The sequence below is a fragment of the Massilia sp. HP4 genome, assembly GCF_005222695.1.
Classification (GTDB): domain Bacteria; phylum Pseudomonadota; class Gammaproteobacteria; order Burkholderiales; family Burkholderiaceae_D; genus Telluria.
This window is the reverse complement of record NZ_STGG01000041.1, coordinates 230,686-459,257: the sequence shown is the minus strand read 5'-3', so window position 1 is coordinate 459,257 and position 228,572 is coordinate 230,686. Positions and strand designations below refer to the sequence as shown.

The window sequence follows — 228,572 nt, the reverse complement described above, 5'->3', positions numbered from 1 at the left end:
GACGTCGACGCCGCGAATTTGCGCATCAAACTGGCCCGATGCATCTCCACCGTGCGCGGACTGAGGTCGGTCTCGCGCGCAATCACCTTGCTGGTCTTTCCCTCAACCAACAACGCCGCGATTTCGCGTTCGCGCGGCGTCAGCTCGGCCGTGACCGGACGCTTCTCGCTCACGTCCTCGAAGGTCCACACGCCGGCGCCGAGCGGCTCCAGCGGATCGAGCGCGCGCCCGGTCACGTGGCACCAGAACAGCTCGCCATTGGCGCGGCGCATGATGCGCTCATCCGAATAGCGTCCCTTGGCGTTCATGATGGGAATGATGCGATCTCCCGTGCGCAGGAACTCGTCCATCGTTGGATAGAGGACGCTGAACGACTGCCCCTGCAATTGCCCCTCAGCATAGCCGAACATCGCAGCCAGGGCCCCATTGCAGGTCTGGATCACGCGGTCGACCGACACGCACATGCCGACCGGCGCGTGCTGGAAGATCATCTCGTAATCGATGGCGCAAGGCAGGTTCATCTGAGGTAGATCGACAGCTGTGTTCATTCGCGGTGGTAAGTGTGGAAGATGGCCGTAGTTCTACGGTATTGTGCTTCGGTGTCGCCTATTCTATGCTGAGAGTCTACTCAGTAGTACAGAAGAGCTTTGGCTTAACCTATAAAAGGGACGGGTATGAATAAAGTTTATCCTGACGCGCGCTCGGCTCTGGCCGGCATCGTCCAAGACGGCCAGACCATTGCCGTGGGGGGCTTCGGCCTGTGCGGCATTCCAGAGGCCCTGATCGCCGCGCTGCGCGATTCCGGCACCAGGGAACTGACCGCCATTTCCAACAACGCCGGCGTCGACGGCTTCGGCCTCGGCCAGCTGCTGGAAACGCGCCAGATCAAGAAGATGATTTCGTCCTATGTGGGCGAGAACAAGGAATTCGCGCGCCAGTTCCTGGCCGGCGAACTCGAGCTCGAGTTCACGCCGCAGGGCACCCTGGCCGAGAAGCTGCGCGCCGGCGGCGCCGGCATCCCGGCCTTCTTCACCAAGACCGGCTACGGCACCATCGTGGCTGAGGGTAAAGAAACCCGCGAATTCAACGGCGAGCACTATGTGATGGAACACGCGCTGTTCCCCGATGTGTCGCTGGTCAAGGCCTATATGGCAGACCGCGCCGGCAACCTCGTGTTCCGCAAGACCGCGCGCAACTTCAATCCGAACGTCGCCATGGCAGGCAAGGTCTGCATCGTGGAAGTCGAAAAACTGGTCGAGATCGGCGAGATCGATCCCGATCACGTGCACCTGCCGAGCATCTTCGTGCACCGCATCGTCCACAATCCGACGCCCGAGAAGCGCATCGAACAGCGCACCGTGCGCACCTGACCCAACGAATTCGGAGACAAGAACATGGCATGGACTCGTGATGAAATGGCCGCGCGCGCGGCCCTGGAGCTGCAGGACGGCTTCTATGTGAACCTGGGCATTGGGTTACCGACCCTGGTCGCCAACTATGTACCCAAGGATATCGAGGTCTTCCTGCAGTCCGAGAACGGCCTGCTCGGCATCGGCCCGTTCCCGCTTGATGCTGAGGTCGACGCCGACCTGATCAACGCCGGCAAGCAGACCGTGACGGCGCTGCCGGGTTCCGCCTACTTCAGCTCGGCCGATTCCTTCGGCATGATCCGCGGCGGCAAGATTAACCTGGCGATCCTGGGCGCGATGCAGGTGTCGGAACACGGCGACCTGGCCAACTGGATGATCCCGGGCAAGATGGTGAAGGGCATGGGCGGCGCGATGGACCTCGTCGCCGGCGTCAAGCGCGTGGTGGTCGTGATGGAACACGTCGCCACCGCCAAGGACGGCAGTACCAGCCACAAGATCCTGAAAAAATGCGACCTGCCGCTGACCGGCGTGGGCGTGGTCGATCGCATCATCACCGACCTCGGTGTGATCGACCTGACCGATACCGGCCTCAAGGTCATCGAACTGGCGCCGGGCGTGAGCCGTGACGAGATCGTGGCGGCAACCGGCTGCGAGCTGGACGTGTCCGCGGTCTGAAAGACGCCTCCGCTCGTAAAAAGGCGCTGGGATTCTGTTCAGAATCGCAGCGCCTTTTTCATATCGGGAACGACGATCGTGGCGGCGTCAAGTCGCCTCGATCTTCCAGGTGTGATCCGACTCGGTCCATTGCTCCTTCGGCGCGCCGTTCACGGTGCCCGGCTGGAACCTGCACTTCGCAAGTGCCGCGCGCGCGGTTTCATCCAGCGTGGCGTTGCCGCTGGTCTTGCGCACGACCGCTTCGCGCACCGTGCCATCCGCTTTCACCAGGAAGGCGAGCTTGACCGTGCCTTCGACCTTGGCGGCCAGGGCGCTTTCGGGATAGACCGGCTGGCGACAGGATTTGACGTTCATGACCGGGGACGTGGTGTCGTTGTCGGGCATGTCGGCGAACGGATTCACCGGCGCCGTTTGCGCGCAGCCGGCGAGCAGCGCGAGCGCAAGTATCGGCAGGGCGGCTTTCCAGTGCGGTGCACGGTGGCCGGGGAGTGGGGTGTTGCGTGACATTCCTTCTCCTTCGTTGGCCGCCTTGATCGGAAAGTGGTGGCGGCAGGGCATCCGGGCTGCCGGGCGTCCCCGGCGGCTCGTTCATCCCATTAGTGTAACTGCCAGACGTAGGATACCTTGGTCCATGCCTGGACCGGCTTGCCGTTGGCGAGCGCCGGCTTGAAGCTGCACGTCACCAGCACGCTGCGCGCCGCCTCGTCCAGCCCCGGATGGCCGCTGGACTTGGTGACCTTGTTTTCCTTGATCTTGCCATCGGCGCCGACCAGGAAGCCCAGGTCGACGGTGCCCTGGTGACGGGCTTTGAGGTCGGCTTCCGGATACTTGGGTCGCGGGCAGCTCTTGAAATCGACCAGTGCCTCCTGGTCGACTTCCTGCGCCGTCGCCCGTGCCGGCTGGGCATTGGCGAAGACGGCGGTGCAGAAGACGGCCAGGCCGATGACCGGGACGGCTGCTTTCCAGCTCGGGGCTTGCGTATCGGGACGAATCAATCGTTTGATGCGGTGCATGAGATTTCCTCCGTTGGCCGCTTGGGCCAGGTGGTGGGTTGAGAACTGGAGTTTGTCCAGTTCGGAAAGGGCCAGGGCCAGGCGCCGCGGTTCGCCTAGCTGCCTTGCCGCGATATCGTCGGCAATGTGTTCGCGTTCGGCGCGGATGCGCCCCGACATCCACCACACCGCCGGATGATAGAAGAGCAGCGTCTCGACCACGTTCTGGGCCAGGTTGACCAGGTAGTCGTGACGCCGGATGTGCGCCACTTCGTGCGCCAGCAGCGCCTCCAGCAGGTGGGCCGGCATGCCGGTCACCAGGGATGCCGGCACCAGCACCACCGGCCGCCACCAGCCGGCGGTCACCGGGCTGGCCAATCCTGCGACCAGCCGCAGGCGCACCGGCCGCTTGACACCGCACTGCGCGGCCAGCCGGTCGAGCCGGGCCTGCCAGGCGGCGTTGCCGGTCTGGCTCGCCGCGGCGCGCTGTATCCACGCCAGGCCCAGGGCCATGCGCAGCGCCAGCGCCAGCGCGCAGGCGGCCCAGCACGCCACGATCCAGATGATGTGTTCGCGCATCAGGGCGTCCCAGAACAGGCCTTGCGCCAGGATCGGGTCCGCGGCCGCTGCGCCGAAGACGGCGCCAGGCTGGCTGCTGCCGGCATCCTGCAGGCGCAGCACCAGGCCAGCCGCCGGCAGCGCCAGGCACAGGAACAGTCCGGTGCAGGCCACGGTGTAGCGGTGTTCGGCGCGCGCCTTGCGCAAGACGAACAGGGCAAGGGCCACGGCGCAGCCGATCAATGCGCCTTGCCAGAGAAAGTGGATCAGGGTCCAGCCGATGCTGGCGACGAGATGGGTGCTATTCATTCCTTGTCTCCGCCTTTCAGCAACTGCTCGATCTCCTCCCTTTCCTTCTTCGAGATACCGCTCTTGAGCGCGGCCAGCACCAGCGCCTTGGCCGAGCCGGAAAAGGCGCGCTGCACCAGGTCTTGCAGCAGATTGGTCTGCAGGGCGTCGCGTGCGTGCAGCGGGGCGTAGACGTGCGAGCGTTCGCTTTCGTCGCGGCTGAGCAGGCCCTTGCCGTGCATGACCTGCATCAGGCGCAGTACGGTGGCATAGGTGACGTCGGGACGTTGCGGCAGCATCGCCTCGTGCACCTGCTTGGCGGTGGCCGCGCCGAGCGGCCAGAGTACCTGCAACAGGTCGAGTTCGGCGGGCGTGGGCTTGGGGGCGTCGGGTGTGCGCGGCATTGCAGGACCTCGTTTGTTCGATGTGAATCTAGATTAGCTTGTCTAGATTGAGATGTCTACATTAATTCGTGCATGCATGCGGCGTGCATGAAATGCGTGTCTGCGTCAGGTCAGTCGGGCGCCAGGATCACGAAAGCGCCGCCGGTAGTCGAGCGGCGACACGCCCAGCCGGCGCGTGAAGGCGCGGCGCAGGGTACTGGTGTCGCCGAAGCCGCTGCGCGCGGCGATACGCTTGAGCGGGACCTCGCTGTCCTCGAGCAGGCGGCGCGCGGCATCCACACGCGCCAGGTCGACGAAGTCCCCCGGCGTCTGCGCCGTTTCCTGCTTGAAGATGCGGGCGAAGTGACGGGTGCTCATGCCGGCCTCGCGCGCCAGTTGCTCGATCGTCAGGGCCTGGTCGAGATGGTCCAGTACCCACGACTGGATGCCCCGGATCGCATCCTTTTCAGCGCTCTGGGCCGCCAGGTGGGTGCTGAACTGCGACTGGCCCCCGGGCCGCTTGAGGAACATGACGAACTCGCGCGCCACGCGCATGGCGATGTCGCGCCCGAAGTCTTCCTCGACCAGGGCGAGCGCCAGGTCCATGCCGGCGGTGATGCCGGCCGAGGTGTAGACGGCGCCGTCGCGCACATAGATGCGGTCGGGCTCGACGGCGATGCCGGGAAATCCGTGGGCCAGCCTGGCCGAGCAATTCCAGTGAGTGGTGGCGCGCTTGCCGTCCAGGATGCCCGCATGGGCGAGCAGGAAGGCGCCCGAGCAGACCGAACCGATGCGGCGCACCTGGCCGGCTTGCGCGCGCAGCCAGTCCAGCAACGCGGGCGCCACGTGCGGATCGATGTCCGGCCCGCCCGCCACCAGCAGCGTATCGATTCCCGGCGCTACGCTGTCGAAGGTCGCGTCGGGTACGAAGCGCATGCCGTTCGAGGCCCGGATCGGGCCGGCTACGGTGCCCAGCACCTCGATCCGGCAGGCGGAGGGCAGGCCGGACTGGCGCATCGCTTCGCTGAAGACGTCGGCCGGGCCGGCCACGTCGAGCATCTGTACTCCCGGGAAGGCGAGGATCGCAATTCTATTCATCGCTGCGGTATCCCTTGCAAGGTCGTGGATTCATCCACCCAGCAGTGTGCCATTGAACAGGATGTGCAGGGTGCGCACCGTGAGCACGGCGATCGCGATCGTCAGCAAGGCCAGCATGGCGACGGCGATCGCGCTGACGAAGGCGACCTGCACCGCTGCCAAATAGACCAGCGCGGCACTGGCCAGCGCGGCGAGCGGAAAGCTGATGGCCCACCAGCCGGTGCTGAACGGTACCGAAGGTCGGAACACGCGCACTGCCGTCACGGCGAAGATGAACAGCGCGAAGTAGAAAAGGAGTCCGGCGAAGCGGTCGACGCCGTTGAAGCTGGCATAGGCCAGGAAGCCCACTGCGAACGGCGCCACCAGCACCATCAGCGAGGGCGTCGCCGCCAGCGGAAGTGGCGCGCGCAGCACCAGGCGCGCCACGATCAGCGTGTAGAACAGCAACGCCACCACGGCGCCGATGGCGGCGCCGGCCAGGTTGACCTCGTGCGCCCAGGGCATCGGCAAGGTGGCGCCGGTCACGGCGATGTCGAGGGTGGCGACGCCGGGGATCAGCCATGGTGGCGCCACGTCCGCGTCCACGACATTGCCTTTCAGGACGCGGGCCACGACGATATAGCCGATCGCGAAGGTCAGCACGGCGCCGACGGTCCACAGCAGTTGTTGCAGCGGCGCGCTGTAGCGGCCGGCAATGCTGGATACCAGCAGGGTGGCGATTGCGATCGAGCCGAAGAAATTGCCAGAAACGGGATGGCGGAATTCGGCCAGCACCGCGTCGGGATGGCGCGCGGCCTTGCACAGGTAGCCGGCCAGCAGCGCGACGAAGACGGCCAGGGCCAGGATGCCGGATGCCTGGGCCACGAGGGCCCCGGCGCCGAACACCTTGTGTGCGGCTTGCCAGGCCATCGACAGGCCGGCGATGCCCATGATGGATGCGAACAGGTTGACGGGGAGGTGCCGGATCGATGTCGATGTCGGAAGCGCCGCGCTGGCGCCGGCTGGCTGGTGCATGATGATTCCTCGGTTGTGATGGTGGGTGCCATCATTATCGGCAGGGTGTGTCCTGGCCGGAAGTGCGTCGAGGAGGCGATCTCGGCCAACAATGGCCCAGTTTGCGCCACGTGTAGCGGTGGCAGCGCCAAAAAAAAGCCGCGTCCCTTGGGACGCGGCTTCGTGGCGGGCGGACAGCGGAGTTACGCCGCTTCGCGCACCGCCTTCATGCTGTTCTGGTCTTCCACATGCACACGGCCGTTCAGGACATCGTCCATGCGCGCCGTATCCAATTCCTTTTCCCACTTCGACACCACGACCGTCGCCACGCCGTTGCCGATGAAGTTGGTCAGCGCGCGCGCTTCGCTCATGAAGCGGTCGATGCCGAGGATCAGCGCCATGCCGGCCACCGGGATGGTCGGCACCACGGCCAGGGTCGCGGCCAGGGTGATGAAGCCGGCGCCGGTGATGCCCGATGCGCCTTTCGAGGTCAGCATCGCCACCAGCAGGATGGTCAGTTCCTGGGTCAGGGTCAGGTCGGTATTGGTCGCTTGCGCCACGAACAGGGCCGCCATCGTCATGTAGATATTGGTGCCGTCCAGGTTGAACGAGTAGCCGGTCGGGACCACCAGGCCAACCACTGGCTTCGAGCAGCCCAGTTTTTCGAGTTTACGCATCAGGTTCGGCAGGGCGCTTTCCGACGACGAGGTGCCCAGCACGATCAGCAGTTCTTCCTTGATGTACTTGATGAACTTGAAGATCGAGAATCCGGTGAACTTGGCGATGATGCCCAGCACGATGAACACGAACAGCGCGCAGGTCAGGTAGAACGAACCCATCAGCTTGGCCAGCGGCAGCAGCGAGGCGATGCCGTATTTGCCGATGGTGAAGGCCATCGCGCCGAAGGCGCCGAGCGGGGCGACTTTCATGACGATATTGACGATGCCGAAGATGACGTGCGAGATGTCGTCGATGAACTTGGTGACCGGACGGCCACGCTCTCCCATCATCGACAGCGCGAAGCCGAACAGGATCGCCACCAGCAGGACTTGCAGGATGTTACCGGTTGCAAACGCATCCACGAATGTGGTCGGGATGATGTGCATGATGAATTCGGTCGTCGTCTGGGCGTGCGCATTGGTGGTGTACTGCGCGATCGAGCTCGAGTCCAGGTGGGCCGGGTCGACGTTGAAGCCGGCGCCTGGCTTGGCGACGTTGGCGACGATCAGGCCGATGGCCAGGGCGAAGGTCGACACCACTTCGAAATAGATCAGCGCCTTGCCGCCGACGCGGCCGATCTTCTTCATGTCCTGCATCCCGGCGATGCCGGCAACGACGGTACAGAAGATCACGGGGGCGATGATCATCTTGATCAGCTTGATGAAGCCGTCTCCCAAAGGCTTCATCGCGGTGCCCAGTTCGGGGTAGAACACCCCCAGCATCACGCCAAGAACGATGGCGATCAGCACCTGGACATACAGTACTTTATAAAATGGCTTCTTCATGGCAACTCTTCAACGAGGTTGGTGGTTGTTCCATGTTGGAGCAATCGTTCCATGCGGGCTATTGTGGAAATCCGCATGCTGCACTGCATCAGAGCGTGCTGGAAATCCACGCACCTTGCCGGTGCACGAGCGGCAAGGGGGCAATGGCGAAAGCGTCATGCCACCTATGGCAAAGGCCAGCGTTAGCGCGATGCCGCCATGGCCGCGCGGCGCCAGGCGCCCGGACCCACGCCATGGCTGCGCTTGAACACGCGGTTGAAGGCGGCTTCGGATCGATAGCCGACCGCCTCGCCGATCGCCGCCACCGAGCGCGTATCGCGCGCCAGCCAATGCGCGGCCTGGGCCATGCGCAACTGCACCATGGCGGCGAGCGGCGTCGTCCCCGCCAGTTGGCGGAACAAGCGCGCAAAGGTGGCGCGCGACATGAAACAGGCCGCCGCCAGTTCCTCGACCAGCCAGGGCCGCTCGGGCTGGGCCAGCATCGCGCGCAGCGCGGGCCCCAGGCGGCGGTCGGCCAGCACCGCCAGCAGGCCGGGCGTGGTCGGATTGCCGTCGAGCCAGGCCCGCAGCAGCAGGGTGAACAGTGCGCCGGACAGCTGCGCCACCACGGCCGCGGCGCCGGGCCGCGCGCTGTCGGCTTCGCTGCGCAGCATCGTCACCAGCGCCAGCAGGCCCGCGAAATCGGGGCGCGACGTGGCGCGCACCACGATCGTCTCGGGCAGCGCGGGCTGCAATACGCGGCGCGCGCCGTCGTCGAACACGAACTGGCCGCACAGGATGCCGGTCGGCGCACCCGCACCGTCATTGGCGACCCAGCGCAGCGGCGCGGGGCCGGGCACGTCCACCAGGGGCTGGGCTTGTTCCGGCGGCCCCGCATGCAGCCGGTGCGCGCCGCCTTGCGGAAAGACCACGATGTCACCCGCCTGCAGCCCGATGCGTTCGCCGGTGGGCGTGTCGACTGCGGCTTCGCCCTCGACGATCAGGTGATAGGGCGCCACGCCGGCCGTGGCGGCCGATTGCTCGAGCACCCACGGCGCGGCCAGCGCGCAGCGGATGTCGAGCGAGGTGCGCAGGGTGAACAGCGACAGCAGGCGGCTGAGCGCGTCGATGCCATGTGCGCCGTCGCTGCTGTCGCCGGCGGCCACGCCGGGCTTATTGCGCAGCCCAGCCTCCGTCTATATTCCAGGCCACGCCGCGCACCTGGTCGGCCGCCGGGCTGCAGAAGAACACGGCCAGTGCGCCCAGTTCTTCGGGCGTGACGAATTCGCCGGACGGCTGTTTTTCAAGCAGCAGCGCCTTGCGGGCGGCGTCGTTGTCGAGCCCATCGCGCGCGGCGCGGTCGTCGACCTGCTTTTGCACCAGTGGGGTCAGCACGAACCCCGGGCAGATCGCATTGGCCGTCACCCCGGTCTGCGCGGCTTCGAGCGCGGTCACCTTGGTCAAGCCGATCAGGCCGTGCTTGGCGGCGACATAGGCCGATTTCTGTACCGAGCCCACCAGGCCGTGCACCGAGGCCAGGTTGATGATGCGGCCCCAGTTTTTCTGCTTCATGCCGGGCAGCGCCAGGCGCGTGGTGTGGAAGGCCGAACTCAGGTTGATGGCGATGATGGCGTCCCATTTTTCGGTGGGGAAGTCCTCGACCGGGGCCACGAACTGGATGCCGGCATTGTTGACCAGGACGTCGACGCCGCCGAACTTGTCCTGGGCGTACTGCATCATGGCCGCGATCTCGTCGGGCCTGGACATGTCGGCATTGTGGTAGGCCGTCTGCACGCCGAATTCGGCGCCGATGTCGGTGTACAGCTTCTCGATCTGCTGGGCGTCGCCGAAGCCGTTGAACACGATATTGGCGCCCTGTTCGGCCAGCGAACGGGCGATTCCGAGCCCGATGCCCGAGGTCGAACCGGTGACGAGAGCCGTTTTACCGCTTAGCATATTGGATTTCATTGTGTCCTCTATATGAAGGTGATCGGGGGAACTTCCTCAGAATTGGTAGAATTCTAATCTCAATGCGATTGTCATGGTGGTGGCCGTTGGCCGCCGACCATATTCCCACGACGGAGTCACGATGTCTGAACCCAGATTAAACAGCGTCCAGTGCAGCTCGCCGGCCGGGCTGCACCGCGTCGCCTACAAGGAATGGGGCGACGCGGACAACCCGAAGGTGCTGGTTTGCGTGCATGGCGTCACCCGCGTCGGCGACGATTTCGACCACCTGGCGCGCGCCCTGTGCCACGACTATCGCGTGGTGTGTCCGGACATCGTGGGGCGCGGCCGCTCCGGCCGCCTGCGCGACCCGGCCTATTACACGGTGCCGCAGTACGTGGCCGATATGGTGACCCTGGTGGCGCGCGTCACTGCGCGCGCCGATAACGAAGACGTGGCCTGGTTCGGCACCTCGATGGGCGGCCTGATCGGCATGGCGCTGGCCTCGCTCGAGGACAGTCCGGTCAAGAAGCTGGTGCTCAACGATATCGGCCCGGTGCTCGATGGCGCGGCGCTGCAGCGCATCGGCGACTACATCGGCCAGGACGTGCGCTTCCCGAGTTTCGCCGCGGGCGCCGACTTCGTGAAGGCGGTGTCGGCATCGTTCGGGCCGCACTCGGACGACGAATGGCGCAAGCTGGCCGCCGACGTCCTGCGCCAGGGCGGCGATGGCCAGTGGGAGCGCCACTACGACCTGAACCTGGCGCAGCCGTTCCGGGCCATCACCCCGGAACGCGCCGCCCAGGACGAGGCCGCACTGTGGGCGGCCTGGGATGCCATCCGCTGCCCGACCTTGCTGGTGCGCGGCGAGCATTCCGACCTGCTGTCGCGCGAGACCGCGCAGCAGATGACGCAGCGCGGACCGCGTCCGCGCCTGGTCGAGATTGCCGGGGTGGGCCATGCGCCGACCTTCGTGCACGACGACCAGATCGCGATCGCGCGCACATTTTTAATCGGCTGAACCCCATGCGGTTCGCCTAAACCTAGAAGAAAGAGATCATGGAAATCAAACGACTGCACGTAGGCAAACGACTGTCCGAAGTCGCCATTCACAACGAAACCATCTACCTGGCCGGCCAGATCGCCGAAGACACCAGCCAGGGCATCGAGGAACAGATGCGCGAAGTGCTGGGCCACGTCGACCGCCTGCTGGGCGAAGCCGGCAGCGACAAGACCTGCATCCTCTCCTGCCAGATCTTCATCTCGAGCATGGACAACTTCGCGGGCATGAACGCGGTCTGGGACGAATGGGTCGCCCAGGGCCACACCCCGCCGCGCGCGACCGTCGAGGCGAAGCTGGCCAACCCTGCCTGCCTGGTAGAGGTCTGCGTCGTCGCCGCCCTGCGTTAAGCCATGGTATCGACCGCCCTGCTGGGCGACGTCAACAGTGGCCTGGTCCAGGGGCTGAACCCGGAGGACTGTGTGCGCGTGCATGCGGCGCTCGACTACGCGGCCGCAGGCTACGGCGAGCGGCTGTCCGCCTCAGGCCAGGGCGCTTTCGAGTTTTCGCTGGGCGCGGCCGGCACGCTGGCCTACCTGAACACCGATGCCGAGACCCGCATCGCCGGCCTGCTGTTCGAGCTGGCGCTGATGGAGCCGTCCACGTTTGGGGGCATCGAGGAGCGTTTCGGCCCCGAGGTGGCGGCGCTGGTGCAGGGCGTGCACCAGCTGATCCGCCTGCGCGACCTGACCGCCGGCCAGGCGCCGGTGGGCAGCGGCAAGAACGCGGCCCAGCAGGCCGCGGCCCAGAACGAGACCCTGCGCAAGATGCTGCTGGCGATGGCCACCGACATGCGCGTGGTGCTGATGCGCCTGGCCTCGTGCGCCGCCACCTTGCGCTATTTCGCCGAACATAAACGCTTCGACGAAGTCACGCGCGCCTATGGCCGCGAGGTGCTGGACTTCTATGCGCCGCTGGCGAACCGCCTCGGTATCTGGCAACTGAAATGGGAGCTCGAAGACCTGGCCTTCCGCTTCATCGAACCGGACACCTATAAACGCATCGCCAGGATGCTCGAAGAAAAGCGCATGTCGCGCGAGAGCTTCGTGGCCTCGTCGATCGAGCGCCTGCAAAGCGAGCTGGCCGCGGCCGGCATCAAGGCCGACGTGTCGGGACGGCCCAAGCACATCTACAGCATCTGGAGCAAGATGCGCGGCAAGGAGCTCGATTTCACCGAGCTGTACGACGTGCGCGCCTTCCGCGTGATCGTGGCCGACATCAAGACCTGCTACACGGTGCTGGGCGTGATCCACAATATCTGGACCCCGGTGCCGAAGGAATTCGACGACTACATCTCGCGCCCCAAGCCGAACGGCTACCGCTCGCTGCACACGGTGGTGACGGCCGACGACGGACGTCCGCTCGAAGTGCAGATCCGCACGCAAGAGATGCACAACTTCGCCGAATACGGGATCGCCGCCCACTGGCGCTATAAAGAAGAAGGCGGATCGAACTTCAAGAGCCAGCAGTACGACGAGAAGATCGCCTGGCTGCGCCAGCTGCTGGCCTGGAAGACCGACGTCACCGATGCGGTGGCCGGCCAGGAAGACCTGCAGAAGGAATGGGTCGAGAAGCTCAAGGCCACCAGCCTGGACGACCGCATCTTCGTGCTCACGCCCCAGGCGCGGGTGCTGGAACTGCCGGTCGGCGCGACGCCGATCGATTTTGCGTACCACTTGCACAGCGATGTCGGCCACCGCTGCCGCGGCGCCAAGATCGACGGCACGATGGTGCCGCTGAACACCCAGCTCAAGAACGGCCAGACCTGCGAAATCATCACCGCCAAGGGCGGCAGCGCCGGCCAGGGGCCGTCACGCGACTGGCTCAGTCCGGGCTATGCGGCCAGCAGCCGCACCCGGTCCAAGATCCGCGCCTGGTTCCATGCGCTGGACCAGGCCGAGACCCTGGCCCAGGGCCGGGCCGCCGTCGAAAAATCGCTGCAACGCGAAGGCAAGACCGCGGTCAACCTCGAGCTTCTGGCCCAGAAGCTCGGCTTTGCCAAGGTGGACGAATTGTTCATCGAGGTCGGCAAGGACAAGTTCAGCCTGCGCCATGTCGAGGCGGCGCTGCACGAGGGCGCCGAGCCGGCGCCCGTCGAAGACGCGGCAGTGGTCAACAAGAGCCGCGCCTCGAGCGTGGAGCAGGGCGCCAAGTCGGGCGTGCTGGTGGTGGGCACCGATGGGCTGATGACGATGCTGGCCAAATGCTGCAAGCCGGCGCCGCCGGACCCGATCGTCGGCTTCGTCACGCGCGGCAAGGGCGTCTCGATCCACCGCCTCAGTTGCAAGAACTTCGCCGAGATGCAGGCCAAGTCGCCCGAGCGGGTGATCCATGTCGAATGGGGCACGGCCGGCTTCGAGACCGTCTATCCAGTCGACCTGTTCATCCTGGCGCAGGACCGCCAGGGGCTGCTGCGCGATATCTCCGAGGTGTTCTCGCGCGAGAAGATCAATGTGATCGGTGTGAACACGCAAAGCGCCAAGGGCCAGGCGCGCATGGTGTTCACGGCGGAGATCGGGTCGACGGCGCAGGCGCAGAAGGCGCTGGCGGCGATCATGGAAGTGTCGGGAGTGATGGAGGCGCGCAGGCAGTAGGTTTGGGTGCGGGCTTGGGTTTCGCCTTCGCGGAAACGACGTGTCTGGGAAGTGTCCGGAGACGTTAGACCACTACGCAGCTCCGGGGTCCACGGTAGCTTGACACTGTCTGGTTTGACATGCACTATTTGACGATAGGAGACAGTCCATGCCCCTGCTGCTGAACACCGATTCCGTGCCACCTCAGGAACGCCTGGCGTACTGGACCGACCTGATCTGCAACACGTACGTAGGGCTCGAGTGCGACGCACTTCAATGCGATCGATTCGCGGGGTCCATCGAAAGCCAGGGCATGCCGGGACTCGATCTTTCCGTGGTCGTTTCGGGCGCGCAGAAGGTCGTGCGCACGCCCCGGCAGATTGCCCGGGCCAACGACGACTATTTCCTTGTCAATATTCAGATGCAGGGCGCGGGAATCGTGCGCCAGGACGGCCGCGATGCGCTTTTGAACCCTGGCGACTTCACGCTGTACGACAGCACGCGCGTGTACGAGCTGCAGTTCGACGGCGACTTCCGGCAGATCGTGCTGAAGTTGCCTGGCGAGCAGCTACGCAGCGCTGTGCGGGATACGCAAAAGCTCACCGCAACAACGATTTCTGGATGTACAACGGCGGGACGCCTCATGATCAGTATGATCAAGACCCTCTGGAATGGCATCGGGACGCTCGAGCCGGTATCGGCAGTGTCGGTGGCAGGCGGGGTTCTCAACATCCTGGTGGCCGGGCTGCAGACTTTGCCCGCAAGTAAGTGTCGAAGCGTTTCCTCCTTGGCTAGCTACCATATCGCACGCATCAAGGGCGAATTCGATTCCAGCTTGCGCAATCCCGCGCTGTCGGTCAGCGATGTGGCACGCGACCTTGGGATGTCGGTTGGGCATATCCATCGGCTTTTCCGGCAAGAGGCCATTACACCGGCGCAATACATCCGGTCGCGCCGACTCGAGATGTGTAGTCGCGAGCTCCTGGATCCGCGCCGTGCCGGACACTCGATCAGCGAAGTCGCCTACAGCTGGGGATTCAACGATACTGCGCACTTCAGCCGTGTGTTCCGGAACCGGTTCGGCGTCCCGCCCCGCGAATGGCGACACCTCCGCGCGCCAATCTGATGACCGCACTGCGCAGCCTCGCCCGCGAATCCCCCCTTGTTATTTGGTACACTTATCCACAGCTGCAAGCTTCAAACGCAGCCCCCGCCCTGGGACAAAACCCAGTCAACAGGGTGGGGCGGTTTTCAATCAACGCCAACAGTCAGGCAAGCGGATCGCCTGTTTCGACCATCTCCCCCCACTGATCCATGGTAAGCAAGCCACCTACTGTGTCGGCTTTGTTTTGATCGCGCTTGGGCAGCACATCCTGAATTGCATCGATACGCTTCCAACCTGGAATTGGCTGCTCGCCGTTCGTCGTGTCGGGGACATATCGAGAGCCGTCAAGACGTTGCATTCGGGGGATATAGCGCGGGCAGTTGGTGATCAGGGCGGTGATATCCACTTTGACAGCGAACTGCGCGCCTGGCCAAAGACCCACAATCGCCGGATCGTCTGTTAGGTGAGCGTCGCCTTGCACACGCAGACGGCTCGGTGTGACGAAGTCCATGAACAACAGACCAACCTGCGAAGTCGACGCAATATTCCCCATCGAGAAGAACATGCCGTTGCCGTCGAAGCAGGGAAACAGGAGCGTTGTGTCATCCGGCATCCTGACGAACCCTTTCGCCCCTCCTTTGAAGCTGACCGTTGGCGACCCTTCTGGATCTACCGATGCCAGCCAAAACATCTCTGCCGCGGCAATGAATGCGCGATCATTTGGCGAAAGGCTGTCGTGAACGATTAATTGAAGCTCGGCGGCGGCGAGCGCCTCCGTATCGAAGCGCTGTTGAAGTTCAAGCGCCTTCTGGGTGTAAGCGAAGCTCGTCATTTCATGGCCCCTGTAAGTTGATGATCTCGGTGTTTATTATGGAAAATGACACGACAAACATCGGATCCGGGGCGGTTCGCCTCTGGCGCTCGCCTCGGATCGATGCGTCGCCGGCTTGCTACATTGGCTTGTCCGGGAATGGACTGGCTGCGCGCTCGACTTCATTCGCTTCGCCATCGGCGTCGCCATCCAGGAATTCAACCGGATGCAATCCCTTCCGGTTAACGATCATTCGCGTGGCGTCAGGGCGAGCGTAATGCCCTGCCGGGTCGGCGACAGCTTTTGAATAGGTAATGGCCTCCAGGTCGATATCCGCAACAACCAGCCCTTCTTCCGTTGGTTCTATATGCTCGGTCAGTTGACGCCCGTCTGGCCCAAATATGGCGGCGTAACCTCCCCCCACCTTCAACAGTTCTTGTCTCTCCGGCGTGTCGCAAAGCAGATCCACCATGGCGCTACTCACTGTTGCAACTGATGCGATGACGTAGCATTGCCCTTCCACGGCATAACTACGACTTTGCCCAAGATTGACTACCGGACCGAGAGCGTAGGCCATCTGTTCATACAGACAAAAGCTTGGCCAGGATGACACGTGCACCTGTTCATTTTGAGCGTACATGGCGTAGCGGTTCAATGGCTGCAAGTGCTCCCAGCAGCACAAAGCGCCGACATTTCCTATTTCTAGTTCGTTTACCGCAAGGTCGCTGCCCTGGCCCTCGCCGAACAGGGTGCGCTCGACATGGGTGGGCTTGAGTTTTCTTCTTGAGTGCACCAACCGTCCATCCGAGTTAATCGTGCATTGCGCGATGTACAGGCTACCGGTGGCGCCCATCTCGCTATAGCCCATGACCACGACGATATTATTTTTGCGCGCAGCATTCTTCAATCGCTCAAACTGTGGCGATCGTATCTGGAGCGAGTTGTCGACGTATTTTTTAAGAAAACGCATGCCCCATGCAGGGGAACCAAGCCAAAGCCACCAGGGATAGCCTGGCAACCAAGTTTCTGGAAATCCGATTAGCTTGCAACCTTGTTCAGCGGCCTTGGCAATCAGCATTTCCGCTTTTTCAATTCCGGCGTCGAGATCCAGGAACTCTGGTGCTGCCTGTACTGCCGCTACTTTGTACTGACTAAATGTTCGCTTCATTGTCTACTCCATGTTGTTATTACTGCCTTTTACTTCGTCAAGCATCGCCGGCAGCGTTGTCATTTTCATGATTACGCTGACGATGAAATGGCTTCCATACGCCGACGGCTCGTACCTTGAGGGGAAGATGAATACATAATGTCTAATTTTTGTGAAACAGTAAGACGCAAGCGAGATTAGAGTGGGAATACCGCCTTCAGCCAGAACGCCTTTCCCTGCGTGCGGTTGCGAACGCCGCTCTCGGACTGGTATTTCGCCGTGACGAACCAGCCCTCCTGGCTGGCGTATTTGAGCGACGGTCCGATGGCGACTGCACGGCCCTCGCTTCCCGGCACCGTCGCACCGTTCTGCTTGTCGATGCTCACTTGTTTGTAGAGGTAGCCACCCACGCCCACCGTGAGTCCATTACCGATACGCCAGCCGAGCGCGTAGTCGACGATGATCTCTTGGCCCGAGCGGTAATCCGTATCCTTGTTCTCGCCATTGAAAGTCCACATGAACTTGAGGTCGCCGTTGAATCCAGCCGGGTCGATGTAGCTGACACCCGCCAGCGGTTGCACCGCCCAGTAGTTACGTCCGATGTTGGCGAGGTCAGTCTTGCGATAGCTGCCCGTGGGTGCATAAATATCCACCGCCGCCAAGGTGTGCAGTTTCGGGCTGTGATGCCAGCCGAGGGCTGGGCCGAGGACAAGGTCTCCCGGCCCGGATTTGCGCTGACCCACCCCGGGGGCGACATGCACGTCGAGGTTGACCACTGGCAGAATCGCATGCATCGCCAAAGAGGCTCCCGCGACTTGCTGCGGCAATACCCATACCAGCCGCGACACGACCGTCCTGGCGCGTACCTTGAACGTGGGCGGCGTGACCACTTGCCCGGCATCGCCGCGAATACTGTCGGCTCGATAGTGCTGGCCGTATAACATGCCGTACAGGCCGGATGGCGGCAGGGCGCAGCACACGAAATTTTCGACCCCCGGCTGGTAGACGGAGCCGCCACCTTCTGTTGCATTTGCAGGCTGCGCTGCTGTCGAACCCAGGATGGCTGCAAGCGTCGCGCCGGACACAGTTCTGATGTTTTTTGCTTTTTTCACGAAGTCTCCTCTCTCTCTCTTGGTTAACCTGATGAATGGAATCGTTGTGGAATTCCGAACGGGTAGGAGATGGCTGATATTCCATCGTGTTGCGAATTCCGTCTTGTCCAGGATTGACACGCTTGTTGTCCAGGCTTCTCCCGACGGTACTGCCGACTTGGTGAAACTGAGAAGCGTCATGCCGTCCGTGTCCTGAAGAAGAACTTCCAATGAACGGCATCACGCGAACGCGTCCGCTTTTTCGTTATCACGATGTGGCATACTTCGATCGCTGCCGTGCAGACCACCCCGCCGACCAAGTATCATTCAGCCCATGCCGCGAACGATTCCTCCCATCGCCCAACCCAATCTGTGGCTCGCCTACCTGGCGCGCTACCTGCGCAGCTGGTGGTACATGATCCACCTGGGCGCGATCGCCGTCGTCACGGCGTTCTCGCCCTCCACCTGGCGCCGCGCCAGCTTCCATGCCACCGCGCGCCACATCCACGCCAGCACCTGGCAGGTGCTGCCCTGGTTCACCCTGGCCTCGGCCCTGGTCAGCCTGGTCATCATCCGCATCGTGCTGGTCACGGCAAAGAGCTACGGCTTGTCGGGCTTCGCGCTCGAGATGGTGGTGCGGGTGCTGGTGCTCGAACTCATTCCGCTGTCCGCGGCGCTGTTCGTGGCGCTGCGCGCCAGCATGGCCTTCGACGCCTCGGCCCTCGGCCTGGCGCGCACCAAGCTGTCGATCCGCGCCGCCAGCGACGAGGCCTTGCGCCGGGTGCGGCGCGACCTGGTGCCGCAGCTGATCGCGAACGCGGTCGCGGTGCTCTCGCTGGCGATGGTCACCTCGGCCGTCGTGCTGCTGCTGGCCTACCTGAACGTGTACGGCCTGTCGCCCTGGGGGATTCCCGACTACACGCGCACCGTGGGCCGCATCTTCGCGCCGGTGGTGACGGCCGGCTTCGTGCTCAAGACGGTGCTGTTCGGCTTGGCCGTGGCACTGATCCCGACCGCCGCCGTGCTCGAGCTGCAGCGCTATCCGCGCGCGCTGGCCACCTCCGTCCAGCCGGGCGCCCTGCGCCTGCTGTTCGTGCTGATCGTGATCGAGGCCGGTTCGCTGGCCCTGAAATACATCTGAACCCTGGAACGAGAACTTCATGCCGGACCTGACTCCTGATCCAATCATCCAAGACGAACCGACGAACGTCGAAGCCAAGGCGGTGATCCTGCTGGTGCTGCTGGGCCTGTTGATCGCCAGCTTTGTGCTGTACGTGATGTATGCGCGCGGCGTGTTCGAGCCGACCCAGCGCCTGACCCTGGTGGCCGAGGATTCGTCCGGCGTGATCCCCGGCATGGACATGACCTTCGCAGGCTTCCCGATCGGGCGCGTGCGGCAAGTCGACCTGGGCGACGACGGCAAGGTGCAGATCACGGTCGACGTCCAGAGCAAGGACGCCAAATGGCTGCGCGCATCGAGCGTGTTCACGCTGGAGTCGAGCATCGTCGGCGAGACCCGCTTGCGGGCCTACACCGGCGTGCTGACCGATGCGCCGCTGCCACCCGATTCGACCCGCACCGTGCTGCGCGGCGACGCCACCGCCGAGATTCCGCGCATCGTCGCCACCGCCCGCGCGCTGCTGGAAAACCTGGAAACCATGACCGCATCGGGCTCGGACGTGAATGCCAGCCTGGCCAACCTGTCGGCGGTGACCGGCCGCATGTCGGGCCGCTACGGCGTCCTGGGCGGCGCCCTGGGCGGCGACGAAGAGGCGCGCAAACTGATGGAGGCCCTGGACCGGGTCAACGCCATTCTCGCCAAGGCCGACCAGCGGGTGTTCGGCAAGGCCGGCGTGATGGACGACACGCAGGCCGCGATCCGCCAGCTGGACGTGGTGCTGCAGGACGCCAGCACCACGCTCAAGAAGGTCGACGCGGTGCTGGTCGAGGCCCAGGCGGTGGGCGCCAACACGCGCGCAGCCACCGAAGACCTGGGCGCCCTGCGCGGCGAGGTCGACGCCAGCCTGCGCAAGGTCAACCGCCTGGTCGAGGAAATCAACCGTAAATGGCCATTTGCCCGCAGCAGCCAGGAGATCAAGCTTCCATGAAGACCGTTTATGTGGTGATCGCGGCGCTGCTGGCCGGCTGCGCCAGCAAACCATTGCCGCCGGACTGGCAGGCCAATGCCAAGGGGGCGCTCGACGCTTCGGTCGACGATTACCTGAAGGGGCACACGGCCGCTTCCGCCGCCGAATTTCGCGGGGCGCGCGCCGAGACGGCGGCCACCGGGCGGCTCGATCACGTCGCCCAGGTCGAGCTGGTGCGCTGCGCGGCGCAGGCGGCCAGCCTGGTGTTCGAGGATTGCCCGGGGTACGCGGCGCTGGCGGCGGACGCCACGCCGGCCCAGCGCGCCTACGCCGCCTACCTGGCGGGGCAGTGGGATGGCCTGGACGTGGCGCTGCTGCCCGAGCAGCATCGCGCCGTGGTCGCGGGCGGCGCGCTGGACAAGATCGAAGACCCGCTGTCGCGCATGGTCGCGGCCGGGGCGCTGTTCAAGGCTGGGCGCATGACGCCGGACGGAATCGCGCTTGCGGTCGATACGGCCTCGAACCAGGGCTGGCGGCGGCCATTGCTGGCCTGGCTCGGGGTGCAGGAGGAGCGCGCCAAGTTGTCCGGCGACACGGCGGCGGCGGAGCAGATCCGGCGCCGGATGGCGCTCGTAACCGGACCATGAGGAAAGGAAAAGCTTGAGCACCATCCTGAACGTCACACTTGAGCCGGTCACGATCGATAATTTCGAGACGCTGCTCGAAATGGCGCTGCCGCCGGAACAGGATCGCTGGATCGCCAATAACGCCTGTTCGATCGCGCAGGCGAGCTTCTATGCAGATTGGCGCACGCGCGCCATCTACCACGACGGCGAACCGGCCGGCTTCCTGCTGTACGACATCGCCTCGCGCGACGAGGAGGGTCATTACGGCATCTACCGCTTCATGGTGGATCATGCGAAGCAGGGCCGCGGGATCGGGCGCCGCGCCTTGCAGCTGCTGCTCGAGGAACTGCGCGCCCAGCCGGATGCGCAGCGCATCACGATCTGCTACAAGCCCGAGAACGTCGCGGCGCGCGCGCTCTATCTGTCCTGCGGCTTCGTCGAGGTGGGCGTGGACGAGCTGGGCGAAATGATCGCCGAGATCAGGATTGCCTTATTCCTCGACCTTGCTACGTAGCGCCCACGGCAAGGTGTTATGAATGGACGTCGCCGCAATCGCCGCCTGGCCGGCCGCCACGGCGATCTGGTTCAAGCCGCGCGTGACGTCGCCGATGGCGAACAAGCCCGGCACCGAGGTGCGGCAATGGTCGTCCACCAGCAGCTTGTCGCATTCGACGGTCTCGGCGCCGAGCGCCGCCGCCAATCCCGAACGGGCTGACTCACCCAGCATCGGATAGAACACGTCGCATGCGTACTCCTGGCCGTCGCGCGTGTGCAGCACCGGCCGCAGGTCGTCGGTCAGGGTGACGCCCAGCAGGGGAGACGTGATGTGGTGCACGTTCGCCGCTCCCAGCTTGCGCCGCTCCTCGTCATTGACTGCGGATTCGTCGGCCCGCTCGAACAGCCACACGTCGGCGCTGAAGCTGCGCATGAACAGCGCGTGGCCGACCGGATTGACTTCAGAGGTCGCGACCGCGATGCGCTTGTCGATCACGTCGAAGCCGTCGCACACCGGGCACAGGCGCACGGCGCCGGCCGCCACGGCTTCTTCCCAGCGCTCGACCGGCATCCCGGCATCGGCCACGCCGGTTGCCAGCAGCACGGTATGCGCGCGCAAGACCGTCAGGTCGCCCTCGGGGCTGCAGCAATCGGCCACGAACAGGCCATCCTCGATGCGCAGGTCGACGACTTCGCCCGGGATCACGTGCCCGCCATAATTGCCGAGCTGGCAGCGCAGCTGTTCCAGCAGCAGCTTGCCATTGATCCCGTCGGGAAAGCCGGGATAGTTGTGCGAGACGGGGATCCAGCCCAGCCGGCTATTGCCCTTGTCGACCAGGGCGACGTTGCGGGTGAAGCGTTGCAGGTAGATGGCGGCGGTCAGCCCGCCAGGGCCGCCACCGACGACCAGCGTGTCGAAGACATTCGATGTGAGTTCCATGCCCCAATTATCGCGGGCCGCGCACGGCGGGGCTATCGGCGCGCGCCTGCATGCCGGGTCGGCATCGGCTTACACAGGTTGGCTCAGAGTGACTTGCCTCCCGCCGCCTCTGGCTGCAGGGTCACGTGATCGATCCCATGGCGTTCGCGCAGCATGGCGCGCACGGCCTCGAGCACCGGCGGCCACTCTTCCAGGCTGCGGATCTCGATGTGGCCGATCAGGGCGGGGTGGCCGGGCGACATATCCCATACATGCATATCGTGCACGGCCAGGACGCCGTCGACGGCGGCCATGTCGGCGCCGACCTGCACGTAGTCGATCGCATGCGGCACGCCCTCCATCAGGAAGTGGTAGGACTCGCGCAGGATGCCGCTGGTCGAGCGCAGGATCAATAGCGCCACGAAGATCGACAGGATCGGGTCGGCCTGGACCCAGCCGGTGACATAGATGATGGCGCCGGAAGCGATCGCCGCCAGCGAGCCGAGCAGGTCGCCCATGACATTGACCAGGGCGGCGCGGGTATTGATGCTGTCGTTATTGCGCGAAAGAATCCAGGCCACCAGCAGGTTGATCGAGGCGCCCAGCGCCGCGACCACCAGCACGATGCCGCCTTGCACGTGCTCCGGATGGAGCAGGCGCTGGATCGCTTCGTAGCCGATCCATGCCACCAGCCCCAGCATCGCCAGGCAGTTGACGAAGGCGGCCAGCGCCTCGGCGCGCACGAAGCCGAAGGAATGGCGGGCCGATGGCGGCCGCTTGGCGATCAGCTGGGCCAGCAGGGCCAGGCCGAGGGCGGCGGCGTCGGTGACCATGTGGCCGGCGTCCGAGATCAGCGCCAGCGAGTTGGAAATGAAGCCGGTGATGACCTCGACCACGGCGAACAACAGGGTCAGGCCGAGGGCCACCGCCAGCGCCTTCTGGCTGCGCGCTTCGATCGAATGCGAATGGCGCGCGTCGCCGTCCAGGTGCGCGTGCAGGTGGGAAGGGTCGAGCGGCTTGTAATTCATCGTGTTCACGGTAAACATAAGTGCAATGCCGAAGTGTAAAGCATCCGGCACGAGAGAGCAGTGGGCGGGCCCTACGGCAACTATTTCCGTGCGAGGGTTGCGGTTCCGTCACGCGGTCCCTATAATGGCGGCATCGGGCGGTTAGTTCAGCTGGTTAGAATACTTGGTCGACATCCAAGGGGTCGCAGATTCGAATTCTGCACCGCCCACCAGTACATAGGTAAGAGCGAGAAAGGCACTCACGGTTATGACACCGCGAACTACAACCTGGTTGTGGGGGAATCGCTAGACGCGAAGGGGTGTGCTTTTGCTCAACACAACGAAAAACGCGGCTAGTGCCGCGTTTTTTTTCGTCTTTTAAATCTTTATTGTCTTTTTGTTTATTTTCACCGGCGCGAGCGCCAATGGAGAGCAGCATGCTGAACGTTCGACTTCCCGATGGCTCCAGCCGTCAATTCGACGGCCCCGTGACGGTGGCCCAGGTAGCGCAGAGTATTGCCCCGAGCCTGGCCAAGGCGGCCCTGGCCGGCAAGGTCAATGGCAAGGTGGTCGATACCTCGCATCTGATCGAGAGCGATGCGGACCTGGCGATCGTGACCGACCGCGACCCCGAAGGCCTGGACGTGATCCGTCACTCGGCCGCCCACTTGCTCGCCTATGCGGTCAAGGAATTGTTCCCGGAAGCCCAGGTCACCATCGGCCCGGTCATCGAGAATGGTTTCTACTATGACTTCTCGTACAAGCGCCCGTTCACCCCGGACGACCTGGCCGCGATCGAAAAGAAAATGACCGAGCTGGCCAAGAAGGACGAGCCGGTCACCCGCAAGGTACTGCCGCGCGACGAAGCCGTGGAATACTTCAAGTCGATCGGCGAAGCGTACAAGGCAGAGATCATCGCCTCGATCCCGGCCAATGAAGACGTCTCGCTGTACAGCGAAGGCAAATTCACCGACCTGTGCCGCGGCCCGCACGTGCCGTCGACCGGCAAGATCAAGGTCTTCAAGCTGATGAAGCTGGCCGGCGCCTACTGGCGCGGCGACTCGAAGAACGAGATGCTGCAGCGTGTCTACGGCACTGCCTGGACCAAGAAAGAAGATCAGGAGCAATACCTGCACATGCTGGAAGAAGCCGAGAAGCGCGATCACCGCAAACTCGGCAAGCAACTCGACCTGTTCCACTTCCAGGAGGAAGCGCCGGGCCTGGTGTTCTGGCATCCGAAGGGCTGGACCGTCTGGCAGCAGGTGGAGCAGTATATGCGCCACAAGTACCAGGTCGCCGGCTACAGCGAAGTCAAGGCGCCGCAGATCCTGGATCGCACCCTGTGGGAAAAGACCGGTCACTGGGAAAACTACCGTGACAATATGTTCACGACCGAATCGGAAAACCGTTCGTATGCGCTGAAACCGATGAACTGCCCGGGCCACGTGCAGATCTATAACTCGGGCATGCGTTCCTACCGCGAGCTGCCACTGCGCTTCGGCGAATTCGGCCAGTGCCACCGCAACGAGCCTTCCGGCGCGCTGCACGGCCTGATGCGCGTGCGCGGCTTCACCCAGGACGATGGCCACATCTTCTGTACCGAAGAGCAGGTCGAGCGCGAAGTGACGCAGTTCCACGCCCAGGCGATGGGCGTGTACGACGATTTCGGCTTCACCAATATCGACGTCAAGCTGGCCCTGCGTCCGGATAGCCGTATCGGTTCCGACGACGTCTGGGACCAGGCCGAGGAGTCGCTGCGTTCGGCGCTGCGCGCCTGCGGCGTGGAGTGGACCGAGCTGCCGGGCGAGGGCGCCTTCTATGGCCCGAAGATCGAGTACCACCTGAAGGATAGCCTCGGCCGTCCATGGCAGGTGGGCACGGTGCAGGTCGACTTCTCGATGCCGGGCCGCCTCGGTTCCGAATATGTCGCAGAAGACAATACCCGCAAAGTGCCGGTGATGCTGCACCGTGCGATCGTGGGCTCGATGGAGCGCTTCATCGGCATCCTGATCGAGAACTACGCCGGCGCACTGCCCCTTTGGCTTGCGCCAGTGCAAGTTGCAGTCTTGAATATTTCGGATGCACAGGCCGATTACGTCAAGCAGGTAGAGGCAAAGCTGCGCGCTGCGGGCCTGCGCGTTCACGCTGATTTGCGGAACGAGAAGATCACCTATAAAATACGCGAACATTCCGTCCAAAAGCTGCCTTATATCCTCGTTGTTGGGGATAAGGAAAAGGACGCGAACACAGTGGCTGTGCGAGCCCGCGGCAATGTCGATCTGGGTGTGATGCCCGTCGATGCGCTCGTGGAGCGTCTGGTTGGTGAAGTTGCCGCCAAGACGAAATAATCCCGGCCAATACCAATACATTCAAAGGAATAGACATAGCTACTGACAAGCAGAATCGCATCAATGGCGAGATCACCCATCCGGAAATGCGTTTGAACGGTGTGGACAACGAGCCGCTGGGCATCGTGACCCTGGCCGAAGCGTTCCGTCTGGCCGAAGAAAAGAACGTCGACCTGGTTGAGATCGCGCCAAATGCGGTCCCTCCGGTTTGCCGCTTGATGGACTACGGCAAGTTCAAGTATTCCGAGCAGAAGAAGGCCCACGAGGCCAAGCTCAAGCAGAAGATCATCCAGGTCAAGGAAGTCAAGTTCCGTCCGGGCACCGATGAAGGCGACTACAGCATCAAGCTGCGCAATCTCATCAAGTTCCTGGAAGAGGGCGACAAGACCAAGATCACACTGCGCTTCCGTGGCCGCGAAATGGCGCACCAGGATATCGGCCTGCGCATGCTCGAGCGTCTGCGCGGGGACCTCGAAGCCGTTGGCGTGGTCGAGCAGTTCCCCAAGCTCGAAGGCCGCCAGATGGTGATGGTCGTCGGACCCAAGAAGAAGAAGTAATTCCTCGCGCGAGCGGGGTACGCGGCCGGGTCCGTGGAGAGGGCGAAAGCGCTTTCTGCGGCCCGGCTTTCGCGCGTCCATGCCTCGCGGCCGGTGTGCTGCCGGATGAGTTGCCGGCGACCATCCTATTCCGCCAAAACCTGTGCTACAATCTGCGATTCCTGTTTTTAGAGACAGGTTGTAGCAGACTCGCTTCTGCTGCAAGACAAGTGAAAGTAGGCATCCAAGAGCAGCGTTGCTGCCACCTGCAATCCTGTCCCATATGAGGCTGTCCGCGAGGACAGATGACTATGCCAAAAATGAAAACCAAGAGCTCCGCGAAGAAACGTTTTCGCGTGCGTCCGGGCGGTACCGTCAAATCGGGCATGGCCTTCAAGCGTCACATCCTGACCAAGAAGACCACCAAGAACAAGCGCCAGCTGCGCGGCACCCGTAACATCAATGCGTCGGACGTGACCAGCGTCTACCGCATGATGCCATCTGCTGTTTAATCTCACACTAAGGAGCGAATATGCCTCGAGTAAAACGTGGGGTTACTGCACGTGCCCGTCACAAGAAAGTTCTTGACCTTGCCAAAGGCTACCGTGGTCGCCGCAGCAAGGTATACCGTGTTGCCAAGCAAGCAGTCATGCGCGCTGGCCAGTATGCCTACCGCGATCGCCGCAACAAGAAGCGCGTCTTCCGTGCACTGTGGATCACCCGTATCAACGCGGCTTCGCGTTCGCACGGCATGACCTACAGCGCCTTCATGAACGGCCTGAAAAAGTCCGCGATTGAACTGGACCGTAAAGTCCTGGCCGACATGGCTGTGCATGACAAGCCGGCATTCGCCGCAATCGTCAGCGCCGTCAAGGCCAAGCTGGCTGCTTAATTTCAGTCTGCTAGCAAGTCAGTGCCATGCTAGTAGTAGCATGGCGCACTAGAAGCGGGGCAAGGTTCACACCTGTGCCCCGTTTTTGATTCTGGCGTCTCCCGCCAACGAAAAACAGGAAAAGAACAAGCATGAACTTGGAACAACTCGTCGTCGCGGCCAGGGCCGACTTCGCGGCCAGCATGGATGCCGCCGCGCTCGAAAATGCGAAAGCCAAGTACCTGGGCAAGACCGGCCAGGTGACCGACCTCATGAAGGGGCTCGGCAAGCTCGACCCAGAGCAGCGCAAGGCGCAGGGCGCCCTGATCAATGCCGCCAAAGAACAAATCGAACAGGCCTTGACCGCCCGCCGCGATGCGCTGGCCGACGCACAGCTGATGCTGCGCCTGTCCGCCGAGAGCATCGACGTGACCCTGCCGGGCCGCGGCCGCTCGAAAGGCGGCATCCACCCGGTGATGCGCACCTGGGAACGGGTTGAAGAGATCTTCCGCTCGATCGGTTTCGACGTGGCCGACGGCCCGGAGATCGAGACCGACTGGACCAACTTCACCGCACTGAACAGCCCCGAGAACCATCCCGCGCGTTCGATGCAAGACACGTTCTATATCGAGGGCAATGACAGCACCGGCAAGCCGCTGCTGCTGCGCACCCATACCAGCCCGATGCAGGTGCGCTATGCGCGCACGCATACGCCGCCGATCAAGGTGATCGCGCCGGGCCGCACCTACCGCGTCGACAGCGACGCCACCCACTCGCCGATGTTCCACCAGGTCGAGGGCCTGTGGATCGGCGAAGACATCAGTTTTGCCGACCTCAAGGGCGTGTACCTGAACTTCGTCAAGGCCTTCTTCGAGACCGACGACCTGCAAGTCAGGTTCCGTCCTTCGTATTTCCCGTTCACCGAGCCGTCGGCCGAGATCGATATCGCCTTCGGCAGCGGACCACTGAAGGGCCGCTGGCTCGAGGTGTCGGGCGCCGGCCAGGTGCATCCGACGGTGGTACGCAACTTTGGGCTGGATCCGGAAAAGTTCATCGGCTTCGCGTTCGGCTCCGGCCTCGAGCGCCTGACGATGCTGCGTTATGGAATCAACGACTTGCGCCTGTTCTATGAAGGCGACCTGCGTTTCCTGAAGCAGTTCAACTAAAAGATACCGACGCGAAGGCAAAAGAATATGCAATTTTCAGAAAACTGGCTCCGTTCCATCGTCGATCCGAAGATGAGCTCGGATGAGCTGTCCCATCTGCTGACCATGTCCGGCCTCGAAGTGGAAGAGGTCGAGGCTGTCGCGCCACCATTTTCGAACGTGGTGGTCGCGCACGTCGTCGAAGTGGCGAAACACCCGAACGCCGACCGCCTGAACGTGTGCCAGGTCGATGCCGGCACCGGCACCTTGCTCAACATCGTGTGCGGCGCCCCGAATGTGCGCGCCGGCATGAAGGCGATCTGCGCCAAGGCCGGCGCGCTGCTGCCGCCGGGCGCCGACGGCAAGCCGTTCGAGATCAAGGTCGGCAAGCTGCGCGGCGTCGAGTCGCAGGGCATGATGTGCTCGGCCAGGGAATTGGGTATCTCGGAAGAGACCAGCGGCCTGATGGAATTGCCTCAAGACGCCCCGGTCGGCCAGAATATCCGCGATTACCTGGGCCTGAACGACCTGAAATTCACCATCAAGCTGACCCCGAACAAGGCCGATTGCCTGTCGGTGCTGGGCGTGGCGCGTGAGGTGTCCGCGCTCACCGGTTCGCCGCTGACCCTCGCCCCGACCCGCGCGGTGCCAGTTACCAGCGACGAGATCCTGGCGGTCAAGGTGTCGGCGCCCGACCTGTGCGGCCGTTTCGCCGGCCGCGTGATCCGCGGCCTGAACGCGCGCGCCGCCACGCCGGAGTGGATGAAGCGCCGCCTGGAACGCAGCGGCCAGCGCTCGGTGTCGGCCCTGGTCGACATCTCCAACTATGTGATGCTCGAAGTCGGCCGTCCATCGCATGTGTTCGACCTGGCCAGGATCCACGGTTCGCTCGACGTGCGTTGGGGCAAGAAGGGTGAGTCCCTCAAGCTCTTGAACGGCAATACCGTCGAGATCGATGAGTGGGTCGGCGTCATCGCCGACGAGAAAGACATCGAATCGCTGGCCGGTATCATGGGCGGCGACTCGACCGCCGTGTCGCTGGACACGACCGATATCTACCTGGAAGCGGCGTTCTGGTGGCCGAACGCGATCCAGGGCCGTGCCCGTCGCTATAACTTCTCGACCGATGCGGCGCACCGCTTCGAGCGCGGCGTCGACTATGCGACCATTCCCGACCATATCGAGCGCATCACCGCGCTGATCGTCGAGATCTGCGGCACCGGCGACACCCTCGTGGGCCCGGTCGACGACCAGGTCGTCAACCTGCCGCAACGCAAGCCAGTGCAATTGCGCACCGCGCGCGCCCAGAAAGTCATCGGCGTGCCGTTGAACGATGACGTCATCGCCGACATCTTCACCCGCCTGCAGCTCGAATTCGTGCGTGAGGATTCTCAAGGGGAATCCGGCAAGTTCCTGGTCACGGCGCCGTCGTACCGCTTCGACATCGAGATCGAGGAAGACCTGATCGAGGAAGTCGCGCGCGTGTATGGCTTCGAGAACATCCCGGCCAATCCGCCGGTGGCGGCCAGCAGCATGCTGATCGCGCCGGAAGACACCCGCTCGCTGTTCGCGATCCGCCATCAGCTGGCCGACCTGGGTTACCAGGAAGTGGTCAATATGAGCTTCGTCGAAAGCGCCTGGGAGCAGGATTTCGCTGGCAATGATGCTCCGATCCGCCTGCAGAATCCGATCGCCAGCCAGCTCTCCGTGATGCGTTCATCGCTGATCGGCAGCCTGGTCGCCAATGTGCGCTACAACATCAATCGCAAGGCGGGCCGCGTGCGTGCCTTCGAAGTCGGCGCCGTGTTCATGCGTAATGCCGCCGTCCAGGATGGCCCGTTGGCCGTGGCCGGCTACGAACAGCCGAAGCGCGTGGCCGCGATCGCCTACGGTCCGGCGGCGGACGAGCAGTGGGGCCAGCCCACCCGCGCCGTCGATTTCTTCGACGTCAAGGCCGACCTCGAAGCGCTGTTCGCGCCACGCCAGCTACGTTTCACCAAGGCCGAACACCCGGCGCTGCACCCGGGCCGTTGCGCCACGGTGGAGCTGGACGGCAAGCAGATCGGCCTGATCGGCGAACTGCATCCGCGCTGGCTGCAAAAGTATGATCTGCCGCAAGCACCGGTGCTATTCGAAGTCGATGCCGAAGCCTTGCGCGAGCGTCAAGTACCGTCCTACACCGAGATTTCGAAGTTCCCGGGCGCTACGCGCGACCTGGCGCTGGTGGTGAAACAGGACGTGCCGGCCCAGCTGGTGATCGATGCGTTCCACGCCGAAATCGCCGTAAATCCGGCAGGCAAGATCGTGCAAGCCGTTGTTTTGTTTGATGAATATCGCGGCAAGGGCCTGGAGACGGATGAAAAAAGTCTTGCTTTCCGCTTTAGCTTGCAAGATACTCAATCGACGCTGCAAGACGAAGCGGTCGATGCCATCATGGCAGCGGTGCTTGACTCGGCTGCGACAAAACTGAGCGCGCGCCTGCGCGCGTAAGGACCGGGCGAACAGGTGCGAGCTTGTTCGCTGTCCATTTCCGAAACATCGTTTGACTTGAAGGCAGGGCTTCAAAATTAACAACAACGACGTTGATTCCGCCGTCTTCCAAGAGGCGCTGGCCGCCGACCTGGATCGCGCCATGCACGTGGCGCGGGTACGCAAGGAAGCTGAACAGTCATTGCCGACCTTGACCAAGGCCGAGCTGGCCGAGCTGTTGTTCGAGCAGGTCGGCCTGAACAAGCGCGAAGCCAAGGACATGGTCGAAACCTTTTTCGACGAAATCCGCAATGCGCTCGAGCGCGGCGAGGCGGTCAAGCTGTCCGGCTTCGGCAATTTCCAGTTGCGCGACAAGCCCCAGCGGCCCGGCCGCAATCCGAAAACGGGGGAAGAAATCCCCATCACGGCGCGCCGCGTCGTGACCTTCCACGCCAGCCAGAAACTCAAGGGAATGGTCGAAGAGACCACGCCCGGCAGTTCGCCTGCGGGTTCCCTGGCGCGTGCAGCCTGAGGACACCCGATAAGCGATGAATGACCGACTGAACAAGATCGAACCGAACGTGCTGCCGCCGATTCCGGCCAAGCGTTATTTCACGATCGGCGAAGTCAGTGAATTGTGCGGGGTCAAACCTCACGTCCTGCGCTACTGGGAGCAGGAATTTACTCAGCTTAAGCCGGTCAAACGTCGTGGAAACCGCCGATACTATCAGCACCACGAAGTACTGCTGATCCGGCGCATCCGCGAGCTGCTGTACGAGCAGGGCTTCACCATCAGCGGCGCACGCAACCGCCTCGATCACCGCGCCGCCAGCGCGACGATCGCGCATGGCGAGCCAGACCTGCCCGACAGTACGCCAGCGATCGACGGCGACAAACTGCGCGCCGATCTGCTCGACATTCTCGACCTGCTCAAGAACGGATCGCGGCCGGCGTAAGCCTTACGCCTGGTCTTGCCGTCCGTCGCCAACAGGGCCTGGCGTGAGCGTATACTGTTGCGCGCCGAGGCCTGGATTCTTGCCTCGGCGGGTCGTCTCCGGTTCAGTTGCCGTCATCGGCTGCCAACGATTACTCAAGCATTCGTGCACCCTGTTGAACGCGGGCCCCGGAGTGTTAAAATGTCACCCGCGCATATGCTGAATCTAACGCATGTAAACCGGGCAGCACAGACCCGGCACTTTCCTGCGCAAGGAAAATTTAAGGGAAGACAATGATACGCGTTGCCATTTGTGACGATCACCAGATAGTTAGAGCAGGATTCAAGCAGATTTTCTCGTCCTCGGGCGATTTCGAAGTCGTTGCCGAAGGCGCCACCGGCCGCGAGGCCCTCGATATCGCGCGCCGCGAGATCTGCGACGTGTTGCTGCTGGATATCGCGATGCCCGACCAGAGCGGCATCGACATCCTGCGCACCATCCGCCAGGGCCAGCCCAATCTGCCGGTGCTGATCCTGTCCGGCTACCCGGCGCAGCAATATGCGCTCAACCTGTTCAAGATGGGCGCCAACGGCTACCTGAACAAGGAGTGCGAGGCCGACGAACTCAAAACCGCCGTGCGCACCGTCTACCAGGGGCGCCGCTATGTGAGCTCGACAGTGGGCGAATTGCTGGCCCAGAGTTTCGACCGCGACCCGAACACGGCGTTGCACACCGAACTGTCCGACCGCGAGTTCCAGGTCTTCCTGCGCCTGGCAAAAGGGGCCACCGTGTCCGACATCGGCAATGCCCTGTCGCTGTCGATCAAGACGGTATCTACCTACCGCACCCGCATCATGGAAAAAATGGGCCTGCAGTCGAATTCCGACCTGACCTATTACGCCATGAAGAACAATCTGCTCGACTAAGCCTTGCACTGATTTTTCGACAGGATTATTCTGACAACGCGCCCGAAGAGGGTGCGTTTTCACATCGGCAAGCGATGTTGGCTCGGCCCAACTCCAAATGCAACAAATAGTTACGTCCGGGCATTTCGCGGTGCAACATTGCGTCTGTACGCCTATAATGAAGGGCCACATTCCTTGCGCGAAAGGAAGCCTGGATGTACTTTTCAACCGCTGCGGACGAGAAATCGATCCGTAGTCTCCCCCTCCACAAGACGCTGCTGTGCCTGGTGTGCGTGGTGCTGCTGGTCGTCAACGGAATATTCCTGGTGCGTAACCTGGACGATTTGCGCGCGGCGAATACGCTGCAGGCGCAAACGGCCCTGGTCTCCGACGAGTTGCAATACCTGAACTTGCTCGTCACCGATGCCGAGAGCAGCTTGCGCGGCTATTTCCTGTCGGGCGATGAGGTCTACCTCGGACCCTTGCGCGGCGCGCCACAGCAGATCGACAAGCAACTGCATGCGCTGGGCGCCTTGCTGGACGACAGCCCGTCGCAGACCAAGAACCTGCAGCAGCTGCGTACGCTCGTGGAAAAGAAACTCGGCTTGCTGCACCAGTCGCTCGAGGTCTATCGCCAGGGAGGGCTGAACGATATCGTCGCGATCGCCGCCTCGCCCGACGATCGCGCCCAAATGGACGAGATCCGCCTGCAGGTCGTGATCATGACGCGTGAGCAGAACGAGTTGCTGACCACCCGCACCGCGGCGTTCTACCAGCAATACCGCCATGCGGCGCTGTTTGGCGTGGGCATCAATGCCGCCGCCATCATTGTCTTGCTGTTGTTCTACAAACTGATCAAGCGCGCCTTCCGTTCGCGCCTGCTGGCCGAGCGCGCCTTGCAGCGCACCAACGACGGGCTCGAGGAAATCGTGGCCGAGCGCACGGCGCAGTTGTCGGTGCTGTCGCGCCACCTGATCCGTGTGTCGGAAGAAGAGAAATCGCGCCTGGCGCGTGAGCTGCACGACGAGATGGGCGCCAACCTGACGGCAATCGGCATGGATATGTCCACCGTCACCGAACACCTGCGCGCGAGCCACCCGGAGCTTGCCTCCAAGTTGGTGCGCGCACGGCGGACCCTGGTCGATACGGTACAACTGAAACGCCGCATCATCGAAAACCTGCGACCCAGCCTGCTCGACAATATGGGCTTGTCGGCCGCGCTGCAAAGCTATTGCGCCGACTATGCCCGGGTCACGGCCCTCGACTGCGATGCGCTGATCGATGCCAAGGCCGATGCCGCCGGCCCGATGCAGGCGATCGCGCTATTCCGCATCACGCAAGAGGCGTTGAACAATATCGCCAAATATGCCAAGGCGCGTACCGTGATCGTCAACCTCACGCGCGAGCCCGACGGTTGGGGCCTGGAAATCACGGACGATGGCATCGGCATTCCCGACGACGCCATGGCGCGCTCGAAATCGCACGGTTTATTAGGCATGCGCGAACGCGCCTTGCTGCTGGGCGGAACACTGGTGGTGGAGCGGGGAGTGAATGGGGTAGGAACTTGCGTGCGCGCCATGATCCCGGCGGCGGCCCCAGGGGGCAATGAAGAAGCGCCAGCACAGGCGCCGGCGCTGTCACGTGCCAGCCAGGCGCCGGCACTGCAAGATCCGCCTGGCCTGCTGGAGGCCAGGGCAGATCCGGTGCGTCATCTTAACGCGCCACATCCATGAGCAGGCGGTCGTATTCCGACTTGGCGACCTTGTAGCATTCGCCCGCGTACTCTTCGAGGCCGGCGCGGTCCAGCACCGTGATATTGCCGCGGCGGTACTGGATCAGGCCTTCGTCCTGCAGCTTGCCGGCGGCGGCGGTGATGCTTTCGCGGCGCACGCCGAGCATGATCGAGATCAGCTCTTGCGTCACTTTCAGTTCGTTGCTGGCCGAGCGGTCGAGGCGGTCGAGCAGCCAGCGGCACAGTTTCTGTTCGATCGAGCTGTGGCGGCCGCCGACGGCGTTCTGGGCCATCTGGGCGAACAGCGCATTGGTGTAGCGCATCAGGAGCTGGGGCAGGGCGCCGCCGCGGTTGAAGGCGTCGCGCAGGTACTGGGTCTTGAGGCGGTAGCCGTAGCCGGCGCTCTGCACCACGGCGCTGCAGGTAGCGCGCTCGCCCATGAACAGCGACACGCCGACCGCGCCTTCATGGCCGACCACCGCGATCTCGGTGGTGGCGCCATCTTCCATCACGTACAGCAGCGACACGATTGCAGTCGTTGGAAAATACACGTATTCCAGTTTGCTGCCATACTCGAACAATTCTTTACCGAACGGCATCGGGACCAGTTCAAGGTGGTCGAACATGTCTTCCAGGTCGGTGCGCGGCAGGGCTGCCAGCAATTCGTTCTGCTGGGTGCCGCTGTAGCTCACGATCGGTTTCGACGCGGACTTCGTTGCCTCACTCGTGGCAGGGATCTGGTTCTTGGCTTTTTGGGTGAGACCACCAAACTGAGTGTTGTTCATCTTATGTCCTCTTATGTCTATCATGCGTCGGGGGCGATCTGGGAGGCTTGTCATTCTTGCCTCATCGCGATGTGTGTACTTTAAAGCTACCGTCTGTTGCCGCACATAAGACGAGTCTCCGCCCCTATGTAGGTTCCAAGCATGATGTCGTGTCAGCCCAGTCCTACTAGAGAAGACAGTGCGCTGGCGCACCTTCCACCGCAAAGTTTCGTTGAAGAACGCCGAGATGCCGCATAATTCGCTGGCGCGACCATGAGGCGCGCGTCATCACGCTGGGGCGAAAGAACGGATATGGGGCTGCGGGTATTGCTGGTGGAAGACGATGCGGTGCTGGCCGACGGCCTGCTGCGCGCCCTGCAGGCGCAGGACATGACAGTCACTCAGGCAGCCGACGGGCTGGCGGCCGACGCCGCCCTGCAAGTGCCCGGGATCGAGGTCGCGGTGCTCGACATCGGCCTGCCCGGCATCGACGGCTTCGAGGTGGTGCGCCGCCTGCGCGGGCGCGGCGCGGCCACGCCGGTCTTGCTGCTGACAGCGCGCGATGCGGTCGAGGACCGGGTGCGCGGCCTGGAAACCGGCGCCGACGACTACCTGGTCAAGCCCTTTGCCACCGCCGAACTCGTGGCCCGCATCCGGGCCCTGGCGCGGCGCCATGCGCCGCCGTCGACCAGCCTGACGCTCGCCGGCCTGAGCCTGGACCGGGATACCCGCCGCGCCCGTGTCGCCGGCAGTCCCATCGAGTTGTCGGTACGCGAGTGGGGCGTGCTCGAATACCTGCTGCAGCAAGCCGGGCGGGTGGTGTCCAAGCAGCAGATCATCGATGCCATCCTGCCCTGGGGCGAGGACGTTACCCAGAACGCGGTCGAGGTGTATGTGTCGCGCCTGCGCCTGAAACTGGACGGCTCGGGCGTGGCGATCCGCACCATCCGCGGCTTCGGCTACCTGCTGGAAGCGGCCACATGATGCCCGCTGCATGAGCAGCATCCGGCTGCGCCTGCTCAAGTGGCTGCTGGGGCCGATCCTGCTGGTCAACCTGGTGCTGGCCGCCCTGGTGGTGGCCCTGGCCTGGACGCCGGCCCAGGTCGCCTTCGACGGCAGCCTGGGCGAGACCGCCAACAGCCTGGCCGGCCGCCTCGTCGGCGGCGCCATGCCGCAGCTGCCGCCGGCGGCGCCTGCTGCGCCGGTCGCCGGCGCAGACCGCAGCTGGTTCGTGGTGCGCGATGTACGCGGCCAGCACCTGGCTGGCGCCGCCGGCTTTCCCGCACTGCGCTTGGGCGGTGCGCCGTATGACGCCGACATCGACGGCGAGCCGGTAAGGGTGGTGGCGCTGGCCGTCAACACGCCCGAGGGCGTGCGTCACCTGGGCGTGGCGCGCACCGTGCGCCAGCGGCTCGAAGTGCGTTCGGCCATCGTGCGTTCGCTGGTGGTGCTGGTGGCGCTGGTCACCTTGACCCTGGTCGGCGTGGTCTGGCTCTCGGTCGGCAATGGCTTGCGGCCGCTGGCGCGCATCCGCGCCGAGCTGGCGGCGCGCGAACCGGGCGACCTGGCGCCGATTCCGCAGGCCAGCGTGCCGTACGAGATCGCGCCGGTGGTGGCAGGCTTCAATGAATTGCTCGACAAGGTCGAGGCCGGCGCCCGGGCCCAGCGTGATTTTCTCGCCGATATGGCCCATCAGCTGCGCACCCCCCTGGCCGGCATGCAGCTGCAGCTCGAATGGCTGCGCGCGCGCCATGCCGGCGACCTGGAGACCGGGCGTGCGCTCGGCATGATGGAGCTCGCCAACGAGCGCATGATCCGCCAGGTCAACCAGCTGCTGGCGCTGGCGCGCGCCAGGGAAGGACGGCAGCTTGCGCAGCACGCGCCGCTCGACCTGGCGCAACTGGTTGCCGGGACGATCCAGCTGTTCGTCGAACAAGCGGCGGCGAAGGACATCGACCTCGGCTTCGAGCTGGCGCCGGCGCCGGTCGATGGCGACGCGTTCCAGCTGCGCGACCTGGTCGACAACCTGGTCGACAATGCGCTGCGCTATACGCCGCCCGGGGGGAGGGTGACGGTCGGCTGCGCTCACGATGGCGATAACGTGCTGTTCACGGTCGAGGATTCCGGCGCGGGCATTCCGCCCGCGCGGCGCGCGGCCGTGTTCGAGCGCTTCGTGCGGCTGGACGACAAGACGACGGGCAGCGGCCTGGGCCTGGCGATCGTGCGAGATATCGCGCTGGCGCATGGCGCCACGGTGGTGTTGGACGACGCCAACGGCGGCGGCACCCGGGTCACGGTGCGTTTCCCTGCCATCCTGGCCAGATCCGACGCCGCCTAGCGTCGTATTTGCGTCGCTGTCAGGACTTTGTCAGCATTCCCTCAGGGAAATGACAGGTTCTTGGGATATCATTCCTCGAGGCAACATTATCGGCGGAGTCCGCCACTCGGGAGAATCCATGCAGCAGCGCCAGTCCGGCTTCACGCTCGTCGAGCTCATGATCGTAGTAGCGATCGTCGGCATCCTCAGCGCGATCGCCGTGCCTTCCTACAATAGCTATGTGATGCGCGCGCGCCTGGTCGAGGCGCACGGCGTGCTGGCTTCGACCCAGAACAAGCTGGAACAGTTCTGGACCAACCATCGCAGCTACGAGGAGTTCGACAAGGAAGGCGCCAGCCTGATGCCCGATTCCGGCCACAATTTCGACTATAGCCTGGACGAGCCGACCGTTTCGACCTATACCCTGGTCGCCACCGGCAAGGACGCCGCCGCCGGCTTCGTGTACACGATCGACCAGGCCGGCAAGCGGGCCACGACCGAGGCGCCGGACGGCTGGGAGACCAGCGACGAATGCTGGGTCGACCGCAAGGACGGCTCATGCACCCAGTAGGCGCATCCAGCCAGCGCGGCTTCACGGCGCTCGAGGCGATGGTCGTGGTGGCAATCCTCGGCATCATGCTGGCGGTCGGCATCCCGAGCATGCGCGGCTGGCTGGGCGCCACCACGGCCACTGGCGCGGCCGAGTTCTACGCCGAGGGCTTCAGGACAGCGCGTGCCCAGGCGCTGGCCAACAACAGCCGCAGCCGCCTGGTATTCACCGAGAACGAAGAGAGCGGCCAGCTGGACTGGCAGGTCGATGTCTGCTTCCCGGTGCCGGACGATGGCTGCGCGGCCGGCAGCGAGCGCTGGTCGACGGTCGATGAACCGGCCGAGAAGCCGGCCGACGGCGACGTCGAGACCAGCTCGGTATTTCGCAGCGCCGTGGCGCTGCCGCGCGCCTCGGCCCTGAGCGTCACGCCCGACGACGAGGCCAGGTCGGTGTATTTCACCGAGCTCGGTTGGGTCGACGGCGCCAAGCCCGCGCTGATGCGCCTGGACCTCGGTCCCGGCAGCGCCGACGCCGAGGGCGCGTTCACCCCGACCGCCGTGGTGCTGACACTGGCCGGCGCGGTAGTGACCTGCAATCCCGATGCGGGCGCAGCCGACTCGCGCAGGTGCCCATGATGATCCGACGATTCTCTCCCATCCGCCAGGCCCAGCGCGGCGTCGCGATGCTGGAGGCCCTGATTGCTGTCGTGCTGCTGGGGATCGGCCTGGTTGGCACGCTGGCCTTGCAGGTCAATTCCCAGGCCGCGCTGTCCGAGGCGGCAATGCGTTCCGAGGCGACCATCGCCGCCAACGAATTGATCGGCGTGATGAGCACCGACCTGGACAATCTTGACGACTACGCGCTGGCCGAGGACGACGAGCCCGGCGAGAGGGTCGAGGAATGGCACGCTGCGCTGGCCGACCGCCTGCCGAATGCCGCGGTCGAGATCATGGTCACGCCGGCCGCCGACACCGAGCGCACCGCCGTCGTGATCGTCATCGGCTGGCGCCGCAGCGAAGAGTCGCAGCAGAACACGCACCGCATCGTCACCTACCTGGCGAGGTCGACATGAGGATCGTGCCTACCCGGCGCGCGGCGGGTTTCTCCCTCGTCGAGCTGATGGTCAGCATCGTGATCGGCCTGCTGGCGGTGCTGTTCGCCACCCGCATCATGACCGATTCCGAAACCAGCAAGCGCGGCGCCCTGGGCGGCTCGGACTCGATGCAGAATGGGATGATGGCGATGTTCTCGATCAGCGGCGACGCCGAGCAGGCCGGCTATGGCCTGAACGATCCGATCCTGAACGGCTGCGACACCATTTTCAAGGACAGCAAGGGCTACGAACTCGCAATCGCCAAGCGCGATGACGCGGACGTGACGCCGCTGACCGGCGCCGTCATCGTACCCGGCGCGGACGGCAAGCCCGACCAGCTGACCATGTATGCCGGCAGCGCGCCGGGCGGCACCGGCACCACGCGCCTGCTCACCAACTACATTGGCGGCAACCAGCTCGTGGTCGACCGCGACCTGTACGGTTTCGCGGTCGGCGACGTGATCGTGGTCGCGCCCGAGAATGGCGAAGGCCAGTGCGCGCTGGCCCAGGTTGCGGCCCTGACGGTGCAGGGCGCCTCGCCGGCGCTGGGGATCGGCGATATCCGCCATCGCTACAACACGGGCGCCATGGGACGCAATTTCGATGGCAGCGCGAGCCGCATCTTCAACCTCGGGCGCGAGTCGGGCCTGTCGTTCCACACCTGGCTGGTCGAGAGCGGAGTGCTGCGCCTGCGCGCCACCAACCTGGGCGCCAATGGCGGGGCCGCGCACGCGGTGGCCGACAACATCGTGTCGCTCAAGGCGCAGTATGGCTTCGACATGCGCGGCGCCGCCGACTTCGATCCGGAACGCGGCATGCAGGTCGGCGGATGGTCGTCCGCGATGGTCGACGCCGATGGCGACGGCATCGAGGGCGGTGCGGGCGACTACCAGCGCATCGCCGCGCTGCGCATCGCCGTGGTGGCGCGCGCGAAGACGCCCGAGCGTCCCGGCACCGACGGTGTGTGCACCGCGCAGCCGGCCGTCATCAAGGTATTCGGCAGCGAGCAGCCGCAGGGCGTCGACCCGGTCGAGGTGGAACTCGACGTGCGGGTCAAGGACGACCCGGTCGACTGGCGCTGCTATCGCTACCGCACGTTCGAAACCATCGTCCCGATGCGTAACACCGGCTGGAGGCCCACCGCATGATCCATCCACGTCCATCGCGCCGCCGGCAGGGCGGGTCTGCCTTGCCCGTCATGCTGATCATGCTGCTGGTGATGCTGGTGACCAGTATCTATCTGCTCCGGTCCAGCAATTCGGCGACCCTGGCGGCTTCGAACCTCGCCTATGACGCCACCCTGAGCCGGGCGGTCGACTTCGGCCTGCATACGGGCTTCCAGTGGCTGAGCGACACGGCGTCCACCGCCAAGGGCAGCCTGAATGCGGATGACGCCGGCCAGGGCTATCACGCCAACTTCGATACCACGCTGACGCCGAACGACGAGAATTTTTGGGCCGACAGCAGGTTGGTCCAGGACCCGGACGGCAACCGGATCCGCTACGTGATCCATCGCATGTGCAGCGACGCCGGCGGCTTCAGCAGCACAGGCCAGCGATGCCTGCTGACCTCCGCCAACACCGTCAAGATCGGCAACCGGGTGGCGATCGGCGAAAGCCTGGCCTCGGACGCGCCGGCCTATGCCAGCTCGCCCCAGATTCACTACGTGATCACGGCCCGCATCGACGGCGCGCGCGGCGGTAACGTGATCAACCAGATGGCTGTCCTGATCGGCGCCTGACGCCGGCTCGTATGAATGGAATGCGCATGAATCTTCCCCTCCTTGCCACGCTGGCGATGACCCTGGTCATGGCGCTGGCCCCGAGCCCGGCCAGCGCCGGCCCGACCAGTCTCGCGTCCCTGCCTCTGATGAGCATTACCGGCAGCGGCACCGTCAAGCCGAACCTGATGCTGCTGTATGATGATTCCGGCTCGATGGCCTGGAACCACACGCCCGACTACGTCGACGACAACACCACCTGCCGCGCCGGCACGACCCTGGCCGCGCGCAACCCGCGCGGATGCGTGATCGGCGACCCGCCGTATGCGGCGTCGGTGTTCAACCGCCAGTACTACGACCCGAAGGTGCGCTACCAGCCGCCGGCCAGGGCCGACCAGACCTCGTATCCGAGCCAGACGGCGCGCGAGACCGAGAACTGGACGTCCGTGACCACCGACGGCTTCGGCACCGACAAGCGCAATATGCGCAACGCAAACGAGAACACGACCAACCTCGTCACCGGCTATCCCGACCTGCAGTGGTGCGACGACGACGACGTGTGCCGCCGCAACATCGGCGGCTACGCCTATCCGACCCTGACCTACGACAGCGCCGAGCAGATCACCGGCAATCCTTATTACTACACGATCAACGTCGCTGAATACTGTACCGACGACACGCTCAAGACCTGCGTGAGCACGGCGGTCAATGCCCCGGCGCCGAAGGATAATCCGATCGCAGCGCCGGTTCGCTGGTGCAACAGCACGGCCCTGACCACGTGCCAGGCCAAGTATGTCGGCGCCTTCAAGTACCCGCGCTATGGCGATCCGAATCGCTCGGCCAACTGGTACTCGACCATCACCATCAACGACTCGGGCGCCACCCACGCCGTCAAGATAACGGGCGTGCGCGCGGTTGGCGTGTCCGGCGAGCAGACCATCACCAGGGACGCGGCCACGGCCTCGAACGGCACCAATAGCGCCGACAATCGCACCGCGCTGGCCACCGCGCTGGCGGCCTCGATCGTCAACAGGGCGGTTTCCAGCCGCCCCTTCACCGCCTGCGTCGCCACGGCCAGCGGCGTAGTACGCGCCTGCAGCGACTTCGATATCACGCTGGCGTCGAGCGAGATGCTGGCCGTGATTCCGATCAGCTGCGGCCGCAACGTCACCAACAAGAACAACTGCGTCGCGGTCAAGGAGGGTGAACGCACCGGCGACGAGATCATCGTCGATTCCGGCACCGCGGCCACCGCGCTGCTGCAGGTCGGCGGGCGCGCCGCCAACAGCAACAAGGAGAGCAGCCGCAGCCGCCTGGTCGGCCTGAGACTGGGCACTACCCTGCTGATCGATTCGCTGCGCTTCGGCCAGAACTACAGCGCATCGCAGGTGGCGTCGCAGATCGCCGGCGCGATCGGCAACCGCGGCACGATCAAGGCGTACGTGGGCCCGAACGACGTCACCCCGCAGTGTGCGACGGCCAACAGTTCGATGGTGTGCCTGGTCGCGCCGCTGAGCATGGCCGGCGCCAACCTGAGCTACACCAGGGTCGACAACCCGGCCAGCCTGAGCTGGGGCGGCGCGCCGGCGACCAGCGACGGCGCGCCGACCTCGGTCTCGGGCTTCGATACGGGCGTGTTCGTCCGCACCGACATCGTGCCGGCGCGCGACAGCTATCCGAAATCGGTCCAGCGCAGCGATTGCGAGGGCGATACCTGCACCTACGCCGAAGAGATGACCAACTTCGCCAACTGGTACGCCTACTACAAGACGCGCAACCAGATGATGAAGAGCGCCGTCGGCCTGGCGTTCCAGCCGCTCGGCGAGGCCTACAAGGTGGGCCTGGTGGGCCTGCAGGCGGCCGCCGCCGAGGGCACGATGAGCCGTCCGCAGCCGTTCACGGGCCAGGCCCGGATCGACTGGTACGCGGCGCTGTACGGCATGAACAGCTCGGGCGGCACCCCGGTGCGCCTGGCGCTGCATGCGATCGGCAAGATGTTCGCCAACCAGGCCCCCTACCGCCAGGAGGCCGGGTCGGAAGTAATCGAGTACGCCTGTCAGCAGAACTTCACCTTCGTCACCACCGACGGCTACTGGAACGGCAACAGTCCGAAAACCCAGGTGAAGCCGGCGGGCTGGAATTCGCCGGCTCAATACGCGGAAACGGTGACCAGCAACGACAATCGCGAGAATGCGGCGCGTTTCTGCACCGTCGGGAAAGGCTGCGTCGATACCCGAAACCAGACCCTGCCTTCGCTGGCCGACATCGCCCTGTACTGGTATAACGGCGGTTCGAGCACGGGCACGGTCTCGCTGCGGCCCGACATCGACGACATCTCGACGACGGGCCTCGTGCGCGGCACCGGCAATACCCACCTGCACATGCGGACCTATGCGCTGGGGCTGGGCGTGGACGGACTCATGACCTATGACCCGAACTACGACACCACGCCCAAGGCCGGCGGCGACTTCTTCAAGCTGATCAACGGCCAGACAGGCTGCCCGTGGAACAATGACGGCCCCTACATCTGGCCGGATCCGGATACCGGCACCACCGACCTGTCGACCGCGCTGCAATCGCGGGTGGACGACCTGTGGCATGCCGCCATCAATGGCGGCGGCAAGTACTTCCCGGCTTCCGATTCGCTGCAGGTCGCAGACAGCCTGAACAAGGTACTGAACGACATCCAGGTCGACACCGGGGCCGCCGCGGCAGCCGCCACCTCGACCCCGAACGTGGCCCAGGAGGACCGTGACATCTTCTCGGCCACCTTCACCACCGTGCGCTGGACGGGCAACCTGAGCAAGCGCACGATCAACACCACGACCGGCGAAGTCACCCGTGACGCCGACTGGAAGACCTCGTGGACCCTCGGCCAGCGGGTGAGCGCGGCGTCGGACAGCCGCACCATCTGGTGGCGCAACCCGTCTACCGGCGCGCGCACCAATTTCGACTACGACCTGCTGGGCGCCGACCAGGCCTGGTTCTCGGACAAATGCGGCGGCCTGCCGCAGTGCGCCCGCCTGCCGGGCGACCAGCGCGCCATCGTGAACGATGGCAGGAACATCGTCAACTGGCTGCGCGGCCAGCAGCAGCACGCCAACAACGTGCTGCTGCGCGCCTATACCACCACCGAGCCGGGCGACGATATCGGCCCGAATGGTCCGCAACTGGAAATCATGGGCGATATCGCCTCCTCCAAGCCGGCCTACCTGCGCGAGCCGCGCAAGGCTTACGGCAGCGAAGACTATGCGGCCTTCCGCGCCGACAATGCCAGCCGGGACCCGGTCGTCTTCATCGCCGCCAACGATGGCATGCTGCACGCGTTCGACGCCGCGAAGGGCGGGGAATTGTGGGGCTACGTGCCGCGCATCACGATGAAGAAGCTGTACAAGCAGGCCAGCATCAACTACGCATCGAGCCACCAGTTCAGCACTGACGGTTCGCCCGAGCTGGCCGACGTCAAGATCAACGGCGAATGGCGCACCGTGCTGGTCGCCGGCCTGAATGCGGGCGGGCGCGGCTACTATGCGCTGGACGTCACCGACCCGACCGACCCCAAGCCCCTGTGGGAAATCTGCGCCGACAGCACCGTGTGCAGCGGCGTGCACCACCAGCCCGACATGGGCTTCAGCTTCGGCAATCCGCAGTTCGGCACCATCAAGGTGGGCGACGAGGAGCGCTGGGTGGTGTTCCTGACTTCGGGCTACAACAATATCCCTGGCGCCGACGACATCCAGTCGGGCACCGGCAAGGGCTACCTGTTCGTGATCGACATCGCCACCGGCCAGGCGATCGCCAACCTCGGCAGCGGCGACGTGCTGGACAACGGCGTGCTCACCACCGGCAGCGGCGACACGGCGACGCCCTCCGGCCTGGCCAAGATCACGGCCATCACGGCCAACCCGAACACGGATCCGCTGGTCACCTATGTCTACGGCGGCGACAACCAGGGCCAGATGTGGCGCTTCGACTTCACCGGCGAGCAGGTCCGGCGCGTGCTGATGGCAAACGCCGGTCCCGACCAGCCGATCACGACGCGGCCCGACGTCGCCATGTGCCAGGTCGGCTCGAGCGGACAGGGAGGGAACGCCTCCCCGACCCGGCGCGTGGTGGCCTTCGGCACCGGGCGCATGCTCGACCTGCCCGACATCCAGAATACCAAGCTGCAGAGCGCCTACGTGCTCAAGGACGACGATACCGCCTTCGACGCCGACGCCTGGCGCAAGGATGTGAGCTACGCCAAGCGCACCCTGGTCGAGACCCGGCCCTATGACGAAGACGCGCCGGACGTGCCGCGTTCGAACCAATTCAAGGTGGCGGGCACGATCGCCGACCTCGGCCGCCAGCGCGGCTGGTTCGTCGACTTCGACCAGAACAAGGGCGAGCGGGTCAACCTGGATCCGAAGATCGTGGCTGGCACCCTGACCGTGGTGACCAACCTGCCGCAGTCCTCGACCGCGTGCACGGTTGGCGGCACCAGCTACGCTTATTTCCTGGACGTCTGCGACGGCACCGCGGTCTCGAACGACATCGCCGGCGTGCTGCTGTCGGGCGACGCGGCGGCGGTGGGCACCACCATCGTGCGCCTGCCGTCGGGTGCGCTCAAGCTGATCACCACCACCGCCAAGGGCAATACCATCACGACCGAGGTGGCCCCGGCCAAGACCCAGGATGCGCGCCGCACCGGCTGGCGCAGGGTGCGCGAATAAGGACGTGCAGACTCCAGGCCCGCCGTTAGTTCACACGGCGCGGCCTGGAAACGGTAAAATCGAGGGTTTTCCGACAAGGGCCGCCGACGGCCCGACTACAGGGCTCGATCATGGCCAACGACACCGATATTTCCAGCGACGACCTCGACGTCGCCGCCCCCCGCCAGGCCGGCGCGACCGCGCGCGAAGTCGCGCGCCGCCGTACCTTTGGCATCATTTCCCACCCCGATGCGGGTAAAACCACGCTGACCGAGAAGCTGCTGCTGTTCTCGGGCGCGATCCAGCTGGCCGGCACCGTCAAGGGCCGCAAGAGCGGCCGCCACGCGACCTCGGACTGGATGGACATCGAGAAGCAGCGCGGCATCTCGGTCGCGTCCTCGGTGATGCAGTTCGAATTCCGCGAGCACGTGATCAACCTGCTCGACACCCCGGGCCACCAGGATTTTTCCGAGGACACCTACCGCGTGCTGACCGCGGTCGACTCGGCCCTGATGGTGATCGACGCCGCCAAGGGCGTCGAAGCCCAGACCATCAAGCTGCTCGACGTCTGCCGCATGCGCGACACGCCGATCGTGACGTTCATGAACAAGATGGACCGCGAGACCCGCGATCCGCTCGAACTGCTCGATGAAGTGGAATCGGTGCTCAAGATCGAATGCGCGCCGGTGACCTGGCCGATCGGCATGGGCAAGAACTTCCGCGGGGTCTACCACCTGCTGAAGGACGAGATCATGCTGTTCAAGGCCGGCGAAGAGAAGGCCGACGGCGCCTTCGAGATCGTCAAGGGCATCGACAATCCGAAGCTGGCCCAGATGTTCCCGCTCGAGATCGAGCAACTCAAGATGGAAGTCGAGCTGGTGCACGGCGCCTCGCATGTGTTCGACCTCGAGCGCTTCCTGTCGGGCGTGCAGACCCCGGTGTTCTTCGGTTCGGCGATCAACAACTTCGGCGTGCGCGAGATCCTGTCGGCCCTGGTCGACTGGGCCCCGGCGCCGCGCGAACGCGACGCCACCGTGCGTGCGGTCGAGCCGACCGAGCCGAAGTTCTCGGGCTTCGTGTTCAAGATCCAGGCCAATATGGACCCGGCCCACCGCGACCGCATCGCTTTCCTGCGCGTATGCTCGGGACGCTTCGAGAAGGGCATGAAGGTCAAGCACCTGCGCCTTGGCCGCGAAGTCAAGCTGTCGTCGGTGGTGACCTTCATGGCCTCGAGCCGCGAGCAGGTCGAGGAAGCCTATGCCGGTGACATCATCGGCCTGCCGAACCACGGCAATATGCAGATCGGCGACAGCTTCTCGGAAGGCGAGATGCTGACCTTCACCGGCATCCCGTACTTCGCCCCGGACCTGTTCCGCACGGTGCGGATCCGCAATCCGCTGAAGGTCAAGCAGCTGCACAAGGGTTTGCAGCAGCTGGGCGAAGAGGGTGCGGTGCAGGTGTTCAAGCCGGTGCTGGGCTCCGACCTGATCCTGGGCGCGGTCGGCGTGCTGCAGTTCGAAGTCGTGGCCAGCCGCCTGCTCAACGAGTATGGCGTGGACGCGGTGTTCGAAAGCAGCAGCATCAGCAGTGCGCGCTGGATCTCGAGCGACGACAAAAAGTCGCTGGCCGACTTCGAGAACCAGCTCGGCCACCAGGTCGCCTACGATGCTGCCGGCAATATGGCCTTCCTGGCGACCTCGGGCGTCAACCTGCGCCTGACCCAGGAACGCTGGCCCAAGCTGGTGTTCCACGCGACCCGCGAACACGCGGCCAAGCTGGCCTGACGGCCAACTCGCATCAAGAGCCTATCCCGGTAGGTGGGAGTCGCTCCTGGCGCGCCTGGCTGGCGTGTGCTGCGTTGCTCGTCGTTGCATGGCTCGCCATGCGGCCTCCTCGCGCCTTGCCCACGCCCGCCATGCATCACCTACGCGCATGTCACCATGAGCTTCCCCCCACCTACCGGGATAGGCTCCGAGGCCCGGCCGCCGGCTCGATCTCGAGCGCGGCCAGGGTCTGGGTGCGCACCGCGCCGTCCGGCATGGTCAGGCGCAGCTGGACCGGCAGCCAGTCCTGGCCCGGCGCCAGCCAGATTTCCAGCCGCGGCGCCCCAGTTGGCGCCAGTTGCGCCAGGTGCAGCGCCTCCAGCGCGCCGATCCCGGTGTCCAGCGTTTCCATCCCCATCGCCTCATAACGCTCCTGGCGCGCGCCGCCGGCGGCGCCGATCCAGAACGTCAGCACGCCGCGCAACTGGTCGGGATTGGCGCGCCCCATGCCGGCCAGCTGCAGCAGCAGCGAGGCGCGGTCCTGGGCGCCGCCCGCCAGCTGGGCGCGGCGCGCGCCGAGGTGCGAGACGATCACGCCGCGCTCGCGGTCGAACTCGGTCGTGGCGCGGCCCGGGCCGGCCGGCTCGCCGGCGCGCAGCGGCGCCAGGCCGCCGTCGTCCAGGCCGCCCTCGCTGTCCAGTTGCCCCAGGATGCCGTCAACCTCGATCCGATAACTGCTGCCATCCGTAAGCCAGGCCAGGCGCGCGCTGCCGCCGTCGGCCAGGCGGTAGTCGATGCGCGCCGGCGGGGCGGGCGAAACGCGGAACTGGCCGGGCATCGCGCCCGGCAGCACGTCGCCCGGTTCGCTGGCCTGGAGCGGGGGCAGTGCCGGCGCCGGCGCCTGCGGCGCGGCCGGCTCGTCGGCCGGGGCCAGGGCCGGCGCGGGTGCGTTGTCGGTGACCGGACGCGCCGCGGGTGCGGGCATGGGGGCAGGCGCCGTGGTCCTGGCCTCGGTGCGCGCGATGCGCACCGCGAGCGGCGTGGCGTCCAATGCGGCGGCACCGGGCTGCTTGGGCAAGTCGAGCCAGGCCAGCGCCGCCAGGTGCAGCAGCAGCGACAGCAGGCCGATGCCCAGCAGGCGGGCATGGGGCGCCACGAAAACGGAAAATCTCATGGGCGCTAGTGTAGCGCGCGCCCGGGCACGGCGGGGCCGTTCAGAAGCCGAGGTTCAGGTTGGCCTTGATCCTGCTGCTCGAATTGGTGGCGTTGTCGAAGCGTTGGGCGGCGTGGCCGTGGTTTTCGAAGCCGCCGTCGATCGTGAGCCGCTCGCTTGCCTTGTAGCGTGCGCCGACGCCGGTGTAGAGGCCCGTATCGACGCCCTGGGCCAGGCCGCGGCGGTTCTGGCTGTGCGCCACGCCCAGCTTGCCGTAGGCCGACAGGCGTTCGCCGAGCGGCTGCGTGACCTTGGCGGCGACATGCATATTAAAGCCGCGCAGGCCGATCGCGCCCGTGGTGTCTTCGGGATCGCGCTCGTTCACCGGCCGGAAGCCCTGGTCGAGCAGGTTGACATAGCCGGCCTCGAAGGCCAGCGTCGGACTCACCGACACGCCCATCAGCAGCCTGGGGTCGGTCTTGAACAGGCCGCCGAACAGGCGGTCGTTGGGGTTCGCATTCAGGTTCCCGCCATACACCCGGGGGAAGGTCTGGACGCCGGGATCGCGGGGCGCCGAAAAGACGGTGCGAGGACGGGTGTCGGCCAGCTCCACCGGCGCGCCTGGCGCGGCCGGCTCGACGGGTTGCGCCGGGGCCGGCGCGCCGGCGAAAGCGATTGCCGCGAGGGCAAGGGCAGGTGGTTTCATGTCGGTACTTTCAGGATCGATCTTGAGGTTGGCCTTGCCAAGGATACCCTATATGGCGTGCGCCGCTCATGCATGGCGCATTCCCTGGTAAGCAGTTGTTACCGGTATGCATATGCTGACGGTGGTGCCGGCCGCTGTGCTGTCGATCTCGAGCTCGCCGCCGGCCAGGCGGGCCCGCTCGCGCATGCCCGGCAAGCCCCAGTGCCCCGCGCGCGCCGCTGGCCAGGATGTCCGGCGCGATGCCGTGACCGTCGTCGCTGACCGCCAGGCGCAGGCGCTCGGCGCCGTAGTCGAGGGCCAGCGTGACCCGGGTCGCCTGCGCATGGTGGAAGGCATTGGACAGCGCCTCGCGGCCGATGGTGAACAGTTCGTCCTCGGTCTCGGGATCGAGCTCGCGCGCCTTGCCCGTGAGCTGCCGTTCGAAGCGTACCGCGCCAGACCCGGCCAGGGCCAGGCCGGCTTCTTCCAGCGCCTGCAGCAGGCAGCCGTGGCGCACGCCCGGTACGCGCAGTTGACGCACCCGTTGCCGGCCTTCGTCGATGACATCCTCGGCGCGCGCCAGCACGTTCTCGGCGTCGGCCCGCACGCCGCTATCGGAGGGCAGCTTGCCCATCAGCGCGTGCATGCGCAGCACCAGCGCCTGCACGCTTTGCAGGAAGGTGTCGTGCAAGGTGCGGGCGATGCGCTGGCGTTCGAGCATGCGCACCGTCAGGTGCTCGCGCAGGCGCGCCGCCACCCGCCGCAGGCGCCAGTGGTGCAGCAGCCAGGCCGCCGCCAGCACCGCGACGGCGCAGGCCAGCCTGAACCCAACCGTCTGGGTGAAGGCGGGCTCGATGCGAAAGGCGGCGCGCGCCGGCTGCGGGCTCCAGACGCCGTCCTCGTTGGCGGCCAGCACCTCGAAGCTGTAGGCGCCTGGCGCCAGGTTCGTGTACACGGCCTGGCGCTGGGTGTCGGCGTCGCGCCAGCCCCCGTCCTGGCCGATGAGACGATAGCGGAACCGTACCCGCTCCGGCATCGACAGGGCGGTGGCGGTGTAGTCGATTTCCAGCCTGCGCTTGCCCGGCGGCAGGATGTGCTCGGTCCCCGGCAGGTAGTGGCGGCGGTCGGTCCGGAGCGCCTCGATCAGCACCGTTGGCGGCCGCCGGTTGCGCGCGATTGCGTCCGGATCGATGTGGCCGATGCTGGTCGAGGTGGCGTACCAGATGCGGCCGTCGTCGGCCTGGACCAGCGACGGCAGCGGCTGCAGCTGGGCCGCCATGCCGCGGTGGCCGTCGAGGTGGTCGAAACGCTCGGCCGCCACAGCGCCGCCTGCACCCGCCCGTTCCAGGGCGGCCGACTCGATGCGCGCCAGGCCGCCCGTGTCGTGCAGCCATAGTTCGCCGTTGGCGCGTTCCACGATGCCGGATACCCCGCGAAAGCCGGTGCCGCCCCGTTCTCGCATGGGTGGACGCGCCGGCCGTCGAACCAGGCCAGGCCGCGGTCGCCGCCCAGCCAGACGCGGTCGCGACCGGCGACGATGGACAGCGTGTTGCCGATGTCCAGGCCATCCTCGGGGCCGAGATGGCGCAGGGATCCCTGGTCCAGCAGCGCGATGCGGTTGCGGGGATAGCCCAGCCAGATGCGTCCCTGGCGATCGCTGGCGAGGACGATCGCGGTCGGCCCGGCAAGCTCGGCATCGCCGTCGCCGACGCGCCAGACGCCGTCGTCGAAGGTATGCACTCCGCTGCGAATCACCGACAGCCAGAGTTTGCCGCTGGCGTCGGTCGTCATCGATTGCACATTGTTGCCGGCGAGCGCAGGCGGCAGCGGCCAGCTGCGGGTGGCGTCATCGCGCACGCACCACAGCGTGGCGTCGACGCCGGCCGATGTCGAAAACCAGCCATTGCCTTCGCGATCGGTCAGGATATGCGAGAAGGTGGTGCTGCTAAAGCCGCTTGCTCGATCGAACTGGCGCACCAGCCTGCCCAGGGACAAAGCCGGGCGGCAGTCCTTCCTGCGCCTGGACCGGACGCCAGCAGTCCCGGTCCAGGCGGTGCAGGCCGCCGCTGCTCGTGGCCCACATCGTTCCATCGGGCATGCGCACCAGCCGTTGCGCCGATCCGGTGGGCGCATCCACGCCCGGCAGGTAGTGGCGTACCGCACCGCGATCGAACCGGCTGATGCCGCCGAACTGATAGGCGACCCAGATGGTCTCTCCATATGCCGCCACCGAAATGATGACCGGCGACTGCAGGGGGGGGCCGTATACCTGCTGGTGGCGCACGAAGCGGGCGCCGTCGAAGGTGTACAGCCCGTCGCCCGCGGCCAGCCAGAGCATTCCGTTGCCATCCTGCGCCATCTCGTAGGCGGACGAAGGAGCGCCATCATCGCGTTTCCAGGCCGAACGGAGCAGGGCGCCGCTCCATGGCGGCAGGACGCCGGTGTCGATCGCCGGCCGCTCGTTCGCCGCTGCCAGGCAGCAGCCGGCACCAGGCAGCCACGAGGCGAGGCATGCCCGATACGTGATCATGCAGTTTTTCCGTTGGGATTACCTATAGTTTTATATTGATTTTTCTCAATGATAAATAAGAATCATTAAAACGCAAGTGTTGGTCACAGGGCCGCCACCGGCTGGGCCTTGCGCCGCGACAAGTGGGAACGCCGGGGAGCGGCGTACATTGCGGAATGCACCGCAGAAATACTTGCGCTCCAGACCAGTGAGGACGCCATGCCCTGTTTCCCCTCCACGCAAGCGGGCCTGAGCATGCTGGCCCGCCTGCTGTCCCGACTGAAACTTGGTCCCAAGCTGCTGCTGGCCCCCGGCGCCGTGCTGGTCCTGCTGCTACTGCTGTCGTGGGTGGCGTATTACGCGATGGTGCGCCAGAACGCCTCGCTCGAATCGATCGTCGGCCAGCGCGCGGCCAGCATGCGCGCCGCCAGCAGCCTGGCGGCGCAGACGCAGAAGGCGCATGCCGACATCTACCGGCTGCTGAGCTGGATGGGCGGCAGCTTCCCGGTGGCGCGCACCGAGCCGCTGCGCCAGGACATCCTGCTCCAGCACCGCCGCATCGAATCCGGCCTCGAGGCCCTGGGCCAGGTGACCCTGACCGAGGCCGAGGACCGCCATGTGGAGCAGGCGATGGCGGCGCAGCGGCGCTACGCCGAGGCGGTGCGGGAAGTGATCGAGCTGGCGCCGCTGGATGGCTCGATCGGCGCCAACGCCATGCAGAAGGCCGAGGGCGCGTTCGCGCAGGTGGCGCAGCGCCTGGCCGACCTGGGAGCGCTCGAAGAAGCGCTGTCGCGCGCAGCTTCCGGCAGCGCCCAAGCCGACTTCCGGATGATCTCGGTGCTGATGCCGGCCGTGGTGCTGCTGGCGATCGCGCTGTCGCTGGCGATCACCTTTGCCGTGCGCCGCATCCTGCTGGGCGAGATCCGCGCCATCGGGCTGGCCGCCAGCGGCCTGGCCAGCGGCGACCTGACGCTGCGCCAGCATCTCGACCATGACTACGGCGGCGACGAGATCGCCGACACTTCGCGCCAGCTCGACGCCGGCATCCGCAACCTGAACGACACCCTGCGCTCGATCGTCGAATCGGCGCGCCTGATCGGCGCCGCCTCGCGCGACATCAAGCTGGGCAGCCTGAGCCTGGGCAGCCGCGCCGTGTTCCGCGCCAGCGCCCTGGCCCGCACCGAGAGTGCGCTGCGCGAGCTGGCGGCCGGCGTCAAACAGGGCGCCGAGCAGGCGCGCAGCGCCGATCGCCTGGCCGATGTCGGGCAGGCGATCGTGCAGATGGACCAGGTGACGCGCCAGAACTGTACCCTGGTCGAGGAAGCCGCGAGCGCGGCGCGTACCCTGCAGATGCAGGCGCTGACCCTGTCGCGCACGGTGGCCGGGTTCAGGCTCGAAGAAGAAGGGGAGGCGCCGCCCGCGCCGCAGGCGCAGGCGCAGGAGGCAGGCCGGAAGGAAGACGGCGGCGTACCCGGCGAACCGGCGCGCGAACGGCGCGGACAAGCCAGGGAACGCCGCCGCCAGCAGGGGTCGCACTTGCGGCTCGCCTCGAGCCGCAAATAATCAGCGCCCCCGATGCGCCAGGCGATTACTCGTAATCGCTGATCGGCGCGCAGCCGCAGAACAGGTTGCGGTCGCCGTACACATTGTCGGCGCGGCCGACCGGCGGCCAGTACTTCTTCTTGCGCAGGCCGGCGACCGGGAAGGCCGCCACTTCACGGGTGTAGCCGTGCTGCCAATCGTCGGCGGTGACCACTTCCGCGGTGTGCGGCGCGCCCTTGAGCGGGTTGTCCATGCGGTCGTACTCGCCGCGCTCGACCTTGACGATCTCGGCATGGATGGTGATCATCGCCTCGATGAAGCGGTCGATCTCGACCTTCGATTCCGACTCGGTCGGCTCGATCATCAGGGTGCCCGGCACCGGGAAGCTCATGGTCGGGGCGTGGAAGCCGAAGTCCATCAGGCGCTTGGCCACGTCTTCGTTGGAAATGCCGGTCTTGTCCTGCAGCGGACGCAGGTCGATGATGCACTCGTGGGCGACCAGGCCGTCGTGGCCGGCGTACAGCACCGGGTAGTGCGGGGCCAGGCGGCGCGCGATGTAGTTGGCGTTCAGGATCGCCACTTCGGTCGCGCTGGTGAGGCCTTCGGCGCCCATCATCGCGATATACATCCACGAGATCGGCAGGATCGAGGCCGAGCCGAAGGCGGCGGCGCTGACGGCGCCGATGCCATTCTCGTCACGCACATAGCCGGTGGAGAGCTGGTTCGGCAGGAATTTCGCCAGGTGGGCGCCGACGCCGATCGGGCCGACGCCGGGGCCGCCGCCGCCGTGCGGGATGCAGAAGGTCTTGTGCAGGTTCAGGTGGCTGACATCGCCGCCGAAGGCGCCCGGCGCGGCCAGGCCGACCAGCGCGTTCATATTGGCGCCGTCGACGTAGACCTGGCCGCCGTGCTGGTGCACGATCTCGCACAGTTCCTTGATGCCCTCTTCGAACACGCCGTGGGTCGATGGGTAGGTGACCATCACGCAGGCCAGGTCATTGCTGTACTGCTCGGCCTTGGCCTTCAGGTCGGCGAGGTCGACGTTGCCGTTGTCGTCGCAGGCGGTGACGACCACCTTCATGCCGACCATGCTGGCCGAGGCCGGGTTGGTGCCGTGGGCCGACGACGGGATCAGGCACACATTGCGGTGGCCTTCGCCGCGCGACGCGTGGTATTTCTGGATCACCAGCAGGCCCGCGTACTCGCCCTGCGAGCCGGCATTCGGCTGCAGCGAGATGGCGGCGTAGCCGGTGGCGGCGCACAGCATGGCCTCGAGCTGGGCGATCATCTCGCGGTAGCCGATGGTCTGGTCGTTCGGCGCCAGCGGATGCACGTTCGAGAACTCGGGCCAGGTGACCGGCACCATCTCGGCGGTCGCGTTCAGCTTCATGGTGCACGAGCCGAGCGGGATCATGGTGCGGTCCAGCGCCAGGTCCTTGTCGGCCAGTGCGCGCAGGTAGCGCAGCATCTCGTGCTCGGCGTGGTAGCGGTTGAAGGTCGGGTGGGTCAGGTAGGTGCTGCTACGGGCCAGCGCGGCCGGGAAGGCATCGGCGACGCCGGCGTCGAGCTGGTCGATGTCCACGGTCTTGCCATTGCCGAACACGGCGAACAGGTTCGCCAGGTCGTCGCGGGTGACGGTTTCGTCGAGCGAGACGCCGACGCTGGTGGCGTCGATCTGGCGCAGGTTCAGGCCGCGCGCGGTCGCCTGCTGGTGGATTGTCGCGGCATCCTGGACGCGCACGGTGATCGTGTCGAAGCAGGTCTGGTTGACCAGCTCGAAGCCCAGCTGCTGCAGGCCGGCGGCCAGGATCGTGGCCTGGCGGTGCACGCGGCGCGCGATGCGGGCCAGGCCTTGCGGGCCGTGGTAGACCGCGTACATGCCGGCCATCACGGCCAGCAGCACTTGCGCGGTGCAGATGTTCGAGGTCGCCTTTTCGCGGCGGATGTGCTGTTCGCGAGTCTGCAGCGCCAGGCGGTAGGCCGGGTTGCCCTGGGCATCGACGGTGACGCCGACCAGGCGGCCCGACATGCTGCGCTTGAATTCGTCGCGGGTGGCCAGGTAGCCGGCGTGCGGGCCGCCGAAACCGAGCGGCACGCCGAAGCGCTGGCTGTTGCCGACCACGACGTCGGCGCCCCATTCGCCGGGCGGGGTGAGCACGGTCAGGGCCAGCAGGTCGGCGGCCACGATCACCATCGCGCCGGCCGCGTGCAGGTGCTCGACGGCGGCGCGGTAGTCGCGCACTTCGCCGTCCACGCCCGGGTATTGCAGCAGCACGCCGAAGCAGGTCTCTTCGAGTTTTTCGATGTCGGCGGGGGCGATGGTGCGCACTTCGACGCCGATCGGTTCGGCGCGGGTCTCGATGATCTCGCGGGTCTGCGGCAGCACGTCGTCGGCCACGTAGAACACCTTCGAGGCCGACTTGCCGACGCGCTGGATCAGCGTCATCGCTTCGGCGGCAGCGGTGCCTTCGTCCAGCATCGACGAGTTGGCGATGCCCATGCCGGTCAGGTCGGTGATCGCCTGCTGGAAGTTCAGGATGGCTTCCAGGCGGCCTTGCGAAATCTCTGGCTGGTACGGTGTGTAGGCGGTGTACCAGGCCGGGTTCTCGAAGATGTTGCGCAGGATGACCTTCGGCGTGTGGGTGCCGTAGTAGCCCTGGCCGATCAGCGACTTCAGGACCTTGTTCTTCGACGCCAGGCCTTTGAGGGTCGCCAGTGCTTCTTCTTCAGTACGCGGCTCGGCGAACTGGCCCAGGTCCAGCTTGTCCTTGCGGCGGATATTGGCCGGGACCACGGCGTCGATCAGGGCGGCGCGGGTCGCGTAGCCGAGGGTCGACAGCATGGCTGCCTGTTCGGATTCGGATGGGCCGATGTGGCGCGGGATGAACGAATCGCGTGCTTCAAGTTGGGTGAGGCTGGAGCGGGTCATGATAGAGGAAGAGTCTGGGGAAGGAGTCTGGCGCCGTTGCCGGCCGGATGAAGAATGGGGTATTCGGGGAGCTGGTGCGCCACCCTGGGCGCACCATCGGGCGCGCACGAAGATGGGCGCACCTTTGGGACGATCAGTGGTCGGTGGTCTTGCCGTAGGCGTCGGCGTCGAGCAGCTTGTCGTAGGCGGCGGCGTCGCTCGGGGCCAGCTTGAACAGCCAGGCGCCATAGGCATCCTGGTTGATCGAGTCCGGCGCGTCGGCCACTGGCTGGTTGACGGCGGTGACGGTGCCTGCGACCGGGGCGTAGATGTCGCTGGCGGCCTTGACCGACTCCACCACCGCGGCATCGTCGCCTGCGGTGAATGCCTTGCCGACCTGCGGCAGCTCGACGAACACGATGTCGCCCAGCGCGTCCTGCGCGTACTCGGTGATGCCCACGGTCAGGCTGCCGTCTTCTTCGCGGCGCACCCATTCATGGGATTCGGTGTATTTCAGGTCGGTAGGGATGTTCATGGAAACTCCTGGAGAGGGTGGGGTTATCAGTATACGTGTTTGTGATGACGCAGCGGCGATCAGGCGGCCAGCACTTTGCCGTTGCGCACGAACGGCAGCTTGACGACGCTGGCGGCCAGGTGCTTGTCGCGGATGACGACCTGCACGGTGTCGCCGATGGCGACGTCCATCGGCACGCGCGCCAGGGCGATCGCCTGCTGCATGGACGGGCTGAAGGTGCCGCTGGTGATCTCGCCTTCGTTGCCGGATGCGGCGACGACGCGTTGGTGGGCGCGCAGGATGCCGCCTTTTTCGCGCAGGATCAGGCCGACGAACTGCGCCTGCTGGCCCTTGGCCCGCAGTGCGGCCTTACCGATGAAGTCGCGCTCGGACACCAGGTCGACGGTCCAGGCCAGGCCGGCGTCGAGCGGGTTGGTCGTTTCGTCCATGTCCTGGCCATACAGGTTCATGCCGGCTTCCAGGCGCAGGGTATCGCGCGCGCCGAGGCCGGCAGGCTTGACGCCGGCGGCGAGCAGGGCGTTCCACAGCGCTTCGGCCTGGGTGGCCGGCACGCCGATCTCGAAGCCGTCTTCGCCGGTGTAGCCGGTACGGGCGACCATGGCTTCGCCGAAGGCGGTGTCTGGCACGAGGGCGGCGTTGAAAGGCTTGAGCTGTTCGGTGGCGGCCTGGGTGGTCGGCAGCACCTGCCACACCTTGGCGCGGGCGTTCGGGCCCTGCACGGCGATGAGGGCGATCGGTTCGTTGCCGTCGCGGCGCTGGGTGATGGCCAGGCCGCTGCTGGTGGCGGCGTTCTGCTGGTTCATCCAGGCCACGTCCTTGTCGGCGGTGCCGGCATTGACGACGATGCGGAACCAGTCCTCGGCCAGGAAATAGACAATCAGGTCGTCGATGACGCCGCCTTCCGGATCGAGCATGCACGAATACAGGGCCTTGCCCGGCACCTGCAGCTTGTCGACGTTATTGGCGAGCAGATGACGAAGGAAAGAGCGGGTGTTGGCCCCCTTGACGTCGACGACGCACATATGGGACACGTCGAACATGCCGGCATCGCCACGCACCGCATTGTGCTCTTCGATCTGCGAGCCGTAATTGACAGGCATATCCCAGCCGCCGAAGTCGACCATCTTGGCGCCGAGTGCGCGGTGGGCGGAATTGAGCGGGGTCGCTTTGAGCGTCATGGAATCCTCAGGACAAGAATAGGGTGTAAGGCACGATCGCCGTGCACTATCGACCCCTCTGTCCTTGGTACCTGAGAGATAGCGGCTGGCGCCGCTTGCCCCTTCGGTGGGCCACAACGCGGCCGCTCTCCAGAGTTGACCGGCCGCGCCTTGCGCCGCCGTCCCTTGACCGGTCCTTTTGCCTGAGAGTTTATGGGTGAGTGCCCCTTCGGCGGCAGCCTCGCTGCGCTCTCCCGATCAAGACTGCGGAGGATATGCCACCCCGCCAACCCTGTCAACCACACAAGCCCCCTGAACATTGCCCAAAACCCCTAACCCAACAATTAAGGTCAGAGTAAAATTCTTTGACAACTTTCGGAATTGCTCATTAAATCTACACTGACCCTATTTGATTTCTAACCGTCGAGGAAACAAAAAGGGTGCATTTAAAAAACTATTTGACCCTGAGAATCAAAGTGAGATTTTGATAGCGCTAAACGGCCTAAAATTAAATAGGGTCGGAGTAGAGTTCTTTGACAACTTTGGGGAATTGCCCAATAAATCTACACTGACCCTGATTGGGGAATTGCTGGGAGCATTGCTGCGCACTATTGGGGTGGGGTATCGGGGGTATTTGCCGTGATTTGCTACACTTGTTCCACTTACTTTGTAGGCGAGAACAGACTATGAACGAAGAAAAAACGTTGCAGGAGAAAGAAGGCTGGTACACGCTGTCGGGTGATGTCAACAGCGATATGGTGCATCGGATGTTCGAGGCGGTAGTCAGCATGACGGAGGAGGGGATCGATACCGCCCACGTGCTGCTGCAGTCGAATGGCGGTTATGTCAGCGACGGGCTGTGCCTGTATAACTTCATGGCCAACTCGCCGATCAAGTTTGTGATGTATAACGCCGGGGCGGTGGCGTCGATCGCGGTCGTGCTCTACCTGTGCGGGTCGCGCCGCTATGCCAGCGAGACCGCGCGCTTCATGATCCACAAGTCGCATGCGACCGCCTCGCCCGGCTCGCGGCCGGATGCGCTGAACATCATCGTCGAAGGCCTGCGCGCCGACGATGCGCGCACCGAAGCCATCCTGCGCAAGGAGATCGAACTCGCGCCCGAGCAGTGGAGCGTGCACCAGTACGGCGACCTGCACCTGACCGCGCGCGATGCCAAGGCGGCCAAGATGATCCATGAGGTGCTCGACTTCGCGCCACCCAAAGGGGCGGTTCTGCGGAATATCTGAGCACAGGGACGGGAAACGCAGTCGCTGTCGTTCGTCCTTGCCACTCAGTCAAGATGTGTTTGGTCATTGCTGATAGGTAAGAGTGTGGCAAAATAGGGCCTTGCCTCACTTCGCCGAACCGTCATGGCCACTCCATCCGCCCAGACTTGCGCCGCGCGCAAGGCCACCGCTGCCCAGCATGCGGCGCTGGCCGAGCTGGTCGATATCGCGCGCAGCCAGGCCGAGCCTGGCCTGGCCGATATGGCGCGGCGCATGGTTTCGGCGCTGCTGGACCTGACCGCGGCCGGTCCCGAGCCCGCCGCCGTCATGCGGCGCGTCAAATCGGGCAATCTGCTCAAGGATAACGCCTACGCCTTCACCCACCTCGCCACCGGCGAGATCGAGGCGGCGCTGCGCCACGAAATCGCGCGCCTGCTCCCCCACGATGTCCCCGGCGCCGCCCCGGCCGCGCCGCTCGAACTGAGCCTGGTCCCGCTCGAGCAGATCGACCAGCAGATGGCGTTGGGCGCGGTCAGCCGTCCCTTCGACCTGCAGCATTCCGAAGGCCTGGCCACGCTCGGCGTGCGCCTCGGCCTGCTGCTCGGGCGCGACCTGGTGCGCGCCGCCCACAATCCCTTCCGTCCCGACGTCTTCCTCGCTGCCGTGCACGCGGCCTGGCGCCAGTTCGAGCCCGATCCCGAGGCCCACGGCCTGGTGGTTCCGCTGCTGCGTCCCGGCCTGATGTTCGACCTGGCGCCCTTGTACGAGGCCCTGGTCGAGGCGCTCAAGGCGCGCAAGGGCCCCGGTGGCGACACCCGTTTCAGCAAGACCGACGACCGCGCCGCGCGCCAGGCCGAACGCGCCCGGCGCGAAGCCGCGCTGGCCCAGCAGCTGCGCCACCTGTTCGACCCGGCGCTGGCGGTGCCGGACATCCCGAACCTGCCGCAAGGCAGCGGCGGCTGGCGTCCAAGTGGGGCGTCCGGCTTCGCGGTGGGGCCGCCGGACGCGACCAATCCGGCGCCAGCGTCCGCGGCCTCCAGCACGCAACCCGCCGCCGGCTTCGTCCAGCAAGGCGCAATGCCGCAGCTCGGACTTCCCGGACCGGCCTATATCGCAGGTGGCGCAGCAGCGATGCCCGCAGCACTGCCGTTGCTCGACCTGCTGGCCCGCCAGGCCGCCGCCGGTGCCGGTACAGGCGCCGGCACAAATGCGCCACCCGGCGTATTCCACCTGCCGCAGCTGCGCGCCAGCCTGCCGCAGGGCGCCCTGTCGCGCGGCGACGAAACCACGCTCGACCTGTTGTCGCGGGTGTTCGGCAGCGTGCTGCAGGACGACGGCGTCGCGCCCGAAACGCGCGAACTGATCGGCCACCTGCAGCTGCCGGTGCTGCGCACCGCGCTGCGCGACCGCAGCTTCTTCTACCAGGAGGCGCACCCGGCGCGGCGCCTGCTCGACCTGCTGTCGCAGGCCGGCTGGGAGCAGCCTCAGGGCGAGGACGACCCGGTCTACCGCGCCATGCGCAGCAGCGTCGAGCGCGTGCGCGACCAGCCCGACCCCGAATTCGGCGCCGCCCTGGCCGAACTCGAGGCCGGCCTGGCCGCGCGCGAAAGCCAGGAACAGGCCGCGCTGGCGGCGCCGATCGCCCAGGCCACGCGGCGCGAGAAGCGCGCTGCCGCCGAGCGCTCGGCCCGGCGGGCGGTGGCCTTGCGGCTGGCCGGCGAACAGGTGATCCCGGCCGTGTCGGGCTTCCTGGAGGGGCGCTGGACCGCCGCGCTGGCGCTGGCCTACACCATCGAGGACAGCCGTCCCGGCGCCGTCGACAGCGCCACCCGCACAATGGAAGACCTGATCTGGAGCGTCAAGCCAAAGGTCACCCAGGAGCAGAGAAAGGCCCTGATCGGGCGCCTGCCGGCGCTGCTGGCGAGCCTGAATAACTGGCTCGACGCCACCCGCTGGCAGGATGCCGAGCGCCTGCAGTTCTTCGCCGAGCTGGCCGAGTGCCACGCCTCGATCGTGCGCGCGCCGATCGAGCTGTCGCCCGAGCGCCAGCTCGAACTGGCGCTCGAGGCGGCCCAGCAGGATGCCCTGCGCCGGGTGGCGCAGGAACAGGAAGAAGAGCGCGAGCAGGCGCGAATCCAGGCCGAGGAGGCGCAAGCCGCCGCCCTCGATCCGTCCGCCGCCGTGCTGGCCGGCCTGGAGCGCGGCATGCGGCTCGAATTGAGCGAAGCGCAGATCGTGCGCCGGGTGCGCCTGGCCTGGGTCAGCCCGCTGCGCACGCTGTACATCTTCTCGGGCGCCGGGCGCCAGGAAGCGTTCTCGCTGCCGGCCGAGCGCCTGGCCGAGCTGCTGCGCGAAGGCGCGATCCGGATCGTCGCCCCGGAGGGCGTGGTCGGCCGCATCCTGAGCGCGGCGGTCGGGCCGGGCGCGGTCAACGACGCCACCCTGGCGGCGGACGGCGCCCGCAGCGCATGAGGCAGGGCGGGGCCGCCCCCGGCGCTTTTTCATCCCATGCCGGCAATGGTATGATGGGCGCTTTACCTCTACAGCGATAGCCGACGCACGTGCGCCTCTCTTCCATCAAATTGTCGGGATTTAAGTCGTTCGTCGATCCCACCAATTTCCAGGTGCCGGGTCAGCTGGTCGGCGTGGTCGGCCCCAACGGCTGCGGCAAATCGAATATCATCGACGCCGTGCGCTGGGTGCTGGGCGAATCGAAGGCCTCCGAGCTGCGCGGCGAGTCGATGCAGGACGTGATCTTCAACGGCTCCACCCACCGCAAACCCGCCGGGCGCTCCTCGGTCGAGCTGGTGTTCGACAACAGCGCCGGCAAGGCCGCCGGCCAGTGGGGCCAGTATGCCGAGATCGCGGTCAAGCGCACCCTCACGCGCGACGGCACCTCGACCTATTACATCAACGGCCAGCCGGTGCGCCGGCGCGACATCCAGGACATCTTCCTCGGCACCGGCCTCGGTCCGCGCGCCTACGCCATCATCGGCCAGGGCATGATCTCGCGCATTATCGAATCGCGCCCGGAAGAGCTGCGCGTCTTCCTGGAAGAAGCGGCCGGCGTCTCGAAGTACAAGGAGCGTCGCCGCGAGACCGAGAATCGCCTGTCCGACACGCGCGAAAACCTGCTGCGGGTCGAGGACATCCTGCGCGAGCTGAACGCCAACCTCGACAAGCTCGAAGCCCAGGCCGCGGTGGCGAACCGCTTCCGCCAGCTGCAGGCCGACCAGGAAGAAAAGCAGAAGCTGCTGTGGCTGATGCGCAAGAACGAGGCCAGGGCCGAGCAGGTCAAATTTTTCCGCGAGATGGAAGAAGCCCAGACCAGCCTCGAGGCGCAAACGGCCAAGCTGCGCAGCGTCGAGGTCGACCTCGAACACCTGCGCCAGGCCCACTTCGCCGCCGGCGACCGCCTGCACACGGCGCAGGGCTTTCTATACCAGATCAATTCCGAGATCGGCAGCCTGGAGGCGCAGATCAAGTTCGTGGTCGAGTCGCGTACCCGCCTGCAAAACCAGATCGCCACCCTGGCGGCGCAGCGCGATCAATGGCTGGCGCAGGAGCAGCAACATCGCGAGGGCCAGGAAGAAGCCGAGATGCAGCTCGAGGAACTGGCCGCGCGCGCCGAAGGCGCCCAGATCGCGGTCGAGGTCCACAACGAGCGCCTGCCCGAGCTCGAAGCAGCCTGGCGCGCCGGCCAGGAACAGTCGAGCGCCTCGCGCGCCCGCATCATGCAGGTCCAGCAGCGCATCGAGCTGGCCTCGGCCCATGGCCGCAACGCGGCCGGCATCCTGACCAATCTCGCAGCGCGCCGCGAGCGCCTGCAACAGGAGAGGAACGGCCTGAACCTGCCCGACAGCGCCACCCTGGACAATCTGCGCCTGCAGCTGGAAGAAAAGCAGCTGCTGCTCGAAGAACAATCCATGCTGCTCGAGGACGCGACGGGCCGCCAGGAAGAAGTCGAGACGGAGCGCAAGGATGCGCACGCGCAGGTTCAGCGCGAGAGCGCCGCCAACGCCCAGCTGGAAGCACGTCTGGCCGCGCTGCGCCAGATGCAGGATCGGGTGCAAACCCAGGGCAAGGTCCAGCCCTGGCTGGAAAAGCACGAGCTGGCCGGCCTGCCGCGCCTGTGGCAAAAGCTCGACGTCGAAGAGGGCTGGGAGACCGCCCTGGAGGCTGTGCTGCGCGAGCGCTCCGGTGCGCTCGAAGTGTCGAATATCGACTGGGCCAAGGCCTTCGTGAACGATGCGCCGCCGGCCCGCCTGGCGCTGTACGCGCCGCAGCCGGGCGCGCACCCGCCGTCGCCCGATGGACTGAAACCCTTCTCCAGCCTGCTGCGCGTGAACGATGCCGGCATCCGCGGCGTGCTCGAAGACTGGCTGCACGGCGTCTATGTCGCCGCCAACGCGGCCGAGGCCTTCGCCGAGCGCGCGCGCCTGCCGCAGGGCGCGGCCCTGGTGACGCGCGAGGGCCATTTAGTCACCCGTTCCAGTGTGCGCTTCCATGCGCCCGACGCCGAGCAGGACGGCATGCTGGCGCGCCAGCACGACATCGAGAACACGGCCAGGCAGCTCAAGGCCCAGGCCTTGCTGGCCGACGAAGCGCGCACTCGCGCCACCCGCGCCGACGCCGCCGTCACCGATCTCGCACGCCGGCTGCAGGATGCGCGCGCCAAGGTCGGCACGCTGCAGCGCGAAGTACACGCGCTGCAGATCGAGGTGCTCAAGCAAAGCGAGATCGAGGCCCGCTTCAACCAGCGCAGCAGCCAGATCGGGGCCGACCTGTCCGAGATCGCGGCCCAGGAAGCCGAGCAGCGCCAGGCCCAGGCCGAGAGCGAGCACGAATTCGAACAGCTCGACCTAAAGCTGGCAGAGCTGCAGGAAGCGCACGAGGATGGCCAGACCGCTTTCCTGGAGCGCGAACAGGCGCTGGCGCGAGCCCGCGACCACTTGCGCGAGCTGGAACGCGGCGCGCAGGAAGCCCAGTTCGCCGAGCGCGCCCAGCGCAGCCGCATCGAAGAGTTGCGCCGCACGATGGCGACCGCGGCGACGCAGGCCGAACAGGTCGGCGCCAGCCTGGCGCAGGCGCGCCTGGAGCAGGAAGCGTTGGAAAGCGGCACCGCCCACGAAGGCTTGCAAGAGCTGCTCGAACGCCGCACGATGCAAGAAGTGGCGCTGTCCGACGCCCGCCACGAGCTGGACCAGGTCGCCCAGCAGCTGCGCGCGGCCGAAGAAGCGCGCATGGGGTCCGAACGCAGCCTGCAGCCGCAGCGCGACCGCATCACCGAGATGCAGCTCAAGGAGCAGGCCGCGCGCCTGAACCAGGAGCAGTTCGCCGAGGCGCTGGCCGCCACCGGGGCCGACGAGGCGGCGCTGTCCGAAAAACTCGACCCCGAGCTCAAGCCGCAGTACCTGCAGGGCGAAGTCACCCGGCTGACCAACGCCATCAACGGCCTGGGCGCGGTCAACCTGGCGGCGGTCGACGAGCTGGCCCAGGCCACCGAGCGCAAGCGCTTCCTGGATTCGCAGAACGCCGACCTGAACGAAGCGATTACCACGCTGGAAGACGCGATCGGCCGCATCGACCGCGAGACGCGCGACCTGCTTGCCGACACCTTCGACCGCGTCAACGGCCACTTCTCGGAACTGTTCCCGATCCTGTTCGGCGGCGGCAATGCCAGGCTGGTGATGACGGGCGACGAGATCCTGGACGCCGGCGTGCAGGTCATGGCCCAGCCGCCGGGCAAGAAGAACGCCACCATCCACCTGCTGTCGGGCGGCGAGAAGGCCCTGACCGCGACCGCGCTGGTGTTCTCGATGTTCCGCCTGAACCCGGCGCCATTCTGCCTGCTCGACGAAGTCGATGCGCCGCTGGACGACGCCAACACCGAACGCTTCTGCCGGATGGTCAAGCGCATGTCGGAGCATACCCAGTTCCTGTTCATCTCGCATAACAAGATCGCGATGGAGATGGCCAGCCAGCTGATCGGCGTGACGATGCAGGAGCAGGGCGTGTCGCGGATCGTCGCGGTGGACATGGAGTCGGCCGCCGACCTGGCCGCCGCCTGAGCGGGCGCGGTCGTTCCGGAGCGCCGTGCTAAACTTGGCCAACCCGTGATCCGGCCCGCTCCGGGCATGGCCCCCAGCACCAGCTTCCTGCAATGATCGACCTTCCCCGTCCAACTCAGCCTTCGACCTTGCCCACGGCCCTGGAGCAGGGGCTGCGGCTGATCCGCGCGTCTCCCGCGCCCATGCTGATCCTGCACGGCGCTACCGGCACGGCCTGCGCCAACCCCGCGTTGGCGGCGCTGCTGGCCGACGCCTGGCCGGCCGATGCATGGGTGCCCGCCGCTGCGCTGCCGCCTGGCGCGCGCGCACTGGCTGCGCGCATCCTCGACGGCAGCCTGGCCCAGGCCAGTACCGAGGCGGCGCCGCCATCCGGCGTGGCGCTGGCCCTGTCGCCGGTATGCGAAGCCGATGGCGCGATCGTCGGCGTGCTGGGCGTGGCATCGAGCCCGGCGCCGGAGGCCGACCTGGCGACCCGCGAGCTGGGGCGGCTGGTCGAACTGAGCCCGGTCGGCGTGGTGCGGTATACCCTCGGCGGCGCCATCATCGACTGCAACGACGCCTTTCTCACGATGCTGGGCCTGGACGAAGAAGATCGCCGGCGCGGCCTTTCCTGGCGCGCGCTGACGCCGCCCGAATGGCGCGAGACCGACGACGCCGGTCTCGCGCGGCTGCGCACGCATGGCCGGATGCCGCTGATCGAGAAGGAATACCTGCACCGCGACGGCCGCCGGATCCCGGTGCTGGTCGGCGCCGGCAACCTGATGGCCGATTGCGGCCAGGGCTTCGCGGTGGTGATCGACATCTCGGCCACGCGCGCCGCCGAACGCGCGCTGGCCGAGAGCGAAGCGCGCTTTCGCGCGATTACGAACGCGATGCCGCAGATGGTGTGGTCGACCCGCGCCGACGGCTTCCACGACTACTACAACGACCAGTGGTATGCCTTCACCGGCGTGCCGGCCGGATCGACCGACGGCGAGGGCTGGAACGATATGTTCCATCCGGACGACCAGGATGCCGCCTGGGCCAGGTGGCGCCACTCGCTGGAAACGGGCGAACCCTACGAGATCGAGTACCGCTTGCGCCACCGTGACGGTGGCTACCGCTGGGTGCTCGGCCGCGCCCTCCCGGTGCGCGATGCCAATGGCGAGATCGGGCGCTGGATGGGCACCTGCACCGACATCCACGAACACAAGCTGACCGAGGACGCCTTGCGCGAGGCGGACCAGCGCAAGGACGAGTTCCTTGCCATGCTGGGCCACGAGCTGCGCAATCCGCTGGCGCCGATCCGCAGCGCGGCGTCGCTGCTGCCGCTGGCAAAACACGATCCGGACCGGGTCGAGCATATCGGACGGGTGATCGCGCGCCAGTCCACCCACATGACGGGCCTGATCGACGACCTGCTGGACGTCGCGCGGGTGACGCGCGGGCTGATCGCGCTCGAACAGGACGATATCGCGGCGCGCCAGCTGGTCGACGAGGCCATCGAACAGGCGCGCCCGCTGATCGAGGCGCGCAGCCATGCGCTCTCGATCGAGGATGACGCGGGCGGGGCCTGCGTGCACGGCGACCGCAAGCGCCTGGTCCAGGTGCTGGCGAACCTGCTGTCGAACGCCACCAGGTATACGCCGCCGGGCGGGCGCATCGTGCTCGGGCTGGCGCGGGTGGACGGGATGGTCGAGATCACGGTGCGCGACAACGGCATCGGGATGGCTCCGGAACTGGTCGCCAGCGTATTCGAACTGTTCCGCCAGGGGCAGCGCACGCCGGACCGCTCGCAGGGCGGCCTGGGCATCGGGCTGGCGCTGGTCAGGAAACTGGTGCTGCTGCACGGCGGCCGGGTCGGCGCGGCGAGCGCCGGGGAGGGCCTGGGCAGCGAGATCGTGGTGGCCTTGCCCGCCTGCCGCCAGCCGGCCACCCCGGAGGCGGCATGACAAACTGGAAAACAAATAAGGGGATGCAGTGCAATCCATGGCATCCGCGCGGGCGAGTTGGTATCATTGCATGAGTTTTCGTGGGGAGAGCGCCCGCACGGATGGCAACCGATCGAATTAACCATTTCGCAGGATACGAGAACCGGCCAAGCAGGTCGGCGGGTCCGGCGCGAATTTCGCTATTGAGGCACACGCAGCATGACTGATTTCCAAATGAGCCTGATCGCAGCCGGCGGCGTCTTCGTCGTCGGTGTCATCACCTACAACAAATGGCAGGAGTACAAGGCCCGCAAGAGCGTCGAACGCGCCTTTGCCTCCGACCATGACGACGTCCTGATGCGCGATGGCGAGCAGCCGCCCGCCGTGGACCGCCATGAGCCGGTGTTCGACGCCGGCCAACAAGAAGCGGCGCCAGTCGTCGCCAGGGAACCCGTGCTCGATGCGGACGCCTTCGTGCCGGCCGACGTGAAGCCGGAACCGCAGCTGGACGAGCCAGGCGCGCCGACCCCGGTCGTGGCCGCGCCGGCGCCAGTCGCCGTAGCCTCGGCTCCCTCAGTTGCCTCAGTTGCAGCCTCGGCGGCAGCGCCGGTCGCCGTCCCCGCCGGCGCACCGACGACCACCTACCGCGCCCCCGGCGCCAGCGCCGCCCAGGATGCGGTGGCCGCCTCGCTGCCCGGCACCCGTCCCGGCATGCCGCCGGCCGAGCTGGCCGAATGCCTGGTCGATCCGCTGATCGACTGCCTGATCCCGCTGTCGCTCGAGACCCCGGTCCGTGGCGACAAGATCCTGCCGACCCTGCAGAAGCTGCGCCGCGTCGGCAACAAGCCGATCCACTACATCGGCTTCGCCGTCAGCGGCGAATGGGAGCCGATCGTGCACGGCGGCGTGTACACCAAGCTGCAGGCCGGCGTGCAGATGGCGACCCGCACCACGGCCCTCAACGAACTCGAATACTCCGAACTGGTCACCCGCCTGCGCGCGGTGGCCGACGAGATCGGGGCCGAGCCGGAAGTGCCGGACATGATCGAGGTGATGAGCGAGGCACGCATCCTGCACCGCTTCGTGGCCGGCCACGACGCCCAGCTGGGCGTGAACCTGGCCGCGAATGGCGCGCCGTGGGCGATGTCGACCCTGGTCGGCGCGCTCGAGAATGCCGGCTTCGACGTGCGTCCCGACGGCCGCTTCGCGATGCCCGACGGCGAGGGCGGCGTGCTGTTCACCCTGTCGACCAACGTCACGCTGGGCGCCGACACCACGTCGCGCCTGACCCTGCTGCTCGACGTGCCTTGCGTCGCCCCTGGCCGCGACGGCTTCGGGCGCATGGTGGAGGCGGCCCGCGGCCTGACCCAGCGCCTGGACGCGACCACCGTCGACGATGGCGACCAGCCGCTGGTGGACGAGGCGCTCGACGAGATCAAGGCCCAGGTGGTCGATTTCTATCAAGAGATGGACGCGGCCGACATCCCGGCCGGCTCGACCCGCGCGCTGCGCCTGTTCAGCTGAGGAATCCGCGTGACCGAGCAACAGCATCACCTGCAGCGTATGGCATGGCTGGTCGCGGAACTGAACCGCGCCAGCTACAACTATCACGTGCTGGACGCACCGACGATCCCCGACGCCGAGTACGACAAGCTGTACCACGAGCTGCTGGCGCTCGAGACCGAGCACCCCGAGGCGCTCGACCCCGACTCGCCGACCCAGCGCGTGGGGGACGCCCCGATCCCGGAGTTCAGCCAGGTGACCCACGCGGTGCCGATGCTGTCGCTGAACAACGGCTTCACCATCGAGGACATCGACAATTTCGACCGCCGCGTGCGCGAAGGCCTGGAAACCCGCCAGGTCGCCTATAACGCCGAGCTCAAATTCGACGGCCTGGCGATCAGCCTGCGCTACGAGAATGGCCGCCTGGTGCAGGCCGCGACCCGCGGCGACGGTTATACCGGCGAAGATGTCACCGGCAACATCCGCACCGTCAACGTGATCCCGCTGCGCCTGCACGGCGCCGAGGTCCCCGAGGTGCTCGAAGTGCGCGGCGAAGTGCTGATGTTCAAGCGCGACTTCGAGGCCCTGAACGAGCGCCAGCGCGCCGGCGGCCACAAGGAATTCGCCAATCCGCGCAATGCCGCCGCCGGCAGCCTGCGCCAGCTCGACTCGCGCATCACGCGCCTGCGCAAGCTGCGCTTCTTCGCCTATGGCGTTGGCCAGCTCGAAGGCGCCGAACTGCCTGACACCCACTCGGCCACGCTCGACTGGCTCGACGCCCTCGGCCTGCCGGTGGCGAAGGAGCGCAAGGTCGTCATCGGCCAGGATGGCTTGCTCGACTTTTATCGCGACGTCGGCGAGCGCCGCAAGTCGCTGCCCTACGAGATCGACGGCGTGGTATACAAGGTCGACCGCATCGACGACCAGCGCGCGCTGGGCTTCGTGTCGCGCGCGCCGCGCTTTGCGCTGGCCCATAAATTCCCGGCCGAAGAGGCCCTGACCACGGTGCAGGCGATCGAAGTCCAGGTCGGCCGCACCGGGGCCATCACGCCTGTGGCGCGCCTGGTGCCGGTCTCGGTCGGCGGCGTGACCGTCACCAATGCCACCCTGCACAACGAAGACGAAGTACGGCGCAAGGACGTGCGGGTGGGCGATACCGTGATCGTGCGGCGCGCCGGCGACGTCATCCCCGAAGTGCTGGCGGTGGTGCTGGAGCGCCGCCCGAGCCCCGCGCCGGCGGTGTATGAATTGCCGAAGCAATGCCCGGTATGCGGTTCGCACGTGGTGCGCGAAGCGGACGAAGCGATCGCACGCTGCTCCGGCGGCCTGACCTGCGCCGCCCAGCGCAAGGAGGCGATCCGCCACTTCGCGGGCCGGCGCATGATGGATATCGAGGGCCTGGGCGACCGCTATATCGACAGCCTGGTCGAGGCGAACCTGGTCAAGGGCGTGGCCGACCTGTACGCGCTCACGCTGGACGACCTGCTCAAGATGAAACGCCTGGCCGACGAACGCGACGGCACCACGCCAGAGACGGTCAAGCAGGGCAAGGTCGCCACCAAATGGGCCGACAACCTGCTGGCGGCGATCGCGGCCAGCAGGCAGCCGCCGCTCGAGCGCCTGCTGTTCGCGCTCGGCATCCGCCACGTGGGCGAGTCGACCGCCAAGACCCTGGCCGACTGGCTCGGCAGCCTGGCCCTGGTGCGCCGCGCGCCGGCCGCGCTGCTGCGCGTGCTGCCCGACATCGGCAGCACGGTGGCCGAATCGATCGCCGAATTCTTTGCCGAGGAAAAGAACCAGATCGCGCTGGATGCCTTGCTGAAGGCCGGCGTGGGGCCGCGCGACGAGCATCCGCCAAAAGTGCAGTTGCGCGAGAAGCTGGACGAGATCAAGCTGCTGGCCGCGCTCGATATCCCGAAACTGACCGAGCCGCGTGCGCGCCAGGTGATCAACGCCGGCCAGACGCTGGAAGACATCGGCGTGCGCACCGACTTTGGCATTTTCGGTTTGCCTGCAGCGGTTGCTGCTGCCCTCGAAGAGTGGATCGCGGTGCGCGCGAACCGGGAGCTGGTGATGTCGCTGGCGGCCCTGCGCCGCTCGTTGCTCGACTCGGTGCCCGAAGCCGCTGCCGCCGCGCCCGAGGGCCCTTTGACGGGCAAGACCTTCGTCCTGACCGGCACCTTGCCGACCATGAGCCGCGATGCGGCCGGCGCGCTGATCGAGCAGGCCGGCGGCAAGGTCTCGGGTTCGGTGTCGAAGAAGACCTCGTACGTGGTGGCCGGCGCGGAGGCCGGCAGCAAGCTGGCCAAGGCCGAGGAGCTGGGCGTCGCGATCCTGGACGAGGCGGCGCTGCTGGCCCTGCTCGGACAACCATAACACCGTCACCACTGGACCCCATGAACCTGATCCGCAAAGCCGTATTCCCCGTCGCCGGCCTGGGCAGCCGCTTCCTGCCGGCGACCAAGGCGCAGCCGAAAGAGATGCTGCCGATCGTCGACAAGCCGCTGATCCAGTACGCGGTCGAAGAGGCGGTGGCCGCCGGCGTCACTGAACTGATCTTCATCACGGGCCGCAACAAGCGCGCCATCGAAGACCATTTCGACAAGGCCTACGAACTCGAGTCCGAGCTCGAGGCGGCCGGCAAGCATGCCCTGCTCGAGACCGTGCGCGGGGTGATCCCGAAGCACGTCAACTGCATCTACATCCGCCAGTCGTCGCCGCTGGGCCTCGGTCACGCGGTGCTGTGCGCGCGCCCGGTGGTCGGCGACGAGCCGTTCGCCGTGCTGCTGGCGGACGACTTCATGGACACGGCCGCGGGCCAGAAACCGGTGCTGGCGCAGATGACCGAGGTGTATGCGTACGAGCGCAGCAGCATCCTGGCGGTGCAGGACGTGCCGCGCGAGCACACCCGCCAGTACGGCATCGTGAGCAGCTCAGCCTACCGCCCCGGGCTGGAACTGGTGTCGGGCATCGTCGAGAAGCCGCAGCCGGCCGATGCGCCATCGACGCTGGCGGTGGTCGGCCGCTACGTGCTGTCGCCCTCGATCTTCGGCTACCTCGAGACCTTGGGCAAGGGCGCCGGCGGCGAGATCCAGCTGACCGACGGCATCGCCGCCCTGATGCAGGCCGAGCGCGTGCTGGCCTACCGCTACGCCGGCCAGCGCTACGACTGCGGCTCCAAGCTGGGCTATCTGCAGGCCACCGCGGCCATCGGCCTCAAGCACCCCGAGACGGCCGAGGGCTTTCGCGCCTCGCTCGCCGGTTTGCTCGAAGGGAGCCAGGCATGACGGTGCGCGAGATCCTGAAAATGGGCGATCCGCGCCTGCTGCGGGTGGCCCAACCGGTCACGCAATTCGATACGCCGGAACTGCACGCCCTGGTCGCCGACATGTTCGAGACCATGCACGCCGCCAACGGCGCCGGCCTGGCCGCGCCGCAGATCGGCGTCGACCTGCAACTGGTGATCTTCGGCTTCGGCAGCAACGCGCGCTATCCCGACGCGCCGCCGGTGCCCGAGACGGTGCTGATCAATCCCGTGCTTGCGCCTGTGTCGCAAGACATGGAAGAGGGCTTCGAAGGCTGCCTGTCGGTGCCCGGCCTGCGCGGCAGCGTGCCGCGCTACACGCGCCTGCACTACGAAGGCTTCGACCAGTTCGGCGGGCGCATCGTGGTTGATGCCGAAGGTTTCCACGCGCGCGTGGTGCAGCACGAAGTGGATCACCTGTTGGGCATCCTGTATCCGATGCGGATCCGCGATTTTTCCCGCTTCGGGTTTACCGAAGTGATGTTCCCCCACCTCGACCCCGGAGCCGACGATTGAGCCGCGCTTTATATTCCCTGTTTGTTATCGGCGCCTGCCTGGCCGCGCCCCTTGCCACCGCCGCTGATTTGTTTACCAGGATCGATTCGTCGCCGACCAGCGAACTGTGGGTCGACACCGGCTTCTACACCGCCCACTTCGACGGCGACAAGGACCTGAACGACAATAACAAGGGCCTGGCCCTCGAGTATCGCTTCAAGGGCACGATGACCGCCACCGCCGGCCGCTTCTACAACAGCGACCGTGCCTGGTCGAACTATGCGGGCGTGATCTGGCAGCCGTATGCGGTCGGCCCGGTGCGGGTCGGCCTGGCGATCGCCGCCTTCGACGGCTACCCCAAGACGCGCGATGGCGGCTGGTTCCCGGGCGCGATCCCGACCCTGACCTACGAGTACAAGCGGGTCGGCGTGAATGTCGGGATCATCCCGAACTACAAGGATCGCCTGTACGGCGGCATCTCGTTCCAGCTGAAATTCAAGCTGTTCGAGAAATGAAACAGGCCGCACGATGCGGCCCTTTTCATAAGCGACGATCAGCCCTCTTTCGGATACGGACTCGGCCCGCCATCCGCGATGAACTGGTCGATCCGCTGCTGCAACACCGGCAGCGGCACCGAGCCCACCTGCAGCACTGTGTCGTGGAAGTGGCGGATGTCGAACTTAGATCCCAGCGCCTTCTCGGCGCGGGCGCGTGCTTCCTGGATCGCCATCTGGCCCAGGTAATACGACAGCGCCTGTCCCGGCCACGAGATATAGCGGTCGACCTCGGTTTCCACTTCGTGCTTCGACAGCGCGGTATTTTGCAGCAGGTAATCCTGCGCCTGCTCGCGGGTCCAGCCCTTGGCGTGGATGCCGGTGTCCACCACCAGGCGCGAGGCGCGCCAGGCCTGGTAGCTCAGCATGCCGAATACCTCGTACGGGGTCTCGTAGATGCCCATCTCGGTGCCCAGGCGCTCGGTGTACAGCGCCCAGCCCTCGCCATAGGCCGAGATATAGGCGCGGCGGAATGGCGGCACGCCTTTCTGTTCCTGCGCCAGCGGAATCTGGAAGGCATGGCCTGGCGCCGACTCGTGCAGGGTCAGGGCCGGCAGGCTGTATAGCGGGCGCGCCGGCAGGTTATAGGTATTGACCCAATAGGTGCCTGGACCGCCGCGCCCCGCGGTCCAGAACGGCGCCTGGTCGTCCGGCACCGGGATGATCGCGAAGCGGCGGCGCGGCAGGTGGCCGAAGAACTGGTCGGCCTTGGCGTCGAACTTCTTCGATGTCCAGGCCGCGCTCTTGAGCAGCTCTTGCGGTGTCTTGGCGTAGAACTGCGGATCGGTGCGCAGGAAGTGCAGGAAGGCCTGCAGGTCGCCCTTGAACCCGACCTGCTTCATGATGTCGTGCATCTCGGCGCGGATCTTCGCCATCTCGGCCAGGCCGATCGCGTGGATCTGGTCGGCGCTCATGTCGGTCGTGGTGAACTCGACGATCTTCGACTGGTAGTATTCCTTCCCGCCCGGCATGTCCTGGGCGGCCAGCGTGGTGCGCGCCTTCGGCACATACTCGTCGCGGAAGTAGGCCAGGGCCTTGGCATAGGCCGGCTGCACCTTGCCCTGGATGATGCCGACCGCCTGCTGGCGCAGCGCTTCCTGCTCGGCGGCCGGGATCGTGGCCGGCATCTGCTTGAACGGGTTGTAGAACACCACGTCCTGCGGCGTCTTTGCATCTGCCACCGAACTCAAGGTGCCGTCGCGGCCGGCCAGGGTGACCTTGGGCGGAGTAAAGCCGCGCGCCAGGCCGGCGCGCATATTGTCCAGTTCCTGGTCGAAGTAGGCAGGCAGGCCGTCCAGCATCGCCAGGTAGTTGCGGTATTCGTCGGCCGTCTTGAGCGGGCGCCGCGCCGCATAGGCGATGTCGGACCAGAAGGCGCTGTCGGCGTTGACCGGCTGCTCGTATTCGCGGAAGCGCTGGGCGTCGTGCAGGGCCGCGACCTGGGCCCGGTAGACGGCGAAGTTGATGCGCTCCGCGGGCGACAGGGCGCCCGGGGCGATCGCATCGAGTTCCTTCAGGATGCCGGCCCAGTAGACGCGGCGCGCGTCCTGCGCCGCGGCGTCGACCCGCGCATGGCCCGGGCTCGCATTGGGCGCGCTTTCGTCGCGCGCCAGGCGCTCGGCAATGCGCCACTTCCACTCCCTGGTGTAGATGTCCTTGAACCGCGCATCGGCGCCGGCGGCCGCGCTTGCGGCCGGCGTGGCCGGCGTGGCCGAGGCGGCTGCCGGCGCGAGCGCCAGGCCCATTGCCATCAAGGCCGTCGAGACGACGGCGCCCAGCTTCTTCTTTTCCATTGATCCTCTGCTTGATAAAGAGCATGATTGCTCGGCGATACACATCTTAGCGGGGAAATGGGCACATGCCTATGGCATGTTTTGTATCGCAAATACCTGTATTGACGCATTGCGCATCGCACATTTAATCTGTGCACATCCCAAGAGGTGTACAAAGCCAAGATATAATGTTCGTTAATCTGTCGTGGACCAAGCGTCCGGCGACTCCGCACCACGGCGTGCATGGACTATTCATGATGACAACGGCTGCAATTGCTATTCACCCCAGACATGATGACGAGTAAGGGCGGCCCAGGGCGTTCCGAGGAGCACATCCAGCTGATCCAGTCCTGGCGCCGCCTGGCCGACCAGCTGGGCCCGCTCATCGGCGACAGCGGTTTTTGCGCGCTGTACGGACGGGCAAGCCGTCTTGTCGGCCCCGAATTCAAATGGCTGTCGGCGACGCAGCCCTGCAAGACCCGCGACTCCCAAATCACTGCGCTGGACGAGCTGCTCGCCAGCGTGGCACCCGACCACGCCAAAGCCGCGCACGCGGCACTGCTCCAGACGTTTACCGAGTTGCTGGCGTCACTGATCGGCCAGGCGCTTGCGAGGCGCCTGCTCGATGCCGCCGCGCGTGACGGGGAAGAGAAGAATGCACAGGAGCACAAGTAATGAGCGATAAAGTATCCCTTGGAAAGCTGAGCACGGGCGTGCAGGGGCTCGACGTGCTCCTGGGGGGAGGGCTGAGCGAATTTTCCTTCAACCTGATCGCCGGGCCGCCGGGATCGGGCAAGACCACGCTGGCCCACCAGATCATGTTTTCGCTGGCCAGCAACGAGCGCCGCGCCCTGTTCTTCACGGTGCTGGGCGAGCCGCCGCTCAAGATGCTGCGCTACCAGCAGCAGTACAGCTTCTTCGACATGGACATGGTCGGCAACTGCGTGCGCTACGTGAACCTGGCCGAGGACCTGCGCACCGGCGACTTCAGTGGCGTGCTCGAGCGCCTGATGAAAGAGGTCGAGGATTTCTCGCCGAGCCTGGTGTTCGTCGATTCCTTCCGTTCGGTGGCGCAGACCGCGCGCGCCGGCAACGAGGGCGTGGCCGACCTCCAGCATTTCATCCAGGACCTCGGTACCCGCATGACCAGCTGGCAGGCCACCACCTTCCTGATCGGCGAATACCTGCACGGCGACGCCGAGGCCAGCCCGATCATGACGGTCGCCGACGGCATGATTTCGCTGACCCCGGTCCATGACGATAATTCAGTGGTGCGCAAGATGCGCGTGGTCAAGATGCGCGGCCAGGCCCACTTGGGCGGCTCGCATACCTTCCGCATCACCGACGACGGCATCCGCGTCTACCCGCGCATCCTGCCGCCACTGGCGGCGGACCACCACCAGGGCGAGCGTGTCGAGTGCGACGCGGCGCGCATCCCGACCGGCACGCCCGACCTCGATGCGCTGCTCAACGGGGGCCTTCCGCAAGGGCATTCGCTGCTGGTGTCGGGCCCGAGCGGCTGCGGCAAGACCATCCTCGGCACCCGCTTCCTGCAACAGGGCGCGCGCCTGGGCGAGAAGGGGGTGGCGGTTTCTTTCGAGAAGGGCGCTGCGCGCTTGCGCAATGCCGAGCTGGCCGAACTGGTTGCCAGCGGCGACGTGCAGATGGTCGAAAGCCGCAAGATCGACTTGACGGTCGACGAGCTGCTCGACGAAATGAACGAAGCGATCGACCGCACCGGCGCGCGTCGGGTGGTGGTCGATTCTCTGTCCGAGCTGGCGCTGTACCTGGCCCCGGAAGGCCGCAACCAGCTGCGTTCGACCGTGTTCCAGATGCTGTCCTCGCTGGCCAAGCGCGGAGTGAGCGTGCTGGTGACGATGGGCCTGGACGACGATTTCACCCAGCTCAGGTTCAGCCAGGCCGATATCGCCTATCTCACCGACGCCATCGTCCTGATGCGCTTCGGCGAGAGCGGCGGCCAGCTGCGCCGTTTCATCTCGGTGGTCAAGGTGCGCGGCAGCGCCCACAGCACCGACCTGCGCGAATTCCATGTCGGCGACGATGGCATCCACATCGAACCCGTCTCCACCGAGTACGAAGGCGTGCTGCACGGCTTGCCCATCTCGCGTGGGATGCCCTGAATGAATCTCATGGCGGCGACACCAGGCAACGACGACGGCACCCTGGCGCTCCGCCTGGCGGCGCTGGAACTCGAGACCGCGCAGCTGCGCGGCGACCTCGCGGCCAGCCTGGCCCTGGCCGCGAGCCTGCGCGAAGCCAATGAACACTTGGTGCTGGCCGCGGTCGACGCCCAGACCTCGCGCGACGACGCAGAGGAAAACAACCGCCGCCAGAACGAATTCCTGGCCATGCTGGCGCACGAGCTGCGCAATCCCCTGGTGCCGATCAGCGTTTCGGCGAGCCTCCTCGAGCGCTCGCCGGTCAGCACCGGCACGCTCGAACGCTTGACCGGCGTGATCCAGCGCCAGGTCGGCCATATGGCGCGCCTGCTGGACGACCTGCTCGACGCCGCCCGCCTGAGCAGCGGCAAGATCACGCTCGCGATCGAGCCGTTGCGCCTGGCCGAGCTGATCGAGCATGCGGCCGAGACGGTCATGCCGCGCGTGCGTGAACGGGGCCAGGAGCTGGCCATTGTGCCGCTGGCCGACGATCTGGTGGTCGAGGGCGACCGGGTGCGCCTGACCCAGGTGTTCACCAACCTGCTCAGCAATGCTTCCAAATACACCCAGGACGGCGGACGGATCGCCGTGTCGGCTCTCGCCACCGAGGCCGATGGGGTGATGGTCACCATCGACGACAACGGTTCCGGCATGTCCGACGAGACCATCGGCCGCGCCTTCGACCTGTTCACCCAGGGCCCGCGTTCGCTGGCGCGCTCGGAGGGCGGTCTCGGGGTCGGCCTGAACGTGGTGCGCAACCTGGTCACCATGCACGGCGGCAGCGTTGGCGCGGCCAGCCCGGGGCTGGGGCAGGGCAGCACCTTCACGGTGCGCCTGCCCTTGTCGAGCGCGGCGGCGTCCAGCAGTAGCGCACCCGGCGTCACGCTCACGCCCGGCGCGGCGCGCCGCGTCCTGATCGTGGAAGACAATGCGGACGCCTCGGACGTGCTGCGCATGCTGCTCGAGGTCGAAGGCCACCAGGTCGAGATCGCGGGCGACGGCAACGCCGGGCTGGCGCTGGCGCTGGAAGGGCGCTTCGACGCGATCGTGTGCGATATCGGCCTGCCGGGCCTGGACGGGCTGGAACTGATGGCGCGCCTGCGCGCGGCGCCGTCGGGCGTGCGGCCGCTGACGATCGCGCTGTCCGGCTACGGCCAGCCGCAAGACCGCGAGCGCGCGCTGGCGGCCGGGTTCGACCGCTACCTGGTCAAGCCGGTGGCGCCGGGAGTGTTGATCGAGATGCTGGCCGGCGCGATGCAGGACTAGCCCGCCCCGAACAAACGCCGCAGGCGCGCCACCGCTTCTTCGATCCGCTCGTACCTGGTCGCATACGAAAACCGCACATGGCGCTGCGGCGCCGCCACCCCGAAATCGTCGCCCGGCACGATCGCCACGTGGGCGTCGTGCAGCACCGCCATGCTGAACGCCGCGCTGTCGGCGCGCCGTGCGTGCGCCACGCTGTCGATGTCGGCATACACATAGAAGGCCCCGTCCGGCATCACCGGCACCCCGAAGCCGAGTGCGCGCAAGGCCGGCACCAGGTAGTCGCGGCGGCGCTGGAACTCCCGCCGGCGCTGTTCGAAAATGGCCAGCGCCTCGGGCTGGAAGCAGGCCAGCGCTGCATGCTGGGCCACGGTCGGCGCGCAGATGAACAGGTTCTGGGCCAGTTTCTCGAACACCGGCACCAGGCTGTTTGGGACCACCAGCCAGCCCAGGCGCCAGCCGGTCATATTGAAATACTTCGAGAAGCTGTTCACCGTGATCACGTCCGGGTCCAGCGCCAGCGCGCTCATCGGCTGGTGGTCATACGACAGGCCCTGGTAGATCTCGTCGACGATGGCGAAACCGTCGCGTGCGCGCACCGCGGCCAGCATCTCGCGCAGCTGCCGTGGCGTCATCGAGGTGCCGGTCGGGTTGGAGGGCGACGCCACCAGCACCCCGCGCGTGCGCCCGGTCCAGCGCTCGGCCACGTGGTGGGCGCCGAGCTGGTAGCGGTCTTCGTGCGAGGACGGCACCAGCACCGGCTTGCCGCCAAAGCTGGCCACGAAATGGCGGTTGCAGGGATAGGACGGGTCGGGCATCAGCACCTCGTCGCCTTCGGACACCAGGGCAGCGCAGGCCAGCAGCAGGCCGGCCGAGGCGCCGGCGGTGATCACGATGCGGCGCGGATCGATGTCAAGGCCCTGCGTGGCAGCGTAGTGGCCCGAGATCGCCGCACGCAGTTCGAACAGGCCGAGCGACTCGGTGTACTGGGTGACGCCGCCGCGGATCGCTTCGATCGCGGCGCTGGCGACGATGTCGGGCGCGGTGAAATCGGGCTCGCCGACGCTCATGCTGATGACGTCGTGGCCGGCGCGTTTGAGTTCGGCGGCGGCCTTGACCATCTCCATGACGCGAAACGGTTCGATCGCGTGCACGCGCTGGGCGACCTGGAGCTGGGAGTGGTGGGTGGTTAAAGACATGGCGATGGCGGGATGGGAAACCCCGCCATCTTACTAGAAGGCGCTCATGCCTGCGCGTGGTGCGCGGCCGTCATGCGCCGCATCAGCGGCAGCGCCGCCAGCGCGATCAGGGTGCAGCCGATCGCGCATGGCCGGCGCAAAATCCGACGATCCTATGCCATCGGAATGAAATCCACAACCTTGACAGCGGGTGGTGGCATTGCGCTAACATGGGCCGGGATTCCAGACATCGAGGTTCGCATGAGGCGCTTGACCGCCATTTTTTGCGCCGCCATCGCAGTGGCGGCATCCGGCCCGGCCTGCGCCGCACCTGTCGCCGCCAGCGCCGTCCCCGCACGCCCGACGCCGGCCGCCGATCACCACCAGCACCTGTTCAGCCCCGCGGCGGCGGCCTGGATGTCGTCCTCGATGGCGCTGGCGCCGATCGACGCCGACGAACTGGTGGCGCAGCTGGACGCGGTCGGCATCCGGCGCGCGGCGGTGCTGTCGGCGGCCTACGCCTATGGCCTGCCGGCGCGCACCATCGACCACGAATACGCGCGGGTGCGCGCCGAGAACGACTGGATCGCGGCCCAGGCCGCGCGCCATCCGCAGCGCCTGGTGGCCTTGTGCAGCTTCAATCCGCTGAAGGACTATGCGCTGCTGGAGCTTGGGCGCTGCGCCACCAGCCCCGGTTTCGGGCGCGCCATCAAGCTCGATTTCGCCGCCTCCGACGTCCAGCTCGACCAGCCCGGCCACGTGGAGCGCCTGCGCCAGGTATTTCGCGCCGCCAATGCGCGCGGCATGGCGATCGTGATGGACATGCGTGCCTCGCGCGCGCTCGGGCGGCCGTATGGCGCCGAGCAGGCGCGCGTGCTGCTGGAACAGGTGCTGCCGTTCGCGCCCGACGTGCCGGTGCAGGTATCGCACCTGGCCGGCAACGGCCCGGGGTTTGGCGACACGCCGGCGCGCGAGGCGTTGGCGGTGCTGGCCGAAGCGGCTGCGCGCCAGGATCCGCGCATGCGCCAGGTCTGGTTCGACGTGGCGGCCGTGGTGCAGTCCGACCTGCCGGCCGACGAGGCGCGGCGCCTGGTGCGGCGCCTGCGCCAGCTGGGTCTCGACCGGGTGCTGTACGGTTCCGACGCGCCGCCCGGCGCCGGGATGGAGGCGGCAAGCGGCTGGGAAGCCTTCCTGCGCCTGCCGCTGGACGATGCCGAGACGGCGCGCGTGGCGCGCAATGTGGTGCCATACTTGCGCTGAGCTGCGCCGAACCGCCGCGTGGCCGATACTTACAGTTTCGCGACATTCTGCCGACAATAATCCCGAACATGCCGTTGTCGGCTTGCCTAGAATTTCCCTGCTCGTAAAGACCATACGCCGGCACGCGCCGGCTCATATCTCAAGACAGGGGACTTCGCATGCATCATCACATCAAATCCACCGCCATCGCCATGGGCTGCGCGCTGCTGCTGGCCGGCTGCGGCGGCTCGGACAAGGACGATCCGGCGCCGCCGCCGGGCCAGGGCACGCCGCCGCCGGTGGCCAGCACGCTCGAACTCCTGACCAGCACCGCGCGCGGCATGGAGAGCGTCGCCTACTTCGGCGGCAGTGCCTACCTGTCCCTGTCCAACAGCAAGACCGAGGGTTCGGCCGTGCTCAGGACGGCGCTGCCGGTCACCCGCGCCTCGAGCTGGACGCCAGTCAGCCTGGGCGCCTGCGCCATGGGCAAGCAGGGCGACTTCATCGTGCGCGCGCCGAAGCTCAAGATGGTGGGCCAGGACATGTGGCTGATGCAGCCGTGGGCCGACCTGCCGGAATCGAAGAATGAAAGCTCGGCCTGCACCCTGGTGGCGAGCAGCGGCAGCTTCATGCCGCGCGACCAGGACCTGCGGGTGTGCACCGGCGGTTTCTGCGAAACCCTGTCGATGCAGGATATCAAGCAGCATGGCCAGCGCCTGTACAGCAATCCGGGCGCGGGGCTGAACCTGTTCACCTCGGCCAACGGCGGCAATACCTGGTCGGTGATCCGCGGCCAGAAGGCCTCGATGGTCTGCACGCCGACCAAGTTCCACCTGCTCGGCGACCGCGTACTGGTGGGCGGCGAGTGCCCGCTCGACATGGCCTTCGTCGAAGCCTACCAGCTCAACGCCGACGGCAGCGCGCTGGCCAGCGACGCCAAGCTGGCCCTGAACCTGCCGGCGCTGGAAAACCGCAACGTCCAGTTTATCGAATCGGTGCCCGACACCAAGCGCGTGTTCATCGGCGTCGAAGGCGGCCTGCTGTGCAGCGAGGACAATGGCGTCACCTTCAAGTTCGTGATCCAGGAACCGCTCTCGGGTGGCAAGACCTACCCGTACATCCAGTCCTTCCTGCCGCTCAAGGGCAAGCCCGACACCATGGTCATCGGCGGCTTCGACAAGGCGACCCAGTTCCCCTACCTGGCCTGGTCGAAGGATGGCGGCGCGACCTGGATCGACATCTCCAGGGCGGCGCCCAACTATGGCAAGGCGCCGGTGGGCGGCGCCGTCACCACGATCACCGGCATCTTCGAGGATCCGCAGGGCCGCATCCTGGTGACGATGAACGAACTGGGCGACGCCCAGGGCAAGCTGATGCTGCTCACCCTCGGCAACTGATCGCCGGCCCGCGCCGGCAAGCCGCAGTTCGCGCCCCGTAGCCGCCATGCGGCAGCTACGGGGCGCTACATATTCAAGACATTCTGCCGACAATAATCCCCCAAACGACAGGGACGGCTTGCCTAGAATTCCACACTTCGGACCGGGCTCGGTCGCCGGCCATTCATCATATCTGGGGAAACGCATGCAACGACACATCACATTCACCGCCATGGGCGCCGCCTGCGCGCTGCTGCTGGCCGCTTGCGGCGGCTCGGGCGATGACCGCTCGGCGCCGCCGCCGCCGGCAGCGGTGACGCCACCGGTGGCCACCAAGCTCGAGCCGCTGTCCTCCACGACCCGCGTCATGGACAGCGTGGTGTTCAACGACGGCAGCGCCTACCTGTCGCTGGCCAATAGCGCAACCGAAGGTTCGGCCGTCCTGACCGCGCGGCTTCCGCTGTCGGCCAGTTCGACCTGGAGCCCGGTGGGCCTGGGCGCCTGCGCGATGGGCCCCATCGGCGACTTCATCCAGCGCTCGCCGAAACTGAAGATGGTGGGCGGCGATATGTGGCTGATGCAGCCCTGGGCCGATACGCCCGAGGCCAGCAACGGCCACTCGACCTGCACGCTGGTGGCCAACACCGCCAGCTTCATCCCACGCGACCAGGACCTGAAGACCTGCAACCCGTACTTCTGCGAGACGCTGTCGATGCAGGACCTCAAGCAGGCCGGCAACCGCCTGTACAGCAATGCCGGCGCCGGCAACAACCTGTTGACCTCGAACGACAAGGGCAATACCTGGCAGGTGATCCGCGGCTCGAAGGATTCGCAGATGTGCTATCCGACCAAGTTCCACGTGATCGGCGACCGCGTGCTGGTCGGCGGCGAGTGCCCGCTCGACTTCGCCTTCGTCGAAGCCTACCGCTTGACCAAGGACGGCGGCGCCCTGGCCAGCGAAGACAAGCTGCCGATCGCGCTGCCCGAGATGGAGAACCGCAATGTGCAGTTCATCGAATCGGTGCCGGGCACCGAGATGGTGTTCGTCGGCGTCGAGGGCGGCCTGCTGCGCAGTACCGACAATGGCAACAGCTTCAAGTTCGTGATCCACGAACCGCTCTCGGGCGGCAAGGGCTACCCCTATATCGGCGCCTTCCTGCCGCTCAAGGGCAAGCCGGGCAGCGTCGTGGTCGGCGGCTTCGACAAGATGCACGGACGTCCTTACCTGGCCTGGACCCGGGACGGGGGCAGCTCGTGGACCGATATCTCGAAGCTGGTGCCGGGCTACGACAGCAAGCAGGAAGACGAGTACAGCACGCCGTCGGTCTCGGCGCTGTCCCAGGATCCGGATGGCCGCATCATCGTGGTGACCAACGAGCGCGCCGACAGCCAGGGCCGACTGATGCAGCTCACGCTCGGCACCAACTGATTCTTCAGATTGGCTTCACGCGCCCCGCGCCTGCCTTCAGCAGGGCGGGGCGTTTAGAGCGTATCCCACCTGCCGGGATACGCTCTTAGTTTGCGTCAAGACTGTCTGATCGCGTGGAATTCTGTCATGCTCTCGCCTGCCGTCCACCACAACGATAATGAAGACATGACCAAAGCACCGATTGCCCGCCTGGCGCTCTGCCTTTCCGCCATCCCGCTCGCCAGCCCGCTGGCATCCGCCCAGAATGCCGAGCGCCAGCTGGCCGGCGTGACGCGCAACCAGGATACCCTCGAGATCGCGACCAACGACGGCCGCTACCTGATCAAGCCGTATTCGAGCACGATCGTCGAGACCACCTTCATTCCCAAGGGCGAGCGCTTCGATCCGGCCTCGCATGCGGTGATCCTGGCGCCGGTGCAGGTGGCGGCAACGCTCAAGGACGAGGGCGGCCGAATCACCTATGCGGTCGACAACGGCATCAGCGTCATCGTCGACAAGCGGCCTTTCCGCATCAGCTATGCCTACAAGGGCAAGCCGCTGGTGGCCGAGAAGCGCGGCTTCGGCCGCGCCGACGGGCATGACACGATCGAATTCGCGCTCGACGACGGCGAGGCCCTATACGGCGCCGGCGCGCGCGCGGTCGGCATGAACCGCCGCGGCCACCGCTTCCAGCTCTATAACAAGGCACACTACGGCTACGCCGAGCGCTCCGAGCTGCTCAACTTCACGATTCCGGTGGCGCTGTCGTCCAGGAAGTATGCGATCCACTTCGACAATCCGCAGATCGGCTGGCTCGATTTCGACAGCCGCAAGGACGGCACCTTGCGCTACGAGGTGATCGGCGGGCGCAAGACCTACCAGGTCGTGGCCGGCGACAGCTGGGACCACCTGATGGCCGGCTACACCGGCCTGACCGGCCGCCAGCCGCTGCCGCCGCGCTGGGCCTTCGGCAACTTCGCCAGCCGCTTCGGCTACAAGTCCGAGGCCGAGACGCGCGCCGTGGTCGACAAGTTCGCGCAAGAGAAGATCCCGCTCGACGCCGTCATCCTCGACCTGTACTGGTTCGGCAAGACGGTGCAGGGCACGATGGGCAACCTGGCCTGGGACCGCGACACCTTCCCCAACGCCGAAAAGATGATGGCCGACTTCAAGGCCAGGGGCGTCAAGACCATGGTGGTCACCGAGCCCTTCGTGCTGACCACCTCCAACCGCTGGAACGAGGCGGTGGAAAAGAAAGTGCTGGCCACGGACAAGACGGGCAAGCCCTACACCTACGACTTCTATTTCGGGAACACGGGCCTGATCGACATCTACAAGCCGGAAGGGCGCGACTGGTGGTGGAGCATCTACCGCGACCTCAAGAAGGGCGGCGTCACTGGCTGGTGGGGCGACCTGGGCGAGCCCGAGGTGCACCCTTCGAGCCTGCAGCATGCCACCGGCTCGGCCGACCAGGTCCACAATATCTACGGCCACGACTGGGCGCGCCTGATCTTCGAAGGCTACAAGAAGGAATTCCCGGCGGAGCGTCCTTTCATCCTGATGCGCGCCGGCTACTCGGGCTCGCAGCGCTTCGGCATGATCCCCTGGTCGGGCGACGTCGCCCGCAGCTGGGGCGGCCTGCAGTCGCAGATGGAGATCTCGCTGCAGATGGGCATGCAGGGCCTGGCCTATATGCACTCCGACCTCGGTGGCTTCGCCGGCGCGGTGCTGGACGACGAGCTGTATGTGCGCTGGCTGCAGTATGGCGTGTTCCAGCCGATCTTCCGCCCGCATGCGCAAGAGGCGGTGGCGTCCGAGCCGGTGTTCCGCTCCGAGCGCACGAAAGTGCTGGCGCGCGAAGCGGTGTGGCTGCGCTACGCGATGCTTCCGTATAACTACACGATCGCCTTCGACAACGAGCAGACCGGCATGCCGCTGATGCGGCCCCTGATGTTCGTCGAGCCAGACCCGGCCCAACCGGCCGAGCGCGCCACCACCTATCTGTGGGGCCCGGACTTTTTGGTGACGCCGATCGTGCAGCCGGGCGCCACCCGCGCCGAAGTCTATTTCCCGAACACGGGCAGCGTGTGGTTCGACTTCCATACCGGCCAGGCGCACAAGGGCGGCATCCTCGAGACCGTGAAGCCGGTCGAAGCCAATATCCCGGTGTATGTGCGCGCCGGCGCCTTCGTGCCGATGGCGAAGGTGGTGCAGACCACGCGCGACTACACGGGCCGCGAGATCGACCTGCACTATTACCACGACGCCTCGGTGGCCGCATCCAACGGCAAGCTGTACGACGACGACGGCGAGACCGCGGGCGCCTATGAACAGGGCAAATACGAGATCGTGCGCTTCGACAGTAAATTCGCCGGCAAGCAGCTGGAGATCGCTTTCAAGACCGAGACCGGCAAGGCGATGCAGGCCAAGGAACGGGCGTTCGCACTCAAGGTCCACAATGTGACGGCCAAGCCGCGCGCCGTGATCGTCGACGGGCGCAAGGCAGCCTTCACCTACAACGCCCAGCAGCACCTGCTCGAAGTGCAGGTCCCGGCCCGCAAGGGCCAGGCGGCGCAGGTGGCGATCTCGCTGTAATACGTCAGCGCGCCACGATCAGGCGCAATCCGAGTCCGATGAACACCGCCCCCGCGATCCGGTCCAGCCACATGCCGGCCGTGGGGGTGCGGTTCAGCCACTGGCCGATCGTTCCCGAAAAATAGCCGAGCGCGCCGAAGATCACGGCCGCCTGCAGGGTGAATACGATGCCCAGCAGGCCGATCTGCAGGTTGGCGTCGCCTCGCGTGGCGACCACGAACTGCGGCAGGAAGGACAAGAAGAACAGCACCACCTTGGGATTGATGGCCGCGGCCACCAGTCCCTTGACGAACAGCCGTCCCGCGGCTTCGTCCGATGCGCCGGCCGCGCTCACGCGCGCGCCGCCACGGCTCCTGATCGCGCCCCATCCCATCCAGATCAGGTACAGGCCGCCCGCGACCTTGAGCGCGGTGAAGGCGGTTGGCGAGGCCGCGATCAGCGCGCTGACGCCGATCACCGCCAGCAGGGTGTGGCTCAGGCAGCCCATCGCGCATCCGAGACCGAAGGCGATGCCGCGCAGGCGGCCCTTGGCGATGCCGGTGCTGAGCACCATCAGGTTGTCGGGGCCCGGCGAGAGGGTGATGAGGATGGCGGCGGCGAGAAAGCCGAAGAGTTGTTCGGGCGAGAGCATGATGGGAACGAGAACGACACGGGCGAACAGCTTAACGCATGTTCGCCCGTTGCGGCAGGGTCAGGCTTGGCTTACGACTTCTTGCAGCTCAGTTCCTTGGCATTGGCGCCCCATTTGATGGTGACCTTGCCCTGGTGTTCCTTGAACTCGTCGCCGCGGTTGCCATAGGCGATGCCGCTGGCGGTCTTCTCGCCGCGCAGCAGCGTGTGTTCCTTGTCGCGCACCGCAACCATCGAGGCCGGGGTGGTATCGAGGAAGGTGGCGCTGATCTTGCTGCGGTCGCTGCAGGTGAAGGCGACCGGGCCGGTGGTCTTGACGATCTTGTAGGCCGACTGCAGTTGCAGCATGCGGCTGCCGTAGGCGTTATTCAGGCAGCCGTTCATGTCCTTGGCTTCGGAGCACTGCTTCACGCCGTCCCACCACTTGGTGTGCTGTTCCTGCAGGTCCTTGCCGGCGCCGGCGTCGAGTTTCTCGAGCGCGGCCCGGTAGAAGGCGTAGACCAGGCCTTCGGATTCGGCCGAGCCGGGATGCTGGCAGATCTTGGCTTCGGCGCTGCCGATGCCGCGCGCGCAAAAGCCCGGCATGGAAACAGCCTGGGCGCCCAGGGGCAGGGCCAGGACGGCGGCGGCGATGAGTAGTCGTTTCATATTGTGCTCCTATGGTGGGGGTGCGGCGCGCGTCATGCGCAGCCGCGGGGAATGGTTCTCATGGCGCGAGCTTGGCCAGGTCGAGTTCGACCCAGGTCGGCGCATGGTCGCTCGGCTTTTCTCGGCCGCGCACGAATTTGTCGACCCCGGCATCCTTGAGCGCCGGCTGCAGCTTGGGGCTGAGCAGCAGGTGGTCGATGCGGATGCCGGCGTCGCGCCCGAAGGCGTTGCGGAAGTAATCCCAGAAGGTATAGATCGTCTCGTCCGGGTGGATGGCGCGCAGCGAATCGAGCCAGCCCTGGTCGATCAGGCGCTCGAAGGCGGCGCGGGTCTCGGGGCGGAACAGGGCGTCGTCGACCCAGCGCTCCGGCTTGTAGACGTCGCGCTCGGTGGGGATGACGTTGAAGTCGCCCGCCAGCACGGCCGGTATGCCTTGCGCCAGCAGCTCGAGGCCGCGCAGGCGCAGGCGTTCCATCCAGGCCAGCTTGTAGTCGAACTTGGGGCCGGGCGCCGGATTGCCGTTCGGCAGGTACAGGCCCGCGACCAGGATGCCCTTGTAGACCGCTTCGATATAGCGGCTTTGCTCATCGGTGTCGTCGCCCGGCAGGCCGCGTTGCACTTCCTGCGCCGGCTCGCGCGTGAGGATCGCGACGCCGTTCCAGCTTTTCTGGCCGTGCCACAGGGCGTGGTAGCCGGCGTCCTGGATCGCCTGCAGCGGGAACTTTTCCTGCGGCGCCTTCAGCTCCTGCAGGCAGACCACGTCGGGCTCGCGCTCGCCGAGGTACTGGACGAGGGCGTCCAGCCGGCTGTTGATGCTGTTGACATTGTAGGTTACGACGAGCATGGCTTCTCCGATCGGGTTGAGGTCATTATGACAACAAATCCTGGCGACCGTCGCACGGCAAGCGTACCGGCGGCGCATCTATATGAGTTTTTCGACATTTTCTTATGGCAAATTAGTCGTTTTTCGATATAAGCGTTTGTTCTATACTGGCTGGATCGACATCGTAGCTGGAGTTTGCATGATCAACCGCCGTCACCTCATCCTGAGCACCTTCGCCCTGAGCGCGTTTCTTTCCGCCGGCCTGGCGCATGCCGACCAGCTGGCCGACATCAAGCAGAAAGGGCAGATCGTGTTCGGCGTGCTCGGCACCGATGAACCGAACAGCTTCATCGAGCCCAAGTCGCGCCAGCTGGTGGGCTACGAGATCGACATCGCCAACGCGGTCGCGAAAAAGCTGGGCGTCAAGCCGGTATTCAAGCAGATCTCGGTCGCCGCCCGCATCCCCGAGCTGCAGCAGGGCCATGTCGACATCCTGGCCGCCTCGCTCACCCACAACAAGGAGCGCGAGTCGCAGGTCGACTTTGCGCTGACCCATTTCGTGACCGGCTCCAAGGTCATGGTGCGCGCGGCGAGCGGCATCACCGGCTTGCCCCAGCTGGCCGGCAAGAAGGTGCTGACCGTGCGCGGCGGCACCCAGGAAACCAATATCCGCAAGGCGGTCCCGAACGTCGAGGTGGTGACCTTCGAGAACACCCAGCAAGCCTTCCAGGCGCTGCGCCAGGGCAAGGGCGTCGCCTATGTCAACGACGAATCGTCGCTGCTGTCCGACTACGGCAAGCTCGGTCCGGCCGCCAAGGGTTTCACGATCCTGGCGCCGTCGATCGGCGTCGAACCGCTCGCGCTCGGCCTGCGCAAGGGAGAAAAGGGCCTGAAGGCGGTGGTCGACCAGACCCTGCGCGAGCTCGAAAGCAGCGGCGCCGCCGAGCAGCTGTTCAACAAATGGTATGGCCCCGGCACCCGCACCAACCTGGCCAAGCGCAGCTTCAAGATCCACACCGACCAGATCTGATCCATCTTGCAGTTCTTCGATCCCACCATCCTGCAGTCCGGCGAGTATCACGACTGGCTGGTGCAGGGCCTCGTGCTGTCGATCCAGCTGACCGTCGTCAGCTTCGCCTTCGCGCTGCCGTTCGGCGCGCTGGTGGCGGTGATGCGCACCTCGACCTTCGCGCCGCTGCGCGCGCTCGGCGCCACTATCGTCGAAGCGATCCGCAACGTGCCGCTGCTGGCGCACCTGCTGTTCTGGTACTTCGCCTTTCCCGAACTGCTGCCTGAAAGCCTGCGCGAAGTCCTGTACGCGAACAACCCCGAAGTGGTGTGCGCCGTCATCGCCCTGACCCTGTACGCGGGCGTGCACATGGCCGAGGATATCCGCAGCGGCATCCGCGCGGTGCCGGGCACCCAGCTCGAGGCCGCCCGTTCGCTCGGCCTGGGGCGAGTCGCCGCGGTGCGCCTGGTGCTGCTGCCGCAGGCGCTGCGCGCCTCGGTGCCGCCGCTGTTGTCGCAGACCGTCAACCTGTGGAAGGACACCAGCGTGGCCACCGTGATCGGCGCGGCCGAACTGATGTACCAGGCCGCGCGCGTGGAGACGGCGAGTTTTCGCAGCCTGGAGGCGTTCACCTTCGCCACGCTGGCCTACCTGACGGTGTCGCTCGCGATCTCGGCCGCCGCCCATCTCTACCAGCGCCGCTATCCGGTGCGTACCGCATGAGGGGCGAGCGATGCTGGAACTGATCGATACCTACTGGCTGTACTTCCTGGTCGGCCAATATCCAGAGGGCCCGCTGGGCGGCCTGGTGCTGACCATCCTGCTCTCGGGCTCCGCGCTGGTGCTGGCGATGCCGCTCGGGCTGTTGCTGGGTATTGCCCGCGTCAGCCCCTACCGCGCGATCAGCCTGCCGGTGGCCGGCCTGGTGCAGGTGGTGCGGGCCGTGCCGCTGTTGCTGGTGCTGTTCTGGGTCTACTTCTTTTTGCCGGCCGTCACCGGCGTCAAGACCTCGCAGGCGACCACGATGCTGATGGTGCTGGTGGTGTTCGACAGCATCTACCTGGCCGAGATCGTGGCCGCCGGCATCCGCGCGCTGCCGAGAGGGCAGCTCGAAAGCGCGCGCTCGCTCGGCCTGGGCTATGGCGCCGCGCTGCGCCACGTGGTGCTGCCGCAGACCTTGCGCCACGGCCTGCCGTCGATCGTCAACCAGCTGGTCTCGACCATCAAGGCGACCTCGCTCGGCTATATCATCGGCTTGTCGGAAGTGTCGTTCATCGCCACCCAGATCAACACCCTGGTGTTCACCCAGGCGGTGGAGGTCTACCTGATCCTGGCGCTGACCTATTTCATCCTGTGTTTCGGCCTGTCCCGCCTGGCCTTCCTGCTCGAGCGGCGCCTGCAACGGCGCACTGTGCAGGCCTCATGAAAGCCCATCGACGATGATCGTCCTCGATAAAGTCAACAAATACTACGGCGACTACCACGCGCTGGTGGACATCACCGAGCGCGTCGAAAAGAACGAGGTGCTGGTGGTGTGCGGCCCGTCGGGCTCCGGCAAGTCGACCCTGATCCGCACCCTGAACCGGCTCGAAGAGATCGATGGCGGCCGCATCGAGATCGGCGGCCGCGACATCCACGCCAAGGGGGCCGATGTGAACGCGCTGCGCGCCGGCATCGGCTTCGTGTTCCAGAGCTTCAACCTGTTCCCGCACCTGACGGTGCTGGAGAACTGCACGCTGGCGCCGGTCAGGCTGGGGCGGGCGACCAAGGCCGAGGCGCGCGAGCACGCCATGGCGCTGCTCGAACGCGTCGGCCTGGCGCACAAGGTCGACGCCTATCCGAATGCACTGTCGGGCGGCCAGCAGCAGCGGGTGGCGATCGCCCGCGCGCTGGCCATGCGTCCGCCGATCATGCTGTTCGACGAGCCGACCAGCGCGCTCGACCCGGAGATGGTGGGCGAGGTGCTGCAGGTGATGCGGGGGCTGGCGGGCGAGGGCATGACCATGGTCTGCGTGACCCACGAGATGGGTTTCGCGCGCGACGTCGCCGACCGGATCTGGTTCATGGCCGAAGGGAAGATTCTTGAAAAGGCGACGCCGCAGGAATTCTTTGCCGCCCCCAAGCACCCGCGCGCGCAGCAGTTCCTGGCCGACCGCCGCCGCGACTAGCGCCTGTTAAGATGGGGTCTTCGGGCTTCATCGACAGGATAGCGGCATGGCGCACCAATCCATCCTCGAATTTTCCATGGCCGGCCGCGGCACGCGCGAGATCACGCGCGACGTCGCCGCCGTGGTGGAGGCATCCGGCCTGCAATGCGGCCTGGTCCAGGTCTTCGTGCAGCACACCAGCTGCTCGCTGCTGCTGACCGAGAATGCCGACGGCGACGTGCGGCGCGACCTGGAAACCATCATCGCCCGCCTGGCGCCGGACGGCGATCCGGCCTACCGCCACGACGCCGAAGGGCCGGACGATATGTCGGCCCACGCGCGCAGCATGCTGACCGATACCGCGCTCACGATCCCGGTCGGGGGAGGGCGGATGCTGCTCGGGACCTGGCAGGGCGTCTACCTGTGGGAGCACCGCACGGCGCCGCACCGGCGGCGGGTGGTGGTGACCGTGCTGGGCGGCTGAGATATGCATGTTATGAGGTGCGCATGGAATGCGCAGCGGGCGTAGATCGATCGCGCGGCTTCTGGTAGTGTAGGGTGTTGTTGCATTCATCACGCCGCGCCGCTGTCATGCGCGTCATCCACGCCGATTCCGGGAACGACATGAACGACGCCCTTTCCAGCCGCCGCCTGGCGCTCACCCTCTTTGTGCTGGGCGCGCAACTCGGCATGCTCGCCTGGGAACACTTCCATGGCGGCGTGCGCGCCCACCACCTGCTGGCCAATCCCGACCTGCCTGCCGTCTCCAACGGGTGGGGGCTGCTCCTGCTTCCTCTCCTGACCTGGTGGACGGTTGGACGCGCGCAGCGCCGCAGTGAGCGGGCCGCACTCGCCGGCCACCCGGTCCGGCCCGCGCCGCTGACCGGTTTCCTGTGCGCGCTCGCCTACGGCGCCATGCTGGCGGCGCTGTTCGCGGCCGGCAGCCCGCTGGTCGACTACGTCTTCTTCGGCCTGCTGGCGCTGGCGCTCGTGGTGCGCTTGTGGCATGCCGAATACCTGCTGGGCTTCGTGCTGGCCATGAATTTCGTGGCGGGCCCGATCCTGCCGGCCATGTTCGGCGCGATCATCGCGCTGGCGTCCTGGCTGGTGCACACGGCGGCGCGCGCATTGTGGCGCAGGCTGCGTCCTGGCCTGGCCTGAACGTCCCACACCTATCGTCTACCGGAGGATCGTCATGCTGTACCAGGGAAGCTGTCACTGTGGCGCGGTCGCCTTCGAAGTCGAAGGCGAGATCGATGGCGCGCTGGCCTGCAACTGCTCGATGTGCCGGCGCAAGGGTTCGCTGCTGTGGTTCGTCGCGCGCGACCAGTTGCTGCTGCGAACGCCGGACGACGCGGCCGCCACCTACACCTTCAACAAGCACGTGATCAAGCACCGCTTCTGCCCGCGCTGCGGCATCCATCCGTACGGGGAGGGCGTCGACCCCAAGGGCAATGCGATGGCGGCGATCAACCTGCGCTGCGTCGATGGCGTCGATCTCGACCAGGTGCCGGTCCATCACCATAACGGCGCCGACCATTAAGGCAGGTCTGGATGACCATGGCATGGCGCTGCTGCTGCTCCTGCCTCGGCCATCCGGTGACGGGCTGGCCGCGCGAGGGCAACAAGACGGCTTTGCTGGATCTGCTGGCGCGCGGGCGGGCCCCGGCCAGCATCGAGAAATGAACCGATGAACAATCCATTCCTGCTGTTTGCGGCGATCTTCCTGCTGCTGGCCCTGGTGCTGTACGCCGCCCCCGGGCGCAAGCTGCTCAATTTCGTGCACTATCCGACGGCGCCGGGCGACGTTGCGCGGCTGAACCGCTACGCGGCTTTGCGCCTGGCCCTGCCGGCACTGGTCAACCTGGGCTGCGCCTGGGCCGCCGCCGACCGGCCGCACCTGATGGTGCCGCTGGTTTTCCTGACGCCGCTATCGGTGCTGGCCGTCGTGGTCTGGATCGCCGCCGGGGCGAGGCGTTTCGGCGCCTGACGGCGGGCGGGTCGCAATCCAAGACGCCCGGCAATATTTCCCGGACGTTCCGTGTGGCAGCATGCGATGCTTTCTTCCTATAATAAATGGCCCGCTGGCGCCTCCGCCGGCCCGTTTGGAAGACCCGGCCACCCATGACGTCCAGTATCGCCATCCTCGACGAAGAAGCGCGCCTTGCCGTCCTTGACTCCTACGGCATCCTCGACACGCCGCCCGAGCGTTCGTTCGACGACGTCGTGCGCCTGGTCAGCCAGCTGCTGGCCGCGCCGATCGCCGCGGTCAACCTGATCGCTCGCGGGCGCCAGTGGTTCAAGTCCGAGATCGGCCTGGGCACGCGCGAAATGCCGCTGGACGACTCGCTCTGCCGTTTTGCGCTACTCGAGGAGCAGCAGATGATCGTGCCCGATACGCGCGAGGATCCACGCTTTCAATGCAATCCGCTGGTCACCCGCGATGCCGGCCTGCGCTTCTATGCAGGGGCCCTGCTCAAGACGCGCGAGGGCGTCCCGCTCGGCACCCTGTGCGTGCTGGACGATAAACCGCGGCCGCAGGGCTTGAGCGAGCAGGAGCAGTTCGTGCTGGCCACGATGGCGCACCAGATCATGAGCCAGATCGAGTTGCGCAAGGCGATGGCAGAGCAAGACGCGCTGATCGCGGCCCTGCGCCAGGCCGACCAGCGCAAGGACGAATTCCTCGCCATGCTGGCCCACGAGCTGCGCAATCCGCTGGCGCCGATCGTGTCGGCCGCCACCATGCTGTCCAATTTCAACCTCGACCCCAGCATGGTGCAGCGCGCCAGCGAGATCGTGGCGCGCCAGGCCGGCCACATGACGTCGTTGATCGACGACCTGCTCGACGTCTCGCGCGTCACCCGCGGCAAGGTCGAACTCGAGCTGCGCGAGCTCGATTTCAAGGATGTCATCGCCGACGCCATCGAACAGGTGCGGCCGCTGATCGAGAAGCACCGGCATCGCCTGACGCTGGATTTGCCGCCGGCGCGCGCCATCGTCGTGGGCGACCGCAAGCGCCTGGTGCAGGTCATGACCAACCTGCTCAGCAACGCCGCCAAATACACGCTCGAGGGCGGACGCATCGAGGTGTTCCTCTCCACGCAGGGCGACGCCCTTGCGGTCGAGATCCGCGACGACGGCATCGGCATGTCGCCCGAGCTGATCGCCAGCGCCTTCGACCTGTTCGCCCAGGGCGCGCGTGGCCTGGACCGCAGCCAGGGCGGCCTGGGGATCGGGCTGGCGCTGGTGCGCAGCCTGCTCAAGCTGCATGGCGGCACGGTCGAGGCGAGCAGCGAAGGATCGGGCCGCGGCAGCACCTTCAAGGTCGGCCTGCCGCTGTCGACCCGGGCCCAGGTCGAACGCCGCGCACGCGACCGCAACGCCGACAAGGGACGCATGCCGGCGCTGCGCATCGGCGTGGTCGACGACAACGAGGATGCCGCGGTCACCCTGTCGCTGCTGCTCGAGACCCTGGGGCATACGGTGCTGGTCGCGCATTCCGCGCGCGAGGCCCTGGCCGCGCTACCGGACTTCGGCCCGGACGTCTGCCTGCTCGATATCGGCTTGCCCGAGATGAACGGCTACGAACTGGCCGCTGCGCTGCGCAAGAAGCCCGGCACGGCGCAGGCAATCCTGATCGCGGTCACCGGTTATGCGCAAGACAAAGACCGTGCCCAGGCACTGGCCGCGGGCTTTCACGACCTGTTCGCCAAGCCGGTCGACCTCGACGTGCTGGGGGCTGCGCTGGTGCAGATCGAGAGCCGGCGCGCGGCCTGAAGCAAGCCACGTCGGCCATGCTGCGCCGCAGCGCTGGCGTGCGCCGGCGTCGACGGGCGGCAGGCAGAATCTGTCCATGAGCCGTCGAGAAAGGACAGAATCATGACGCAACGCTACCAACCGATCACGCGCCTGGGCCTGGGCGGCACCGGCCTGGGCGATATGTATCACCACACCAGCGACGAGGCGGGCCAGGCCACGGTCGACGCCGCCTGGGATGCCGGCATCCGGTATTTCGACACCGCGCCGCACTACGGCGCCGGCCTGTCCGAGCACCGTTTCGGCCAAGCCCTGCGGCGCCGTCCGCGCGACGAATACACCTTGTCGACCAAGGTCGGCCGCATCCTGGTGCCGAGCGAGACGCCCGAGATTGCCGAGCCCTTCGTCGGCGGCCTGCCGTTTCGGCGTATCACCGACTACACGGCCGACGGCGCGCGCCGCTCGATCGAGGACAGCCTGCAGCGCATGGCGCTGTCGCACATCGACATCGTCTACGTGCACGACCTGTCGCCGGATCGCTTCAGCCAGGCCGAGTACGAGCACTATTATGCGATCGCGGCCGGCCGCGGCGGCGCCTTCGAGGGCCTGGCCAGGCTGCGCGACGAAGGTGTGATCAAGGGCTGGGGGCTGGGCGTGAATACGGTCGACCCCTGCCTGCGCGCGTTGCGCGATGCGGATCCCGACATCTTCCTGCTGGCTGGCCGCTACACGCTGATGGAAACCACGCCGCTCGACGAACTGTTCCCGCTGTGCGAGGGGCGCGGCGCCAGGGTGGTGCTGGGCGGGCCGTTCAATTCGGGCTTCCTGGCCGGCGGCCCGAACTACGATTACGGTCCGGCCGACGCCGACAAGATCGCCCGGCGCGAACGCCTGCGCCAGGTGGCGGCGCGCCACGGCGTCGATGTGCCGGCGGCGGCGCTGCAGTTCGGCCTGGCCCATCCGGTAGTGGCGGCCACGATTCCCGGCGCCAGCAGTGTGCCGCATTTGCAGCGCAATGCAGCCTTGATGGATATCGTGATTCCGCCGGCGTTCTGGCAAGAGTTGAAGGGCGAGGGGTTATTGGCCCAGGAAGCCCCGCTACCGTAGGGTTGGCGGCTATGCCGCCGACGCGTCGATTGCTAACGGCTCCCATGTCGCGCCGGATGGTCTCGCTGCCAATTATCACGGCTCCGCTCGCGCGCCGGATGATCTCTCCGCCAACCATCACCGCGTCGGCGGCCAAGCCGCCAACCCTACGTCAGAATTGCTCGTCCGCGGAGAGATAGCGCCACTGCCCCTCGGGCAGGTTGCCCAGCTTGACCTTGCCGATGCGCACGCGCTTGAGGCCCACGACCTTCAATCCGACCATATCGCACATGCGCCGGATCTGGCGCTTCTTGCCTTCGCGCAGGGTGAAGCTGAGCTGGTCCTCGTTCTGCCAGCGCACCTTGGCCGGCAGCAGCGGCTTGCCGTCCATCCACAGGCCGTGGTTCAGCCTTTTCAGGTCGCTGTCGGGCAGCTTGCCCGGCTTGGTGTACTGCACCCGCACCAGGTATTCCTTGTCGACGCTGGTCGTCTCGCCGATCAGGTGCTTGGCGATGCGGCCGTCCTGCGACAGCACCAGCAGGCCCACCGAATCGATGTCCAGGCGGCCGCACGGCACCAGGCTGCGCAACTGGGTCGGATGGAACTGTTCCGGCGCCGGGTCGTCCGCCCAGCGGTTCTCGGGCTTGATCAGGGCGATCGCCGGCGTATAGCCATCCTCGGCCTGGCCGCTGACATAGCCGACTGGCTTGTTGATCAGGATGGTCACGCGCTTGGACTGCTCTGCCGCGGCCTGGCGCTCGACCGTGATGCGCTGGGTCGGCAGCACCTTGCTGCCCAGTTCGGAGACGACCTTGCCGTCCACCCGCACCCAGCCGCGCGCGATCCATTCATCGGCTTCGCGGCGCGAGCACAGGCCCAGTTCGGACATACGTTTGGAGAGGCGGAGCGGTTCGGTCATCGGACAAGCTTTACTGTAAAAAGAAAAAAATCAAACCTTGAGGGCGTCGAGCAGGTCGGTCTCGAGCTGCACCTGGGTGCGTGGATTGTTCAGGGCCGGTCCGTCGATCAGGAACACGTCTTCCACGCGTTCGCCCAGGGTCATGATCTTGGCGGTGTGCAGGTTCAGCCGGTAGCGCGCCAGCACGCTGGCGATCGCATACAACAGGCCCATGCGGTCGTTGGCCGCGATCGACAGTACGTGGAACTGGCCGCGCTCGTCCGGCCGCAGTTCGACGGTCGGGGTGAGCGGGAAGGTGCGCGCCACGCGCGACAGGCGCCCGCGGGCCAAAGGCGGCAACGCCTCTTGCGACAGCAGTTGCGCGCACAATTCGTGCTCGATCAGGCTGATGATGTCGCGGTAGCTGCCAGCGAAATTCTCGTCGGCCACCAGGAAGCTGTCCAGCGCATAGCCGTGGCGCGTGGTGTGGATCTTGGCGTCGAGGATGCTGAAGTTCTTGCGGTCGAAATAGCTGCAGATGCGCGCGAACAGGTCGGGCTGGTCCTTGACGTACACCGCCACCTGCAGGCCTTCGCCGATCGGCGCCAGCCGCGCGCGCACGATAGGCTTGCCGGCATCGACCTTGTCGTGCAGGGCGCGCGTCTGCCAGGCGATGTCCGAGGCGTCGTGACGCAGGAAATACGCCACGTCGAGCTGCTTCCACAGCTGTTCGTGGATGCCGGCGTCGAGGCCGAACAGGCGCAGGGTGGCCAGCGCCTCCTTCTGGCGCATGCGCAGCTCGCGGTCGGCCGAGTGCGGCTCGCCACCCAGCACGCGCAGGGTGACCTTGTACAGGTCCTCGAGCAGCTTGGCCTTCCAGGCATTCCACACCTTGGGGCTGGTGCCGCGGATGTCGGCCACGGTCAGCAGGTAGAGCGCCGTCAGGTGGCGCTCGTCCCGGACCACGGCGGCAAACGCCGCAATCACATCCGGGTCGGACAGGTCCTGCTTCTGCGCCACGGTCGACATGGTCAGGTGCTGCTCGACCAGGAACACCACCAGTTCCGTGTCTTGCTCGTTGATGCCGTGCTCGCGGCAGAACTGGCGCGCGTCATCCATGCCGAGCTTGGAGTGGTCGCCGCCGCGGCCCTTGGCGATGTCGTGGAACAGCGCAGCCACGTACAGCAGCCAGCGGTCGTGGAAGTCGGCGATCAGCTGGCTGCAGAACGGGTATTCGTGCGCGTGTTCCTGCATCGTGAAGCGGCGCAGGTTACGCACCACCATCATGATGTGCTGGTCCACCGTGTACACGTGGAACAGGTCGTGTTGCATCTGGCCGACGATCTTGCGGAAGGCCGGCAGGTAGCGCCCCAGGATGCCGAACTCGTTCATCCGGCGCAGCGCATGCACCAGGCCGCGCGGCGCCTGCAGCACGCGCAGGAACAGCGCCTTGTTGGCCGGATCGGCGCGGAATGGCTCGTCGATCAAGGTGCGCGCATGCCACAGCGCTCGGGTCGCGCGCGCCGTCATGCCTTTCAGTTCGCGGCGCTCGGTCATCGCCACGAAGATCTCGAGGATCGCGGACGGCGTCTTCTCGAAGGTGTCGTCGGCCGCGATGTCGATCAGGCTGCCCACCTGGGTGAAGCGGGCGCTGATCGGGTGCGCCACCGCCGGCTGCGGGAACAGCTGGGCCTCGATGTTCTGCAGCAAAATCGTGTTCAACTGGGTCACGGTCTTCGCGGCCCAGTAGTAGCGCTGCATCAAGAATTCGCTGGCGCGGCGCGCGTTCGGGCCTTCGCCATTTGCCTGCAGCCCGAGATTGCCGGCGATCGCCGTCTGGACGTCGAATACCAGCCGGTCCTCGCGCCGTTTGGTGTGCAGGTGCAGCCGGATGCGGATGTCCTTGAAGGCGCGCTCCTTTTCCATCAGCTGGCGCGCTTCCATGCGCGTGATCAGGCCGCGCGTGGCGAGTTGGCCGAAGGTGTCGGCCAGGCCCGCGGCCTTGGCCACCCACAGGATCACCTGCAGGTCGCGCAGCGCGCCCGGGCTTTCCTTGACGTTGGGTTCCAGCGCGAAGGCGGTGTATTCGTGCTTGGCATGGCGCAGCCGCATTTCGGCGGTCTTGGCCTGGAAGAAGGCTTGCGGATCGAGGGCGTCGCGGTAGCGGCGCTGCAGTTCCTCGAACAGCGGCGTGCTGCCGGTGACCAGGCGCGCTTCGAGCAGGCTGGTTTGCACGGTGATGTCGGCACTTGATTCGACCAGGCACTCGTCGACGGTGCGGATGCTGTGGCCGATCTCCAGGCCCAGGTCCCACAATAGCTGGACCAGGCCTTCCAGGCGCGCCTGGGTAATCGCGTCGGCTGGCTGGCCCAGCAGGATCAGCAGGTCGACGTCCGAATACGGGAACAGTTCGCCGCGCCCGTAGCCGCCCACGCCCACCAGGGCGGTGTCCGCTGGCAGGCCGGCTGCCTGCCAGGCATCGAGCAGGACGCCGTCGACGATCTGGCGCAGGCCGCGCAGCAGTTTTTCGGGCTTGCCGTCTTCATGGAAGGACTGGAACGCCAACTGGCGTTCGGCCTTCAGGCGCTGGCGCAGGGTGGTGCGGGCGGTGTCGAGCAGGGCGGCCTGTCCCATGGGCCGTCCTTCAGGCCGCGGCCAGGGCCGGCACCGCGCCCGGGTTCAACAGCGGCAGCACGATGGCCGGCGGCGGCGGGCTGCCGGCCGACATGGTCAGCACCTCGACTCCGGTCTCGGTCACCAGCACCGTGTGTTCCCACTGCGCCGACAGGCTGCGGTCGCGGGTCTTGATGGTCCAGCCGTCCGGCATTTCCTTGATGTCGCGGCGGCCGGCATTGATCATCGGCTCGATGGTGAAGATCATGCCGGGCTTGAGTTCTTCGAGCGTGCCGGGGCGGCCGTAGTGCAGCACCTGCGGCTCTTCGTGGAACACGCGGCCCACGCCGTGGCCGCAGAATTCGCGTACCACGCTGTAGCCGGCCTTTTCGGCGTGCTGCTGGATCGCATGGCCGATGTCGCCCAGGTGCTTGCCCGGCTTGACGGCGGCGATGCCCAGCCACATGCATTCGAAGGTGATCTCGGACAGGCGACGGGCCATGATCGACGGTTCGCCGACCAGGAACATGCGGCTGTTGTCGCCGTGGTAGCCGTCCTTGGTGATCGGCGTGATGTCGATGTTCAGCGCGTCGCCCGCCTTGAGCACGCGGTCGCCCGGGATGCCGTGGCAGATCACGTCGTTGAGCGAGGTGCAGATCGAGCCGGGGAAGGGTGGGTAACCGGGCGGGGCGTAGTTGAGCGTGGCCGGGGTCGTGCCCTGGACATTGACCATGTACTCATAGGCCAGGCGGTCGAGCTCGCCGGTGGTGACGCCGGGCTTGACGAAAGGGGTGATGTAGTCGAGCACTTCCGAGCCGAGGCGGCAGGCGACGCGCATGCCTTCGATTTCGTCGGGAGTCTTGGGTGTGGATGCCATGGTGGATTCTTATCCTGCAATAGTCTGTGCAATAAGGGTCCATTATAGAGGAAACATTCCTTCCTCAGGGTCGGGGCGGTCGCAGGCTCCACGTGACGCTTGAATAAAACGGCAAATCCCGCTAGAATCTCGGGTTGCTCCGATTCGTATCGGGCAATGTTGTAAAAAGCATCTTAATTTATTTATTGAAATCGCGAATGTGGCCCTAAAAGGGTGCCTGACTGGTGACTGGCCACATTCAAGACCTAACCCTGGAGAATTACATGTCCGTTACTATGCGTGAAATGCTGGAAGCCGGTATCCACTTCGGCCACCAGACCCGTTTCTGGAACCCAAAGATGGCGCCGTTCATCTTCGGTCATCGCAACAAGATCCACATCATCAACCTGGAAAAAACCATGGCGATGTACCAGGATGCGATGAAAACCATCAAGCAGATCTCGGCCAACCGCGGCACCATCCTGATGGTCGGCACCAAGCGCCAGGCACGCGACATCATCGCCGCTGAAGCACAGCGCGCTGGCGTGCCTTACGTCGACCAGCGCTGGCTGGGCGGCATGCTGACCAACTTCAAGACCATCAAGACCTCGATCAAGCGCCTGAAAGACATGGAAGCGCAAGTCGAAGACGGTTCGGTCGAGAAGATGTCGAAGAAAGAAGCGCTGCTGTTCTCGCGCGAAATGGAAAAGCTGCAAAAGTCGATCGGCGGCATCAAGGACCTGGGCGGCGTGCCTGACGCGATCTTCGTCGTCGACGTCGGCTACCACAAGGGCACCATCACCGAAGCCGGCAAGCTGGGCATCCCGGTCATCGGCATCGTCGATACCAACCACTCGCCAGAAGGCGTGACCCACGTGATCCCAGGTAACGATGACTCGTCGAAAGCGATCACCCTGTACGCACGCGGCGTCGCCGATGCAATCCTGGAAGGCCGTGCCAACGCCACCAACGAAGTCGTTGAAATGGTCAAGGCTGGCGGCGACGACTTCGTCGAAGTTTCCGAGCAGGCATAAGTGACGGCAGGCTAGGTGCCTGCTGACACATCGAAGGGGGCGCCGCACACACGAGCCCCCCTTTTTTTAAGCTGAATACCCGTGGGACGCTCGATAGCGGCCTGCAACCGGATAAAACATTTAGGAGAATCAACATGGCAGCGATTACTGCAGCGATGGTAGGCGAACTGCGCGCGAAGACCGACGCGCCAATGATGGAATGCAAAAAAGCACTGACCGAAGCCGAAGGCGACATGGGTCGTGCTGAAGAGATCCTGCGCGTCAAGCTGGGCGGCAAGGCATCGAAGGCATCGGCACGCATCACCGCCGAAGGCGTCGTGGCAACCTACATCTCCGGCAACGTCGGCGCGCTGGTCGAAGTCAACAGCGAAACCGACTTCGTCGCCAAGAACGAAGAATTCCTGGCTATGGTCAACCTGGCCGCCAAGCTCGTCGCCGAGAACAACCCGGCTGACGTCGCTGCCCTGGCAGCGCTGCCGCACGACGGCAAGACCTTCGACGACGTGCGTACCGCCCTGATCGGCAAGATCGGCGAGAACATGACCGTGCGCCGCTTCCAGCGTTTCGAAACCACCGGCAAGCTGGCGTCGTACCTGCACGGCACCCGCATCGGCGTCATCGTCGACTTCGAAGGCGCGGACGAGCAAGTCGGCAAGGACCTGGCCATGCACATCGCTGCCATGAAGCCAGTCGCTCTGTCGTCGGAGCAAGTGCCTGCTGAGATGATCGAAAAAGAGCGTTCGGTCGCCGAACTGAAGGCCAAGGAAGACGCCGAGAAGGCCGTCGCCGAAGGCAAGCAGCCGCAATCGGAAGAAATCGTCGCCAAGCGTATCGACGGTTCGGTGCAGAAGTACCTGAAAGAAGTGTCGCTGCTGAACCAGGCATTCGTGAAGAACGACAAGCAGTCGATCGAGCAATACCTGAAAGCATCGAACACCAGCGTCAAGGCATTCACCATGTACGTGGTGGGCGAGGGCATCGAGAAGAAGGTCGACGACTTCGCAGCAGAAGTCGCAGCACAGATGGCTGCCAACAAGCAGTAATCGAAAAGAACGGGCCGCAAGGTCCGTTTTTTTAAGGTGGGGCGGTTTGTGTGCGTGGTTACAATGATGTTGTAGCTTGGCATGCAAACGCGGTCCAGCAGCGCGACCTGCAGCCCGCTCCCGCCGTACAATCCATCCGTCCCCGGACTGATGAGGCCCGCCCGCGAGGCGCCGGCCAGACCCGAATTCGAAACATTTATTAGGAGCCGCTTCCATGACAAAACCAGCCTACCAACGAGTCCTCCTGAAACTGTCTGGTGAAGCGCTGATGGGCGACGACCAGTTCGGCATCAACCGCGCCACCATCGAGCGCATGGTGGCCGACGTGGCGGAAGTGGCGAAGCTGGGCGTGCAGGTGGCGGTCGTGATCGGCGGCGGTAATATCTTCCGCGGCGTCGCCCCCGGCGCCCAGGGCATGGACCGCGCCACCGCCGACTACATGGGCATGCTGGCCACCGTCATGAACGCCCTGGCGCTGGCTGATGCCATGCGCCACGTCGGCATCACCGCCCGCGTCATGTCGGCGATCGGCATCGAGCAGGTTGTCGAGCCTTACGTGCGCCCGAAGGCACTGCAATACCTGGAAGAGGGTAAAGTGGTCGTGTTCGCGGCCGGCACCGGCAACCCGTTCTTCACCACCGATACCGCCGCCGCCCTGCGTGGCGCCGAGATCTCGGCCGAAATCGTCCTCAAGGCCACCAAGGTCGACGGTGTGTACAGCGCCGACCCCAAGAAAGACCCGCACGCGACCCGTTACGAGAACATCTCGTTCGACGAAGCGATCGCCAAGCACCTGCAGGTAATGGACGCCACCGCCTTCGCGCTGTGCCGCGACCAGAAACTGCCGATCAAGGTGTTCTCCATCGTCAAGCCCGGCGCGCTTACCCGCGTGATCATGGGCGAAGACGAAGGTACACTGGTACACGTTTAATATTTACTGAACAATAAGGAGAGCAGCATGTCCCTGGCTGACGTCAAAAAGAACGCGCAAGAGCGCATGGTCAAGTCCATCGAGACCCTGAAAGCCGACCTGGCCAAGGTCCGCACCGGCCGCGCCCACACCGGCATCCTCGACCACGTGATGGTCGACTACTACGGCAGCCCGACCGCGCTGCCGATGGTGGCCAACCTGACCCTGGTCGATGCGCGCACCATCGGCGTCCAGCCTTTCGAAAAGAAAATGGCTGCCACCATCGAAAAAGCCATCCGCGATGCCGACCTGGGCCTGAACCCGTCGTCGCAGGGCGATATGATCCGCGTGCCGACCCCGCCGCTGACCGAAGAGCGCCGCAAGGAGATGGTCAAGCTGACCAAGTCCGAAGGCGAAGATGCGAAGATTGCCGTGCGCAATATCCGCCGCGATGCCAACGAAGCACTCAAGAAAATGGTCAAGGACAAGACCGCTTCGGAAGACGACGAGCGCCGCGCCTCGGACGAAATCCAGAAGCTGACCGACAAGGCCGTGGCCGACATCGACAAGCTGCTGGGCGAGAAAGAGAAGGAAATCCTGACGGTGTAAGGCTCGCCGTAGGGCAAAGTCATCCGGCTTTCCTGCGGACCGGCCCCGGCGACTTGCCGCGGCCGGTCCGCCTACCTTATGATTGTCCAATTCACCATTGGCCATGTGCGCACGCGGGACGCAAGTCCGGGCGCACCCCTGCTGGATTAAAGATGTTCAAAAGTTCGACCACCGCCGTACCCGACACGCCCGCCGTGCCGCGCCATATCGCCATCATCATGGATGGCAATGGCCGCTGGGCCACCAAACGCCTGCTGCCGCGCGTGGCCGGCCACGTCAAGGGCGTGGAAGCCGTGCGCGGCATCGTCGAAGCCTGCGTGCTGCGCGGGGTCGAATACCTGACCCTGTTCGCCTTCTCGTCCGAGAACTGGCGGCGTCCGGCCGACGAGGTGTCGCTGCTGATGCGCCTGTTTGTGACGGCGCTCGAGCGCGAAGTCTCGAAGATGCATGCCAACAATATTCGCCTCAAGGTCGTGGGCGACCTGAGCCGCTTCGACCCGAAGCTGCAGGACATGATCGCCAATGCCGAGCGCCGCACCGCCGGCAACTCGCGCCTGACCGTCACCGTGTGCGCCAACTATGGCGGCCGCTGGGATATCATGCAGGCAACGGGGAAGATGGTGCAGGCCAACCCCGGCGTGACCGAATATACCGAGGAAATGCTGGCTGAGCACCTGGCGATGGCGTATGCGCCCGAACCCGACCTGTTCATCCGTACCGGCGGCGAGGAACGCATCTCGAACTTCCTGCTGTGGCAGCTGGCGTATGCCGAACTGCATTTCACAGGTACCTTCTGGCCCGATTTCACGCCCGAGGCGCTGGACGAGGCAATTGCTTCGTTCCAGCGACGCGAACGGCGATTCGGCCAGACCAGCGCCCAAGTAGCGAAGAAGACGAACTGATGCTCAAGACCCGGATCCTCACCGCGCTCGTCCTGCTGGCAGTCTTGCTGCCGGTACTGTATTCCAACAACCCTACGGCGTTCGCGGTGGTCGCCTCGGTCTTCTTCGGGGCGGCGATCTGGGAGTGTTTCCGCCTGTTCAATCCGGGCGCCAGGAGCGCGCTGGCGATCGCGGGAGCCTGGACCCTGGCCTTCGCCTATGCCTTCTTCATGCGCGAGCAGGGCGATCCGACCTTCTGGTTCGCCATCGGCGCACTGCTGTGGGCCTTGCGCTTCGCACCCACGCTCAAGCTGGGCCTGCCGCCGCTGGCCAGTACGCCCAACACCCTGCTCAGTTTGCTCTATGCGATCTCGCTGGTGGCCTGCTTCGCCGCCATCGTGATGCTGTTCCAGTACTCGGCGCTGTTCCTGCTGTCGGTGCTCGTCATCGTGTGGTCGGCCGACATCTTCGCCTATGTGTGCGGCAAGACCTTTGGCAAGAACAAGCTCGCGCCGTCGATTTCGCCCGGTAAATCGTGGGAAGGCGCCATCGGCGGCGGCATCGTGACCCTGCTGCTGGCCTCGCTCACCGTCGTGTTCGGCGGAGAGCTTCTCGCCAATACCTTCGCGGTGCGCGTGCAGGCCAGCTTCGGCTGGCTCGGCATGCTGGCCGTCATCGCCCTCATCGTCGTCGCCAGCGTGGTCGGCGACCTGTTCGAATCCCAGCTCAAGCGCCGTGCCGGCATGAAGGACAGCAGCAACCTGCTGCCCGGCCACGGTGGCGTGCTGGACCGGATCGACGCACTCGTGCCGGTCCTGCCGCTGGCGGCCCTGATCGCCACCCGGCTCTAGAAGGAAGTTTCCATGCAAGGCATTACCATCCTGGGCGCCACCGGTTCGATCGGCGCCTCGACCCTCGACGTGGTGGCGCGCCATCCCGACCGCTACCGTGTCTACGCGCTCAGCGCGCATTCGCGCGTTGAAGAACTGGCAGCCGCCTGCCGCCAGTTCCGCCCGCAGCGCGCGGTGGTCGGCAGCCCGGAGGCCGCGGCGCAGCTGGCCGCCCTGATCGCCGACCTGCCTACCAGCGTGGAATATGGCGAGCAAGCCTTGTGCGAGATTTCCGCCAGTCCCGACACCGATATCGTGATGGCCGCGATCGTCGGCGCGGCCGGCCTGGCGCCGACGCTGGCGGCGGCGCGCGCCGGCAAGAAGATCCTGCTGGCGAATAAAGAGGCGCTGGTGATGTCGGGCCAGCTGTTCATGGATGCGGTGCGCGAGCACAAGGCGACCCTGCTGCCGGTCGACAGCGAACACAATGCGATCTTCCAGTCGCTGCCGTCGTCATATGGCCGTGTGCCCGCCGCTTCGGGCGTGGCCAGGATCCTGCTGACGGCGTCCGGCGGCCCGTTCCTGAACCGCGCGGTGCACACGCTCGAGCATGTCACTCCGGACGAAGCCTGCAAGCACCCCAACTGGGTCATGGGCCGCAAGATCTCGGTCGATTCCGCCACCATGATGAACAAGGGCCTCGAGGTGATCGAGGCCCACTGGCTGTTCGGCGCGACGGCCGACCAGATCGAGGTGGTGATCCATCCGCAAAGCGTGATCCACTCGATGGTCTCGTATGTGGACGGTTCGGTGCTGGCCCAGCTGGGCAATCCCGACATGCGTACCCCGATCGCCAATGCGCTGGCCTACCCGGAGCGGATCGACTCGGGCGTGGCCCAGCTCGACCTGACGCAAATGGCCGCGCTGCAGTTCCTGCAGCCTGACCTGGAGCGCTTCCCTTGCCTGGCGCTGGCCTTCGACGCCCTGCGCGCGGGCGGCACCGCCCCGGCCCTGCTGAACGCGGCCAACGAGGTGGCGGTGCAGGCTTTCCTGGAGCGCCGCATCGGTTTCCGCGACATCGACCGCGTGATTCGCGACGCGCTGGACGTCGTGCCGCACGGCCCGGCCTCGTCGATCGAGGCGGTGCTGGCCCAGGACGCGCGTGCGCGCGCCGCCACCATCGACGCGATCGCAGGCCTGCCGCACTGACCCCCTGGACCGAACCATGACCATGCTCTACACCGTGCTGGCCTTCGTGCTGGCGCTCGGCCCCCTGATCGTGATCCACGAACTGGGCCACTACCTGGTGGCGCGTGCCTGCGGCGTCAAGGTGCTGCGCTTCTCGGTCGGCATGGGCCGCGTGGTCTGGTCGCGCCGCTTCGGCAAGGACCAGACCGAATGGGCGCTGTCCGCGCTGCCGCTGGGCGGCTACGTCAAGATGCTGGACGCGCGCGACCCCGAGACCGCGCCCACCAACGATGCCGATCTCGATCGCGAATTCACGCGCCAGAACGTCTGGAAGCGGATCGCCATCGTGGCCGCCGGCCCGCTGGCCAACTTCCTGCTGGCGATCGGCCTGATGGCCGCGCTGTATATGCATGGCGTCGACGAGCCCTCGGCGCGCCTGCGTGCGGCCCCGGCCGCGTCCGAGGCGGCCAGGGCCGGTGTGCGCGGCGGCGACACCGTGGTGGCCGTGAACGGCAACGCGGTGCGCTCGTGGACCGAGCTGCGCTGGCAGATCGTGCATGCGGCGGTGGATAAAGCCGATGCGCGCCTCGAGCTGCGCAGCGCCAACGGCGGTAGCTATGGCGCGACCCTGCCGGCCGCAGTGGTCGGCCGGCTCGACGTCGAGACCGACGTGATGGCCGAACTGGGCCTGGACCTGTGGCGCCCGCAGCCGCGCATCGAGAAGGTGATCGCGGATGGGGCAGGGCAGCGCGCCGGCCTGCAGGACGGCGACCTGGTGCTGCGCGCCGGCGGTGAGCCGGTGGTCGACGGCATCGCCTTCATCGAGGCGGTGCGGGCGTCGCCCGGCAAGCCGATGGCGCTCGAGGTGGAGCGTGCGGGTCGTCCCGTGGCCCTGACCCTGACCCCGGAGCCGGATGCGAATGGACGCGGCGTGATCAAGGCCATGGTGGCGCAGCGACCCGAGATGGTCACCGTCAGTTCCGGCCCGTTCGAGGCGATCGCGCGCGGCGCGGAACGGACCTGGGAAACCAGTGTGATGACGCTCAAGATGATCTGGAAGATGATTACCGGGGAAGCATCTTGGAAGAATGTGACCGGTCCCATTACCATCGCCGATTATGCCGGACAGACTGCGAGAATAGGTCTCGTGAGCTATTTACAGTTCATTGCCTTTATTAGTATCAGCTTAGGCGTAATGAATTTGTTACCAATTCCAGTTCTGGATGGTGGCCATTTACTGTATTATTCGCTGGAAGTTTTGACCGGGCGTCCCCTTCCTGCGCGCGTCGGCGAGTTCGCGCAGCGCGCCGGGGTCGGCCTGCTGTTCATGCTGATGGCGCTCGCCGTCTTCAATGACCTGGTGCGGCTGCTCTAGCGGCCTGCATTCGCTCCCGGCTACCAGCGCGGAAATCCCCGGCACAAAATAATATGCAATCGTTGTCCAAATGACTGACCCTTTGATCCAGCCAATGAAATCACAACCAGATCGTTTTGCCCTGCCGTTCATTCGTCGCAGCTTGATCGGCGCTGCCGTGATGGCCCTGTGCGCCAGTAATGCGCTGGCCGCCAACCCGTTCGTCGTCAAGGATATCCGGGTCGAAGGCATCCAGCGGACAGAAGCAGGCACCGTGTTCAGCTATCTGCCGGTGCGCGTGGGCGAGACCTTCGACGACGTCAAGGCCTCGAGCGCCATCAAGGCACTCTACGCCACCGGCTTCTTCAAGGACATCCGCCTGGAGGAAGAAAATGGCGTGCTGGTGGTGCTGGTCGAGGAACGTCCGGCCATTTCGTCGGTCGATTTCACCGGCACCAAGGAATTCGAGAAGGACATGCTGGTCAAGGCGCTGTCCGAGATCGGCGTGGCCCAGACCCGCATTTTCGACAAAGCCTCGGTCGACCGCGCTGAACAAGAGCTCAAGCGCCAGTACCTGTCGCACGGCCTGTACGGCGTCAAGATCACCACCACCGTGACCCCGATCGAGCGCAATCGCGTGACGGTCATGTTCAATATCGACGAGGGCGATGTCGCCAAGATCAAGGGCATCAATATCGTCGGCAACAAGGCCTTTTCCGACAAGCAGCTGCGCCAGCTGCTCGAACTGCGCCCGTCGGGCTGGTTCACCTGGTACTCGAAGGCCGACCAGTATTCCAAGCAAAAGCTGACCGGCGACCTCGAGACCATCAAGTCCTGGTACCTGAACCACGGCTACCTCGAAGCCAACGTCGAATCGACGCAGGTGTCGATCACGCCCGATAAACGCGACATCTACCTGACCCTCAACATCACCGAGGGCGAGCAGTACACCGTCTCGAGCGTCAAGCTCGAAGGCGAGATGTTCGGCCGCGAGGATGAACTCAAGCAGCTGATCATGCTCCAGCCGGGCAAGACCTACGTGGGCGACCTGCAGGAAGCGACGAACAAGCTGATCTCGGATCGCCTGGGCACCTTCGGCTATGCCTTCGCCAACGTGACGGCCAATCCGGAACTCGATCGCGAGAAGCGCGAAGTCGCGTTCACCTTCTTCGTCGATCCGGGCAAGCGCGCCTATGTGCGTCACATGAATATCTCGGGTAATACGGTCACCCGCGACGAGGTGATTCGCCGCGAATTCCGCCAGTTCGAAAGCTCGTGGTACGACGCCAACCGCGTGAAGCTCTCGCGCGACCGCGTCGACCGCCTGGGCTACTTCAAGGACGTGAAGGTCGAGACGCCGGAGTCTCCCGGCACTTCGGACCAGGTCGACGTGAACATCGCGGTCGAAGAAAAACCGACCGGTAACTTCATGATCGGCGGCGCCTTCTCGCAATCCGAGAAGTTCACCTTCACCGCGTCGATCTCGCAGGCCAACTTCGCCGGTAGCGGCAACACGGTCGGCATCGAACTCAATACCAGCAAGTACAACCGCACGATCGCGTTCTCGCAGACCAATCCGTACTTTACCGATGACGGCATCTCGCGCGCGTTCTCGCTGTACCTGCGCACCTCGCGTCCGCCGGCGCTGAACATCGGTTCGTACACCGTGCGCCAGATGGGCGGCAACCTGACCTTCGGCGTGCCGTTCTCCGAATCCGACACCGTCTTCTTCGGCGCCGGCCTGGAACGCACCGAGCTGGAAACCGACCAGACTTCGCCGACCATCTACCAGACCTTCGTGCGCCAGAATGGCGGCCCAGCCAGCGGTATCGGCAAGGCCACCACGGTGGCGATCCCGCTGACCGCGGCCTGGGGCCGCGACACCCGCGACAGCGCCGTGACCCCGACCCGCGGCCGCTACCAGCGCGCCAACCTCGAGATCGACGCCATCGGCGACGCCAAGTACTACCGCGCAGTCTATGAGCATCAATGGTGGCGTCCATTGACCCGCTGGATGACGCTGGCCCTGCGCGGCGAGCTCGATTACGGCAAGGGCATCGGCGGCAGCGCCTACCCGGTGTTCAAGAACTTCTATGCCGGCGGCATCGGCTCGGTGCGCGGCTACGAGAGCTCGTCGCTGGGCGTGGTCGATCCGCGTTACTACGATGCGATCGGCGGCTCCAAGCGGATCATCGCCAACGCCGAGCTGCAGTTCCCGTTCCCCGGCAGCGGCACCGACCGCAGCCTGCGCTGGTTCACCTTCGTGGACGGCGGCCAGGTATTCCAGGAGGATGCGAAGATCCGTTTCGACGAGTTCCGCTACTCGGCCGGTATCGGCCTGTCCTGGATTTCCCCGGTGGGCCCGCTCAAGTTGAGTTATGCTAAGCCGCTGAATTCGCTGCCGGGCGACCGCCTGGAGCGCTTCCAGTTCCAGATGGGTACCGGTTTCTAAGCGGCCCACGGTGACCTGAAGAACGATTGCGAGAGACTTATGTTGAAAAATCTGATTGACTCGCTACCCGGTAAAGTGAAGCCGACGCTGGGCGCCTCGCTGGCGCTGGCCGCCGTGTGCGCAGCGCCGCTGGCACAGGCACAGGCGCAGGCGCAGCCGACCAGCAGTCGTATCGGCTTCGTCTATACCGAGCGCCTGATGACCGACTCCAAGATGGCCAAGTCGGCCGACGCCAAGCTGGCCGCCGAGTTCTCGAAGCGCCAGAAGGCGGTCGAGGAGATGGTCGGCAAGTACAAGCAGACCTCCGAGAAGTTCGACGCCGAGGCGGCGAACCTGTCGGAACTCGACCGCACCCGCCGCGCGCGCGAGCTGTACAACATGCAGAAGGACGTCGAACGCATGCAGCGCGAGTTCCAGGAAGACCTGCAACAGCGCAAGAACGAAGAGCGCGCCGCGATCGCGCAAAAGGCCTACAAGCTGGTCGAGCAGGTCGCGGAGCAGGAAAAGCTCGATGCGGTGCTGGTCGAGGCGGCGTGGGTGAGCCCGCGCGTCGACATCACCGACAAGATCCTCAAGCTGCTCGACAAGTAAGGCAGTACCGTTTTTTGACTCACACTGGAAAGACCGAGATGGGCATTCGACTGGGCGATTTGGTCGAGCGCTTCGGCGGACAGTTGGTGGGCGACCCGGACCTCGAGGTCCAGGCCATTGCCCCCCTGGACAGCGCCGGCGCTTCGCACATCAGCTTCCTCAGCAACAGCAAGCTGCGCGCATTGGCCGCGCAGAGCCAGGCGGCGGCCCTGATCCTGTCGCCGCTGGACGATCCGACGGTGGCCGCGACCTATGAAGGCGCGCGCATCGTCACCACCAACCCCTACGCCTACTTCGCCCGCGCGGCGCAGTACTTCGTGTCGCTGACCGAGATCGCGCCCGTGCCCGGCATCCATCCGAGCGCGGTGGTCGCGCCTGGCGCGACGGTCGATCCGACCGCCCACGTCGGGCCGCACGTGACCATCGAAGAGGGCGCAGTCATCGGCGCCCACGTGGTGATCGATTCGGGCTGCTTCGTCGGCCGCGAGGCCGCGATCGGCGAATACACGCACCTGTTCGCGAACGTGACCTTCCATGCGCGCTGCCGCATCGGCAAGCGCGGCATCCTGCATTCGGGCGCCGTGGTCGGCACCGACGGCTTCGGCTTCGCGGTCGAAGCGGGCGTATACCTCAAGATCCCGCAGACCGGCCGCGTGCTGATCGGCGACGACGTCGACATCGGCGCCAACACCACGATCGACCGCGGCGCGCTGGACGACACCGTGATCGAGGATGGCGTAAAACTCGACAACCAGATCCAGATCGGCCACAACTGCCATATCGGCGCCCACACGGCGATGGCCGGCTGCGTCGGCGTGGCCGGCAGCGCCAAGATCGGCAGCCGCTGCACCTTCGGTGGCGCCGCCATGGTGCTGGGCCACCTCGAGATCGCCGACAACGTGCATATCTCTTCGGGCAGCATGGTGTCGCGCTCGGTCCTCGAACCGGGCCAGTACACCGGCTTCTACCCGCTGGCCAAGAATGCCGAATGGGAACGCAGCGCCGCGATCGTGCGCAACCTCGATTCAATGCGCGCCAAGATCCGCACGCTCGAGAAAACCATCAGAAACCTGACAGAACAAAAATGACTACTCCGGAAACCAAGACCCTCGACATCACCCAGATCAAGGAATACCTGCCGCACCGCTATCCGCTGCTGCTGGTCGACCGCGTGCTGGACGTCGAACTGGGCAAGCGCATCGTCGCGATCAAGAACGTCACCGCCAACGAAGAATTCTTCAACGGCCACTTCCCGCACAAGCCGGTGATGCCGGGCGTCCTGATGATCGAAGCGATGGCGCAGACCGCGGCCATCCTGTCGTTCATGACCATGAACGTCAAGCCCGACGAGAACTCGGTGGTGTACTTCGTCGGCATCGACAATGCGCGCTTCAAGCGTCCGGTGGAGCCGGGCGACCAGCTGCGCATGGAAGTCGAGATCCTGCGCGTGGCGCGCGGCATCTGGAAGTACAAGGCGGTGGCGACCGTCGACGGCAAGGTGGCGGTCGAGGGTGAGCTGATGTGCACCATCCGCGGCGCCGCCGAGGCGACCATGAAAGGCCCTGAAGCGGCAGCCGAGTAAGGAGCGCTAGATGAGCAAAATTCATTCGACCGCGATCGTCGACCCCAGGGCCGAGCTGGACAGCTCGGTGGAGGTCGGCCCGTATTCGATCATCGGGCCGAATGTGCGCATCGACGCCGGCACCGTGGTCGGTCCGCACGTGGTCATCGAAGGCCACACGACGATCGGCAAGGACAATAAATTCTTCCAGTTCTGCTCGATCGGCGGCGCGCCACAGGACAAGAAGTGGAACGGCGAGCCGACCCGCCTGGAAGTGGGCGACCGCAACACGGTGCGCGAGTTCGTCACCTTCAACCTGGGCACGGTCCAGGACGAGGGCGTCACGCGCGTGGGCAGCGACAACTGGATCTCGGCCTACGTCCACGTGGCGCACGACTGCCAGGTCGGCAGCAACACCATCTTTTCGAATAATGCGCAGCTGGCGGGCCATGTGCAGGTGGGCGACTGGGCGATCCTGTCGGGCTACGCCGGCGTGCACCAGTTCTGCAAGATCGGCGCCCATGCCTTCATCGGCATGTATACGAGCCTGACCCAGGACGTGCCGCCGTATGTGCTGGTGTCGGGCAATCCGGCCGGTGCGCGCGGCGTGAACCTCGAAGGCCTCAAGCGGCGCGGCTTCTCGCGCGAGCAGCTCGATGGGATCCGCAGCGCGTATAAACTGCTGTATCGCTCGAACCTGACCCTGGAGGAGGCGAAGGCCGCCCTGCAGGCGGAGGAAGAGCGCCTGCCTGCGGCCGCCGGCGATATCCGCCTGCTGCGCGAATTCCTCGGTACTGCCACCCGTGGCATCGTCCGCTGATATTTCCCTGGCCCTGGTAGCCGGCGAGGCGTCCGGTGACATGCTTGCCGCACGCCTGCTGGCGGGCTTGCGTCCGGCGCTTCCCGGCGCGCGCTTCCACGGCATCGGCGGGCCGCGCATGATCGAGCAGGGGCTCGTGAGCGATGCCCCGATGGACACGCTCACGGTGCGCGGCCTGTTCGAAGTCATTCCCCGTTATCGCGAACTGAAGGGCATCCAGAACCGCTTGCGCGATCGCCTGATCGCGGAACGGCCCAGCGCCTTCATCGGCGCCGACTACCCCGGTTTCAATCTCGGGCTGGAAGAGCAGCTGCGCTCGGCCGGCATCCCGACCGTCCACTTCATCGGGCCGCAGATCTGGGCCTGGCGCGGGGGAAGGATCAAGAAGATCCAGCGCGCGGTCTCGCATATGCTGGTTATCTTCCCATTCGAGGAAGCGATCTACCGCGAGGCGGGCGTGCCGGTGACGTATATCGGGCATCCGCTGGCCGAGACGATTCCGCTGGGGCCCGACGTGGCCGCTGCGCGCCGCTCCCTCGGCCTTGCGCTTGACGCGCGCGTGGTGACGGTGATGCCGGGCAGCCGCATGGGCGAGCTGAAATACCTGGCCGAGCCGTTCGTGCGCGCCGTGAAGCTGCTGGCGGCGCGCGACCCTGGGCTGCGCTTCGTGGTGCCGATGGTCGGCGAGCGCCAGCGCGCGTATTTCGACGAGATCGTGGTCAGGGCCGGTTTGCAGGACGTTGAACTGCAGCTGACCGATGCCGGCTCGCACACGGCGATCGCCGCCGCCGACGCGGTGCTGGTCGCTTCCGGCACCGCGACGCTGGAAGTCGCGCTGTTCAAGAAGCCGATGGTGATCGCCTATAAAGTGATGGCGGCGTCGTATATGATCATGCGCCATATGGGTTACCAGCCCTGGATCGGCCTGCCGAACATCCTGGCGCGCGAATTCCTGGTGCCCGAGCTGATCCAGCACGCGGCCACGCCCGAAGCCCTGGCCGACGCCGTATGGGCCCAGTTGCATGATGCAGCGGGCCGCGAACGGCTCGCCGCGCGCTTTCTCGAGATGCACCACAGCCTGCTGCGCGACAGCGCGCGCGAAAGCGCCGAGGCGGTATTGAAAGTGATAGGCCGCGATGCCGTTGGCGCGCGCGACATGGCATGAGCAAGAAGAAGGTCAACCTGTATCCGGGGCTGCCGACGCGCGGCCGTCCATTCACCGCGCTCGACATCGTGTGCGGCGTCGACGAGGCGGGCCGCGGTCCGCTGGCCGGCCCCGTGTTCGCGGCCGCCGTGATCCTCGATCCGCGCCGTCCGATCGAGGGCTTGCGCGACTCGAAGAAGCTGAGCGAGGCGCGGCGCGACCAATTGGCGCCCCTGATCCGCGAACATGCGCTGGCCTGGGCCATCGCCGAATGCTCGTGCGAAGAGATCGACAGTATCAACATCCTGCAGGCGACCATGCTGGCGATGCGGCGCGCGGTGGAGGCGCTGCACACGGTGCCGACCCTGGCCCTGATCGACGGCAACCGCTGCCCGCAGATGGACGTGCGCGCGCATGCGATCGTGGAGGGCGACGACAAGGTCAACGCCATCTCGGCCGCATCGATCCTGGCCAAGACGGCGCGCGACGCGGCGCTGGTCGAGCTCCATGGCCTGTATCCGCAATACGGCTTCGACCAGCACAAGGGCTATGGCACGCCGCTGCACCTGGAACGCCTGCGCGCGCACGGCCCGTCGCCTGCGCACCGCCGTTCGTTCGCGCCGGTACGCAACCTGCTGCAGGTCGACCTGTTCGGCAGCTATTTGATTGAAACAGAAGCAGCATGAAAACCATCAGCTCGCGCGACAACGCGTTCTACAAGGACCTGAAAGGTCTCGCCACCAGCTCGCAGGCGCGGCGCAAGGCCGGACAAAGCCTGCTCGACGGCGTGCACCTGTGCCAGAGCTGGCTCGACCTGCGCGGCGCGCCGCGCCACTGCGTGGTATCCGAGGGAGCGCTCGGCAACGCCGAAGTGCAGGCCATCGTCGCCCGTTGCGACGCCGTGAACGCGCCGGTGACGGCGCTTCCCGACGCGCTGTTCAACGCCATCAGCCAGGTGGAGCACGGCGTGCACCTGCTGTTCGTGATCGACTCGCCACAGCCATCGAGTGCACCGGGCCTGCATGGCCCCAGCGTGCTGCTGGACGGCGTGCAGGATCCCGGCAACGTCGGCTCGATCCTGCGCAGCGCCGCGGCGGCCGGCATCAAGCAAGTCTATTGCAGTCCCGGCACTGCCTTCTGCTGGTCGCCGAAGGTGCTGCGCGCCGCGATGGGCGCCCATTTCGTGCTGGAGATTTTCGAGCAAGTGGAGCTGGCGCAGCTGGTGCGCGAAGCATCGGTGCCGGTGCTGGCCACCAGCGGCTACGCGGCCGAGCGGCTGTATGCGATGGACTTGCGCCAGCCGGTGGCCTGGGTGCTGGGCCACGAGGGGCAGGGCGTGTCGGACGAATTATTGCGGCTTGCCACGCACCGGGTCGCGGTGCCGCATGCTGGCCAGGTGGAGTCGCTTAACGTCGCGGCCTGCGCCGCCGTATGCTTCTTCGAAGGTCTGCGCCAGCAGCAGATGTAGCCTTGGGTATGGACGGCTTCCACCGCTTCGCGTAGGCTGGCGGCTGGGAGACTGGAGCAACGATGGACATCGCGCATTTGCATTTTTTGGTGGCACAAGCCGACACGGCCCAGCGCAGTGCGCTGGTCGAGATGCTGGGCCAATTGGGCGCCAGCCGCGTCACCGACGTCGCGGACGGCCATCGCGCGCTGCAGATCCTGGAGTCCGGCGTGGCGCCCTTGGTGAACGTCGCCATCGTCGACCTGGACCTGCCTGGCATGGACGGCCTGGAACTGATTCGCAAGCTGGGCGAGATCCAGGGCCCGGCGCGCCTGGTGGTGACCGGCGCCCGCCCGGCCGACCTGTTGTTCTCGGTGGAGACCTTGGCCCAGGCCCTGGGCGTCGAGCTGCTGGGCGCGATCGCCAGGCCGGTGACCGCCGCCAGACTGAAGCCGCTGCTCGACAACTACACCCCGCTGGCGCGCCCGCCGAGAAGGCCGGGCGGCCCGCGATTCTCGTTCCAGCAGATCGGCATCGGCCTGCAGAAGCGCCAGTTCGAGCCGTTCTTCCAGCCGAAGATCGAGCTGGCGACCGGACAAGTCAAGGGCCTGGAAGCATTCGCCCGCTGGCGCCACCCCGAGCACGGCGTGCTTGGCCCTGCATCCTTCATGGAAGCGCTGGAAGAAAGCGGCCGCATCGACTTCCTGGACTGGAGCATGATCGAGCTGTCGGTCGAGCGCTGCCGCTGGCTCCAGGAGCAGGGCATCCCGGTCCCGATCTCGCTGAACATCGCGCCCGAAACCCTGGCCCATCCCGCTTTCGTGCGCCAGATCGTCGCCTCGCTCGAGCGCCACGAGGTGAGTCCGGACTACATCACGTTCGAGATCCCCGAGTCGTCGGTCCTGAACACGAACCCCGATTTCATCGAGCGCCTGGTGCGCCTGCGCATGATGGGCTTCGGCCTGGCCATCGACGACTACGGCACCGGCCGCTCGAACCTGCAGCTGCTGGCCCGCATCCCCTTCACCGAACTGAAGATCGACCGCAGCTTCGTCGACGGCGCCTCGAAGCGCCGTCCCTTGGGCACGGTCCTGCGCAGCTGCCTGAACCTGGCCCACAGCCTGGACCGGATGTCGGTCGCGGTCGGCGTCGAAACCCGCCAGGACTGGGACTTCCTCCAAAGCCTCGGCTGCACCTACGCCCAGGGCTACCACATCGCCAACCCCATGGAAGCCGCCGCCTTCCCGACCTGGCTCGCCGACTGGCGCCAATTCTTCTAACTCTCAATCAATAACCCATCAATTGGGGTCAGAGTAGAATTGTTGAGCAATTTCGCAAATTCGGCCGGCGAATAATGAGGGTCGGAGTAGAATTATTAGCCAATTGCTCGAAGGATAACTAGGGTCGGAGTCGAATTAACGACTGATCAGTAAATGTTGTCAAACAATTCGACTCCGACCCTGATTAAAATTGTCTGGTTTAGCGGTAATAAACGGGCGAGCTATTTGTCTGCGTTACTCTATTTCCTGGGTGGTCGGCCAAAGGCGCCAAACTTCAAGAAATTAATGAGGGTCGGAGTCGAATTGCCGGGCAATTCTTCAAAGTTGTCAAACAATTCGACACTGACCCCAATTAACTCGCACGAGCTTTCAAGCAAGATGGCGCCGTCTTGTTCGGAATTAATGAGTGATTAAAAATCTTTCTTATTAATTCTACTCTGACCCTAATTGGCGATTGGTCGGCGAGTTAGTATTCGCGGCGATCGGGTTTGATTTCTTGGAGGATGGTGGTGGCGATTTCTTCGATCGATTTTGTCGTCGAGGAGAGCCAGCGGATGCCTTCGCGGCGCATCAGTTGTTCGGCTTCGTTGACTTCGTAGCGGCAGTTCTCCAGCGATGCGTACTTGCTGCCGGCGCGGCGCTCGTTGCGGATTTGCGAGAGGCGTTCGGGGGTGATCGTCAGGCCGAACAGCTTAGCCTTGAATGGCGGGAGCGAGCTCGGCAGCTTGCTGCGTTCGAAGTCGTCGGGGATCAACGGATAATTGGCGGCTTTCAGGCCGTATTGCATCGCCAGGTACAGGCTCGTCGGGGTTTTGCCGGAGCGCGAAACGCCCACCAGGATCACGTCGGCCTCGGCCAGGTTCTTGTGCGATTGGCCGTCGTCGTGCGCCAGCGAGAAGTTGATGGCTTCGATCCGGTTCTTGTATTCCTCGGTGTCCACCGCATTGTGGATGCGCCCGATCGTGTGCGTCGATTTCACGTCCAGCTCCTGCTCGAGCGGCGCCACGAAGGTCTGGAACAGGTCCATGTGCATCCCGTTCGCGGCCCGGATCACGCTCGACAGGTCGTTCTTCACCAAGGTCGAGAACACGATCGGACGCTGCCCATGCAGCGCAAAACTCTCGTTGATGCGGCGTGCGGCGTCGTGCGCCTTCTCGATCGAATCCACGAACGGCAGCCGGATCTGGCGAAAACGCAGGTCGAATTGGCTCAGCACGGCGTGGCCGAAGGTCTCCGCCGTGATGCCGGTGCCGTCGGAGACGAAGAACACGGTGCGCGAGGCAGTAACTGGAGGAGGCAGGGAATCGTCGGTCATGGTGGCTGGATCGGAAGGCTTTGCTGACAAAGTTGCATCAAAAGTGCGCTGCACATCACCCTGTCGCGGGGTAAAATGCTCGGCAACGGGTTTTGCATTGTGCTGCACGCGGGCCAGAATAACAAGAACACGTCAAACACGCCCCCGCTTGCCGAGCAGTGCTCCAACGGCTTTCCATCATCAAGTAAGGGTGTTTTACCATGACTAACCTAGCTACTCCAGCATTGCAGCCCGACGGCGCCACACGGGTATACGTGGCATCGTTCGAAGACCTGCGCATGACCGACGTCGAGTCGGTCGGCGGCAAGAACGCCTCGCTCGGCGAGATGATCAGCCAGCTGGCCGGCGCCGGCGTGCGCGTGCCGACCGGCTTCGCCACCACCGCCGACGCCTTCCGCGACTTCCTCGGCCATAGCGTCGATGGCGGTGCATCCCTCGGCGAGCGCATCGCGCGCCGCCTCGATAACCTCGACGTCGACGACGTCCGCACGCTCGCAACGGTCGGCGCCGAGATCCGCGGCTGGATCGTCGAGACCCCGTTCCAGCCCCGCCTGGAGCAGGACATCCGTTCGTTCTACGAGCGCCTGGTCGCCGGCTCGGAAACCGAAGTCTCGTTCGCCGTGCGTTCCTCGGCCACCGCCGAAGACTTGCCGGATGCATCCTTCGCCGGCCAGCAGGAATCGTTCCTGAACGTGGTCGGCATCGACAACGTGTTAGAGGCGATGAAGCACGTCTTCGCTTCGCTCTACAACGACCGGGCGATCTCCTACCGCGTACACAAGGGCTTCACCCACGCCGAGGTCGCGCTGTCGGCCGGCGTGCAGCGCATGGTGCGCTCGGATACCGGCGCATCCGGCGTGATGTTCACGATCGACACCGAATCGGGCTTCAAGGACGTGGTGTTCATCACCTCGAGCTACGGCCTGGGCGAGACCGTGGTGCAGGGCGCGGTCAACCCGGACGAGTTCTACGTCCACAAGCCGATGCTCGCCCAGGGCAAGTCGGCCGTCATCCGACGCAATATCGGTTCCAAGCTGATCAAGATGGAATTCACCAGCGAGGCCAAGGCCGGCCGCTCGGTCAAGACCGTCGACGTGCCGATCGAGCTGCGCAACCGCTACTCGCTGGTCGAGGAAGAAGTCATCGAGCTGGCCAAGTACGCGATGATCATCGAGAACCACTATGGCCGTCCGATGGACATCGAGTGGGGCAAGGATGGCCGCGACGGCAAGCTGTACATCCTGCAGGCGCGTCCCGAGACCGTCAAATCGCAGCAGAAGGCCACCGACGCCCAGCAGCGCTTCCAGCTCAAGGGCACCGGCACCGTGCTGACCCACGGCCGCGCGATCGGCCAGAAGATCGGCGCCGGCCCGGTGCGCGTCATCACCGACCCGTCGGAGATGGAACGTGTGCAGCCGGGCGACGTGCTGGTCGCCGACATGACCGACCCGAACTGGGAGCCGGTCATGAAGCGCGCCTCGGCGATCGTCACCAACCGCGGCGGCCGCACTTGCCACGCGGCGATCATCGCGCGTGAGCTGGGCGTGCCGGCGGTGGTCGGCTGCGGCGACGCGACCGACGTGCTGAAAGACGGCACCCTGGTCACCGTCTCGTGCGCCGAAGGCGACGAAGGCATGATCTACGACGGCCTGCTCGAAACCGAGGTCACCGAAGTCTCGCGCGGCGAACTGCCGCCGATCAAGACCAAGATCATGCTCAACGTCGGCAACCCGCAACTGGCCTTCGACTTCCAGTCGGTGCCCAACAACGGCGTCGGCCTGGCCCGTCTCGAGTTCATCATCAACAACAATATCGGCGTGCACCCGAAGGCCATCCTCGAGTATCCGAACATCGACGCCGACCTGAAAAAGGCAGTGGAGTCGGTCGCCCGCGGCCATGCCTCGCCGCGCGCCTTCTATGTCGACAAGCTGGTCGAGGGCGTGGCGACCATCGCCGCCGCGTTCTGGCCGAAGCAGGTCATCGTGCGCCTGTCCGACTTCAAGTCGAACGAGTACAAGAAGCTGATCGGCGGTTCGCGCTACGAGCCGGACGAAGAAAACCCGATGCTGGGCTTCCGCGGCGCCGCGCGCTACCTGGCCGACGACTTCGCCGAATCGTTCGCGATGGAATGCGCGGCCATGAAGCGCGTGCGCAACGAGATGGGCCTGACCAACGTCGAGCTGATGGTGCCGTTCGTGCGTACCCTCGGCCAGGCCGAGAAAGTGGTCAACCTGCTGGCGCAGAATGGCCTCAAGCGCGGCGAAAACGGCCTGCGCCTGATCATGATGTGCGAAGTGCCGTCCAACGCCATCCTGGCCGAGCAGTTCCTGGAGTATTTCGACGGCTTCTCGATCGGTTCCAACGACCTGACCCAGCTCACCCTGGGCCTGGACCGCGACTCCGGCATGGAGCTGCTGGCCAAGGACTTCGACGAGCGCGATCCGGCCGTCAAGGCGATGCTGTCGCTGGCGATCAAGGCCTGTCTCAAGCAGGGCAAGTACGTCGGCATCTGCGGCCAGGGGCCGTCGGACCATCCCGACTTCGCCCAGTGGCTGGTGGACGAGGGCATCGAGTCGATGTCGCTCAACCCGGACTCGGTGATCGAAACCTGGCAAAAGCTGGCCAAGGCCTGAGCCCCGGCATTCCCCTTCGAGGGCCGCCGGTGCTACACTGGCAGGAATGATCGCTTTCCAAGCCCTCAAGAACGACCGCCGTGCCTCATCGTGCGGTCATGCAGAACCCTCGCTACCCGTTCCGGGTAACGGGGGTTTTTTTATTCGATAACGAAAAAGGAGACCCTGCCATGTCCGACTGGACGTACTGGCTCATCGGCGCCGGCATCCTGGTGGTGGCCGAGCTGTTCATCGGCACGTTCTACCTGTTGATGATCGCGGTCGGCCTGCTGTTCGGCGCCGGCGCCGCCTGGCTCGGCGCCAGCGGCCCGTTGCAGACGCTGGTCGCGGCGGGCGTCGGCATCGGCGCCACCATGGTCCTGCGCCGTACCCGCTACGCCCGCCCGCGGCGCGGCGAGGCCGCGAATGACCCCAGCATCAACCTCGATATCGGCCAGCGCGTCACCGTGCCGCAGTGGCAGGACCGGCGCGCGCGCGTGATGTACCGCGGCGCCCTGTGGGACGTCGAGCTGCTCGCCGACACCCTGCCGCAGCCGGGCGACTACGAGATCGTCGAAGTGCAGGGCAACCGCCTGATCGTGGCCCGGCGCCAGCCCTGACAGAACACCTTATAACAAGAAAGGATGCACATGGAACTGTCTTTCAGCGTGGTCGCGATCGTGATCTTCGCCATCGCCCTGGTCTTCGTGTTCAAGACCATCAACGTGGTCCCGCAGCAGAACGCGTGGGTGGTCGAGCGCCTGGGAAAGTACCACGCCACCCTGGCCCCGGGCCTGAACATCGTGGTGCCCTTCGTCGACCGCGTCGCCTATAAACACAGCCTGAAGGAGATCCCGCTCGACGTGCCGCCCCAGGTCTGCATCACGCGCGACAATACCCAGCTGCAGGTGGACGGCATCCTGTACTTCCAGGTCACCGACGCCATGCGCGCGTCCTACGGTTCGTCGAACTACATCCAGGCCATCACCCAGCTGGCCCAGACCACCTTGCGCTCGGTGATCGGCCGCATGGAGCTGGACAAGACCTTCGAGGAACGCGACCACATCAACACCCACATCGTCAACGCGATCGACGAGTCGGCCGCCAACTGGGGCGTCAAGGTGCTGCGCTACGAGATCAAGGACCTGACCCCGCCGGCCGAGATCCTGCATGCGATGCAGGCGCAGATCACGGCCGAGCGCGAGAAGCGGGCCCTGATCGCGGCCTCCGAGGGCCGGCGCCAGGAGCAGATCAATATCGCCAGCGGCGAGCGCGAAGCCGCCATCGCCCGCTCGGAAGGCGACAAGCAGGCCCAGATCAACCGCGCCCAGGGCGAGGCGGCCGCCATCGTGGCGCTGGCCGAGGCCAGCGCGTCGGCGCTGCGCCAGGTGGGCGACGCCATCAATTCGCCGGGCGGCATGGACGCGGTCAGCCTGCGCGTGGCCGAACACTACGTCGACGCCTTCGCCAACCTGGCCAAGACCAACAACACCCTGATCGTGCCGGCCAACCTGGGCGATATGAGCACCGTGATCGCCAGCGCGCTGCAGATCGTGAAGGCGCAAAAATGAAGCACGCGATCGTCGCCAGGGACGACCCGCGCCTGCACTGATCCGGCTTAGAACCCCACGGTCGCCGACACCACCACGCTACGCGGCGCCGCCAGCACCAGGTAGCCCGCGCCCGGATAACCGCCGGCCGAGGCCCAGTAATTCTTGTCCGTGACGTTGTCCACGCGCGCGCGCAGGGTCAGGTCGCGGTCCATGAAGCGGGTGTTGTAGGTGGCGCCCAGGTCGAGGCGCGTCCACGACGGCAGTTTTTGCAGGTTGGCGCCATCGGCGTACTGCTTCGAGGTGTACACGGTGCGGGCATTGAGCGACAAGCCGTCCACGCCAGGCACGTTCCAGTCGGCGCCGATGTTCAGCTGCGTCTGCGGCACGCCGATCGCATCCTTGCCCTGGTTCTCGCCGGCCCGGGTGATGCGCTGCTCGGCGTCGAGCAGGGTCAGGCCGCCCAGCAGTTTCAGGCCGCGCAGCGGCGTGCCGAACACGGACAGCTCGAGGCCGCGGTTGCGCTGCTCGCCAAACACGCCGAAGACATTATTCTCGACGTAGGCGCTCGGCTGGCTGGTGGTGAACACGGCAGCAGTCAAGCCGTAACGGCCACTGTCGTACTTGATCCCGGCTTCGCGCTGGCGCGAGACATAGGGGGCAAACTTGGTGCCTGAGTTGACAATGCCGACGCCCGATGCTTCAGGCCCGCGCTGCAGGCCTTCGCTGTAGTTGGCATACACCGACACGTCCTTGCGCAGCTTGTAGACGATGGCGGCGAACGGCGTGTTCTCGCTTTCCTCGTAGCCGGCGTTCTCGATGCCCGTGTCGTTGGCGTAGCCGTAATCCTTGAGGCGTTGGTGACGTACGCCGACGTTGACCAGCACCTTGTCATCCATGAACGACATGGTGTCGGCGATCGCGAGGCTCGACAGGATAGCCTTGCCGGTCACCAGCGGATTGTTCATGTCGCCACCCGACGGCCAGGCGTTGGCCGGCGGCGGGGCCACGTCGCGCGGCGTATAGATGTTCGAGGCAAAACCCGCGAAGTCGCTCATGCCGAAGGCATTGCGCGACGTCGAATGAAAGGCCGAGGCCGACGCGCTGAGCGTATGCTTGACGGCGCCGGTGCGCAGCTGGCCGCGCACACCCACTTCACCGGTACGCACCTGGTCCTTGCGGATATTGTCGAAGCGGCTCATCGTGCCGTCGCCATTGACGGCATTGACGTCGAAGCCGGCCAGGACATTGAACTCCTGGCCGTTGCGCAGGCCGCCGGCCGCCCAGGCCACCGCGTCGGCGCCCAGGTCGATCTCGGCGCGCACGGTGCCGAAGGTATGGCGCTCGTTCGAGACGGTCCACGGCTGGGCGAAGTTGTGGTCGCCCTCCGGCGCGGCGATCATGGGCAGGCCCAGCGCCAGGTCCACGCTCGGGCGCGCATTGCTCAGCTGGTGGTCCTGGTGGCCGACGTCGGCCGACAGGCGGTAGCCGCGACCGCGGTAGTCGAAGCCCAGGGAGTACACGGACAGTTCGCGCTTCTCGCGGTCGACCGCGGTGTCGCCGTTGCGGTGCGCGATATTGACGCGCACGCCGGCGCGGCCTTGTTCGCCGAAGCGGCGGCCCAGGTCGATGGCGCCATAACCCTGGCCGCCGGTCTCGACGCCGAGCGTGACTTCGCTCAGTTCCTGGTTCGGCGCACGCTTGGGCAGGATGTTGATCGAGCCGCCGATGCTGCCGCCGGCCGGGGCCGCGCCGTTGATGAAGCTGTGCGCGCCGCGCAAGACTTCCACACGCTCCATCAGTTCGGTCGCCACGAACTGGCGCGGCAGCAGGCCGTACAGGCCGTTATAGGCCGTGTCGTCCGATCCCACGGCAAAACCGCGGATCATGTACAGCTCCTGGTAGTTGCCGAAGCCGCGCGCCACCCGCACCGACGGATCGTTCTGCACCACGTCGGCCACGCTGCGCGCCTGCTGGTCCTGGATCAGCGCATGGGTGTAGTTGGTGCTGTTGAACGGGGTGTCCATGATGTCGACATTGCCGAGCAAGCCGAGACGGCCGCCGCGCGCAACCTGGCCGCCGGCATAGGCTGCCGGCAAGCCCTGGGCCGAGGCGTCGGCCGAGGCGGTGATCACGACGGTCTGGATGGCGTCGTCATTGTTGGGTTCGGCCTGCTGGGCAAGCGCGGTCTGCGAGACGAGGAGGGCGGCGGCCAGCGCGGCCGGGGTAAAGGTGAGGCGCGGGGTAGTCATGTCTTGCTCTTTTTATGCGTTAAAAGTAATGCGCATTCTATGCCCCATGCTTGCATATGTAAATGAGAACGATTATTATTCATGGTCTGAATTTCTAGCTATATAGCCCACCCAATAACATGTCACCCGTTTCCCTGCGCCGCTGGGGCTGGATTCACAAGTGGTCCAGCCTGGTCTGCACCGTCTTCATGCTGCTGCTGTGCCTGACCGGCCTGCCGCTCATCTACCACCACGAGATCGGCCACCTGCTGGGCAACGAGGTCGAGCCGCCGGTCCTGGCCCAGCCCACGCCGCCGGGCAACGTCGACGCCGTGATCGCCTCGGCCAAGGAGCTGTACCCGACCAAGAAGCCGATGTTCATCTCGCAAGAGGCCGACGTGCCCGAGATCTGGCACGTGACCCTGGCCGACCACATGCACGACCACGACTACAAGCCGATCGCGGTCGATGCGCGCACCACCAAGGTGATCGTCGAGCCGGCCTTCGAGGGCGGCGTGTTCATGTCGACCATGCTGGCGCTGCACGTCGACCTGTTCATGGGGCTGGCCGGCAAATTGTTCCTGGGTTTCATGGCCCTGTTGCTGTTGGTGGCGATCGTCAGCGGCGCGGTCCTGTACTCGCCCTTCATGCGCAAGCTCGATTTCGGCACCGTGCGCAAGGAAAGAAGCAGCCGTCTCAAATGGCTCGACATGCACAACCTGCTGGGCATCGTCACGCTCACCTGGCTGTTCGTGGTCGGCGGTACCGGCATGATCAACACCTGGGCCGACCTGATGTACAAGTATTACCAGCACAATGAGCTGGGCCAGATCCTGGCCCAGTACAAGGACAAGGCGCCGCAGCCGCACACCGCCTCGGTGCACGATGCGATCGAGAAGGCGAAGGCGCGCCTGCCGGGCATGCGGGTCGCCTTCGTGGCCTTCCCCGGCACCGACTTCAGCAGCGCCCATCACTACGGCATCTTCATGAACGGCAATGAGCCGTTCAGCTCGCGCATGTACCAGCCGGTGCTGGTCGACGCCCATACCGGCGAGCTGACCGACGCCCCGCAACTGCCGTGGTACCTGAAGGCGCTGCTGGTGTCGCAGCCGCTGCACTTCGGCGACTACGGCGGGCAGTGGATGAAATTCCTGTGGGCGCTGCTCGACATCGCTACCATCGTGATCCTGGTCACGGGCCTCTACCTGTGGGTCAAGCGCGGCAAGACCGCCAGCGCGAGCGCCAAGGCCGCGGTGCTCGACAAGACGCCGGCCCACCGCATCGATGCGCCGGTCCTGGCGCGCGAAGGAGGCGCATCGTGAGCCGCAATGCAAGCCGTACTGCGATGCAGATCTGGGGTGCGCCGATCGTGCTCGCGATCCTCACCACCATCGGCCTGATCTCGGCCCTGCTGGGCGACGGCATCTGGGACGCGCTGTCCGCCGTCACGCTCGGCATTCCCTGCCTGGCCGGCGCCTGGTATTGCCTGCGCCGCGCGCCACAGGCCCGCCGGGACGGCTGAGCGACTCGCCGCACGCAACACCTGGCGCGCTTTTTTGCGTGCCGCATTTGGCCGTGGCCCGGCCCACGCTGTATACTTGGCACCTTCCGATCCCGTGCGCGGCGCCTGGCCGCACGCGGGATTCGTCCATCTTCGAAAGGGCCTCATGTTTGCAGCAGTCGACCTCGGGTCCAACAGCTTCCGCCTGCACATCGGCGAGCCGCTCGGCGCCCGCATGCACATCGTGCGCACGGCGCGCGACCCGATCCGCCTGGCGGCGGGACTCGACAGCGAGAACATGCTCACCGACGCCGCGATGCGCGGGGCGATCCGCTGCCTCTCCGATTTCCGCAAGATCCTCGACGAATACCACCTCGACGCCGTGCGCGTGGTGGCCACCAATACCATGCGCGTGGCGAAGAACGCCGACCAGCTGCTGCCGCAGCTCGAGGCGGCGATCGGGTATCCGATCGAGATCATCTCGGGCGAAGAAGAAGGGCGCCTGATCTATATGGGCGTGACGCGCGCCATCGAGCGCCAGGACGAGCGGCGCCTGGTGATCGACATCGGCGGCGGCTCGACCGAAGTCATCGCCGGCACCGGCGCCGAGATCCACCTGGTCGAATCGTTCGGCATCGGCACCCAGCCGCAGACGCGCGCCTATTTCGCCGACGGCCGCATCACGGCGCGCGCCTTCGATGCCGCCGTCACCGCGGCCCGCGCCCGCTTCGAGGACGCCGCTTCGCTCTACCACGCCCAGGGCTGGGATGCCGCCTACGGCTCGTCGGGTACGATGCGCGCGATCTCCGAAGTCATCGGCCGCAACGCGATCGGCGACGGCACGGTGTCGCAGGCCAGCCTGCACGCCTTGCGCGACATCCTGATCGAGCTGGGCCACGTGGATGCCTTCGCGCTGCAGGGCGTCAAGCGCGACCGGGTGCCGGTGATGGTGGGCGGGCTGACGGTGCTGATCGGCGCCATGCAAGAGCTGAAAGTCGAGCGCATGCAGGCGATCAATGCCGGGCTGCGCCTGGGCGTGCTGTCCGACCTCGAACTGCGCGCCAACCGGCGCGACCGGCGCGACGCGGCGATCCGCTCCTGCATGCAGCGCTTCCGGGTCGACACCCAGCGCGCGCTGCGCACCTGCGGCATCGCGACGCTCCTGTACGAGCGCCTGCAGCCGCAGGCCGACAGCCAGCCGCACTACCTTGCCTGGAGCGCGATGCTGCACGAGATCGGCCTGGCGATCTCGATGAGCGGCGCCCACAAGCACGGCGCCTATATCGTCGAGCATGCCGACCTGGGTGGCTTCACCACGCGCGAACAGCGCCTTCTGGCGACGCTTGTGCTGGGGCAAAAGGGCAATCTGCGCAAGGTCCGCGAGGCCTTGCAGGAGCCCGACCTGGCCAAGGCGCTGCTGGCGCTGCGCCTCGCCGTGGTGTTGATGCACGCGCGCGCCGACAACGACATCGGCGGCCTGCGTCTGCGCATGAAAGGCAGGATCGAGATCGACCTGCCGCCGGAACTGCTGGCGCGGCATCCGACCCTGGCGCCGTGGTTCGAGAAGGAAGAATCCAGCTGGAATGAGGTAGGGATAGCGTTCCAGGCGCGGTGATGCATGCTGGACGGCGCCGCCGTCCAGCGCGCTGGGTCAGCGCAGCTTGCCGATCACATCCGGCCCCGCCACCAGGCGGATATACGGCGCGCCTTCGGGTTCCTTGTGCTCGATCCAGAACACGCCCGCCTTGCGGATGCGCCAATCCTGCTTGTCCCCGCACAGCACCATCGATGCGACCTGCCCCAGCAGCGGCTGGTGGCCGACGATCAGCACCGGCTGGCGGTGCTCAGGCCAGCCGCAGGCGTCGATGATCGCTTCGGCGCTCGATTCGGTGCCCAGCGCCTCGACCACCTCGTAGCGCCGGCCCAGCGCTTCCACGGTCTGGATGCAGCGCGTGGCTGGGCTCACCAGGATGCGGCAGGCCGGCGGCAGCTTGCGGTCGAGCCAGGCGCCCATGCGCGCGGCGTGGCGTTGGCCCTTGGGCGTCAGTTCGCGCAGCGCATCCGGTTCGCCTGGCTCGGCCTCAGCGTGGCGCCACAGGATCAGTTCCATTGTCGATCTCCTTGTCGTTCGATTCTTTATTGAGGTTGGCGGCGCCCAGCGTGTCCATCAAGACCTGCTGCGCGCTGTAGCGCGGCTGCTTGCCGCGCGCCTTGCGCCGGCGGTAGCGGCCATCGGGCGCCAGCTCCCAGGCGTTGACGTTGTCCTTGAGGTAGGGCTGCAGGCCCTCGCGCATCACGCGCCGCTTGAGCGCCGGCGAGCGGATCGGGAACGCCACTTCGACCCGGCGGAACAGGTTGCGGTTCATCCAGTCCGCGCTGCTGAGCATCATGTCGTGCTTCAGGTCGTTGCGGAAGTAATAGATGCGGGTGTGCTCGAGGAAGCGGCCGACGATCGAGCGCACCTTGATGTTCTCGGACAGGCCCGGCACCCCGGGACGCAGCGCGCAGGCGCCGCGGATGATGAGGTCGACCTTGACCCCGGCCTGCGAGGCGTCGTACAGCGCCTTGATCACCGATTCGTCGGTCAGCGAATTCATCTTGCCGATGATGCGCCCCGGGCGGCCCTGACGCGCGATGTCGGCTTCCTGCCGGATCGCGCGCACGGTTTCCTTCTGCAGCGAGAACGGCGCCAGCCAGATGCTCGACAGCTGCTTGGGCCGGGTCATGCTGGTGAGGTGGATGAAGACTTCGTTGACGTCGGCGGTCAGGTCGGCATCGGCCGTCAGCAGGCCCATGTCGGTATAGAAGCGGGCCGTGGTCGGGTTGTAGTTGCCGGTGCCGAGGTGGGCATAGCGGCGCAGGCCACTGGGCTCGCGGCGCAGCACCAGCGCCATCTTGGCGTGGGTCTTGAGGCCGACCACGCCGTACACCACCTGGGCGCCGGCCTGTTCGAGCTTTTCGGCCCAGTTGATGTTGGCCTCTTCGTCGAAGCGCGCCATCAGCTCGACGATGACGGTGACTTCCTTGCCGCGCCGTGCGGCCGCGATCAGGGCGTCGACCAGTTCGGAATTGCTGCCGGCCCGATAGATGGTCTGCTTGATCGCGACCACGTTCGGATCGGCCGCCGCGCACTGAATAAAGTTAATCACCGGCTGGAACGATTCGAATGGATGGTGCAGCAGCGCGTCGTGCTTGCGCAGCGAGGCGAACAGGTCGGGGCCGGACAGCTTGCCCGGATAATGTGCCACGTAAGGCGGGAACACCAGATCCGGCCGGTCGTTGCCGTTGACGATTTCCAGCAGCCGGCTCAGGTTGACCGGACCGTCGACCGAGAACAGGCGGCTGCGGTCGATGTGGAACTGGTTGAGCAAGAAATCGGACAGGTGCTGCGGGCAGGAGCGGCTCACTTCGAGGCGCACCGCGAAGCCGTACTGGCGGCTGTGCAGCTCGCTCTGCAGGGCCTGGCGCAGGTTCTTGACCTCTTCTTCGTCGACCCACAGGTCGCTGTTGCGGGTGACACGGAACTGCGAATACGACACCACTTCGCGGCCGGTGAACAGGTCGGCCATGTGGGCCTGGATTACCGACGACAGCATGCAGTACGAGGCGCCTTTCTTGTCCGAGAGTTCGTCCGGCAGCCGGATCACCCGCGGCAGCACGCGCGGCGCCTTCATGATCGCGATGCCCGAACCGCGTCCGAAGGCGTCCTTGCCGGCCAGCTCGACGATGAAGTTCAGGCTCTTGTTGATCACGCGCGGGAAGGGGTGGGCCGGATCGAGGCCGATCGGCGTCAGGAGCGGACGCACTTCGCGGTCGAAGTATTGCTTGACCCAGGCGCGCTGGGCCGCATTGCGCTCGCTGCGGTGCAAGAGGTGGATGCCGTGTTCGGACAGTTGCGGCTGGATCTCGGTATTGAACAGGCTGTACTGGCGCGCGATCAGGTGCCGGCATTCGGCGCTGGCGCGCTCGAGTTCGGCGGCCAGGCCGTCGGGCACCGAGCCGCTTTCGCGGTCCAGCTTGTACTGGGCCAGCAGGCTGGCGACCCGTACCTCGAAGAATTCATCCAGGTTGCTCGCCACGATGCACAAGAAGCGCAGGCGCTCGAGCAGGGGGATGGTGGGGTCTTCGGCCTGGGCCAGCACGCGGCGATTGAATTCGAGCAGCGACAGTTCGCGGTTCAAATAGGCGCCGCCGTCGGAAAATTGTTTGAGCTCAGCCCCGATGGCCTTTTTCTTCATATCCATAGTCTGCGGTCGTAGTCGTCCCGCAGGTAGTGTAGATGTCAAATATGACAGCCCGGTGACACTCGCACCTTGCCGTCCGCCTGTTTGCTGCGCCTCGATGCAATTAATGAACTGCTAAGCCTGCAGGTGCGGGCTGTGGTTAAGCTGGGCGCATCCATCCACCGAGGAGTCGTCCATGAAAAACTTCGTCCGCGCCAACAAGGGCTTTTTGGTATTCGTGCTGTTGTTCGGCGTGTTTCGCAGCGCGGTGGCCGACTGGAGCCCGATCCCTAGCGGCTCGATGCGGCCAAATCTGCTGGAGGGCGACGTGGTGCTCATCAACCGCATGGCCTTCGACCTCAAGATACCACTGACCGAACACAGCGTGGCGCACCTGGGCGATCCGGCGCGCGGCGACATGGTCGTGTTCCATTCGCCGCAAGACGACATCCGGCTGATCAAGCGCGTGCTCGCGGTGCCGGGCGACCTGGTCGAGATGCGGGGCGACCGCCTGTTCGTCAACGGCGAAGGCGGCAGTTACGCGGTGCTGGGCGAGGCGCGCGAGCGCAGCCGCGGCACGCTGGTGGATGCGGTCCGCCTCGAGGAGCAGGTGGCCGGCACCCGCCAGCGGATCCAGGTGCTGCCCGGCGTCGCCGCAGCGCGCAGCTTCGCGCCGCTGCGCATCCCGGCCGGCCAGTACCTGATGTTGGGCGACAACCGCAACGACAGCGCCGATTCGCGCACGATCGGCCTGGTGCCGCGCGAGAAACTGATCGGGCGCGCGGAACGGGTGCTGGTGTCGGCCGCCTACCAGGAAGACTGGATGCCGCGCCTGGACCGCTTCGGCATGTCGCTGCGCGCGCCGTAGGCCGGCGGCCGTGAAGGTGAGGACGGGTGAAGATTGACGAGATAAAAATAGCGTACAATCCCGTCCCCCACGCTGCGCCGTGCAGTGTTGGCAATATCCCGAAAGTGCAGTACATGCAAAAACTCCTCACCGTCATCCTCGCCTGCCTGGGCATGATCGGCGCCCTGGCGATCGACACCTATTTGCCGTCGATGCCGGCGATCGGCGCCGAATTCGCGGTCGGTCCGGTGGCCGTGCAGCAGACCCTGAGCGTGTTCCTGTTCACGTTCGCCTTCATGATGCTGTTCTACGGAACCCTGTCCGACTCCTTCGGTCGCCGCCCCGTGATCCTGGCCGCACTCGCCGTCTATACGCTGGCGTCGATCGGCGCGGCCTGGGCCCCGAGCTTCGGCTGGCTGCTGGTGTTCCGCGCGCTGCAGGGCCTGTCGGCCGGCGCCGGCTCGGTGATCGGCCAGGCCATCGTGCAAGACCGTTTCTCGGGCCCGCAGGCCCAGCGCATGATGTCGCACATCATGATGGTGTTCGGCCTGGCGCCGGCGATCGCCCCGATCCTGGGCGGCTGGCTGCACGTGACCTTCGGCTGGCGTTCGTCGTTCGTGTTCCTGGCCGCGTTCGGCGCGGCGATGATCCTGCTGGTCGCGAAGATGCTGCCGGAAAGCCTGCCGGTCGAAAAACGCCAGGCCTTCCATCCTGGCACGATCGGCAGCAACTACCTGATGGTGCTGCGTAATCCGCAATTCGTGTTCCTGGCGCTGTCGGTCGGCCTGGCATTCAGCGGCCTGTCGCTGTACATCGGCTCGGCCTCGAACTTCGTGATGGAGATCCTGGGCCTGCCCGAGACCGCCTTCGCCTGGATGTTCATCCCGCTGGTGGGCGGCATGGTGGTCGGTTCGGCCTGGGGCGGCAAGCGCGCCCATGCCTCGACCCCGGCCGCCATGATGTGGACCGGCTACGCCGTGATGGCGCTGGGCGTGGCGCTCAATGTCGGTTATCACGCCTTTGCCCCGGCCAGCGTACCGTGGTCGGTGCTGCCGCTGTTCGTGTATACCTTCGGCCTGGCGGTGGCGATGCCGGCGGTGCAGCTGACCGCGATGGGGCTGTTCCCGCGCAACCGCGGCCTGGCCTCGTCGATGGTCGGCTTCATCCAGATGATGGCGTTCGCCCTGGTCTCGGGCCTGGTGGCGCCGCTGCTGTTCGAGAGCGCCCTCAGGCTGGCGCTGGGCGTGGCGGGCGGGCTGGCGCTGAGCTTCGGGGCGTGGCGGTTGTCGGTGCGCAGTGCAGCGGCGCCAACCGTGCAAGAAGCCTGAGCCGCGCTGCGCACCGTCGCTGAAGGTCAGCGCCGGTTGGTCTTCATCGCCTGGTTGACCTCGCGCTTGGCGTCGCGGTCTTTCTCGGTCGCGCGCTTGTCGTGCTGCTTCTTGCCCTTGGCCAGGCCGATCTCGCACTTCACGCGGCCTTTCTTCATATGCAGGTTGAGCGGCACCAGGGTAAAGCCGGCGCGCTCGACCTTGCCGATCAGCTTGTCGATCTCGGCACGGTGCAGCAGGAGCTTGCGCGAACGCAGCGCTTCCGGGTGGCTGAAGGTGGAAGTCGTCGTCAACGCACTGACGTGTGCGCCGAACAGGTAGAGCTCGTTATTGCGAACGAGCACATAGGCTTCCTTGATCTGCACCCGCCCTTCGCGGATGGCTTTGACTTCCCAACCCTCCAGCACCAGACCCGCTTCGTAGCGGTCTTCGATGAAGTAGTCAAAAAATGCTTTTTTATTGTCAGCGATGCTCATGAAAAGGCGAAATTTCGCGTGTCGGTTAAACTACTGCCATGGCGCCAACAGCTGGCGCCTGCAAATGACCAACATCATAACAAACGGTTGACCAATGGCAGTAGTGCACAAATCAGTATTCCTTGGCTATAGCGCAGAACAGATGTTCGACCTGGTCGCCAAGGTCGAGGATTATCCCAAGTTCCTGCCCTGGTGTGCAGGTGTCAAGATCGTCGAACAGACCGACGAGAAACTGGTCGCCAGCTTGCAGATCAATTTCCACGGCGTAAAGCAGAGCTTTACGACGGCGAACCACAACCAGCGCCCGACCCAGATGAAGATGCACCTGGTGGACGGTCCTTTCAAGATGCTGGAGGCAACGTGGAGTTTCAAGGCCCTGCGTGAAGATGCCTGCAAGATCGACTTCGACATGCAATACGAGTTCTCGAGCGTGATCCTGGCCCAGATCGTCGGCCCCGTGTTCGGCATGATCGCCAACAGCATGGTCGACTCGTTCTGCAAGCGCGCCGAGGCGCTGTATGGCTGAGATGCTGGCGGTGTCGGTGTGCTATGCCATTGACAAGCACGAATGGCTGCGCCCGATGCAGGTGGAGCAGGGCACGACCATCGGCGAGGCAATCGAGCGCAGCGGCGTGCTGGAAGCCTTCCCGGACATCAACCTGGCCACGCAGGCGGTCGGCATCTATGCCAAGAAAAAGACGCTCGACACCGTGCTGCGCGAGCGCGACCGCATCGAGATCTACCGGCCGCTGGTGGCCGATCCCAAGGATTCGCGTCGCAAGCGCGCCGCCAGGAAGGCCGTTGCGGCAGATGCGGCCGATAGCGGGGCCTGAGCCGTTCGGGGCGGGCCAGGCGGTTGAATATTGCGCAAATGCAATAATTGGATAGATTTCCGGGAGTTTCTTGGTATCATGGCGGTTCCATTGAGCCCCCATCGTGCCTTACCGGCACATCCACCAGCGTCACCCTGTCCCGATGTTGAATGCCCTGAGCCTGTTATTGGTGACCACTGCCTTGTCGGGGGTCATGTTGCTGGTCCTGTCTTCGCTTGCCAAGAGCGAGGTCGCCGGCATCCGCGAGTGGCGACAAGCGAATCTTCTGGCGGTGGCGGCGTTGTTGCTGTTTGCCGGTCGCGGATTCATTCCCGATGTCCTGAGCATCGAGGTGGCCAACGGGCTCTACCTTGGCACGATCACCCTGAGCTACGCCGGCTTCCGGCGTTTCCTGGGCCGGCGCGTGCCGTGGCCCTGGCTGGCTGGCGGTGCGCTGGCCGCCCTGTCCGGCGTCGTGTTCTTCCATTACGCGATCGAGTCGGCGGCGCTGCGCATCGTGTCGGTCTCGCTGTACCACGGCGCCGTCTGCATCGCGATCGGCGTGGCGCTGCGCGCACCGGTCGAGCCGCGCCTGCGCTACCCGTTCACCTTTACCCGCTGCGCCGCCCTGGTGCTGGGCGCGGGCCATGCCTGGCGCGCGACCTTCTATGCGATCGATGCCTATCAACCTTATTCGCTGCTGGAAGAAAGCACCTATAACCTGGTGTTCTTCGCGATCGGCACCATGGCGCTGCCGGCGCTGACCCTGGGTGCGGTGATGATGGCCAACGCGCGCCTGATCGCCGCCAGCGCCCACGCAGCCGACCACGACCACCTGACCGGCGCCGCCTCGCGCCGCGCCTTCTTCGCCTTCGCCGAGCGCGAACTGGCGCGCGCCGAGCGCCGTGGCGGCGGCCTCGGCCTGCTGCTGGTGGACGCCGACCATTTCAAGCGCATCAACGATACCTATGGCCACGGCGTCGGCGACCTGGTGCTGCGCGACCTGGTGGAGCGCACCCAGCAGGTGATCCGCAAGATCGACTACTGCGCCCGGCTGGGCGGCGAGGAGTTTGCCGTGCTGCTGCCCGACGCCGACGGCCGCACGGTGCTCGCCGTGGCCCAGCGCCTGCGCGCCGCGCTCGAGCGCACGCCGCAACTGGCGGGGGGCGCGAGCGGCGTGTCGTACACGGTCAGCATCGGGGTGGCGATGCTGAAGCCGGGAGAAAGCATCGCCGGCCTGATGGCGCGCGCCGACACGGCCCTGTACGCGGCCAAGGCGGGCGGGCGCAACCGCGTGGAGGCGGCGCCCGAGTCCGATCCGGTCAGCGGCACTCCTGCAGTGCGCGCCTGACCCGTTCGTTACGCGCGGCCTTTTCTTCGTCGGTCATGTAGGTCTTTTCGCCGTCCGGCCCGATCCTGGCGATACGGATGCCGGAGTCGAGCTGGGCCTGGGTCTCGCGCGCGGCGGCGCAATGCTCGGCCAGCCGCCGCTGGCGCGTCGCTGCTTCCTGGTCTTTCTGTTCCTGTTCCGCGCGCGCCTTGCTGCGCTCGCGGAAGGCGACTTCGCGTTCGGTCAGGGTGGGCGGGGCCTTGGCGTCCTGCGGCTTGCCGGCGCCGTCGGCCGCTGCATCGGCCGCCGGCACTTGCGGCTCGAAGGCCGGGCGGCCGGGCGCCTTGACGATCTTGCTGGCCGGCGTGCCGGGCGGCGGCGGGCGGTCGGAATACTGGCGCGTGCCGTTCGGCCCGATCCAGACATACTGGGCATGGGAGGCGGTGGCGGCGAGCAGGAGCAGGGCGCCGAGGGTAGTTCTGGACAGAAGAGGCATGGAAGATTCCTGGATGAGCACTGCGATTTCGCCATGTCTTGGTTCGGCTGTCAATTGCCCGGCGCACCGTGCAAAACAAATTTTGGCCTGCCCGGCGACGGAAATTGAGAGTTTCTGTATAATTTGCTTTTGCGCCTATAGGAAATACTATGCGTCTCCTCCAAAAAGCACTCACCTTCGATGACGTGCTGCTCGTCCCGGCCTACTCCAACGTTCTCCCGGCCCAAACCTCCCTGCGCACCAAGCTGACCCGGAACATCACGCTGAACATTCCGCTGCTGTCGGCGGCGATGGACACCGTGACCGAATCGCGCCTGGCGATCGCAATAGCGCAAGAGGGCGGCATCGGCATCATCCACAAGAACCTGAGGCCAAGCGACCAGGCGCGCGAAGTGGCGCGGGTGAAGCGTTTCGAGGCCGGCGTGCTGCGCGATCCGATCACGATCCCGCCGACCATGAAGATCCGTGAAGTGCTGGCGCTGTCCGAGCACCACGGCATCAGCGGTTTCCCGGTGGTCGAGGGCAGCCAGGTGGTGGGCATCATCACCAACCGCGACCTGCGCTTCGAAGAAGACCTGGACGCCGAGGCGCGCGCCAAGATGACGCCGCGCGACAAGCTGGTGACCGTGAAGGAGGACGCGGACACGGCCGAAGCGAAACGCCTGATGAACAAGCACCGCCTGGAGCGCGTGCTGGTGGTCAATGACGAGTTCGAACTGCGCGGCCTGATCACCGTGAAAGACATCCAGAAGTCGCACGAGCACCCACTGGCATCGAAAGACTCGCAGGGCAAGCTGCTGGTCGGCGCCGCCACCGGCGTGGGCCCTCGCGACGAGGAGCGCATCGAACTCTTGGTCGCGGCCGGCGTGGACGTGCTGGTGGTCGACACCGCCCACGGCCACTCGCAGGGCATCCTGGACCGCGTGAAATGGATCAAGGAGCGTTTCCCGCACGTGGACGTCATCGCCGGCAATATCGCCACCGCCGCCGCCGCGCTGGCGCTGGTGGAAGCGGGCGCCGACGCGGTCAAGGTCGGTATCGGCCCCGGCTCGATCTGCACCACCCGCATCGTGGCCGGCGTCGGCGTGCCGCAGATCACCGCGATCTCGAACGTGGCCAAGGCGCTCGAAGGCACCGGCGTGCCGTGCATCGCCGACGGCGGCATCCGCTTCTCGGGCGACATCTCGAAAGCGCTGGCAGCCGGCGCGCACACGGTCATGATGGGTTCGATGTTCGCCGGCACCGAAGAAGCGCCGGGCGAAGTGATCCTGTACCAGGGCCGCAGCTACAAATCGTACCGCGGCATGGGCAGCCTGGGCGCGATGGCCGACGGTTCGGCCGACCGCTACTTCCAGGAAGCCTCGGCCAAGGCCGACAAATTCGTCCCGGAAGGCATCGAAGGCCGCGTCGCCTACAAGGGCAGCGTGCTGGCGATTATCTTCCAGCTGATCGGCGGCGTGCGCCAGTCGATGGGCTACTGCGGCTGCTCGACCATCGAAGAGCTGCGCGAGAAGGCGGAGTTCGTCGAGATCACCTCGGCCGGCATGCGCGAATCGCATGTGCACGACGTGCAGATCACCAAGGAAGCGCCGAACTACCGTTCGGAGTAAGCTCCAGCGACGGCGCCGGTGAGCGCCGTTTTCGTAGGGTTGGCGGCTTTGCCGCCGACGCGTGACGCCAGCATCTTGTTGGCCCAGAATTTGTTGGGTGGACGGCAAGCCTTCCACCCTGCGCACACTACTTACTGTCTCCATGCATTCCAAAATCCTCATCCTCGATTTCGGTTCCCAGGTCACCCAGCTGATCGCGCGTCGCGTGCGCGACGCCGGCGTGTTCTCCGAAGTCTTCCCCTACGACGTCAGCGACGAGTTCGTGCGCGAATACGGCGCCTCGGGCATCATCCTGTCGGGCAGCCACAACTCGACGCTCGAAGGCGATTCGCCGCGCGCGCCGCAGGCGGTGTTCGAAGCCGGCGTGCCGGTGCTGGGCATCTGCTACGGCATGCAGACCATGGCGGCCCAACTGGGCGGCAAGGTCGAGAACGGCCTGAAGCGCGAATTCGGCTACGCCGAAGTGCGCGCCCGCAACCACACCGCACTGCTCAACGGCATCAACGACTTCGTGACCGACGAAGGCCACGGCATGCTGAAGGTCTGGATGAGCCATGGCGACAAGGTGCTGGACATGCCACAAGGCTTCAAGCTGATGGGTTCGACCGATAGCTGCCCGATCGCCGCGATGGCTGACGAAGAGCGCCGTTTCTATGCGCTGCAGTTCCATCCTGAAGTGACCCACACGACGCAAGGCGAAGCCATCATCGGCCGTTTCGTCCACGAGATCTGCGGCTGCAAGTCGGACTGGAACATGCCGGATTACATCGGCGAAGCCGTCGCCAAGATCCGCGAACAGGTGGGCACCGACGAGGTGATCCTGGGCCTGTCGGGCGGCGTCGATTCGAGCGTCGCCGCGGCGCTGATCCACCGCGCGATCGGCGACCAGCTGACCTGCGTATTCGTCGACCACGGCCTGCTGCGCAAGGACGAGGGCAAGATGGTCATGGACATGTTCTCCAAGAACCTGGGCGTGAAAGTCGTGCGCATCGATGCCGAGGCGCAGTTCATGGGCCACCTGGCCGGCGTGACCGATCCCGAGCAGAAGCGCAAGATCATCGGCCGCGAATTCGTCGAGGTGTTCCAGGTCGAGGCGGGCAAGCTGACCAATGCCAAGTGGCTGGCGCAGGGCACGATCTATCCGGACGTGATCGAGTCGGCCGGCAAGGGCAAGAAGGGCCAGACGATCAAGAGCCACCACAATGTGGGCGGGCTGCCCGAGACCCTGAACCTGAAACTGCTCGAGCCGTTGCGCGAGCTGTTCAAGGATGAGGTGCGCAAGTTGGGTGTCGCGCTGGGGCTGCCGCATGACATGGTGTATCGTCATCCGTTCCCGGGGCCGGGTCTCGGTGTGCGCATCCTGGGCGAGGTGAAGAAGGAATATGCCGATCTGCTGCGCGAGGCGGATGCGATCTTTATCGAAGAGCTGCGCAATACGCCGTTCGAAGTGCCGCAAGTGCCGGGCATCGATGCGGGCAAGGCGCCGGTGAACTGGTATGAGGCGACCAGCCAGGCGTTCGCGGTATTCTTGCCGGTGAAGTCGGTGGGGGTGATGGGCGATGGGCGGACGTATGAATACGTTGTCGCGCTGCGCGCGGTGCAGACGCTGGACTTCATGACGGCGCAATGGGCGCATTTGCCGCATTCGTTGCTGGGCAAGGTGAGCAATCGCATCATCAATGAGGTGCGTGGGCTGAATCGCGTTGTGTACGATATTTCGGGCAAGCCGCCGGCGACGATCGAGTGGGAGTAATATTTCATATTGGAAACTATACTTGTGCTGTTTAAAAGGCTCGCTTCGGCGAGCTTTTTTTAGCTTAAGTGACCTGAAGATGGTCACCTTGAGCTGGCTCGAGTCTGGCACTATACGTGGTTGACGTCAGCCGGTAGGTATCTGAGCTCAAGATTTGTGCCAGCTTCGGTATTGGAATTGGATATTAATTGCCGCCTCCGACGATGATTTTCTCAATTCCTCATTTGTCCCTCAATTTAGTTATGACCGTAAAGTTCGCACGTTTTCATAAATTTGTGGCAATGCAATAGGCTCGATCTATGCAAGCGGGGAAGATCTTTTGGAAAATCTTGCCGGATGTGGATCGACATGTCGGGCTATGAGGTTGCGGAGTGATAATAATTTTCACGAAACACCTGCCCAGTTGCCAGTATCAATGATCGGTCAGAGCTGTTGAAACCTTTGGGTGTAGCGCCTCAACTACCTTGATCCACGTGTAATCTAAGGATAAACGTATTACAGAGGTGCCCAAAAAATTCTACGAGCGACGCCCGTCGAAGCCCAGGCAGCAATCATGCTATGCGAAAGCGCACTCCAACCAAAAACAATGAATTGTCGTTATGCCTCCATTGCAAGAAATTAGAAAAAAACGGGTTTGTACAAGTTGTATCGACGAGCTGGTATTAAAAAGCCAAGTCCGCAGGGGAGGACTGAGAGAGAAGTGTTCCTATTGCGGCCGCCTCCGCAAAACTTTCTCAGTTTCAGAATTGGCGGAGGAAATTGACATCGCTTTTCAGGAACACTACGTTCGTGTCGATGATGATGACGATGGCTTCGGCCTATATGCACAATATGCTCTATCCAACGACGACGGACTACCGGTCGTAGATGCGATTGGTGAGGCTGCAGGGATAACCATCCCTATTGCGTCGGATATTCACAGAGTAATGGAATCCGGCTATCAGTCGAGGTCTGCATACGAAATAGGCGAGCGTACCCCCTACGATGCCGAATCGCATTATCAAAGAATGCATCCGAGCGACCGTGGCATGAGAGAGGACTGGGACGCATTTGGCGAATCACTTCCGATTCAATTGTTCTTAAATCTATTAGGCTTCTCGGAATCAGAAGCAGGATAAAGCACGTAGGTGCGGCCCCTACTAGCGGTGAATGACAAGGTATGGCCATTCTTCCCCATGGTACTGCGCACGCCCAGCTTTTCAATCCTTACCGGCACCGGGGAGCGGATCACGCATCGGCCACCCAACCGCGAGGTAATCCGGGCAGACGTCAAGCCTGCTGCCTGCCAGGTAATATCTACGACGTAGTTCCCGCGACCGACCAAGCCGCTCACTTTCCCTTCCTTCCAGGCATTTGGCAGCGCCGGCAGCAGGTGGAGCTCGCCGTTCTGGCTCTGCAACAGCATCTCGATGACACCAGCCGTGCCAGCGAAGTTGCCGTCAATTTGGAACGGTGGGTGGGCATCGAACAGGTTCGCATAGGCACCGCCGTGCTTGTCGCCAGGTTTGGTTAACCGTAGCAGATTGCGGAACAGCTTGTAGGCGTGGTCGCCATCGAACAGGCGCGCCCAGAAGTTGACTTTCCAGGCAAGGCTCCAGCCAGTACCGTCGTCACCGCGCAGCTCAAGCGTACGGCGCGCGGCGGCTGCAAGCTCCGGCGTCGACAGCGGCGAAATAAGCCGGGCAGGGTGCAACGCGTACAGATGCGACACGTGCCGGTGCCGCGGCTCAACTTCCTCAAAGTCCTTATTCCATTCCTGCAGTTGTCCTTTGGCCCCGATCTGGAAAGGAAGCAGCTTCGCGCGCGCCTCGCGCAGCTGGCTGCGGAAAGCCGCGTCGACTCCGAGGATCTCGCTGGCGGCGGACACGTTGTCGAACAGGTCGCGCGCGATCCCCATGTCCATGGTGGAGGCCACACTGACGTTACCTCTGCGCCGATCACCGTAGTAGAAATCGTTCTCTGGTGAAGTCGAAGGTGCGGTGACGAAGTGGCCGTCCGCGTTTGGCTGAAGCCAGGCGAGCAGGAAGCGGGCCGCGTCTTTCATCAGCGGATAAGTACGCTGGAGGTAGGCGCGATCGCCTGTGAACTGGTAGTGCTCCCATAGGTGGCGCGCCAACCACGGACTGCCCATTGCCCAGTTGGCCCACTTCGGGTCGCCTTTGCCTAGGTCACCCACCGGATTGCTGCTGGCCCAGATGTCTGAGTTGTGGTGCACGGCCCATCCCGGTGCACGATAGTACGACGCGGCCGTCTCCTTTCCGGTCACAGCCAGGTTGCCGATCAGGTCGTCCAGCGGAGCGAACAGTTCCGCGAGGTTGGCACTCTCTACCGGCCAGTAGTTCATCTGCACATTGATATTGGTCGTGTAGTTGCTGCTCCATGGCGGACGTACATCCTTGTTCCAGATGCCCTGCAGATTGGCAGGTGCGCCACGCGTTCGCGACGACGAAATCAGGAGATAGCGTCCGAACTGCACGTACAATGCCTCCAGTCCGGGGTCCTCCTGTCCGGCCGTGTACTCCTGCAGCCGCTTGTCCGTAGGAAGTGTGCTCCGATCCTCGGCGGCAGGATTAATGGACAGTGACATGCGGTCGAAGAGGCGGCGGAAGTCCGCCACGTGTGCCGCACGCAGGGCCGCCGCATCTCGCAGGAGTGCAAGCTCCATGTGGCTTCGCGCCAGCGCCTCGGCATCCTTCCCGGCACTGTCAGGACACTTGTCGAATCCATTGAAACTGGTCGCCGCCGACACCAACAGGTGAACCTCGGAGGCGCCGCGGATGCTGATGCGGCTTCCCTGCTGCGTCATTTCACCATCGCGCACGACCGGTTTCACGAGCAGCGCGAAGCGCATACCCCGGCAAGCGGCAGGGTCCTCCTGGATGATCGGTTGGGCATTGTGGCCGACATAATTCGGATCGACGTGGGAAGGCGCCTTGCCATTGAGGTTCAGCATACCCTGATCCACCGAACTGCTCGAGCGTAATTGACTCGCGGTCTCGATGTCCAGGGTGATCTGGTGTGGCTGGCTTGCCTGCAGCCGGACGACAACGACCTGGTCCGGCGCCGACGCGAAGACTTCGCGCTGGTGGTGCACGCCGTTGACGGAGAACGTGGTCGCCTGGATACCATTCCGGATATCCAGTGAACGCCGGTAGTCGCGGACGTCGCCCCCTTTGAGATCCTGGCGCAGCATCAGGTCGCCCAGCGGCAGGAAGCCCTCGGTATAGCGGCCCTGCATTTGCCGTGACAGTGCGTAGGCCTGTGCATAATCCTGTTTTCCCAGGGCCTCTCTCACCCTGCCCAACGCCTCGAAGGCGCCCGGGTTGATATTGGTGCCGACAGGGCCGCCGCTCCAGAGTGTTGCTTCGTTCAGCTGGATCAGTTCCTCACCCGCACGCCCGAACACCATCGCACCCAGCCTGCCATTCCCGACAGGCAGAGCTTCGGTCCATACGGCGGCAGGCTTGTCGTAGTGAAGGGTCAGGGCGCCGCCCGGTTGGGCGCCGGCCGACATTGCCAAGATTGCGCCAGACGCAGCCAGGAGAGTACGAACTATAGACATCGATTAGTCCTGCTAAAGGCAACCTCCTCTTTGCACCAGCATGCCAGTGTTCGGAGTGTGCTTGGTTCGTGGCAAAATGCCTGAGAGACCCAGTGAATATGGCATGGCATCTCGTGACCCATGCCGCGGCGAGCGAATGGCGCAGCTGGCCCAGATCGTCCACGCCTGCCGCACCACCACCTGCCGCTTCATGGTGCGCTCGAGTGCGATCTGTGTCGACATGCTGCCGAAGTACAGGTTCGCTGCGACGCATTCGCCCATGCCTGGCACGTCGCCACCATCGGCTGGAGCGCAAAGCGGACGCTCGTGGCGATGGGCGGCGGCGCCGATATTAGCGCAATGCGAGGCGGGAAGTCGCCCGCAGCCTGTGCAGGCAGCAAGCGACCGCCGCCTCAGGTAATGCGATTGACCAGGTTCTCCAGATACTCCTGGCGTCCCGAGACCGGCTCGATATCGCGGTTCTGCGCGAGGACACGGTCGGCCAACCCATCGAGGTCGATACGGCCGGAGACGATATCCTGACCAAACGGCGTGCTCCATCCGCTGTAGCGCTGTTCCATCTCCTGCGCCAGGCGCCCATCGACGATCAGCTTTTCGGCCAGCAGCAGGCCATGGGCGAGAACGTCCATGCCGCCAATATGCCCATGGATCAGGTCAACCGGATCGATCGATTGGCGGCGGACCTTTGCGTCGAAATTACATCCGCCGTTGGTGAATCCGCCGGCTTGCATCACATGGTAGAGTGCGATCGCCGTATCGGGGACGTTGTTCGGAAACTGGTCCGTATCCCAGCCCAACTGCGGATCGCCGCGGTTGATGTCGAGGCTGCCGAAGATGCCCAGCGCTGCGGCGGTGGCGATCTCGTGCTCGAAGCTGTGGCCGGACAAGGTTGCATGGTTCGCTTCGATGTTGACCTTGACCTCGTTTTCCAGTCCGTAGCGCTTGAGGAAGCCGTACACTGTCGCGGTGTCGAAATCGTACTGGTGCTTGCTCGGTTCGCGCGGTTTCGGTTCGATCAGAATAGCGCCCTTGAATCCGATCTTGTGTTTGTGTTCGACGGCCAGGCTCAGGAAGCGGCCCAATTGGTCCAGCTCACGCGCCATGTCGGTGTTCAGCAGGGTCTCGTACCCTTCACGACCGCCCCACAACACGTAGTTCTCGCCGCCGAGCTGCTTTGTCGCATTCATCGCGTCGCGCACCTGCAGTGCACCAAACGCGAAAATCTCGGGGTCAGGATTGCTGCCGGCGCCAGACATGTAGCGGCGGTGGCTGAACAGGTTGGCCGTGCCCCACAATAGCTTGATGCCGGTATGTTGCTGGTGCCCGGCAAGCTGCTCGACCATGTGCAGGAAATTCTCGCGGCTCTCGCGCGGGGTCGCGCCTTCGGGCGCGACGTCGCGGTCGTGGAAGCAGTAATAGGGCACGCCGATGCGAGACAGAAACGCAAACGCCTGCGCCGCTTTCTGTTCGGCCAGCGCGAGTGGGGCGCCGCCTTCGAACCAGGGGCGCATGAAGGTCTGTCCGCCGAACGGATCGAGTCCGGTCCAGCAGAAGTTGTGCCAATAACAGGCCGCGATGCGCAACTGGTCTTCCATGCGCTTACCGAGCACCAGGCGGTCTGGCTCGTAGTAGCGGAAGGCGAGCGGATTATCGCTGTCCTTGCCCTCAAAACGCACTGGCGCGATGTCGTCGAAGATCGTGGTGATATTTTTGCGCTGCATAGTGTCTCCGTGTAGTTAAACTGATCTTTTCCGGGTGCTACTCTGTTGCATGACAAGTTGGGACGCGTGAGACTGCCTGCGCGAACAAGGGCTGCGTACTGCGGTAGACAGCGCGGTAGCGTTCAAGACGCTCCATCAGCGCGTCGCGGCGCCCGGCATCCGGTTCGAAGCGACGTTCGACAGGCAGTCGCGCGCAAGCCTGGTGTTCTGGCACGCCGCTGGCAAGACAGCCCAGCCGCGCTGCGCCCAATGCGGCGCCGGCGCTGCCGCCCGCATGGGTCACGATGGGAAGGTCGAGGGTATCGGCCAGCAGCTGCGACCAATAAGGGCTTCGCGCGCCGCCCCCCACCAGGGACAGCACGGAAGTCCGGGTGCCGGCTGCGTGCAGGGCTGCGAGTCCATCGGCCATGCCGAAGGTGACGCCTTCGAGCACCGCGTGGGCCAGCGCGCCGAGGGTAGTCTCATGGCCCAGCCCGAAGAACACCCCTTGTGCATGCGGGTCGTTATGCGGCGTGCGTTCGCCCGAAAGGTAGGGCAGGAACAGTGGGGCACGATGCCGTTGCGCCTCTGTCAGCCCCTCGGCTTCCGGCAGCAGGGCAGCCTCGTTCGGCGCGCCGCTGGCGCGCGTGACCCACGACAGGCAACTGGCGGCCGACAGCATCACCGACATCTGGTGCCAGCGACCGGGCAGCGCGTGGCAGAATGCATGCACAGCCGAATCGGGATTCGCGCGGAAACTGTCGGTTACCACGAACAGTACGCCGGAGGTGCCCAGCGACAAAAAGCCGTCGCCGGCCTGCGTGGCGCCGATGCCGACTGCACTTGCGGCATTGTCGCCAGCGCCGCCGGCAATGACAACGCCCTCAGGCAGGCCCCACTCGTGCGCCAGGACCGCCCGCAGCGTGCCCGACTGAGCGCTGCCTTCGACCAGGCGCGGCATGTGGCTGCGCGATAGGCCGCAGGCGTCAAGCAGAACGTCCGACCAATCCCTGCGGGCGACGTCCAGCCACAGCGTGCCTGCCGCGTCCGACATGTCGGAGACTTTGTCCCCGCTCAGCATCAGGCGCAGGTAATCTTTCGGGAGCAGCACGCTTGCCACCTGCCGGAAGACGTGGGGCTCGTGATCAGCCACCCATGCCAGTTTCGGTGCCGTGAAACCGGGCATGGCCAGGTTGCCCGTTATCTCGGGCAAGCACGGTGCGCGTTCAGTGAGCAGGCGGCATTCACGATGGCTGCGGCCATCATTCCACAAGATGGCGGGGCGCAAGATATTGTCATGCCTGTCGAGCAGGACCGCTCCGTGCATCTGCCCAGACAGGCCAATGGCCTTCACCCGGCCCAGGGCTTGCCCGTGAGCTTGCCGCATCTGACGCATTGCTGCGTCGGTAGCAGCCCACCACTGCATCGGATCCTGCTCTGACCATTGCGGATGGGGGCGCGACACGGTCAGCGCTGCGCCGGTCGTCGCAACGATGGCGCCCGCTTCGTCCATGAGCAGCACTTTTATTTCCGATGTGCCGAGGTCGATGCCGAGATACATCAGCGGCCTCCCCAATTCGGATAGGCCGGGCGGGCCGCAGGAATGCATGTCGCGGGCGAATGCGAGGAACAGAAATCAGTATGCAAGGCTGGCTCCCAAAATAGCTGGCGTGTAGTGATGATGGCGACGTTCGGGCGGACATGCGCTGCCGGGCTGCGTGAGCTTGAAGTGGCGATATGCGCCCCGGCGCGCATGGTGCTTTTCAGGCTCACACATCGCGATATGGTGCTATGTCGCCGTTCACGGCATGGTGCAGCTCGGCGACTTCGATGAGCGCAGGCGGGTAACGTCCTCAGATGGGCTGCCATCGGCCAAATTTTCCTTTGCGCGCTCGTGTGCGGTCTCCCGGCGAGCCCATGACCGGGCTGGAGAATCCGTCCACCAGCCCGGTTGCAAAAGCGATCGTCGCTGCCGCGTTCGCCGGTAACCTGCAGGCGGCGGTCGAGAAGATAGCGATGAACCTCAGGGTTGGGAAAATCAGACTGGCGGCGGGGCCGCCGAGGGTGCAGGCTGCCTTCTCGGTCATCCACAGCAACGGCGCGGTGTGTGTCATGGAATTCATGTGTCTCGATATTATTATTTAGCGGGACATGCTTGGTTTGAACCCCGTGTTGATGATTGCCACTACATCGATCATCACGAATGATTGCGCAATCATCGTAATCAGTATGGCGTAATTGCGAGCGTGCGTCAACGTGCGCCTATTCGATCGAAATACACATCAGCGCGCTACTGTTATCCCTCGCGCGACTTCACAGATTAACGTATTGTTTGCGCAAACATTTTTGGGGAGGTGGTCTCGATTCTCGATGCGTACCGCAATACAGTCCATGCCTTGCCCGCTCCCTGCGCGTCGGCAGGGCGGTTCATGGCATTTATCAAGCCTTGCGCGTCGGGATTGACCGCATCACCTGCGCGATAGCTGCGCGCATCGGCTTGGGTCGCAAGCGGCTGTCGTACGGGGTTGGCCGCTGCGGCAGGCGGTCCGGGCGCCTGGCATCCTGCCATTCCTGAAGCCAGCTGACGTTGTCCGACAAACCCCACAGCAGGAAATCGCGACAGTTCGGATAGCTCAGCGTCAGTTCCAGATAGTCGCGTGCAAGGGCGGCGGTGGCGGCGTCGCGGGTAATCGTATTCGCGGGCATGCCCTTGTCGCTGACGTCGAACTCGGACACCAGCAGGTCATAGCCCATGCCAGTCACCTCATCGAGGAACTTGCGCCACTCACGGGCAGCGTGCTTGCCGGCAGGGGAGGCCGTCATCGCATCATGAATACCGATGTGACTTTGCAGTCCGAGCGCGTCGATCGGTGTGCCGCGCACCTTGAGCTGGCTAAGCAGCTTCAGCACGCCGGCGCGGTGGGTGGCGTTGCCCGCGCTCGGCCCCATGTAATCGTTATAGACCAGTTGCGCGTTCGGCGCGTACTCGCGGGTCAGGCGGAAGGCCAGGTCAATCTGATCGACTGCGCCGAGCCGTTTGCTAAATACGTTGTCGATCAACGCACCGCTTTCCGGCGCGACCGCCTCGTTGATCACATCGTAGCTGATCACATCCTTGCCCAGGCGACGGCAGACGGTACTGATATGCTCGCGCAAGATACCTTCGGTACGCGTGGCTGGCTGCGATGCCAGGTCCAGTTCGTTGATCCACCCGGGCAGCCACTTGGGCGACTGCCACATCATGGTGTGGCCTCGGATGAGCATTCCTTCTTTCCTGGCCCAGGCGAACATCTCGTCGGCCGCACGGAAGTCGTAAGGGCCAGGGCGTGGTTGAAGCGCCTGCCATTTGGTCTCGTTCTCGGCAACGATCATTGCGCACTCGCGCGCCATCAGGGCGCGATACGCCGGATTGTAGAAGCGCTCGCGCCTGTTCTCGTCGCCCAGCATCCCCATGGCGTTGCCGAAGCGTAGTCCCTTGGCCTTGGCGATGTCCTTCAATGGTTCCGGGTCGAGGTCCAGCGCCGCCGATCCCGCCGGGGCCAGTATCGACCCGGTTGCCGCGCCCATGAACGTGAGTGCCTGGCGTCGTGAAATCATGTTTTCTCCTGATATGACGGGGTTTGCTTTGCAGCTTGGTTCATCCGTTGCCCAGCGCGAACGGGAAGCGCCGGGCCTTGCGGTAGTCGAATCGGAAGGGCGGACCGACCCAATCCGTCAGCGGCAGGCCCGACAGACTGAAACTACGCGATGCTGGTACCGTCGCCCCTGCAGTTCCTGAAACTGCTTGCGCAGGCGGGCGGCAACGTCGCCGTGACGGCGCCGGTGAATGAGGCTCTCGCGCCGCATGCGCCGCCTGCCTGCTAGCGACCCTGGCAACGCTGCGCTCACCGGGTGCGACCGGCTCAGCCCACAAGCTGCGCCCAGGAGGTATACCGTCTTGCCTGGGCGGTTGGCGGCTCAACAGCAGATGCTCCTCCAGGGGTGGGCGCGGATCGGCCGTGTCCGGTTGTAGCGGGCGATCTGCATGCCTTCGACCAGGAGCGCCGAGCGCGAGAAAGCCCGCACCATGCCGCTGGATCCCGCCGCCCGGCGTACGCCGAACATGGACCGAACAGCCTTTCAGCAGCATGATGATGCGACTGAAGCACGGCAGGTAGGCTCCACAAAGACTCAGCAGCACGCTGCCGTGACCAGCGGTCGGAATCACCTGCATCTCGGTAACGATCGGACCTGAAGCAACTCTCATCCTGTTCATGTCAAACATAAATTTCGCCAGTATTAATGTTTCCTTACACAATCCTAGCAGCAAATCAGCAGGAATAGGCGGTACTTGGATAGAAATGTTTGCGGTATCATCGGCACTGAATGTTGTTTTTTAGGGGGCATACCTCGGAGCCAGTCCTTGCTTCCGCTCGATGGGCGCAGTGCTGGGGCCGAGATTCGCACGCGGCGTCTGCATGCGATCGGACTAGTTTCCCTCCAGAACAGGCTCGGGCGAGGACTAAAAAATGATAGCGCCTAACAGAATATGGTATTAAGATTAATAAAAGATTGTATCTTCAGCTTGGGCAAACCAAGCACGTCAGAGCGCTAGCAGCACGCGGCGATGTCTGTCTCTGGAAGAGGCCAATTACAAGAAGGAGACAAGAATGCGTCAGCCACACAGGGTTGCACCAGGGCGCGCCATCGATATGGACCGCGAAATCCGCTCGCAACGCGTGATGCGGCACCGTTGCTCCTGCATGACGGCATTGGTTCGAAATCTTCCATCCAGGTCCCGCACTGCCCGTTCGCATGCCGGCACCGCCGTGCTCTCTCTGAACAGTCTTGTTGCGCCTTCCGGAGCGAAACGTCTCTTGGGGCAGGGCGGGCTGTCGTGGATCAGTCTAACTCCCTGCTGCGCTCGCAACGGCGCAATACGACATCGCGGCAAGTGGCCTGGATCCCTTTTTCGACCGCACACTGAGTGTCTGCGCCAGCAATGGTTTCGGTACCTCGCTGCGCGCGCTCCTTTTCGGCGGCAAGGGCATGGCGGCAACGTCTACCAGCGTGTGTGCCAGGAAATCGCGACCGAGTAGCCCTTCAACCAGCGGATCCGCGAATCAGGCGGCATCCACCGCGTCGCCGACCGCGGCGCAGTACTGCAGGATGGAGCAAGCCGACGCATTGCGCGAGAAGCCCGACAACGACAGATTGCATCCGGCGGCAGCCGGCGACAAGGCAACGGTCAGGACCCATCCCCTGGCCGCATTGCAGGACTGCGCGACGGCCAGGTCAGGGGCGTAGCGAGAAGCACAGGAAAGCAAGGAGAGCAGGAGTGGGAAAAGCAGTCGTAAGGTCATGGTGACCACAAAAAAGTGACGGGACCGCGACCTGCGGCTCCCGAAGCATAACCGGAGACAATGCATGATCAAAGCAAGCCTGAAGAATGCAGTTATCGCCCTGTACGCGCTACCGTCGCTGGCCCTGATGCCAGTTGCAGCCACCGCTCAGACGATCGATGTCAACAGCAACACCACCTACCAGGTCGTCCGCGGCTTCGGCGGCCATAACGGCGTCGGATGGATCCCCGACCTGACGGCCGACCAGGTCGAAACGGCTTTCGGCACCGGCCCAGGGCAGGTCGGCCTGTCGATCATGCGCATGCGTATCGACTCATCGAGGCAGGCATGGGAGCGCCAGGTGCCGACAGCTCGGCTGGCAAAAGCGAAAGGGGTGACGCTGTTCGCCACGCCGTGGTCCCCGCCCGCGTCCATGAAGACCAACAACAACATCATCGGCGGTCGCCTCCTGCCCGCTGACTATCCGGCCTACGCCACCCATCTGCTCGATTTCGCCGCCATGATGCGCGCCAATGGCGCCCAGTTGCACGGCATCTCGATCCAGAACGAGCCCGATATCGCGGTAACGTATGAAAGCTGCCTGTGGAGCCCGGACGAATTGATCGGCTTTCTGCAGTCCGAAGGCGGTCGCTTCGATACGGTCAAGCTGATGGGGCCGGAGTCTTACAGGTTTTCCAAGGCGATGTCGGATCCGATCCTGAACAACGCTGCGGCGGCACAGCATCTGGACATCGTTTCGGGACATTTGTACGGTGTCACGCCCAGCGATGATCCGCTCGCGCGCGGCAAAGGCAAGGAGCTTTGGATGACGGAGCACTACACGGACAGTTCTTCGGACGCCAATGACTGGGTCAAGGCCTTGCCCGTCGGTGTGGAGCTGCACAAGAGCATGCTTTCCAATCACAGCGCGTACGTGTGGTGGTATATCCGCCGCTCATACGGCCTGCTGACCGAGGACGGCATGGTCAGCAAGCGCGGTCATATCATGGCGCAGTACGCCAAGCACGTGCGTCCGGGCTACACCCGCATCGGGGCAACGGAACGCCCCTATCATGACGTGCTGGTGACCGCTTACAAGGGGGGCGACGGCAAGCTGGTCGTGGTCGCGGTGAATAATGGGGCCCAGCGGCGCACGGTGAACCTGAGGTTCGCGTCGAACACGCCGCGTACGCTGCTGCGTTACATGACATCGGCTACTGCGAACCAGCAGTACCTGGGCGAGCATGCGGTCACCAATGGCGCGGCCTCGCTGGCGGTCGAACCCCTGAGCGTCACGACCCTTGTCAACCAGCCCGCGCTGCTTGACGCTACCGGCAGCCTGAAGATCTCGCGTAGCGGGCTGTCGGCGAACCGCTTCACCGGCGCTTTCAGCGGCTCCATTTCGTTCACCAATGTAAACCCCAATCCGATCAGGGGCGCGGCCCTGCAACTGGTGCTCGAAGGTTTGCCGCAGGACGTCACGCTGGGCAATCGTAACGGAGAATGGAACGGTGCGCCGTATCTCACCCTGCCGGTCGCTGAAATCGCGCCGGGTGCGACAGTCACCGTCAATACCAGCTTCGCTAACCCATCCATGGCCAACATCAGCTACACCCCCAGGGTGTTGAGCGTAACTTACTGAGAGAATCGATATGTTCAACGCATTTAACGCGGCAATTCACGCATTCCTCGCACGTGCCATGGTGGCGTTGCTGCTCGCAACCGCTGCGGGAGCAACGCTTGCCGGCCCCGTTTACCGGGTGTCGATCGATACCGGCAGCTGGTCTGGCAGCGGCTACCTCAATCTTACCCTGACAGGCCTGGACAACGCGACACCCATTACCGCGACAGTGTCGAACTTCAAGGGCAGCTTCGGCAGCGAACGCTTCACCCAAGGCCAGGTTTCAGGCGATGTCGGATCACTGCTCAGCCTCGTGCAGGGACCGAGCTTCAACGAGCTGTTGCAGCGTATCGACTTCGGCGGCATCTTCTCGTTCGACGTGCGCTTCGGGATTCCGGCGGGTTCACTTGACGGCTCGAACTTCGGCGTGGCGCTCGTCGATGCGGGCCGAACCGCGTACGCGCCGGGCACGAGTGGCGACATCGCCGCGATTGCCTTGATGCCGGGTGCGGCTGATGCCTCATGGGCTGCACAAGGCATCGCCAGCATTACCGAGGTGCCTGAGCCGGGAAGCGCTGCGATCGTTGCGTTGGGTCTGCTACTTGCAGGATGTTGCAGGGCTCGAAATCGACCGGGGCGAGTGACCGTGTAGTCAGGGTGCCGGTGCTGCTGGAGATAGCGGCAAGCGCATCGTTACCCTCAACCCGTGCGGCTCGACGCCTTCGAGTGTGACGGTGCCTCCGTGCCGGGAGATGATCTCTTTGACGATCGACAGGCCCAGGCCGCAACCGAGTCCCTGGCTGGTCGCCCGCACGAAGCGGTCGAAGACGCGGGCGCGGTCCGCCGGGGCGATGCCCGGACCATTGTCGCTGACAATGATCCGGGCATGCTGCGCGTCGCGGTCGACTCTGACGGTAATCTCGCTGCCGGGCCCCGCGTATTCGATGGCGTTTTCCAGTACGTTCGACAACGCCTCACCCAGGAGCATGTCGTTCGCCTTGACCCACAAGGAGGCAGGTGGAGCCGCGTCGCCGTCGTCGTCCATCCCCAGATCGACGCCAGCGCGCAGCGCCCGTGGCACCGCCGTCGCCACCACCTGCTGCACGAAGGGCAGCAGTTCGACTGAGATCTTTTCTTGCACCATTGCCGCCTCGGGTTCGGCACGCGCCAGCATCAGCAGCCGGTTGATCAGGTGCGCTGCCCGGCTGGCGCTCTGGTGTACCCGTTGCAGACGCGCGACCAGCGCCGGATCCCGGGTCGCGTCCAGGGCAAGCTCAGTCTGGCTCTTCAAGCCGGCCAAGGGTGTGCGCAGCTGGTGGGCCGCGTCGGCGATGAAACGCTGTTGCGCATCGATGTTCTGGCGCACGGACGCCAGCAGGTCGTTCAGGGCCCGTACCAGCGACCGCAATTCCTGCGGCGCGGCCTCGGCCCGCAGTGGCGTCAAGTCGGCCGGCGAGCGCCCCTCGACCTCGCGCCGCAGGCGCAGTAGCGGCGCAAGCCCCGCGCCGGTGCCTACCCACACGATCATCGTCATCAGGAGGATTAGGACTGATAGTGGCAACAACGTATCGACGAGAATCATTTTCCAGATATTTTCGCGGTTGGCCATGCTGCGGGCGACCTGCACCAGCATCCATTGCCGCTGGCCAGCCGCCTCGCCGTAGGTCAGGTACAGGGCGGCGATGCGCACCTTCGTTCGCGACCGGTAAGCGCCACCTGTCTTGTCCGCTCCCTGCGCGATCTCGCCATCGTAGAAGTATGGGTCGTCGGGGCGCGGTGTCATGTGGGAAGGCGGCGCCGGGATATCGTGGTTCCCCAGGATAAGCTGGCCCGGCGGCATGCTGACAGTGTAAAAGTAGCGATCGGTGGGGTCGGCCTCGAGCACCTTCTGTGCGGCGTAAGGGAAGTCGATTACCAGGCGGTCGCCGACTGCACGGACCTGGCCTGCAACGGTGCGCGCGGCCTGCGACAGCGTGGCATCGGCGGCCTGGTTCACATAGCGGACCGCCAGCCGATAGGTGGCGATGCCACCGGCCAGCCACAGCACCAGCTGGGGCAGCAGCACCCACACAACCAGCTGGCGGTGGAGCGACACAGCCCCTGCACGCGATGCGAAGTGGCTCAGCCAGCGCATCTACGTGTGCGATGTGCCTGGGGAATCGGCTTTGAGCAAGTAGCCGAGGCCGCGCACGGTACGGATCATCATCCCCGAATCGTCGAGTTTGCGGCGTAGCCGATGAATATGCACTTCCGCCGTGTTGCCGATGCCGACCTCGTTGCCGGCGCTGATCCAGGCGCTGGCGATTTGCTCTTTGGTGACAACCTTGTCGGTGTTGGTTAGAAGCACGTCCAGCAAGATTGATTCGCGTGGACTCAGCTCGACCGGCTCGCCGTTAACGAACGCGCGGCGCGTCTCGCGATCAAACGTCAGGCCTCGCACTGACAGTTGGCCCGCCGCGCCGGGCTGCTTCGAGCGTCGAAGTACGGCATGCAGCCTGGCCTCGAGTTCGGAGAAGTCGAAGGGCTTGGTGACGTAGTCGTCCGCGCCTGCATTCAGGCCGGCCACACGGCTATCGAGCTTGTCCAATGCGGTCAGGATCACAACGGGCAGGGTTGGACGCGTTGCGCGGACGTGCGTGAGAACCGTGAGTCCATCGATCATCGGCAGGCCGAGGTCGAGGATCGCGATATCGAAGTCGCGTTTGATGAGCAGATATTCGGCAACCGGGCCATTGGGCGCATGTTCGACCGTAAATCCGGCCTTGGTCAGTTGCGCCGTGAGGGCATCGGCAAGTATTGTGTCATCTTCGGCGAGTAGGAGTTGCATCAAGGGATATTAACGGCTTATGGCGGATTCTTCAACGATGTTCGGCGGTGGCGGTGCGAGAACCGGCGGCCCCCGAGAGCCTCCCGAGGTTCGCTCGCGGCGCCGGCGTGCCATAATACGTTCATCATCCTTCGGATACGCGTGGTCCGCGCGTGCAGTGCTAGCGGAGAAAATCGAACACATGTTCAGAGCTGAGGAAAGTCGTGCATGACCTGGGCCGGGGGACGGCCAAAGCCACGGCAACACTGGCGATGCTGGCCATGTTGTCGACGAATCTGTCGGCCGGCACTGCTGGCAGCGCCGGCCCCGCGATCGAGGTGTTCCATTATCTGGATACCCCCGCCGATACCCACCGGGTCAACGTCCTGCGCGACGCACTCACATCCACCGGGCATACGTGGAAGGACTTCACGGTGGCCAACGGTTGGACCGGCTGGAGCGAATCGATACTGCAATTTCGCGTCGCGTCGCGCAATCCACCCATGGCGGCCATGATGAAAGCGCCGCTCACGCAGCATTGGGCTGCAAGTGGTGCACTGCTTCCCCTGGATGATATTGCTTCAGAATATCACTGGGACGTTCTCCTGCCCAAGGCGATCGCTGATACTGTGAAGTACCGCGGGCGCTATTATGCAGTGCCGCTCAACATCCATCGGGTCAACTGGTTGTGGATCAACGAGCGGATTCTCAGAGAGTCCGGCGCCGCGGTGCCGGCGAACTGGGATGAATTCTTCGTCACCGCCGAAGCGATGAAGCGTGCCGGTTACGCCGCTGTCGCCTACTACGGGCGGCCGACGCAGAATCTGCTCTTGTTCGAGATGATCGCACTGAGCATCGGCGGTTCGGCGTTTCATCGCAAGGCACTGGTGGAATACGACGCGGCCGCGCTCAACGGTCCGGTCATGGTGACGGTGTTGCGAACCTACAGGCGGATCAAGCGCTACACCGAGCAGCCGGCCGATGCCCGGATCAGTATCGAGCGCGGCAATAGCATGTTCCAGACCGGGAAGGTGGGCATGCACCTCATGGGAGACTGGGCCAATCCGGCGTTCCACTCCGGGGAGAACGCCGCACCGTTCAAAGCCCTTTGCGTCCCTGTGCCCGGGTCGGGCAACAACTTCCTGTTTACGTCGGACTCCATTGCGCTGTTCCGGCGTCCAGATGCCGCACCGGTCAAGGGGCAGCTCGCGTTCGCCGCCGCAATCATGTCGGCGTCCGTGCAGCGCGACTACAATCTGTTCAAGGGGTCGATTCCCGCGCGCCAGGACGCCGATTTTTCCCGGTTCGATGGCTGTGCACTGAAAACCGCCGCGGCATTTCGCGATGCAGCGCGGGCCAACACCTTGTCACCGGCCATATCGATGACCGCTTCACGTGAAATCGAGGACGGCATCCAGGGTATCATTACCGAATTCTGGAATAACGATCGCATGTCGCCGCAGCAGGCGATGAGCCGACTGGTGGCCGCAACCCGCCGCCGCTGATCCGGGGACGTACGCCACGGCGTTGTCCACCAGCTCCCATACCTTCCCCGTTCAACCGTCCATGCTCAGCGAGCGGCGGTGACGGTCGCATCCGCAGGCTTCGCGCGCCAGACGTAGGGCCCGATAATCGTGCCAGTAAAGCCTCCCGCCTTGCCGGTTGACAGGAAGGTCGCGTCGACATCGGAGCGCAGGATGCGGCTCAGGCCGCCCACTGTATAACTGAAGCGCATGCGCCCGCCCTCGGCATGGATTTCGAGCTCGACAGCCTCGCCGTCCAGCGGCACGCTGGCCACCAGATGCTCGGCCTTTGCCTTGTCGCGCACGTACAGGGCAAGCACGTTTTGCAGCCCCAGCTTGGTTAGCCCATAGAAAAGGTGCGAATCGTCGCTCTGGTAGGCCACGATCCCCGCGCGGTCGCCTTCATGCAGCGGCCGGAAACGCAGGCTGGTCGACACTTTGGCGATGTGATGCTGTTGCCGGCGTGCGATGAACGCGGGCGTGCTAGCGAGGTCGCCCAGCCGTCCCGCCGCCTCCAGGATGAGTCTTCCGCCCTCCACACGATGAAACGGTGCATCCGGGGTGCGCACACCGATCCACTGGTCGGCCAGGCGCGAGCCGGTAAATTCGTCGGTATAGGCGAAGTCGCCAGAGAAAGGCAACGCCGGGCGCGCCTGTTCGGGCAACCCGGGCCTGGTTGCCACGTAGGGAACCGGCTTGCCGTCCTCCAGTATGATCGGCCAGTCGTCCTTCCAGTCGACTGGCAGCAGGAAGGTTTCCCGCCCGATGTTGTACAGCCCGTTTTTGTAAGGGCGGGTCGCGAGGAAGGTAGCCCACCATTGGCCGTGGGGCGTCTGGACGAACTTGGCATGACCTGCCGAGGTGACCGGCTCAGGGCGCGCGCGGTCGAGCTTGCGCTGGCTGAGAATGGGGTTGCGTCCGTATGGCACGAACGGCCCACGTACGCTGGCGGAGCGGAACACGACTTGGGAGTGGTTGTCGCCGGTGCCGCCCTCGGCGGCGATCAGGTAGTAATAGCGCCCGCGCTGGAAGATGTGCGGGCCTTCGATCCAGCTTGGCTTTGCCGAGATATCGACGCCACCGTTGACGAGCAGGGTACGCTCGCCTCTGACCGACAGGGTGGCCGGGTCGAACTCCTGCATCCAGATTGCCCGATGGCCGTTGTAGCGTGGCTTCTCGTCCGGCGCGTCGTTGCCGACCAGGTAGGTCTTGCCATCGCTGTCCCAGAACAGCGATGGATCGATGCCGCCGAAGTCGAGCCTGACCGGGTCCGACCACGGGCCGGACGGGTTTTTGGCCGTCATCACCACGTTGCCCCCGCAATTGACGCAAGTGGTTACCACGTAGAAGAGGCCATTGCGGTGGGAGATATCGGGAGCATAGATGCCTTGGGACGACCTCAAGCCCTTGAAGCTGAACTGGGATGGCCGGTCGATGACGTTGCCGATCTGCTTCCAGCTGACCAGGTCGCGCGAATGAAACAGCGGCAGCCCGGGGAAGTTGGCGAATGACGAGTTGATCAGGTAGTAGTCATCGCCCACGCGCAGCACCGACGGATCGGGATAGTAGCCTGACAGGATGGGGTTACGGAACTGCGATGGGCCAGGGTTGGCCGATTCCTGCGAGCGTCCTTCATACGTGAAGCGCTCGAAATAGGCTGCGGTGGTTGGCGCGCTGTCGGGCCCGCCCGTCGCCGCGCAGGCGGCCACGACGAGCGCTGCGCCGATGGAGAATACGGTTCGTTCAAGCAGCATTGGCGACCTCAAGGAAAAACCCACGACGGTCAGGTGCGTGGGTTCACGGCGGGCCAAGGCCGCCCGCCGTGGTGTAGTGGATCAGAAGGAGGTGCGCAGTGAAAGGGTATAGCTGCGCCCGGTCTCGGTGCTGTCGGAGATCGCGTTGCTGAACTGCGTATAAGTCTGGCTGATAGCGTTGTTGGCGTTGATCACGCTCAGGGTCAGGTCAGTGTTATACCGGAACCCGAACATCCGTTTGAGGTTTGCGCCCACCGAAGCGTCTACCTGCGCGCGCTCGGGGTTATATCCGTAGGCGCCGCCAGGAACGTTGACCAAGCCAGTGTTGTTATTTGTCACATGCTCGGCAGCGTAATTGCGCGAGACCCGTGCCGTCAGGCCGTTGCGCTCATAGTAGAGGGTAAGGTTGTGGGTACGCGGCGGCACCCCGGCGATCGGCGGCGCGTTCTCATCGTCATCCGTCTGTTTGGCGTAGGTGAAGTTGGCGGTGAAGCCGAAACCCTTCACTGGGAGCATGTCCAGCGGCTGCTGCCACGTCAGTTCGACGCCGCGCACCTTGAGCTTGGTGTCGATGTTAAGGGGGGACGACAGTTCGACCAGGTGCTTGTCGCGTCCACCGCTGGCAACCACGGCAGCCTCCTGGGCGGCGGTGAGGCCGACCAAACCGCCGTTGCCGTACAGGGCATCGAGCTCGGCCAGGGTGTAGATGCGTCGGTCAGTACCCGGACGGTTGGTAATGTCCTTGGCAAACAGGCCAAGGGCCACATAGGCCTCGCGGCTCATGTAGTACTCCAGGCCGACGTCCAGGTTCATCGCTTCGAACGGCTTGAGCTTCGGGTTCGTCAGCGTACCCGAGCGCACGCTCTGGTCCAGCGTCAGGCGGGTTTGCCGCAACTCGGTCGGGTTGGCGCGCGTCATCGACTTCGAGGACGACAGGCGGGCGATCAGGCTCGGCGTGATGTTGTAGGCCGTGGTCAGCGACGGCAGGACGTTACGGTAGCTGGTCGATTCGTACTGCCAGGTCAGGATGTCCTCATAGCGGCCGCCGTTGTCCACGGCGGTGGATGGATTGTTGCGCGGGTCGATTTCCCTGGCTGTCGTGCCGATGGTCTGGTCGGTCTCGGCAACGCGCACACCGACGTTGTAGCGCAGCGTGCCGCCAAACAGCTCCGTGCGACCGTTGGTTTCGACGTAGGCCGACGTCACCTTCTCGCGGATATAACCGCCACTCGTGCCGGGCCCGTAGCCGCGATAGATGTTGTCACGGAAATACTGGTAATCCGTGTCCTTGGCAAACCTGTTCCAGTCCAAGGTAACGAAACCATGGTCGGTCGCACTCAGGTATTCGGGCACCTTGGTGTTGGGCACGACAGAACCGAGATAGGCCAGCGGGGTCGTCTGACCGGCCGTGGCCTTGGTGCCATAGCCCGGGTAGGCGGTGCGCGCGTCGGTCATCGGCCCCGGCGCGCTACGTCCGTCGCAACCTGGATTGCGGATCTGGGTATTGCCGGTAAAGAAGCGGGCGTTCATGTTGTTGCCGCAAGCTACGTTCATCCACGCGTCGGCCAGCGAGAAGTCCTGGTATCGGCGTTCGATATCGTCGATGACCGCGCCGACCTTGATGTTGAAGTCACGGTCACCCCAAGTCAGGTTCAGGCGTCCACCCTGCGTGGTGTTGATGCGTTCGAACAGGTTCATGCGCAGGCCGGACAGGCCCGGCCCGCTTTGGTACCACCCGAAGTTGGCCGGATCGTTTGTGTCGAGATTGCCGGTATAGGTCGGCAGCTGACCCGGCACAGTGTTGTCGTACTGAATCACCGAGTTAGGCGAGCGCGTTGCCAGCATCACGGTCGGCATATCACGATAGAAAGTGCTGCGGGTCTTGTTGACGTGGCCGTCGAGGGTCCACTTCTCGGCCAGGCGGAACTCGAAACCGGGGTTGATGCTGTAGAACTTTGTTTTCTCTTTCATCGGGCGGTATTCCAGGCCCCAGAATGTATTGGCCAGGGTCGCCTTGGTGACGGTACAGCCATAGGTACAATCGCTGCGGTCGAACTCCATGCCAATCGGAATCGGGACATTGGCGCGGGTTCCGACGTTCATGGCCTCCAGTACCATTTCATTTCCCTTCTGGGCCGCGATGGTATCGACGTAGAAATCGAGCCTGTCGTTCGGCTGCCATTGCAGGCTGACGGTCCCGCCGACCCGGTCGCGCGAGCCTTCGTAGATCATGCGGCGGCCAAGGCGTCCCATTAGACCATTGTCGATCTGCTTGATCGAGGAGCCCGGGTTCAGGGCCAGCAGCATGGCGCGGTCGATTGGCCGACCGGCCACCAGCAGCGAACGGGCGTACTCGGGCAGGGCGCTCAGCGCCAGCCCGGACGGCACCGTGTCCGGGGTAGCCTGGTGGCCGCCGCCGGTGTTGTTGGGGCTGTCGGCTGCCGTAGCCTGGTTGCCCTTGAGCTGGAAGTTACGCATCTCGACCACTTGGAAGGCGTCGGTCTTGTAGTCCGTCTTGCCCCAGGCGACTCCTGCCAGCGCGCCGAACCTGCCCCAGTTGCTGGTTTCCCAGGTATTGCTGATCAGGCCAGAGCCGGTATGTCCTTTGGTGCCGTGCAGGTCACGGTAATTGCCTGACACGGTGAACGCCGAGCGCAGGCCTTTCTTGTCGAATGGGCGCACGCTGCGCATATCGACCGTGCCAGCGATCCCACCTTCGATGATGCTGGCCTGCTGGCTCTTGTAGACGGTGGCGCGGCGGAACAGTTCCGACGGCAGGAAGTCCATGTCGACTTCGCGGTTGGCGCTGATGTTGCCGCCCCAGCTGCCGGCCGACGCTGACGCCATTGGCGCGCCGTTGAGCAAGACCCGCGTGAAGGCGGGACCCATGCCACGTATCGAGATGTTCAGTCCCTCGCCATCGATACTGGCGCGGGTCACCTGCACTCCCGGCACCCGGGCCAGTGCATCGGCAATGTTCGGATCGGGGAACTTGCCCATGTCTTCCGACGATACCGTGTCGGTCAATCCGATGTTTTCTCTTTTTTCGGCCGCTGACTCGGCAAGTGAACTGCGAAAGCCGCTCACGACTACGGTCGCGACAGCCGCCTGGGTGTTATCGGAATTGGTGGGAACGGATTCCACCGGGGTGGTTTGGGCAAATGCGCTCGAGATCATTCCCGCCAGAACGGTCGTGATGAAGATCTTGCCGTTTGCACTCTGGAGGCGATGCAGCGCTGCGCCGTGTTGGGATTTCATGATTAGTGTCTCCAATGTCATACGATTGGTATCGGTATGCGCTCGACTGGCGGCGCATCATTTTTATGTTGAGCGGATAGTCCAGCCGGTCCGAGTCCTGTAGCGATGTGGCGTAACCACCCGCAGAGGACCACAGCACGTCGGAGTGCATTGTTTGCGCTATCATTTGTAATATTCGTCCTTTTGCCTTAACGAGTCAATCATATTATTGCGGAAGGCTTGCACGCATACCGCCGTGACGAGTCCCCGATCTACTGCCGCAGAATTGACGTAAGTAACTGAACAATAAGGGATATCTGCTAGGGTGGCGCGATGTTCGACAGGTCGTATTCGATCGGCATACAAAAATATCTGTAAATTTGTTGTTAATCTATGGCGCTCATGTGTATTGTGTGCGCGTGTACGAACGCCATGCCACTTCCCTGCAATGGGCTCCCTCTGGCAGGCCGACAATGCGTTCGCCACAACATGCTTATTACAAGACTGATAGCGCAATCATTACGTTGTGAAATGAGACGATCTTCTGTGGCAAATCCAAACAAGACTATGAAAGTTATCCGTGCTTGCACCATGCTGGCGGCATCGTTGGCGCTGATCCAACCGGCCCATGCCTTGGGCAAGCCGGACATCGTCAGCTTCCAGGCCGCGCAGGCTGGCAGCGTTTCCTTGATCAAGTCCGCCCGTGCCGCACCGATCTATGTCGACCCGACCGATCACGTTGGCGTGTTGCGTGCGGCTGCAGACCTGCAGGGCGATATCGAGAAGGTCGGAAGCATCAGGCCAGTTCTGAATACATCGATGTTGGTCAGTGGCGCCGAGGTAGTGATCGTCGGCACCATCGGCAAAAGCGCACTAATCGACAACATGGTCACAAGCGGCAAGCTCGATGTCTCGGGCATCAAGGGAAAATGGGAAGGCTACCTGGTGCAGACGGTCGAGCAACCGATGCCCGGTGTCGGACGCGCGCTCGTGGTGGCCGGCAGCGATAAGCGGGGCGCCATCTATGGCATTTATGAGATCTCTGAACAGATCGGCGTCTCACCCTGGCATTTCTGGGCAGACGTTCCTGTCAACAAACGTACGCAAGTAAGCATTGCGGCGCCCAAGCGCATCGATGATGCGCCCGTGGTGAAGTACCGGGGTATTTTCCTCAACGACGAAGCGCCGGCACTGACCGGATGGGTCAAGGAAAAATACGGCGACTACAACAGCAAATTCTACGCGAAAGTCTTTGAACTGATCCTGCGCTTGCGCGGCAACTATTTGTGGCCTGCCATGTGGAACAACGCTTTCTACGACGATGACAAGGCCAACGGCAAGCTGGCCGACGATTACGGCATCGTGATGGGCACATCGCACCATGAGCCCATGATGCGCGCGCACCAGGAGTGGGGCCGCTACGGCAAGGGTCCTTGGGACTACAGCCGCAACGCCGAGACGCTGGAAAATTTCTGGACTGAGGGAATACGCAGCACGAAGTCGCTCGAGAAGGTCGTCACGCTTGGCATGCGCGGCGACGGCGACGAGCCGATGTCGGCGGAGTCGAACGTGTCGCTACTGGAGAAGATTGTCGACGACCAGCGCGACATTATTGCCAAGCAAGCGAATCCGGACGTGACGAAAGTGCCGCAACTGTGGGCACTGTACAAGGAGGTGCAGGAATACTATGAGAAGGGCATGCGCGTGCCCGATGACGTCACCTTGCTGTGGTGCGATGACAACTGGGGCAATATCCGCCGCCTGCCGACCAAGGCCGAGCGGAAGCGTTCGGGCGGTGCCGGCGTGTACTACCACTTTGACTACGTAGGCGGGCCGCGGTCGTATAAATGGCTGAACGTGACGCCGATTCCCAAGATCTGGGAACAGATGCACCTGGCATGGAAGCACGAAGCGGACCGCTTGTGGATCGTCAATGTCGGCGATCTGAAACCGATGGAAGTGCCGATCGAGTTCTTCCTCACCTACGCCTGGAACCCGGCCAGATGGCCGGCCGAGCGCCTGCCGGAATACCTGACACTGTGGGCCGCGCGTGAGTTTGGCAACGAGTTCGCAGCCGATATCGCCGACATTGTCGCCAAATACACCAAGTACAACGGACGCAGGAAACCCGAACAACTCGAACCAAGCACCTACAGCCTGCTCAATTTCAACGAAGCCGAGCGTGTGGTGGCCGATTACAAGGCAATCGCCGCGCGTGCCGAGCAGATCCACGACAAGCTTCCCAAGGAGAAGCGCGACGCGTTTTTCCAGCTGGTGCTGCATCCGGCCAAGGCGGGCGCGATCGTCAATGAGATGTATGTGGCCTCGGCGCTCAACCGTCTCTACGCTGCGCAAGGCAGGACCTCCGCCAACGACGTGGCCGAGCGCGTCCGCACATTGTTCCGCGAAGATGCCGAGCTGACCCGCCGGTATCACGAAGACCTTGCTGGCGGCAAATGGAACCACATGATGTCGCAGCGGCACCTGGGGTACACCTTCTGGAATGAACCGCCGCGCAACGTGATGCCTCCGGTGAGCGAAATCCAGCCTACTCAGCAAGCCGAAATGGGCGTGGCGGCCGAAGGTGCTGAACATGCGTGGCCGCGCTGGGGGCAACCGGACTTGACGCTGCCGGCCTTGAATCCCTTCGACCGGGAGCCGCGCTTCATCGAGGTCTTCAATCGAGGTTTAGCACCGTTTCACTACAGTATCACGAGCGACCAGCCATGGGTGACGATCAGCCATCGGAGCGGCACCGTCAAGCGTCAGGAGCGTGTGGTGGTGAATGTTCGATGGTCCGAGGTTCCGGCAAGCGCCGACGTGGCGACACTGACCGTGATCGGCCCGAACGGCGCCAAGGCACGGGTCAAGCTGCCGTTGACCAAGCTGCGCTCGGCGGAGGAGGGCGCTTTCGTCGAGACAAATGGCGTGGTGTCGATCGAAGCCGCCAACCATACGAAAGCCGTTTCGCCAAAGGGCCGGCAGTGGCTGCTGGTGCCGGATCATGGCCGCACCGGCTCCGGCATGACAACGCTGCCGGTCGATGCGCCAGCGATGTCGACGGGGCGCGAGGGCATGCGCCTGGAGTACCGCATGCAGGTGGCCACCGCCGGCGAGGTGAAGATACAGACGATCCTGGCGCCGACGCTCAAGTTCCAGCCGGGGCAAGGTTTGCGCTTTGCCGTGTCGATCGATGACGAGGCGCCGCAGATCGTCAATGTTCACGCCGACGAATCCGAACAGCACTGGTCCAGGATCGTCAGCGATGGGGCGGCAACGTTTACGACCACGCATAGGATCGACAAACCGGGTGTGAAAACGCTTAAGGTATGGGCGATCGACTCGGGCCTTGTGGTGCACAAGATCGTGCTCAATCTTGGCGGACTGAAACCGACCTATCTTGGACCGCCAGAGAGTCCGCGTGCGAGAAATCGAGTTAAAGATGCGATAAGAGAATTCGATTGATGAGGCCGTATCCTTCCTCCAGCCGAAAGCCTCCTGCCCGACTAGCGCCTGCCCCTTTTTTATCATGTAACGAGATTGCGCCTAAGCCTGTCGTGAAAGCGGCTGCCACCGAGACCGTTAGAGAGGCGATACGGGGCTGGGTCCGTGAACTACATGTATCGAAATCCTCTCTTCATGTCGGCCCGTCGAGGCAGGATAATTGAATCGTCGAGCTTCGTCACCTTGATAATGGCAATCTGATTGGCGTCAACGCTATCAATCTCCCGGATGGTGTCGAATCCGGAAGACGGACGACGGAAGACGAAAGAGGGAAGACGGAAGTTGGGCCGACATTTTCTTTGTAACCTGCCACGTTGCTGCAAGGGCGCCCTGTTGTCGAGGTCAGGATGAACGCCTTGTTCGTTCAGGGGCTCCGTAGAGCAATCTTGATCAGCTAGTGGCGGACGCGGCGAAGGATGCAAACAACGATTTCATGATTTTTCAGCTTGAGGATATCGGCTGAGCTCTTCCAAAACACAACCGGTTGAATCACCACAGATCTTCTCGACACTCGAGAACCGCCGGAAATACTGCTTTTCGTACTCAACCGGCGACAGGTCATTGGTGGAGCAGTGCCTGCGCTTCGGCTTGAAGAACATCTCGATATAGTTGGAGATATCCTGCCAGGCCAGGCCAGGCCTCGTCTCGAGTAGCGTAGGTTCGACTGCGAATGCGAACCGGACTGAATCGCCGACGCTAGCCTCCGCCAACGTCGGGGGGGCAATGCTGATATCTGCACTACTGGTTGGACGGCCTGACCGGACCTGGCGCCAGTCTCGTCCTCGTGTCCGTGCGAGGATCGGGTGACCCGTCCGGCGTTTTGAATCGCGCCACGTCGCGCACTGGCGGCATGCCGAACATTCGCGCATATTCACGGCTGAATTGTGACGCGCTCTCATAACCGACAGAAAAAGCAACCGAGGCAGCGTCATGCGGCTCGAACAGCAATTGTCGGCGCGCCTTCAGCAGGCGAAGCCGCTTCTGGTACTGGATCGGCGTCATCGCCGTAACTGCGCGGAAGTGCCGGTAGAATGCCGCTACACTCATCCCTGACATCGCGGCAAGCTGCTCGACACGGAAGGGTTCGACGAAATGCAGCCGAATCCAGTCAATCGCGCGGCGCACCTGCGATAGCCGGCTGTCAGGACATGCAATCTGGCGCAGAATGCCGCCCTGAGGACCTTGCAGAACGCGGAAGAGAATCTCACGCTCGATCATCGGTGCCAGCAATGCCGCATCTTGCGGACGGTTGACCAGCCGCATCATGCGCAAACAGGCGTCGATCAGTTCAGGACCAGCCGCGCTCACCGCGAAGGTTTTACCAACCCCGTCGTTATCAGTCTGGCTGACGTCAGCCATTACCGCCGAGATAATTCCGGAGTCCAGTATCAGGGAAAGTGCAAGAAATGCTTCTCCCGGCGCGTCACCGCTCACCTGTCCAAGGGCCGGCAAGTCAACCGGGACGACGAAGTATGTGGCCGGTGCGAAGCGCAGGATCTGGTCGCCAATCGACAGGCTCTTGGTTCCCTGTAGTACCAGGTGCAGCATTGGTTCATAGACCTGGTCGGAACATGCCTCGGCCCGCACCATCGATACTCGGGGCAAGCCGGTGGCGGTCCATTTGTCGCCCGCGCGCATGACGATGGCGCGTAGTTCGTCCATTGAATTTTCCATGCATCCAATATAGCACCCGGACTTGCCGTCGAATTGCCGGTGCGAGGAATAGGCAAGCATGTGCGAGTATTCGGCAGATAAATTGTGGCGTGGACGCGTACGCTGATGCCTTGTCAACGAGCCCATATGGTCTCGGACATACATCGCCAATCGAGAGGACAGGTCATGAATACACAACTGAAACTGCAGGGAAAAACTGCCGTCGTAACCGGTGCATCGAGCGGCATTGGCGCAGGCATCGCCATCGCCATGGCGGCCGAGGGTGCGACGGTGATCGTCAATTATTCAAGCAGCCAGAGCGGCGCCGAGACAGTGGTCGCGTCGATTACCGCCGCAGGCGGCAGCGCCATGGCCATCCAGGCGGACATGAGTAACGCGGTCGACGTGGCGCGCATGTTCAACCAGGTAAAGGCTGACCATGGCAAGGTGGACGTGCTGGTCAACAATGCGGGAGTCGCTGTCTTCGAAATGATCGACGGCCTGACCGAAGAAGCGTTCCACAAGCAGTTCAACGTCAACGTGCTGGGCTACTTCCTGGGCATTCGCGAAGCGGTGAAGCATATTCCGGAAACAGGTGGGAGCATCATTAACATCAGCTCGATCCTCAGCACCGATCCGTACTTGGCATCGAGCGTCTACGCAGCAACCAAGGGGGCAGTGGATACGATGACCTTCGCGCTGGCCCGCGAATTAGGGGCGCGCAAGATCCGCGTCAATTCGATCCTGCCAGGCCACACGAATACGCCGGCTACCAAGGGCAACTTTGCTGGGGAGCTGGGTGAGAAGATCCTGGCCGGTACCCCGCTGGGACGTTTCGGTGAACCCGAAGATATTGCACTGGTCGCCGTCTTCCTGGCTTCGGAGGACGCGCACTGGGTCACCGGCGAATCGCTGCGTGCAGCCGGTGGCGTACGTGGTGTCGGCTACTAGGCCACGCGCGCAGGAAGCCACCAAGGCGATCGACGAAGTTGGCAGCGCCATCGCGCATGCCGCACCAACGCGCCGCAGGCGTGGACTGGCGTTGCTGACGATCGTGGCCGGGCAGTTCATGTTTGCCATGGACCTCTTGATTGTGGTGGTAGCGCTCCCGCGCATTGAGCACGATCCCGGGTTCAACCCGGCCGGCCTGACTTGGGTGCTCAATGCCTTTGGTCTGGCGTTCGGCGATTTGCTGCTCCTTGGCGGCAGACTGGGTGACATGCTGGGGCAGCCGCGGGCATTTCGCGCGGGGTCTTTGTCTTCGTACTGGCGTCTTTGATGGGTGGCTTGGCACACGCACCGAGACTGCTGATCGCCGCCCGAGTACTCCAGGGTATCGGCGCGGCGCTGGCGGGACCAAGCGTACTGGCGCTCGTGATGGCAATCGCCAGCAACGAGAAAGAGCAGGCGCGCGGAATGACACTGTTCATCGCGGTGTCGTCGGTTGGGGCGTCGGCGGGGTTGGTACTTTGGAGGCTGCTGACCGAGTTCTTCTCATGGCGCTGGGCGCTGCTGATCAACGTTCCGCCGGGTACGATCGTCATCCTGGCCGTTGGCCGGGTGGTCGTCGAGACCAGAGCGCAGCGGGCACGCCTCGATATCGCCGGCGCGGTAAGCGCCACGCTGGGCTCTATCGCGCTGGTGTACGGTTTCATCAGTGCGGCGGAGCATGGTTGGAGGGCCCATGAGACAATTTTTTCCTTTGCGGCGACGGCGCCCCTGTTCCTGGCATTCCTGCGCATCGAGCAGGTTCACCGGCAGCCGCTGCTCGACCTGCGCTTGCTACGCTACCGCTCCCGTTCAGGCGCACTTGCTGTCATGGCCCTGATCGTGGGGGTGCACTTTGCGGTACTGTTCATGCTGGTGCAGTATTTTCAACGTGTGCTGGGCTATCCGCCGATCATTGCGGTCTGGTGGCTGCAAGCCTGGCCGGCTTTGCGCGGCCGGGTGCGCATGACGACTATCTTTCCGGCGTCTTGCCCGCCTTGCTGGTCCATACGGCCGGCATCGCGCTAGTGTTTGCGGCGGGAACCGTGGCGATCATGCGCAGGATACCGGTGCAGCATGCTGGCGCGGCATCCGGATTGCTACAGATGGACCAACAGCTTGTTGGCGCGCTCGGCATTGCGGTCATGACGTCAATCTATGCGCTGACAGCAGTGCCGGGGAACTATGTTTCAGGGTTGCCAGCAGCATTTGTCGGCGGCGCCGCGCTGGCTGGCGTGGCAGCCTTCATCGCATGGCGCTGCGTGCGGGACCCTGTGGTGCCGGTTGCCGCACCAGGCGTCGCCTTCATGCTTGATTAGCCTGCCATCTGCGTGGTCAGCGCAGTACATGCGGATGGTTGTTGAACAGCGCGACCAGCCACTCAACGAACACCCGCACGCGCACGCTCAGATGCCGGTTCGGCATGTACACGACAGACAGAGTATTGGCCGGCGTCGTCCAGTCTTCCAGCACTGGCACCAGCGTGCCGGCCTCTAGTTGCGCCTGCACCATGAAACGCGGCGTGTGCAGGACGCCCAATCCGGCGAGCCCTGCGGCAAGATACGCATTGCTGTCATTGACAGCGACCGCATGCGTTCCTTCTACCATCACTTGGCTTGCGTCCTTGGCAAATGCGAGCCTGTTGTACTTGCCAGATGGCGAGAAAAAGTAGCGCACCAGCGTGTGTTCGTTTTCTAATTGCGCAGGCTCGGTCAAAGGCGCATGCGCCGTCAGATAAGCTGGCGTTGCACATGTGACGAACGGCAGGCTGCCGAGGCGCCGTGCCACCAGTGCCGAATCGGGCAGTTCACCGCCACGGATGACGCAGTCGATGCCCTCGGCTGCCAGGTCGGCAGTGCGGTCGCTGGCGCCGATGTCGACTTGCACAGACGGATAACGCGCGTGAAACGCCGGCAAGGCCGGAATCACGATGAGCGACGCGATCGTCGTGCCCATATCGACGCGGATTTTGCCGCGCGGATCAAGCTGCGATACGGATATCTCGGCTTCCACTTCCAGCCACTGGTCGACCACTCTGCGCATGCGCTCGTGATAGAGGCTGCCTTCGCTGGTCAGCGTCACGCGGCGCGTCGTGCGGTTAAGTAGTTTGACGCGCAGATGCGCCTCTAGTTGCTGTACCAGTTTGGTGACGACATTCGGATGCACGTTCAGCTGGGCTGCCGCTTTGACGAAACTGCCGGTGTCGACGATGCGGTTAAAAGCTTGTACCGAAAGAAAATAGTCCATGCAGCAGATTGTAACTCATATAGGGATATTGGATACCTGAATCACTGGTTTATCCCTATCAGTGCTTTAATTATGATGATCTTACGCGCTACATATTCCGTGCAGCGATAACTTCAAACAAAAGGAAACATCATGAACCAACCCCTCAAAGGCAAGGTTGTACTGGTCACCGGCGGCTCGCGAGGCATCGGCGCCGCCATTGTCAGACGCCTCGCTGCGGACGGCGCACAGGTTGCTTTCACCTACGCTAATTCACCGGACCGCGCCGCCGTGGTCGCACGTGACATCCAAGCCGTCGGTGGCACGGCACTGGCGATGATGGCCGACCAGGGCGACCCTGTGTCAGTTGCCGCCGCGGTCCAGAAGGTAAATGCGCAATTTGGACGCCTCGATATCCTGGTCAACAGCGCCGGCGTTTTCGTCACCGGCATGATCGGCGACCCTGCCGCCGATATGGCAGCACTCGAACGCCAGCATGCGGTCAATGTCGGCGGCGTGGTCGCCGCAGTGCGGGCAGCAGTGCCGCTCTTGTCGGATGGCGGGCGGATCGTCTCGATTGGCACCATGTTCGCCACGCGCGTACCGTTCCCCGGCATTGGCGACTATGCTGCCAGCAAGGCAGCTGTTGCAGCGTATGGCCGCGCATGGGCACGCGAGCTCGGTGCGCGTGGCATCACGGTGAACACGGTTCAACCAGGTCCAATCAATACCGAGATGAATCCGGAAACGAGCGACGTGGCGCCGATGGTCAAACAGATGACGGCACTGGGCCGCTATGGACAACCGCAGGAAATCGCAGGTGCTGTGGCGTTCCTGGCAGGCCCTGACGCTGCGTACATCACTGGCGCCACGCTCAATGTGGATGGTGGACAAAACAGTTAGATTCTATGTGAATCGCCTTGGGTGTCAGGGTCGAAGTTTGCCAGAGATACCAGAACGATTACAGTCATCCAGGCCCAACTGACACTACCATCTCTCCACGTTATGTAGGGCAATCCAGTGTCCGGAGCGCCGGCTTCGTGAGAACGCCGGTGGTGCCATTGAGGTCGGTATGTACATGACCCGGTTCGACAGCGTCGCCCTTGATGCCGAACGGCTCGAGTTCTTTGTCGAAGGCACGGTCGCGGCATTGGCCGCAGCGGCTGGCTGTGTGTCCTGCAGATCGTCATTGAGCTCTCGTCTGGTCAGCAGATGCCGCTGCGCGTGGGTGGCCGTCCTGAGAGCCCCTGCGTAACTGAGCGGCTTTCGCCAGGTCTTTGGAGGGAGGAAGGCCGAACAAGCGGGCATATTCGCGGCTGAACTGAGTAGGGCTTTCGTAGCCGACCCCGAAGGCGATCGATGTTGCGCTGCCTTGCCCCGAGATCAATAACGACCGTGCATGTAACAAACGGATGCGCTTTTGGTATTGCAACGGACTCAGGGCCGTCACCGCCTTGAAGTGGCGATGAAATGCCGAAACGCTCAACGCTGCCATCTCGGCCAGCGCCTCCACCCTCATCTGCTGAGAAAAATTGCGACGTATCCAATTAATGGTTACGGCAATACGTGAAAGCGCCGTATCTGGAGAAGCGATGTCGCGCACCATCCACCCGAGCGGTCCCTGAAGCACGCGGAACAGTATTTCACGTTCATAGGCCGGAGCGAGGACCGGAATTTCGTCGGGGCGGTCAATCAGGCGCAGCATCCGAATCCAGGCGTCGAGCAGTTCCCGGCTAACCGGTGCGACAGAAAAGCCGGGACTGGGCAGCATGCCGCCTGTCTGCGGTGCCGCATCGTGGATGAGGGCTGCGGCGATAGCCGCATCGAGCGTCAGGCTGACGGCCAGGTACGGCTCGCCCGTCGCTGCGGGATGAACCGACCCGACGGCAGGCAGGTCCACGGACATGACGAAGTAGGTTGCCGGGTCGTAGTGGAAGGTGCGCTCGCCTACCGTCATCGTTTTTGATCCTGTCAGAATCAAGTTGACCATGGGCGCGTAGACAGCCGACAGGGCGTGCTCGGGAATTTCTCCCTGGACCATGGCGACACGGGGTATGCCGGTCTCCGTGCGGCGATTCTCGGCCCGTGCGGCCAGCACTCTCAGTTCTTGCAATTGTGGTTCCATGGTTCCACACTAACATTGCTGGTTTTGGCGTGCAATGGAAAAGCAGAAATAGGCAAGCTTCGAGCAGAAAATGACCGGCGCCCGGAAGTCGGCCGACCTATCATCGATTCACCAAATACACCGGAGGAATCGATGAAGATTGTGATCGTGACGGGAGGCAGCCGCGGCCTCGGGGCCAGCACCGCACTGGCATGCGCCAGGCGCGGGATGGGCGTGATCATCACTTATAACAGCAGTCCGGAAAAGGCGAATCAGGTGGCGGAAGCCATCGCCGCCATTGGCGGGAGAGCCGCCGTTCTGAAGCTCGACGTCGGTGACAGCCGATCGTTTCCGGCTTTCCGCAAGGCTGTCTCGGCGCAGCTCGAGGCTGTCTGGAAACGGAAAACATTCGACGTCCTGGTCAATAACGCCGGGTACGGGCTGTATGCCCCGATCGCCGATGTCACGGAAGAGCAGTTCGACGGATTGTTCAAGGTCCATCTCAAAGGCCCTTTCTTCCTGACGCAGGCGCTTCTTCCGATCCTGGAGGGCGGCGGCCACGTGGTCAACGTTACCAGCGCGACGAGCCGCGTCGCTACGGCAGGCGTTGCGCCTTACGCCGCATTCAAGGGCGGCCTGGAGGTTCTCACACGCTACATGGCCAAGGAATTCGGCACGCGCGGGATACGGGCGAACTCGATCGCTCCGGGCGCGATCCGCACCGAGCTTGGCGGTGGGCTGAGCGAGGAGTTCGAGGCCTTGCTTGCGGACCAGACCGCACTTGGCCGGGTTGGCGAGCCGGAAGAGATCGGCGGCGTCATCGCCGGTCTGCTGTCCGACGAGAACCGCTGGATCAATGCCCAGAACATCGAAGTGGCTGGCGGATACATCATCTGAATCGAGGAGACGACATCGTGCTCGACCACGTTTTTCTGTCCGTTAGCGACTTGGTTCGCTCGGTCGCCTTCTACGAGAAGGCACTCGCTCCCCTCGGCATAGCGCACGTGATCGACTACGACGGCCGGCAGGGCCCGCCCGGCCATCCCGATCTCAAGGGTTTCGGCGCCAACGGTCGCGTGTTCTTCTGGCTGCGCGCCGGCACGGTAGAAGGGCGCGCCGCGCACATCGGCTTCGTCGCCGATGGCAAGAAGGCGGTCGACGCGGCCTTCGCGGCGGCAATCGCTGCGGCTGCCACCGAGATCCACCGACCCGGGCCGCAACTGCACTATGACCCGCGCTATTACGCGGCCCAGGTCCGCGACCCCGACGGCTACAGCCTCGAATTCGTCCACAAGGAATGGCAGCACTGATATGAAAAAACTGATGATCTATGGCGCGACGGGCTACACCGGGCGCATGGCGGCGGAACATGCATCGGCGGCGGGTACGCCGCTGATCGTGGCGGGACGCAATGAAGAGGCCCTTTCAACGCTCGCAGCAAGTCTCGGCGTGGAGTACCGGGTGTTCCCCCTGGAAGACATCGCTGCGGTCGATCGATCGTTCAGCGGCGTTGGTGTCCTGCTCAATTGCGCGGGACCGTTTTCGACGACTGCCGATGTTCTCATGAGAGCCAGTATTCGCAATGGCGTGCATTATCTCGACGTTGCAGCAGAACTCGACAGCTATCGCCTGGCCGAAGAGCTGGACGGTCAGGCCAGGGCTGCGGGCGTGATGCTCCTGCCGGGCAGCGGCGGCAGCGTTGCGATGCTCGGTTGTCTTGCCGGCCACGTCGTCGCAAGAACCAACAGTCCCTCCAGCATCAGGGTGGCTATGCACGTTTCGGGCGGCCTGTCGCGCGGCTCGGCCCTCAGTGCGATGGGCAGCGTGACCGCCGAAACCCTCGCGCGCGTCGGCGGCGTGCTCGTCGCGCGAGGCGCCGGGGCGGTGACAAAACTCGACTTCGGCAAGGGGCTAGTCGACTGCTTCCAGGTAACGCTTCCCGATCTCATCACGATCTGGCGCGCCACAGGAGTGCCTGACATCGAAGCGTTCGTCCACCTGACAGGGTCCGGATTTCCGCAGGGTGATCTGGCTGCGCTTCCGGATGGACCAAGTGAGCAGGAGCGGACAGCAAACCGCTATCAGGCGGTTGTCGAGGCTGTCGATTCAGACGGCAACATCGTGCGGTCGATCCTCGATACGGTCAACGGCTACACCTTCACGGCCATTGCAGCCGCAGAGGCAGGTCGGCGCGTTCTGATGGGCGAGGACCGCCCGGGGTTTCAGACGCCTGCGCTACTGTTCGGCAGTGGCTTTGCCGAGACCATTGCGGATACGACCATCGTCGACGTGTAAGTGCAGTCATGGACAAGATTGTCGATACATTCATCGAGACCGCCAACGCCTTCGACGTCGAAGGAATATTGGCATTGTTCGGCTCGAAAGCCGTGATCGAGGACGCCTCGGTCGGGCAATCCTTTGCAGGGAAAGCGGGCGTCCGTCGTTATGTGCAGGAGTTTTTCGTCGGCTATAAAACCATGAGCAAATTACTCTCGCTTGAACGGATCGGCGATTGCTCGGCCATCGCACGTATCGATTTCACCGGCAACTTCGGACATGAGATCGGGTCTCTCCGCATCAGGATCGACAGTGCGGGCCTGATCGAGCGCATCGATGCGGATCTCGAATAGTAAGCTCAGCGCACTACGCCGCAGTCAGCCTGGACGGATGCGCAGCTTATGCCCACAGGCCTACCCCTGGCCGTAGTGCCAGGGGTATTGGTCAGCGGGCGTGCGGGCCGCCGTAGAATTTCCTGATTTCCTCGACGATAAGCCCTGCACGTTCTTCGACCAGCCAGTGCCCGGCACCAGGGGCGTCGATGCCAGTGGCCAGCGGAGCGGCGTCGCGGACGGCGGCCAGCAACACATCGAACAAGGCGGACTGTGTCACGGTCCGGACCGGAATCGCCAGTTTGTCCTGCATTGCCTTTCGGTTCGCCAACTCATCGGCTGGCCATGCCCGATACCACTCCATGCCGTTGCGCCAGACGCCGGGGCGCGAGTAGACGCGCACATACTCATCGAGTTCTTGCTGCGAGATCGCTCCCGGGTTGGGCGTCAAGGCGTCGAAAAAATACTCCAGGAACTGCCTCTCCCTGCCTTCGACCAGAATCTCCGCCAGTGGCTTTTGCTGGAAAAACGAGAAGTGGAAGGAAAGCGGCTTGAGCTTCTCGAACATCAGTGATCCTCCCACGACGGGAAAATCCATGAAAAACAGTCCTTCGACGGCGTCCCTGTATCTGGCGGCAAACGCAAAGGCCAGGCTCGAGCCAAAGTCATGCGCGACCAGGCGCAGCGCACGAACCCGCCCAAGATGCTCCAGCAGAGCTCGCACATGACGCGCCAGTTCGAATTTTTCGAAACTGCGGATCTCGCCGGTCGTGTCGCCGAGGCCCGGCAGGTCGATCGCAATCACCGTGTGATCGGCGAGAAAGTGGGGCAGGATCGCCTTGAATTCATACCAGCTTTGCGGGAAGCCGTGGAAGAAGAGCAGGGTGCGAGGACCTTGTCCGCCAATGACATAGTGCATCTGCAGGCCGTCCACCGTATGAAAGCCGTGGCTGAACTGCCGGTTGAATTCCCTGTCGTCGTGAGTCGCCGCGTCGTAGAGAGGAGATAAGGGAAACTCGGATCCGGTATGCAGGGGCGCGCCGGGCGCAAGGGGATGCACGGACTCGGAGACGAGAGAGGGCAAGTGTTTGGAAGCATCGGTCATGTGTCGATTCCTGTCGAGATCAAGTCGTGGCATATGCCGGGTCGAGCTGCGGCAACTCCTTGTAGCGATCACTAATTTTACGCGTGTTCTTTTTAGCGATCGCTAAAACGTGTATTATAACGATCACTACAAACAACCAGGGAAAAAGTATATGGATCTCCACCTCAAGCGGAAAATCGCGGTCGTCACCGGCGGCGGCAGCGGGATCGGGTTCGCGATCGCCAAGCAATTGGCCGCTGAAGGCGCCGTCGTCGTCGTTACCGCCAGGCGTCAGGATGCCCTGGACAAGGCGGTGGCCGCGATTGGCGGCTCCACGGTCGGGTTCGCCGCAGATGTGGGACAGGCGGCCAGTCTCAAGGCGCTTTACGTGCAAGTGCGCGAGCGATTCGGTCGCATTGATGTCCTGATTGCGAACGCCGGAGGAGGTGTCCATGCCCCATTGGGACAGATCACCGAAGACCAGATGGATCAGCAGTTTTCCACGAACGTCAAAGGCGTGGTGTTGACGATTCAAGAGGCGTTGCCACTGCTCGGCGCCGGTTCGAGCGTGGTGATCGTTGGTTCGAGCGCTTCGATGGACCCCGGTCCGACGATGAGCATCTATGGCGGAACAAAAGCTGCTATCCGCAACATGGTACGCAGCTGGGTCGCGGAATTGAAGGGCTCGGGTATTCGTATCAATCTGCTCAGCCCCGGCCCGACGAACACGGAATCGCTACGAACAGCATTTGGCGAGCATGCCGAGGAAGGCCTGGCGTTCCTGCGTGATAAAAGCCCGCTGGGACGGATTGGCGAACCGGAAGAAATCGCTTCGGCCGTCGCATTCCTGGCCAGCGACGCCGCTAGCTATATCAACGGCGTAGAACTTTTTGCCGACGGTGGCGCGTCGCAAACCTGATTCGTTCTCGCTCGGGCGACACGGTCGACGGGATCTCGCGCAGCGGTTCCTGCTTGTCCGTGCATCGCTGCAAGGCAGGGGGCAGGGCGATGGCCGTCCAGCCGAACCGCCAGTGGACCGCTTGTCGTAATCGACTTGCGGCGGTTTGAGCAGTCCCGGGCGGCGCTGCTTTAGTGATTACTACACATTATTGTATAATTCCGGCTCGCATACGTCATCAGGATTGCCATGATCAGAAAAAAAGAACCGGTAGAGGAGCTTGAAGCTGCTGGTACGACGAAGAGCAGGCCGCCACGCCGGGCCTTCGATCGCCAGGCGGGGGTTGCCATCGCCAAGGAGCTGTTTCATGAGTACGGGTACGATGCCGTGGGTGTGGCCGAACTGACCCGGGCACTTGATATCAATCCGCCAAGTCTGTACGCGGCGTACGGAAGCAAGGCAGGATTGTTCGAGCGTTGTCTCTCCATGTACGTTGATGAGGGAAGCTTGGCCGGCGCAGGGATATTGGTGCCTGGTCGGCCCTTGATTGACGGGATCAGCGAGCTCATCATGCACGCAACCGACATCTACAGCAAATCCAAGACCAAACGCGGCTGTATGGTCACAGAAGGCATGGGGGCGGACGATCAGGAAGCCCGCGTGTTGGCTAAAGCGCATGGCGACGCGGCCGCTGCCTTCATTGAGCGCTTCATTTCGCAACATGACCCGAAGCATGCGAGGGTGTTGGCAGATTATGTCGTGATCACGCTAAGGGGGCTCTCGGCGACCGCGCGGATGGGCCTTTCGCGCCCACGCTTGCGGGCGGCTGCGACACTTGCCGCGCAATCATTCGAGGCGCTTTTGTTATCGAGGGGGTAGATAGACATGAGCTTGATCGACCACATTGAATTCGCAGTTCGAGATACAGAGGTTTCACGACTCTTCTACGAGCGGGCGCTCGCGCCGCTCGGATTCGAATTGATAATCACCGTTGGACCCGAGGGCACGCGGACGGGGGGCAACCGCCATGGTCTGGGAACTAACGGCTACCCCTGTCTCTGGTTGCATGAAGGAGAGCCGCACGGAAAAGGAACGCATATTGCGTTCGCAGCAGAAGCCCGCTCGCTCGTCGATGCCTTTTATGAAGCAGCATTGGCGGCAGGAGGACGTGACAATGGTCCGCCAGGTATCCGCCAGCACTACCATGCGAATTACTATGCTGCGTACGTGCTTGACCCTGACGGTGTCAATGTTGAAGTTGCGTGCCAGCAACGCAGCTGATCGGGGGGCAGAGAAAGTATTGAACGAATGGAATGGCCACTGAATGACGAGTGACCTTCCCCTACCAGCTCGGACACTTTCGATAGGTATCATGTCCCCGTCGGAGGTATTGAATGGCACGTGAAAGACGGTTGTTTTCGGAAGAGTTCACGCGCGAGGTGTCGATCAAAGCCGCCAACCATACGAACGCCGTGTCGCCGAAGGGCCGGCAGTGGCTGCTGGTGCCGGACCATGGCCTCACCGGGCCTGGCATGACGACGCTGCCGGTCGATGCGACTGCGCTCTCGCCGGGCCGCGAGGGCATGCGGCTGGAGTACCGCATGCAGGTGGCCACCGCCGGCGAGGTGAAGATACAGACGATCCTGGCGCCGACGTTCAAGTTCCAGCCGGGGCAGGGATTGCGCTTTGCCGTGTCGATCGATGACGAGGCGCCGCAGATCGTCGATGTTCACGCCGTCGAATCCGAACAGCACTGGTCCAGAATCGTCAGCGATGGGGCGGCAACGTTTACGACCACGCACAAGATCGACAAACCTGGTGCGAAAACGCCTAAGGTCTGGGTGGTCGACCCAGGCCTGGTGGTGCAGAAGATGGTAGTTAATCTCGGGGGGACTGAAACCGACCTTTCTCGGGCCGCCGGAGAGTCCTCGCCGGCCGTGAGCGAGCGGTACTGGCATTAAGACACCGAACGCCGACGCAAACGCAAGAAAACACATTACGCCGAGTTCATAACATCGATAGCTGCTGACAGATGGTCGTCAAGGGCGCGCTTACGACTCCGGCCGTCTGGCTGGGTGTTGGTACGAGGAGAGGGCGGCGTCAGGCATCGATACGTGCAGACCAGGCGCGGGCATCGTATGGAAGGAATGGCTCGCGGCTCGACCAAGCTCACCACCGGCACGCTGCTTTAGCGCAAAACCACGCTGGCGGAGCCCTTGCCGCAACTGGGCCTGATTGCCGTCGGATACTGGGCTTGGCCGTGATACTGGATCGAGTCACTTCCCTGAGCCGCTGGCAGTGCAGGGAAGTGATGATGTGGTGTCTGCCCGTCCGGCAGTGCTAAACCGAGATCGCCGAGAGCTTCGGTGATGGACGCCGGTGCTGCGACCGTTGCCGCGCACTTACCGTTCGGTGTCGATGCGCAGCAATAGCTCACGCGCAAGCTCGCGCGCCTGCGGGGGAGATCGAACAATCGGCGGCGATTGCCGCCTACCCTGGCTGACGCGCACGGCTGGCCATCTGCTGCGCAGATGTGCCGGAGCCCGGCTGCCGCCGCGGCCAAAAGGCGTGATCTCAGCCTTTGACCCAGTTGCCATCCTGTTGGGCATCAATCTCAATGTTGAACGTCTGAATGTGGGCCGATATCATCCGGTAATATCCAACGACAAGTATCGCATCGCTCAGTTCCTGAAGCGAAAAGTGCTCACGTGCGTGTTTGAACAAGACACCCGGCGCTTTGCCATTGGCGAGGATGGCGGCGCCGAATCTGAGCAGTACCCGTTCGCGGTCGGTAAATGCCTTGGTGTCGTTCAGCGTGCCCTCGGCGATTGCAATGAACTGGTCAGGACGGACGCCTGCGGCCTGTGCAATTGAAACGTGCTGCTCCCACTCATAGGCCGCTTGTTCATGGGCGCCGACCATTAACACCAGCAGCTCCTTGTGATAATCGGAAATGGTCAGATCTTTGAAAATCGCATTGGTCAGGTCAATTACAGGTACAAAGGCGCCGGGGCTGTAACCGAGCATGCGGAAAAAATTCACTTTGGTCGGCATCTTGTCAAACTTCTCCCGTACGTGTTCGGGCAACTTCGTGAAGTCTGGATAGTCGATGGCGACCAGTGAGCTGATCTTGTTGTTTGCAGTCGATTTTTTGGACATATCCAGTTTGCTTTCGACGGTTGCATCAGCTTTCACGACGGTTACGGGTGGCGCGGCGTGGGCGCCGACGGCGGCGAGTAAGCAAGTTGCGCTGAAAATGGTAGTCGAAATCGTGCGCTTCATCGGTAATTCTCCTGAAGCTCGAACGCCGGGAAATCGGACGGGTGAATCGACAGATGGTAGATTGAATAGATCTCGTCTTGCATGGTGTACTCCTTGCTTGTGTTGCGAAAAAAAAAGGGGAGGGCGCCGGTTGGGGTCGCCTTCGCTCGTGTCTGTTGCTGCGGCTTGATGACTGGCCGCACTTTCTGAACAATCAGGATGCTCGCCAACAGGCTGACGAATGAAACCAGCATCGCGTTCGACATGCCACCAGCGCGTAGCTGTTGATGACCCACTGCAGGCCCATGAGGGCGGTATCACACGCGCTTTTCAGTGCACCAATGGTGACGTTGACGACGCCGACGTCCAATTGCACTACCAGGAAACCGAGGCAGGCGGCGACGTGAATCGCGATCAGAGACGGAGCATATTGTGTGGTCATCGGCTTGTACACGGGAATGGCATCGGTCCAGTGTATAGTCGGTGCCGAAGGGCGACAATGCCCAAATCCGCACACCTTATCCGCATATTTGCAAGCACGATGAACTGGGAAGACCTCCGTTATTTTCAAGCCATCGCCGAGGCGGGCACGCTGTCCGGCGCCGCCCGCGCGCTGGGCGTCGACAACGCCACGGTGAGCCGCCGGCTGACGTCCATCGAGGAGACGTTGAAGATCCGGCTGGTTGACCGCCTGGCCCGCGAGTCCCGCCTGACGGCGGTCGGGAAGATGGTGCTGGAACAGGTCGCTGTCATCGAGGCTGGCGCACTGGCGGTCGAGCGCATCGCGTTGGCCGCGCGGTCGCAGGAGCACGGCAAGGTCGTCATCACGGCGCCGCCGATCCTGGCGCGCCACTTACTGGCGCCTAACCTGCGCAGCTTGTCGCAGCGCCATCCGCTGGTCCAGCTGTCCATTTTAAGCGAGTCGCAGATCGTTTCGCTGTCGCGCCTCGACGCCGACCTGGCCTTGCGGCTGTCGCCGCCGATTGAGGACACCGATATCGCGCGCAAGATCGGGCGAATGGAGTTTGGCCTGTACGCGGCGCTCGACTATCCGAACGCGGGCCAACCCGCGGCCTGGGAATTCATCGCGTATACCGGGCGCCAGGCCGATTTCGCGCATAAGCGCTGGTTGTACGAAGTCATAGGCGAGCGTCGGGTGGTGTGTGAAGTGACGGACCTAAGTAACCAATATGAGGCCGCGTGTTCAGGCATCGGCGTCGCCGGTCTGCCCTGTTTTATCGGCGACGAAGCCCCGCGCTTGAAGAAGCTGTCAGCGGGCCAGCCTGCGTTGTCGCTCGATGTCTGGATTGCATTACATCCAGACCGCCGGCATGACAGCCTGGTGCGCAACACGATGAGTCAGATAGAAGAGCTGGTCGGCGCCAGCGATCTCGCCGTTGGCGCCGGCGATGACCACGAGGCGCCCTGACATACCGCTGCCTGGTTGTTCCCGGCCCGCCGCAAGGGCGACGGTGGCCGCGTGACCGCTCAATCGACCAGTCGCAGCACTCTGAATGACGAATGGCCCGATTCGACCGGGCCGTCAAGGCAAAACCAAACCGCTATGTTACGCGCTACGAAAACCTGCTTAACTGAATGGCTTTATCCTAGGCGACGGGCCTGTGAATGACGCGGCCGGTTATTCAGCGCGCGAAGCCGTCGAGCAGGCGCATATAGGTGGAGCCGAAGCTGTCCAGCGCTTCGCGCGCGGCGCGTCCGGTTCGCCGTACACCACCAGCGAGCGTACCGTCACGAACGACAGGAACCGTTCGTAGAAGCCGCCGAAGGTCTGCTCGACGTGAGAGACGAAGGCTGCCGAATCGCGATAGCGCTCGAAGATATGGACCGTCTGTTCGTCCTAACTCACAGCATACTGGTAGGCCAGCGTGCCGGGCTCGCGGCTGGTGGCGTCCACAATTTGTCTGACCAGCGCCTTGAACGGTGCGAGCTGGCCCGGCTTGACGTCGAGCGTGAATATCCAGAACAGATCGTTATCCAAAGAGCTTCCCCGCGCCGGCCCAGTCGGCCGGCTTGACGTCCTCGAACACGACATAGATGTAATTGGCATCGGTGCCGGTGTGCTTGACGATGCTTTCGGTGATCTCTGCAGCGACTTTTTGTTTCGCTTCAGCGTCTTTGCCTTCAAACCAGGTTACGCGTACGACGGGCATGATGTGCTCCTGTTAGGTAAAAACACAGCTTAACCGCGCACGCCACGCGAATAAACGGATTCGGGCTCGCCACAGCGTCAACCTTTTATCTACAATCTGGGTATCGAAGCTCAGGATACAGTGCAATGGATGGAATCGAATCGCTCAGTGGCATCGCCACCTTCGTCGCCGTGGCGCGCGCGTCCAGCTTTACCCAGGCCGGCGAAATGCTGGGCATCTCGAAGTCGGCCGTCGGCAAGGCGGTCGCCCGCCTGGAAGAGCGTCTTGGCGTCAAGCTGTTTCACCGCACGACGCGCCGCCTGGCGTTGACGGCCGATGGCGAAGCCTATTTCGCCGTCTGCGCGCGTGCGCTGGAAGGGATCGCCGAAGCCGAGGGTAGCCTGGGGGGCAAGCTGCTGGTACCGGCCGGCAGGCTGCGTATCGATATGCCGGCCGCGTTCGGACGCAAGGTGATGCTGCCGATCCTCCTGGACATTGCCAGAGCCTACCCAGCACTGCAGTTGACGCTGACATTTACCGACGACGTCATCGATCTGGTCGAGGAAGGCGTCGATCTGGCGATCCGCTTCGGCACCCTGGAAGACTCGAGCGACCTTGTGGCGCGCCGCCTGACCAGCCATCGTTGGGTCATCGGCGCAGCGCCCGTCTACCTCGAAACGCACGGCCTGCCTGACACGCTGGCCGATATCTCCCGGCACGACTGCATCGTTGGCTATCGGCGCGGGCGCCCGCTGGCCTGGCATGTCGTCGAGAACGGCCAGCCCGCGCGGCTGGCGCCACCACCGACGCACCAGATCAGCGACGCCGAAGCAATGCTTGATGCGGCCGTGGCCGGCATCGGGCTGTGCCAGATGCCGCTTGCGCTGATGCGCCCGTATATCGACGCTGGCCAGCTGGTTACCGTATTGGATGACTGCACGCCGCGTGAAATCGATGTCCATGCCGTGTGGCCGCGCACATCGCACCTGCGGCCGAAGGTGCGCCACGTCGTCGATACGCTCGTCAAGCTGGGCCGCGAAGGGCGGCTGGACTGAGGTCGGCGCCTATGGTTTGGCTGCAGGCACGATGCGCAGGTTCTTGAAATGCGCAACCGTGCCCGACTCGATCCAGATGCCGACGCCGCCGCGCTGGGTTGCGGGCAGTTTCATGTCGTCGACGATGAAGGCCGGGCGCGGCGAACCGTCGAGATAGAGCCGCAGCGTCGTTCCCGCGATCACGACGCGCAGATGCATCCAGCGGCCGGTGCCGATGTCGGCCCAGGTCTCGTATTTTTCGGGGAACTGGCTGCGTAACCCGTCGAAGCGGAAATCGGGATACGCGGCGTACTGGATGGTGTGGTTGCGCCGCACCTGGTCGGGTGCGCTGCTGTTGGTCGGGCGCAGGTACAGGTTTTCGAAGCTTCCCCGGGCGTCGATCCGGAATGCCAGGCCGACGAATCCGCGCGCATAGGCCGGTGCGTCCGGCGCCAGGTCGCTGGCCACGTCGACCTCGATCGTACCGTCGCCGAAGTCGACCGGTAACCACGCCATGAAGTTGCGGTCGGCCAGCGCTTCCCTGGCCGGGTCCTGATACGAGGCGGGCGGCATGCGCACTTCCATGGCAGTGGCGCCCTGGTAGATGCTTGGGCGCAGGCTGACGCCGGACAGGTTGAACGACGCCGGTGCGTCCTGGCCAGCGGCCAGTCCCGGCAGCATGGCTGCAAAGAGGAGGGCAGTCTTGATCATGTGGATGGCTTTCGTGACCAGTGTCGGCAAAGCGGGGGCAGGATGCGGGGCCGGTGAGGGGCCGGGGCGCAGCGTCAGACGAACGCGAGAACGTCCGCGACCGGCTTACGCGGCTTCTTCGGCCAATTCGACGGACCGGTGTAGCCGACCGTGACCAGCATGACCGGCACGTCGGTTGCGGCCAATTCGAACGCTGCGGCGACGCCGGCCGGATCGAAACCGATCATCGGGCAGGAAACGAGGCCTTGTTCCTGGGCGGCGAGCATCAGCGTCATCGCGGCCAGCGAGGCCGAGCGCACCGCTTCGTCGCGCTGCATGACCGGGTTGGCGGCGTACATATCGTTCACTGCGCCGACCCAGCCATCGTAGGTGGCCTGGTCGATGATGCCGGCGTCGCGCGTCGGCGCCAGTGCGGCGGGCATGGTCAGGTGCTGGTCCAACGTGCCGCACACAATGAAGGTGACGGCCGCTTCCACGACCTTCGTCTGGCCGTAGGCCAGCGGCAGCAGGCGCGCCTTGGCTTCCGGGCTGTGCACGGCGACGAATTTCCAGTTCTGCATATTGAACGCGGATGGCGCCTGCGTGGTCAGACCGATCAGTGCGCCAATCTCGGATTGCGACAGGGTGCGATTGATGTCGTAGCTGCTGGACGACGTACGGGCTTGGATGGATGCTGCAACAGACATGGATACTCCAGAAATAAGGGGGACGTGGCGGACTGGCGGGCAGGATCGCGACGTTGCCAGCTTAAGGGCTGCAGGAAAGGCGATAAACAGGGCGCAGCTCCCCACAGTGTCGACCTGATGTCTACACTGGCGCAATCTGCGGTGCTGTTTACTTCTTCAGGAAGGCGTCGAGATCGGCAGTAAATTTCAGCGGATTCTTGAACGCCAGGAAGTGGTCGCCCTGTTCTTGCGCCGTGTAGACATGCAGCTCGCTGTTGGGCACCACGGCATGGATCCAGCGCTGGCCGCCGGCCGAATCGCTGTAGACGCCGGTAAAGATGGCGGTCGGCACGTCGATGCGTTTGGCGATCACGTCGCGCCAGTCGTTGGTGAAGTGGTCGAACATGACACGCCCGGTGGCGGTCATGTTGGTCTTGATGAATGCCTTGGCGAACGCTTCCGAGTTCTCGTAATACGGTGAGTCCATCAGGCCGGCGCGCTGGAACGCCTGACTGTTGACGATCATCGTGCTGGGCATCTTGCCCGTGGTGAACGACTCGATCATGCGTTCGACATCGCTGGTCATGGCGCCGGCATCGACGCGTTCTTTCTCGGTCCAGTCGGCATGGCTGTAGATCGACGGGGCCTCGTCAATAAAAGCGACCTTGTTGATGCTCTTCGTGCCGAATAGCTCGATATAACTCCACAGCACCGAGGCACCCATCGACCAGCCGACATAATCGGCCTTCTTGATCCCTAGGTGGTCGTTGAGCTCCTTGAGGTCGACGGCGAAGCGCGAAATATGGCCGCCATAGTCAACCTGCTGCGACAGCCCCTGGTTGCGCGGGTCGAGCACGATCACGCGGTATTTCTTGCTCAGCAAATACATGACGTTCAGGTATTCGGCGCCGTTGGCGGACCAGCCCGGCGTGAAGATGAGCGGCTTGCCCTTGCCGGCTTCCCAGTAGGCGAGGCGGACGCCGTCGCTGGTGGTGAAGTGGTTGATCTGCAGGTCCTTGAAGTCGGACAGCTTGGCCGGCATGCCGTCGATCCTGTTCGGGAAGGTGAAGTCCTTGCCCAGCACGGAGATGGCCGGGGCGGCGGAAGCGGCACCGGCCGCGAGGATGGCCAGGGCCAGGGTCAGGCCACGGGCGGCGCGGTGAAGGGATGCATGCATGGCGATCTTCCGAGACTGTCAGTAATGACGGCACTATGCACTACAAATGCAGTGTGATAAATGGGCGAAAAACTGATTCACTTGAAACGTCCTGTTTGGAATGTGGCCTCGCACGTCGGTCCAGGCGGGGTCATTATTGTCGATAAAAAGATGACGCTGTGGCGAAATTGAGCCTGTTTATCGGTGCTCCGATATCCAATAAACTGCCTGTCTCGACAACTGCACTTCTTCGAAGGACTTACCATGAACACGAATCGCCGCTCCACGCTGGCAGGCCTCATCGGCCTGATCTCGAGCACCGCCCTCTGGGCTGCCGAGCCGATGGTGCTGCCGCCGCTCAAGAAGCAAGCCAGCCCCGAGAAGGTATTGGCCGAACATCTTGATGCGGTTGAAAAGAGCGACTGGAACCGCCTTGTTGCGCAGTTCCCCGAGGATGGCGAAGTCCATATGCTCGACGGCCAGGTCGCCAAAGGCCGCGCCGCCATCGGTAAATTGTTTGTCGGCTTCGTCACGCCGCGCCCCAACGGTCTGAAGGGGATTCGCTTCGTGCCGCAGACCAGTGCCAAATATGGCGACACGATCATGGTGTACTGGAAAGCCGAAGCCCCGTTCCTGGCCGAGCCGTACTACGGTTCGGACGCCTACATCACGCACGATGGCATGATGGCCGGCATGGTGACCACGTTCGATGGTTCCAAGCTCAAGTTCAAGAAGTAATGTGACCGTTCTCGCCTCGCCGCGTCATGCAGCGCAAGGCGGGGCGACAAGGAGCGCGGGACATGGATCGATTGCTGAGTATGACCATCTTCGCCCGCGCGGTGGAGCTGGGCTCGTTTTCTGCTGCGGCGCTGGTGTTCCGGATGTCGCCGCAGCTCGTGGGCAAGCATGTGCGCGTGCTCGAACAGCATCTCGGGGTCCAGCTTCTCAAGCGCACCACGCGGCGCCAGCACCTGACGGAAATCGGCGCCAGCTATTACGAACGCGTCAAGGTTATCCTGGCCGAGGTGGATGATGCCGACCGCCTGGCGGCCGACATGCGCGCACGCCCCAGCGGCCTGCTGCGCGTGAACGCGCCGGTCTCATTCGGCATCCACGCGCTCACGCCCCGCCTGGTCGACTACATGGCCCAGTACCCCGATGTCCAGGTCGAGCTTTCCCTGGCCAACCGCTACATCGATGCGATGGTGGAGGGCGTCGACGTGGTATTTCGCGTCGGTGAACTCGCCGACAGCAGCCGCATCGCACGCCGTCTGGCGCCGTACCGCCTGATCCTGTGCGCGGCGCCCGCCTATCTGGCGCGCCATCCGAAAATCATATCGCCCATGGACCTGACGCGCCACGCCTGCCTGGGCTTTCCCTATACGGAACTGCGCACCCACTGGACATTCGACGGGCCGGACGGCTGCGAGACGGTGCCGGTGGCCAGCCGCCTGACTATCGACAGCGGCGAAGCGCTCTTGACGGCAGCGCGCTCCGGTGCCGGGCTGATGCTTCAGCCGATCGAACTGGTCGGCCCCGACCTGGCCGCAGGCACGCTGGTGCGGGTGCTGCCTAAGTACACGGCGCCGCTGCGACCGCTGCACCTGCTGTATGCACCCGACCGCCAGATGACGCCCAAGCTTCGCAGCTTTGTCGACTTCTGCGTGCAGGCGTTCGGCGCCGCCGCATAGATTATGTTGTCACCCCATGGCGGAACCCGCGAAGCCGGCTTCGTCGGTGCACTCGAATTGCACCATCATCTGGACACAGGGCACATCCCCCAGCTGGCCGGAGCGATGCGCAACGCCAGGATGCGTACCGGCCTCGGCCAGATCCTCACCCCAGTGAATCTCGCCTGGCCCCATCTCGACGCGCTGACCGTCCTGAGTCTCGATGAACCAGCGGCCGGACAGCGGCACGACCCACTGCAGTGCCGGGCTGGGATGCAGTTCGCCGATCCAGCCGACAGGAAGAATATTGAACCAGACTGCCTTCACGGTGCCTGCGAATTTCCGCATCCAGATCGGCGCCGCGTCGCCGCTGACGCTGGCCATCGCGAATTCTGCCAATGCCGCCTGCGAGATCGTCGAGCGGCCGTCGAGACCCGGCTGCATGACCAGGAACGGCATGGCGGGCGGGTTGGCGGGGTCGCGGCCGTCGTTGTCGGTATGCGCGAGTAGGCCGGTCATCGGGTGGATCCGGCAGGTTGGCACAGCTCGTGCGCGGTGGCAGCAGCAATGCCGCCGGCGGTGGCCGACAAGTGGTCTATCGAATGGAGGTTGGCTTGCATGGTGTCCTCGTGGTGATCAAAAAGGGAACGGATGTGGGCGGGCTGACGCCGTCGCCTGTCCGGATGCTTGCCGGCGCAACCTGCCGTTGCGGACGTCATGGTCACGTCCGCCTCGCCGACAGTTGCAGTGTAGAGTTGTGGGCCGGGTCGCGTAAATGCCCACACTCGCCCCCCCTCCTTGCAAAACTGCATATATGACGAATTGGGATGACCTGCGCTAACTGCTTGCCAATGCCCGCGCCGGGACCCTGACCGGCGCGGCGCGCATGCTCGGCCTCGACAACGCCACTGTCGGGCGCCGTCTCGCGCTGCTGGAGGAACGCCTGGCTGTACGCCTCGTCGAGCGCCTGCCGCGCGCAGCGCGCCTTACGGCGCTCGGGAAGCAGGCAGCGTCGCAGGCCGCCGCGATGGAAAAAGGCGCGCTGGCCATCGAGCGACTGGTGCGCACTGCGCGGTCGCAGGAACAAGGCATGGTCGTCATCACGGCGCCCCCGGTCCTGGCTCGCCACTTCCTGGCGCCGCGGCTGAGGGACCTGGTACAACGCCATCCGCTGGTCCAGCTGTCCATCCTCAGTCAGGCGCACGTCGTGTCGCTGGCGCGTCTGGACGCCGATCTTGCGCTGCGCCTGACGCCGCCGATCGGCGATGCCGACATCGCGTGCTGCATCGGACGCATGCCGTTTGCCCAGTACGCCGCGCGCGATTACCCGTACACGGGCCAGCCGGAGCGCTGGGAATTCATCGCCTACACGGCGCAGGCGGGCGAGTTTGCCCACCTGCGCTGGCTCAATCAGGTCATCGACCTGCGGCGCGTTGTGTGCGAGGTCGCGGATCTCAGCAATCAGTATGAAGCAGCGTGTTCCGGCATTGGTGTGCCCGACTTGCCGTGCTTCATCGGCGACGCCGATCCCTGGCTGCAGCGCCTGCCTGACCCGCAGCCGGGCCTGACGCTCGACGTCTGGATAGCGCTGCATCCGGATCGCCGCAACGACCAGCGGGTGCGCGCCACGATGCGAGACATCGTGACCCTGGTCGGGGCGAGCGACCTGGCGACGTGAATTTCTCTAGGCCGTCAGCGCCGCCGCGATGAAGTCGACAAAGGTGCGCACCTTGGCCGACAAGTGCTTGCGGCTTGGGTAGACCGCATACACCCCCAGTTCGGCCGATTGCCAGCCGGGCAGCACGCGCACCAGCCGGCCGGCGGCGATGTCGTCATCGACGATGAAGCCCGGTTGGAAGGCGATGCCGGCCCCGCCGATGGCGGCCAGGCGGATGATGTCGCCGTTGTCGGCCTTGATCGGTCCCGCGATCGGCACGATGACCGGCCCGTCCGGCGACTCGAAGCGCCAGTCGGCGCCGCCGCCGGTGAGCGAATAGGCCAGGCAGGCATGATTACCCAGGTCGGCAGGCGTGAGCGGTGTGCCCGAACGGGCCAGGTAGGCCGGCGCCGCGCACGCGATGCTGTGGATGGCGCCGAGCTTCTTCGCGATCAGGTCCGATTGCGGCAGCGCGCCGATCCGGATGGCCACATCGAAACCTTCTTCCACCAGATCGACCTTGCGGTCTGACAGGGCGATGTCGAGCTGCACCAGCGGATAGGCCTGGGTGTATGCGCCAAGACTGGCCGCGAGACGGTGCTGGCCATACGACAGTGGAATGGTCACGCGCAGCACGCCCTGCGGCATGCGCGTCATCTGGCCGGCAATCTGCTCGGCTTCTTCGACGTCAGCCACGATCTGCGCGCTGCGCTCGTAGAAGGCGCGGCCCGTTTCCGTCATCGACAGGCGCCGGGTGGTGCGGTTCATCAGCCGCGTGCCCAGGTGTTCTTCCAGCTTCTGCATCTGCTTCGACACCATTGCCCGCGACACGTCCAGCCGATTGGCTGCGGCGGCAAAGCTGCCGCCTTCAACCACGGCCACATACATCTTCATTGAAGAAAGCAAGTCCACAGCATCTCCATTGTCAATCGATTGGAAACAGTTTAGCTCCCGTAGGCGGCTTTATCAACCTCATGTGGACAGCTACCATGGATGCTTCTTTCATCGAGGTGCACCATGACCAGACTTCCTACCATCTTTATTTCCCACGGTTCGCCGATGCTGGCCCTGCAGGACAGTCCCGCGCGCCGCTTCCTCGCCGGCTTGGGCGAAAGCCTGCCGCGGCCGATCGCGATTGCGGTGGTGTCGGCGCATTGGGAAACGCGCGGCGGCCCGGCCGTATCGCTGGCCGCGCAGCCCGAGACGATCCATGATTTCGGCGGCTTCCCGCAGGCGCTGTTCGACATGCGCTATCCGGCGCCGGGCGCCCCGGCCATCGCCGAACGCGCCGCCGCGCTGCTCGCCGAAGCGGGCATTCCCGTCGGGCGCAGCGCCACGCGCGGCCTCGATCATGGCGCCTGGGTGCCGCTGTCGCTGATGTACCCGCAGGCCGACGTGCCGGTCATGCAGATCTCGATCGTGCAGGGCGCCAGCCCGGCCCTTCACCAGCAGCTGGGTGCGGCATTGCAGGCCCTGCGCAGCCAAGGCGTGCTGGTACTAGCATCGGGCTCGCTGACGCACAATCTGTACGAGTTTCGCGGCCAGGCGCTCGACGCGCCGGCGCCGGACTGGGTCACCGGCTTCGAAGCTTGGATGCGCGACCGTCTCGTTGCCAATGACAGGGCGGCACTGCTGAACTACCGTTCGCTCGCGCCGATGGCCGAAAAGAACCATCCGACCGAAGAGCACCTGCTGCCGCTGTATGTGGCGATGGGGGCCGCCGGCGCCGACGCGCGCGCCCAGTTGCTGCACACAAGTTTCGAGCACGGCGTGCTTGCCATGGATGCCTACGCATTCGACTAACCGATAATTGATCAGAGAACACCATGAACGACCAACTGAACGAAACACGCATCGATCCCGCGACTGGCCTGACCTATCGTCTGCGCCCGGCACAGGCCGGGCAGGGCGCCACTCCGTGCCTGGTGCTGCTGCACGGCGTCGGCTCCAATGAAAGCGGCTTCATCGATCTGGCACGCCAGGTCGATCCGCAACTGAATGTGGTGCTCGTGCGCGGTCCCCTCGCTCTTGGGCCGGACCAGTTCGCTTTCTTCCAGGTGAACTTCTCCGCCAACGGTCCGGCCATCAACCCGGCCCAGGCCGAGCGGGCGCGCACCACCCTGATCGACTTCATCGGCCAGTTGCCGCAGTTGCACGGCATCGATCCGGCCCGCATCTGGATCGCCGGCTTCAGCCAGGGCGGCATCATGAGCGCTGGTGTTGCGCTGACGGCGCCGGCGAAGGTTGCCGGTTTCGGCATCCTGAGCGGACGCATCCTGCCGGAAGTGCTGCCGCTGGTGAAGGCCGATCCGTTGCTGGCCGCCTTGCCCGCCTTCGTCAGCCATGGCGTGCAGGACAACGTGCTGGGGATTCACTTTGCCCACCATGCGAAACAGGTGCTGGACGGGTTCAATGTGCCACTGACCTACCGCGAATACCAAGGCGGTCATAGCCTGAACGGCGCCATGGCAGGCGACTTCCTGGGATGGCTGGGCACGCAGCTCGATGCAACACGTACCACCGCGCAATAAGCAATTTTCACACTTTAAAGAAAGAATCAAATGAACACCACGACCATCACCCTGCGCACCACCGACGACATCGGCAAACTGGTCCTGCGCGCTGTACTGGCTGCCATGCTGCTGTTCCACGGCATCTCCAAAATGAACAGCGGCATCGGCTTTGTCGCCGACATGGTCGCCAAGGCCGGCCTGCCGGCAATCTTCGGCTACGGCGTCTATATCGGCGAGGTCGTTGCGCCGCTATTCATACTCGCAGGCATGTTCACGCGCGGCGCAGCCCTGGTCGTGGCAGTGAATATGGTCGTGGCCGTCCTGCTGGTGCACACCAGCCAGTTCTTCTCGCTCAACGAGACCGGCGGCTGGGCGCTGGAGCTGCAAGGCATGTACCTGTTTACGGCCGTCGCTGTCGCGCTGCTCGGCGCCGGCCGCTACAGCGTCGGCGGCATCGGGGGCCGTTTCAACTAAGCAGTTCGGCCACGCTGCGTTCGATGCCGGCGCGCGCAGCGCGCAGCGCCGTGTCGCGCGGTGGCAAGCTGACATCCGAGCGTTGCCTCGACCTGGAACATCATATTTCTGACACCGTCCATGACGACAACCGCCACCACCAGGCCATTGCAATCACTTGCCGAACCAACAAGGGGCCTATCTCGCCTGTCCCGGTGACCTCTGGATTGTGGCCCGCTTCAGGATACTGGAACGGGCACGCATTGCCGTTCAGGACATGAAGAACCGTACCAGAGCCGCAATTGCCAGCATGGGCGCCACGACGCTCATGATGGTCGAATGATTGCCTCGGCCAGCATGGAAGCCGCGCCGGCTGCGATGACCGCCAGCACCTATGGGGCACTGCGCCCAGGCCCGCCTCGCCCCCTGCCAGGACGAACACGAGACGGCAGCGCCGGCCAGAAGGGCGGCGCTGACGCGAAGAGCGAAGGTGGGGCCGGGCGCGCGTTCGCGCGTGTCGTTGTTTAGGTTAGCTCATGTGGATAAGTAATGGTGATGGAAGGTACCGGGTGTTGCCGGTGGTGGTGCGTCAGAACAGCGATAGCTTGCCGCTCGAGGCCGCCAAGTGCTTGCGTGCATGGAAGCGTGCTTGTGTCGAGCCAGCCGGTTGCAGGCCGACCGTGTCGCCCAGCCCCATGACGACCGTCGCGGCGCCGGTAGCCGCCCATGGCCGGCCTGGTAAGCCCGGGTTGCCGGTCTTGATGAATGCCGGCCAGTGCGTCTGCGGGGCAGCCGATACGGCGCGGTTGCGTCCACAGCATGAAGCTGGCAAATGTCCGGTCGCGGCCGATCTGCGCCGTCGACGCGATCGCGTCGGCATCGGTGGCATGCAGGTACAAGGCCAGGAAACGGTCGGCGACCGCGCCGTAACGTTCGCGCAGCATCTTGATGTCGATGCCCGAGCCGCTCTGCGCGATGGCGCCGCGCAGCGCAGCGACTGGGTCGAGCAGTTCGCTGTTGCCGGGGCTCTCGTGTGCGCCTTCGCGGGGCAGGTCGGGATATGCCAGGAACCCGAAGCCTCCCAGGCTGTGATTGATCGTCATGACCAGGACGCCGCGCCCTGCGAGGTTGGCCCCATCGTAAAGCGGGATGTTGCCCGAGCCGCTATTGAACGCACCGCCTTGGATGAACAGGTAGATAGGCAGCTTGCCGCGCGCGCCACGCTAGCGCCACACGCTCTGGTACGGGCAATCCTCTTTGACGTCCAGTCCGCTCAGGAATGCAGGGAAGCAGGGCCGAACACCGCCGGCGCCGCCTGGTAGCAGGCAGAGGCGTCCCTGCTGGCGTCTCGCATGGCCCTCGACGCCGACCCCGGCAACGGGTCGCACCAGCGTAGCGCGCCGACCAGGGGCTGTGCATACGGAATGGCGAGCACGCGGTCGACAGCGGTGCCCTCCGCGTCCCGCCCGATGCTCGCATCGGTCTTGACAATGCTCTGCGCGGCAGCGTTGAAATGTAACGCGATTGCGGTAGCTAGAACTAGGCGTCCGGATCTCGTTCACGCGGTGTTTCCCCATTTTCATAGACAGCCGCTATAGCGCCCCGCCTCAGTTGCAGAGCCGCGTGCTCGCGCGATGCTGTGGAAGCATATTGTTTGGAATGGTACTGGGCACGCAACGCAACTCAGCCATGCCGTGAATAAGCTTGACCAAAACGAAACCGGTTGGTATCGTTTAAAGACTGCGCGAGACGGCCCTGCGCCACGACGCTAAAAAAGGGAATATGGTTCGAACAAAAACACCTGCGCGCAGGCTGGCGCTGCTCAACGCGGCGCGCTACCTGTTCCAGGAAACTGGGTTCGAGCGCACGTCGATGGATGACATCGCAGCGCACGCAGGCAGTTCGAAAGCGACGTTGTACCGCTATTTCGTTTCCAAGGAAAGCCTGTTCCAAGAACTGGTCGCCGGTTCCGCCCGTGAGCAGGGCGGGGCCATGATGGGGCTGGTACAGCGCAGTGCCGGCGCGGGGGACGACCTGGAGCTGATTTCCGCGGCGCCTGTTGCGGCCCCGATGCTCAACCCGGCCGAGCCGGTCGAGCCTTCCCTGTATCGCTTCGGCCACTACATCCTCAAGCACTTTCACACGCCCGAATCGCTGGGCGTGCAGCGCATGGTCATCGCCGCGGCGGTCGATCCCGAGATTGGCCGGGCCTATTACGAGCAGGGCCCGGCACGCGCGACCCAGTACCTGGCAACGTATTTCGAGGCCGTGATCGGCGCCGGCGCGCTGCGCCCGGCCGATCCCCATGTGATGGCCTGCCACTTCTACGGGCTGCTCGAGTCCGAGGTGCACCAGGCCGGCCTGTTCAATGTCGTCACGACGCTGGACGACGAGCGCATTGGCGCCACCGTTCGCCGGGCGTTGGACGTGTTCCTGCGCGCCTACGGCGCGGCGTCAGCCTGATTCCCCATTCATTCCACCACGCAGACAAGGATAGACCATGCCGCCTTTCGCCTCGAATCACCGCAGACACGCCCGAAACGTACCGGCCTGCGCCGCCGCGCTGGCTATCGCCGCACTGGCGTGTCCCGTCTGGGCCCAGGATCACGGCGCCGCCGCATGGGCACTCGGTGGTGGCGTCGCCGTGGTGCAGAAGGGCTATCGCGATGTCGACCGCGACGTGCTGGCAGTGCCGCTGATTGCATACGAAAGCAAGTGGATCAGCGCCACCGTGCCGACGCTGGACCTGAAGGCCTGGTCGAACGAGCGCCTGTCGTTGCGCCTGCGCGCCCGCTACGCCCGCGACGGCTACGAGCCCGACGACTCGCAGTACCTGACCGGCATGGCCGAGCGCAAGGGCGGTGTCTGGCTTGGCGGCGCGATGCACTGGCGCACGCCGGTGGCCAATGTATCGGCCGAACTGCTGCATGATGCCGGCGGGCACAGCAAGGCCGTACGCGCGAAGGTGCAGGTGGAGCGCCGCTATGCCTTCGGTGCATTCGGCATCACCCCGCGGCTGGGCGCTGAGTGGTTCGACCGCGACTATGTCGATTACTACTACGGCGTGCGCGCCGGCGAGGCACGCGCCGGGCGCGCCGCCTACGAGGGCGATGCCAGTGTGAATGCCGAGGCCGGTCTGCGCGTCGATTATAGCTACGCAAGACAGCACACGGTGTTCGTCGACGTGCGCGCGAGCCATTTTGGCAGTGCCATCAAGGACAGCCCGCTGACCGACCGGGCGCGCGCGGCCGGGGTCAGCCTGGGGTACCTGTACCGTTTCTGAACTGCGGCACCACCTCAGGAGCCACGCGCCGTCGCCCCGGCCAGCGGCGCCGCACGGTTTGGTGTAAGTGGATCGTTACGCAGCAGGTGGCTGATGCCCATCGTCAGCAGCGGCGCCGCCAGCGCCAGGTACGAGCTCTCGATATCATAGGGGTCACCGGCGAGGAACCAGCCGATGGTCGCCATCACCGATAGCAACACGCCGAGGAAGGCCCCGCGCGGGGTGCCGAAGCGCGGCGCATAGAAAGCCATCAGCGCCAGCACGGCCAGTGTCGCGCGCAGTGCCTTGCCGAGGAAGGCAATCAACAGGAGCTCTTCGGCGGCCAGCGTCAGCCGGCCTGTGAGCCGGGCGGCACGCCTTCCTTAACGATGCATCTGGTAGGCGCGGCAATTCAGTTGCGGATCGCCCCCTTTGTCAGCACGTCCAAGACGATCTGCTCGCGCAGACATAGCGAAAGCCCGTTGTTCGCGAACTTAGCCGCCAGGTCTGCCGCGGCGTTTGCTCGGTCTTGAAACTGGTGTCTCCAAAATGCGAGGCCGCGTAGTGCGAAGTCAACATCGGCTCGGCTGACCGGATTGCCGGTATTGCGGCAACGATAGCACCCGACTAGCCATCTCTAAGAACTCGTAGCCATGTTCGTCTAGGTTAGCAGATAGCATCGCGAACAGTTCTCTATAGCCCGCTGTAGCGCGGTGGTGCAAGCAGCGGCACGTCGGCCACCTCGTTGAGTTGACGGGCAAGCGCCGAGACCACTGGATCGCTAGGCCACTCCTGCTCGGCGCGCACACACGCGGCACTCCCCGCGCTTGGCGCGCCGGATCGTCGATGCAGCAACCGGCAACCTTCCGGTCGAACCGCTGCGGCGCCAAGTCGAGCAATTTATGAATCGACGGAAGCTCCCGTTGCCATACCAGTCCGCAGGCGTGGCGCCGGCATGGCCAGCGATCAAGGTTGCTAATCGCGCGCATGCCCCGAGCACGGCCGACTGCTCTACCTCGCTGCGCGCGAGTTCGGTCAACACCGTGACGTCGGCACGAGCTAAGGCCTTTCCGATACCGCTGTCTCTCCAGCCGCCCGATGGCGGGCTGGATCGTAGACGAGGCCTCTACTTCTGCCGAAATAATATGCCTTCGTGGACTTATGGGATTGCTCTTGGTACGCTTGAGTCTGACCTGCGAAAAGTTTCACAAATTCAGAGGCTTAGCCCTGCCGTTGATAATCGAGTGGAGTGAGGTTTCTTATAGGAAATTCGCTGTCCGCTGGTTGGAAAGGGCTTGCTTCGGTCATCTTCCGCGCCCCCGAGGCCAGCCCGCGCACCCACCAGTTGGTGGCGGAAGCGGTGCTGGAAGCGGGTTTTCCGCCCGGCGTCCTCAATTTCGTGACCAATGCGCCGGCCGACTCGCCGCAGGCGATCGATGCGCTGATTGCACACCCGGCGGTACGCCGCATCAATTTCACCGGCTCGACCCGCGTCGGCCGCATCATTGCCCAGAAAGCGGCGACCCAGCTGAAGCGCTGCCTGCTCGAACTGGGCGGCAAGGCGCCGCTGGTCGTGCTCGACGACGCCAACCTCGAGGCGGCGGTGGAAGCAGCCACCTTCGGTGCCTTCCTTTACCAGGGCCAGATCTGCATGTCGACCGAGCGCATCGTGGTCGACGAAAAGGTGGCTGACGAATTCGTCGCCAGGTTTGCCCAGCGTGCCGGTGCGCTGCCGGCCGGCAACCCGGCAGAGAATCCATCCTGCGTGATCGCCCGATGGTGAGCGGCGCCAACGGCGCCCGCCTGAATGCCCTGATCGAAGACGCGGTCGCCAAGGGCGCCGTGATCGTCACCGGCGGTTACGCCCGCGGTGCCGTCATGCCGGCCACCATCCTCGACCGCGTCACGCCCGAGATGGACATCTACGACGAAGAGACCTTCGGCCCCGTCACCACCGTGGTACGCGTGCAGGGCGCAGACCAGGCGGTCAGGGTGGCAAACGACACCGCCTACGGCCTGTCCTCCGCCGTGTTCGGCCGCGACGTGCAGCGCGCACTCCAGGTGGCGCTGCAGATCGACGCGGGCGCCTGCCACGTGAACGGCGCCACCGTGGGTAACGAAGCGCAGTCGCCCTTTGGCGGTACCAAGCAGAGCGGCTACGGCAAGTTCGATGGCCGCGCCGTAATCGACGAGTTCACCGAACTCAAGTGGATCACCATCGAGCCGGAAAACCAGTCGTATCCCATCTGATCGTCGGCCATCCCGTCGTCTACAGGGTCATCGCGGCCGCCAGCAGGACTCTCTCGACTGGCGGCCGCGCACCGTGAGGACCCGGCACAGGAGCACCATGAATACTAGCGGAACGGACAATAACATCATCATCGTCGGCGGCGGCGCCGGGGGACTGGAACTGGCTTGCAAGCTTGGCATGAAGCTGGGCCGGGAACGCGTCATGCTGGTGACCATGCCTTCTACCACATCTGAAAGCCGTCGCTGCATGAGGTCGCGGCGGGCACCATGGACATGCACAAGGAAGGCCTGCCGTACACGATGCTGGCCCACCACAACGACTTCACCTTCGTATATGGATCGTTCGCCGGACTGGATGCCGCGAAGCGCGAGATCACCGTCGCCGCCGTGCAGGCCGATTCAGGCGACGTGATCGTGCCGCAGCGCAGGCTGGGCTATGCGAAGTTGTGCATCGCGGTCGGCAGCACCTCGCACTACTTCAACACGCCCGGCGTACAGGAGAATACCATCTCGCTGAATGCTCCTGGCGACGCGGAGCGCTTCCGTCAGGAGATGCTCATGCTCATGACCTGGGCAGAGAGCCGCGCGGACGAGGGTGAGCAGACCGGAGTCGACGTCATCATCATCGGCGGCGGCGCCACCGGCGTCGAGCTGGCCGCGGAGCTGCGTGAAGCGAGCAACAAGTACATCGACTACGGTTTCCGCCGCCTCGATGCGACCCGAGACATCCGGATCACGCTGCTGGAAGGGTCGCCACGCATCCTGCCGCCGCTGCCCGAGCGCGTGGCCGCGACCGCCACTGCGCTGCTGGAGGAGCGCGATGTGCGCGTCATAATCGGCTGCAGGGTTGCCGAAGTCGGCCCTGGCGAGGTGGTGGACGCGGCCGGCCGGCGCTATCCATTCCAGGTGTGCGCCTGGGCCGCCGGCATCAAGGCGCCCGCGTTTCTAGCGACGCTGGGATTGCCCACCAATGCGGCGGGCCAGCTCGAAGTAAGCTCGACCTTGAACGTGATAGGCAGCGCCGACATCTACGCGCTCGGAGATTGCGCCGCCTGCACGCTGGAAGACGGCCGGCGGGTCCCGCCGCGCGCCCAGGCCGCCCACCAGCAGGCCGACTACCTGTACCGCGCCTTCCTGCGCCAACCGCGTACCGGGCAGCAAACGTCGGCGCCTTATGTATATCGCGACTACGGTTCGCTGGTCTCGCTCGGTTCGCAGACCAGCGTCGGCACCCTGATGGGTTCGCGCCAGGCCTCCGCGCATGGTTCGTGCGCGGAGGCCTGGCGCACCTCATGTACATCAGCCTGCACCTGCTCCACCACCGCGCCGTGCTGGGCTGGATGCGTACCTGCGGGCTGGCAGTGGCCCGGGCGCTGATCCGCCGGAACACCGCGCTGGTCAAGCTGCACTGAGCAGCATGCGCCCGGAGGCGCTGTCCCTGGTCGCTTTGCCTGACCGGGAAGCGTCATCCGCCGCTGGACCACCCGACAGGGGCCGTTCGGGTGACATCGGATACGAAGCATATTCATGCGCCAGCAGGGCGTTGCCGTCATCTCCGGGCAGTGCTGGCCGGTCGGGCGCCCTGGCCGGCGCATTGCTGTCGCATACGCTGCTGCAGCACGCCGCGCTGTTGGCGGCGCCCAACTACTTCTGGATGGCCGCCTGTATCGGACTGGTGTGAGCAGGGGGCATGGCGACCCAGCGGGTCCTGAAGTAGCGGTTCAGTGCGTCGGCTGCGCCGGGAGATGGCAGAGGTCTGGCGCTGGCGGAGTAGTGATTTGCTATGCGAACATTCCGTACATCCTGCCGAAGAAGATGGCGGCTGGGAGGGCCACGATCGTGAATGCAAGGAGTGCTTCGGAAAGGAAGAAGACGAATCCGGCGGCCGCAAGCGCCGCCGCCCATTGCAGGAGCGCAGGCGAGGCCATTTGCGGCATGGCGGCAGTGGCGATCAGTATCGCCACCGCCGCGACGAGGCTGGTGCTGAGGCGGAAGGCGAGGCTGGTGCGCGTCATGGCGGGTCGGGGTGCTGGACCTCGGGTCTGGGATGTCATGGTGATCTTCTGGGGAGCGGAACTCTGGTCAGGGTTTCGGTGTCTGAAACTTCGTAAGCAGGTAAGACGCAGCATTATTGAAGTGCTCTTCCATTCCGCAAAAACCAAGCGGAAGAACTAGAGATTATGAATGCGCTCAACCAAACAGCTGCTCGCAAACTTACATGTGAAAGACGGCTCGCAACCAGCCTCCTCGCGACGCATACTGCGCTACCCGTGGAGAGTCTGGCGGCAACGTCAGGCACTACCACCGGCGTTTTGCCGGTCGTAGGCGGGAAAGTCACGCCTGCCAGATACGAGCACGGTCAATAAGACGGTTCGGGGCAGGAAGAGAACGCTGAGCACATTTGTTCACGTTTTTGATAGCAGTGTATGGCGCTAGTGTGCCGCCATGACGTCCGGAGATAAAGAGGCAGGCAAGAGACAGACTGTCTCTGGCCGAAGGACATTGGGACCGACGAGTGGACCGCCAGTTGAATGCGGCAAGTCGGGTGGCATCGCGAGTCGTAGTGCCGCTGCGCGCCAAATGTGCGAGCACCGCAGAAAATCAATGGAGGTACGCTAATCGCTATGAGGAGCTGCAATGTAGAACGATCTGGACGAGACGAGTGGGATGGCGCAGGCACCACTCCCGACGCTGACGCATGCGCCGGACCATTGCAAGGATGTGGGTATCGACCAATGCCCGGCCATTCCTGCTTATGTCGATACTCTGCTACATGGCTTGATAGCGGACGAATCTTGACAATCGTCTCCCAGTAAGACGAGATCGACCATCCCTTTCTGCCAACAGGCCGTCGTTTCCGCATTGCCAGTATCCAGGCGCCGCATGGCTCTCCTGCCCTGGCAGGCGAGCGCTCAATCGATCGCAAGTTCTCCGATCAGGTTCCGCAACCACTGGTTCCCGGGTTCCTTGTTGAACTTGGCATGCCAGAACTGGTTCACGTCGAATTCCGGTATGGGAATCGGGTGGGGCAGGAAGGTCAGTCCGAAGGGAACGACGTTCTCTCGAACATACCGTTCCGGGATCGTTGCGATCAGGTCGGTGCGTGCCAGGATGTGGCCGAGGGCGTTGAAGTGCGGCACGCTCAGTCGGACATTCCGCTTGACTCCCCTGCGCTGGATAGTGTCATCGGCAATGGCATGGCCAGTGCCTCCTGCAACCACGACCACGTGCTGCGCGCCTTCGAAATCTTCCAGCGTCATCGCGCCCCTGTCGAGCGGATGCCCCTGGCGCAGGACGCAGACGTAGCGCTGGCGGAACAGCAGGCGCTGGAAAAAGCCGCCCTTCAGCTGTGGCAGCAGGCCGATCGCGATGTCGACGCGGCCCGCTTCCAGGTCGTCTGCCAGGTTGTCGCTCGTGTTGCGTACAGTGCTGATGGTCACGCCAGGCGCTATTTCGCCAAGACGGCTCATCAGCTTCGGGAGGAAATGGATCTCGCCAAGGTCCGTCATGGCGATCGTGAACCTGCGTGTGCTGGATGCGGGGTCGAATTCCAGCTCCCTGTCCAAGGTGTCGCGGATCGAGGCAAGCGCAGAGGCGATTGGCTCCGCAAGCAAATTGGCGTAAGGCGTCGGTTCCATCCCACGCGCCGTGCGCAGGAAGAGCTCGTCGCCGAGCATCTTGCGCAGCCGGCTCAGCGCGTTGCTAACGGCCGGCGCCGTCAGGCCCAGGTTTTCCGCCACCAGCGCGACACGCCGCTCCTTGTACAACTGCAGGAAAACCACCAGCAGATTGAGGTCGATATCTCTCAGGCTCAGCATCTACATTCACAAAATCTAATTAGTGAGTTCACGAAATTTTATTCTTTTATTTTAGTCTGAATCATATACTTTCCTCCAGCACGAAATAACAGATATTCGGAGACAGTATGAAGCTGCACATCCAGCCGCTCGACCGGGTGGTGTCCGCCACTGCCGGCGCCAACCTGCTGGCAACCCTGCGGAAACACGGTGTACCCATTTCCTACAGCTGCACCGCCGGCCGTTGCGGCACCTGCCGCTGCAAGGTCGTCGAAGGCAGCGTCTCCGACGAAGTCAGCCCGGGCAACGCGAACACCGCGGAAGGCGGCCGGTTCATCCTGGCCTGCACCAGCACTCTGACCGGCGACTGCACCATCGAAATCCCCGAGTCCGACGAGGTCATCAATCATCCGGCCCGGATCCTCAAGACCACCATCACAGCGGTCGAGCAGGTCACCCACGACATCCGCCGCCTGCGCCTGCGCTCGGCCAAGCCGCTCGAGTTCTCGCCCGGCCAGTACGCCACCCTGCAGTTTACCGCGGACCATATCCGACCCTATTCGATGGCTGGCCTGCCGGGCGACGACGAACTGGAATTCCACGTCCGCATCGTCAAGGACGGCCTGGTCAGCGGCTACGTCGAGCGCGAACTCAAGGCAGGCGACACGGTGCGCGTCAGCGGGCCGCTTGGCACCTCCTACCTGCGAACCCGCCACGAAGGCCCGATGCTGTGCGTGGCCGGCGGGACTGGCCTGGCGCCGGTGCTGTCGATCGTGCGCGGCGCGCTCGAATCCGGCATGCAGAACGAGATTCACCTGTACTTCGGCGTGCGCAGCCGGCGCGACATCTACTGCACCCGCGAACTGGAACGGCTGGCGGAGCGCCACCGCAACCTGAACGTGCACATCGTCGTTGCCGAAGGCGATGGAGATGCTTCGATGCGCAGCGGGATCGTCACCGAAGCGGTGGCGCAGGACTGGAGCTCGCTCGCAGGCTGGCGTGCCTACCTGTGCGGAGCGCCACCGATGGTGGATGCTGCATCCATCGTTGCCCGCGACCGGGGCATTTCGGCCGAACACATCTACGCCGACGCGTTCTACGCGAAAGCGGCTTGACCCAAGGAGAAGGAAATGGAGATGCAAGGAAGTCAAACACTGTCCGCACAGGACAGCGCCAAGGACGCCGTGAAGGAGCAGCGCGCCGAGTTCTACTGCCGCATCAGCGGCAACCACCTGACTCCACTGTGGGAAGTGCTGGGCGCCCTGGTGCCGAAGTCGCCGAAGTCGCCTGCCGTACCGGCGCTGTGGCGCTACGCCGACGTGCGCGAACAGGTGATGGAGGCCGGCCGCCTCATCACGGCGGAAGAGGCCGAGCGCCGCGTGCTGATCCTGGAAAATCCGGCGATGCGCGGCAATTCGTCGATCACGCAGTCGCTGTACGCCGGCCTGCAGCTGATCCTGCCGGGTGAAGTGGCGCCAGCCCACCGCCACAGCCAGTCCGCGCTGCGCCTGGTGCTCGATGGCGAGGGCGCCTATACCGCCGTCGACGGCGAGCGCACCACCATGCGCCGTGGCGACTTCATCATTACGCCGTCCTGGACCTGGCATGACCACGGCAACCTCGGCAGCGAGCCGGTGGTCTGGCTCGACGGCCTCGATATCCCGACCCTGCGCTTCTTCGACGCCGGCTTCGCCGAGCACGGCAGCGCCGCCTCGCAGCAGGCCGCGCGCCCCGAGGGTGATGCGCTGGCCCGCTATGGCCATAACCTGGTGCCGGTGGACCTGAAGCAGGCGCCGTCCGACCCGACTAAGGTGTTCGTCTATCCGTTCGCGGAAACGAAGGAAGCGCTCGAGGGCATCGCCCGGACCGAGGCCGATGCGCACTTCGGCCACAAGCTGCGTTACGTGAACCCCGCCACGGGCGCATCGCCGATGCCGACCATCGGCGCCTTCGCCCAGTTGCTCCCGGAAGGTTTCGTCAGCAAGCCCTACCGCAGCACCGACTCAACCGTCTATGTCTGCCTGGAAGGCAAGGGCAGCGCCCAGGTCGGCGGGGAAGACTATGCCTTTGGTCCGAACGACATCTTCGTCGTGCCTTCCTGGCACGAGCTGCGCCTGCGGGCCGAGGCGAAAACGATCCTGTTCAGCTTCTCGGATCGCCCGATGCAACAGGCGCTCGGCCTGTGGCGCGAAGAAAAAATGCAGTAATTCCACTGGAGAACAAGATGAAATACGCAATAGCACCCGCACCCGTCTACACCCTGCCGGTCGCCGGCAGCGCCGAGCAGTTCCCCGTTAACCGCATCTTCTGCGTCGGCCGCAACTACGCCGCCCATGCCCGCGAGATGGGCAAGGACCCTGACCGCGATCCGCCGTTCTTCTTCATGAAGCCGGCCAATGCGACCATCGCGGCCGGTAGCGAAGAGGTGACGATACCGTATCCGCCGAAGACCGCGAACTTCCACCATGAGATCGAACTGGTGGTCGCGATCGGCAAGGGCGGCGCCAACATTCCGGTAGAGCAGGCGCTCGACCATGTCTATGGCTACGCAGTCGGCCTCGACATGACCCGTCGCGACATCCAGCTCGAGGCGCGCGACAAGGGCCGTCCATGGGAGTTCGGCAAGTCCTTCGCCAAGTCGGCGCCGATCGGCCCGATCCACCGCGGCGCCGAGGTCGGCCACGTGAGCGAAGGCGAGATCGCGGTGACGGTGAATGGCGAAGAGCGCCAACGTTCCGACGTGTCCAAGCTGATCTGGTCGGTGGCCGAATCGATCGCCTACCTGTCCGAATACGAAACCCTCGAGCCGGGCGACATCATTATGACCGGCACTCCGGAAGGCGTGAACGCGGTCAAGCCGGGCGACCTGATGGTCGGTTCGGTTGCCGGTCTCGGCGAGATCCGCGTGCGGGTCGCCGGATAACAGGCTCTACTCAATCAAGGAGACAGACATGGGAGACACCCCCGTCGTATTCCCCATCCGCCCGGTGTGGGAATCCAAGGAGAGCAGCAGCAGGATTCCGTTCTCGGTGTATACCGACGAGCAGATCTACAGGCGCGAACTGGAACGCCTGTTCTACCACGGCCACTGGTGCTACGTCGGCCTCGAGGCCGAGATTCCGAACGCGGGCGACTTCAAGCGCACGGTGGTCGGCGAGCGCTCGGTGATCATGGTGCGTGGCAATGAAGGCGAGATCAACGTGGTAGAGAACGTGTGCGCCCACCGCGGCATGCAGTTCTGCCGCGAGCGCCACGGCAACCGCAAGGAATTCGTGTGCCCCTATCACCAGTGGAATTACAAGCTCAACGGTGACCTGCAGGGCGTGCCGTTCCGCCGCGGCGTCAAGCAGGACGGCAAGGTCAACGGCGGCATGCCGAAGGAATTCGACACCAAGGATCATGGGCTTACCAAGCTGAAGGTGGCCGTGCGCGGCGGCGTCGTGTTCGCCTCCTTCGACCACGAGGTCGAGCCGCTCGAGGATTACCTGGGCCCGGACATGCTGGGCTATTTCGACCGTTTGTTCAACGGCCGCAAGCTGACGATCCTGGGCTACAACCGCCAGCGCATTCCGGGCAACTGGAAGCTGATGCAGGAAAACATCAAGGATCCATACCACCCGGGCCTGCTGCACACCTGGTTCGTCACCTACGGCCTCTGGCGCGCGGACAACAAGTCCGAACTGAAGATGGACGCCCACCATCGCCATGCGGCGATGATCTCGACCCGCAGCCAGCAGGCCGCGACCAGCGAGGTTACCGCCGGCGTCACCAGTTTCAAGTCATCGATGGAAGTGCAGGACAAGCGCCTGCTCGACATCGTGCCCGAGGACTGGTGGGGCGGCCCGACCGCGGTGATGATGACCGTGTTCCCGAGCGTGATCTTCCAGCAGCAGGTCAACAGCGTGTCGACCCGCCACATCCAGCCAAACGGCAAGGGCTCCTTCGATTTCGTCTGGACCCACTTCGGTTTCGAGGACGATACCGAGGAGATGACGCAGCGCCGCCTGGTGCAGGCCAACCTGTTCGGCCCGGCCGGCTTCGTCTCTGCCGACGACGGCGAAGTGATCGAGCTGTCGCAGTACGGCTTCGAACAGAAGCCGTTCCACCGCGCGGTGGCGGAACTCGGTGGCCATGGCGTCGAGAATACCGACCACATGGTGACCGAAACCCTGATCCGCGGGATGTACAGCTACTGGCGCAAGGTGATGGAGGACTGATCAATGAATTCCCACGACGATATCCAGGCCTACCTGGCGCTGGTCCAGCTGAACGCCGACTATGCTTCGGCGATCGATGCCGCGGACTGGGACCGCTGGGTCGGTTTCTTCCTCGAGGACTGCGAATACAAGGTCCAGCCGCGCGAGAACCATGAACGCGGCTTCCCGCTGGCGACGCTGTCCCTGCTCAGCCGCCGCATGCTGCAGGACCGGGCCTACGGCATCAGGGAAACCCTGTTCCACGACCCCTACTACCAGCGCCACGTGGTCGGCCTGCCGCGCATCCTGCGCCGCGACGGCGACATGATCGAGGCCGAGTCGAACTATGCGGTGTTCCGCACGAAGCTGAGCCAGGAAACCACGGTGTTCAACGTTGGCCGCTATCTCGACCGCGTACGCATCACCGCGGACGGCATGAAGTTCGCATCGCGGCTGTGCATCTATGACACCGAAATGATTCCGAATTCGCTGATTTACCCGATTTGAGGCAAGACATGGAAAACAACTGGCTGGACGTCGGCGCGCTCGAGGACGTGCCAGAAGAGGACGTGATCGGCGTCGCGGCGGCAGGCAAGGACCTGGCGCTGTACAGCGTCGAAGGGCAGGTCTACGCGACCGACAATATCTGCACCCACGGCCATGCGCGCCTGTGCGATGGCTTCCTGGAGGGCTTCGAGATCGAGTGCCCGCTTCATCAGGGCAAGTTCGACATTCGCGACGGCCGCCCGATGTGCGAACCCGTCACCGATGCAGTGCGCACCTATCCGGTGAAAATCGATAGCGGGAGGGTGTTCGTCGACGTCGGTTGAGGCCTGGCGTCGGATGGCAGGGTCCGCCGGGCCCTGCGTTTTCAGTTTTTCCGGCATGCGCAAGGCAGCACGAGACTACATGCGCACGCATCAATCATCAGGAGACAACCATGTCCGGTACCGTCAAGGTCGACGTGCAGCAACTGATCGACTCCGGCCGCTTTTCGCGTCACCAGTTTCTGATCGCTTTTCTTTGTTTCGTCATCATCGCCATCGACGGGTTCGATACGGCGATCATCGGCTTCATCGCGCCTTCGCTGCGCACCCAGTGGCAGCTGCTGCCGCAACAGCTCGCGCCTTTGATGGCGGCTGGCCTGGTGGGCCTGGCCGTCGGATCCTTCATCGCCGGCCCCCTCGGCGACCGCATCGGCAGGAAAATCATCCTGGTGCTGTCGGTGTTCTTCTTCGGTATCTGGAGCCTGGCCTCGGCTTATACCGATTCGCTGTTCATGCTCACCTTCTTCCGCTTCCTCACCGGCCTGGGCCTTGGCGGCGCGATGCCGAACGCGATCACGCTCACCTCCGAGTACTCGCCCCAGCGCATCAAGTCGAAGGTCGTCACCATCATGTTTTGCGGCTTCACGCTCGGCTCCGGCCTGGGCGGGGTGCTGGCGGCCCACGTGATCCCCGAATATGGCTGGCGCAGCGTGCTGCTGCTGGGCGGCTATGTGCCGATCGCCTGCGCGCTGCTGCTCCTGTTCGTGCTCCCGGAATCGGTGCGCTTCCTGGTGCTGCGCAAGCCGGACAGCCCGCAGATCGCCGCCATCCTGCGTCGCATCGCGCCGCAGGCAAAGCTCGACGGTGCCCGCTTCGTGCTGCCCGAAGCGCCGGCCGCCGCTGGCCGTTCCCCGGTGGCGCAGCTGTTCGCCAAGCCGCTCGGATCCGGCACGCTCGGCCTGTGGGCGGCCTTCTTCATGAGCCTCCTGATCGTCTACCTGCTGACCAACTGGCTGCCGATCCTCTTCAAGGACGCCGGGTTCCCGCTCGCCAAGGCGGCGCTGGTCGCTGCCATGTACCAGGTGGGCGGCACGGTCGGCGCCGTCGCGCTTGGCTGGGCCATGGACAGGTTCAATCCCTACCGCGTGCTCGGCACGTCCTACCTGGCGGCCATCGGCTTCATTGTGCTGATCGGTTTCTACTACACCGACCTGCTGGTGCTCAACCTCGCGGTCGCCGGCGTGGGCTTTTGCGTCAGCGGTTCGCAGGTGGGCGCCAATGCCCTGGCCGCGGCCTTCTACCCGACCAGCAACCGCGTGACCGGCGTCAGCTGGGCACTGGGAATCGGTCGTTGTGGCGCCATCCTCGGCTCGCTGCTCGGCGGCGCGCTGCTCGGCGCCGGGTTGGGCTTCTCGACCATCATCCTCTTGCTGGCGCTACCCGCATTGCTGGCATCGCTCGCGATCTTCGCCATGAACGCCCGCTATGGCAGTTCCGCTGCCGGACGGGCGAAGATCGCGCCGACCACCCGACTTTCCGCCACTGACTGAAACGACATGAAACTCTACAGCTTCTTCAACAGCTCCACCTCCTACCGCGTGCGCATCGCGCTGGCGCTCAAGGGCCTGCCCTACGACCATGTGGCCGTCAACCTGCGCGTCGGCGAGCAGGGCAAGGAGGATTACCGCGCACTGAGCCCGGTCGGCATCGTGCCGGTGCTGGTCGACGGCGATACCAGCCTGACCCAGTCGCTCGCCATCATCGACTATCTCGACGGCCGTTACCCGGAAGCGCGCCTGATCCCGGACCAGCCACTGCTGCGGGCCCGGGTGCTGGAGATCGCCCAGACCATCGCCTGCGAGATCCACCCGATCACCAATATCCGGGTGCTGAAATACCTGAGCGTCGAGCTTGGCGTGAATGACGACGACAAGAACGCGTGGTACAGGCATTGGGTCGACGAAGGCCTGGTCGCGATCGAGCAGTTGCTGGCCAGGCTGCCGGCGGGGCCTTTTTGCGCCGGCGACCAGCCGACCCTGGCCGACTGCTGCCTCGTGCCGCAGGTGGCGAACGCGATGCGGATGGGATGCGACCTGACGCGCTTCCCTCGAATCCTCGCGATCTACGAGCACTGCATCGCGCAACCCGCCTTCATCCAGGCGGCTCCGGCCAGTCAGCCGGACTACATCGCTTGACCCGCCGGTTGACCGGACTGTTCAAGCCGGCCAAGCTGTCGGTACGCTGACGCCGGCGTGCTGGTTCGATTCCGCAATCGCGTGCCCGCGAGCGGGCACGGTCACCTTGGGGAGGCAACACCATGTTCTGCGAGACTGAAGCTGGCCTGCTGTTGTCCGACCGTTTCACGCGCGTCGCGACGCCGGACCTGTGCCAGGCCACGCCTGCCATCGAGGGGCTGCAGGGGCCGTTCCTCGCCCGGCAGAAAGGCGCGGGCGCTGCACGCGAGCCGGTGCGGGTACGTGCCGCGGATTGCGGCAGGGTGGCGGTATCCACCTTTCGCTTCGGGACGAACATCGACATCGAGCCGAGGGGGCTGGAGGGCGCCATCCTGGTCACCACTGCCGTGCACGGCAAGGCTGGCATGGCGGCAGCTGGCCGTACCCTCGGGGCGGCATCGGGAGTCTCCTTCATTTCGCACGAAGAGGACCGGCCCACTTTCCTCTACGAACCGGACACCGAGGTGCTGAAACTGCGTTTCGAGCGCCGCCGCGTCGAGGAGATGTGCGTGCGGATGTACGACAGCGTCCCCGATACGCCCCTGCATTTCGAGGGCGTCATGGCGCAGCCGGCCGCGGTCCAGCGTTGGGGTGCCTTGCTGCGCTTCGTCGTTTCCTCGCTCAATGCCGCCGACGCCGCACAGCCGTGCCGGCTCGAGACCGCCAGCATGGAAGAACTCCTGATGCTGACCCTGCTCGGGATCCAGCCGCACAACTACCATGGCGGCGCAGGCCGGATCAGGTCCGTCACGCCTCGCCAGTTCAGAATGGCGGTGGACTACATCAACGCCCGCCTCGATGCCGACATCACGCTGTTGGAAATTGCCGCAGCCGCCGGTTGCAGCATTCGCTCGCTGGCGCGCGCTTTCCAGCAATCCTGCGGCACGAGCCCGATGCAGTATGTACAGAAGCTGCGCCTGCAGCGAATCAGGGCGGAACTGGTGCGCTCCGCCTCGGGCAAGACCATCGCCGACATCGCTCTCCATTGGGGCTACCGCCACCTGGGCGAATTCAATCGCAAGTACCGTGCCTCATTTGGCGAAACCCCATCCGAGACGCGCCAGCGCCACCTGTCTCAGTTCTGAGAACCTGCCGGGATAGGTTCCAGGAACCTCAAAACATGGCCGAATCCGGCCATTGTTCGCGCCTTTCCTGCCATTCCGGGCCCGCGAGCGCCACCCAGGACGCCCAAATGCGGACAATATCCTCGCTGTAGAACGCACGAATTCATTCATCATTTCACGAGGGTAAACCGATGAAAACCAAGGCTGCCGTTGCATGGCGTGCTGGCGCACCGCTGACGATCGAAGAAGTCGACCTGCAAGGACCACGCGCTGGCGAAGTGCTGGTCGAACTAAAGGCCACCGGTATTTGCCATACCGATTACTATACGCTGTCCGGCGCGGACCCCGAGGGGCTGTTCCCGGCCATCCTGGGACATGAGGGAGCCGGCGTCGTCGTCGACGTGGGGCCCGGCGTCACCACGCTCGGGAAGGACGACCACGTCATCCCGCTGTACACCCCGGAATGCCGGCAGTGCAAGTTCTGCCTCTCGCAGAAAACCAATCTGTGCCAGGCAATCCGCTCGACCCAGGGTCGCGGTCTGATGCCGGATGCGACCAGCCGCTTCTCGCTGGACGGCAAGCCCCTGTTCCACTACATGGGCACGTCGACCTTCTCCAATTACATCGTCGTGCCCGAGATCGCCCTGGCGAAGATCCGTAACGATGCGCCGTTCGACAAGGTCTGCTATATCGGCTGCGGCGTGACGACCGGTGTCGGCGCCGTGCTGTTCTCGGCGAAAGTCGAGGCGGGCGCCAACGTCGTGGTGTTCGGCCTCGGCGGCATCGGCCTGAACGTGATCCAGGCGGCCAGGATGGTCGGGGCCCACAAGATCATCGGTGTCGACATCAATCCCGCCCGCCAGGAAATGGCGCGCAAGTTCGGCATGACGCACTTCGTCAGTCCGAATGAAGTGGACAACGTGGTCGACGCGATCGTCCAGATCACCGACGGTGGCGCGGACTACAGTTTTGAGTGCATCGGCAACACCACCACCATGCGCCAGGCCCTCGAATGCACGCACAAGGGCTGGGGCAAGTCCTTCATCATCGGCGTGGCCGCTGCCGGTGAAGAAATCGCGACCCGCCCGTTCCAGCTGGTGACCGGACGCGAATGGCGCGGTTCGGCCTTCGGCGGCGCTCGCGGCCGTACCGATGTGCCGAAGATCGTCGACTGGTACATGGAAGGCAAGCTGAACATCGACGACCTGATCACCCACCGCCTGCCGCTCGAGCGCATCAACGAAGGCTTCGACCTGATGAAGAGCGGCGAGTCGATCCGTTCGGTCGTGCTGTACTGAGGTCGGCATGCTCGAACTGTTGAGCGAGCACGCCTGTTTCGGCGGCGTGCAGCGTTTCTACCGGCATGCATCGCAGGCCGTCGGCACGAGCATGCACTTCGGCGTCTTCCTGCCGCCGCAGGCGCAGGATGCCCGCTTGCCGGCCCTGTTCTACCTGGCCGGACTGACCTGTTCCGAAGAGACCTTCGCGATCAAGGCCGGCGCCCAGCGCAGGGCAAGCGAGCTGGGGCTGGTGCTCGTCACCCCCGACACCAGTCCGCGCGATGCCGGCGTGCCGGGCGAAAACGAGGACTGGGACCTGGGCGTCGGGGCCGGATTCTAAGTGAATGCTACCGAAGTCCTCTGGAGCCGGCATTACCGGATGGCCAGCTACCTGCTCGATCTGCGCGCGCTCGTCGCCGCCGGGTTCCCGGTCGATGCGGACCGTATCGGTATCACGGGACATTCGATGGGCGGGCACGGCGCGCTGGTGATGGCGTTGCGCCATCCGACGCTGTTCCAGTGGGTTTCAGCCCTGGCGCCAATCTGCGCGCCGACGCGCTGCCCCTGGGGCGAAAAGGCATTCGGCGCCTATCTGGGGCCGCGCTCGGCCGCATGGGAGTCGTATGACGCCAGCGCCCTGATGCACGGCGCGCGACGGCTTTTTGCGCGCGGGATCCTGATCGACCAGGGCCTGGCCGACAAGTTCCTCGAGGAGCAACTGTACCCGGAAGTCTTCGAGGCCGCCTGCGCTGCTGAGGACCAGCCGCTGGTATTGCGCCGGCATCCGGCCTACGACCACGGCTACTACTTCGTCGCCAGCCTGATCGGCGAACATCTCGCGTTCCACCACGAAGCATTGACCACATAAGGTAAGGCATATCGATGACAACGAATCTGACCATCCATCCTGGAATCGGCAGGCAGAGAGGTGAAGCTGGCGAGCCAGACGGCGCATAACTGTGCCTGCGGCTGTACCAAGTGCTGGAAGCCGGCCGGCGCCCTGTTCACGCAGATCGCGGTGGTTCCTCGGGACAAGCTCAGCGTGACGGCGCACGCCGACAAGCTGGCGCTGACCGACCCCGGCGCCACCATCGAGCGCCACGCCTGCACCGCATGCGGCGTGCACATTTTCGGCCGTATCGAGAATCAGGACCACGCCTTCCACGGCCTGGATTTCGTCCATACCGACCTGTCGCAGGACAGCGGCTGGTCTCCAGTGGAGTTCGCCGCCTTCGTGTCCTCGATCATCGAGTCCGGCACGCGTCCGTCGGACATGGCTGCCGTGCGCGCGCAGCTGGACGGGCTGGACCTGCCGTATTACGACTGCCTGTCGCCAGCCTGATGGATGCCCTCGCAGAACACGCCGCGCGGCGCGGCGGCGTCCTGCGCTAAGCCGACCCGGGCGCTGAAAGTAGCGCTCCCCTGAACCCTATACCGATACCGACATGGATGCCACGCTTCGCGCCATTCTGCTGACCACATCCTCTCCGGCGTGGTCAGCATTTCCGCCGCCGCCCTGGTGTGGTTCAACCTGCTTCAGAAGATGGCCGAACGGCTGCCCAGCCTGTCGGTCGGCATCATGCTGTCGGCGTCGCTGTTGCATGCGCTGCCCGAGGCCTTCGAGGCGGATGCCGCGCCGGACAGCCTGTTCGCGACCCTGCTGGTAGGCGTACTGGTCTTCTTCCTGCTAGAAAAGTTCGCCACGCTGCACGCCGCCTCTGGGGTGCAGGACAGGCCCGGCGCAACAGGCCACAGCGCCTGGATGGTGCTTGCCGGCGATGGCCTGCACAACTTTACCGATGGCATCATGATTGCGGCGGCATTCCTCGCCGACCCGGGATTGGGCGTCCTGACCGCGCTGGCGATCGTCGCGCACGAGATACCGCAGGAAGTCGGCGACTTCATCGTCCTGCTCGACGCCGGATACAGCCGGGGACAGGCCTATCTGTCCAACCTCTTGTCCAGCCTGATGGGCCTGGCGGGCGGCACCTTCGGCTACCTGGCGCTGGAGCGTGCAGGCGGGATGGTTCCGTATGTGCTCAGCTTCGCCTCGGCAGGCTTCCTCTATGTGGCCGTCAGCGACCTGATGCCGCGCCTGCAGCGCGAGACGAGCCTGGGTGGGACGCTGTGCCAGTTCCTTCTGATCGGTGCCGGGTAGGCGCCTGCCTGCTGGTCTGAACCCGGGCGCCGCACGGCGATTCTGGCAATTTTCCGTCATGCATGGCCAGTTTCCGCGAGACGTCCCGAGCGGTTCTTCCTAAGCTGTGTACTGGAACGGATGCCCTGGACGGGCATGAATGTCCCGAAGAGGGCTGCGACATCCGTATCCGATGCGTTGCACGACCATCGTCGCGCGAAGGCAGCACACGATAACAGGAGGAGACATGCCTTTGAAGAACCAATTACTCGCTTCGCTGGAAGCATCCCTGATCACTGGGCGCATCGACCGGCGCAGCTTCATCCGTTTCATGGGCGCCGCCGGCCTGTTCGGTACCGGCGTGACAGCGCTTGCCGACAGCCTGGACGCCATCCGCAGCAACCAGGAGGCACGCGGCAAGAACCTGCTCGACGCATACGACTACATCGTGTGCGGCACCGGCAGCGCCGGCTGCGCGCTGGTGCACCGCCTCGCGGCGGATCCGGATGCGAAGATCCTGGTCGTCGAGGCCGGCGGCTGGGATACCGCGCCGGCCGTCGCCGACCCGCGCGTCTGGTTCACCAACCTGGGCACCGAGCGTGACTGGGGCGATGTGGCGGTACGTTCACCGCACGTCAACAACCGTGCCATTCCCGAACACATGGGCCGCGTGGTCGGTGGCGGCAGCAGCATCAACGCCACTATCTGGGCGCGGCCGTTCAGGAAGGACCTCGACTACTGGGTCGATGTCACGGGCGACCAGGCCTGGGGCTACGAGAATGCGCTGTCGATCTACCGCCGCATCGAGAACTGGCAGGGCAAGCCCGATGCGCGCTACCGCGGGCAGGGCGGACCGGTGTGGTGCCAGCCGGCGCACGATCCTTCGCCGCTGGCGCCGGCCATGCTCGCAGCCTGTTCCAGCCTCGGCTTGCCGGTGCTGGATGACCTGAACGGTGCGCGCGAGGAGCGTGAATCCGGTTTCGCACTGATGAACCAGATCATCCGCGACGGGCAGCGCCATAGCCTGGCAAAGGCCTATCTTTATCCGGTGCTCGGCCAGCCGAACGTCACCTTGCTGGTCAATACCCACGTCGACCGCCTTAGCATCGTAGGCAACACCGTGGAAGGCATCGAATTCGTCCAGGACGGCAAGCCGGTGCGCATCAGGGCTGCCCGCGAAGTCATCCTGGCGACCGGCGCGATCAATACGCCCAAGCTGCTCATGCTGAGCGGCATCGGCGACCAACAGGAACTCAAGAAGCACGGCATCAAGACCATCGTGCACTCGCCCGAGGTCGGCAAGAACTTCCAGGACCATATCCTGCACGGTGCCTGCCTGTGGGAGGCGTCAAGCAAGTTCGAACTGCGCAATAGCGGCGCCTCCGCGTCCGGCTTCATGCAGAGCGCCAAGGGCAGGGCGGGTCCGCCGGACATCAACCTGGTGCAGATCGAATTGCCCTACGCCAGTGAAGTGGTGGCAAAGGCCTACAGTCCGCCGGCCACCAGCTGGGCGCTGTGCGCCGGCCTGGTCGGTCCGAAGAGCCGCGGCCACATCGCCCTGCGCTCCGCCAAGGCCAGCGACCGTCCCGTCGTGCATGCCAATTTCCTCAGCCACCCCGACGACGTCAAGGCGCTCGCGGTAGGCATCGAGATGGCGCGTGACATCGGCAATGCCGGTCCGCTGCGCCAGTTGTCGAAACGCGAAGTGGCGCCGGCGAAGAAGCTGGCAGGCAAGGAGATGACCGATTTCATCCGCAACGGCGCGACGACCTACTTCCACGAAAGCGGCACCTGCCGCATGGGCAACGATGCACGGGCGGTCGTGGACTCCCGGCTGCGCGTGAACGGGATGCGCAAGCTGCGCATCGCGGACAGTTCGATCATGCCGCGCATCGTATCGGTAGCCACCATGGCGACCTGCGCCCTGATCGGCGAGCGCATGGCCGAGATCCTCAAGACCGAGGCCTGAGTAATTTTCTCGGGGTGGTTCCTTCCGCCATGGGTGGAGCGGCCGCCCCTCATCTGTCACAACGGAAACCAACGGAGACAAGCATGAAAACCCAACTCATCATCGACAACCAACAGGTGGCCGCCCGCGGCGGCGCCACGTACGAGCGCCTTCACCCGGTCTCGGGCCAGGTGGTCACGACGGCCGCCGCCGGCAAGCTGGAGGACGCCGCCAGGGCCGCCGAATCGGCCGCCGCCGCCTTCAAGACCTGGTCGAAGACCAGCCCGATCGACAAGCGCCGAATCCTGCTCAAGGCGGCAGACGCCCTGGAAGCGAAGACGCCGGAGTTCATCCGGGTGATGGCGGCCGAAGTCGGCGCCTCGGAGCTGTGGGCAGGCTTCAACGTGATGCTGGCGGCGAACCTGCTGCGGGAAGCGGCCTCGCTGGCGACCCAGATCCAGGGCGAGACCATCCCGACCGACAAGCCGGGCGCGATCTCCATGACCGTGCGCCAGCCGGCCGGGGTGGTGCTCAGCATCGTGCCCTGGAACGGCCCGGTGGTGCTGGCTGCGCGCGCCATCGCCTACCCGCTGGTGTGTGGCAACACCGTCGTGTTCCGGGCCTCGGAAACCAGCCCGCGCACCCATGTACTGGTGGCGGAAGCCCTGATGGAAGCAGGCCTGCCGCCGGGCGCCCTGAACGTGCTGACCAACGCACCCGAGGATGCGCCGGAAGTCATCGACGCCCTGATCGCCCACCCGGCGGTGCGCCGCATCAACTTCACCGGTTCGACCCGTGTCGGCCGCATCATCGCGCAGAAGGCGGCCACCCAGCTCAAGCGCTGCCTGCTCGAACTCGGCGGCAAGGCGCCGCTGGTGGTGCTGGACGACGCCAACATCGACGAAGCGGTCAAGGCCGCGGCCTTCGGCTCCTTCCTGTACCAGGGCCAGATCTGCATGTCGACCGAGCGCATGGTGGTCGATGAGACTGTGGCCGATGAATTCGTCGAGAAGTTCGCGGCGCGTGCCCGCGACTTGAAGATGGGCGACCCGGCTGCGGGGCCCGGCTGCGTGATAGGCCCGATGGCGCACCCGGAAAACGGCGCGCGCCTGAACGCCCTGATCGAGGACGCCGTCGCCAAGGGCGCGCGCGTGGTCTGCGGCGGCCAGGCGAACGGCGCCGTCATGCCGGCAACCATCATGGACGGGGTCACGCCGGCGATGCGCATCTACGACGAGGAAACGTTCGGTCCGGTGACGACCGTGGTGCGCGTGCGCGGCACGGAAGAAGCGGTGCGGGTCGCCAACGATACCGAATACGGCCTGTCGGCAGCCGTGTTCGGACGCGATGCGCATCGCGCTCTGCAGGTGGCCCTGCAGATCGACGCGGGCTGCGTGCACGTGAACGGCGCCACGGTGCAGAACGAGGCCCAGGCCCCGTATGGCGGCACCAAGAACAGCGGCTACGGACGGTTCGACGGCCGCGCCGTGATCGACGAGTTCACCGAACTGAAGTGGATCACGATCGAGCCCGAGAGCCAGCAATACCCGTTCTGAATCCAGTTCGACGGGACGGCATCCCGGCGCGCGCCGCGCGCCGGTCATAACAACAAGGAGACAAGATTGAATTTCCAAATGAAAGCGGCGGTGCGCAAGGCGCTGCCTGCTGCGGCAGTCGCGGCAGCCCTGATCGGCCCTGCCGGCGCAACCGAGGGCGGAGGCAGCATTTATGCCAACGGCGTCGAGAACTTCCTGTCCGGGGCCATGCCGCCACCGGGCTTCTATCCCGTGGTTTACGGCACCCGGTACCGCGCCACGTCGCTGCGCGACAATGAGGGCAACGACATCGCGGCCGCGATCGGGGGCTTCCGGGCCGAGGTGATCGGCGTGGTTCCGCGCTTTATCTGGGTGACCGACAGGCAGGTCATGGGCGGGCAGTTGGCCTTCCACGCCATCGTGCCGGTGCTGAACGTCGACCTGAGGATCGGCCCCGACCAGCAGCAGAAGACTGGGATCGGCGACATCAACCTGGCGGCAGCCCTCGGTTACCATCCGTCGGAAAAGCTGCACTACGTGCTGGCCTTCGAGGTCAATGCGCCGACCGGGAAGTACGAGCGCGGGGACTTGGCCAATATCGGCCGCAACCATTGGAACGTCGAGCCGTTGATCGCCATCACCTACACGCAGCCTACCGGCCTGAACGTCGACCTCAAGCTGATGTATGACTACAACTTCCGCAATACCGACACCGACTACAAGTCGGGCCAGGAGCTCCATGCAGACTACGCCATCGGATGGGGGCTCGGCAACGGCTGGGTGGTCGGCGCCGGCGGCTATGTCTACCGCCAGGTGACGGATGACAAGCAGGGCGGACGTACCATTTCAGGCAACAGGGGGCGTGCGTTTGCCATCGGACCGTCGGTGAAGTACCAGAGCAAGGACGGATGGTTCATCACGGCGAAATACGAACGCCAGTACGACGTGCGTAATCGCTCTGATGGCGCGGCGTTTTGGGTCAAGACCATCGTCCCGTTCTGACGTCTTGCTGCGCCAGGCAGGCCATCCGCGGTACGGATGGCCATTTACGTGGCCGATGCCATCGCGCCTGCTGCCTGTCATGCGCCATCCGGCCTGAACATGGATGATTCCCGGGATGCCCGGCGAGTATTTCGGTACAATCCATGGCAGGCGGCGCGGTCTGGCGCCGGATTCGTCCCTGGATGGCATGAATAGGCGGTATTGAAGACAGAAATGGGAAACAAGGATAACGATAGGCTGGCGGAGCGGAACGCGAATGGGTCACTGGGTTCGATCGAGAAGGCCTGCCGTATCTTGAAAGCCATGACCGATCCGCGTCATTCCCGTTTGACCGACATTGCCAGTTATTGCGGAATGGAGAAATCCACCGTCATGCGCGTTCTGGATGCACTCATACGCGAAGACATGGTCCGTCGCGATCCCGTCAGCAAACGCTATGTCCTGGGCCCGGAGATGGCGCGCATAGGGTCCTGGGCACAGGAGCGGTTCAATTGGTCGGCCCTCGCGCGCGAAAGCCTGGTCCGCCTCGCGGATAAATTCGAGGACACCGCACTTCTCTCCGTAATGAGCGGTATCGAGACTGTTTGCGTCGACATGCAGTTGGGCCGGCACCCGCTCCAGGCCAATTATCAGCAGCGCGGAAGTCGGCGAACACTTGGGGTGGGGGCCGGCGGGGTGGCATTGCTTGGCGCGATGAGCGATACAGAACGTGTAACCGCACTGTCGCAAGTTCGTCCACGGCTGGCCCATTTCCCGTTACTCAATGCGCAGGCTCTCGATGAACGCATCGACGCCGCGCAAAGAGACGGCTACGCGCTGTTGATTGATGCCGTTGTACCGAATATCGGAGGCGCGGCGGTCGTGATCAGGGATCAGGGCCGGCCGGTCGCCGCGCTGTCCGTCACCGCATTAAGCGAGCGCATCACATCCAGGGAGAAAGAGCTGGCGGCAGCGCTGAAACGCGAAGCCGGCCTCATCGAGGAGCAGCTGGCCTCGGCAGCTTGTCCGAAATAAGAGCATGGAAGTCCGCCACGGCCTCGCGTGGCGGAGAGCCCGGTAATCGGGACGCACGGTATCATGAGGACTTGCAGCCAAGGCGCACTCGCGCGGCTTGGTATTCGCTTGCCAGCCGGGCTACGACTTCGGCTGCCGGGCTCACTGCCTTGACGGCGCCTATGCCTTGTCCCGCGCCCCAGATTTCTTTCCACGCCTTCGGTCTCGAGCTTCCGGCACTGAAGTCCATTTTAGACGGGGTTGCGGTCGGGAGATTGTCGGGGTCCAGGCCGCCAGTGACCAGGCTAGCGCGCAAATAGTTTCCATGTACACCCGTAATATAATTGGTAAGCACGATGTGCGACGCATCGCCCTCTACCACCATCCGTTTGTACTCCGGCTGCGCATGGGCTTCTTCCGTAGCGATGAATGCACTTCCGATGTAGGCCAGATCTGCCCCTGCAGCCTGCGCCGCCAGTATCGCACTGCCGGTCGAGATTGCACCTGACAACAAGAGCGGCCCGTCAAACCACTCGCGAATTTCCTGGAGCAACACGAATGGCGACTGCGCGCCGGTATGCCCTCCGGCGCCTGCAGCGACGGCAATGAGTCCATCCGCACCCTTTGCAATCGCCTTTCTGGCGAATGTGTTATTGATGACATCATGCAGGACGATGCCGCCGTATGCGTGAATGGCTTCATTCACGTCTTCGCGCGCACCGAGCGAGGTGATCACGATCGGCACTTCATGCTTCACGCAAAGTGCGAGATCCTGTTCCAGGCGCACATTCGACCGATGCACGATCAGGTTGACGGCGAACGGCGCGGCTGGCTGCCCCGGGTGCTCCTTGTCATGCACGGCCAGTTCTTCCTTGAGCCGGGAAAGCCATGCGTCCAGCACTTCGGCCGGACGGGCGTTGAGCGCTGGGAAGGAGCCAATGACCCCGGCCTTGCACTGCGCAAGGACCAGCTCCAGGCTCGAGACAATGAACATCGGCGCGCACACGACCGGGAGCTTGAGGTTCTCTTTAAGTATGGACAATGACATGTTGGGGGCCCTTCATGGGTAGTCGTGCCGGTCGCACGATGGATAATGTGCATCCGAGGGCCGTCCATGGCACTTCGGACGCCTGTCGCCAGCACAGGGCCGCGCGGAAGCGGTCGGGTTTCAGCCGCCGCCTCGCGGCGCTGTGGCTTGCTGGGCCGCGCCATCGGCCAGGAGCTCTTCGATCTCGGCAGCTGAACAGCCGAGATCGTCCAGTACTTCACGTGTCTCCCATCCCTTCGGCTGGGAGGGAGAGCGCAGCGGTGGATAGTTGTCGTCAAAACGGATCGTCGAGCGGATCGCTGCGGTCTTGCCCTCGGTCGGATGTTCCTCGAACCGGACCAGGTCGACCGCTTGGAGGTGGGGATCCCGTTGCAACGACTCCAGTGTATGGCAAGGCTTGGCAGCGATGTCGGCCTCGCGCAGTATGTCCAGCCACTCCTTCGTGCTCTTGCCTGTAAGCGGCGCTCCCCGGACCTCGAACCATTCGGCGACATGTCTGGCCCTGGATGCGACCGTCGCGAAGCGCGGGTCGTCCAGCAAGTCATGGCGCCCGGTCGCCTTCAGGAAAGCCCGGACCTGGCCGTCGGTGTTGATGGTGAATGACATCCAGCCATCCGCCGTTCGTACCGGCCGGTTGTGAGGGCTGAGCAGGCGCTGATCGCCATGGAGGCCGACTGGCGGATCGAAGCTCTGTTGGGCCAGGTGCTCCTGCAGTACAAAGGCTGCCATGGTCTCGAACATCGGCACTTCGATGCTGCATCCCGCGCCGCTTGCCCTTGCCTGGATGATGGCCGCCATGATCGCACCGGCCGCGATCTCGCCGACGACGTGGTCGCAAATGAGCATCGGAACGTACGTGGGCACGCCATCACGCGCCAGCGTCAGTCCCGCCATTCCGGTCGCCCCCTGCACGACGCTGTCGTAGGTCGGATCGCCCGCGTAAGGTCCGTCGGTGCCGAAGCCGGTAATCAGGCAGTAGATCTTGTCCGGATGCTTCGCGCGGATCGTGGCGGCATCCAGCCCTAGGCGCGCCAGGGCTCTCGGACGCATATTGGCCACGATGACGTCGGCAGAAGCGACGAGCTTGTCGATGAGGGCCTTGGCCCGTGGCCTTTTCAAGTCCATACAGATGTTGCGCTTGCCCCGGTTGAAGTGCAGGTAGGTACCCGAGTGTTGACCGCTTGGCGACAGGCCGCCAAGTCCACGCATCAGGTCGCCCTCCGGGCTTTCCAGCTTGATGATCTCGGCGCCGTATTGTCCCAGGCGCCAGGTGCAGACCGGCCCGACCACGACGCTGGTCAGGTCCAGGATGCGTACTCCCTTCAAGGGTTCAAAGCTCATTTTGCGTCTACCTCCATTTCAGCGGCAACCTTCCCAAGCTCGTCATGAGCGCGCAGGTGCCATGCATGTCCGTTGTGATCCGCAGTCAGCGTGATCGGGCGGCCGCAAAACAGGGGGGCGAGGTGCTTCGTCCTGAAGCTCGCCGGGACCAGGTCGAGATCGGTACGCATGAACTCGGTCATCAGCAGCGTCACCAAGCCCCCGTTGACGACCAGGTCGGGAAACCCTTCCACCTCGCGGGCGTAGGCCTTGTCGATGTGGATCTTGTGAGAGTTGAAGCCAAGGGCGGAGTACTGGAACAGCAGCGTTTCGTCGGGCGTGACGATCCCTGACCTTGCGGCCGATACCGTACGGGGTTCGGCGTCGCCTTCGGCCACCGTGTTCCTCCCGGACATCAGCAGGTAGGTCTGGGTCTCGACGATGGCGGCCGTGGAACTGGTGGGAACATGTAATTCATGCGCGAGCGCCACGACCGCCATGTCCCCGCGGGCGGACGCCTTGCGGGTCAGGCTTTTCATCCAGCTCACGCGCCTTACCATGCTGCCGATCGGGATGTCATGGCGGTACTCGACCGTCCTTCCGCCAAGCAGCAGGCGTGGCAGTCCCAGGTCCGGGATGGGCACTCCCAGGCCAGGAAAACCGTCGCCGCGCAGATCCGATCTTCGCGTATCTGCCCCCAGCAGGATGAACTGCCATCCTCGCGGCAGAGGATCGCCCTCGGCTAGCGCCTCGGGATCGAGGTCGAGCATCGCAGCCACGCGCCGCACTGACGCCAGGCTGCATGGCTCCACACGGGTGATGCTTTCACTCTTGCACTGTTCGAACATCAGTCGCTCCTGAACGTACCTGCCGGCGCGGCATGGAATCAATCGATCTTCGCGCCGGATTGCTTGACAATCTTGTCGAACTTGACCTGCTCCGAGCGGTTGTATGCCGCGAACTGTGCAGGCGTGCTGCCGACCGGCAGCGAGCCGAGCTGCATGATGCGCTTGCTGATCTCCGGTTCCTTGACCAGCTTGGCGATTTCGCCGGACAGCTGCTCGACGATATCCTTGGGCGTATTGGCCGGCGCCCATACGCCATACCACGTGCTGATCTCGTAGCCTGGCAGCCCTGCTTCCGCCATTGTCGGCACGTCAGGCATCGTAGGGACGCGCTTGGCCGTCGTCACGGCGATCGGACGCAGCCGGCCGCTCTGTATGAACGGCGTGCTCGACGCCACAGGATCGAACATCATCGCCACGTGCCCGCCTACGATATCGGTCAAGGCAGGGGCGCTGCCCTTGTAAGGCACATGCATCAGCTTCAAGCCGGTCGCCACGTTGAATGCCTCGCCGGCGAGATGTGGCGCGGTGCCGTTACCCGAGGACGCGAATGCCATGCCCGGTGTTTTCTGTGCCCGCGCAATCAGATCCTTGAGACCCTTGGCAGGATTCGTCATGTTGACCACCAGGACCATCGGCACATCGGCGATCTGCGACACAGGCACGAAATCCTTGATCGGGTCGTGCTGCATCCTGGGGTACAGGCTCGGGTTGATCACATGAAGCGATGCGTTGATCAGGATCGTATAGCCATCGGCGGGAGCCTTCGCCACCTGGGTGGCGCCGATCATGCCGCTGGCGCCTGGCTTGTTCTCCACCACGAACGGTTGGCCCAACCTCTCGGACAGCCGCTGGACGACGATACGGCCAAGGACGTCCGTCGGGCCACCAGGAGGAAACGGGATGATGACCTTGACTGCCTTGCTTGGATAGGCCTCCGCAAGCGCAAGAGTGGGTGCGGCCAGAAGGACAATGGCGGCGACACGTTTGAGAAGTGCTGGGGTATTGAAAGTCATTTCGGTAGTCTCCTTTAACTCTCTGAACAACGGAAAAAGTCTGACGGCCCCGAATGGTCGTTCGAAACCGCCGGAAGTTCTGCCACCAATGCTGGTGGACGACTTCCTTTTGTTGTTGTCGACGACAGTCCCACATGCTGCAACGCAGCCGAGGCGGCAAAGAATTGCAATTGCGTAGAGCGCAACTGCAGATGATCTCGATGCTGAGGGGATCATAGCGATATGTAGAGGCCATTGCAACACAAATGAGGTGATTGTGGCGTGATGCTGGCTGTATAATCAGACCATGACTCATTTTAAGATTGCGACAGATGCAACTGCAGGGCGCGAGGCCTGCCACCATAGGAGCTTGAATTGATTGCATCGAATAAAAAGGCGGAACTGATCGGAGTCGCCGGGTCCGGCTTGATGGGGCAGGGGATCGCCCAGCTGATGGCGCAGGCAGGCATTCCCGTGCTGCTCTACGACACCCGTCAAGGAGCGGCAGAGGAAGCTCGCGCAAAAATTCTCGACATGCTCGACAAGCTGGCGGCAAAAGGAAGGCTCAGTGCGCAGATGGCGCAGGAAGCTGGCCAGCGGCTGGGCGTGGCAGGCGACCTGGCCGACTTCGGCTCCTGCACGATCGTGATCGAGGCCATCGTCGAAAAGCTCGAAGCAAAACGCGCCCTGTTCAGCGAACTCGAAGGGATCGTTGCCGCCGGCTGCATCCTGGCGACGAACACATCCTCGCTGTCGGTGACGGTCATTGCGGCGGGTTGCCGCTACCCGGATCGCGTTGCAGGCTTCCACTTCTTCAGCCCAGTCCCACTGATGAAAGTCGTCGAGGTAATCAGCGGCCCGCTCACCGACCCCACGGTTGCCGCCAGACTCGTCGACGTCGCGCGGCGAACCGGGCATACGCCGGTACGGGCGGCCGACACGCCAGGCTTCATCGTCAATCATGCCGGACGCGGCTACCTGACGGAATCGCTGCGGCTGCTCGCGGAATGCATCGCTCCGCATGCGGAAATCGATCGCATTCTGCAGCAGGCTGCCGGGTTCCGGATGGGGCCCTTCGAGTTGCTCGATCTTACCGGACTGGATGTCTCGCATCCAGTCATGGAGTCGATCTACGAGCAGTATTATCAGGAACCAAGGTTCCGTCCTTCGCCGATTGCGCGCCAGCGCCTGGCCGCCGGTCTGCTCGGACGCAAGACCTCACGCGGGTTCTACCATTACACGGATGGGGTCAGGGAAAGTCTCGCGCAGCTGGCGGTCCCGGGAGTGGATCCCATTCCGGTCTGGCTGCCAGTTGAAGACCGCGACCGTTTCCCGGGCGTGCTCGACTTGCTCGAACGGCTGGGAGCCGAACTGGCCCTGGGCGCCTTGCCCCCGGAGGATGCGATCTGCCTGGTACTTCCTGTCGGTCAGGATGTCACGACCGCCGCCGTCGCCTCCGGCATCGATCCTTTGCGCTGCGTCGGCCTTGATCCACTGTTCCCTGACGGCTGCCGGACATTGATGGCCACGCCAGTCACCAAACCCCGCTATCGCGATTCGATGCATGCCCTGCTGGCCTCGGACGGCAAACCGGTCAGCGTCATACGCGATAGTCCCGGCTTCGTTGCACAGCGCGTGATCGCCACCATCGTCAACATCGGATGCGATATCGCGCAGCAGGGCATTTCGTCTCCCCAGGAGATCGATCATGCCGTCACCCTCGGCCTGGGCTATCCGATGGGCCCACTTGCGATGGGCGACAAGTTCGGCGCGAAGACAATCCTGGAGATTCTCGAAGGCTTGCACACGTTCTACCTGGATCCTCGCTACCGTCCAAGCCCCTGGCTCAAGCGGCGCGCGCTTCTCGGTGTGTCGCTTCTTGCCCCGGCCTCCGAATGAGCGTACGAGCAAACGCACAGGCCCGACGGCACCGCCGGACAGCCGCCCGGGATGCGTTCCTGGAGACGGTGTGCCCCGATGATCCGCTTGACCTGTCGTGCCGTGCCTTCGACGTCTCGCGCAGCGGCCATTGCGTGGTGCTGGATTTCCCAGCATCGCAGCGAGCACAGGGCGACGAGAAGCCGACGATCGCCATCAAGGCTGCTCACGTCCAAACTCGGCAGGCGCACGGACGGCTGCGCTTGCGGCCGGAACCGGCCGCGCAAGGCTTGAAGGCGGGGCGGGCCTGGATCATGCAGGCACGGCATGAGCTTGGCCTGAACTGCGAGCAAAAGCTCAGATTCAACAACGACGAACTCGAAACACCTGTACGGTGAGCTCGTCGCCAGCTTGAACAACGCAACGATCTACCCTGCCTGATTGTATTAATTTGTGAAACAGTCATTCATTGTTTGGCATATTTATCTCTATTGGTGAGATAGATAGACTGGGTCATCTATTTTCCTTATCGAGAGACACCATGAACCGACTCAAGAAGCTGATTTCCGCAACCGCGCTGGCCCTGGCCATCGCTGTCCCGGCCATGGCCGCACCCGTGACCTTCGTCACCGATCCGGCGCACACCGTGGCACGCTTCGCGTACAGCCATTTCGGCTATTCGACCCAGCTGTCGCGCTTTGACAAGACCAGCGGCAAGGTCGTGTTCGACCAGGCGGCCAAGACCGGCAGCGTCGATATCGAGATCGACATGAAGTCGGTGGATACCGGCTTCGCGCTGTTTAACGAGCACATCCAGGCCGAAGACTTCCTGGACACCGCCAGGTACCCGACCGCCACCTTCAAGTCCACCAAAGTCAATTTTGAGGGGAACAAGCCAGCCACGATCGAGGGCAAGTTGACCATCAAGGGCGTGACCAAGCCTGTTACCCTCACCGTGACCTCATTCCAGGCGATGCCGCATCCGATGCTCAAGAAGGATGCGATCGGGGCCAAGGCGACCACCGTCATCAAGCGCTCGGAGTCCAATGCGGGCAAGTTCGCGCCAAACGTCAGCGATGAAGTGCGCATCGACGTCGCCCTGGAAGCGATCAAGGAATAAGAGCCTGTCCTGGCCGGCGAGCGTCGGGGCGAGGGCGCCTGGCAAGCGTGCGTCGAGTCGCTCGCGCTCGCTATCCATCGCCATGAGCTTACCCTCGCCTTACCGGGATAGGTTCGAAGCAACCGGGCGGCGGACGGTCCTTATGGCGGCCCCGCCGGCGTCAATCTTTTGTCAGGAGCCTCCACCGTGAGCGCGCACCATCATTACCATCCGTTCTCCAAATTCCTGCACTGGACCATGGGAGCGATCTGGCTCGGCGTGTGGGTCGCCGGCTTCCCTGCGGTGCATGCGCGCGAGCAGATCAACCCCCACCATGGCCTGAGCATATGGCACAAGGCAATCGCCATCACACTGGTGTTCCTGGTCGTGCTGCGGGTGCTCTGGCGCCTGCCAGCCCGCCGCCGGCGCTGCCAGACAGCATGGGATCGCGCATGAAGCGGGCAGCGGCGGCCGGACACCTCGCCATCTATGCCCTGGCGCTGGCCGCGCTGCCGATGTCGGGCTGGGCCTTGAGCTCGGTTGCCGGCAAGCCGGTGATGATGCTGGGCTTGGTCGAGATCCCGCCCTACCTTCCGCAGCAGAGCAAGGACATCGTCGAAACCGTGCGCGCCATCCACACCTTGCTGTCCTGGCTGTGCGGTGCGAAGGTACTCGGCCATATCCTGCTGGCTTTCAAGCATCATGTCATTGACAAGGATGGCGTCCTGGCTGGTATGCTACCGAAACCTTAGGCAAACAGCGGTCCGGGAACCGGATTCAGACATGGCAGCTTCTCCCCGTACCGTCGACCTGGTCGTCTACCCGGGCTTCAAGGCAATGGAGGCGGTCGGGCCAATGTCCGTATTCGAATATGCCAATCTCCACCTTGCCCGGCGCGGCCAGGGGCCGGGCTATGACGTGCGTATCGCGTCGACTCGGCTCGGTCCGGTCCAGTCGGATACCCTGATGGCGCTGCAGGCGACCAAGGTCCTGTCCGGACTGGCGCTGGCCGACGATGCGATCATCGTCGGCGCGCGCGACATCCGGGCCGCCATCGACCACGACGCGGCCATCATCGACTGGGTACGCGAGAACTGGCCGCGGATCGGCCGCCTGGCGGCCCTGTGCTCCGGCGCCTTCTTCCTCGCAGCGGCCGGGATACTGGACGGAAAGCGTGCGACCACCCATTGGGCGGTGGCGCAGCGGCTGCAGTCCAGCTACCCGCGCGTCGTAGTGGACGCCGACGCCATTTTCATCCGGGAAGCGAACGTGTGGACATCGGCAGGCGTCACCGCCGGCATGGACCTGGCGCTGGCCTTCGTGGAAGCAGACTTCGGGCGCCAGTTGGCGCTCGAGGTCGCCACCGAGATGGTGGTTTACCTGAAGCGCCCGGGCGGCCAGTCCCAGTTCAGCTCCCATTTGCTGGCCGAACGCACGGCGCGTCCCGGCATGCGCGAACTGCAGGGCTGGATATTGGAAAACCTGCAGCAGCGCATGACGGTCGCCATCCTGGCCCAGCGCGCCAGAATGAGCGAGCGCCACTTTGCGCGAGTATTCCAGCAGGAAGTGGGCGTGAGCGCGCAAGAATATATCGAGCGTTGCCGTTTCGAACGGGCTCAACAGCTTTTGGGAGACCTGGGCTTGCCGCTGAAATCGGTTGCTGCGCGTGCTGGCTTCCCGGATGACGCGCGGATGCGTCGCGTTTTCCAGAAGAGGCTGGGAATCACGCCGCGGGATTATCGTGAGCGATTCGCGACCACCGGGGTTCTAACGGAGGAGCCGGGAGCCGTCACGGTCAAAGGTAGTTGAAAACCCCACTACTTGAGCGGTTCTTCAGTCGAGCGACGAGGTACTTTCAGGACAAATCGTCGGACTGGGGAGAACTGGTCTCACTATGCAAGTCGAAGATCGAGTCCCGCCCATATTTTTCTTCCAGCTTTTGCCGCGCCTGCTCCGGACTGTCAGCCATGACAGTCACCCGCTTGCCTGTAGCCTCCGGCGTGGCTTCCCAAATCAGGGCCCTGTAACTGTTTTTCCTTGAATGCATAGCCATGTCTTCGATGGGACCACGTGGTAACCGATGGGCTTTACTGTTTCTGCAGTGATCCATGCAAGATGCGTTCCGCCGTCTGCCACCGCATGCAGCCATGAATTCGGACCGGATTGCACGCTATCGGTGCGGATTGCGGAACCGTAAGCGGTTCGTGCGCTTTCTTGGATCCGGTCACGTCGGGCCAATGCCGGCGAAGACTGCTCCGAACCTTGGGAGCGATTCAGCCACCCCCTGATGTCGACCGATCCGCTCCGTGCCTGATCGTGAGCGAGCGGCTCGGCGTCATCGAATTGCCTTCTCAGGCATGTTCCATCGCGCGCTGTTCCGGAACATGGCCTTTGCCGTCCGCGAAAGTCTCGAAAATCAGGCTGCGCAACCATTTGTTGGCGGGATCCTTGTTGAAACGCGCGTGCCAGAACAGATTGATGTTGATCTCGGGGAGAGGGAAGGGGTGCGGTACGTAGCGTAGCCCGAATGGCTTCATGCAGGCCATGGCGTAGCGCTCAGGTACCGTCGCGATCATGGGACTCGCTGCCAGGATATGGCCGACGGCGACGAAGTGAGGAACCGTGAGGCAGATATTCCGCCGCACGCCCAGGCGGTCGATGGTCAGGTCGACGATCGCATGACCGGTTCCGCTCGACACCACCAGCACGTGGTCGGCCGTTTCGAACTCCTCCTTCGTGATCTCGCCCTTGTCGAGCGCATGCCCCTCCTGGAACATGCACACATAACGCTGCCGGAACAGGCTGCGCTGGAAATATCCCGACTTTAGCTGGGGCAGCAGGCCGATCGCCAGGTCGATGTGCCCGGCCTCCATCTCGTCCTGCAGGTTGACGGCAGCATTGCGCACCGTGCTGACCGTGACTCCGGGCGCCTGGGCGCGGAGCGCCGCCATCAGCTGCGGCAGGAAATACACCTCGCCGATATCCGTCATGCCGATCATGAATTTGCGCTGGCTGGTCGCCGCGTCGAAATGGCTGACTTCGTTCAGCGAGTCGTGGATGGTCGACAGCGCATAGCCGATCGGCTCGGCCAGCGCGGCTGCATAGGGTGTGGGTTCCATGCCGCGTGTCGTGCGGACGAATAGCTCGTCGCCCAGCAGGATGCGCAGGCGCTTGAGTGCATTGCTGACGCCGGGCTGGGTCATGCCCAGCGCTTCCGCCACCCGGGACATGCGGCGGTGCAGCAGGAGCTGGTGAAATACCAGCAGCAGGTTCAGGTCGATATCCTTGAGTTGCATGGCTTGGCTACATTGCTGCTGGTGATGTCAGATATTCAGGACTTTCTATATCGTGATATTAAAGCCATTTCTATACTGGCGTCACTTACTGTTTTCGCATCGGAATGCCAGCCATGGAACTCGTCGTGCAGCCCCTCGGAAGCAAGTTCAATGTCGAAGCCGGCGCCAACCTGCTCGACGCATTGCGCAGCAACGACGTGCCGATTTCCTACAGCTGCACGGCCGGCCGCTGCGGTACCTGCCGCTGCAAGGTGCTGCGCGGCGTGGTACTGGAAACCGGTCGTGACTCCAAGGTCACCCATCCTGAAGACGAGGGCTATGTCCTTGCCTGCATGAGCGTGGTGGCGAGCGACTGCGTCATCGAGGTGCCGGAGCCGGACGAAGTGGTGGTGCACCCGGCGCGCACCATCAAGGCCACGGTCACCGCGATCGACACCATGACGCACGACATCCGCCGCCTGCGCCTGCAGCCGGCCAAGCCCCTGGAGTTTTCCCCCGGACAGTACGCCAACCTTCAGTTCACTCCCGACCACATCCGGCCATATTCGATGGCCAATGTGGCCGGCAGCAGCGAGCTGGAATTCCATGTGCGTCTGGTGCCGGACGGGCGCGTCACCGGCTATATCGAGAACACCCTGAAGGTCGGCGCTGCGGTGCGGGTAAGCGGACCGCTCGGTACTGCCTACCTGCGGACCCGCCACCAGGGCCCCATGCTCTGCGTGGCCGGCGGGACAGGCCTGGCGCCGGTCTTGTCGATCGTGCGCGGAGCGCAGGCGCTGGGCATGGCCAACCCGATCCACCTGTACTTCGGCGTGCGCACGCCGCGCGACGTGTACGGGCTGGATTGGCTCGCGCAGCTCCAGGACGAGCATCCGAACCTGCACGTGCAGGTCGTGGTCGGATCGGGCAACGACAACCCGTCCTGGCGTTCCGGACTGGTGACCGACGCATTCAACGACGAC

The 228,572-nt window shown here is 64.4% G+C and carries 208 protein-coding genes, 1 tRNA gene, 4 pseudogenes and 2 riboswitches (2 of these 215 only partly in view); of the genes and pseudogenes, 144 read left to right on the top strand and 69 right to left on the bottom strand.

Translation table 11 applies throughout. The features are described 5' to 3' along the window. A protein-coding gene (locus E8M83_RS16000) for a PAS and helix-turn-helix domain-containing protein (RefSeq protein WP_137174383.1) crosses the window boundary here: on the bottom strand, window positions 1–521 show its 5' portion. The gene continues 40 nt to the left of window position 1, outside the view; 521 of the gene's 561 nt are visible here — the first part of the coding sequence; its start codon is at window positions 519–521; its stop codon lies beyond the left edge, outside the window. Window positions 522–674: 153 nt separating this feature from the next. On the opposite strand from E8M83_RS16000, the gene E8M83_RS15995 reads away from it, so the two are divergent. Together E8M83_RS15995 and E8M83_RS15990 are read left to right on the top strand one after the other, a co-directional pair. Next, window positions 675–1,370: a CoA transferase subunit A gene (locus tag E8M83_RS15995; protein ID WP_137174310.1), complete on the top strand. Its 696-nt coding sequence runs from the start codon at window positions 675–677 to the stop codon at window positions 1,368–1,370. 24 nt (window positions 1,371–1,394) lie between these two features. Next, window positions 1,395–2,045, top strand: a complete 651-nt coding sequence (locus tag E8M83_RS15990; protein WP_137174309.1) for a 3-oxoacid CoA-transferase subunit B — start codon at window positions 1,395–1,397, stop codon at window positions 2,043–2,045. Between the two features lie 87 nt (window positions 2,046–2,132). On the opposite strand, the gene E8M83_RS15985 is transcribed toward E8M83_RS15990, so the two are convergent. From E8M83_RS15985 to E8M83_RS15950, 8 genes are all read right to left on the bottom strand, one after another. Next, window positions 2,133–2,552 carry an energy transducer TonB gene (locus E8M83_RS15985; protein WP_170976832.1) on the bottom strand — a complete coding sequence of 140 codons (420 nt, stop codon included), beginning with the start codon at window positions 2,550–2,552 and terminating at the stop codon, window positions 2,133–2,135. An 89-nt stretch (window positions 2,553–2,641) separates the two neighbouring features. After that, window positions 2,642–3,904: a M56 family metallopeptidase gene (locus tag E8M83_RS15980; protein ID WP_137174307.1), complete on the bottom strand. Its 1,263-nt coding sequence runs from the start codon at window positions 3,902–3,904 to the stop codon at window positions 2,642–2,644. Then, on the bottom strand, window positions 3,901–4,287 hold the full coding sequence (locus E8M83_RS15975; protein ID WP_137174306.1) for a BlaI/MecI/CopY family transcriptional regulator: 387 nt from the start codon (window positions 4,285–4,287) through the stop codon (window positions 3,901–3,903). The genes E8M83_RS15980 and E8M83_RS15975 overlap by 4 nt, the downstream gene beginning before the upstream one ends. A 105-nt stretch (window positions 4,288–4,392) precedes the next feature. Further along, window positions 4,393–5,364 (bottom strand): GlxA family transcriptional regulator, encoded by a 972-nt coding sequence (locus tag E8M83_RS15970; protein ID WP_137174305.1) that lies wholly within the window; start codon window positions 5,362–5,364, stop codon window positions 4,393–4,395. A 30-nt stretch (window positions 5,365–5,394) separates the two neighbouring features. Next, window positions 5,395–6,378 (bottom strand): SLAC1 anion channel family protein, encoded by a 984-nt coding sequence (locus E8M83_RS15965; protein WP_137174304.1) that lies wholly within the window; start codon window positions 6,376–6,378, stop codon window positions 5,395–5,397. Between the two features lie 182 nt (window positions 6,379–6,560). Next, the gene (locus E8M83_RS15960) at window positions 6,561–7,862 is read right to left on the bottom strand and encodes a dicarboxylate/amino acid:cation symporter (RefSeq protein ID WP_137174303.1); all 1,302 of its coding nucleotides are present in this window, start codon (window positions 7,860–7,862) and stop codon (window positions 6,561–6,563) included. Between the two features lie 182 nt (window positions 7,863–8,044). Next, window positions 8,045–9,007: an AraC family transcriptional regulator gene (locus E8M83_RS15955; RefSeq protein WP_170976831.1), complete on the bottom strand. Its 963-nt coding sequence runs from the start codon at window positions 9,005–9,007 to the stop codon at window positions 8,045–8,047. A 7-nt stretch (window positions 9,008–9,014) separates the two neighbouring features. Further along, window positions 9,015–9,809 carry a 3-hydroxybutyrate dehydrogenase gene (locus tag E8M83_RS15950; protein ID WP_137174301.1) on the bottom strand — a complete coding sequence of 265 codons (795 nt, stop codon included), beginning with the start codon at window positions 9,807–9,809 and terminating at the stop codon, window positions 9,015–9,017. A 121-nt stretch (window positions 9,810–9,930) separates the two neighbouring features. Here E8M83_RS15950 and E8M83_RS15945 point away from each other — a divergent pair, with 121 nt between their 5' ends. The 4 genes from E8M83_RS15945 to E8M83_RS15930 all read left to right on the top strand — a co-directional run bounded on the left by E8M83_RS15945 (window position 9,931) and on the right by E8M83_RS15930 (window position 14,547). Further along, on the top strand, window positions 9,931–10,809 hold the full coding sequence (locus E8M83_RS15945) for an alpha/beta fold hydrolase (RefSeq protein ID WP_137174300.1): 879 nt from the start codon (window positions 9,931–9,933) through the stop codon (window positions 10,807–10,809). Window positions 10,810–10,847: 38 nt separating this feature from the next. Beyond that, on the top strand, window positions 10,848–11,198 hold the full coding sequence (locus E8M83_RS15940) for a RidA family protein (protein WP_137174299.1): 351 nt from the start codon (window positions 10,848–10,850) through the stop codon (window positions 11,196–11,198). Window positions 11,199–11,201: 3 nt separating this feature from the next. Next, on the top strand, window positions 11,202–13,442 hold the full coding sequence (locus E8M83_RS15935) for a bifunctional (p)ppGpp synthetase/guanosine-3',5'-bis(diphosphate) 3'-pyrophosphohydrolase (protein ID WP_137174298.1): 2,241 nt from the start codon (window positions 11,202–11,204) through the stop codon (window positions 13,440–13,442). A gap of 148 nt (window positions 13,443–13,590) precedes the next feature. Beyond that, entirely contained in the window at window positions 13,591–14,547 is a 957-nt protein-coding gene (locus tag E8M83_RS15930) for a helix-turn-helix domain-containing protein (protein ID WP_137174297.1), read from the top strand. Window positions 14,548–14,689: 142 nt separating this feature from the next. Here the strand turns inward: E8M83_RS15930 and E8M83_RS15925 are convergent, their stop codons facing one another. The 3 genes from E8M83_RS15925 to E8M83_RS15915 form a co-directional block, all read right to left on the bottom strand. Then, on the bottom strand, window positions 14,690–15,358 hold the full coding sequence (locus E8M83_RS15925; protein WP_137174296.1) for a pyridoxamine 5'-phosphate oxidase family protein: 669 nt from the start codon (window positions 15,356–15,358) through the stop codon (window positions 14,690–14,692). Window positions 15,359–15,476: 118 nt separating this feature from the next. Further along, window positions 15,477–16,505, bottom strand: coding sequence for a carbon-nitrogen hydrolase family protein (locus tag E8M83_RS15920; protein ID WP_137174295.1), 1,029 nt, complete (start codon window positions 16,503–16,505; stop codon window positions 15,477–15,479). A 176-nt stretch (window positions 16,506–16,681) separates the two neighbouring features. After that, window positions 16,682–17,596: a transporter gene (locus tag E8M83_RS15915; protein WP_229491553.1), complete on the bottom strand. Its 915-nt coding sequence runs from the start codon at window positions 17,594–17,596 to the stop codon at window positions 16,682–16,684. A 313-nt stretch (window positions 17,597–17,909) separates the two neighbouring features. Here E8M83_RS15915 and E8M83_RS15910 point away from each other — a divergent pair, with 313 nt between their 5' ends. The 4 genes from E8M83_RS15910 to E8M83_RS15895 are packed head-to-tail and all read left to right on the top strand — an operon-like array spanning window position 17,910 to window position 20,802. After that, the gene (locus E8M83_RS15910; RefSeq protein ID WP_137174293.1) at window positions 17,910–18,716 is read left to right on the top strand and encodes an ABC transporter permease; all 807 of its coding nucleotides are present in this window, start codon (window positions 17,910–17,912) and stop codon (window positions 18,714–18,716) included. Window positions 18,717–18,735: 19 nt separating this feature from the next. Continuing rightward, window positions 18,736–19,683, top strand: a complete 948-nt coding sequence (locus E8M83_RS15905) for an MlaD family protein (RefSeq protein ID WP_137174292.1) — start codon at window positions 18,736–18,738, stop codon at window positions 19,681–19,683. Then, complete coding sequence (locus E8M83_RS15900; protein ID WP_137174291.1) at window positions 19,680–20,309, top strand: hypothetical protein; 630 nt, start codon at window positions 19,680–19,682, stop codon at window positions 20,307–20,309. Before E8M83_RS15905 ends, E8M83_RS15900 begins: the two co-directional genes overlap by 4 nt. 13 nt (window positions 20,310–20,322) lie before the next feature. After that, complete coding sequence (locus E8M83_RS15895) at window positions 20,323–20,802, top strand: GNAT family N-acetyltransferase (RefSeq protein WP_137174290.1); 480 nt, start codon at window positions 20,323–20,325, stop codon at window positions 20,800–20,802. Here E8M83_RS15895 and E8M83_RS15890 read toward each other — a convergent pair. Both E8M83_RS15890 and E8M83_RS15885 read right to left on the bottom strand, forming a co-directional pair. Beyond that, window positions 20,779–21,723, bottom strand: a complete 945-nt coding sequence (locus E8M83_RS15890) for an NAD(P)/FAD-dependent oxidoreductase (RefSeq protein ID WP_137174289.1) — start codon at window positions 21,721–21,723, stop codon at window positions 20,779–20,781. The two genes, E8M83_RS15895 and E8M83_RS15890, sit on opposite strands and share 24 nt — an antisense overlap. Before the next feature lie 83 nt (window positions 21,724–21,806). Beyond that, on the bottom strand, window positions 21,807–22,730 hold the full coding sequence (locus E8M83_RS15885) for a cation diffusion facilitator family transporter (protein WP_137174382.1): 924 nt from the start codon (window positions 22,728–22,730) through the stop codon (window positions 21,807–21,809). A 135-nt stretch (window positions 22,731–22,865) separates the two neighbouring features. On the opposite strand from E8M83_RS15885, the gene E8M83_RS15880 reads away from it, so the two are divergent. From E8M83_RS15880 to E8M83_RS15830, 11 genes are all read left to right on the top strand, one after another. Next, a tRNA-Val gene (locus E8M83_RS15880) sits at window positions 22,866–22,942 on the top strand. Between the two features lie 204 nt (window positions 22,943–23,146). Continuing rightward, the gene (thrS, locus tag E8M83_RS15875; RefSeq protein WP_137174288.1) at window positions 23,147–25,057 is read left to right on the top strand and encodes a threonine--tRNA ligase; all 1,911 of its coding nucleotides are present in this window, start codon (window positions 23,147–23,149) and stop codon (window positions 25,055–25,057) included. Window positions 25,058–25,086: 29 nt separating this feature from the next. Beyond that, on the top strand, window positions 25,087–25,614 hold the full coding sequence (infC, locus tag E8M83_RS15870) for a translation initiation factor IF-3 (protein ID WP_137174287.1): 528 nt from the start codon (window positions 25,087–25,089) through the stop codon (window positions 25,612–25,614). A gap of 290 nt (window positions 25,615–25,904) precedes the next feature. Then, a complete protein-coding gene (gene rpmI / locus E8M83_RS15865; protein ID WP_005667419.1) occupies window positions 25,905–26,105 on the top strand; it encodes a 50S ribosomal protein L35 in 201 nt (66 codons plus the stop codon). A gap of 20 nt (window positions 26,106–26,125) precedes the next feature. Then, a complete protein-coding gene (gene rplT / locus E8M83_RS15860; RefSeq protein ID WP_137174286.1) occupies window positions 26,126–26,485 on the top strand; it encodes a 50S ribosomal protein L20 in 360 nt (119 codons plus the stop codon). A gap of 131 nt (window positions 26,486–26,616) precedes the next feature. Then, window positions 26,617–27,630 carry a phenylalanine--tRNA ligase subunit alpha gene (pheS, locus tag E8M83_RS15855; RefSeq protein WP_137174285.1) on the top strand — a complete coding sequence of 338 codons (1,014 nt, stop codon included), beginning with the start codon at window positions 26,617–26,619 and terminating at the stop codon, window positions 27,628–27,630. A gap of 27 nt (window positions 27,631–27,657) precedes the next feature. After that, window positions 27,658–30,099, top strand: a complete 2,442-nt coding sequence (gene pheT / locus E8M83_RS15850; RefSeq protein ID WP_137174284.1) for a phenylalanine--tRNA ligase subunit beta — start codon at window positions 27,658–27,660, stop codon at window positions 30,097–30,099. 142 nt (window positions 30,100–30,241) lie between these two features. Beyond that, complete coding sequence (locus E8M83_RS15845; RefSeq protein ID WP_137174283.1) at window positions 30,242–30,610, top strand: integration host factor subunit alpha; 369 nt, start codon at window positions 30,242–30,244, stop codon at window positions 30,608–30,610. Window positions 30,611–30,626: 16 nt separating this feature from the next. Further along, a complete protein-coding gene (locus E8M83_RS15840) occupies window positions 30,627–31,034 on the top strand; it encodes a MerR family transcriptional regulator (RefSeq protein WP_137174282.1) in 408 nt (135 codons plus the stop codon). A gap of 272 nt (window positions 31,035–31,306) precedes the next feature. Then, window positions 31,307–31,939, top strand: a complete 633-nt coding sequence (locus tag E8M83_RS15835) for a response regulator transcription factor (protein ID WP_005667428.1) — start codon at window positions 31,307–31,309, stop codon at window positions 31,937–31,939. A gap of 194 nt (window positions 31,940–32,133) precedes the next feature. Then, the gene (locus tag E8M83_RS15830) at window positions 32,134–33,651 is read left to right on the top strand and encodes a CHASE3 domain-containing protein (protein WP_137174281.1); all 1,518 of its coding nucleotides are present in this window, start codon (window positions 32,134–32,136) and stop codon (window positions 33,649–33,651) included. Here E8M83_RS15830 and E8M83_RS15825 read toward each other — a convergent pair. Beyond that, window positions 33,632–34,435, bottom strand: coding sequence for a Crp/Fnr family transcriptional regulator (locus tag E8M83_RS15825; RefSeq protein ID WP_137174280.1), 804 nt, complete (start codon window positions 34,433–34,435; stop codon window positions 33,632–33,634). The two genes, E8M83_RS15830 and E8M83_RS15825, sit on opposite strands and share 20 nt — an antisense overlap. A 291-nt stretch (window positions 34,436–34,726) precedes the next feature. On the opposite strand from E8M83_RS15825, the gene E8M83_RS15820 reads away from it, so the two are divergent. The 9 genes from E8M83_RS15820 (at window position 34,727) to E8M83_RS15780 (ending at window position 46,569) form a co-directional block, all read left to right on the top strand. Continuing rightward, complete coding sequence (locus E8M83_RS15820) at window positions 34,727–35,398, top strand: response regulator transcription factor (RefSeq protein WP_137174279.1); 672 nt, start codon at window positions 34,727–34,729, stop codon at window positions 35,396–35,398. A gap of 10 nt (window positions 35,399–35,408) precedes the next feature. Further along, window positions 35,409–36,752 carry an ATP-binding protein gene (locus E8M83_RS15815; RefSeq protein WP_137174278.1) on the top strand — a complete coding sequence of 448 codons (1,344 nt, stop codon included), beginning with the start codon at window positions 35,409–35,411 and terminating at the stop codon, window positions 36,750–36,752. A 118-nt stretch (window positions 36,753–36,870) separates the two neighbouring features. Continuing rightward, window positions 36,871–37,302 (top strand): type IV pilin protein, encoded by a 432-nt coding sequence (locus E8M83_RS15810; RefSeq protein ID WP_137174277.1) that lies wholly within the window; start codon window positions 36,871–36,873, stop codon window positions 37,300–37,302. Then, a complete protein-coding gene (locus E8M83_RS15805) occupies window positions 37,290–37,916 on the top strand; it encodes a Tfp pilus assembly protein FimT/FimU (RefSeq protein WP_170976830.1) in 627 nt (208 codons plus the stop codon). The genes E8M83_RS15810 and E8M83_RS15805 overlap by 13 nt, the downstream gene beginning before the upstream one ends. Further along, window positions 37,913–38,353: a hypothetical protein gene (locus E8M83_RS15800; protein ID WP_137174275.1), complete on the top strand. Its 441-nt coding sequence runs from the start codon at window positions 37,913–37,915 to the stop codon at window positions 38,351–38,353. The genes E8M83_RS15805 and E8M83_RS15800 overlap by 4 nt, the downstream gene beginning before the upstream one ends. Then, window positions 38,350–39,522, top strand: a complete 1,173-nt coding sequence (locus E8M83_RS15795) for a PilW family protein (RefSeq protein ID WP_137174274.1) — start codon at window positions 38,350–38,352, stop codon at window positions 39,520–39,522. The genes E8M83_RS15800 and E8M83_RS15795 overlap by 4 nt, the downstream gene beginning before the upstream one ends. After that, on the top strand, window positions 39,519–40,115 hold the full coding sequence (locus E8M83_RS15790; RefSeq protein WP_137174273.1) for a hypothetical protein: 597 nt from the start codon (window positions 39,519–39,521) through the stop codon (window positions 40,113–40,115). Before E8M83_RS15795 ends, E8M83_RS15790 begins: the two co-directional genes overlap by 4 nt. Window positions 40,116–40,141: 26 nt before the next feature. Further along, a complete protein-coding gene (locus E8M83_RS15785) occupies window positions 40,142–44,806 on the top strand; it encodes a pilus assembly protein (RefSeq protein ID WP_137174272.1) in 4,665 nt (1,554 codons plus the stop codon). A 110-nt stretch (window positions 44,807–44,916) separates the two neighbouring features. Then, entirely contained in the window at window positions 44,917–46,569 is a 1,653-nt protein-coding gene (locus tag E8M83_RS15780) for a peptide chain release factor 3 (protein ID WP_137174271.1), read from the top strand. Between the two features lie 172 nt (window positions 46,570–46,741). Here the strand turns inward: E8M83_RS15780 and E8M83_RS15775 are convergent, their stop codons facing one another. From E8M83_RS15775 to E8M83_RS15760, 5 genes are all read right to left on the bottom strand, one after another. Beyond that, on the bottom strand, window positions 46,742–47,722 hold the full coding sequence (locus tag E8M83_RS15775; RefSeq protein WP_137174270.1) for a DUF3108 domain-containing protein: 981 nt from the start codon (window positions 47,720–47,722) through the stop codon (window positions 46,742–46,744). A 40-nt stretch (window positions 47,723–47,762) separates the two neighbouring features. Beyond that, window positions 47,763–48,407, bottom strand: coding sequence for a porin family protein (locus E8M83_RS15770; protein WP_137174269.1), 645 nt, complete (start codon window positions 48,405–48,407; stop codon window positions 47,763–47,765). 10 nt (window positions 48,408–48,417) lie between these two features. Next, window positions 48,418–49,422 carry a triple tyrosine motif-containing protein gene (locus E8M83_RS15765; protein WP_229491562.1) on the bottom strand — a complete coding sequence of 335 codons (1,005 nt, stop codon included), beginning with the start codon at window positions 49,420–49,422 and terminating at the stop codon, window positions 48,418–48,420. Window positions 49,423–49,529: 107 nt separating this feature from the next. Continuing rightward, window positions 49,530–50,381, bottom strand: a complete 852-nt coding sequence (locus tag E8M83_RS26300; protein WP_229491552.1) for a hypothetical protein — start codon at window positions 50,379–50,381, stop codon at window positions 49,530–49,532. Next, window positions 50,332–50,916, bottom strand: coding sequence for a hypothetical protein (locus E8M83_RS15760; RefSeq protein WP_137174267.1), 585 nt, complete (start codon window positions 50,914–50,916; stop codon window positions 50,332–50,334). Before E8M83_RS15760 ends, E8M83_RS26300 begins: the two co-directional genes overlap by 50 nt. 198 nt (window positions 50,917–51,114) lie before the next feature. Here E8M83_RS15760 and E8M83_RS15755 point away from each other — a divergent pair, with 198 nt between their 5' ends. Continuing rightward, window positions 51,115–52,458: an MCP four helix bundle domain-containing protein gene (locus tag E8M83_RS15755; RefSeq protein WP_229491551.1), complete on the top strand. Its 1,344-nt coding sequence runs from the start codon at window positions 51,115–51,117 to the stop codon at window positions 52,456–52,458. Between the two features lie 25 nt (window positions 52,459–52,483). Here E8M83_RS15755 and gcvP read toward each other — a convergent pair whose 3' ends face one another. From gcvP to gcvT, 3 genes are all read right to left on the bottom strand, one after another. Further along, complete coding sequence (gene gcvP / locus E8M83_RS15750; RefSeq protein ID WP_137174266.1) at window positions 52,484–55,366, bottom strand: aminomethyl-transferring glycine dehydrogenase; 2,883 nt, start codon at window positions 55,364–55,366, stop codon at window positions 52,484–52,486. Between the two features lie 133 nt (window positions 55,367–55,499). Continuing rightward, window positions 55,500–55,880 (bottom strand): glycine cleavage system protein GcvH, encoded by a 381-nt coding sequence (gene gcvH / locus E8M83_RS15745; protein ID WP_137174265.1) that lies wholly within the window; start codon window positions 55,878–55,880, stop codon window positions 55,500–55,502. A 59-nt stretch (window positions 55,881–55,939) separates the two neighbouring features. Further along, window positions 55,940–57,058 carry a glycine cleavage system aminomethyltransferase GcvT gene (gene gcvT, locus E8M83_RS15740; protein WP_137174264.1) on the bottom strand — a complete coding sequence of 373 codons (1,119 nt, stop codon included), beginning with the start codon at window positions 57,056–57,058 and terminating at the stop codon, window positions 55,940–55,942. A 48-nt stretch (window positions 57,059–57,106) separates the two neighbouring features. After that, a riboswitch (glycine riboswitch) is annotated at window positions 57,107–57,201 on the bottom strand. Window positions 57,202–57,218: 17 nt separating this feature from the next. Beyond that, a riboswitch (glycine riboswitch) is annotated at window positions 57,219–57,304 on the bottom strand. Window positions 57,305–57,723: 419 nt separating this feature from the next. Between gcvT and E8M83_RS15735 the strand changes: the two genes are divergently transcribed. The 9 genes from E8M83_RS15735 to E8M83_RS15695 all read left to right on the top strand — a co-directional run bounded on the left by E8M83_RS15735 (window position 57,724) and on the right by E8M83_RS15695 (window position 72,061). Further along, complete coding sequence (locus tag E8M83_RS15735; RefSeq protein WP_137174263.1) at window positions 57,724–58,284, top strand: ATP-dependent Clp protease proteolytic subunit; 561 nt, start codon at window positions 57,724–57,726, stop codon at window positions 58,282–58,284. Window positions 58,285–58,407: 123 nt separating this feature from the next. Further along, complete coding sequence (locus E8M83_RS15730) at window positions 58,408–60,735, top strand: DUF1631 family protein (protein WP_137174262.1); 2,328 nt, start codon at window positions 58,408–58,410, stop codon at window positions 60,733–60,735. Window positions 60,736–60,824: 89 nt separating this feature from the next. Continuing rightward, window positions 60,825–64,334, top strand: coding sequence for a chromosome segregation protein SMC (gene smc / locus E8M83_RS15725; protein ID WP_137174261.1), 3,510 nt, complete (start codon window positions 60,825–60,827; stop codon window positions 64,332–64,334). 92 nt (window positions 64,335–64,426) lie between these two features. Further along, window positions 64,427–66,265, top strand: a complete 1,839-nt coding sequence (locus E8M83_RS15720) for a PAS domain S-box protein (RefSeq protein ID WP_137174260.1) — start codon at window positions 64,427–64,429, stop codon at window positions 66,263–66,265. A 198-nt stretch (window positions 66,266–66,463) separates the two neighbouring features. Then, on the top strand, window positions 66,464–67,768 hold the full coding sequence (locus E8M83_RS15715; protein WP_137174259.1) for a cell division protein ZipA C-terminal FtsZ-binding domain-containing protein: 1,305 nt from the start codon (window positions 66,464–66,466) through the stop codon (window positions 67,766–67,768). A 39-nt stretch (window positions 67,769–67,807) separates the two neighbouring features. After that, window positions 67,808–70,123 carry an NAD-dependent DNA ligase LigA gene (ligA, locus tag E8M83_RS15710; protein WP_137174380.1) on the top strand — a complete coding sequence of 772 codons (2,316 nt, stop codon included), beginning with the start codon at window positions 67,808–67,810 and terminating at the stop codon, window positions 70,121–70,123. Window positions 70,124–70,143: 20 nt separating this feature from the next. Continuing rightward, window positions 70,144–71,034, top strand: coding sequence for a UTP--glucose-1-phosphate uridylyltransferase GalU (gene galU / locus E8M83_RS15705; RefSeq protein WP_137174258.1), 891 nt, complete (start codon window positions 70,144–70,146; stop codon window positions 71,032–71,034). Beyond that, the gene (gene def / locus E8M83_RS15700) at window positions 71,031–71,567 is read left to right on the top strand and encodes a peptide deformylase (RefSeq protein WP_137174257.1); all 537 of its coding nucleotides are present in this window, start codon (window positions 71,031–71,033) and stop codon (window positions 71,565–71,567) included. Before galU ends, def begins: the two co-directional genes overlap by 4 nt. Next, window positions 71,564–72,061, top strand: a complete 498-nt coding sequence (locus tag E8M83_RS15695; RefSeq protein WP_137174256.1) for a hypothetical protein — start codon at window positions 71,564–71,566, stop codon at window positions 72,059–72,061. Before def ends, E8M83_RS15695 begins: the two co-directional genes overlap by 4 nt. Window positions 72,062–72,099: 38 nt before the next feature. Here E8M83_RS15695 and E8M83_RS15690 read toward each other — a convergent pair whose 3' ends face one another. Continuing rightward, window positions 72,100–73,893 carry a DUF885 family protein gene (locus tag E8M83_RS15690; protein ID WP_137174255.1) on the bottom strand — a complete coding sequence of 598 codons (1,794 nt, stop codon included), beginning with the start codon at window positions 73,891–73,893 and terminating at the stop codon, window positions 72,100–72,102. 270 nt (window positions 73,894–74,163) lie between these two features. Here E8M83_RS15690 and E8M83_RS15685 point away from each other — a divergent pair, with 270 nt between their 5' ends. From E8M83_RS15685 to E8M83_RS15675, 3 genes are read left to right on the top strand one after another with little or no spacing between them, the layout of a single operon-like run. After that, a complete protein-coding gene (locus E8M83_RS15685; RefSeq protein WP_137174254.1) occupies window positions 74,164–74,547 on the top strand; it encodes a hypothetical protein in 384 nt (127 codons plus the stop codon). Further along, window positions 74,547–76,013 (top strand): ATPase domain-containing protein, encoded by a 1,467-nt coding sequence (locus E8M83_RS15680; protein ID WP_137174253.1) that lies wholly within the window; start codon window positions 74,547–74,549, stop codon window positions 76,011–76,013. Before E8M83_RS15685 ends, E8M83_RS15680 begins: the two co-directional genes overlap by 1 nt. After that, window positions 76,014–77,318 (top strand): ATP-binding protein, encoded by a 1,305-nt coding sequence (locus tag E8M83_RS15675; protein WP_137174252.1) that lies wholly within the window; start codon window positions 76,014–76,016, stop codon window positions 77,316–77,318. Here E8M83_RS15675 and E8M83_RS15670 read toward each other — a convergent pair. Then, on the bottom strand, window positions 77,315–78,514 hold the full coding sequence (locus E8M83_RS15670) for a pyridoxal phosphate-dependent aminotransferase (RefSeq protein WP_137174251.1): 1,200 nt from the start codon (window positions 78,512–78,514) through the stop codon (window positions 77,315–77,317). The genes E8M83_RS15675 and E8M83_RS15670 overlap by 4 nt on opposite strands. 240 nt (window positions 78,515–78,754) lie before the next feature. On the opposite strand from E8M83_RS15670, the gene E8M83_RS15665 reads away from it, so the two are divergent. The 4 genes from E8M83_RS15665 to E8M83_RS15650 all read left to right on the top strand — a co-directional run bounded on the left by E8M83_RS15665 (window position 78,755) and on the right by E8M83_RS15650 (window position 85,111). Beyond that, complete coding sequence (locus tag E8M83_RS15665; protein WP_137174250.1) at window positions 78,755–79,753, top strand: amidohydrolase family protein; 999 nt, start codon at window positions 78,755–78,757, stop codon at window positions 79,751–79,753. Between the two features lie 158 nt (window positions 79,754–79,911). Continuing rightward, the gene (locus tag E8M83_RS15660) at window positions 79,912–81,129 is read left to right on the top strand and encodes a hypothetical protein (RefSeq protein WP_229491550.1); all 1,218 of its coding nucleotides are present in this window, start codon (window positions 79,912–79,914) and stop codon (window positions 81,127–81,129) included. A 184-nt stretch (window positions 81,130–81,313) separates the two neighbouring features. Continuing rightward, window positions 81,314–82,537, top strand: coding sequence for a hypothetical protein (locus tag E8M83_RS15655; protein ID WP_229491549.1), 1,224 nt, complete (start codon window positions 81,314–81,316; stop codon window positions 82,535–82,537). A gap of 165 nt (window positions 82,538–82,702) precedes the next feature. Further along, entirely contained in the window at window positions 82,703–85,111 is a 2,409-nt protein-coding gene (locus E8M83_RS15650) for a TIM-barrel domain-containing protein (RefSeq protein ID WP_170976828.1), read from the top strand. A 4-nt stretch (window positions 85,112–85,115) separates the two neighbouring features. Here the strand turns inward: E8M83_RS15650 and E8M83_RS15645 are convergent, their stop codons facing one another. The 3 genes from E8M83_RS15645 to xth all read right to left on the bottom strand — a co-directional run bounded on the left by E8M83_RS15645 (window position 85,116) and on the right by xth (window position 87,233). Next, complete coding sequence (locus E8M83_RS15645) at window positions 85,116–85,742, bottom strand: LysE family translocator (RefSeq protein WP_170976827.1); 627 nt, start codon at window positions 85,740–85,742, stop codon at window positions 85,116–85,118. Between the two features lie 71 nt (window positions 85,743–85,813). Continuing rightward, complete coding sequence (locus E8M83_RS15640; RefSeq protein WP_137174247.1) at window positions 85,814–86,389, bottom strand: MliC family protein; 576 nt, start codon at window positions 86,387–86,389, stop codon at window positions 85,814–85,816. Between the two features lie 58 nt (window positions 86,390–86,447). Then, a complete protein-coding gene (xth, locus tag E8M83_RS15635) occupies window positions 86,448–87,233 on the bottom strand; it encodes an exodeoxyribonuclease III (RefSeq protein ID WP_137174246.1) in 786 nt (261 codons plus the stop codon). A 178-nt stretch (window positions 87,234–87,411) separates the two neighbouring features. Between xth and E8M83_RS15630 the strand changes: the two genes are divergently transcribed. The 11 genes from E8M83_RS15630 (at window position 87,412) to E8M83_RS15585 (ending at window position 95,231) form a co-directional block, all read left to right on the top strand. Beyond that, the gene (locus E8M83_RS15630; RefSeq protein ID WP_137174245.1) at window positions 87,412–88,242 is read left to right on the top strand and encodes an ABC transporter substrate-binding protein; all 831 of its coding nucleotides are present in this window, start codon (window positions 87,412–87,414) and stop codon (window positions 88,240–88,242) included. 6 nt (window positions 88,243–88,248) lie between these two features. Beyond that, complete coding sequence (locus E8M83_RS15625; protein WP_137174244.1) at window positions 88,249–88,944, top strand: amino acid ABC transporter permease; 696 nt, start codon at window positions 88,249–88,251, stop codon at window positions 88,942–88,944. Between the two features lie 10 nt (window positions 88,945–88,954). After that, window positions 88,955–89,647, top strand: a complete 693-nt coding sequence (locus E8M83_RS15620; protein WP_137174243.1) for an amino acid ABC transporter permease — start codon at window positions 88,955–88,957, stop codon at window positions 89,645–89,647. A gap of 13 nt (window positions 89,648–89,660) precedes the next feature. Continuing rightward, the gene (locus E8M83_RS15615) at window positions 89,661–90,389 is read left to right on the top strand and encodes an amino acid ABC transporter ATP-binding protein (RefSeq protein WP_137174242.1); all 729 of its coding nucleotides are present in this window, start codon (window positions 89,661–89,663) and stop codon (window positions 90,387–90,389) included. 46 nt (window positions 90,390–90,435) lie between these two features. Further along, window positions 90,436–90,852: a secondary thiamine-phosphate synthase enzyme YjbQ gene (locus E8M83_RS15610; RefSeq protein WP_137174241.1), complete on the top strand. Its 417-nt coding sequence runs from the start codon at window positions 90,436–90,438 to the stop codon at window positions 90,850–90,852. 107 nt (window positions 90,853–90,959) lie between these two features. Continuing rightward, complete coding sequence (locus E8M83_RS15605) at window positions 90,960–91,529, top strand: hypothetical protein (RefSeq protein WP_170976826.1); 570 nt, start codon at window positions 90,960–90,962, stop codon at window positions 91,527–91,529. 34 nt (window positions 91,530–91,563) lie between these two features. After that, window positions 91,564–91,911, top strand: coding sequence for a GFA family protein (locus tag E8M83_RS15600; RefSeq protein ID WP_137174239.1), 348 nt, complete (start codon window positions 91,564–91,566; stop codon window positions 91,909–91,911). Window positions 91,912–91,922: 11 nt separating this feature from the next. Continuing rightward, window positions 91,923–92,054, top strand: a complete 132-nt coding sequence (locus tag E8M83_RS26500; protein ID WP_267874226.1) for a hypothetical protein — start codon at window positions 91,923–91,925, stop codon at window positions 92,052–92,054. A 4-nt stretch (window positions 92,055–92,058) separates the two neighbouring features. Then, window positions 92,059–92,358, top strand: a complete 300-nt coding sequence (locus E8M83_RS15595) for a hypothetical protein (RefSeq protein WP_137174238.1) — start codon at window positions 92,059–92,061, stop codon at window positions 92,356–92,358. Between the two features lie 134 nt (window positions 92,359–92,492). Beyond that, window positions 92,493–94,145, top strand: coding sequence for an ATP-binding protein (locus E8M83_RS15590; RefSeq protein ID WP_170976825.1), 1,653 nt, complete (start codon window positions 92,493–92,495; stop codon window positions 94,143–94,145). A 102-nt stretch (window positions 94,146–94,247) separates the two neighbouring features. Continuing rightward, window positions 94,248–95,231 (top strand): aldo/keto reductase, encoded by a 984-nt coding sequence (locus E8M83_RS15585; protein ID WP_137174236.1) that lies wholly within the window; start codon window positions 94,248–94,250, stop codon window positions 95,229–95,231. A gap of 151 nt (window positions 95,232–95,382) precedes the next feature. Here E8M83_RS15585 and E8M83_RS15580 read toward each other — a convergent pair whose 3' ends face one another. Genes E8M83_RS15580 through map form a run of 3 tightly spaced genes read right to left on the bottom strand, consistent with a single transcriptional unit; the run spans window position 95,383 to window position 99,598 of the window. Further along, window positions 95,383–96,129, bottom strand: coding sequence for a pseudouridine synthase (locus tag E8M83_RS15580; protein ID WP_137174235.1), 747 nt, complete (start codon window positions 96,127–96,129; stop codon window positions 95,383–95,385). 30 nt (window positions 96,130–96,159) lie between these two features. Beyond that, window positions 96,160–98,742 carry a [protein-PII] uridylyltransferase gene (locus E8M83_RS15575; protein ID WP_137174234.1) on the bottom strand — a complete coding sequence of 861 codons (2,583 nt, stop codon included), beginning with the start codon at window positions 98,740–98,742 and terminating at the stop codon, window positions 96,160–96,162. A gap of 10 nt (window positions 98,743–98,752) precedes the next feature. Then, window positions 98,753–99,598: a type I methionyl aminopeptidase gene (gene map / locus E8M83_RS15570; protein ID WP_137174233.1), complete on the bottom strand. Its 846-nt coding sequence runs from the start codon at window positions 99,596–99,598 to the stop codon at window positions 98,753–98,755. 263 nt (window positions 99,599–99,861) lie between these two features. On the opposite strand from map, the gene rpsB reads away from it, so the two are divergent. The 17 genes from rpsB to E8M83_RS15485 all read left to right on the top strand — a co-directional run bounded on the left by rpsB (window position 99,862) and on the right by E8M83_RS15485 (window position 116,721). Next, on the top strand, window positions 99,862–100,611 hold the full coding sequence (gene rpsB / locus E8M83_RS15565; RefSeq protein ID WP_005667508.1) for a 30S ribosomal protein S2: 750 nt from the start codon (window positions 99,862–99,864) through the stop codon (window positions 100,609–100,611). Between the two features lie 134 nt (window positions 100,612–100,745). After that, window positions 100,746–101,654 (top strand): translation elongation factor Ts, encoded by a 909-nt coding sequence (gene tsf / locus E8M83_RS15560; protein ID WP_137174232.1) that lies wholly within the window; start codon window positions 100,746–100,748, stop codon window positions 101,652–101,654. Window positions 101,655–101,868: 214 nt separating this feature from the next. Further along, window positions 101,869–102,585, top strand: coding sequence for a UMP kinase (pyrH, locus tag E8M83_RS15555; RefSeq protein WP_137174231.1), 717 nt, complete (start codon window positions 101,869–101,871; stop codon window positions 102,583–102,585). Window positions 102,586–102,612: 27 nt separating this feature from the next. Next, a complete protein-coding gene (frr, locus tag E8M83_RS15550) occupies window positions 102,613–103,173 on the top strand; it encodes a ribosome recycling factor (RefSeq protein WP_137174230.1) in 561 nt (186 codons plus the stop codon). Window positions 103,174–103,325: 152 nt separating this feature from the next. Further along, the gene (gene uppS / locus E8M83_RS15545) at window positions 103,326–104,075 is read left to right on the top strand and encodes a polyprenyl diphosphate synthase (RefSeq protein WP_137174229.1); all 750 of its coding nucleotides are present in this window, start codon (window positions 103,326–103,328) and stop codon (window positions 104,073–104,075) included. Then, window positions 104,075–104,905: a phosphatidate cytidylyltransferase gene (locus E8M83_RS15540; RefSeq protein WP_137174228.1), complete on the top strand. Its 831-nt coding sequence runs from the start codon at window positions 104,075–104,077 to the stop codon at window positions 104,903–104,905. The genes uppS and E8M83_RS15540 overlap by 1 nt, the downstream gene beginning before the upstream one ends. 12 nt (window positions 104,906–104,917) lie before the next feature. After that, entirely contained in the window at window positions 104,918–106,093 is a 1,176-nt protein-coding gene (ispC, locus tag E8M83_RS15535) for a 1-deoxy-D-xylulose-5-phosphate reductoisomerase (protein ID WP_137174227.1), read from the top strand. A 16-nt stretch (window positions 106,094–106,109) separates the two neighbouring features. Continuing rightward, window positions 106,110–107,447 (top strand): RIP metalloprotease RseP, encoded by a 1,338-nt coding sequence (gene rseP, locus E8M83_RS15530; protein ID WP_137174226.1) that lies wholly within the window; start codon window positions 106,110–106,112, stop codon window positions 107,445–107,447. 94 nt (window positions 107,448–107,541) lie between these two features. Then, the gene (bamA, locus tag E8M83_RS15525) at window positions 107,542–109,878 is read left to right on the top strand and encodes an outer membrane protein assembly factor BamA (protein ID WP_137174225.1); all 2,337 of its coding nucleotides are present in this window, start codon (window positions 107,542–107,544) and stop codon (window positions 109,876–109,878) included. A 39-nt stretch (window positions 109,879–109,917) separates the two neighbouring features. Beyond that, a complete protein-coding gene (locus E8M83_RS15520; protein WP_137174224.1) occupies window positions 109,918–110,469 on the top strand; it encodes an OmpH family outer membrane protein in 552 nt (183 codons plus the stop codon). A gap of 38 nt (window positions 110,470–110,507) precedes the next feature. Next, window positions 110,508–111,557, top strand: coding sequence for a UDP-3-O-(3-hydroxymyristoyl)glucosamine N-acyltransferase (gene lpxD, locus E8M83_RS15515; protein WP_137174223.1), 1,050 nt, complete (start codon window positions 110,508–110,510; stop codon window positions 111,555–111,557). Then, a complete protein-coding gene (fabZ, locus tag E8M83_RS15510; protein ID WP_137174222.1) occupies window positions 111,554–112,051 on the top strand; it encodes a 3-hydroxyacyl-ACP dehydratase FabZ in 498 nt (165 codons plus the stop codon). The genes lpxD and fabZ overlap by 4 nt, the downstream gene beginning before the upstream one ends. A 10-nt stretch (window positions 112,052–112,061) precedes the next feature. Continuing rightward, window positions 112,062–112,850 carry an acyl-ACP--UDP-N-acetylglucosamine O-acyltransferase gene (gene lpxA, locus E8M83_RS15505; RefSeq protein WP_137174221.1) on the top strand — a complete coding sequence of 263 codons (789 nt, stop codon included), beginning with the start codon at window positions 112,062–112,064 and terminating at the stop codon, window positions 112,848–112,850. Next, entirely contained in the window at window positions 112,834–114,015 is a 1,182-nt protein-coding gene (lpxB, locus tag E8M83_RS15500) for a lipid-A-disaccharide synthase (protein WP_137174220.1), read from the top strand. Before lpxA ends, lpxB begins: the two co-directional genes overlap by 17 nt. Beyond that, complete coding sequence (rnhB, locus tag E8M83_RS15495; protein WP_229491547.1) at window positions 114,012–114,680, top strand: ribonuclease HII; 669 nt, start codon at window positions 114,012–114,014, stop codon at window positions 114,678–114,680. Before lpxB ends, rnhB begins: the two co-directional genes overlap by 4 nt. Next, entirely contained in the window at window positions 114,677–115,462 is a 786-nt protein-coding gene (locus tag E8M83_RS15490; RefSeq protein ID WP_137174219.1) for an RNA methyltransferase, read from the top strand. Before rnhB ends, E8M83_RS15490 begins: the two co-directional genes overlap by 4 nt. 62 nt (window positions 115,463–115,524) lie before the next feature. Then, on the top strand, window positions 115,525–116,721 hold the full coding sequence (locus E8M83_RS15485; protein WP_137174218.1) for an EAL domain-containing protein: 1,197 nt from the start codon (window positions 115,525–115,527) through the stop codon (window positions 116,719–116,721). A 466-nt stretch (window positions 116,722–117,187) separates the two neighbouring features. On the opposite strand, the gene E8M83_RS15480 is transcribed toward E8M83_RS15485, so the two are convergent. Further along, the gene (locus E8M83_RS15480; RefSeq protein WP_170976824.1) at window positions 117,188–118,036 is read right to left on the bottom strand and encodes a pyruvate, water dikinase regulatory protein; all 849 of its coding nucleotides are present in this window, start codon (window positions 118,034–118,036) and stop codon (window positions 117,188–117,190) included. A gap of 200 nt (window positions 118,037–118,236) precedes the next feature. On the opposite strand from E8M83_RS15480, the gene ppsA reads away from it, so the two are divergent. The 3 genes from ppsA (at window position 118,237) to E8M83_RS15465 (ending at window position 122,219) form a co-directional block, all read left to right on the top strand. After that, entirely contained in the window at window positions 118,237–120,669 is a 2,433-nt protein-coding gene (ppsA, locus tag E8M83_RS15475; RefSeq protein ID WP_137174217.1) for a phosphoenolpyruvate synthase, read from the top strand. A 170-nt stretch (window positions 120,670–120,839) separates the two neighbouring features. Further along, window positions 120,840–121,268, top strand: a complete 429-nt coding sequence (locus tag E8M83_RS15470) for an NfeD family protein (protein ID WP_137174216.1) — start codon at window positions 120,840–120,842, stop codon at window positions 121,266–121,268. 30 nt (window positions 121,269–121,298) lie between these two features. Next, window positions 121,299–122,219 carry an SPFH domain-containing protein gene (locus tag E8M83_RS15465; RefSeq protein WP_137174215.1) on the top strand — a complete coding sequence of 307 codons (921 nt, stop codon included), beginning with the start codon at window positions 121,299–121,301 and terminating at the stop codon, window positions 122,217–122,219. Between the two features lie 47 nt (window positions 122,220–122,266). On the opposite strand, the gene E8M83_RS15460 is transcribed toward E8M83_RS15465, so the two are convergent. Next, window positions 122,267–124,450: a TonB-dependent siderophore receptor gene (locus E8M83_RS15460; protein WP_137174214.1), complete on the bottom strand. Its 2,184-nt coding sequence runs from the start codon at window positions 124,448–124,450 to the stop codon at window positions 122,267–122,269. A gap of 119 nt (window positions 124,451–124,569) precedes the next feature. Here E8M83_RS15460 and E8M83_RS15455 point away from each other — a divergent pair, with 119 nt between their 5' ends. From E8M83_RS15455 to E8M83_RS15445, 3 genes are all read left to right on the top strand, one after another. Further along, on the top strand, window positions 124,570–125,751 hold the full coding sequence (locus tag E8M83_RS15455) for a PepSY domain-containing protein (RefSeq protein WP_137174213.1): 1,182 nt from the start codon (window positions 124,570–124,572) through the stop codon (window positions 125,749–125,751). Beyond that, window positions 125,748–125,951: a hypothetical protein gene (locus tag E8M83_RS15450; RefSeq protein ID WP_137174212.1), complete on the top strand. Its 204-nt coding sequence runs from the start codon at window positions 125,748–125,750 to the stop codon at window positions 125,949–125,951. The genes E8M83_RS15455 and E8M83_RS15450 overlap by 4 nt, the downstream gene beginning before the upstream one ends. A 145-nt stretch (window positions 125,952–126,096) precedes the next feature. After that, window positions 126,097–127,545, top strand: a complete 1,449-nt coding sequence (locus E8M83_RS15445) for a Ppx/GppA phosphatase family protein (RefSeq protein ID WP_137174211.1) — start codon at window positions 126,097–126,099, stop codon at window positions 127,543–127,545. A 36-nt stretch (window positions 127,546–127,581) separates the two neighbouring features. Here the strand turns inward: E8M83_RS15445 and E8M83_RS15440 are convergent, their stop codons facing one another. Both E8M83_RS15440 and ppk1 read right to left on the bottom strand, forming a co-directional pair. Beyond that, window positions 127,582–128,040: a histidine phosphatase family protein gene (locus E8M83_RS15440; RefSeq protein WP_137174210.1), complete on the bottom strand. Its 459-nt coding sequence runs from the start codon at window positions 128,038–128,040 to the stop codon at window positions 127,582–127,584. Further along, entirely contained in the window at window positions 128,012–130,174 is a 2,163-nt protein-coding gene (gene ppk1, locus E8M83_RS15435) for a polyphosphate kinase 1 (RefSeq protein ID WP_137174209.1), read from the bottom strand. The genes E8M83_RS15440 and ppk1 overlap by 29 nt, the downstream gene beginning before the upstream one ends. A gap of 175 nt (window positions 130,175–130,349) precedes the next feature. Here ppk1 and lepB point away from each other — a divergent pair, with 175 nt between their 5' ends. Together lepB and E8M83_RS15425 are read left to right on the top strand one after the other, a co-directional pair. Beyond that, window positions 130,350–131,021, top strand: a complete 672-nt coding sequence (lepB, locus tag E8M83_RS15430; protein ID WP_137174208.1) for a signal peptidase I — start codon at window positions 130,350–130,352, stop codon at window positions 131,019–131,021. Between the two features lie 113 nt (window positions 131,022–131,134). Further along, window positions 131,135–132,328, top strand: coding sequence for a multidrug effflux MFS transporter (locus E8M83_RS15425; protein ID WP_137174207.1), 1,194 nt, complete (start codon window positions 131,135–131,137; stop codon window positions 132,326–132,328). A gap of 26 nt (window positions 132,329–132,354) precedes the next feature. Here E8M83_RS15425 and smpB read toward each other — a convergent pair whose 3' ends face one another. Further along, a complete protein-coding gene (smpB, locus tag E8M83_RS15420) occupies window positions 132,355–132,804 on the bottom strand; it encodes an SsrA-binding protein SmpB (protein ID WP_123072330.1) in 450 nt (149 codons plus the stop codon). 94 nt (window positions 132,805–132,898) lie between these two features. Between smpB and E8M83_RS15415 the strand changes: the two genes are divergently transcribed. From E8M83_RS15415 to E8M83_RS15405, 3 genes are all read left to right on the top strand, one after another. Further along, on the top strand, window positions 132,899–133,330 hold the full coding sequence (locus E8M83_RS15415; RefSeq protein ID WP_137174206.1) for a type II toxin-antitoxin system RatA family toxin: 432 nt from the start codon (window positions 132,899–132,901) through the stop codon (window positions 133,328–133,330). Next, window positions 133,323–133,637 carry an RnfH family protein gene (locus E8M83_RS15410; protein ID WP_137174205.1) on the top strand — a complete coding sequence of 105 codons (315 nt, stop codon included), beginning with the start codon at window positions 133,323–133,325 and terminating at the stop codon, window positions 133,635–133,637. The genes E8M83_RS15415 and E8M83_RS15410 overlap by 8 nt, the downstream gene beginning before the upstream one ends. A gap of 193 nt (window positions 133,638–133,830) precedes the next feature. Continuing rightward, on the top strand, window positions 133,831–134,967 hold the full coding sequence (locus E8M83_RS15405) for a GGDEF domain-containing protein (RefSeq protein WP_170976823.1): 1,137 nt from the start codon (window positions 133,831–133,833) through the stop codon (window positions 134,965–134,967). Here E8M83_RS15405 and E8M83_RS15400 read toward each other — a convergent pair. Further along, window positions 134,939–135,442, bottom strand: coding sequence for a DUF4124 domain-containing protein (locus E8M83_RS15400; RefSeq protein ID WP_137174203.1), 504 nt, complete (start codon window positions 135,440–135,442; stop codon window positions 134,939–134,941). The two genes, E8M83_RS15405 and E8M83_RS15400, sit on opposite strands and share 29 nt — an antisense overlap. Before the next feature lie 149 nt (window positions 135,443–135,591). On the opposite strand from E8M83_RS15400, the gene guaB reads away from it, so the two are divergent. The 3 genes from guaB to E8M83_RS15385 all read left to right on the top strand — a co-directional run bounded on the left by guaB (window position 135,592) and on the right by E8M83_RS15385 (window position 139,923). Beyond that, window positions 135,592–137,052, top strand: coding sequence for an IMP dehydrogenase (guaB, locus tag E8M83_RS15395; protein WP_137174202.1), 1,461 nt, complete (start codon window positions 135,592–135,594; stop codon window positions 137,050–137,052). Window positions 137,053–137,194: 142 nt separating this feature from the next. Beyond that, window positions 137,195–138,805, top strand: coding sequence for a glutamine-hydrolyzing GMP synthase (gene guaA, locus E8M83_RS15390; RefSeq protein ID WP_137174201.1), 1,611 nt, complete (start codon window positions 137,195–137,197; stop codon window positions 138,803–138,805). Between the two features lie 599 nt (window positions 138,806–139,404). Continuing rightward, window positions 139,405–139,923 (top strand): hypothetical protein, encoded by a 519-nt coding sequence (locus tag E8M83_RS15385; protein ID WP_137174200.1) that lies wholly within the window; start codon window positions 139,405–139,407, stop codon window positions 139,921–139,923. Here E8M83_RS15385 and E8M83_RS15380 read toward each other — a convergent pair. The 3 genes from E8M83_RS15380 to xylB all read right to left on the bottom strand — a co-directional run bounded on the left by E8M83_RS15380 (window position 139,875) and on the right by xylB (window position 145,628). Further along, window positions 139,875–142,319 carry a glycoside hydrolase N-terminal domain-containing protein gene (locus E8M83_RS15380; RefSeq protein WP_137174375.1) on the bottom strand — a complete coding sequence of 815 codons (2,445 nt, stop codon included), beginning with the start codon at window positions 142,317–142,319 and terminating at the stop codon, window positions 139,875–139,877. The two genes, E8M83_RS15385 and E8M83_RS15380, sit on opposite strands and share 49 nt — an antisense overlap. Window positions 142,320–142,759: 440 nt before the next feature. Then, window positions 142,760–144,088: a xylose isomerase gene (xylA, locus tag E8M83_RS15375; RefSeq protein WP_137174199.1), complete on the bottom strand. Its 1,329-nt coding sequence runs from the start codon at window positions 144,086–144,088 to the stop codon at window positions 142,760–142,762. A 37-nt stretch (window positions 144,089–144,125) separates the two neighbouring features. Further along, window positions 144,126–145,628, bottom strand: a complete 1,503-nt coding sequence (gene xylB / locus E8M83_RS15370) for a xylulokinase (protein WP_137174198.1) — start codon at window positions 145,626–145,628, stop codon at window positions 144,126–144,128. 356 nt (window positions 145,629–145,984) lie between these two features. Between xylB and E8M83_RS26295 the strand changes: the two genes are divergently transcribed. Beyond that, window positions 145,985–146,212 carry a hypothetical protein gene (locus E8M83_RS26295; protein ID WP_229491546.1) on the top strand — a complete coding sequence of 76 codons (228 nt, stop codon included), beginning with the start codon at window positions 145,985–145,987 and terminating at the stop codon, window positions 146,210–146,212. Between the two features lie 294 nt (window positions 146,213–146,506). Here the strand turns inward: E8M83_RS26295 and E8M83_RS15360 are convergent, their stop codons facing one another. Together E8M83_RS15360 and E8M83_RS15355 are read right to left on the bottom strand one after the other, a co-directional pair. After that, entirely contained in the window at window positions 146,507–147,664 is a 1,158-nt protein-coding gene (locus tag E8M83_RS15360; protein WP_137174196.1) for an endo-1,4-beta-xylanase, read from the bottom strand. A gap of 1,505 nt (window positions 147,665–149,169) precedes the next feature. Next, window positions 149,170–149,409, bottom strand: coding sequence for a hypothetical protein (locus tag E8M83_RS15355; protein ID WP_137174195.1), 240 nt, complete (start codon window positions 149,407–149,409; stop codon window positions 149,170–149,172). A gap of 64 nt (window positions 149,410–149,473) precedes the next feature. Here E8M83_RS15355 and E8M83_RS15350 point away from each other — a divergent pair, with 64 nt between their 5' ends. After that, window positions 149,474–151,030 (top strand): glycoside hydrolase family 30 beta sandwich domain-containing protein, encoded by a 1,557-nt coding sequence (locus tag E8M83_RS15350; RefSeq protein WP_170976822.1) that lies wholly within the window; start codon window positions 149,474–149,476, stop codon window positions 151,028–151,030. Between the two features lie 10 nt (window positions 151,031–151,040). Continuing rightward, window positions 151,041–151,661, top strand: a complete 621-nt coding sequence (locus E8M83_RS15345; protein WP_137174194.1) for an NF038129 family PEP-CTERM protein — start codon at window positions 151,041–151,043, stop codon at window positions 151,659–151,661. On the opposite strand, the gene E8M83_RS15340 is transcribed toward E8M83_RS15345, so the two are convergent. Continuing rightward, the gene (locus E8M83_RS15340) at window positions 151,662–153,143 is read right to left on the bottom strand and encodes a sensor histidine kinase (RefSeq protein WP_137174193.1); all 1,482 of its coding nucleotides are present in this window, start codon (window positions 153,141–153,143) and stop codon (window positions 151,662–151,664) included. Beyond that, complete coding sequence (locus E8M83_RS15335; RefSeq protein ID WP_137174192.1) at window positions 153,144–153,836, bottom strand: response regulator transcription factor; 693 nt, start codon at window positions 153,834–153,836, stop codon at window positions 153,144–153,146. It abuts the gene before it with no gap. 203 nt (window positions 153,837–154,039) lie between these two features. Here E8M83_RS15335 and E8M83_RS15330 point away from each other — a divergent pair, with 203 nt between their 5' ends. After that, complete coding sequence (locus E8M83_RS15330; protein WP_137174191.1) at window positions 154,040–155,320, top strand: ABC transporter substrate-binding protein; 1,281 nt, start codon at window positions 154,040–154,042, stop codon at window positions 155,318–155,320. Between the two features lie 65 nt (window positions 155,321–155,385). Here the strand turns inward: E8M83_RS15330 and E8M83_RS15325 are convergent, their stop codons facing one another. Both E8M83_RS15325 and E8M83_RS15320 read right to left on the bottom strand, forming a co-directional pair. Beyond that, window positions 155,386–157,092, bottom strand: coding sequence for a glycoside hydrolase family 43 protein (locus E8M83_RS15325; protein WP_137174190.1), 1,707 nt, complete (start codon window positions 157,090–157,092; stop codon window positions 155,386–155,388). 81 nt (window positions 157,093–157,173) lie between these two features. Further along, window positions 157,174–160,350 carry a TonB-dependent receptor gene (locus E8M83_RS15320; protein ID WP_170976821.1) on the bottom strand — a complete coding sequence of 1,059 codons (3,177 nt, stop codon included), beginning with the start codon at window positions 160,348–160,350 and terminating at the stop codon, window positions 157,174–157,176. A 546-nt stretch (window positions 160,351–160,896) separates the two neighbouring features. On the opposite strand from E8M83_RS15320, the gene E8M83_RS15315 reads away from it, so the two are divergent. Next, window positions 160,897–163,794 carry a glycosyl hydrolase 115 family protein gene (locus E8M83_RS15315; RefSeq protein WP_137174188.1) on the top strand — a complete coding sequence of 966 codons (2,898 nt, stop codon included), beginning with the start codon at window positions 160,897–160,899 and terminating at the stop codon, window positions 163,792–163,794. 545 nt (window positions 163,795–164,339) lie between these two features. Here the strand turns inward: E8M83_RS15315 and E8M83_RS26290 are convergent. Together E8M83_RS26290 and E8M83_RS15310 are read right to left on the bottom strand one after the other, a co-directional pair. Continuing rightward, window positions 164,340–164,508: pseudogene (locus E8M83_RS26290) on the bottom strand (IS3 family transposase); the annotation flags it as partial. 63 nt (window positions 164,509–164,571) lie between these two features. Further along, the gene (locus tag E8M83_RS15310) at window positions 164,572–165,495 is read right to left on the bottom strand and encodes an AraC family transcriptional regulator (protein WP_206077474.1); all 924 of its coding nucleotides are present in this window, start codon (window positions 165,493–165,495) and stop codon (window positions 164,572–164,574) included. A 177-nt stretch (window positions 165,496–165,672) separates the two neighbouring features. On the opposite strand from E8M83_RS15310, the gene E8M83_RS15305 reads away from it, so the two are divergent. Genes E8M83_RS15305 through E8M83_RS26100 form a run of 4 tightly spaced genes read left to right on the top strand, consistent with a single transcriptional unit; the run spans window position 165,673 to window position 167,792 of the window. Next, complete coding sequence (locus E8M83_RS15305; RefSeq protein ID WP_206077473.1) at window positions 165,673–166,437, top strand: glucose 1-dehydrogenase; 765 nt, start codon at window positions 165,673–165,675, stop codon at window positions 166,435–166,437. Then, window positions 166,403–166,765 carry a hypothetical protein gene (locus E8M83_RS26110; RefSeq protein WP_206077472.1) on the top strand — a complete coding sequence of 121 codons (363 nt, stop codon included), beginning with the start codon at window positions 166,403–166,405 and terminating at the stop codon, window positions 166,763–166,765. The genes E8M83_RS15305 and E8M83_RS26110 overlap by 35 nt, the downstream gene beginning before the upstream one ends. Next, window positions 166,765–167,502: an MFS transporter gene (locus tag E8M83_RS26105; RefSeq protein WP_206077471.1), complete on the top strand. Its 738-nt coding sequence runs from the start codon at window positions 166,765–166,767 to the stop codon at window positions 167,500–167,502. Before E8M83_RS26110 ends, E8M83_RS26105 begins: the two co-directional genes overlap by 1 nt. Window positions 167,503–167,519: 17 nt before the next feature. Then, on the top strand, window positions 167,520–167,792 hold the full coding sequence (locus tag E8M83_RS26100) for a hypothetical protein (RefSeq protein ID WP_206077470.1): 273 nt from the start codon (window positions 167,520–167,522) through the stop codon (window positions 167,790–167,792). Window positions 167,793–167,808: 16 nt separating this feature from the next. On the opposite strand, the gene E8M83_RS15295 is transcribed toward E8M83_RS26100, so the two are convergent. After that, window positions 167,809–168,720, bottom strand: coding sequence for a LysR family transcriptional regulator (locus E8M83_RS15295; RefSeq protein WP_137174187.1), 912 nt, complete (start codon window positions 168,718–168,720; stop codon window positions 167,809–167,811). A 132-nt stretch (window positions 168,721–168,852) separates the two neighbouring features. Here E8M83_RS15295 and E8M83_RS15290 point away from each other — a divergent pair, with 132 nt between their 5' ends. Further along, a complete protein-coding gene (locus E8M83_RS15290; protein WP_137174186.1) occupies window positions 168,853–169,602 on the top strand; it encodes an SDR family NAD(P)-dependent oxidoreductase in 750 nt (249 codons plus the stop codon). 283 nt (window positions 169,603–169,885) lie between these two features. Here E8M83_RS15290 and E8M83_RS15280 read toward each other — a convergent pair whose 3' ends face one another. After that, window positions 169,886–170,824 (bottom strand): AraC family transcriptional regulator, encoded by a 939-nt coding sequence (locus tag E8M83_RS15280; RefSeq protein WP_137174185.1) that lies wholly within the window; start codon window positions 170,822–170,824, stop codon window positions 169,886–169,888. A 132-nt stretch (window positions 170,825–170,956) separates the two neighbouring features. Here E8M83_RS15280 and E8M83_RS15275 point away from each other — a divergent pair, with 132 nt between their 5' ends. The 4 genes from E8M83_RS15275 to E8M83_RS15260 are packed head-to-tail and all read left to right on the top strand — an operon-like array spanning window position 170,957 to window position 173,433. Continuing rightward, window positions 170,957–171,700 (top strand): SDR family NAD(P)-dependent oxidoreductase, encoded by a 744-nt coding sequence (locus E8M83_RS15275; protein ID WP_137174184.1) that lies wholly within the window; start codon window positions 170,957–170,959, stop codon window positions 171,698–171,700. A gap of 17 nt (window positions 171,701–171,717) precedes the next feature. Beyond that, a complete protein-coding gene (locus E8M83_RS15270) occupies window positions 171,718–172,113 on the top strand; it encodes a VOC family protein (protein ID WP_137174183.1) in 396 nt (131 codons plus the stop codon). Between the two features lies 1 nt (window position 172,114). Then, window positions 172,115–173,098 carry a trans-acting enoyl reductase family protein gene (locus tag E8M83_RS15265; RefSeq protein WP_137174182.1) on the top strand — a complete coding sequence of 328 codons (984 nt, stop codon included), beginning with the start codon at window positions 172,115–172,117 and terminating at the stop codon, window positions 173,096–173,098. An 8-nt stretch (window positions 173,099–173,106) separates the two neighbouring features. Further along, complete coding sequence (locus E8M83_RS15260) at window positions 173,107–173,433, top strand: nuclear transport factor 2 family protein (protein WP_137174181.1); 327 nt, start codon at window positions 173,107–173,109, stop codon at window positions 173,431–173,433. 91 nt (window positions 173,434–173,524) lie between these two features. Here E8M83_RS15260 and E8M83_RS15255 read toward each other — a convergent pair whose 3' ends face one another. Beyond that, window positions 173,525–174,517 carry an alpha/beta fold hydrolase gene (locus E8M83_RS15255; protein WP_137174180.1) on the bottom strand — a complete coding sequence of 331 codons (993 nt, stop codon included), beginning with the start codon at window positions 174,515–174,517 and terminating at the stop codon, window positions 173,525–173,527. 151 nt (window positions 174,518–174,668) lie between these two features. On the opposite strand from E8M83_RS15255, the gene E8M83_RS15250 reads away from it, so the two are divergent. The 4 genes from E8M83_RS15250 to E8M83_RS15235 all read left to right on the top strand — a co-directional run bounded on the left by E8M83_RS15250 (window position 174,669) and on the right by E8M83_RS15235 (window position 177,355). Beyond that, window positions 174,669–175,415, top strand: coding sequence for an SDR family NAD(P)-dependent oxidoreductase (locus E8M83_RS15250; RefSeq protein ID WP_137174179.1), 747 nt, complete (start codon window positions 174,669–174,671; stop codon window positions 175,413–175,415). A 228-nt stretch (window positions 175,416–175,643) separates the two neighbouring features. Beyond that, complete coding sequence (locus E8M83_RS15245; RefSeq protein WP_137174178.1) at window positions 175,644–176,273, top strand: TetR/AcrR family transcriptional regulator; 630 nt, start codon at window positions 175,644–175,646, stop codon at window positions 176,271–176,273. A gap of 6 nt (window positions 176,274–176,279) precedes the next feature. Beyond that, window positions 176,280–176,675, top strand: a complete 396-nt coding sequence (locus E8M83_RS15240) for a VOC family protein (RefSeq protein WP_137174177.1) — start codon at window positions 176,280–176,282, stop codon at window positions 176,673–176,675. A gap of 113 nt (window positions 176,676–176,788) precedes the next feature. Continuing rightward, window positions 176,789–177,355 (top strand): hypothetical protein, encoded by a 567-nt coding sequence (locus tag E8M83_RS15235; protein WP_137174176.1) that lies wholly within the window; start codon window positions 176,789–176,791, stop codon window positions 177,353–177,355. 613 nt (window positions 177,356–177,968) lie between these two features. Here E8M83_RS15235 and E8M83_RS15230 read toward each other — a convergent pair. Then, entirely contained in the window at window positions 177,969–178,676 is a 708-nt protein-coding gene (locus tag E8M83_RS15230) for a carboxymuconolactone decarboxylase family protein (protein WP_206077469.1), read from the bottom strand. Then, window positions 178,673–178,921, bottom strand: coding sequence for a hypothetical protein (locus tag E8M83_RS15225; protein ID WP_137174175.1), 249 nt, complete (start codon window positions 178,919–178,921; stop codon window positions 178,673–178,675). Before E8M83_RS15225 ends, E8M83_RS15230 begins: the two co-directional genes overlap by 4 nt. Before the next feature lie 275 nt (window positions 178,922–179,196). Here E8M83_RS15225 and E8M83_RS15215 point away from each other — a divergent pair, with 275 nt between their 5' ends. Next, a complete protein-coding gene (locus tag E8M83_RS15215; protein ID WP_137174174.1) occupies window positions 179,197–180,084 on the top strand; it encodes a LysR family transcriptional regulator in 888 nt (295 codons plus the stop codon). 193 nt (window positions 180,085–180,277) lie between these two features. Beyond that, complete coding sequence (locus E8M83_RS26095; RefSeq protein ID WP_206077468.1) at window positions 180,278–180,430, top strand: hypothetical protein; 153 nt, start codon at window positions 180,278–180,280, stop codon at window positions 180,428–180,430. 83 nt (window positions 180,431–180,513) lie between these two features. Here E8M83_RS26095 and E8M83_RS26090 read toward each other — a convergent pair whose 3' ends face one another. Further along, window positions 180,514–180,654 (bottom strand): putative quinol monooxygenase, encoded by a 141-nt coding sequence (locus E8M83_RS26090; RefSeq protein ID WP_206077467.1) that lies wholly within the window; start codon window positions 180,652–180,654, stop codon window positions 180,514–180,516. Continuing rightward, window positions 180,647–180,826: a 4-oxalocrotonate tautomerase family protein gene (locus E8M83_RS15205; protein WP_137174173.1), complete on the bottom strand. Its 180-nt coding sequence runs from the start codon at window positions 180,824–180,826 to the stop codon at window positions 180,647–180,649. Before E8M83_RS15205 ends, E8M83_RS26090 begins: the two co-directional genes overlap by 8 nt. Window positions 180,827–180,951: 125 nt before the next feature. On the opposite strand from E8M83_RS15205, the gene E8M83_RS15200 reads away from it, so the two are divergent. Continuing rightward, complete coding sequence (locus tag E8M83_RS15200; protein ID WP_137174172.1) at window positions 180,952–181,860, top strand: LysR family transcriptional regulator; 909 nt, start codon at window positions 180,952–180,954, stop codon at window positions 181,858–181,860. A gap of 9 nt (window positions 181,861–181,869) precedes the next feature. Here the strand turns inward: E8M83_RS15200 and E8M83_RS15195 are convergent, their stop codons facing one another. From E8M83_RS15195 to E8M83_RS15185, 3 genes are all read right to left on the bottom strand, one after another. Then, window positions 181,870–182,550: a hypothetical protein gene (locus tag E8M83_RS15195; RefSeq protein ID WP_229491545.1), complete on the bottom strand. Its 681-nt coding sequence runs from the start codon at window positions 182,548–182,550 to the stop codon at window positions 181,870–181,872. Between the two features lie 74 nt (window positions 182,551–182,624). Beyond that, window positions 182,625–183,236, bottom strand: coding sequence for a nitroreductase family protein (locus E8M83_RS15190; protein WP_137174171.1), 612 nt, complete (start codon window positions 183,234–183,236; stop codon window positions 182,625–182,627). Window positions 183,237–183,384: 148 nt separating this feature from the next. Further along, window positions 183,385–184,392 carry an alpha/beta fold hydrolase gene (locus tag E8M83_RS15185; RefSeq protein WP_137174170.1) on the bottom strand — a complete coding sequence of 336 codons (1,008 nt, stop codon included), beginning with the start codon at window positions 184,390–184,392 and terminating at the stop codon, window positions 183,385–183,387. A gap of 243 nt (window positions 184,393–184,635) precedes the next feature. Between E8M83_RS15185 and E8M83_RS15180 the strand changes: the two genes are divergently transcribed. Beyond that, entirely contained in the window at window positions 184,636–185,109 is a 474-nt protein-coding gene (locus tag E8M83_RS15180; protein WP_137174169.1) for a nuclear transport factor 2 family protein, read from the top strand. 62 nt (window positions 185,110–185,171) lie between these two features. Continuing rightward, window positions 185,172–186,062, top strand: coding sequence for a LysR family transcriptional regulator (locus E8M83_RS15175; protein WP_137174168.1), 891 nt, complete (start codon window positions 185,172–185,174; stop codon window positions 186,060–186,062). A gap of 9 nt (window positions 186,063–186,071) precedes the next feature. On the opposite strand, the gene E8M83_RS15170 is transcribed toward E8M83_RS15175, so the two are convergent. Next, complete coding sequence (locus E8M83_RS15170) at window positions 186,072–186,560, bottom strand: hypothetical protein (RefSeq protein ID WP_137174167.1); 489 nt, start codon at window positions 186,558–186,560, stop codon at window positions 186,072–186,074. A gap of 322 nt (window positions 186,561–186,882) precedes the next feature. Here E8M83_RS15170 and E8M83_RS15165 point away from each other — a divergent pair, with 322 nt between their 5' ends. After that, window positions 186,883–187,719: a LysR family transcriptional regulator gene (locus E8M83_RS15165; RefSeq protein ID WP_267874228.1), complete on the top strand. Its 837-nt coding sequence runs from the start codon at window positions 186,883–186,885 to the stop codon at window positions 187,717–187,719. Between the two features lie 6 nt (window positions 187,720–187,725). On the opposite strand, the gene E8M83_RS15160 is transcribed toward E8M83_RS15165, so the two are convergent. Further along, on the bottom strand, window positions 187,726–188,610 hold the full coding sequence (locus E8M83_RS15160) for a LysR family transcriptional regulator (RefSeq protein WP_137174166.1): 885 nt from the start codon (window positions 188,608–188,610) through the stop codon (window positions 187,726–187,728). Window positions 188,611–188,715: 105 nt separating this feature from the next. Between E8M83_RS15160 and E8M83_RS15155 the strand changes: the two genes are divergently transcribed. From E8M83_RS15155 to E8M83_RS15145, 3 genes are read left to right on the top strand one after another with little or no spacing between them, the layout of a single operon-like run. Further along, window positions 188,716–189,501 (top strand): class III extradiol ring-cleavage dioxygenase, encoded by a 786-nt coding sequence (locus tag E8M83_RS15155; protein ID WP_137174165.1) that lies wholly within the window; start codon window positions 188,716–188,718, stop codon window positions 189,499–189,501. A gap of 23 nt (window positions 189,502–189,524) precedes the next feature. Beyond that, on the top strand, window positions 189,525–190,229 hold the full coding sequence (locus E8M83_RS15150) for an alpha/beta hydrolase (protein WP_137174164.1): 705 nt from the start codon (window positions 189,525–189,527) through the stop codon (window positions 190,227–190,229). Between the two features lie 30 nt (window positions 190,230–190,259). Further along, window positions 190,260–190,685 carry a DoxX family protein gene (locus E8M83_RS15145; protein WP_170976820.1) on the top strand — a complete coding sequence of 142 codons (426 nt, stop codon included), beginning with the start codon at window positions 190,260–190,262 and terminating at the stop codon, window positions 190,683–190,685. Between the two features lie 503 nt (window positions 190,686–191,188). Here E8M83_RS15145 and E8M83_RS15140 read toward each other — a convergent pair. Further along, window positions 191,189–191,863 carry a carboxylesterase family protein gene (locus tag E8M83_RS15140; RefSeq protein WP_267874227.1) on the bottom strand — a complete coding sequence of 225 codons (675 nt, stop codon included), beginning with the start codon at window positions 191,861–191,863 and terminating at the stop codon, window positions 191,189–191,191. A gap of 583 nt (window positions 191,864–192,446) precedes the next feature. On the opposite strand from E8M83_RS15140, the gene E8M83_RS15130 reads away from it, so the two are divergent. Together E8M83_RS15130 and E8M83_RS15125 are read left to right on the top strand one after the other, a co-directional pair. Further along, on the top strand, window positions 192,447–193,127 hold the full coding sequence (locus tag E8M83_RS15130; RefSeq protein WP_137174162.1) for a TetR/AcrR family transcriptional regulator: 681 nt from the start codon (window positions 192,447–192,449) through the stop codon (window positions 193,125–193,127). A 37-nt stretch (window positions 193,128–193,164) separates the two neighbouring features. Further along, window positions 193,165–193,947, top strand: coding sequence for a MipA/OmpV family protein (locus E8M83_RS15125; protein ID WP_137174161.1), 783 nt, complete (start codon window positions 193,165–193,167; stop codon window positions 193,945–193,947). 14 nt (window positions 193,948–193,961) lie between these two features. Here the strand turns inward: E8M83_RS15125 and E8M83_RS15120 are convergent, their stop codons facing one another. Further along, window positions 193,962–194,252 carry a hypothetical protein gene (locus E8M83_RS15120; RefSeq protein ID WP_137174160.1) on the bottom strand — a complete coding sequence of 97 codons (291 nt, stop codon included), beginning with the start codon at window positions 194,250–194,252 and terminating at the stop codon, window positions 193,962–193,964. A gap of 974 nt (window positions 194,253–195,226) precedes the next feature. Between E8M83_RS15120 and E8M83_RS15115 the strand changes: the two are divergent. From E8M83_RS15115 to E8M83_RS25980, 3 genes and pseudogenes are all read left to right on the top strand, one after another. Continuing rightward, window positions 195,227–196,176: pseudogene (locus tag E8M83_RS15115) on the top strand (aldehyde dehydrogenase family protein); the annotation flags it as partial. A gap of 267 nt (window positions 196,177–196,443) precedes the next feature. Beyond that, on the top strand, window positions 196,444–197,553 hold the full coding sequence (locus E8M83_RS15110) for an NAD(P)/FAD-dependent oxidoreductase (RefSeq protein ID WP_373995052.1): 1,110 nt from the start codon (window positions 196,444–196,446) through the stop codon (window positions 197,551–197,553). A 166-nt stretch (window positions 197,554–197,719) separates the two neighbouring features. After that, a complete protein-coding gene (locus E8M83_RS25980; protein WP_170976818.1) occupies window positions 197,720–197,857 on the top strand; it encodes a hypothetical protein in 138 nt (45 codons plus the stop codon). 100 nt (window positions 197,858–197,957) lie between these two features. Here E8M83_RS25980 and E8M83_RS15105 read toward each other — a convergent pair whose 3' ends face one another. Next, the gene (locus tag E8M83_RS15105; RefSeq protein WP_137174159.1) at window positions 197,958–198,191 is read right to left on the bottom strand and encodes a hypothetical protein; all 234 of its coding nucleotides are present in this window, start codon (window positions 198,189–198,191) and stop codon (window positions 197,958–197,960) included. 897 nt (window positions 198,192–199,088) lie between these two features. Next, window positions 199,089–199,991, bottom strand: a complete 903-nt coding sequence (locus E8M83_RS15100) for a LysR family transcriptional regulator (RefSeq protein WP_137174367.1) — start codon at window positions 199,989–199,991, stop codon at window positions 199,089–199,091. Window positions 199,992–200,101: 110 nt separating this feature from the next. On the opposite strand from E8M83_RS15100, the gene E8M83_RS15095 reads away from it, so the two are divergent. From E8M83_RS15095 to E8M83_RS15015, 17 genes and pseudogenes are all read left to right on the top strand, one after another. Continuing rightward, entirely contained in the window at window positions 200,102–201,088 is a 987-nt protein-coding gene (locus E8M83_RS15095) for a 2Fe-2S iron-sulfur cluster-binding protein (RefSeq protein ID WP_137174158.1), read from the top strand. A 21-nt stretch (window positions 201,089–201,109) separates the two neighbouring features. Further along, entirely contained in the window at window positions 201,110–202,180 is a 1,071-nt protein-coding gene (gene gtdA, locus E8M83_RS15090) for a gentisate 1,2-dioxygenase (RefSeq protein ID WP_137174157.1), read from the top strand. 17 nt (window positions 202,181–202,197) lie between these two features. Beyond that, window positions 202,198–202,896 (top strand): fumarylacetoacetate hydrolase family protein, encoded by a 699-nt coding sequence (locus E8M83_RS15085; protein ID WP_137174156.1) that lies wholly within the window; start codon window positions 202,198–202,200, stop codon window positions 202,894–202,896. Between the two features lie 28 nt (window positions 202,897–202,924). Continuing rightward, on the top strand, window positions 202,925–204,190 hold the full coding sequence (locus tag E8M83_RS15080; protein WP_137174155.1) for an aromatic ring-hydroxylating dioxygenase subunit alpha: 1,266 nt from the start codon (window positions 202,925–202,927) through the stop codon (window positions 204,188–204,190). A 3-nt stretch (window positions 204,191–204,193) separates the two neighbouring features. Further along, window positions 204,194–204,676 (top strand): aromatic-ring-hydroxylating dioxygenase subunit beta, encoded by a 483-nt coding sequence (locus tag E8M83_RS15075; protein ID WP_137174154.1) that lies wholly within the window; start codon window positions 204,194–204,196, stop codon window positions 204,674–204,676. A gap of 8 nt (window positions 204,677–204,684) precedes the next feature. Further along, window positions 204,685–204,999 (top strand): non-heme iron oxygenase ferredoxin subunit, encoded by a 315-nt coding sequence (locus tag E8M83_RS15070; RefSeq protein ID WP_137174153.1) that lies wholly within the window; start codon window positions 204,685–204,687, stop codon window positions 204,997–204,999. Window positions 205,000–205,109: 110 nt separating this feature from the next. After that, the gene (locus tag E8M83_RS15065; protein ID WP_137174152.1) at window positions 205,110–206,486 is read left to right on the top strand and encodes an MFS transporter; all 1,377 of its coding nucleotides are present in this window, start codon (window positions 205,110–205,112) and stop codon (window positions 206,484–206,486) included. Window positions 206,487–206,492: 6 nt separating this feature from the next. Further along, window positions 206,493–207,131, top strand: a complete 639-nt coding sequence (gene maiA / locus E8M83_RS15060) for a maleylacetoacetate isomerase (RefSeq protein WP_137174151.1) — start codon at window positions 206,493–206,495, stop codon at window positions 207,129–207,131. A gap of 122 nt (window positions 207,132–207,253) precedes the next feature. Next, window positions 207,254–208,255: an AraC family transcriptional regulator gene (locus E8M83_RS15055; RefSeq protein WP_137174150.1), complete on the top strand. Its 1,002-nt coding sequence runs from the start codon at window positions 207,254–207,256 to the stop codon at window positions 208,253–208,255. A gap of 170 nt (window positions 208,256–208,425) precedes the next feature. After that, a complete protein-coding gene (locus E8M83_RS15050; RefSeq protein ID WP_137174149.1) occupies window positions 208,426–209,532 on the top strand; it encodes an S-(hydroxymethyl)glutathione dehydrogenase/class III alcohol dehydrogenase in 1,107 nt (368 codons plus the stop codon). 7 nt (window positions 209,533–209,539) lie between these two features. Next, window positions 209,540–210,382: pseudogene (gene fghA / locus E8M83_RS15045) on the top strand (S-formylglutathione hydrolase). 60 nt (window positions 210,383–210,442) lie between these two features. Then, window positions 210,443–210,856 (top strand): GFA family protein, encoded by a 414-nt coding sequence (locus E8M83_RS15040; protein ID WP_229491544.1) that lies wholly within the window; start codon window positions 210,443–210,445, stop codon window positions 210,854–210,856. A 150-nt stretch (window positions 210,857–211,006) separates the two neighbouring features. Next, window positions 211,007–211,672: a ZIP family metal transporter gene (locus tag E8M83_RS15035; RefSeq protein WP_229491543.1), complete on the top strand. Its 666-nt coding sequence runs from the start codon at window positions 211,007–211,009 to the stop codon at window positions 211,670–211,672. Between the two features lie 226 nt (window positions 211,673–211,898). Then, entirely contained in the window at window positions 211,899–213,620 is a 1,722-nt protein-coding gene (locus E8M83_RS15030) for a GMC family oxidoreductase (protein ID WP_137174148.1), read from the top strand. Between the two features lie 83 nt (window positions 213,621–213,703). After that, a complete protein-coding gene (locus E8M83_RS15025; protein WP_137174147.1) occupies window positions 213,704–215,155 on the top strand; it encodes an aldehyde dehydrogenase in 1,452 nt (483 codons plus the stop codon). A gap of 66 nt (window positions 215,156–215,221) precedes the next feature. Further along, window positions 215,222–216,136, top strand: coding sequence for a transporter (locus E8M83_RS15020; RefSeq protein ID WP_229491542.1), 915 nt, complete (start codon window positions 215,222–215,224; stop codon window positions 216,134–216,136). Between the two features lie 213 nt (window positions 216,137–216,349). Then, window positions 216,350–217,150, top strand: a complete 801-nt coding sequence (locus tag E8M83_RS15015) for an IclR family transcriptional regulator (protein ID WP_137174146.1) — start codon at window positions 216,350–216,352, stop codon at window positions 217,148–217,150. A gap of 61 nt (window positions 217,151–217,211) precedes the next feature. Here the strand turns inward: E8M83_RS15015 and E8M83_RS15010 are convergent, their stop codons facing one another. From E8M83_RS15010 to E8M83_RS14995, 4 genes are all read right to left on the bottom strand, one after another. Further along, window positions 217,212–218,177, bottom strand: coding sequence for a nitronate monooxygenase family protein (locus E8M83_RS15010; RefSeq protein ID WP_137174145.1), 966 nt, complete (start codon window positions 218,175–218,177; stop codon window positions 217,212–217,214). Between the two features lie 120 nt (window positions 218,178–218,297). Next, window positions 218,298–219,518, bottom strand: coding sequence for a CaiB/BaiF CoA-transferase family protein (locus E8M83_RS15005; RefSeq protein ID WP_137174144.1), 1,221 nt, complete (start codon window positions 219,516–219,518; stop codon window positions 218,298–218,300). Further along, on the bottom strand, window positions 219,515–220,345 hold the full coding sequence (locus E8M83_RS15000; protein WP_137174143.1) for a hypothetical protein: 831 nt from the start codon (window positions 220,343–220,345) through the stop codon (window positions 219,515–219,517). The genes E8M83_RS15005 and E8M83_RS15000 overlap by 4 nt, the downstream gene beginning before the upstream one ends. 38 nt (window positions 220,346–220,383) lie before the next feature. Beyond that, window positions 220,384–221,358 (bottom strand): tripartite tricarboxylate transporter substrate binding protein, encoded by a 975-nt coding sequence (locus E8M83_RS14995; RefSeq protein WP_137174142.1) that lies wholly within the window; start codon window positions 221,356–221,358, stop codon window positions 220,384–220,386. Window positions 221,359–221,712: 354 nt separating this feature from the next. Here E8M83_RS14995 and E8M83_RS14990 point away from each other — a divergent pair, with 354 nt between their 5' ends. The 5 genes and pseudogenes from E8M83_RS14990 to E8M83_RS14970 all read left to right on the top strand — a co-directional run bounded on the left by E8M83_RS14990 (window position 221,713) and on the right by E8M83_RS14970 (window position 226,123). Next, window positions 221,713–223,236: a 3-hydroxyacyl-CoA dehydrogenase gene (locus tag E8M83_RS14990; protein ID WP_137174141.1), complete on the top strand. Its 1,524-nt coding sequence runs from the start codon at window positions 221,713–221,715 to the stop codon at window positions 223,234–223,236. Next, complete coding sequence (locus E8M83_RS14985) at window positions 223,233–223,613, top strand: hypothetical protein (protein ID WP_137174140.1); 381 nt, start codon at window positions 223,233–223,235, stop codon at window positions 223,611–223,613. The genes E8M83_RS14990 and E8M83_RS14985 overlap by 4 nt, the downstream gene beginning before the upstream one ends. 143 nt (window positions 223,614–223,756) lie before the next feature. Beyond that, window positions 223,757–224,335: a YceI family protein gene (locus E8M83_RS14980; RefSeq protein ID WP_137174139.1), complete on the top strand. Its 579-nt coding sequence runs from the start codon at window positions 223,757–223,759 to the stop codon at window positions 224,333–224,335. Window positions 224,336–224,572: 237 nt separating this feature from the next. Further along, window positions 224,573–225,066 (top strand): annotated as a pseudogene (locus tag E8M83_RS26580) (cytochrome b). A 31-nt stretch (window positions 225,067–225,097) separates the two neighbouring features. Then, window positions 225,098–226,123 (top strand): GlxA family transcriptional regulator, encoded by a 1,026-nt coding sequence (locus E8M83_RS14970; protein WP_137174138.1) that lies wholly within the window; start codon window positions 225,098–225,100, stop codon window positions 226,121–226,123. 542 nt (window positions 226,124–226,665) lie between these two features. On the opposite strand, the gene E8M83_RS14965 is transcribed toward E8M83_RS14970, so the two are convergent. After that, entirely contained in the window at window positions 226,666–227,610 is a 945-nt protein-coding gene (locus E8M83_RS14965; RefSeq protein WP_137174137.1) for a LysR family transcriptional regulator, read from the bottom strand. Window positions 227,611–227,723: 113 nt separating this feature from the next. Here E8M83_RS14965 and E8M83_RS14960 point away from each other — a divergent pair, with 113 nt between their 5' ends. Further along, window positions 227,724–228,572: the 5' portion of a 2Fe-2S iron-sulfur cluster-binding protein gene (locus tag E8M83_RS14960; protein WP_137174136.1), read on the top strand. 138 nt of this gene lie beyond the right edge of the window; 849 of the gene's 987 nt are visible here — the first part of the coding sequence; the start codon lies at window positions 227,724–227,726; its stop codon lies off the right edge, out of view.

Bases quoted from the DNA above. Each gene is read 5' to 3' on its own strand.
- E8M83_RS15995 (WP_137174310.1), top strand. From the start codon at position 675: ATGAATAAAGTTTATCCTGACGCGCGCTCGGCTCTGGCCGGCATCGTC.
- E8M83_RS15990 (WP_137174309.1), top strand. From the start codon at position 1,395: ATGGCATGGACTCGTGATGAAATGGCCGCGCGCGCGGCCCTGGAGCTG.
- E8M83_RS15985 (WP_170976832.1), bottom strand. From the start codon at position 2,552: ATGTCACGCAACACCCCACTCCCCGGCCACCGTGCACCGCACTGGAAA.
- E8M83_RS15980 (WP_137174307.1), bottom strand. From the start codon at position 3,904: ATGAATAGCACCCATCTCGTCGCCAGCATCGGCTGGACCCTGATCCAC.
- E8M83_RS15975 (WP_137174306.1), bottom strand. From the start codon at position 4,287: ATGCCGCGCACACCCGACGCCCCCAAGCCCACGCCCGCCGAACTCGAC.
- E8M83_RS15970 (WP_137174305.1), bottom strand. From the start codon at position 5,364: ATGAATAGAATTGCGATCCTCGCCTTCCCGGGAGTACAGATGCTCGAC.
- E8M83_RS15965 (WP_137174304.1), bottom strand. From the start codon at position 6,378: ATGCACCAGCCAGCCGGCGCCAGCGCGGCGCTTCCGACATCGACATCG.
- E8M83_RS15960 (WP_137174303.1), bottom strand. From the start codon at position 7,862: ATGAAGAAGCCATTTTATAAAGTACTGTATGTCCAGGTGCTGATCGCC.
- E8M83_RS15950 (WP_137174301.1), bottom strand. From the start codon at position 9,809: ATGAAATCCAATATGCTAAGCGGTAAAACGGCTCTCGTCACCGGTTCG.
- E8M83_RS15945 (WP_137174300.1), top strand. From the start codon at position 9,931: ATGTCTGAACCCAGATTAAACAGCGTCCAGTGCAGCTCGCCGGCCGGG.
- E8M83_RS15940 (WP_137174299.1), top strand. From the start codon at position 10,848: ATGGAAATCAAACGACTGCACGTAGGCAAACGACTGTCCGAAGTCGCC.
- E8M83_RS15935 (WP_137174298.1), top strand. From the start codon at position 11,202: ATGGTATCGACCGCCCTGCTGGGCGACGTCAACAGTGGCCTGGTCCAG.
- E8M83_RS15930 (WP_137174297.1), top strand. From the start codon at position 13,591: ATGCCCCTGCTGCTGAACACCGATTCCGTGCCACCTCAGGAACGCCTG.
- E8M83_RS15925 (WP_137174296.1), bottom strand. From the start codon at position 15,358: ATGACGAGCTTCGCTTACACCCAGAAGGCGCTTGAACTTCAACAGCGC.
- E8M83_RS15920 (WP_137174295.1), bottom strand. From the start codon at position 16,505: ATGAAGCGAACATTTAGTCAGTACAAAGTAGCGGCAGTACAGGCAGCA.
- E8M83_RS15910 (WP_137174293.1), top strand. From the start codon at position 17,910: ATGCCGCGAACGATTCCTCCCATCGCCCAACCCAATCTGTGGCTCGCC.
- E8M83_RS15905 (WP_137174292.1), top strand. From the start codon at position 18,736: ATGCCGGACCTGACTCCTGATCCAATCATCCAAGACGAACCGACGAAC.
- E8M83_RS15900 (WP_137174291.1), top strand. From the start codon at position 19,680: ATGAAGACCGTTTATGTGGTGATCGCGGCGCTGCTGGCCGGCTGCGCC.
- E8M83_RS15890 (WP_137174289.1), bottom strand. From the start codon at position 21,723: ATGGAACTCACATCGAATGTCTTCGACACGCTGGTCGTCGGTGGCGGC.
- E8M83_RS15885 (WP_137174382.1), bottom strand. From the start codon at position 22,730: ATGAATTACAAGCCGCTCGACCCTTCCCACCTGCACGCGCACCTGGAC.
- thrS (WP_137174288.1), top strand. From the start codon at position 23,147: ATGCTGAACGTTCGACTTCCCGATGGCTCCAGCCGTCAATTCGACGGC.
- rpmI (WP_005667419.1), top strand. From the start codon at position 25,905: ATGCCAAAAATGAAAACCAAGAGCTCCGCGAAGAAACGTTTTCGCGTG.
- rplT (WP_137174286.1), top strand. From the start codon at position 26,126: ATGCCTCGAGTAAAACGTGGGGTTACTGCACGTGCCCGTCACAAGAAA.
- pheS (WP_137174285.1), top strand. From the start codon at position 26,617: ATGAACTTGGAACAACTCGTCGTCGCGGCCAGGGCCGACTTCGCGGCC.
- pheT (WP_137174284.1), top strand. From the start codon at position 27,658: ATGCAATTTTCAGAAAACTGGCTCCGTTCCATCGTCGATCCGAAGATG.
- E8M83_RS15845 (WP_137174283.1), top strand. From the start codon at position 30,242: ATGCACGTGGCGCGGGTACGCAAGGAAGCTGAACAGTCATTGCCGACC.
- E8M83_RS15840 (WP_137174282.1), top strand. From the start codon at position 30,627: ATGAATGACCGACTGAACAAGATCGAACCGAACGTGCTGCCGCCGATT.
- E8M83_RS15835 (WP_005667428.1), top strand. From the start codon at position 31,307: ATGATACGCGTTGCCATTTGTGACGATCACCAGATAGTTAGAGCAGGA.
- E8M83_RS15830 (WP_137174281.1), top strand. From the start codon at position 32,134: ATGTACTTTTCAACCGCTGCGGACGAGAAATCGATCCGTAGTCTCCCC.
- E8M83_RS15825 (WP_137174280.1), bottom strand. From the start codon at position 34,435: ATGAACAACACTCAGTTTGGTGGTCTCACCCAAAAAGCCAAGAACCAG.
- E8M83_RS15820 (WP_137174279.1), top strand. From the start codon at position 34,727: ATGGGGCTGCGGGTATTGCTGGTGGAAGACGATGCGGTGCTGGCCGAC.
- E8M83_RS15815 (WP_137174278.1), top strand. From the start codon at position 35,409: ATGAGCAGCATCCGGCTGCGCCTGCTCAAGTGGCTGCTGGGGCCGATC.
- E8M83_RS15810 (WP_137174277.1), top strand. From the start codon at position 36,871: ATGCAGCAGCGCCAGTCCGGCTTCACGCTCGTCGAGCTCATGATCGTA.
- E8M83_RS15805 (WP_170976830.1), top strand. From the start codon at position 37,290: ATGCACCCAGTAGGCGCATCCAGCCAGCGCGGCTTCACGGCGCTCGAG.
- E8M83_RS15800 (WP_137174275.1), top strand. From the start codon at position 37,913: ATGATGATCCGACGATTCTCTCCCATCCGCCAGGCCCAGCGCGGCGTC.
- E8M83_RS15795 (WP_137174274.1), top strand. From the start codon at position 38,350: ATGAGGATCGTGCCTACCCGGCGCGCGGCGGGTTTCTCCCTCGTCGAG.
- E8M83_RS15790 (WP_137174273.1), top strand. From the start codon at position 39,519: ATGATCCATCCACGTCCATCGCGCCGCCGGCAGGGCGGGTCTGCCTTG.
- E8M83_RS15785 (WP_137174272.1), top strand. From the start codon at position 40,142: ATGAATCTTCCCCTCCTTGCCACGCTGGCGATGACCCTGGTCATGGCG.
- E8M83_RS15780 (WP_137174271.1), top strand. From the start codon at position 44,917: ATGGCCAACGACACCGATATTTCCAGCGACGACCTCGACGTCGCCGCC.
- E8M83_RS15775 (WP_137174270.1), bottom strand. From the start codon at position 47,722: ATGAGATTTTCCGTTTTCGTGGCGCCCCATGCCCGCCTGCTGGGCATC.
- E8M83_RS15770 (WP_137174269.1), bottom strand. From the start codon at position 48,407: ATGAAACCACCTGCCCTTGCCCTCGCGGCAATCGCTTTCGCCGGCGCG.
- E8M83_RS15765 (WP_229491562.1), bottom strand. From the start codon at position 49,422: ATGCCGGAGCGGGTACGGTTCCGCTATCGTCTCATCGGCCAGGACGGG.
- E8M83_RS15760 (WP_137174267.1), bottom strand. From the start codon at position 50,916: ATGATCACGTATCGGGCATGCCTCGCCTCGTGGCTGCCTGGTGCCGGC.
- E8M83_RS15755 (WP_229491551.1), top strand. From the start codon at position 51,115: ATGCCCTGTTTCCCCTCCACGCAAGCGGGCCTGAGCATGCTGGCCCGC.
- gcvP (WP_137174266.1), bottom strand. From the start codon at position 55,366: ATGACCCGCTCCAGCCTCACCCAACTTGAAGCACGCGATTCGTTCATC.
- gcvH (WP_137174265.1), bottom strand. From the start codon at position 55,880: ATGAACATCCCTACCGACCTGAAATACACCGAATCCCATGAATGGGTG.
- gcvT (WP_137174264.1), bottom strand. From the start codon at position 57,058: ATGACGCTCAAAGCGACCCCGCTCAATTCCGCCCACCGCGCACTCGGC.
- E8M83_RS15735 (WP_137174263.1), top strand. From the start codon at position 57,724: ATGAACGAAGAAAAAACGTTGCAGGAGAAAGAAGGCTGGTACACGCTG.
- E8M83_RS15730 (WP_137174262.1), top strand. From the start codon at position 58,408: ATGGCCACTCCATCCGCCCAGACTTGCGCCGCGCGCAAGGCCACCGCT.
- E8M83_RS15720 (WP_137174260.1), top strand. From the start codon at position 64,427: ATGATCGACCTTCCCCGTCCAACTCAGCCTTCGACCTTGCCCACGGCC.
- E8M83_RS15715 (WP_137174259.1), top strand. From the start codon at position 66,464: ATGACTGATTTCCAAATGAGCCTGATCGCAGCCGGCGGCGTCTTCGTC.
- ligA (WP_137174380.1), top strand. From the start codon at position 67,808: ATGGCATGGCTGGTCGCGGAACTGAACCGCGCCAGCTACAACTATCAC.
- galU (WP_137174258.1), top strand. From the start codon at position 70,144: ATGAACCTGATCCGCAAAGCCGTATTCCCCGTCGCCGGCCTGGGCAGC.
- def (WP_137174257.1), top strand. From the start codon at position 71,031: ATGACGGTGCGCGAGATCCTGAAAATGGGCGATCCGCGCCTGCTGCGG.
- E8M83_RS15690 (WP_137174255.1), bottom strand. From the start codon at position 73,893: ATGGAAAAGAAGAAGCTGGGCGCCGTCGTCTCGACGGCCTTGATGGCA.
- E8M83_RS15685 (WP_137174254.1), top strand. From the start codon at position 74,164: ATGATGACGAGTAAGGGCGGCCCAGGGCGTTCCGAGGAGCACATCCAG.
- E8M83_RS15680 (WP_137174253.1), top strand. From the start codon at position 74,547: ATGAGCGATAAAGTATCCCTTGGAAAGCTGAGCACGGGCGTGCAGGGG.
- E8M83_RS15675 (WP_137174252.1), top strand. From the start codon at position 76,014: ATGAATCTCATGGCGGCGACACCAGGCAACGACGACGGCACCCTGGCG.
- E8M83_RS15670 (WP_137174251.1), bottom strand. From the start codon at position 78,514: ATGTCTTTAACCACCCACCACTCCCAGCTCCAGGTCGCCCAGCGCGTG.
- E8M83_RS15665 (WP_137174250.1), top strand. From the start codon at position 78,755: ATGAGGCGCTTGACCGCCATTTTTTGCGCCGCCATCGCAGTGGCGGCA.
- E8M83_RS15660 (WP_229491550.1), top strand. From the start codon at position 79,912: ATGCATCATCACATCAAATCCACCGCCATCGCCATGGGCTGCGCGCTG.
- E8M83_RS15655 (WP_229491549.1), top strand. From the start codon at position 81,314: ATGCAACGACACATCACATTCACCGCCATGGGCGCCGCCTGCGCGCTG.
- E8M83_RS15650 (WP_170976828.1), top strand. From the start codon at position 82,703: ATGACCAAAGCACCGATTGCCCGCCTGGCGCTCTGCCTTTCCGCCATC.
- E8M83_RS15645 (WP_170976827.1), bottom strand. From the start codon at position 85,742: ATGCTCTCGCCCGAACAACTCTTCGGCTTTCTCGCCGCCGCCATCCTC.
- E8M83_RS15640 (WP_137174247.1), bottom strand. From the start codon at position 86,389: ATGAAACGACTACTCATCGCCGCCGCCGTCCTGGCCCTGCCCCTGGGC.
- xth (WP_137174246.1), bottom strand. From the start codon at position 87,233: ATGCTCGTCGTAACCTACAATGTCAACAGCATCAACAGCCGGCTGGAC.
- E8M83_RS15630 (WP_137174245.1), top strand. From the start codon at position 87,412: ATGATCAACCGCCGTCACCTCATCCTGAGCACCTTCGCCCTGAGCGCG.
- E8M83_RS15620 (WP_137174243.1), top strand. From the start codon at position 88,955: ATGCTGGAACTGATCGATACCTACTGGCTGTACTTCCTGGTCGGCCAA.
- E8M83_RS15615 (WP_137174242.1), top strand. From the start codon at position 89,661: ATGATCGTCCTCGATAAAGTCAACAAATACTACGGCGACTACCACGCG.
- E8M83_RS15610 (WP_137174241.1), top strand. From the start codon at position 90,436: ATGGCGCACCAATCCATCCTCGAATTTTCCATGGCCGGCCGCGGCACG.
- E8M83_RS15605 (WP_170976826.1), top strand. From the start codon at position 90,960: ATGCGCGTCATCCACGCCGATTCCGGGAACGACATGAACGACGCCCTT.
- E8M83_RS15600 (WP_137174239.1), top strand. From the start codon at position 91,564: ATGCTGTACCAGGGAAGCTGTCACTGTGGCGCGGTCGCCTTCGAAGTC.
- E8M83_RS26500 (WP_267874226.1), top strand. From the start codon at position 91,923: ATGACCATGGCATGGCGCTGCTGCTGCTCCTGCCTCGGCCATCCGGTG.
- E8M83_RS15595 (WP_137174238.1), top strand. From the start codon at position 92,059: ATGAACAATCCATTCCTGCTGTTTGCGGCGATCTTCCTGCTGCTGGCC.
- E8M83_RS15590 (WP_170976825.1), top strand. From the start codon at position 92,493: ATGACGTCCAGTATCGCCATCCTCGACGAAGAAGCGCGCCTTGCCGTC.
- E8M83_RS15585 (WP_137174236.1), top strand. From the start codon at position 94,248: ATGACGCAACGCTACCAACCGATCACGCGCCTGGGCCTGGGCGGCACC.
- E8M83_RS15580 (WP_137174235.1), bottom strand. From the start codon at position 96,129: ATGACCGAACCGCTCCGCCTCTCCAAACGTATGTCCGAACTGGGCCTG.
- E8M83_RS15575 (WP_137174234.1), bottom strand. From the start codon at position 98,742: ATGGGACAGGCCGCCCTGCTCGACACCGCCCGCACCACCCTGCGCCAG.
- map (WP_137174233.1), bottom strand. From the start codon at position 99,598: ATGGCATCCACACCCAAGACTCCCGACGAAATCGAAGGCATGCGCGTC.
- rpsB (WP_005667508.1), top strand. From the start codon at position 99,862: ATGTCCGTTACTATGCGTGAAATGCTGGAAGCCGGTATCCACTTCGGC.
- tsf (WP_137174232.1), top strand. From the start codon at position 100,746: ATGGCAGCGATTACTGCAGCGATGGTAGGCGAACTGCGCGCGAAGACC.
- pyrH (WP_137174231.1), top strand. From the start codon at position 101,869: ATGACAAAACCAGCCTACCAACGAGTCCTCCTGAAACTGTCTGGTGAA.
- frr (WP_137174230.1), top strand. From the start codon at position 102,613: ATGTCCCTGGCTGACGTCAAAAAGAACGCGCAAGAGCGCATGGTCAAG.
- uppS (WP_137174229.1), top strand. From the start codon at position 103,326: ATGTTCAAAAGTTCGACCACCGCCGTACCCGACACGCCCGCCGTGCCG.
- E8M83_RS15540 (WP_137174228.1), top strand. From the start codon at position 104,075: ATGCTCAAGACCCGGATCCTCACCGCGCTCGTCCTGCTGGCAGTCTTG.
- ispC (WP_137174227.1), top strand. From the start codon at position 104,918: ATGCAAGGCATTACCATCCTGGGCGCCACCGGTTCGATCGGCGCCTCG.
- rseP (WP_137174226.1), top strand. From the start codon at position 106,110: ATGACCATGCTCTACACCGTGCTGGCCTTCGTGCTGGCGCTCGGCCCC.
- bamA (WP_137174225.1), top strand. From the start codon at position 107,542: ATGAAATCACAACCAGATCGTTTTGCCCTGCCGTTCATTCGTCGCAGC.
- E8M83_RS15520 (WP_137174224.1), top strand. From the start codon at position 109,918: ATGTTGAAAAATCTGATTGACTCGCTACCCGGTAAAGTGAAGCCGACG.
- lpxD (WP_137174223.1), top strand. From the start codon at position 110,508: ATGGGCATTCGACTGGGCGATTTGGTCGAGCGCTTCGGCGGACAGTTG.
- fabZ (WP_137174222.1), top strand. From the start codon at position 111,554: ATGACTACTCCGGAAACCAAGACCCTCGACATCACCCAGATCAAGGAA.
- lpxA (WP_137174221.1), top strand. From the start codon at position 112,062: ATGAGCAAAATTCATTCGACCGCGATCGTCGACCCCAGGGCCGAGCTG.
- rnhB (WP_229491547.1), top strand. From the start codon at position 114,012: ATGAGCAAGAAGAAGGTCAACCTGTATCCGGGGCTGCCGACGCGCGGC.
- E8M83_RS15490 (WP_137174219.1), top strand. From the start codon at position 114,677: ATGAAAACCATCAGCTCGCGCGACAACGCGTTCTACAAGGACCTGAAA.
- E8M83_RS15485 (WP_137174218.1), top strand. From the start codon at position 115,525: ATGGACATCGCGCATTTGCATTTTTTGGTGGCACAAGCCGACACGGCC.
- E8M83_RS15480 (WP_170976824.1), bottom strand. From the start codon at position 118,036: ATGACCGACGATTCCCTGCCTCCTCCAGTTACTGCCTCGCGCACCGTG.
- ppsA (WP_137174217.1), top strand. From the start codon at position 118,237: ATGACTAACCTAGCTACTCCAGCATTGCAGCCCGACGGCGCCACACGG.
- E8M83_RS15470 (WP_137174216.1), top strand. From the start codon at position 120,840: ATGTCCGACTGGACGTACTGGCTCATCGGCGCCGGCATCCTGGTGGTG.
- E8M83_RS15465 (WP_137174215.1), top strand. From the start codon at position 121,299: ATGGAACTGTCTTTCAGCGTGGTCGCGATCGTGATCTTCGCCATCGCC.
- E8M83_RS15460 (WP_137174214.1), bottom strand. From the start codon at position 124,450: ATGACTACCCCGCGCCTCACCTTTACCCCGGCCGCGCTGGCCGCCGCC.
- E8M83_RS15455 (WP_137174213.1), top strand. From the start codon at position 124,570: ATGTCACCCGTTTCCCTGCGCCGCTGGGGCTGGATTCACAAGTGGTCC.
- E8M83_RS15445 (WP_137174211.1), top strand. From the start codon at position 126,097: ATGTTTGCAGCAGTCGACCTCGGGTCCAACAGCTTCCGCCTGCACATC.
- E8M83_RS15440 (WP_137174210.1), bottom strand. From the start codon at position 128,040: ATGGAACTGATCCTGTGGCGCCACGCTGAGGCCGAGCCAGGCGAACCG.
- ppk1 (WP_137174209.1), bottom strand. From the start codon at position 130,174: ATGGATATGAAGAAAAAGGCCATCGGGGCTGAGCTCAAACAATTTTCC.
- lepB (WP_137174208.1), top strand. From the start codon at position 130,350: ATGAAAAACTTCGTCCGCGCCAACAAGGGCTTTTTGGTATTCGTGCTG.
- E8M83_RS15425 (WP_137174207.1), top strand. From the start codon at position 131,135: ATGCAAAAACTCCTCACCGTCATCCTCGCCTGCCTGGGCATGATCGGC.
- smpB (WP_123072330.1), bottom strand. From the start codon at position 132,804: ATGAGCATCGCTGACAATAAAAAAGCATTTTTTGACTACTTCATCGAA.
- E8M83_RS15415 (WP_137174206.1), top strand. From the start codon at position 132,899: ATGGCAGTAGTGCACAAATCAGTATTCCTTGGCTATAGCGCAGAACAG.
- E8M83_RS15410 (WP_137174205.1), top strand. From the start codon at position 133,323: ATGGCTGAGATGCTGGCGGTGTCGGTGTGCTATGCCATTGACAAGCAC.
- E8M83_RS15405 (WP_170976823.1), top strand. From the start codon at position 133,831: ATGTTGCTGGTCCTGTCTTCGCTTGCCAAGAGCGAGGTCGCCGGCATC.
- E8M83_RS15400 (WP_137174203.1), bottom strand. From the start codon at position 135,442: ATGCCTCTTCTGTCCAGAACTACCCTCGGCGCCCTGCTCCTGCTCGCC.
- guaB (WP_137174202.1), top strand. From the start codon at position 135,592: ATGCGTCTCCTCCAAAAAGCACTCACCTTCGATGACGTGCTGCTCGTC.
- guaA (WP_137174201.1), top strand. From the start codon at position 137,195: ATGCATTCCAAAATCCTCATCCTCGATTTCGGTTCCCAGGTCACCCAG.
- E8M83_RS15385 (WP_137174200.1), top strand. From the start codon at position 139,405: ATGCCTCCATTGCAAGAAATTAGAAAAAAACGGGTTTGTACAAGTTGT.
- E8M83_RS15380 (WP_137174375.1), bottom strand. From the start codon at position 142,319: ATGTCGGCCGGCGCCCAACCGGGCGGCGCCCTGACCCTTCACTACGAC.
- xylA (WP_137174199.1), bottom strand. From the start codon at position 144,088: ATGCAGCGCAAAAATATCACCACGATCTTCGACGACATCGCGCCAGTG.
- xylB (WP_137174198.1), bottom strand. From the start codon at position 145,628: ATGTATCTCGGCATCGACCTCGGCACATCGGAAATAAAAGTGCTGCTC.
- E8M83_RS26295 (WP_229491546.1), top strand. From the start codon at position 145,985: ATGACCGGGCTGGAGAATCCGTCCACCAGCCCGGTTGCAAAAGCGATC.
- E8M83_RS15360 (WP_137174196.1), bottom strand. From the start codon at position 147,664: ATGATTTCACGACGCCAGGCACTCACGTTCATGGGCGCGGCAACCGGG.
- E8M83_RS15355 (WP_137174195.1), bottom strand. From the start codon at position 149,409: ATGACCTTACGACTGCTTTTCCCACTCCTGCTCTCCTTGCTTTCCTGT.
- E8M83_RS15350 (WP_170976822.1), top strand. From the start codon at position 149,474: ATGATCAAAGCAAGCCTGAAGAATGCAGTTATCGCCCTGTACGCGCTA.
- E8M83_RS15345 (WP_137174194.1), top strand. From the start codon at position 151,041: ATGTTCAACGCATTTAACGCGGCAATTCACGCATTCCTCGCACGTGCC.
- E8M83_RS15340 (WP_137174193.1), bottom strand. From the start codon at position 153,143: ATGCGCTGGCTGAGCCACTTCGCATCGCGTGCAGGGGCTGTGTCGCTC.
- E8M83_RS15335 (WP_137174192.1), bottom strand. From the start codon at position 153,836: ATGCAACTCCTACTCGCCGAAGATGACACAATACTTGCCGATGCCCTC.
- E8M83_RS15325 (WP_137174190.1), bottom strand. From the start codon at position 157,092: ATGCTGCTTGAACGAACCGTATTCTCCATCGGCGCAGCGCTCGTCGTG.
- E8M83_RS15320 (WP_170976821.1), bottom strand. From the start codon at position 160,350: ATGAAATCCCAACACGGCGCAGCGCTGCATCGCCTCCAGAGTGCAAAC.
- E8M83_RS15315 (WP_137174188.1), top strand. From the start codon at position 160,897: ATGAAAGTTATCCGTGCTTGCACCATGCTGGCGGCATCGTTGGCGCTG.
- E8M83_RS15310 (WP_206077474.1), bottom strand. From the start codon at position 165,495: ATGGACGAACTACGCGCCATCGTCATGCGCGCGGGCGACAAATGGACC.
- E8M83_RS15305 (WP_206077473.1), top strand. From the start codon at position 165,673: ATGAATACACAACTGAAACTGCAGGGAAAAACTGCCGTCGTAACCGGT.
- E8M83_RS26105 (WP_206077471.1), top strand. From the start codon at position 166,765: ATGGGTGGCTTGGCACACGCACCGAGACTGCTGATCGCCGCCCGAGTA.
- E8M83_RS15295 (WP_137174187.1), bottom strand. From the start codon at position 168,720: ATGGACTATTTTCTTTCGGTACAAGCTTTTAACCGCATCGTCGACACC.
- E8M83_RS15290 (WP_137174186.1), top strand. From the start codon at position 168,853: ATGAACCAACCCCTCAAAGGCAAGGTTGTACTGGTCACCGGCGGCTCG.
- E8M83_RS15280 (WP_137174185.1), bottom strand. From the start codon at position 170,824: ATGGAACCACAATTGCAAGAACTGAGAGTGCTGGCCGCACGGGCCGAG.
- E8M83_RS15275 (WP_137174184.1), top strand. From the start codon at position 170,957: ATGAAGATTGTGATCGTGACGGGAGGCAGCCGCGGCCTCGGGGCCAGC.
- E8M83_RS15265 (WP_137174182.1), top strand. From the start codon at position 172,115: ATGAAAAAACTGATGATCTATGGCGCGACGGGCTACACCGGGCGCATG.
- E8M83_RS15260 (WP_137174181.1), top strand. From the start codon at position 173,107: ATGGACAAGATTGTCGATACATTCATCGAGACCGCCAACGCCTTCGAC.
- E8M83_RS15255 (WP_137174180.1), bottom strand. From the start codon at position 174,517: ATGACCGATGCTTCCAAACACTTGCCCTCTCTCGTCTCCGAGTCCGTG.
- E8M83_RS15250 (WP_137174179.1), top strand. From the start codon at position 174,669: ATGGATCTCCACCTCAAGCGGAAAATCGCGGTCGTCACCGGCGGCGGC.
- E8M83_RS15245 (WP_137174178.1), top strand. From the start codon at position 175,644: ATGATCAGAAAAAAAGAACCGGTAGAGGAGCTTGAAGCTGCTGGTACG.
- E8M83_RS15240 (WP_137174177.1), top strand. From the start codon at position 176,280: ATGAGCTTGATCGACCACATTGAATTCGCAGTTCGAGATACAGAGGTT.
- E8M83_RS15235 (WP_137174176.1), top strand. From the start codon at position 176,789: ATGGCACGTGAAAGACGGTTGTTTTCGGAAGAGTTCACGCGCGAGGTG.
- E8M83_RS15230 (WP_206077469.1), bottom strand. From the start codon at position 178,676: ATGAAGCGCACGATTTCGACTACCATTTTCAGCGCAACTTGCTTACTC.
- E8M83_RS15225 (WP_137174175.1), bottom strand. From the start codon at position 178,921: ATGTCGAACGCGATGCTGGTTTCATTCGTCAGCCTGTTGGCGAGCATC.
- E8M83_RS15215 (WP_137174174.1), top strand. From the start codon at position 179,197: ATGAACTGGGAAGACCTCCGTTATTTTCAAGCCATCGCCGAGGCGGGC.
- E8M83_RS15205 (WP_137174173.1), bottom strand. From the start codon at position 180,826: ATGCCCGTCGTACGCGTAACCTGGTTTGAAGGCAAAGACGCTGAAGCG.
- E8M83_RS15200 (WP_137174172.1), top strand. From the start codon at position 180,952: ATGGATGGAATCGAATCGCTCAGTGGCATCGCCACCTTCGTCGCCGTG.
- E8M83_RS15195 (WP_229491545.1), bottom strand. From the start codon at position 182,550: ATGATCAAGACTGCCCTCCTCTTTGCAGCCATGCTGCCGGGACTGGCC.
- E8M83_RS15190 (WP_137174171.1), bottom strand. From the start codon at position 183,236: ATGTCTGTTGCAGCATCCATCCAAGCCCGTACGTCGTCCAGCAGCTAC.
- E8M83_RS15185 (WP_137174170.1), bottom strand. From the start codon at position 184,392: ATGCATGCATCCCTTCACCGCGCCGCCCGTGGCCTGACCCTGGCCCTG.
- E8M83_RS15180 (WP_137174169.1), top strand. From the start codon at position 184,636: ATGAACACGAATCGCCGCTCCACGCTGGCAGGCCTCATCGGCCTGATC.
- E8M83_RS15175 (WP_137174168.1), top strand. From the start codon at position 185,172: ATGGATCGATTGCTGAGTATGACCATCTTCGCCCGCGCGGTGGAGCTG.
- E8M83_RS15170 (WP_137174167.1), bottom strand. From the start codon at position 186,560: ATGACCGGCCTACTCGCGCATACCGACAACGACGGCCGCGACCCCGCC.
- E8M83_RS15155 (WP_137174165.1), top strand. From the start codon at position 188,716: ATGACCAGACTTCCTACCATCTTTATTTCCCACGGTTCGCCGATGCTG.
- E8M83_RS15150 (WP_137174164.1), top strand. From the start codon at position 189,525: ATGAACGACCAACTGAACGAAACACGCATCGATCCCGCGACTGGCCTG.
- E8M83_RS15145 (WP_170976820.1), top strand. From the start codon at position 190,260: ATGAACACCACGACCATCACCCTGCGCACCACCGACGACATCGGCAAA.
- E8M83_RS15130 (WP_137174162.1), top strand. From the start codon at position 192,447: ATGGTTCGAACAAAAACACCTGCGCGCAGGCTGGCGCTGCTCAACGCG.
- E8M83_RS15125 (WP_137174161.1), top strand. From the start codon at position 193,165: ATGCCGCCTTTCGCCTCGAATCACCGCAGACACGCCCGAAACGTACCG.
- E8M83_RS15110 (WP_373995052.1), top strand. From the start codon at position 196,444: ATGGACATGCACAAGGAAGGCCTGCCGTACACGATGCTGGCCCACCAC.
- E8M83_RS15105 (WP_137174159.1), bottom strand. From the start codon at position 198,191: ATGACGCGCACCAGCCTCGCCTTCCGCCTCAGCACCAGCCTCGTCGCG.
- E8M83_RS15095 (WP_137174158.1), top strand. From the start codon at position 200,102: ATGAAGCTGCACATCCAGCCGCTCGACCGGGTGGTGTCCGCCACTGCC.
- gtdA (WP_137174157.1), top strand. From the start codon at position 201,110: ATGCAAGGAAGTCAAACACTGTCCGCACAGGACAGCGCCAAGGACGCC.
- E8M83_RS15085 (WP_137174156.1), top strand. From the start codon at position 202,198: ATGAAATACGCAATAGCACCCGCACCCGTCTACACCCTGCCGGTCGCC.
- E8M83_RS15080 (WP_137174155.1), top strand. From the start codon at position 202,925: ATGGGAGACACCCCCGTCGTATTCCCCATCCGCCCGGTGTGGGAATCC.
- E8M83_RS15075 (WP_137174154.1), top strand. From the start codon at position 204,194: ATGAATTCCCACGACGATATCCAGGCCTACCTGGCGCTGGTCCAGCTG.
- E8M83_RS15070 (WP_137174153.1), top strand. From the start codon at position 204,685: ATGGAAAACAACTGGCTGGACGTCGGCGCGCTCGAGGACGTGCCAGAA.
- E8M83_RS15065 (WP_137174152.1), top strand. From the start codon at position 205,110: ATGTCCGGTACCGTCAAGGTCGACGTGCAGCAACTGATCGACTCCGGC.
- maiA (WP_137174151.1), top strand. From the start codon at position 206,493: ATGAAACTCTACAGCTTCTTCAACAGCTCCACCTCCTACCGCGTGCGC.
- E8M83_RS15055 (WP_137174150.1), top strand. From the start codon at position 207,254: ATGTTCTGCGAGACTGAAGCTGGCCTGCTGTTGTCCGACCGTTTCACG.
- E8M83_RS15050 (WP_137174149.1), top strand. From the start codon at position 208,426: ATGAAAACCAAGGCTGCCGTTGCATGGCGTGCTGGCGCACCGCTGACG.
- E8M83_RS15030 (WP_137174148.1), top strand. From the start codon at position 211,899: ATGCCTTTGAAGAACCAATTACTCGCTTCGCTGGAAGCATCCCTGATC.
- E8M83_RS15025 (WP_137174147.1), top strand. From the start codon at position 213,704: ATGAAAACCCAACTCATCATCGACAACCAACAGGTGGCCGCCCGCGGC.
- E8M83_RS15015 (WP_137174146.1), top strand. From the start codon at position 216,350: ATGGGAAACAAGGATAACGATAGGCTGGCGGAGCGGAACGCGAATGGG.
- E8M83_RS15010 (WP_137174145.1), bottom strand. From the start codon at position 218,177: ATGTCATTGTCCATACTTAAAGAGAACCTCAAGCTCCCGGTCGTGTGC.
- E8M83_RS15005 (WP_137174144.1), bottom strand. From the start codon at position 219,518: ATGAGCTTTGAACCCTTGAAGGGAGTACGCATCCTGGACCTGACCAGC.
- E8M83_RS15000 (WP_137174143.1), bottom strand. From the start codon at position 220,345: ATGTTCGAACAGTGCAAGAGTGAAAGCATCACCCGTGTGGAGCCATGC.
- E8M83_RS14995 (WP_137174142.1), bottom strand. From the start codon at position 221,358: ATGACTTTCAATACCCCAGCACTTCTCAAACGTGTCGCCGCCATTGTC.
- E8M83_RS14985 (WP_137174140.1), top strand. From the start codon at position 223,233: ATGAGCGTACGAGCAAACGCACAGGCCCGACGGCACCGCCGGACAGCC.
- E8M83_RS14980 (WP_137174139.1), top strand. From the start codon at position 223,757: ATGAACCGACTCAAGAAGCTGATTTCCGCAACCGCGCTGGCCCTGGCC.
- E8M83_RS14970 (WP_137174138.1), top strand. From the start codon at position 225,098: ATGGCAGCTTCTCCCCGTACCGTCGACCTGGTCGTCTACCCGGGCTTC.
- E8M83_RS14965 (WP_137174137.1), bottom strand. From the start codon at position 227,610: ATGCAACTCAAGGATATCGACCTGAACCTGCTGCTGGTATTTCACCAG.